201 protein-coding genes, 2 tRNA genes, 2 pseudogenes and 2 riboswitches (1 of these 207 cut by a window edge) are annotated in these 230,686 nt (G+C 53.6%); of the genes and pseudogenes, 125 read left to right on the top strand and 80 right to left on the bottom strand.

Features of this window, described 5'->3' with window-relative positions; all coding sequences use genetic code 11:
- Positions 1 to 1,922, bottom strand: the 5' portion of a protein-coding gene (locus tag ACI43T_RS04425; protein WP_405385646.1) for a penicillin-binding protein 1A. Its footprint begins 478 nt before the window's first position; the window shows 1,922 of its 2,400 coding nt (coding positions 1–1,922); it begins with the start codon at positions 1,920 to 1,922; its stop codon lies beyond the left edge, outside the window.
- Positions 1,923 to 2,072: 150 nt separating this feature from the next.
- On the opposite strand from ACI43T_RS04425, the gene pilM reads away from it, so the two are divergent.
- The 31 genes from pilM to ACI43T_RS04270 all read left to right on the top strand — a co-directional run bounded on the left by pilM (position 2,073) and on the right by ACI43T_RS04270 (position 35,919).
- Complete coding sequence (pilM, locus tag ACI43T_RS04420) at positions 2,073 to 3,179, top strand: type IV pilus assembly protein PilM (RefSeq protein WP_377079707.1); 1,107 nt, start codon at positions 2,073 to 2,075, stop codon at positions 3,177 to 3,179.
- Positions 3,180 to 3,770, top strand: a complete 591-nt coding sequence (locus ACI43T_RS04415; protein WP_314764423.1) for a PilN domain-containing protein — start codon at positions 3,180 to 3,182, stop codon at positions 3,768 to 3,770.
- A 1-nt stretch (position 3,771) separates the two neighbouring features.
- Positions 3,772 to 4,443, top strand: a complete 672-nt coding sequence (gene pilO / locus ACI43T_RS04410; RefSeq protein ID WP_009174602.1) for a type IV pilus inner membrane component PilO — start codon at positions 3,772 to 3,774, stop codon at positions 4,441 to 4,443.
- 23 nt (positions 4,444 to 4,466) lie between these two features.
- Positions 4,467 to 5,030 (top strand): pilus assembly protein PilP, encoded by a 564-nt coding sequence (locus ACI43T_RS04405; protein ID WP_293276151.1) that lies wholly within the window; start codon positions 4,467 to 4,469, stop codon positions 5,028 to 5,030.
- Positions 5,031 to 5,047: 17 nt separating this feature from the next.
- A complete protein-coding gene (pilQ, locus tag ACI43T_RS04400; protein WP_405385645.1) occupies positions 5,048 to 7,231 on the top strand; it encodes a type IV pilus secretin PilQ in 2,184 nt (727 codons plus the stop codon).
- A 463-nt stretch (positions 7,232 to 7,694) separates the two neighbouring features.
- Complete coding sequence (locus ACI43T_RS04395) at positions 7,695 to 8,219, top strand: shikimate kinase (RefSeq protein ID WP_009174605.1); 525 nt, start codon at positions 7,695 to 7,697, stop codon at positions 8,217 to 8,219.
- Positions 8,220 to 8,324: 105 nt separating this feature from the next.
- Positions 8,325 to 9,404, top strand: a complete 1,080-nt coding sequence (gene aroB / locus ACI43T_RS04390; protein WP_405385672.1) for a 3-dehydroquinate synthase — start codon at positions 8,325 to 8,327, stop codon at positions 9,402 to 9,404.
- Positions 9,405 to 9,576: 172 nt separating this feature from the next.
- The gene (locus ACI43T_RS04385; RefSeq protein WP_314105687.1) at positions 9,577 to 10,419 is read left to right on the top strand and encodes a class II glutamine amidotransferase; all 843 of its coding nucleotides are present in this window, start codon (positions 9,577 to 9,579) and stop codon (positions 10,417 to 10,419) included.
- 144 nt (positions 10,420 to 10,563) lie between these two features.
- Entirely contained in the window at positions 10,564 to 11,028 is a 465-nt protein-coding gene (gene nrdR / locus ACI43T_RS04380; RefSeq protein WP_009174608.1) for a transcriptional regulator NrdR, read from the top strand.
- Between the two features lie 30 nt (positions 11,029 to 11,058).
- Positions 11,059 to 11,646: a cytochrome C gene (locus ACI43T_RS04375; RefSeq protein ID WP_308022105.1), complete on the top strand. Its 588-nt coding sequence runs from the start codon at positions 11,059 to 11,061 to the stop codon at positions 11,644 to 11,646.
- Positions 11,647 to 11,659: 13 nt separating this feature from the next.
- Positions 11,660 to 12,763 carry a bifunctional diaminohydroxyphosphoribosylaminopyrimidine deaminase/5-amino-6-(5-phosphoribosylamino)uracil reductase RibD gene (ribD, locus tag ACI43T_RS04370; RefSeq protein WP_405385644.1) on the top strand — a complete coding sequence of 368 codons (1,104 nt, stop codon included), beginning with the start codon at positions 11,660 to 11,662 and terminating at the stop codon, positions 12,761 to 12,763.
- Positions 12,764 to 13,229: 466 nt separating this feature from the next.
- Positions 13,230 to 14,534, top strand: coding sequence for a nucleotide sugar dehydrogenase (locus tag ACI43T_RS04365; RefSeq protein WP_009174611.1), 1,305 nt, complete (start codon positions 13,230 to 13,232; stop codon positions 14,532 to 14,534).
- Positions 14,535 to 14,548: 14 nt separating this feature from the next.
- Complete coding sequence (locus ACI43T_RS04360; protein WP_405385643.1) at positions 14,549 to 15,601, top strand: Gfo/Idh/MocA family protein; 1,053 nt, start codon at positions 14,549 to 14,551, stop codon at positions 15,599 to 15,601.
- Between the two features lies 1 nt (position 15,602).
- A complete protein-coding gene (locus ACI43T_RS04355; protein ID WP_405385642.1) occupies positions 15,603 to 16,643 on the top strand; it encodes a glycerol-3-phosphate dehydrogenase/oxidase in 1,041 nt (346 codons plus the stop codon).
- Positions 16,640 to 17,221: an acyltransferase gene (locus ACI43T_RS04350; RefSeq protein WP_009174614.1), complete on the top strand. Its 582-nt coding sequence runs from the start codon at positions 16,640 to 16,642 to the stop codon at positions 17,219 to 17,221. Before ACI43T_RS04355 ends, ACI43T_RS04350 begins: the two co-directional genes overlap by 4 nt.
- 42 nt (positions 17,222 to 17,263) lie before the next feature.
- On the top strand, positions 17,264 to 18,349 hold the full coding sequence (locus tag ACI43T_RS04345) for a DegT/DnrJ/EryC1/StrS family aminotransferase (protein WP_405385641.1): 1,086 nt from the start codon (positions 17,264 to 17,266) through the stop codon (positions 18,347 to 18,349).
- An 87-nt stretch (positions 18,350 to 18,436) separates the two neighbouring features.
- Positions 18,437 to 19,861, top strand: coding sequence for a lipopolysaccharide biosynthesis protein (locus tag ACI43T_RS04340; protein WP_308022115.1), 1,425 nt, complete (start codon positions 18,437 to 18,439; stop codon positions 19,859 to 19,861).
- Positions 19,862 to 19,880: 19 nt separating this feature from the next.
- Positions 19,881 to 21,059 (top strand): glycosyltransferase, encoded by a 1,179-nt coding sequence (locus tag ACI43T_RS04335; RefSeq protein ID WP_405385640.1) that lies wholly within the window; start codon positions 19,881 to 19,883, stop codon positions 21,057 to 21,059.
- Complete coding sequence (locus ACI43T_RS04330) at positions 21,049 to 22,347, top strand: O-antigen ligase family protein (protein ID WP_293276160.1); 1,299 nt, start codon at positions 21,049 to 21,051, stop codon at positions 22,345 to 22,347. Before ACI43T_RS04335 ends, ACI43T_RS04330 begins: the two co-directional genes overlap by 11 nt.
- Positions 22,344 to 23,420: a glycosyltransferase family 4 protein gene (locus ACI43T_RS04325; protein WP_405385639.1), complete on the top strand. Its 1,077-nt coding sequence runs from the start codon at positions 22,344 to 22,346 to the stop codon at positions 23,418 to 23,420. The genes ACI43T_RS04330 and ACI43T_RS04325 overlap by 4 nt, the downstream gene beginning before the upstream one ends.
- A gap of 112 nt (positions 23,421 to 23,532) precedes the next feature.
- A complete protein-coding gene (locus ACI43T_RS04320; RefSeq protein ID WP_405385638.1) occupies positions 23,533 to 24,600 on the top strand; it encodes a glycosyltransferase family 4 protein in 1,068 nt (355 codons plus the stop codon).
- A gap of 13 nt (positions 24,601 to 24,613) precedes the next feature.
- On the top strand, positions 24,614 to 25,786 hold the full coding sequence (locus ACI43T_RS04315) for a glycosyltransferase (RefSeq protein WP_405385637.1): 1,173 nt from the start codon (positions 24,614 to 24,616) through the stop codon (positions 25,784 to 25,786).
- A complete protein-coding gene (locus tag ACI43T_RS04310; RefSeq protein WP_009174622.1) occupies positions 25,779 to 26,399 on the top strand; it encodes a sugar transferase in 621 nt (206 codons plus the stop codon). The genes ACI43T_RS04315 and ACI43T_RS04310 overlap by 8 nt, the downstream gene beginning before the upstream one ends.
- Entirely contained in the window at positions 26,383 to 27,360 is a 978-nt protein-coding gene (locus ACI43T_RS04305) for an ATP-grasp domain-containing protein (protein ID WP_405385636.1), read from the top strand. The genes ACI43T_RS04310 and ACI43T_RS04305 overlap by 17 nt, the downstream gene beginning before the upstream one ends.
- Positions 27,347 to 28,021, top strand: a complete 675-nt coding sequence (locus tag ACI43T_RS04300; RefSeq protein ID WP_314105710.1) for an HAD family hydrolase — start codon at positions 27,347 to 27,349, stop codon at positions 28,019 to 28,021. The genes ACI43T_RS04305 and ACI43T_RS04300 overlap by 14 nt, the downstream gene beginning before the upstream one ends.
- A gap of 39 nt (positions 28,022 to 28,060) precedes the next feature.
- On the top strand, positions 28,061 to 28,843 hold the full coding sequence (locus ACI43T_RS04295) for a formyltransferase family protein (protein WP_405385671.1): 783 nt from the start codon (positions 28,061 to 28,063) through the stop codon (positions 28,841 to 28,843).
- Complete coding sequence (locus ACI43T_RS04290) at positions 28,836 to 30,011, top strand: DegT/DnrJ/EryC1/StrS family aminotransferase (protein ID WP_405385635.1); 1,176 nt, start codon at positions 28,836 to 28,838, stop codon at positions 30,009 to 30,011. The genes ACI43T_RS04295 and ACI43T_RS04290 overlap by 8 nt, the downstream gene beginning before the upstream one ends.
- 87 nt (positions 30,012 to 30,098) lie before the next feature.
- Positions 30,099 to 32,000, top strand: coding sequence for a polysaccharide biosynthesis protein (locus ACI43T_RS04285; protein WP_293276166.1), 1,902 nt, complete (start codon positions 30,099 to 30,101; stop codon positions 31,998 to 32,000).
- Positions 32,001 to 32,058: 58 nt separating this feature from the next.
- The gene (locus ACI43T_RS04280) at positions 32,059 to 33,192 is read left to right on the top strand and encodes a polysaccharide export protein (RefSeq protein WP_009174628.1); all 1,134 of its coding nucleotides are present in this window, start codon (positions 32,059 to 32,061) and stop codon (positions 33,190 to 33,192) included.
- Between the two features lie 46 nt (positions 33,193 to 33,238).
- Positions 33,239 to 33,679: a low molecular weight protein-tyrosine-phosphatase gene (locus ACI43T_RS04275; RefSeq protein WP_039851217.1), complete on the top strand. Its 441-nt coding sequence runs from the start codon at positions 33,239 to 33,241 to the stop codon at positions 33,677 to 33,679.
- A gap of 59 nt (positions 33,680 to 33,738) precedes the next feature.
- Entirely contained in the window at positions 33,739 to 35,919 is a 2,181-nt protein-coding gene (locus tag ACI43T_RS04270; RefSeq protein WP_405385634.1) for a polysaccharide biosynthesis tyrosine autokinase, read from the top strand.
- Between the two features lie 191 nt (positions 35,920 to 36,110).
- On the opposite strand, the gene ACI43T_RS04265 is transcribed toward ACI43T_RS04270, so the two are convergent.
- The 6 genes and pseudogenes from ACI43T_RS04265 to ACI43T_RS04240 all read right to left on the bottom strand — a co-directional run bounded on the left by ACI43T_RS04265 (position 36,111) and on the right by ACI43T_RS04240 (position 42,262).
- On the bottom strand, positions 36,111 to 37,493 hold the full coding sequence (locus ACI43T_RS04265) for a TolC family protein (protein ID WP_405385633.1): 1,383 nt from the start codon (positions 37,491 to 37,493) through the stop codon (positions 36,111 to 36,113).
- A gap of 198 nt (positions 37,494 to 37,691) precedes the next feature.
- On the bottom strand, positions 37,692 to 37,997 hold the full coding sequence (locus tag ACI43T_RS04260; protein ID WP_405385632.1) for a helix-hairpin-helix domain-containing protein: 306 nt from the start codon (positions 37,995 to 37,997) through the stop codon (positions 37,692 to 37,694).
- A gap of 216 nt (positions 37,998 to 38,213) precedes the next feature.
- A complete protein-coding gene (locus ACI43T_RS04255; RefSeq protein WP_405385670.1) occupies positions 38,214 to 38,639 on the bottom strand; it encodes a DUF1877 family protein in 426 nt (141 codons plus the stop codon).
- Positions 38,640 to 38,660: 21 nt separating this feature from the next.
- A pseudogene (locus tag ACI43T_RS04250) lies at positions 38,661 to 38,897 on the bottom strand (hypothetical protein); the annotation flags it as partial.
- A 94-nt stretch (positions 38,898 to 38,991) separates the two neighbouring features.
- Positions 38,992 to 40,929, bottom strand: coding sequence for a MacB family efflux pump subunit (locus ACI43T_RS04245; protein WP_405385631.1), 1,938 nt, complete (start codon positions 40,927 to 40,929; stop codon positions 38,992 to 38,994).
- Between the two features lie 148 nt (positions 40,930 to 41,077).
- Positions 41,078 to 42,262: an efflux RND transporter periplasmic adaptor subunit gene (locus ACI43T_RS04240; protein WP_009174636.1), complete on the bottom strand. Its 1,185-nt coding sequence runs from the start codon at positions 42,260 to 42,262 to the stop codon at positions 41,078 to 41,080.
- Positions 42,263 to 42,588: 326 nt separating this feature from the next.
- Here ACI43T_RS04240 and ACI43T_RS04235 point away from each other — a divergent pair, with 326 nt between their 5' ends.
- Positions 42,589 to 43,011, top strand: a complete 423-nt coding sequence (locus tag ACI43T_RS04235; RefSeq protein ID WP_009174638.1) for a type IV pilin protein — start codon at positions 42,589 to 42,591, stop codon at positions 43,009 to 43,011.
- Between the two features lie 137 nt (positions 43,012 to 43,148).
- Here the strand turns inward: ACI43T_RS04235 and ACI43T_RS04230 are convergent, their stop codons facing one another.
- On the bottom strand, positions 43,149 to 43,877 hold the full coding sequence (locus ACI43T_RS04230; RefSeq protein ID WP_009174639.1) for a YebC/PmpR family DNA-binding transcriptional regulator: 729 nt from the start codon (positions 43,875 to 43,877) through the stop codon (positions 43,149 to 43,151).
- Between the two features lie 324 nt (positions 43,878 to 44,201).
- Between ACI43T_RS04230 and ACI43T_RS04225 the strand changes: the two genes are divergently transcribed.
- The 3 genes from ACI43T_RS04225 to ACI43T_RS04215 all read left to right on the top strand — a co-directional run bounded on the left by ACI43T_RS04225 (position 44,202) and on the right by ACI43T_RS04215 (position 48,776).
- Positions 44,202 to 45,629: an alanine/glycine:cation symporter family protein gene (locus tag ACI43T_RS04225; RefSeq protein ID WP_009174640.1), complete on the top strand. Its 1,428-nt coding sequence runs from the start codon at positions 44,202 to 44,204 to the stop codon at positions 45,627 to 45,629.
- 171 nt (positions 45,630 to 45,800) lie between these two features.
- Positions 45,801 to 47,636, top strand: coding sequence for a lytic transglycosylase domain-containing protein (locus tag ACI43T_RS04220; protein ID WP_377079588.1), 1,836 nt, complete (start codon positions 45,801 to 45,803; stop codon positions 47,634 to 47,636).
- Between the two features lie 210 nt (positions 47,637 to 47,846).
- Positions 47,847 to 48,776, top strand: a complete 930-nt coding sequence (locus ACI43T_RS04215) for a Tat pathway signal sequence (RefSeq protein ID WP_138627938.1) — start codon at positions 47,847 to 47,849, stop codon at positions 48,774 to 48,776.
- Between the two features lie 91 nt (positions 48,777 to 48,867).
- Here the strand turns inward: ACI43T_RS04215 and pepN are convergent, their stop codons facing one another.
- Complete coding sequence (gene pepN, locus ACI43T_RS04210; RefSeq protein WP_405385630.1) at positions 48,868 to 51,471, bottom strand: aminopeptidase N; 2,604 nt, start codon at positions 51,469 to 51,471, stop codon at positions 48,868 to 48,870.
- 431 nt (positions 51,472 to 51,902) lie between these two features.
- Between pepN and ACI43T_RS04205 the strand changes: the two genes are divergently transcribed.
- The 9 genes from ACI43T_RS04205 (at position 51,903) to ACI43T_RS04165 (ending at position 58,991) form a co-directional block, all read left to right on the top strand.
- Complete coding sequence (locus ACI43T_RS04205; RefSeq protein ID WP_314107751.1) at positions 51,903 to 53,246, top strand: Na(+)-translocating NADH-quinone reductase subunit A; 1,344 nt, start codon at positions 51,903 to 51,905, stop codon at positions 53,244 to 53,246.
- A gap of 2 nt (positions 53,247 to 53,248) precedes the next feature.
- Positions 53,249 to 54,481, top strand: coding sequence for an NADH:ubiquinone reductase (Na(+)-transporting) subunit B (locus tag ACI43T_RS04200; protein WP_405385629.1), 1,233 nt, complete (start codon positions 53,249 to 53,251; stop codon positions 54,479 to 54,481).
- Positions 54,474 to 55,250 (top strand): Na(+)-translocating NADH-quinone reductase subunit C, encoded by a 777-nt coding sequence (locus ACI43T_RS04195; RefSeq protein WP_009311195.1) that lies wholly within the window; start codon positions 54,474 to 54,476, stop codon positions 55,248 to 55,250. Before ACI43T_RS04200 ends, ACI43T_RS04195 begins: the two co-directional genes overlap by 8 nt.
- Positions 55,250 to 55,876: an NADH:ubiquinone reductase (Na(+)-transporting) subunit D gene (locus ACI43T_RS04190; RefSeq protein WP_009174648.1), complete on the top strand. Its 627-nt coding sequence runs from the start codon at positions 55,250 to 55,252 to the stop codon at positions 55,874 to 55,876. The genes ACI43T_RS04195 and ACI43T_RS04190 overlap by 1 nt, the downstream gene beginning before the upstream one ends.
- 3 nt (positions 55,877 to 55,879) lie before the next feature.
- Positions 55,880 to 56,473 carry an NADH:ubiquinone reductase (Na(+)-transporting) subunit E gene (nqrE, locus tag ACI43T_RS04185; protein ID WP_003741087.1) on the top strand — a complete coding sequence of 198 codons (594 nt, stop codon included), beginning with the start codon at positions 55,880 to 55,882 and terminating at the stop codon, positions 56,471 to 56,473.
- Between the two features lie 41 nt (positions 56,474 to 56,514).
- Positions 56,515 to 56,805, top strand: coding sequence for a YciI family protein (locus tag ACI43T_RS04180; RefSeq protein WP_377079594.1), 291 nt, complete (start codon positions 56,515 to 56,517; stop codon positions 56,803 to 56,805).
- Positions 56,806 to 56,870: 65 nt separating this feature from the next.
- Complete coding sequence (gene nqrF, locus ACI43T_RS04175) at positions 56,871 to 58,088, top strand: NADH:ubiquinone reductase (Na(+)-transporting) subunit F (protein WP_003741084.1); 1,218 nt, start codon at positions 56,871 to 56,873, stop codon at positions 58,086 to 58,088.
- Positions 58,089 to 58,279: 191 nt separating this feature from the next.
- Positions 58,280 to 58,771 carry a NemA protein gene (locus tag ACI43T_RS04170; RefSeq protein WP_377079595.1) on the top strand — a complete coding sequence of 164 codons (492 nt, stop codon included), beginning with the start codon at positions 58,280 to 58,282 and terminating at the stop codon, positions 58,769 to 58,771.
- Positions 58,772 to 58,915: 144 nt separating this feature from the next.
- A tRNA-Asn gene (locus ACI43T_RS04165) sits at positions 58,916 to 58,991 on the top strand.
- A 231-nt stretch (positions 58,992 to 59,222) separates the two neighbouring features.
- Here the strand turns inward: ACI43T_RS04165 and ACI43T_RS04160 are convergent.
- The gene (locus ACI43T_RS04160; RefSeq protein ID WP_314105236.1) at positions 59,223 to 60,344 is read right to left on the bottom strand and encodes a polyamine ABC transporter substrate-binding protein; all 1,122 of its coding nucleotides are present in this window, start codon (positions 60,342 to 60,344) and stop codon (positions 59,223 to 59,225) included.
- A 349-nt stretch (positions 60,345 to 60,693) separates the two neighbouring features.
- Here ACI43T_RS04160 and ACI43T_RS04155 point away from each other — a divergent pair, with 349 nt between their 5' ends.
- From ACI43T_RS04155 to ACI43T_RS04145, 3 genes are all read left to right on the top strand, one after another.
- On the top strand, positions 60,694 to 61,218 hold the full coding sequence (locus ACI43T_RS04155; protein WP_003743450.1) for an RNA pyrophosphohydrolase: 525 nt from the start codon (positions 60,694 to 60,696) through the stop codon (positions 61,216 to 61,218).
- A gap of 69 nt (positions 61,219 to 61,287) precedes the next feature.
- Complete coding sequence (locus tag ACI43T_RS04150) at positions 61,288 to 63,273, top strand: DNA topoisomerase IV subunit B (RefSeq protein WP_405385628.1); 1,986 nt, start codon at positions 61,288 to 61,290, stop codon at positions 63,271 to 63,273.
- Between the two features lie 326 nt (positions 63,274 to 63,599).
- Positions 63,600 to 64,124: a cytochrome b gene (locus tag ACI43T_RS04145; RefSeq protein ID WP_377079571.1), complete on the top strand. Its 525-nt coding sequence runs from the start codon at positions 63,600 to 63,602 to the stop codon at positions 64,122 to 64,124.
- Positions 64,125 to 64,194: 70 nt separating this feature from the next.
- On the opposite strand, the gene apaG is transcribed toward ACI43T_RS04145, so the two are convergent.
- The 4 genes from apaG to ACI43T_RS04125 all read right to left on the bottom strand — a co-directional run bounded on the left by apaG (position 64,195) and on the right by ACI43T_RS04125 (position 67,127).
- Positions 64,195 to 64,563, bottom strand: a complete 369-nt coding sequence (gene apaG / locus ACI43T_RS04140) for a Co2+/Mg2+ efflux protein ApaG (protein ID WP_039850985.1) — start codon at positions 64,561 to 64,563, stop codon at positions 64,195 to 64,197.
- A gap of 120 nt (positions 64,564 to 64,683) precedes the next feature.
- On the bottom strand, positions 64,684 to 65,172 hold the full coding sequence (locus ACI43T_RS04135; protein WP_377079572.1) for a phosphatidylglycerophosphatase A family protein: 489 nt from the start codon (positions 65,170 to 65,172) through the stop codon (positions 64,684 to 64,686).
- The gene (gene thiL, locus ACI43T_RS04130) at positions 65,165 to 66,124 is read right to left on the bottom strand and encodes a thiamine-phosphate kinase (RefSeq protein WP_377079573.1); all 960 of its coding nucleotides are present in this window, start codon (positions 66,122 to 66,124) and stop codon (positions 65,165 to 65,167) included. Before thiL ends, ACI43T_RS04135 begins: the two co-directional genes overlap by 8 nt.
- 259 nt (positions 66,125 to 66,383) lie before the next feature.
- Entirely contained in the window at positions 66,384 to 67,127 is a 744-nt protein-coding gene (locus ACI43T_RS04125) for an OmpA family protein (protein WP_297956827.1), read from the bottom strand.
- 432 nt (positions 67,128 to 67,559) lie between these two features.
- Here ACI43T_RS04125 and ACI43T_RS04120 point away from each other — a divergent pair, with 432 nt between their 5' ends.
- Positions 67,560 to 68,510, top strand: coding sequence for a CysB family HTH-type transcriptional regulator (locus ACI43T_RS04120; protein WP_405385627.1), 951 nt, complete (start codon positions 67,560 to 67,562; stop codon positions 68,508 to 68,510).
- An 88-nt stretch (positions 68,511 to 68,598) separates the two neighbouring features.
- On the opposite strand, the gene fnr is transcribed toward ACI43T_RS04120, so the two are convergent.
- Positions 68,599 to 69,333 (bottom strand): fumarate/nitrate reduction transcriptional regulator Fnr, encoded by a 735-nt coding sequence (gene fnr, locus ACI43T_RS04115; protein WP_009174658.1) that lies wholly within the window; start codon positions 69,331 to 69,333, stop codon positions 68,599 to 68,601.
- Positions 69,334 to 69,484: 151 nt separating this feature from the next.
- On the opposite strand from fnr, the gene hemN reads away from it, so the two are divergent.
- Positions 69,485 to 70,891, top strand: coding sequence for an oxygen-independent coproporphyrinogen III oxidase (hemN, locus tag ACI43T_RS04110; protein ID WP_405385626.1), 1,407 nt, complete (start codon positions 69,485 to 69,487; stop codon positions 70,889 to 70,891).
- Between the two features lie 137 nt (positions 70,892 to 71,028).
- A complete protein-coding gene (locus ACI43T_RS04105) occupies positions 71,029 to 71,280 on the top strand; it encodes a DUF1289 domain-containing protein (RefSeq protein WP_009174660.1) in 252 nt (83 codons plus the stop codon).
- A gap of 37 nt (positions 71,281 to 71,317) precedes the next feature.
- On the opposite strand, the gene recC is transcribed toward ACI43T_RS04105, so the two are convergent.
- Positions 71,318 to 74,530 (bottom strand): exodeoxyribonuclease V subunit gamma, encoded by a 3,213-nt coding sequence (gene recC / locus ACI43T_RS04100; protein WP_405385625.1) that lies wholly within the window; start codon positions 74,528 to 74,530, stop codon positions 71,318 to 71,320.
- Positions 74,531 to 74,846: 316 nt separating this feature from the next.
- Here recC and ACI43T_RS04095 point away from each other — a divergent pair, with 316 nt between their 5' ends.
- From ACI43T_RS04095 to ACI43T_RS04085, 3 genes are all read left to right on the top strand, one after another.
- Positions 74,847 to 76,265, top strand: coding sequence for a PepSY-associated TM helix domain-containing protein (locus ACI43T_RS04095; RefSeq protein WP_405385624.1), 1,419 nt, complete (start codon positions 74,847 to 74,849; stop codon positions 76,263 to 76,265).
- A gap of 15 nt (positions 76,266 to 76,280) precedes the next feature.
- Positions 76,281 to 76,865, top strand: a complete 585-nt coding sequence (locus tag ACI43T_RS04090) for a tetratricopeptide repeat protein (protein WP_377081008.1) — start codon at positions 76,281 to 76,283, stop codon at positions 76,863 to 76,865.
- An 87-nt stretch (positions 76,866 to 76,952) separates the two neighbouring features.
- Positions 76,953 to 77,543, top strand: a complete 591-nt coding sequence (locus ACI43T_RS04085) for a protein-tyrosine phosphatase family protein (protein ID WP_405385623.1) — start codon at positions 76,953 to 76,955, stop codon at positions 77,541 to 77,543.
- Positions 77,544 to 77,633: 90 nt separating this feature from the next.
- On the opposite strand, the gene ACI43T_RS04080 is transcribed toward ACI43T_RS04085, so the two are convergent.
- The 3 genes from ACI43T_RS04080 to ACI43T_RS04070 form a co-directional block, all read right to left on the bottom strand.
- A complete protein-coding gene (locus ACI43T_RS04080) occupies positions 77,634 to 78,134 on the bottom strand; it encodes a GNAT family N-acetyltransferase (RefSeq protein WP_405385622.1) in 501 nt (166 codons plus the stop codon).
- Positions 78,135 to 78,344: 210 nt separating this feature from the next.
- Positions 78,345 to 78,656, bottom strand: a complete 312-nt coding sequence (locus tag ACI43T_RS04075; RefSeq protein ID WP_377081014.1) for a hypothetical protein — start codon at positions 78,654 to 78,656, stop codon at positions 78,345 to 78,347.
- Positions 78,657 to 78,733: 77 nt separating this feature from the next.
- Entirely contained in the window at positions 78,734 to 78,958 is a 225-nt protein-coding gene (locus tag ACI43T_RS04070) for a hypothetical protein (RefSeq protein ID WP_405385621.1), read from the bottom strand.
- Between the two features lie 242 nt (positions 78,959 to 79,200).
- Between ACI43T_RS04070 and ACI43T_RS04065 the strand changes: the two genes are divergently transcribed.
- Entirely contained in the window at positions 79,201 to 79,458 is a 258-nt protein-coding gene (locus ACI43T_RS04065; RefSeq protein ID WP_405385620.1) for a hypothetical protein, read from the top strand.
- A 342-nt stretch (positions 79,459 to 79,800) separates the two neighbouring features.
- On the opposite strand, the gene ACI43T_RS04060 is transcribed toward ACI43T_RS04065, so the two are convergent.
- From ACI43T_RS04060 to queA, 4 genes are all read right to left on the bottom strand, one after another.
- The gene (locus ACI43T_RS04060; RefSeq protein ID WP_405385619.1) at positions 79,801 to 81,462 is read right to left on the bottom strand and encodes an electron transfer flavoprotein-ubiquinone oxidoreductase; all 1,662 of its coding nucleotides are present in this window, start codon (positions 81,460 to 81,462) and stop codon (positions 79,801 to 79,803) included.
- A gap of 156 nt (positions 81,463 to 81,618) precedes the next feature.
- A complete protein-coding gene (locus ACI43T_RS04055; RefSeq protein WP_405385618.1) occupies positions 81,619 to 82,524 on the bottom strand; it encodes a metal ABC transporter solute-binding protein, Zn/Mn family in 906 nt (301 codons plus the stop codon).
- Positions 82,525 to 82,641: 117 nt separating this feature from the next.
- Positions 82,642 to 83,394 carry a DNA repair protein RecO gene (gene recO / locus ACI43T_RS04050; RefSeq protein ID WP_405385617.1) on the bottom strand — a complete coding sequence of 251 codons (753 nt, stop codon included), beginning with the start codon at positions 83,392 to 83,394 and terminating at the stop codon, positions 82,642 to 82,644.
- 171 nt (positions 83,395 to 83,565) lie between these two features.
- Positions 83,566 to 84,597 carry a tRNA preQ1(34) S-adenosylmethionine ribosyltransferase-isomerase QueA gene (queA, locus tag ACI43T_RS04045; RefSeq protein ID WP_405385616.1) on the bottom strand — a complete coding sequence of 344 codons (1,032 nt, stop codon included), beginning with the start codon at positions 84,595 to 84,597 and terminating at the stop codon, positions 83,566 to 83,568.
- 333 nt (positions 84,598 to 84,930) lie between these two features.
- Between queA and accB the strand changes: the two genes are divergently transcribed.
- The 4 genes from accB (at position 84,931) to prmA (ending at position 88,212) form a co-directional block, all read left to right on the top strand.
- A complete protein-coding gene (gene accB / locus ACI43T_RS04040) occupies positions 84,931 to 85,383 on the top strand; it encodes an acetyl-CoA carboxylase biotin carboxyl carrier protein (protein WP_138627941.1) in 453 nt (150 codons plus the stop codon).
- A gap of 68 nt (positions 85,384 to 85,451) precedes the next feature.
- Positions 85,452 to 85,652, top strand: a complete 201-nt coding sequence (locus tag ACI43T_RS04035) for a YqaE/Pmp3 family membrane protein (protein WP_009174674.1) — start codon at positions 85,452 to 85,454, stop codon at positions 85,650 to 85,652.
- 136 nt (positions 85,653 to 85,788) lie between these two features.
- Positions 85,789 to 87,159: an acetyl-CoA carboxylase biotin carboxylase subunit gene (gene accC, locus ACI43T_RS04030; protein WP_308025006.1), complete on the top strand. Its 1,371-nt coding sequence runs from the start codon at positions 85,789 to 85,791 to the stop codon at positions 87,157 to 87,159.
- 165 nt (positions 87,160 to 87,324) lie between these two features.
- The gene (prmA, locus tag ACI43T_RS04025) at positions 87,325 to 88,212 is read left to right on the top strand and encodes a 50S ribosomal protein L11 methyltransferase (RefSeq protein WP_405385615.1); all 888 of its coding nucleotides are present in this window, start codon (positions 87,325 to 87,327) and stop codon (positions 88,210 to 88,212) included.
- Positions 88,213 to 88,402: 190 nt separating this feature from the next.
- On the opposite strand, the gene ACI43T_RS04020 is transcribed toward prmA, so the two are convergent.
- The 3 genes from ACI43T_RS04020 to ACI43T_RS04010 form a co-directional block, all read right to left on the bottom strand.
- On the bottom strand, positions 88,403 to 89,044 hold the full coding sequence (locus tag ACI43T_RS04020; RefSeq protein WP_405385614.1) for a nuclease-related domain-containing protein: 642 nt from the start codon (positions 89,042 to 89,044) through the stop codon (positions 88,403 to 88,405).
- Positions 89,045 to 89,245: 201 nt separating this feature from the next.
- Positions 89,246 to 91,021 (bottom strand): extracellular solute-binding protein, encoded by a 1,776-nt coding sequence (locus ACI43T_RS04015; protein ID WP_405385613.1) that lies wholly within the window; start codon positions 91,019 to 91,021, stop codon positions 89,246 to 89,248.
- A 131-nt stretch (positions 91,022 to 91,152) separates the two neighbouring features.
- Positions 91,153 to 92,379 (bottom strand): YihY family inner membrane protein, encoded by a 1,227-nt coding sequence (locus ACI43T_RS04010; RefSeq protein WP_377080364.1) that lies wholly within the window; start codon positions 92,377 to 92,379, stop codon positions 91,153 to 91,155.
- Between the two features lie 99 nt (positions 92,380 to 92,478).
- Between ACI43T_RS04010 and wrbA the strand changes: the two genes are divergently transcribed.
- From wrbA to xth, 3 genes are all read left to right on the top strand, one after another.
- Complete coding sequence (gene wrbA / locus ACI43T_RS04005; protein WP_314105196.1) at positions 92,479 to 93,084, top strand: NAD(P)H:quinone oxidoreductase; 606 nt, start codon at positions 92,479 to 92,481, stop codon at positions 93,082 to 93,084.
- Between the two features lie 357 nt (positions 93,085 to 93,441).
- Positions 93,442 to 93,726 carry an ArsR/SmtB family transcription factor gene (locus ACI43T_RS04000; protein ID WP_405385612.1) on the top strand — a complete coding sequence of 95 codons (285 nt, stop codon included), beginning with the start codon at positions 93,442 to 93,444 and terminating at the stop codon, positions 93,724 to 93,726.
- Between the two features lie 122 nt (positions 93,727 to 93,848).
- A complete protein-coding gene (gene xth / locus ACI43T_RS03995; protein WP_405385669.1) occupies positions 93,849 to 94,619 on the top strand; it encodes an exodeoxyribonuclease III in 771 nt (256 codons plus the stop codon).
- A 93-nt stretch (positions 94,620 to 94,712) separates the two neighbouring features.
- Here xth and ACI43T_RS03990 read toward each other — a convergent pair whose 3' ends face one another.
- Positions 94,713 to 96,287 (bottom strand): inorganic phosphate transporter, encoded by a 1,575-nt coding sequence (locus ACI43T_RS03990; RefSeq protein ID WP_308024778.1) that lies wholly within the window; start codon positions 96,285 to 96,287, stop codon positions 94,713 to 94,715.
- Between the two features lie 265 nt (positions 96,288 to 96,552).
- Between ACI43T_RS03990 and ACI43T_RS03985 the strand changes: the two genes are divergently transcribed.
- The gene (locus ACI43T_RS03985; protein WP_405385611.1) at positions 96,553 to 97,656 is read left to right on the top strand and encodes an anhydro-N-acetylmuramic acid kinase; all 1,104 of its coding nucleotides are present in this window, start codon (positions 96,553 to 96,555) and stop codon (positions 97,654 to 97,656) included.
- A 111-nt stretch (positions 97,657 to 97,767) separates the two neighbouring features.
- On the opposite strand, the gene ACI43T_RS03980 is transcribed toward ACI43T_RS03985, so the two are convergent.
- The 10 genes from ACI43T_RS03980 to ACI43T_RS03935 form a co-directional block, all read right to left on the bottom strand.
- Positions 97,768 to 98,910, bottom strand: a complete 1,143-nt coding sequence (locus ACI43T_RS03980) for a THUMP domain-containing class I SAM-dependent RNA methyltransferase (protein WP_405385668.1) — start codon at positions 98,908 to 98,910, stop codon at positions 97,768 to 97,770.
- Between the two features lie 83 nt (positions 98,911 to 98,993).
- Entirely contained in the window at positions 98,994 to 99,614 is a 621-nt protein-coding gene (locus ACI43T_RS03975) for an L-threonylcarbamoyladenylate synthase (protein ID WP_039850997.1), read from the bottom strand.
- A 117-nt stretch (positions 99,615 to 99,731) separates the two neighbouring features.
- Entirely contained in the window at positions 99,732 to 100,943 is a 1,212-nt protein-coding gene (locus ACI43T_RS03970) for an acetate kinase (protein WP_405385610.1), read from the bottom strand.
- A gap of 307 nt (positions 100,944 to 101,250) precedes the next feature.
- A complete protein-coding gene (gene prpF, locus ACI43T_RS03965) occupies positions 101,251 to 102,420 on the bottom strand; it encodes a 2-methylaconitate cis-trans isomerase PrpF (protein ID WP_405385609.1) in 1,170 nt (389 codons plus the stop codon).
- 41 nt (positions 102,421 to 102,461) lie between these two features.
- Positions 102,462 to 105,071 carry a Fe/S-dependent 2-methylisocitrate dehydratase AcnD gene (gene acnD, locus ACI43T_RS03960; protein ID WP_405385608.1) on the bottom strand — a complete coding sequence of 870 codons (2,610 nt, stop codon included), beginning with the start codon at positions 105,069 to 105,071 and terminating at the stop codon, positions 102,462 to 102,464.
- A 92-nt stretch (positions 105,072 to 105,163) separates the two neighbouring features.
- Complete coding sequence (locus ACI43T_RS03955; RefSeq protein ID WP_070603307.1) at positions 105,164 to 106,075, bottom strand: DMT family transporter; 912 nt, start codon at positions 106,073 to 106,075, stop codon at positions 105,164 to 105,166.
- Positions 106,062 to 107,006, bottom strand: a complete 945-nt coding sequence (gntB, locus tag ACI43T_RS03950; RefSeq protein ID WP_405385607.1) for a guanitoxin biosynthesis L-arginine gamma (S) hydroxylase — start codon at positions 107,004 to 107,006, stop codon at positions 106,062 to 106,064. Before gntB ends, ACI43T_RS03955 begins: the two co-directional genes overlap by 14 nt.
- A 330-nt stretch (positions 107,007 to 107,336) precedes the next feature.
- On the bottom strand, positions 107,337 to 108,491 hold the full coding sequence (gene prpC, locus ACI43T_RS03945; RefSeq protein WP_405385606.1) for a bifunctional 2-methylcitrate synthase/citrate synthase: 1,155 nt from the start codon (positions 108,489 to 108,491) through the stop codon (positions 107,337 to 107,339).
- Between the two features lie 81 nt (positions 108,492 to 108,572).
- Positions 108,573 to 109,448, bottom strand: a complete 876-nt coding sequence (gene prpB / locus ACI43T_RS03940) for a methylisocitrate lyase (RefSeq protein ID WP_049230037.1) — start codon at positions 109,446 to 109,448, stop codon at positions 108,573 to 108,575.
- 1,006 nt (positions 109,449 to 110,454) lie between these two features.
- Positions 110,455 to 111,774, bottom strand: coding sequence for an NCS2 family permease (locus ACI43T_RS03935; protein ID WP_405385605.1), 1,320 nt, complete (start codon positions 111,772 to 111,774; stop codon positions 110,455 to 110,457).
- 331 nt (positions 111,775 to 112,105) lie between these two features.
- On the opposite strand from ACI43T_RS03935, the gene ACI43T_RS03930 reads away from it, so the two are divergent.
- The 16 genes from ACI43T_RS03930 to ACI43T_RS03855 all read left to right on the top strand — a co-directional run bounded on the left by ACI43T_RS03930 (position 112,106) and on the right by ACI43T_RS03855 (position 133,902).
- Positions 112,106 to 112,270: a hypothetical protein gene (locus ACI43T_RS03930; RefSeq protein WP_405385604.1), complete on the top strand. Its 165-nt coding sequence runs from the start codon at positions 112,106 to 112,108 to the stop codon at positions 112,268 to 112,270.
- A 348-nt stretch (positions 112,271 to 112,618) separates the two neighbouring features.
- Positions 112,619 to 113,551, top strand: a complete 933-nt coding sequence (locus tag ACI43T_RS03925; protein ID WP_405385603.1) for an AEC family transporter — start codon at positions 112,619 to 112,621, stop codon at positions 113,549 to 113,551.
- Between the two features lie 220 nt (positions 113,552 to 113,771).
- Entirely contained in the window at positions 113,772 to 115,007 is a 1,236-nt protein-coding gene (gltS, locus tag ACI43T_RS03920; protein ID WP_405385602.1) for a sodium/glutamate symporter, read from the top strand.
- A gap of 169 nt (positions 115,008 to 115,176) precedes the next feature.
- Positions 115,177 to 117,495, top strand: coding sequence for an MMPL family transporter (locus ACI43T_RS03915; protein WP_405385601.1), 2,319 nt, complete (start codon positions 115,177 to 115,179; stop codon positions 117,493 to 117,495).
- 101 nt (positions 117,496 to 117,596) lie between these two features.
- Positions 117,597 to 118,838: an NAD(P)/FAD-dependent oxidoreductase gene (locus ACI43T_RS03910; RefSeq protein ID WP_405385600.1), complete on the top strand. Its 1,242-nt coding sequence runs from the start codon at positions 117,597 to 117,599 to the stop codon at positions 118,836 to 118,838.
- A gap of 304 nt (positions 118,839 to 119,142) precedes the next feature.
- Entirely contained in the window at positions 119,143 to 119,727 is a 585-nt protein-coding gene (locus ACI43T_RS03905; protein WP_405385599.1) for an NAD(P)H-dependent oxidoreductase, read from the top strand.
- Between the two features lie 279 nt (positions 119,728 to 120,006).
- Complete coding sequence (locus ACI43T_RS03900; protein ID WP_405385598.1) at positions 120,007 to 120,537, top strand: hypothetical protein; 531 nt, start codon at positions 120,007 to 120,009, stop codon at positions 120,535 to 120,537.
- Complete coding sequence (locus ACI43T_RS03895) at positions 120,537 to 121,754, top strand: beta-ketoacyl-ACP synthase (RefSeq protein ID WP_405385667.1); 1,218 nt, start codon at positions 120,537 to 120,539, stop codon at positions 121,752 to 121,754. Before ACI43T_RS03900 ends, ACI43T_RS03895 begins: the two co-directional genes overlap by 1 nt.
- A 461-nt stretch (positions 121,755 to 122,215) precedes the next feature.
- Positions 122,216 to 123,553: a sodium-dependent transporter gene (locus tag ACI43T_RS03890; protein WP_377080657.1), complete on the top strand. Its 1,338-nt coding sequence runs from the start codon at positions 122,216 to 122,218 to the stop codon at positions 123,551 to 123,553.
- A gap of 443 nt (positions 123,554 to 123,996) precedes the next feature.
- Positions 123,997 to 124,659 (top strand): cysteine hydrolase family protein, encoded by a 663-nt coding sequence (locus ACI43T_RS03885; protein ID WP_377080659.1) that lies wholly within the window; start codon positions 123,997 to 123,999, stop codon positions 124,657 to 124,659.
- Between the two features lie 401 nt (positions 124,660 to 125,060).
- On the top strand, positions 125,061 to 127,463 hold the full coding sequence (gene pgaA / locus ACI43T_RS03880) for a poly-beta-1,6 N-acetyl-D-glucosamine export porin PgaA (protein ID WP_405385597.1): 2,403 nt from the start codon (positions 125,061 to 125,063) through the stop codon (positions 127,461 to 127,463).
- Between the two features lie 74 nt (positions 127,464 to 127,537).
- The gene (locus tag ACI43T_RS03875) at positions 127,538 to 128,113 is read left to right on the top strand and encodes a hypothetical protein (protein ID WP_009174702.1); all 576 of its coding nucleotides are present in this window, start codon (positions 127,538 to 127,540) and stop codon (positions 128,111 to 128,113) included.
- A 105-nt stretch (positions 128,114 to 128,218) separates the two neighbouring features.
- Positions 128,219 to 130,063: a poly-beta-1,6-N-acetyl-D-glucosamine N-deacetylase PgaB gene (gene pgaB, locus ACI43T_RS03870; protein ID WP_405385596.1), complete on the top strand. Its 1,845-nt coding sequence runs from the start codon at positions 128,219 to 128,221 to the stop codon at positions 130,061 to 130,063.
- A 117-nt stretch (positions 130,064 to 130,180) separates the two neighbouring features.
- Complete coding sequence (gene pgaC / locus ACI43T_RS03865; protein WP_405385595.1) at positions 130,181 to 131,398, top strand: poly-beta-1,6-N-acetyl-D-glucosamine synthase; 1,218 nt, start codon at positions 130,181 to 130,183, stop codon at positions 131,396 to 131,398.
- A 28-nt stretch (positions 131,399 to 131,426) separates the two neighbouring features.
- On the top strand, positions 131,427 to 131,738 hold the full coding sequence (locus ACI43T_RS03860; RefSeq protein ID WP_009174705.1) for a hypothetical protein: 312 nt from the start codon (positions 131,427 to 131,429) through the stop codon (positions 131,736 to 131,738).
- A 151-nt stretch (positions 131,739 to 131,889) separates the two neighbouring features.
- Entirely contained in the window at positions 131,890 to 133,902 is a 2,013-nt protein-coding gene (locus ACI43T_RS03855; RefSeq protein ID WP_405385594.1) for a TonB-dependent receptor plug domain-containing protein, read from the top strand.
- A gap of 117 nt (positions 133,903 to 134,019) precedes the next feature.
- On the opposite strand, the gene ACI43T_RS03850 is transcribed toward ACI43T_RS03855, so the two are convergent.
- From ACI43T_RS03850 to ACI43T_RS03795, 12 genes and pseudogenes are all read right to left on the bottom strand, one after another.
- Positions 134,020 to 135,576: a TerC family protein gene (locus ACI43T_RS03850; protein WP_405385593.1), complete on the bottom strand. Its 1,557-nt coding sequence runs from the start codon at positions 135,574 to 135,576 to the stop codon at positions 134,020 to 134,022.
- A 236-nt stretch (positions 135,577 to 135,812) separates the two neighbouring features.
- Positions 135,813 to 136,472, bottom strand: coding sequence for a response regulator (locus tag ACI43T_RS03845; RefSeq protein WP_405385592.1), 660 nt, complete (start codon positions 136,470 to 136,472; stop codon positions 135,813 to 135,815).
- Complete coding sequence (locus ACI43T_RS03840; protein ID WP_405385591.1) at positions 136,469 to 138,367, bottom strand: type IV pili methyl-accepting chemotaxis transducer N-terminal domain-containing protein; 1,899 nt, start codon at positions 138,365 to 138,367, stop codon at positions 136,469 to 136,471. The genes ACI43T_RS03845 and ACI43T_RS03840 overlap by 4 nt, the downstream gene beginning before the upstream one ends.
- A 52-nt stretch (positions 138,368 to 138,419) precedes the next feature.
- Positions 138,420 to 139,802, bottom strand: a complete 1,383-nt coding sequence (locus ACI43T_RS03835; protein WP_377080311.1) for a NarK family nitrate/nitrite MFS transporter — start codon at positions 139,800 to 139,802, stop codon at positions 138,420 to 138,422.
- A gap of 93 nt (positions 139,803 to 139,895) precedes the next feature.
- On the bottom strand, positions 139,896 to 141,122 hold the full coding sequence (locus ACI43T_RS03830) for an MFS transporter (RefSeq protein WP_039851231.1): 1,227 nt from the start codon (positions 141,120 to 141,122) through the stop codon (positions 139,896 to 139,898).
- Between the two features lie 103 nt (positions 141,123 to 141,225).
- The gene (gene narI, locus ACI43T_RS03825) at positions 141,226 to 141,909 is read right to left on the bottom strand and encodes a respiratory nitrate reductase subunit gamma (protein WP_405385590.1); all 684 of its coding nucleotides are present in this window, start codon (positions 141,907 to 141,909) and stop codon (positions 141,226 to 141,228) included.
- 16 nt (positions 141,910 to 141,925) lie between these two features.
- Positions 141,926 to 142,562, bottom strand: a pseudogene (gene narJ / locus ACI43T_RS03820) (nitrate reductase molybdenum cofactor assembly chaperone).
- Positions 142,562 to 144,130, bottom strand: coding sequence for a nitrate reductase subunit beta (narH, locus tag ACI43T_RS03815; protein WP_293276230.1), 1,569 nt, complete (start codon positions 144,128 to 144,130; stop codon positions 142,562 to 142,564). Before narH ends, narJ begins: the two are co-directional and overlap by 1 nt.
- A gap of 67 nt (positions 144,131 to 144,197) precedes the next feature.
- Positions 144,198 to 144,542 (bottom strand): cupin domain-containing protein, encoded by a 345-nt coding sequence (locus ACI43T_RS03810; protein WP_405385589.1) that lies wholly within the window; start codon positions 144,540 to 144,542, stop codon positions 144,198 to 144,200.
- 68 nt (positions 144,543 to 144,610) lie between these two features.
- Positions 144,611 to 148,291, bottom strand: coding sequence for a nitrate reductase subunit alpha (locus ACI43T_RS03805; protein ID WP_293276232.1), 3,681 nt, complete (start codon positions 148,289 to 148,291; stop codon positions 144,611 to 144,613).
- Positions 148,292 to 148,654: 363 nt separating this feature from the next.
- Positions 148,655 to 149,557 (bottom strand): tyrosine recombinase XerC, encoded by a 903-nt coding sequence (locus ACI43T_RS03800; RefSeq protein WP_405385588.1) that lies wholly within the window; start codon positions 149,555 to 149,557, stop codon positions 148,655 to 148,657.
- A 3-nt stretch (positions 149,558 to 149,560) separates the two neighbouring features.
- Positions 149,561 to 149,989, bottom strand: coding sequence for an acyl-CoA thioesterase (locus ACI43T_RS03795; RefSeq protein WP_405385587.1), 429 nt, complete (start codon positions 149,987 to 149,989; stop codon positions 149,561 to 149,563).
- Positions 149,990 to 150,231: 242 nt separating this feature from the next.
- Between ACI43T_RS03795 and fba the strand changes: the two genes are divergently transcribed.
- Together fba and ACI43T_RS03785 are read left to right on the top strand one after the other, a co-directional pair.
- Positions 150,232 to 151,296: a class II fructose-bisphosphate aldolase gene (fba, locus tag ACI43T_RS03790; RefSeq protein ID WP_405385586.1), complete on the top strand. Its 1,065-nt coding sequence runs from the start codon at positions 150,232 to 150,234 to the stop codon at positions 151,294 to 151,296.
- Positions 151,297 to 151,671: 375 nt separating this feature from the next.
- Entirely contained in the window at positions 151,672 to 151,800 is a 129-nt protein-coding gene (locus ACI43T_RS03785; RefSeq protein WP_405385585.1) for a hypothetical protein, read from the top strand.
- A gap of 370 nt (positions 151,801 to 152,170) precedes the next feature.
- Here ACI43T_RS03785 and yacG read toward each other — a convergent pair whose 3' ends face one another.
- The 6 genes from yacG to ACI43T_RS03755 all read right to left on the bottom strand — a co-directional run bounded on the left by yacG (position 152,171) and on the right by ACI43T_RS03755 (position 157,306).
- Entirely contained in the window at positions 152,171 to 152,356 is a 186-nt protein-coding gene (gene yacG, locus ACI43T_RS03780) for a DNA gyrase inhibitor YacG (RefSeq protein WP_405385584.1), read from the bottom strand.
- Positions 152,357 to 152,454: 98 nt separating this feature from the next.
- The gene (gene coaE, locus ACI43T_RS03775; RefSeq protein WP_405385583.1) at positions 152,455 to 153,063 is read right to left on the bottom strand and encodes a dephospho-CoA kinase; all 609 of its coding nucleotides are present in this window, start codon (positions 153,061 to 153,063) and stop codon (positions 152,455 to 152,457) included.
- 1 nt (position 153,064) lies between these two features.
- Complete coding sequence (locus ACI43T_RS03770) at positions 153,065 to 153,928, bottom strand: prepilin peptidase (RefSeq protein ID WP_377080334.1); 864 nt, start codon at positions 153,926 to 153,928, stop codon at positions 153,065 to 153,067.
- A 1-nt stretch (position 153,929) separates the two neighbouring features.
- A complete protein-coding gene (locus ACI43T_RS03765; RefSeq protein WP_009174726.1) occupies positions 153,930 to 155,171 on the bottom strand; it encodes a type II secretion system F family protein in 1,242 nt (413 codons plus the stop codon).
- Between the two features lie 81 nt (positions 155,172 to 155,252).
- Positions 155,253 to 156,932 (bottom strand): type IV-A pilus assembly ATPase PilB, encoded by a 1,680-nt coding sequence (gene pilB, locus ACI43T_RS03760; protein WP_009174727.1) that lies wholly within the window; start codon positions 156,930 to 156,932, stop codon positions 155,253 to 155,255.
- Between the two features lie 298 nt (positions 156,933 to 157,230).
- Positions 157,231 to 157,306 (bottom strand) — tRNA-Phe (locus tag ACI43T_RS03755).
- A 243-nt stretch (positions 157,307 to 157,549) separates the two neighbouring features.
- On the opposite strand from ACI43T_RS03755, the gene ACI43T_RS03750 reads away from it, so the two are divergent.
- Positions 157,550 to 158,110: a hypothetical protein gene (locus ACI43T_RS03750; RefSeq protein WP_405385582.1), complete on the top strand. Its 561-nt coding sequence runs from the start codon at positions 157,550 to 157,552 to the stop codon at positions 158,108 to 158,110.
- Positions 158,111 to 158,246: 136 nt separating this feature from the next.
- On the opposite strand, the gene groL is transcribed toward ACI43T_RS03750, so the two are convergent.
- From groL to ACI43T_RS03735, 3 genes are all read right to left on the bottom strand, one after another.
- A complete protein-coding gene (groL, locus tag ACI43T_RS03745; RefSeq protein ID WP_405385581.1) occupies positions 158,247 to 159,881 on the bottom strand; it encodes a chaperonin GroEL in 1,635 nt (544 codons plus the stop codon).
- A 98-nt stretch (positions 159,882 to 159,979) separates the two neighbouring features.
- On the bottom strand, positions 159,980 to 160,267 hold the full coding sequence (groES, locus tag ACI43T_RS03740; protein ID WP_297954759.1) for a co-chaperone GroES: 288 nt from the start codon (positions 160,265 to 160,267) through the stop codon (positions 159,980 to 159,982).
- 214 nt (positions 160,268 to 160,481) lie between these two features.
- Positions 160,482 to 161,276, bottom strand: coding sequence for a Cof-type HAD-IIB family hydrolase (locus tag ACI43T_RS03735; RefSeq protein ID WP_405385580.1), 795 nt, complete (start codon positions 161,274 to 161,276; stop codon positions 160,482 to 160,484).
- Between the two features lie 184 nt (positions 161,277 to 161,460).
- Between ACI43T_RS03735 and hemH the strand changes: the two genes are divergently transcribed.
- On the top strand, positions 161,461 to 162,471 hold the full coding sequence (hemH, locus tag ACI43T_RS03730; RefSeq protein WP_405385579.1) for a ferrochelatase: 1,011 nt from the start codon (positions 161,461 to 161,463) through the stop codon (positions 162,469 to 162,471).
- 1,079 nt (positions 162,472 to 163,550) lie between these two features.
- Here the strand turns inward: hemH and ACI43T_RS03725 are convergent.
- From ACI43T_RS03725 to yajC, 4 genes are all read right to left on the bottom strand, one after another.
- Positions 163,551 to 164,357: a glycosyltransferase family 2 protein gene (locus ACI43T_RS03725; RefSeq protein WP_377080633.1), complete on the bottom strand. Its 807-nt coding sequence runs from the start codon at positions 164,355 to 164,357 to the stop codon at positions 163,551 to 163,553.
- A 108-nt stretch (positions 164,358 to 164,465) separates the two neighbouring features.
- Positions 164,466 to 165,401: a protein translocase subunit SecF gene (gene secF, locus ACI43T_RS03720; protein WP_405385578.1), complete on the bottom strand. Its 936-nt coding sequence runs from the start codon at positions 165,399 to 165,401 to the stop codon at positions 164,466 to 164,468.
- Positions 165,402 to 165,404: 3 nt separating this feature from the next.
- Positions 165,405 to 167,267 (bottom strand): protein translocase subunit SecD, encoded by a 1,863-nt coding sequence (gene secD / locus ACI43T_RS03715; protein ID WP_009174736.1) that lies wholly within the window; start codon positions 167,265 to 167,267, stop codon positions 165,405 to 165,407.
- 71 nt (positions 167,268 to 167,338) lie between these two features.
- Entirely contained in the window at positions 167,339 to 167,605 is a 267-nt protein-coding gene (yajC, locus tag ACI43T_RS03710) for a preprotein translocase subunit YajC (RefSeq protein WP_009174737.1), read from the bottom strand.
- Positions 167,606 to 167,792: 187 nt separating this feature from the next.
- On the opposite strand from yajC, the gene ACI43T_RS03705 reads away from it, so the two are divergent.
- From ACI43T_RS03705 to ACI43T_RS03690, 4 genes are all read left to right on the top strand, one after another.
- Positions 167,793 to 168,902: a histone deacetylase family protein gene (locus tag ACI43T_RS03705; protein WP_405385577.1), complete on the top strand. Its 1,110-nt coding sequence runs from the start codon at positions 167,793 to 167,795 to the stop codon at positions 168,900 to 168,902.
- Between the two features lie 215 nt (positions 168,903 to 169,117).
- On the top strand, positions 169,118 to 170,182 hold the full coding sequence (locus tag ACI43T_RS03700; RefSeq protein WP_405385576.1) for a 2,3-butanediol dehydrogenase: 1,065 nt from the start codon (positions 169,118 to 169,120) through the stop codon (positions 170,180 to 170,182).
- A gap of 118 nt (positions 170,183 to 170,300) precedes the next feature.
- A complete protein-coding gene (locus ACI43T_RS03695) occupies positions 170,301 to 171,440 on the top strand; it encodes an NADH-dependent flavin oxidoreductase (RefSeq protein WP_405385575.1) in 1,140 nt (379 codons plus the stop codon).
- 159 nt (positions 171,441 to 171,599) lie between these two features.
- Positions 171,600 to 173,195 carry a peptide chain release factor 3 gene (locus tag ACI43T_RS03690; protein ID WP_405385574.1) on the top strand — a complete coding sequence of 532 codons (1,596 nt, stop codon included), beginning with the start codon at positions 171,600 to 171,602 and terminating at the stop codon, positions 173,193 to 173,195.
- A gap of 47 nt (positions 173,196 to 173,242) precedes the next feature.
- On the opposite strand, the gene ACI43T_RS03685 is transcribed toward ACI43T_RS03690, so the two are convergent.
- Entirely contained in the window at positions 173,243 to 174,013 is a 771-nt protein-coding gene (locus ACI43T_RS03685) for a sulfite exporter TauE/SafE family protein (protein WP_405385573.1), read from the bottom strand.
- Between the two features lie 367 nt (positions 174,014 to 174,380).
- Between ACI43T_RS03685 and ACI43T_RS03680 the strand changes: the two genes are divergently transcribed.
- Entirely contained in the window at positions 174,381 to 174,659 is a 279-nt protein-coding gene (locus tag ACI43T_RS03680; RefSeq protein WP_405385572.1) for a hypothetical protein, read from the top strand.
- Positions 174,660 to 174,846: 187 nt separating this feature from the next.
- Here the strand turns inward: ACI43T_RS03680 and ACI43T_RS03675 are convergent, their stop codons facing one another.
- The 6 genes from ACI43T_RS03675 to ACI43T_RS03650 all read right to left on the bottom strand — a co-directional run bounded on the left by ACI43T_RS03675 (position 174,847) and on the right by ACI43T_RS03650 (position 183,364).
- Positions 174,847 to 175,365, bottom strand: coding sequence for a PqiC family protein (locus ACI43T_RS03675; RefSeq protein WP_405385571.1), 519 nt, complete (start codon positions 175,363 to 175,365; stop codon positions 174,847 to 174,849).
- Positions 175,365 to 177,026, bottom strand: coding sequence for an intermembrane transport protein PqiB (gene pqiB / locus ACI43T_RS03670; protein WP_405385570.1), 1,662 nt, complete (start codon positions 177,024 to 177,026; stop codon positions 175,365 to 175,367). Before pqiB ends, ACI43T_RS03675 begins: the two co-directional genes overlap by 1 nt.
- Entirely contained in the window at positions 177,023 to 178,333 is a 1,311-nt protein-coding gene (locus ACI43T_RS03665; RefSeq protein ID WP_293276293.1) for a paraquat-inducible protein A, read from the bottom strand. Before ACI43T_RS03665 ends, pqiB begins: the two co-directional genes overlap by 4 nt.
- 205 nt (positions 178,334 to 178,538) lie before the next feature.
- A complete protein-coding gene (gene porB / locus ACI43T_RS03660; RefSeq protein WP_377080653.1) occupies positions 178,539 to 179,636 on the bottom strand; it encodes a trimeric porin PorB in 1,098 nt (365 codons plus the stop codon).
- A 385-nt stretch (positions 179,637 to 180,021) separates the two neighbouring features.
- Entirely contained in the window at positions 180,022 to 180,849 is an 828-nt protein-coding gene (gene truA, locus ACI43T_RS03655) for a tRNA pseudouridine(38-40) synthase TruA (RefSeq protein WP_405385666.1), read from the bottom strand.
- Between the two features lie 142 nt (positions 180,850 to 180,991).
- Positions 180,992 to 183,364 (bottom strand): FimV/HubP family polar landmark protein, encoded by a 2,373-nt coding sequence (locus ACI43T_RS03650; protein WP_377081854.1) that lies wholly within the window; start codon positions 183,362 to 183,364, stop codon positions 180,992 to 180,994.
- Between the two features lie 269 nt (positions 183,365 to 183,633).
- Here ACI43T_RS03650 and ACI43T_RS03645 point away from each other — a divergent pair, with 269 nt between their 5' ends.
- The 5 genes from ACI43T_RS03645 to dtd all read left to right on the top strand — a co-directional run bounded on the left by ACI43T_RS03645 (position 183,634) and on the right by dtd (position 186,204).
- A complete protein-coding gene (locus ACI43T_RS03645) occupies positions 183,634 to 184,170 on the top strand; it encodes a septation protein A (protein ID WP_377081858.1) in 537 nt (178 codons plus the stop codon).
- Positions 184,170 to 184,460, top strand: a complete 291-nt coding sequence (locus ACI43T_RS03640; protein WP_308022253.1) for a YciI family protein — start codon at positions 184,170 to 184,172, stop codon at positions 184,458 to 184,460. The genes ACI43T_RS03645 and ACI43T_RS03640 overlap by 1 nt, the downstream gene beginning before the upstream one ends.
- Positions 184,460 to 184,729 (top strand): BolA family protein, encoded by a 270-nt coding sequence (locus ACI43T_RS03635; RefSeq protein ID WP_009174755.1) that lies wholly within the window; start codon positions 184,460 to 184,462, stop codon positions 184,727 to 184,729. The genes ACI43T_RS03640 and ACI43T_RS03635 overlap by 1 nt, the downstream gene beginning before the upstream one ends.
- Before the next feature lie 21 nt (positions 184,730 to 184,750).
- The gene (locus ACI43T_RS03630; protein WP_297955930.1) at positions 184,751 to 185,623 is read left to right on the top strand and encodes a peptidylprolyl isomerase; all 873 of its coding nucleotides are present in this window, start codon (positions 184,751 to 184,753) and stop codon (positions 185,621 to 185,623) included.
- A gap of 119 nt (positions 185,624 to 185,742) precedes the next feature.
- On the top strand, positions 185,743 to 186,204 hold the full coding sequence (dtd, locus tag ACI43T_RS03625) for a D-aminoacyl-tRNA deacylase (RefSeq protein ID WP_293276260.1): 462 nt from the start codon (positions 185,743 to 185,745) through the stop codon (positions 186,202 to 186,204).
- A gap of 465 nt (positions 186,205 to 186,669) precedes the next feature.
- On the opposite strand, the gene ettA is transcribed toward dtd, so the two are convergent.
- Together ettA and tal are read right to left on the bottom strand one after the other, a co-directional pair.
- Positions 186,670 to 188,346: an energy-dependent translational throttle protein EttA gene (gene ettA / locus ACI43T_RS03620; RefSeq protein ID WP_003756559.1), complete on the bottom strand. Its 1,677-nt coding sequence runs from the start codon at positions 188,344 to 188,346 to the stop codon at positions 186,670 to 186,672.
- 176 nt (positions 188,347 to 188,522) lie between these two features.
- Entirely contained in the window at positions 188,523 to 189,578 is a 1,056-nt protein-coding gene (gene tal, locus ACI43T_RS03615; protein ID WP_405385569.1) for a transaldolase, read from the bottom strand.
- A gap of 101 nt (positions 189,579 to 189,679) precedes the next feature.
- Here tal and ACI43T_RS03610 point away from each other — a divergent pair, with 101 nt between their 5' ends.
- Entirely contained in the window at positions 189,680 to 190,654 is a 975-nt protein-coding gene (locus tag ACI43T_RS03610; RefSeq protein WP_039851238.1) for a KpsF/GutQ family sugar-phosphate isomerase, read from the top strand.
- A 170-nt stretch (positions 190,655 to 190,824) separates the two neighbouring features.
- On the opposite strand, the gene ACI43T_RS03605 is transcribed toward ACI43T_RS03610, so the two are convergent.
- The 5 genes from ACI43T_RS03605 to gcvT form a co-directional block, all read right to left on the bottom strand.
- Complete coding sequence (locus tag ACI43T_RS03605; RefSeq protein ID WP_405385568.1) at positions 190,825 to 191,397, bottom strand: DNA-3-methyladenine glycosylase I; 573 nt, start codon at positions 191,395 to 191,397, stop codon at positions 190,825 to 190,827.
- Positions 191,394 to 192,077: a dethiobiotin synthase gene (gene bioD / locus ACI43T_RS03600; RefSeq protein ID WP_405385567.1), complete on the bottom strand. Its 684-nt coding sequence runs from the start codon at positions 192,075 to 192,077 to the stop codon at positions 191,394 to 191,396. The genes ACI43T_RS03605 and bioD overlap by 4 nt, the downstream gene beginning before the upstream one ends.
- Complete coding sequence (gene bioA, locus ACI43T_RS03595) at positions 192,067 to 193,356, bottom strand: adenosylmethionine--8-amino-7-oxononanoate transaminase (protein ID WP_405385566.1); 1,290 nt, start codon at positions 193,354 to 193,356, stop codon at positions 192,067 to 192,069. The genes bioD and bioA overlap by 11 nt, the downstream gene beginning before the upstream one ends.
- Positions 193,357 to 193,477: 121 nt before the next feature.
- The gene (gcvH, locus tag ACI43T_RS03590; protein WP_070774257.1) at positions 193,478 to 193,864 is read right to left on the bottom strand and encodes a glycine cleavage system protein GcvH; all 387 of its coding nucleotides are present in this window, start codon (positions 193,862 to 193,864) and stop codon (positions 193,478 to 193,480) included.
- A 118-nt stretch (positions 193,865 to 193,982) separates the two neighbouring features.
- Positions 193,983 to 195,083: a glycine cleavage system aminomethyltransferase GcvT gene (gene gcvT, locus ACI43T_RS03585; protein WP_405385565.1), complete on the bottom strand. Its 1,101-nt coding sequence runs from the start codon at positions 195,081 to 195,083 to the stop codon at positions 193,983 to 193,985.
- Between the two features lie 203 nt (positions 195,084 to 195,286).
- Positions 195,287 to 195,383, bottom strand: a riboswitch (glycine riboswitch).
- A gap of 252 nt (positions 195,384 to 195,635) precedes the next feature.
- On the opposite strand from gcvT, the gene ACI43T_RS03580 reads away from it, so the two are divergent.
- From ACI43T_RS03580 to ACI43T_RS03555, 6 genes are all read left to right on the top strand, one after another.
- Positions 195,636 to 196,118, top strand: coding sequence for an Lrp/AsnC family transcriptional regulator (locus tag ACI43T_RS03580; protein ID WP_009174766.1), 483 nt, complete (start codon positions 195,636 to 195,638; stop codon positions 196,116 to 196,118).
- A gap of 914 nt (positions 196,119 to 197,032) precedes the next feature.
- Complete coding sequence (locus tag ACI43T_RS03575) at positions 197,033 to 197,161, top strand: class IIb bacteriocin, lactobin A/cerein 7B family (RefSeq protein WP_377081751.1); 129 nt, start codon at positions 197,033 to 197,035, stop codon at positions 197,159 to 197,161.
- A 53-nt stretch (positions 197,162 to 197,214) separates the two neighbouring features.
- Positions 197,215 to 197,355 (top strand): hypothetical protein, encoded by a 141-nt coding sequence (locus ACI43T_RS03570; protein ID WP_377081749.1) that lies wholly within the window; start codon positions 197,215 to 197,217, stop codon positions 197,353 to 197,355.
- Between the two features lie 333 nt (positions 197,356 to 197,688).
- Positions 197,689 to 198,051, top strand: a complete 363-nt coding sequence (locus ACI43T_RS03565; RefSeq protein ID WP_009174767.1) for a YbaN family protein — start codon at positions 197,689 to 197,691, stop codon at positions 198,049 to 198,051.
- Between the two features lie 376 nt (positions 198,052 to 198,427).
- Positions 198,428 to 199,843, top strand: coding sequence for a sodium:proton antiporter (locus tag ACI43T_RS03560; RefSeq protein ID WP_405385564.1), 1,416 nt, complete (start codon positions 198,428 to 198,430; stop codon positions 199,841 to 199,843).
- Between the two features lie 196 nt (positions 199,844 to 200,039).
- Positions 200,040 to 200,855, top strand: a complete 816-nt coding sequence (locus ACI43T_RS03555; RefSeq protein ID WP_009174769.1) for a class I SAM-dependent methyltransferase — start codon at positions 200,040 to 200,042, stop codon at positions 200,853 to 200,855.
- 131 nt (positions 200,856 to 200,986) lie between these two features.
- On the opposite strand, the gene ACI43T_RS03550 is transcribed toward ACI43T_RS03555, so the two are convergent.
- Positions 200,987 to 201,550: a tetratricopeptide repeat protein gene (locus ACI43T_RS03550; RefSeq protein WP_071191012.1), complete on the bottom strand. Its 564-nt coding sequence runs from the start codon at positions 201,548 to 201,550 to the stop codon at positions 200,987 to 200,989.
- Positions 201,551 to 201,705: 155 nt separating this feature from the next.
- Here ACI43T_RS03550 and hisC point away from each other — a divergent pair, with 155 nt between their 5' ends.
- From hisC to ACI43T_RS03525, 5 genes are all read left to right on the top strand, one after another.
- Positions 201,706 to 202,785: a histidinol-phosphate transaminase gene (hisC, locus tag ACI43T_RS03545; protein WP_405385563.1), complete on the top strand. Its 1,080-nt coding sequence runs from the start codon at positions 201,706 to 201,708 to the stop codon at positions 202,783 to 202,785.
- A gap of 36 nt (positions 202,786 to 202,821) precedes the next feature.
- Positions 202,822 to 203,739: an imidazoleglycerol-phosphate dehydratase HisB gene (gene hisB / locus ACI43T_RS03540; RefSeq protein ID WP_377081742.1), complete on the top strand. Its 918-nt coding sequence runs from the start codon at positions 202,822 to 202,824 to the stop codon at positions 203,737 to 203,739.
- Between the two features lie 12 nt (positions 203,740 to 203,751).
- Positions 203,752 to 204,048, top strand: a complete 297-nt coding sequence (locus tag ACI43T_RS03535; protein WP_009174773.1) for a hypothetical protein — start codon at positions 203,752 to 203,754, stop codon at positions 204,046 to 204,048.
- 422 nt (positions 204,049 to 204,470) lie between these two features.
- Positions 204,471 to 206,507: a right-handed parallel beta-helix repeat-containing protein gene (locus ACI43T_RS03530; RefSeq protein WP_405385562.1), complete on the top strand. Its 2,037-nt coding sequence runs from the start codon at positions 204,471 to 204,473 to the stop codon at positions 206,505 to 206,507.
- A 161-nt stretch (positions 206,508 to 206,668) separates the two neighbouring features.
- On the top strand, positions 206,669 to 207,541 hold the full coding sequence (locus tag ACI43T_RS03525; protein ID WP_405385561.1) for an NAD(P)-dependent oxidoreductase: 873 nt from the start codon (positions 206,669 to 206,671) through the stop codon (positions 207,539 to 207,541).
- Here the strand turns inward: ACI43T_RS03525 and ACI43T_RS03520 are convergent.
- A complete protein-coding gene (locus ACI43T_RS03520; RefSeq protein WP_405385560.1) occupies positions 207,517 to 207,657 on the bottom strand; it encodes a hypothetical protein in 141 nt (46 codons plus the stop codon). The genes ACI43T_RS03525 and ACI43T_RS03520 overlap by 25 nt on opposite strands.
- A 142-nt stretch (positions 207,658 to 207,799) precedes the next feature.
- Here ACI43T_RS03520 and hisH point away from each other — a divergent pair, with 142 nt between their 5' ends.
- The 20 genes from hisH (at position 207,800) to ACI43T_RS03420 (ending at position 224,504) form a co-directional block, all read left to right on the top strand.
- Entirely contained in the window at positions 207,800 to 208,447 is a 648-nt protein-coding gene (gene hisH / locus ACI43T_RS03515) for an imidazole glycerol phosphate synthase subunit HisH (RefSeq protein ID WP_405385559.1), read from the top strand.
- A gap of 237 nt (positions 208,448 to 208,684) precedes the next feature.
- Positions 208,685 to 209,428 (top strand): 1-(5-phosphoribosyl)-5-[(5-phosphoribosylamino)methylideneamino]imidazole-4-carboxamide isomerase, encoded by a 744-nt coding sequence (gene hisA, locus ACI43T_RS03510; RefSeq protein WP_405385558.1) that lies wholly within the window; start codon positions 208,685 to 208,687, stop codon positions 209,426 to 209,428.
- A gap of 144 nt (positions 209,429 to 209,572) precedes the next feature.
- Positions 209,573 to 209,890, top strand: a complete 318-nt coding sequence (locus tag ACI43T_RS03505) for a multidrug transporter MatE (protein WP_293276274.1) — start codon at positions 209,573 to 209,575, stop codon at positions 209,888 to 209,890.
- 98 nt (positions 209,891 to 209,988) lie between these two features.
- Positions 209,989 to 210,756: an imidazole glycerol phosphate synthase subunit HisF gene (gene hisF, locus ACI43T_RS03500; RefSeq protein WP_003776869.1), complete on the top strand. Its 768-nt coding sequence runs from the start codon at positions 209,989 to 209,991 to the stop codon at positions 210,754 to 210,756.
- Between the two features lie 65 nt (positions 210,757 to 210,821).
- Positions 210,822 to 211,229: a phosphoribosyl-AMP cyclohydrolase gene (gene hisI / locus ACI43T_RS03495; protein WP_405385557.1), complete on the top strand. Its 408-nt coding sequence runs from the start codon at positions 210,822 to 210,824 to the stop codon at positions 211,227 to 211,229.
- Between the two features lie 65 nt (positions 211,230 to 211,294).
- Complete coding sequence (locus tag ACI43T_RS03490) at positions 211,295 to 211,618, top strand: phosphoribosyl-ATP diphosphatase (RefSeq protein ID WP_405385556.1); 324 nt, start codon at positions 211,295 to 211,297, stop codon at positions 211,616 to 211,618.
- 148 nt (positions 211,619 to 211,766) lie between these two features.
- On the top strand, positions 211,767 to 212,090 hold the full coding sequence (locus ACI43T_RS03485; RefSeq protein WP_405385555.1) for a histidine triad nucleotide-binding protein: 324 nt from the start codon (positions 211,767 to 211,769) through the stop codon (positions 212,088 to 212,090).
- Between the two features lie 74 nt (positions 212,091 to 212,164).
- Positions 212,165 to 212,371, top strand: a complete 207-nt coding sequence (gene tatA / locus ACI43T_RS03480; RefSeq protein WP_405385554.1) for a Sec-independent protein translocase subunit TatA — start codon at positions 212,165 to 212,167, stop codon at positions 212,369 to 212,371.
- A 3-nt stretch (positions 212,372 to 212,374) separates the two neighbouring features.
- Positions 212,375 to 213,028 (top strand): Sec-independent protein translocase protein TatB, encoded by a 654-nt coding sequence (tatB, locus tag ACI43T_RS03475; RefSeq protein WP_405385553.1) that lies wholly within the window; start codon positions 212,375 to 212,377, stop codon positions 213,026 to 213,028.
- Between the two features lie 7 nt (positions 213,029 to 213,035).
- Positions 213,036 to 213,812, top strand: a complete 777-nt coding sequence (tatC, locus tag ACI43T_RS03470; RefSeq protein ID WP_405385665.1) for a twin-arginine translocase subunit TatC — start codon at positions 213,036 to 213,038, stop codon at positions 213,810 to 213,812.
- A gap of 129 nt (positions 213,813 to 213,941) precedes the next feature.
- Entirely contained in the window at positions 213,942 to 214,322 is a 381-nt protein-coding gene (locus tag ACI43T_RS03465; RefSeq protein WP_405385552.1) for a DUF2069 domain-containing protein, read from the top strand.
- Positions 214,323 to 214,398: 76 nt separating this feature from the next.
- Positions 214,399 to 216,192 (top strand): PglL family O-oligosaccharyltransferase, encoded by a 1,794-nt coding sequence (locus ACI43T_RS03460; protein WP_405385664.1) that lies wholly within the window; start codon positions 214,399 to 214,401, stop codon positions 216,190 to 216,192.
- Positions 216,193 to 216,354: 162 nt separating this feature from the next.
- Positions 216,355 to 217,032, top strand: coding sequence for a response regulator transcription factor (locus ACI43T_RS03455; RefSeq protein WP_009174787.1), 678 nt, complete (start codon positions 216,355 to 216,357; stop codon positions 217,030 to 217,032).
- Between the two features lie 15 nt (positions 217,033 to 217,047).
- Positions 217,048 to 218,421 (top strand): HAMP domain-containing sensor histidine kinase, encoded by a 1,374-nt coding sequence (locus ACI43T_RS03450; protein WP_009174788.1) that lies wholly within the window; start codon positions 217,048 to 217,050, stop codon positions 218,419 to 218,421.
- A 208-nt stretch (positions 218,422 to 218,629) separates the two neighbouring features.
- Positions 218,630 to 221,035, top strand: a complete 2,406-nt coding sequence (locus ACI43T_RS03445; protein ID WP_405385551.1) for a bifunctional acetate--CoA ligase family protein/GNAT family N-acetyltransferase — start codon at positions 218,630 to 218,632, stop codon at positions 221,033 to 221,035.
- Positions 221,036 to 221,111: 76 nt separating this feature from the next.
- Positions 221,112 to 221,360 carry a 30S ribosomal protein S16 gene (gene rpsP / locus ACI43T_RS03440; RefSeq protein ID WP_308023080.1) on the top strand — a complete coding sequence of 83 codons (249 nt, stop codon included), beginning with the start codon at positions 221,112 to 221,114 and terminating at the stop codon, positions 221,358 to 221,360.
- Positions 221,361 to 221,376: 16 nt separating this feature from the next.
- Positions 221,377 to 221,886 (top strand): ribosome maturation factor RimM, encoded by a 510-nt coding sequence (rimM, locus tag ACI43T_RS03435; protein WP_308023079.1) that lies wholly within the window; start codon positions 221,377 to 221,379, stop codon positions 221,884 to 221,886.
- Positions 221,886 to 222,632, top strand: a complete 747-nt coding sequence (gene trmD, locus ACI43T_RS03430; protein ID WP_405385550.1) for a tRNA (guanosine(37)-N1)-methyltransferase TrmD — start codon at positions 221,886 to 221,888, stop codon at positions 222,630 to 222,632. Before rimM ends, trmD begins: the two co-directional genes overlap by 1 nt.
- A 13-nt stretch (positions 222,633 to 222,645) precedes the next feature.
- A complete protein-coding gene (gene rplS, locus ACI43T_RS03425; protein ID WP_009174793.1) occupies positions 222,646 to 223,011 on the top strand; it encodes a 50S ribosomal protein L19 in 366 nt (121 codons plus the stop codon).
- 101 nt (positions 223,012 to 223,112) lie between these two features.
- Positions 223,113 to 223,206: riboswitch (TPP riboswitch) on the top strand.
- 83 nt (positions 223,207 to 223,289) lie between these two features.
- Positions 223,290 to 224,504: an NRAMP family divalent metal transporter gene (locus ACI43T_RS03420; RefSeq protein ID WP_405385549.1), complete on the top strand. Its 1,215-nt coding sequence runs from the start codon at positions 223,290 to 223,292 to the stop codon at positions 224,502 to 224,504.
- A 159-nt stretch (positions 224,505 to 224,663) separates the two neighbouring features.
- On the opposite strand, the gene gdhA is transcribed toward ACI43T_RS03420, so the two are convergent.
- The gene (gdhA, locus tag ACI43T_RS03415; protein WP_293276297.1) at positions 224,664 to 226,001 is read right to left on the bottom strand and encodes an NADP-specific glutamate dehydrogenase; all 1,338 of its coding nucleotides are present in this window, start codon (positions 225,999 to 226,001) and stop codon (positions 224,664 to 224,666) included.
- A 386-nt stretch (positions 226,002 to 226,387) separates the two neighbouring features.
- Here gdhA and ACI43T_RS03410 point away from each other — a divergent pair, with 386 nt between their 5' ends.
- Entirely contained in the window at positions 226,388 to 227,182 is a 795-nt protein-coding gene (locus ACI43T_RS03410; RefSeq protein ID WP_405385548.1) for a thymidylate synthase, read from the top strand.
- Positions 227,183 to 227,395: 213 nt separating this feature from the next.
- On the opposite strand, the gene ACI43T_RS03405 is transcribed toward ACI43T_RS03410, so the two are convergent.
- On the bottom strand, positions 227,396 to 230,686 hold a 3,291-nt coding region (locus tag ACI43T_RS03405), incomplete at its 5' end, for an Ig-like domain-containing protein (RefSeq protein WP_405385547.1).

Below are 230,686 nucleotides of genomic sequence, written 5' to 3'. Positions count from 1 at the left end.
CTCAACGCACCGCGTGCCGTTCCGTAACGAACTACGTCCTGCATGATTCTGTACATAATATAGGCATTACGGGGATCAATGACCTGCGGCGCATTCTCACCCGCCACTAACGGCTGCATTTGAGCGCGCAAACGACCCTGACTATCATAAATCTTATCAATAACATGGGCCGAAACCTTATAACCGCCGTTGGCAAATACAGTATATGCTTCAGCCATACGCAACGGAGTCGTTTCACCTGTGCCCAATGCCATCGACAAACTGGCTGGAATTTCAGACGGCCTGAAACCGAAACGTTGAATGTATTGTTGTGCATAACCAACACCTATCGACATCAAAATACGGATGGAGACCATGTTTTTCGATGCCGTCAATGCTTGCCGCAAAGTAATATAGCCAGAATAGCGCCCATCCGAATTTTTAGGATTCCATACCGAACCATTGGGCCCTTTCCCCGGTAAAGACAGCGGAGCATCGTTAATTTGGGTCGATGCCGTCATTCCTTTTGCCAACGCTGCCGAATAGACAAACGGCTTAAACGACGAACCGGGCTGGCGCATTGCCTGAGTCGCACGGTTAAAAGTCTTACTGTAAAAATCATATCCTCCAACTAACGCACGAACAGCTCCTGTTTTGGCATCAAGAGATACCAAAGCACCCTGCAGCGAAGGTTCCTGCACCACTGTCCAACCTTTACCCGTACTCTTCACACGAATAACAGAACCTCGGCGGATACGGTCATCACCCATTTTTTTATTGTTGACGGCACGAGCGGCAAATCCTAAAGAACCATGATTTAATGTAACTTTACGGCCACTTGGCAACTGGATTTCAATGCCCTTTCCGGAAGCCTCCAAGACAACGGCTGGGACCATTTTGTCTACCGTATACACGCTAGACAAATACTGTCCGACAGTTTCCTCCACATTATCTGACTTACTCAAATCCAAATAATTTTCCGCCCCACGGTAACTGCTGCCGCGGTCAAAATTACGCAGAACCTTGCGTAAAGCTTCCGTTGCAACCCGCTGATTTTCGATATTGACGGTCGTGTAAACTTTGAACCCTTGGGTATATGCCTCTTCGCCGTATTTTTCGTACAACTCCTGCCGTACCATTTCAGCAACATACAATGCATTTTGATCTATTTTCTGAACAAACCGTTCATAATGCAGCTCCTCCTTCAAAGCCTCATCACGCTCTTGCGGCGTAATCATTTTTTCTTCAACCATATTGTTCAAGATATATTCCTGACGAAGCTTCGCACGCTCAGGATTCACAATCGGATTATATGCCGAGGGAGCCTTCGGCAAACCTGCAAGCATGGAAGCTTCACCCAGCGTTAGATCTTTTACATTCTTGTTGTAGTAGATTTGCGCCGCGGCAGCAAAACCATAGGCTCTTTGCCCCAGATAAATCTGGTTGAAATACAGTTCCAAAATCTGATCTTTACTCATTGACTGTTCGATTTTGTACGCCAACAACGCTTCATTAAATTTTCTAGAAAACGTCCGCTCATTGCTCAAATAGAAGTTCTTCGCAACCTGCTGAGTAATGGTGCTTGCGCCTGACTGTACCCCTCCTGCAACAACATTGCCAATAAGAGCACGAGCCACACCAAGCACATCAACCCCCCAATGCTCATAAAACCGCTTATCTTCAGCAGCAATCACCGCATCTTTCAGCACCTTGGGAAAATCTTTTATTTTAGTAAAATTCCTCCGTTCTTCTCCATATAAACCAATAACTTGGCCATCTGAAGAATATACAGTAAGCGGCATTTTCGGCTGGTAGTGTTGTAATGAATCAAGAGACGGCAGTTTCGGGTAAGTAACCAGAATCGCTATGGCAATCAACCCCACTCCGAAAAGCGCCAAACCTAACATCAAACCAATACAGGTCGTTATAATCTTTTTAATCATGACTAATTAATAATTTTGCCATCAACGGCTTTAAATAAAGTAAAATAGGCAACGGTTTCTATAAAACACAGTTACCGCTGTGTAGGGAAAATGTAATCCTTACGGATATTAAACTGTTACTCACACCCAATAATACAGGGAAGTTCCATTATGCGCTTACCAAAAAGCATTAAAAATACAAATACTAAAGCCAGTAAGACCGCAGGCGGGCTGAACAATCGGACCGCAATCGGTATCGACATCAGCCAACACGCCATCAAAATGGTACAACTGGCAGGCCGTAGTTTAAACCAAATCCAACTGGAAAAATACGTTATTACCAAACTGCCTAAAAATGTCGTCAAAGGCAACAAGATACAAGATTATGACCAGCTTGTAACGTATTTACAACATAGTTATACCCAATTACGCACTTCTTGCAAGAATTTTACTGCCGCCTTACCTCAAAGCCTAGCAACAGTTGAACACGCCTTTTACAACGCCAAAGAAACAGATTTGGATTTGGAAGAATTTGCGGAAAATGAAATCGCACAAATCAGCGCATTAGAAGAAGTCAACTACGACTATCAGACTATCAGCAAATCCACTTCATCCGGCAGTGAACAAATTTTATTGGTCGCAGCAAAAAAAGATGATATCGAACCACGCATTGAACTTTTTGAAAATGCCGGGATGACGTTATCCGCATTGGATTTGGACTTGTTTGCGCAAAGTAACGCTTTCACATTCTGGATTAACCAACACGCTCCGGAATTGTCCGATGAAAAAGTTGCCGTCTTTGGTATTTACGCAACACAAATGTACGCAATAGTGATGCAAAACGGCCATATCCTGTATAAACAAGAAACCCCTGTTAGTACCGAACAATTAAATCAACTGATTCAAAGAACCTATCAGGTAACGGAAGAAAAAGCCGATCAAATGATGAAATCATCCAGCAAGCCTTCCGATTATCAAACACAGGTTGCTGATCGTTTCAATGTACAGGTTGCTCAAGAAATTCAGCGTGTTATGCAATTTTATTATACTACCCAATCCAGTGATAATTTTTCAAATATCAAGCACATATTGTTAACAGGAACGGCTGCCCAGCAAGCTGGTTTGGCAGAAAGCATCTTCTCTCAAACTAATACACCGACACAATGCATCCATCCTGCTGCATACGCAGCAAGAAGTAATACTGTCGATTTACCACAGTTACAAATTGATGCGCCATCATTGACATTGGCATTTGGATTGGCTTTAAGGGGACTTTAAATGATTGAATTTACCAAAATAAACCTTCTCCCCTATCGAGAAGAAATTAAACAACGTAAAAAACAACAATTTAATATTTTGATGTTGTCGGCTCTTTTAGTCGGTGTAGGTCTGTCTGTTTTGGCGTATGTTTCCATTAACAGCGCCATCAGTAACCAAGAAAGCCGCAATCAATTTTTGGAAACAGAAATTAGCAAACTCGATACTGACTTAGGCGAAATTAAAAAGCTGCAACAAGAAAAAGAAAACTTTTTGGCAAAAAAACAGAAAGTAGAAGAATTGCAGGAAAAACGTTCTCAGGCGGCCTATATCATAGACACTTTAAACGTATTGACTCCAGAAAATACCTATTTAACAGCAGTAAATGCAGAAAATCCCACTACTTATACAATTACGGGGCGTGCCATGAGCGACAACAAAATCGCTATGCTAATGCGCGCACTACCAAGTACGGGCGTATTTTCCCAACCCGAATTACTTAGCATCAAGAAAAATGATAATTATCAAGAATTTACTCTTAGAGTATTATTAAATCAATCAACTCCTTCGGTATCGGTTACTGAAACCAATCCACAATCTCAGGAGCAATAAAATGGCAGCCGCTAAATTAAAGAATATAGATTTGCAGAATCCCCATCTGCTTAATGCCCCTGCAAAATTCACTATTGCTGGATTGGTTGTGGCGGGGGTATTAGCAATCGGTTATTTTGGCGTATTCAAAGGTCAACTGGAAACTTTATCTTCCGAAGAAACCAAAGAAGTCGAACTGAAAAAGACTTATACGAAAAAGAGTATCGAAGCTGCTAGCTTGGCTAACCTTCAAGCAGAACTGTCGTCCATTCGTTCCGCTTTTGATGTTCTATTGAAACAATTACCAACCGATGCCGAAATTCCCACGCTGATTCAAGAACTGCACCAAGCAGGAGCGACAAACGGATTAAGATTAGACAGTGTACTCCCTCAAGCTCCAGTAAATGACGGACCAATCCAAAAATTGCCTTATGAAATTGCTATTACTGGTAAATACAACCAGATTAGTCAATTCACCCGAGATGTCGGAAAGCTGTCTAGAATTATCACTTTAGAATCGTTGAAGATTGATCAGGCTTCAGCCAATAAAGATGGAAAAAGCGATTTACTGACCCTCAGTGCAACGGCAACGACCTATAAAGCAAGACCGGCAGAAGAAGTCGCCGCTGAACTTGCGGCTAGCACGGCAGGAAACGAAAATGCTGCCGCAGATGCAAGTAAAAATAAAGAGTAACAGCAAAATATCTTAGGGAAATCATGAAAAATACCACCTTACTCTTAGGCATACTATCCTTAACTGCCTGCACTTCAACATATGAAGATTTAAATAAATGGATGTCCGATACTCGCCAAGAGGCGAAATCCCACATCATTCCTTTTGAAGCACCGACAGTTACACCTCCTAAAGCCTATGTACCACCAAACTACACTGGCATGAATGCCTTTGATTCACGACGTTTAAACAATATCCTGAAAGGCAAAAATGCGCCCAACCTCAACCGTCCCAAAGAAACACTCGAAACTTTCAGCTTGGAGAACCTGAAATATGTGGGCAGCTTGAGCAAAGGTAATAAAGTTCAAGGATTTGTCGAAGCAGAAAATCATGTCTATACCGTTTTTCCAGGAAACTACATTGGGCAAAATTACGGTCGAATTCAGAGTATCACACCCGACAAACTTATTCTGACTGAGCTAATAGAAGACAGTTACGGTAATTGGGTGTATCGAAATGCAGAATTACCGTTGAGCGGTTCAGGCAGAGACAACCAATCCGCATCTCAAGCCTCACCGAATGATTCAACCGCACCAGTTTCAAATTAATCAAGGGGTCTCACTTTATGAAAACCAACAACATTACTAAAATTTTTGCCGGTATCAGCATCGCCATGGTTGCGCAAATGAGTTTTGCAGGCAACATTACCGACATCAATGTCTCTACACTTCCCGACAATCAAAAAATCGTCAAGATCCGTTTTGACCGTGACGTAGCTAGTCCTCGTGGCTTCGTAACCACAACACCTTCTCGGATTGCTTTGGATTTTTCCAAAACCAATATTCGTTTGCCACAACCTGTTCTGGAATATGCAGATCCCTTGTTGAACCGAATCACGGCAGCACAGAATAATGACCGCGCCCGTATCTTGTTGGGTTTGAATAAGGCCGGCCAATACAATACTGAAATCCGTGGGCAGGAAGTATGGGTTTATGTCAGCGAATCAGCAGACAAAACAGCCTATAAACCTGTATCTACTCCTCGTCCTGCTACAAATAATTTCGTATCCAGTCCTGCCGCACGTACCGTATCGACCACCCAAACCACGGCAAATACAAACGTTGATTTCCACAAAGGAGCATCGAATTCCGGCGTTATCGAACTGTCGGCACCTTCCTCTACGGGAGAACCTGAGATCAAGCAGCAAAAAGACCGTGTCATTATTACATTGAAAAACAATCCATTGCCCACTCAGGCTCAACGCAGTCTGGATGTCGGTGATTTCAACACACCAGTACGTAATGTTACTTTGAAACGTATCGGCAATGCGACCCAACTGGTTATCCGTAACAACGGTAACTGGGATATTCGTACCAAATCTTCCTCTGGCCGTTATACATTTGAAATTGTACCCAAATCCGCTACTACAGAATCACGCGGTTTGAACAGTAACGCCAATAAATCATTTAACGGCCGTAAGATTTCTTTGGATTTCCAAGATGTCGATGTCCGTACTATTTTGCAGATTCTGGCAAAAGAATCAGGTACAAACATTGTCGCCAGCGACAGCGTAAACGGCAAAATGACCTTATCCTTAAAAGAGGTACCTTGGGATCAGGCTTTGGATTTGGTTATGCAAGCGCGCAATTTGGATATGCGCCGACAAGGAAATATTATCAACATCGCTCCGCGTGAAGAATTGCTGAACAAAGATAAGGCAACGTTGCAGGCCCAAAAAGAAATTGAAGAACTGGGTCCTTTGTTCTCACAAACATTCCAACTGAAATACAAAAATGTGGAAGAGTTCCGCAAAATCTTGCGATTGGATGACAATGGCAGCAGCAGTGGCAATGACCGCAACACATTATTAAGCAGCCGCGGCAGTGCATTGATTGACCCTGCTACCAACACATTGATTATTACCGACAACCATACCGTCATCCAAAAATTCCGCAAACTGATTGACGAGTTGGACGTACCGACACGTCAGGTTATGGTTGAAGCCCGTATCGTTGAGGCAGAAGAAGGTTTTTCCCGTAATCTGGGTGTAAAATTCGGCTACACTGGTGTTAACGGTAAAAATTCTTGGGGATCAAATTGGTCCAATGCCGTTAACAACGCAGGTACTAATTACCAAAATAAAATTACCTTGGCCAATGCCGTCGCTAGCGGTTCAACAACTATTCCGTCTCTGACTGCTTTGGAAATGAGTCCGAATATCAGCCTGCCTTCTACGAATGCGGCTACCAACGCCATCGCCTTGGTACACTCGTTCGCCTCCGGAGCATTAGGCTTGGAATTATCTGCTTCGGAAGAATTGGGTAAAAGTAAAACATTATCCAACCCACGCGTTTTGACACAAGACCGAAAAGAAGCGACTATCGAAGCAGGTACGGAGATTCCTTACCAAGAGGCGACTTCAAGTGGAGCCACTTCGGTAACGTTCAAAAAAGCAGTATTGGGTCTGACTGTTACACCAAACATCACGCCTGACGGTCAAATCATTATGACAGTTAAAATCAACAAGGATACTCCGATTGACTGTCAAACCGATGGCTTGCGAACCAAGTGTATCAGTACCAAAAACCTGAATACCCAAGCTATGGTCGAAGACGGTGGCACACTGATTGTCGGCGGCATCTACGAAGAGGAAAACTCCAATGCAGTCAACAAGGTACCGTTGTTAGGTGATATTCCCGTAGTCGGTAATTTGTTCAAATCCCGTGGACGTAATGAAAAACGCCGTGAACTTTTGGTATTCATTACCCCCCGCATTATGGATGGAGTCAGCAGCAACTTACGCTATTAATATCGCAAACGAATAAAACAAGCGCATCTTTATTTTAAAGATGCGCTTGTTTTTTAAACCTCATCATAAATATGTCATGTCGGCCCATTTATTAGGCTGTGTTTGGATATTGCATTGATATTTAACTTTTTGTCATTCCCGAAATTTACCGAATACTTTTATAGGCCGTCTGAAAACATCTTGAACCATACCTTTGAATCATAAAACTAAATTTCCGAGTTGGGTTAAATAAATCGGCTCATCGTTAATTGCAGATCTCAGAAAAATCAGGCTTTGGGTTTCAAAAAACTTACTTTCTATCCAACAACCTCCAAATATTCAATTCCAAATTTGCTCCTGCATAAACTTAGCGGCAACGGAAAATCCATCTCTCCCGTTTTACGGTCGCTTTACCATCATTGCTTATCCTCCCAAATCGGATTTCCCATAGATAAAAAACATCCCCATACCGATTTCGTTTAAAATGCCCGTTATGAAACCAATAACAGGTAATTTGTTTTTTGTCGGCTTAATGGGAGCGGGTAAAACAACGTTAGGCAGACATATTGCCAAAACGCTCGACCGTCCGTTTTACGACAGCGATCACGAGATTTGCAAATGTTCCGGCGTCTCTATTTCAACGATATTCGAAGTGGAGGGAGAACAAGGGTTCCGCAGCCGTGAAACAGCCATGTTGAAAAAACTGGCCGCAATGAAAAATATCGTTCTTTCTACCGGAGGCGGAGCGGTATTGCGTGAAGAAAACCGCATATGCCTGCGCAACAACGGTACGGTTATTTATCTTCATGCCTGTCCTGAAACCTTGCTAGAACGAACCCGCCACGATACTAGCCGGCCATTATTGCAAGTAGAGAATCCGCTGGCCAAGTTGCGCGAACTTTATGATTCCCGCGATGCGGTTTACCGGCAAACCGCGCATATCGTCATCGAATCGGGAAACTGCCAAAAAACCATCAGCAAGCTGCTTGATATTCTGCACAACCGGTAAAGGCGCGGTATCCGGCTACCGCTTTTCAAATACGGAGGCCGTCTGAAACGAAACACCCTTAAGTTCAGACGGCCTTTTTATTACATAGGACTCTTTATTATGACTATGCATACCCTGACCGTCCAAACCCCGTCGCACCCCTATCCCATCTTTATCGGGCACGACCTTATCGGACAGGCCGATGTCCTGCTGAAACCTTATTTGGGCAAAAAAGCCGCCGTCATTACCAACGAAACTGTTGCCCCTCTTTATCTCCGGGCTTTTCAGACGGCCTTGGACAAGTTGGGAATCTCCCATTTCAGCATTATTCTGCCCGACGGTGAAGAATATAAAAACTGGCAGACCCTCAATCTGATTTTCGACGGGCTGATGCAGAATCGCGCCGAACGTAAAACCACCTTGATTGCCTTGGGCGGCGGCGTGATTGGCGACATGGTCGGTTTCGCCGCGGCCACATACCAGCGCGGCGCGCCGTTTATCCAAGTGCCGACCACCCTGTTGAGCCAAGTCGACTCCTCCGTCGGCGGCAAAACCGCCATCAACCACCCGCTCGGCAAAAACATGATAGGCGCATTCTACCAACCGCAAGCCGTACTTGCCGACCTCTCCACACTCAAAACCCTGCCCGAACGCGAATTATCCGCAGGCATGGCCGAAGTCATCAAATACGGCGCACTCGGCGATATTGGATTTTTTGAATGGCTGGAACAAAACATGGCCGATTTGATGGCGCAAAACCAAACCAAACTAGCCCGCGCCGTGTATCACTGCTGCAAAATGAAAGCCGACATCGTCGCCCAAGACGAAACGGAACAAGGCATCCGCGCATGGCTCAACCTCGGCCATACTTTCGGCCATGCCATTGAAGCTGAAATGGGCTACGGCGTATGGCTGCACGGAGAGGCCGTCGCCGCAGGCTGCGTATTGGCGGCCCGCCTGTCGGAAGTCCTCGGCAAAACCACGGAAAACGACACCCGCCGCATTGCCGCCCTACTTGAAGCGGCAAAACTGCCTTCCGCACCGCCGAAATTTTCCTTTGAAAAATGGATAGGACACATGAGCCACGACAAAAAAGTCAGTAGCGGCGTCATGCGCTTTGTCGGCCTGAACCGTTTGGGCGAAGCGGACATTACCGAAATCACCGATATGGAAATCCTGCGCAAAACCTTGCAGCCCTATCTGTAACAGTGCCGCGCACAAACAGAGGCCGTCTGAAAATCCGGTTTTCAGACGGCCTCTCATCAAATCGTTTCCGGTTATAAACATATCGCCGGACACCTATTGAAACCGCCCGTCCGATACACCATAATCCTACCTGTTCCCACTCTCCGACATCAAAATAACAAAGGTCAAGACCATGTGCCAACTGCTCGGCATGAACTGCAACACCCCCACGGACATCATGTTCTCATTTGAAGGCTTCCGCCGCCGTGGCGGCATCACCGACCACCACGCCGACGGTTTCGGCATCGGCTTCTTCGAAGGACGCGGCGTGCGCCTGTTTCACGACGACAAACCCAGCGCCAACTCCCCCGTCGCCGACTTGGTCCGCGCCTACCAAATCAAATCCGAAAACGTCATCGCCCACATCCGCAAAGCCTCGCAGGGACAAACCTCGCTGGCCAACACCCATCCCTTCATGCGCGAAATGTGGGGCGAATACTGGCTCTTCGCACACAACGGACATTTGATTGATTTCTATCCCGAGCAAGGCGAGTATTACCATGCCGTCGGCACCACCGATTCCGAACGCGCGTTCTGCTACATCCTCAACCGTCTGCGCAACCGATTTGCCGCCAAGCCCGACGCCGGAACCCTGTTCGACGCCATCGCCGCGCTGACGCACGAAATCCGACGCCACGGATTGTTTAACTTTGTTATGTCCAACGGCGATTGTCTGTTTGCCCATGCCAGCACACTGTTGCACTATATCGTGCGCAAAGCACCGTTTGGCAAAGCGCGGCTTTTGGACGACGACGTGATGGTCGATTTTGCCGAAGTTACCACCCCGAACGACAAAGTCGCCGTCATCGCCACCCTGCCGCTAACCCGAGACGAGACCTGGTCGCAACTGGCCGTCGACGAACTGGTCATGTTCCGCGATGGCGACATCGTCCGCAGCGACAGACCCGAAGACCCCGTCTATATGAGCGCGGAAGAAGGCTTGGAAATCGCGCGCGCCGCAGGCGTGGCCGTATAATCCTGAGGCCGTCTGAAAAGTTTTCAGACGGCCTCTTCCTTTAGCCCGTATCGTTGGCATCCTAGACGAATAAACCTTTTACTCTATACGGGAATTACCGCTTCGGCTACAATAACCGTTTACAAACAAACGGTTTATATCGCTATGAAATGTCCTTTCTGCCAACACCCCAACACCCAGGTAACCGACTCGCGGCTGCTGGAAGAAACCAACAGCATCCGTCGTCGGCGCCGCTGCTCGGAGTGCGGACAGCGTTTCAGCACATTTGAAACCGTAGAAATGCGTATGCCGCAAGTTACTAAAACCAACGGCGCCCGCGTCGCCTTCAATCCGCACAAACTGCACACCAGCCTGTCCCGCGCGCTGCACAAACGCCCCGTTTCCCCCGAAACGATAGACGAAACCGTCGCCCTTATCGAACAACGCCTCTACCAGCTCGGACGCAAAGAAGTGCCCTCCAAGCTGGTCGGCGAAATGGCGATGGAAGAACTGGCCAAAATCGACCAAGTCGCATATGTGCGTTTCGCGTCGGTTTATAAGAGCTTCAACGACGTTTCCGAATTTACCCAAGCCATCGCCACCCTGCCGAAAGACCGCCCGGCGGAATAGGCAGCCGCCTGCCAAGAAGGAATATGACCGGTGAAACCCGTATTGTTTATATTTGCCGCAGTTTTGTCCGCCCTGACCGCCTGCGGCAAAACCGACGCCCCGCACACGCCTCCCGCCACTGCATCTTCCGCCGCCGTTGCCGAAGATGCGCCCGCCCCCGCCGAAAATACCGTTCAAACCTTAATCAGCAAAGACAATAAAATCAAAATCGTCGTGGCAAACGGCCATTTCAGCGACGTCAGTCCCGATGCAGGCTCACTGCCGGAAAACGTGTCTGCGGAAGAAATGACGCTGCTGCAATACGACGGAATGCTCGGTATCACGCTTTACGCTGACAATCTCGGTCCGGCACAAACCGATGCGAAAACCTATTTCGCCAATTTGAAAAACGAATTGCAGTCTGCCGAAGGGCTGACCGACGTGCAGGTAGGCATCGCCACCGACAACCGCATGAACTACCGTTTTTCGCAAACCACGGCCGGCGGCATATTGAACGAAAACTGCATCGCCATCCATGAAACCAATCTGTATAATGTCTGCGCCAATAGCAATACCGCGTCGCAGGAAGAACTGGCCTCCGTTTTGAAAGAAGTCAGCCTGATTAAACAAACCGATTAGAGGCCGTCTGAAAATGTTTGGCGAAAACGATGTCCGAATGATGCAAAACGCCCTTGCCCTTGCGCGGCTCGGGCGTTTTTCCACATCCCCCAACCCGCGCGTCGGCTGCGTGATTGCGCACGGCGGCCAAATCGTCGGGCAGGGGTTTCATGTCAAAGCGGGCGAACCGCATGCCGAAGTTCATGCGCTGCGGCAGGCGGGTGAAATGGCGCGCGGGGCGACGGCTTATGTTACGCTCGAACCGTGCAGCCATTACGGCCGCACGCCGCCCTGCGCCGAAGCCCTCATCCGCTCGGGCGTAGCGCGCGTGGTTGCCGCCATGACCGACCCCAATCCGCTGGTGGCCGGCAAAGGCTTGGCAATGCTGGAAGCCGCAGGCATCCGCACCGAAAGCGGTTTGCTGGAAACCGAAGCGCGCGAACTCAACCGCGGCTTCCTTTCCCGTATCGAACGCGGCCGCCCGTTCGTCCGCATCAAATGCGCCGCCAGCCTGGACGGCAAAACCGCCCTTTCAGACGGCCTCAGCAAATGGATTACCGGCGAAGCGGCGCGTGAAGACGTACAGATATTGCGCGCCGAAAGCTGCGCCGTCGTTACCGGCGTCGGCACGGTGCTGGCGGACAATCCGCAACTGAACGTGCGTGCCTTCCCTACCGTGCGCCAGCCTGTCCGCGTCATCGCCGACAGCAGGTTGCAAACTCCTCCCGACTGCCGCATCATCCGAGACGGCGGCAGCCCCGTCCTCATCGCCACCCTGTCGCAGGACGCAGATCGGCTGAACGCCTTTTCCCGTTTTCCGCATGTAGAAATCATCAGGCCGTCTGAAAAAGACGGCAGAATTGATTTGGCGGACTTACTGAAGATACTGGCCGCCAAAGGCTGCGGCGAAGTGATGGTTGAAGCGGGAGCGGTTTTATCCTCGGCCTTTCTCGCCGAAGATTTGGCCGACGAACTGGTGCTTTATCAGGCACCGAAAATCCTCGGCCGCCCCGGCCGCAGTATGTTTACGCTGCCCGAAAATCCGGCGGCACTGACGGAATCGCCCCGTTGGGAGACCCGTTCTGTGGAGACATTGGGCGGCGATATCAAATGGATATTAAGGAAAACAATGGGTTAACTTTCAGCAAACTTATCCTCCCTTTTACTACCGCCAAACAATAATCTAATTTCATTATTATCATTTAAGACATTTTTTCTTAATTTTAGTTACTTTATCAGCATAAATTTTCGTTAATCACTGTAAATATTAAATAATGTGATTATTGTTAAACTTCCCTCGGCCAAATGCACAAACCGCTATAAAAACAACACAAGACTACAAATAAAAAGAAATTTCATATGCTTATTCCAAAGTGCGACACTACGTTAAAATATTCAAATATTACAAATCTTAATTCCTCCTAAAAACAACGGATTTTCCCAGTAAAACTTTTCCCCTGTCGCACAATCTATAGGATGACTTTATCTGCCCGTTGCACCCGTCCGCACGTTTTTCCGCCGTACATACCGCAACGGGGCGGCAGGGTGCGTCTATCACTACTCTGCCCCGAATACTTTTCCTATCCATTAACATGAGACATATCATGAAAAACATTACCATTCAAAAGTTTGCCGACAAATCCGCCAAAATCGGCATTGTCGGTTTAGGTTATGTAGGTTTGCCGCTGATGCTGCGTTATGTGGACATCGGCTACAAAGTATTGGGTTTCGACATTGATGCCGAAAAAGTGAACAAACTGAACAACGGCGAGACCTATATCGAACACATCCCTGCCGAAAAAATCGCCGCCGCCTCAAACAGCCTGTTTGAAGCCACTACTGACTTCTCCCGCATCGGCGAAGTGGAAGCCGTGATTTTGTGCGTGCCGACCCCGCTGAACAAATACCGCGAACCGGACATGAGTTTCGTTATCGACACCACCGACGCGGTAAAACCGTATCTGCGCGCCGGCCAAGTCTTGTCGCTGGAATCCACCACCTACCCGGGCACGACCGAAGAAGAACTGCTGCCGCGCGTGGAAGAAGGCGGCTTGAAAGTCGGCGAAAACGTATTCCTCGTTTACTCGCCCGAACGCGAAGACCCGGGCAACCCCGATTTTGAAACCCGTACCATTCCGAAAGTTATCGGCGGCCACACACCGGCCTGTTTGGAAGTCGGCCTGGCGCTGTATCAGCCCGCCATCGACAAAGTCGTCCCCGTCAGCTCCACCAAAGCTGCCGAACTGACCAAACTTCTGGAAAACATCCACCGCGCGGTCAATATCGGCTTGGTGAACGAGATGAAAATCGTTGCCGACAAAATGGACATCGACATCCACGAAGTCATCGACGCCGCCGCCACCAAACCGTTCGGCTTCGTCGCCTACTATCCCGGCCCGGGCTTGGGCGGCCACTGCATCCCCATCGACCCGTTCTACCTGACTTGGAAAGCGCGCGAATACGGCGTAAACACCCGCTTTATCGAACTTGCCGGCGAAGTGAACTCTTCCATGCCCGAATATGTGGTCAATAAAACCGCGCTGGCGTTAAACGACCACCAACGTTCGATTAAGGGCAGCAAAGTATTGGTATTGGGCATCGCCTACAAGAAAAACGTAGACGACATGCGCGAAAGCCCGTCGGTGGAAGTGATGGAACTCTTGCGCGACCTCGGTGCGGAAATATCCTATTCCGACCCGCATGTGCCCGTGTTCCCGAAAATGCGCGAACACAAATTCGACCTGAAAAGCGTGCCGCTGACCGCCGAGAGCATCGCCTCTTACGACTGCGTGGTGCTGACCACCGACCACGACAAATTCGATTACGATCTGCTGAAACAACACGCCAAACTGATTGTCGATACGCGCGGCAAATATTCGGGCAAACACGACAACATCGTTAAAGCATAAGAGGCCGTCTGAAAATGTTCGAAATTATCTCAAACCGCAAAATCAAATTCGCCCTGGTCGGCTGCGGCCGCATTTCCAACAACCATTTCGGCTCGTTCGAATCGCTGCAAGACGAGTGCGAACTCGTTGCCGTGTGCGACACCGATCCCGCCGCGCTTGAAGCGGCGGTCAAACGCACCGGTGCAAAAGGTTATGCCCGCTACGCGGAAATGCTGGCCGAAACCGATGCCGACGTAATCGTCATCACCACTCCGTCCGGCCTGCACCCCGAGCAGGCAGTGCAGGCATTGGAAGCCGGTTTTCACGTCGTTACCGAAAAACCGATGGCCACCCGCCTGCACGACGGCGAACGCATGGTCCAAGCCGCCGACAAAGCCGGCAAACGCTTGTTCGTGGTGAAACAAAACCGCCTGAACGCCACGCTGCAACTGCTCAAGCGCGCGGTAACGGAAAAACGCTTCGGCAAAATCTGCATGGTGCATTTAAACGTCTTCTGGACGCGCCCGCAGTCGTATTACGACCAAGGCAACGGTTGGCGCGGCACTTGGGAGTTTGACGGCGGCGCGTTCATGAACCAGGCCAGCCACTACGTCGACTTGATGGAATGGCTCATCGGCCCGGTCGAAGACGTGCAGGCGATGATTTCCACCCACCGCAACATCGAAGCCGAAGATACCGGCGTGATGAACATCCGCTGGCGCAACGGTGCGCTCGGCTCGATGGCCGTTACCATGTGCACCTACCCGAAAAACCTCGAAGGCTCGATTACCATTCTGGGCGAAACCGGCACGGTACGCATCGGCGGCATGGCGGTGAACGAAATTCAGGAATGGAACTTCGCCGACGAACGCGATTACGACGAACAGGTCAAAAACGCCAACTACGAAACCACTTCGGTATACGGTTTCGGCCACCCGCTGTATTACAAAAACGTCATCGACGTATTGCGCGGCCAAGCCGAGCCTGTTACCGACGGGCGCGAAGGCCTGAAATCGCTGGAACTGATTATCGCCGCCTACCTCTCCGCCCGCGACCATAAAACAGTGGGCCTGCCGCTGGTTTACTGATATGGAAATCGCCGTTATCGGGGCAGGCATCATTGGTTCGTGCACCGCATGGGCGGCCGCCAAACAGGGGCACCGCGTGGTGCTGTTTGAGCAGGACGCGCCCATGTCGCACACCAGCCAATCCTCGTCGAAGCTGCTGCACGGCGGCTTGCGTTATCTGGAGACCGGCCAGTTTTCATTGGTGCAGAAAGCCTTGCAGGCACGCCGCTTCTGGCTGGAGCAGGCACCGCAGTTCTGCCGTCCGTTGGAATTGCTGTTTCCCATTTACGGAAAACGCGGCCGTCCGCGCTGGCAAATCGGCATCGGCACCAAACTTTACGACATTCTGGCACGCGGCAGCGGCTTTCCCCGCAGCCGCTGGCTGGACAGGCAGGAAGTGCTTGCCCGCAATCCCAACCTGCTTTCAGACGGCCTCAAGGGCGCGTATTCGTTTTACGATGCCCAGATGGACGATTACGCACTCGGCCAGTGGGTCATCGGACAATGCCGGCAGTTGGGCGTAGAAATACGCGACGGCTGCAAAATCAGTTCGCTGGACACACTGTCGGGCTTCGACCGTATCGCCAATGCCGCCGGCCCGTGGGCGATGGATTTGCGGAAACTGCAAAACGGTACGCCCGCCTACACCATCGACTGGGTGCGCGGCAGCCATATCTTTATCGACCGGTCGCAGCCTCATGCGCTGATGCTGCCTATTCCAAACGAAAAACGGATTTTCTTCATCCTGCCCTACCAAGGGAAAACCCTTATCGGCACGACCGAAGTCCGCCAAGACCATCCGCAGGCGGAGAGGCCGTCTGAAAACGAAATCGGCTACCTGCTCGATGCGTACAACGCTTACCACCGCGAGCCTTTAAACCGGTCGGACGTCGGCGGCAGTTTCTCCGGCGTGCGCCCCCTGCTCAAAAGCGCGGCCAATCCCAGCGACGCCACCCGCGAATGGGCGTTCGAGCGCGTCGGAAACGTGCTGCACATTTACGGCGGCAAATGGACTACGTCCCAGATACAGGGCGAAGACGCCGTCAAGGAACTATTAAAATGACTGATTACACCGTCCACCCCACCGCCATTATCGACGAAGGCGCGCAAATCGGCGCGGGCAGCCGCGTTTGGCATTTCGCCCACATCTGCGGCGGCGCGAAAATCGGCAAAAACTGCTCGTTCGGCCAAAACGTGTTCGTCGGCAACAAAGTGACCATCGGCGACGACTGCAAAATCCAAAACAACGTTTCCGTGTACGACAACGTTCACTTGGAAAACGGCGTGTTTTGCGGCCCCAGCATGGTGTTCACCAATGTCTACAACCCCCGTTCGCTGATCGAACGCAAAAGCGAATACCGCGACACTTTGGTCAAAACCGGCGCGACGCTGGGCGCAAACTGCACCATCGTCTGCGGCACCACCATAGGCAGGTTCGCCTTTATCGGCGCAGGCGCGGTGGTCAATAAAGACGTGCCCGACTATGCCCTGATGGTCGGCGTGCCCGCCCGCCAAATCGGCTGGATGAGCGAATACGGCGAACAGCTCGAACAACTGCCGCTCACAGGCAGCGGCAAAGCCGTCTGCCCGCACAGCGGCGAAACGTATATCCTTTCAGACGGCATCCTCAGCAAAGCCTGAGGCCGTCTGAAAACCCCGTCCCCACCAACAACGAGAAACGTCATGCAATTCATCGACCTCGCCGCCCAGCAGGCGCGCATTAAAAAACAAATCGACGCCAATATCGAACAAGTCCTCTCGCACGGCCAATACATCCTCGGCCCCGAAGTGGCCGAACTGGAAGAAAAACTGGCGGCCTACTGCGGCGCGAAACACTGCATCAGTGTCGCCAACGGTACCGACGCGCTGCAAATCGCCCTGATGGCTTTGGGCGTAGGCGCGGGCGACGAAGTGATTACCCCCGGCTTTACCTACATCGCCACCGCCGAAACCGTCGCCCTGCTCGGCGCAAAGCCGGTTTACGTCGATATCGTCGAACAAACCTACAACCTCGACCCCGCCAAACTCGAAGCCGCGATTACCCCGCGCACCAAAGCCATCGTGCCCGTATCGCTCTACGGCCAGTGTGCCGATTTCGATGCGGTTAATGCCATCGCCGCCCGCCACAACCTGCCCGTCATCGAAGACGCGGCGCAGAGTTTCGGCGCATCGTACAAAGGCCGCAAATCAGGCAGCCTGACCACTGTTTCCTGCACCAGCTTCTTCCCCAGCAAACCTTTGGGCTGCTACGGCGACGGCGGCGCAGTTTTTACCGACGACGACAATCTGGCCACCGTCATCCGCCAAATCGCGCGCCACGGCCAGGATCGCCGCTACCACCATATCCGCGTCGGCGTAAACAGCCGTCTGGACACGCTGCAAGCCGCCATCCTGCTGCCCAAACTGGCGATTTTGGAAGAAGAAATCGGCCTGCGCGGCCGGGTTGCCGCCGTTTACGCGCAGGAACTGGATAAAGCCGGTATCGCCGCACCGTTTATCGAAAGCCACAATATCAGCGCGTATGCCCAATACACCGTGCGCGTGAAAAACCGCGATGCCGTTCAGACGGCCTTGAAAGCGGCAGGCATCCCGACCGCCGTCCATTATCCGATTCCGCTCAACAAGCAGCCCGCCGTCGCATCCGATGCCGTGCTGCCCGTGGGTGATTTGGTGGCCGAAGAAGTCATCAGCCTGCCGATGCACCCGTATATGACGGAGGAACAGGTGCGGCAGGTAGTCGGCGCGCTGGCACAGGCATTGTCCCGATAATCTTCCATACGCGGTTTCAGGCCGTCTGAAAAACAACGGTGCGCCGATACCGGTTTTCAGACGGCCTGAAAGTCCGCAACGCTCCGCATGAATATCAAAAAATTACTCGGCTATGCCTTGGGACCCATCGGCAGCGCGGCCGCCAGCGCAATATCGCTGCCGTTGATTTCGTGGTACTTCCCCGCCGACGACATCGGCCGCATCGTGCTGCTGCAAACCGTCTCCGGCCTGATTCTGATTGTATTAGGGCTGGGACTGGACCAGTCGTACATCCGCGAATACCATGCCGCGCCGGACAAATCCGTGCTGCTGAACACTGTGTCGCTGCTGCCGTTGCTGCTGTCTGCGGCCTGTATCGCGGGCATACTGCTTGCCGCGCCCGCGATGCCGTCTGAAATGATTTTGGAACTGAAACAGGCCGATTTGGGTGTATTGTGCGTCGTCTTTATGGCCGCGCTGGTGCCCGCGCGTTTTTTGTCGGTCGTCCTGCGGATGCAGGAACGCGCCTATGCGTTCTCGTTCAGCCAGCTTATGCCGAAACTGCTGATTTTGGTGCTGGTGGCCGGTTATATGCTGACCGGCGCGGCAAACAGCACCTTCAACCTCGTGGCCGCCTACGCCGCCGCGCAATGGCTGGCACTGGCGGTATTGTCCGTGCAAACCCGCCGCGATGCGGCCCGCGCATGGAAAGCGTATACCGACCCCGCGCTATTGAAGGAAACATTGAAATACGGCGTGCCGCTGGTGCTCGGCGGACTGGCCTACTGGGGGCTGACTTCGGTCGACCGCCTGATGCTCAAACAGTACGGCAGCCTCGCCGAACTCGGCATTTATTCGATGGCCGTCAGCTTTGGCGCGGCCGCACTGATTTTCCAGAGCATTTTCTCGACCATTTGGGCGCCGATGGTGTTCAGATGGGTAAACGAAAACGAAAACCTCGACCGCATCGCCAAAATCGTCCCCCCCATGCTGGCGGCCGCCGCGGCAGTATTATGTCTCGCGGGTATTTTTTCACCGCTGATTCCCTTAATCCTGCCGAGTAAATATGCAGCCGTGCAATTTATCCTGTTATCCAGCATACTGTTTCCGTTGCTCTATACCATGACCGAAGTAACCGGCATCGGCATCAACGTCAGCAGGAAAACCTGGCTGGTAACGGTCATTTCTGTGATTGCGCTGGCGGCCAACTTCGCTTTGTGCCGCCTGCTGGTACCTGCGTTCGGCGCCAAAGGCGCAGCCGCCTCCATGGCCGTGTCGTTCTGGCTGTATTTCGCGCTGAAAACGGAAGCGTCGGTTTTGCTGTGGCAGAAACTACCCCGAACCAAGATTTACGGCACCACCCTGATTTGCCTGTTTTCCTGCCTCGCCTATACATTCTGGGGCAGCAGGGGCAATTATCCGCTGTTTGCCGCCGGCTGGGCAGCCGCGCTGGCAGGAATCGGATTTGCCTACCGGACGCAACTGGTTCTCTTGGCAGAACGCATCGCAGGCCGTCTGAAAAAAGCGGCCTGACAAAAGTTTAGAGAATAATATGCATGTTTTAATCATCCCTTCATGGTATCCCGAAACGCCCGAAGACATTGACGGTATCTTCTTCCGCCTTCAGGCGCAGGCCTTGCAGCGCAGCGGCCTGAAAATAGGCGTAACCGCGCCGGTTTTCCGCTCCATGCGCGGCAAACCGGCCTCCGTCGTCAACGGCGGCTACGGCATCCGCAGCTATACGGAAGAAAACATCCCGACCTATGTCTACAAAAGCATGTATTTCTTTCCGCGCCTGCCCTATCTCGACCGCCACCGCTGGGTCGGGGCGGGATGGAAACTGTTCGAACGCTATGTGCGCGACCACGGCACCCCCGACATCATCCACGCCCACAGCATGAACCACGCGGGAATTCTGGCGCAGCAGATTCACGAAAAAACGGGCATTCCCTTCGTGCTGACCGAACACAGTTCGACCTACGCGCGGAAACTCATCCGCAACTGGCAGCGCCCCGCCATGCTGCGATCGGCGCAGCAGTGTTCGGCGCGCATCGCGGTCAGCAAAGATTTCTGCCGCCTGCTGGAAACCGAATACGGCGGACTGGACTGGCAATACATCCCCAACAGCCTGTCGCCCGCCTTTATCCGTCCCGTGGATTTGGCAAACAAACCGAAAAACGCCGATTTCACCTTTTGCTCCGTCGCCCACCTCAACTATAATAAAGGCTTCGATATCCTGCTGCCCGCGTTTGCGGAAGCACTGAAAACACATCCCGACCTGAAACTGAAAATCGGCGGAACGGGATTAATCGCCTCGCAACTGCACAACCTTGCCGCCGAGCTGGGACTGGAAAATTCGGTTGAGTTTTTGGGCGGGTTGCAAAACGACCAAGTGTTGGATTTAATGTTCCGCAGCGATGCCTTCGTGCTGGCCAGCCGCAACGAAACCTTCGGCGTCGTCTTCATCGAAGCCTTGTCGCAGGGGCTGCCGGTGGCCGCCACCCGCTGCGGCGGCCCGCAAACCATTATCAACGAAAACAACGGTATCCTCGTACCGGTCGGCGACGTGCAGGCATTGGCCGGCGCGCTGGTATCGCTGTATGAAAACCGCGGCCGCTACGATGCGCAGACGCTCAGGGTCGACTGCTTGAGCGAATTCGGCGAAGAAGCCGTCGTCAGACAAATCACCGCTGTTTACAAAACAATACTCGGAGGGACCCATGAAAGTTAGACGCCTCCACCTTTATACGGCCTCCCTGTACATCATGTTGGCCGCCTATATGACCGCTCCGGCCATCTCCTATAAAATCGGCCTGCCGCGTATCGACAATTTCCTGACGGTCGGCTTCATCCTGTTCAGCCTGATTGCGGCCGTTACCGAACGCAGGCGTTATCCGGCCAAGGCCGCCCGCCCGATGCTGCTGGTCGGGCTGATGGCGGCATGGGCCAGCCTGCACCTGATTATCACCACCCTCAGCGCCACCCGTTTTGCAGATTTGATGTTTTTCCTGGTCCTCCCCAGCCTGATGTACATCATGTATCTGGTCATCCGCTACCATAGCGATTCGCTCGGTTTCATTCGGCGATTCCTGACCGTATTCGTCTTATTCGTCGCCCTGCCGCCTTTTGTCGAACTGCTGACCGGCATCCAGCTCACTACCGCGTCCGGCGAAGAGCTGGCCATCGAATCAGGCGCGGTCAAAGGATTGTTCTTCAACCCGAACAATTTGGCGACGGCGGCGGTCTGCTTGGCGCCTGCGGTTCTGTTCTTCTTCAATATTTCCGTCGAGAAGGCCAAGGATTCGCTGCACGGCTGGATATTGTTCGCCCTATTGGGGGCCGCGATTTTCCTCAGCGTGTCCCGTACCGCCATCGGCTGCTACCTGGTTCTGCTGGCCGCCTACCTGATGTACCGCAAAAACGGGCCGGCGACCGTCATCACGGTTTCCGCAGCGGCCTTCCTGCTTTCGATGCTTCCGCAACAGGCTTTGCAGGAATTTCTGCTTTCCCTCAACAACAATGAATTTCTGGAACGCTTTTCCAGCCGTCTTTATCTGTTCCTTTACGATTTCGGCAGCGACAACTCGGTTTCCTACCGTCAGGAAATCTACAACTACTTTGCCGACAACCCGCCCCTGCTCTTGACCGGATACGGCCCGAAAAACTTTATCGGCTATTTCGGCGGGCATTTGAGCTACGATTTGGCCTTTGAAAACCCGCACAGTTTCCTCATCGAACTTTATCTGAGCTTCGGTATCGTGTCGCTGTTCGCATTTGCCGCTTACGTATACACCTACTGCAATACCATCGTTTTGCGCAAGCGGCTGGACAATCGCGCCAAGTGGGTGTCCGTCCTCGCTATGGTCATCTTCATTATCGCCGGCTTTATTCCGTCGTCCATCCTAAGGCTGCCGTTTATCTGGCTGCCCTGCTTCATGATTTTGCTTTATTCCGTTTTGAGGCCGTCTGAAAAAATCCGGCCCGCTCCTTTCCACGCAGCCACCCGACAGATATCATGAAGATCCTCCTGTCCACCTCTATGAGCGGTCTAGGCGGTACCGAACACGCCACCTACCGCTTGGGAAAACTGCTGTGCGACAACGGTCACGACGTGCACCTTGCCTCTTCAGACGGCCCCTTGGTCGAAGATGCCGTAAAAGCGGGCATGACATGGCACCGTATCGATTTTTACGACAACGCCTTTACCCATCTGAAAGGCATGTGCACATTCACCAAGTTGCTCAAACGGGAAAAACCCGACATCGTCCACTGCCAGATGGCGCGCATCGTTCCCGCCTGCGCCATCGCCGCCAAATTGGCCTCCTCCCGCACCAAAGTGTTCTGGCATTCGCGCGGGCTGGTCGGAAAGACCTACCCCAAAGTGGTCAAATTCTTTACCCGTCTCGGCGTTTACGCCATCGCCAACTGCAAAAACGAACGCGACAAGCTCTTACGGCTGGGTTTTCCGCCCGAACGGACCACGTTCACCTACAACGCCCTGCACAAAGTCGATTATGTTCCCGAAAAAACGCAAAAAGACTACATCCTGCTCGGCACGCTCTCGCGGCTGGACTACCTGCGCGCCGTCGACCAGACGCTCGACGTCTTCAAAATCCTGATCGACCGCGGCCTGCCCGTGCGGCTGCATGTGGCCGGTATCGGCGAAGATTTGGATGCGCTCAAACGGCAGGCCGAACGGCTGGGCATAGCCGACAAAGTAACCTTCCTCGGCGGGGTGCGCAACCTGACCGAATATTTCAAAGAAGTGGACATTCTGCTGAACAATCCGCGCTGTCCGGGCGACAGTTGCGCCGGCGTGGGCAACAACGTGCTGGAAGCCGGCCTGTACGACACGCCCGTCGTAACCTACAACATGGGCGGCATCAAAGAAATGGTGATCCAAGGCGAAACGGGCTACTGCTTCCCGTTGGGCGCCGCAGAAGAATTTGCCGACGCGGTGGAAATGCTGGTGAAAGACAAATCCCTGCGCGACAGGATAGGCAAGGCGCTGCACCGCCGTGTGGCGCATCTGTGTTCCGACGAAGAAATCTACCGTACCACTATGAACGCTTACAATATGGAGGCCGTCTGAAACATTCGGCGGACTACACCGTGTTTCAATTTATGTTTATTTACACATGGCATACGCACTTTTCGTTATTGTTTCCGTCTAATTGAAATAGACAAGTAGAAAACTATCATCTATGAAAATCATCATCACAACCTCTATGAGCGGACTGGGCGGCACGGAACATGCGGCCTTCCGGTTGGGCAAACTTCTGAACGGCCACGGCCATGATGTCGTTTTGGCCTCTTCAGACGGCCCTCTGGTCGCCGATGCCAAAAAAATAGGCATCAGATGGTACAACATTGATTTTTATGGCGGAAAATTAAGCTACTTCAAAGGCATGACGGCCTACGTCAAAATGCTCAAAACGGAAAAACCCGACATTATCCACTGCCAGATGGCGCGTATCGTGCCCGCCTGCGCGGTGGCTGCCAAAATCGCCTCGCCCAAGACCAAAGTGTTCTACCACGCGCGCGGCCTCGACCCCGAAACCTATCCGAAAATCGCCAAACTGTTCGACCGCCTCGGCGTCTATATCATCGGCAACTGCAAACACGAGCGGGAAAAACTCATCCGCTACGGCTTTCCCGCCGAACGTACCGCCTACACCTACAACGCCCTGCCCGAACAGCACGACGGCCCGGACAAAACGCCTAGGGACGAAGTCATGCTCGGTACCCTCTCGCGGCTGGATTCCGTGCGCGCGGTCAATCTTGCCATCGATTTCCTGAAAGTCCTGCTTGACCGCGGCCTGTCCGTGCGCCTGTCGGTGGCCGGCATCGGCGAGGAAAGCGACAACCTCAAAGCGCAGGCGGAACGCTTGGAGCTGGCCGACAAAGTCATCTTTCTCGGCGGCGTGCGCGATTTGAGCGCTTATTTCAGGGAAGTCGACATCCTGCTGAACACACCCGTCCTTATCGGCGACCACGGCGCGGGGGTCGGCAACAACATCTTGGAAGCCGGCCTGTATGAAACCCCCGTCGTAACCTACGACGTCGCCGGCGTATCCGAAATGGTCATCGACGGTCAAACAGGGTATTGTGTCACGTTTGAAGACAAAGAACGCTTTGCCGACGCCGTAACCGATTTGGTTAGAAACCCCGGCCTGCGCCGCCAGATGGGCAAAGCGCTGCACGACCACGTTACCGCGCTGTGTTCCGACGACGAAATTTACCGCGCCACCATGGCTGCATACGAGATGTGAGGCCGTCTGAAAAATGAACATCACCATCGTCGCACCTTATTGTTCGCTGCCGTCCGAGCCTCATTTCAACCGCTTCTGGTATCTTGCCGAGCTGTTGTCGCAGTCTCATGACGTGCTGCTGATTACCAGCAATTTCAAACACTACGACAAATCTTTCAGACGGCCTCAAGACGCTGAGGCTGCCTCGAAAGGTCGTCTGAAAGTCATGCTGCTGGAAGAGAGCGGCTACGGCAAAAACGTATCGCTGGACCGCGTCAAAAGCCATCATGTGTTCGTCAAAAATTTTGAGCAATGGCTGAACAACTGCCGTCCGGGCGAACAAGACGTCGTCTTCTCCGCCTATCCGCTGATCGCCACCAACTTGCTTTTGGGCGAACACAAAGCGCGTTTGGGCTACAAGCTGATTATCGACGTGCAGGACGTATGGCCTGAATCCTTCTCCTCGGTCGTGCCGTTTTTGAAAAAAATCCCGCACAACCTGCTGCCCTTCTCCTCCCGCGCCAACCGTGCCTACCGCTACGCCGACGCATTGGTTGCCGTGTCGCAGACCTACCTCGACCGCGCTAAAGAAGCCAATCCGAACGTGCCCGGCGAAGTCGTCTATATCGGCGCGGATTTTCCGAAACTCGATGCCGCGCCGGCAAAAGACTTCGGCGACAGCAAAACCCGTTTCTTCTACTTGGGTACGCTCAGTTACAGCTATGACGTGGAAACCGTGTGCAAAGGCGTTCGGAAACTGTTGGACGACGGCGAAAATGTAGAGCTACACATCATGGGCGGCGGCCCCGATTTGGACAGGCTCAAACAATACGCCTGCGACGGCATCAAGTTTTACGGCTACATCCCCTACGCCGAAATGATGTCGGTCGCCAAAGGCTGCGACATCTCCGTCAACGCCATCCATTCCTACGCCATGCAGTCGATTACCAACAAGCTGTCCGACTATATGGCATTGCAAAAACCGATTTTAAATAGCCAGGTCAACGACGAAGTTGCCGAAGTCCTCACCCTGCTGCCGCACGCGGACTACCGTTCCGGCGATGTGGACAGCTTCGTCCAAGCCGCCAAAGACATTCTGGCGCGCAAAAACGACCCCGTTCAATCCGACGAAATCGTCCGCCGCTTCAAGCGCGACGTGGCGTATCAAAAAATCGTCAACCTGATTGAAAGATTAGCCCATGAGTAAATTCTTCAAACGCCTGTTTGACATTATCGCTTCCGCATCGGGGCTGATTATCCTGTCGCCTGTATTTTTGATTCTGGCGTACCTCATCCGCAAAAACTTGGGCGCACCCGTGTTCTTCACCCAAGAGCGGCCGGGCAAAGACGGCAAACCGTTCAAAATGATCAAATTCCGCTCCATGCGCGATGCGGTCGATAAAGACGGCAACCCGCTGCCCGACAGCGAGCGGCTGACCCCTTTCGGCAAAAAGCTGCGTGCGGCCAGCCTAGACGAACTGCCCGAATTATGGAACGTCCTCAAAGGTGACATGAGCTTGGTCGGCCCGCGTCCGCTCTTGATGAGCTACCTGCCGCTTTACAACGATTTCCAGTTCCGCCGCCACGAAATGAGGCCCGGCGTTACCGGTTGGGCGCAGGTCAACGGTCGCAATGCGATTTCATGGGATGAAAAATTCGCTTATGATATATGGTATATCGACCATTTCAGTTTATGGTTCGATATGAAGATTTTGTTTTTAACCATTAAGAAGGTGTTTATTAAAGAAGGCATCTCAGCCGAGGGAGAGGCGACCATGCCTTATTTCACAGGAAACGATAGTAATGAGCAAAAAGGGTAACATACTAATTTTGTCCGCAGGAAGACGTGTAGAACTAATACAAGATTTTAAAACCGAAGCCGCAAAATTTTCAGACGGCATCAGAATACTAACCACAGATATGAATCCGCGCATGTCGTCGGCGTGCCATGTATCCGACGGTGCTTTCTCCGTGCCGTCGATACAGTCGGAAGACTATATCGACCGTATTTTCGACTTGGCCGTCGAGAAAGACATCGGTTTGATTATTCCGACCATAGACACCGAGCTGTACAAACTGTCCGAAGCCAGAACACGCTTTGAAGAAGCCGGTATCCATATCGTTATTTCCGATTCGGAACTGGTCGCCTTATGCCGCGACAAACGCAAGACAGTCGGGCTGTTTGCCCGCCACGGTATCCGCTCGCCCGAAGTTTACGACCGCAACCGTCTGGTTTATCCGTGTTTCGTCAAGCCCTATAACGGCAGCCGCGCCATCGGCGCCAGGCGCTTGGACCGGGCCGCCGACCTTACGCCGGAAATACTGGCCGACTCCAAACTGATGTTCTGCCAGTTGATAGACATCGCGGAAGAGTTTCAGGAATTTACCGTCGATATGTATTACGACCGGAAAGACCGTCTGAAATGCGCGGTTCCGCGTGAACGTTTGGAAGTGCGTACCGGAGAAGTCAGCAAAGGCGTAACCCGCAAGAACAGCCTTTACGGCCTGCTGATTGAAAACATGGCCGTCCTCGAAGGCGCGCGCGGCTGCATTACCGCCCAATTTTTCTTCAACGGGCGCAATGACACACTATACGGCGTGGAAATCAACCCCCGTTTCGGCGGCGGCTTCCCGCTGACCTACGCCGCAGGCGGAAACTACCCCGGCTGGCTGATTCGGGAATACCTGTACGGCGAAGAAATCCCGTTCTTCGACCGGTGGGAAAACAACCTGATTATGCTGCGCTACGATGCCAAGGTTTTAGTGCATGAGCAGGATTAATCCCGAACAAAGCGTCATCGTGTTCGATTTGGACGACACGCTCTACGCCGAATACGAATACAAGTGTTCCGGCATACGGGCCGTAACCGCCCTCGTCGCCAAACTTTATCCCGAGTTCGGCGAGACGGAACTGCTGGAAAAAATCGATGCGGACGGCAACGGATGGCTCGACGAACTCTGCGCGCTGTGCAACTTCAACAGCGAAGAAAAAAAGTCGCTGCTTTGGTATTACCGTCTGCATACGCCGGTTCTGACCCCGTATTGGCATCCGCAAAAGCTGGCGGCATTCATCCGCAGATTCGCCGCCGCCGCGCTGATTACCGACGGCAGGAGCCTGACCCAGCGCCTGAAGCTGGACGCGCTGGGCATCCGCTGTCTGTTTGACGAAATTCTGGTTTCCGAATCGTCCGGACAGGAAAAACCCGACGGCGGCCGTTTCTACTTGTTAGAAAAAAAATACGGCATGGACAAACGCTATATTTATGTCGGCGACAACATAAAAAAAGACTTTGTTACGCCGAAAAAAATGGGGTGGCTGACCATAGGGTTGAAAGCGGCTTCCCGCAATATCCACCCTAACAATCCGGCAGACTTCGCAGAACCGTTCCACCCACATCTTTGGATCGATTCCCTACCCGAACTTGCCGAGATAATCACATAATAAAAACAAAAACATACAAACTCAGAAGGAAGATACATGATTACCAAGATTTTATTTATGGGACGCAAGCAGATTTCTGCCGGCATGCTCGAATTTCTGTCGACGCAGCCGGACATCGAAATCGTCGGCGTACTGACCGACAGCCACCTGCAAGGCTCGCCGACGACCGCCGCCGCCAAAGAATTGGGCTTGCCGCTCTACACTTTCGATACCGCCTTGGAAGCAATGAAGGAAGACCGTCTGAAATACGATTTGGGCTTGTCCGTACTCTACTGGCGCAAACTGCGCGACGAATTCCTGACCGTTCCGCGCTTGGGTACGATCAACTTCCACCCTGCCCTGTTGCCCGAATACAAAGGCACGGGCGGCTACAACCTCGCCATCATGGACGAATTGTCCGAATGGGGCAGCACCGCACACTACGTCGATGCCTCCATCGACACCGGCGAAATCATCGAAGTGGACCGCTTCCCCATTGATTCTTCTGTCGAAACCGCCCAATCGCTCGAACGCAAAACCATGCAGGCATTGGAGCCGTTTGCACAACGCATTATCGCCCGCGCCGTCGAAGCGCAAGCCAAACTACCAACTACGCCCAACATCGGCGGCCGCTACGTCAGCCGCGACGAAATGGAAGCCATGAAGCAAATCCATGACGGCGACGATGTTGAGAAAAAAATCCGCGCCTTCTGGTTCCCGCCTTACGACGGTGCATACGTCGAAATCGACGGTCAAAAATACACCTTGATCAACCGCCAACTGCTGGAAGAAGTCGCCCCCAAAGACTCCACCAGCCTTTTCGCAGGAAAAGCCAATGCTTAACACATCCCTCTCCCCGTGGCCGAGCTTCACTCAAGAAGAAGCCGACGCCGTTTCCAAAGTCCTGCTGTCCAACAAAGTCAACTATTGGACGGGCACCGAATGCCGCGAATTTGAAAAGGAATTCGCCGCCTTCGCCGGCACGCAATACGCCGTCGCCCTTTCCAACGGCACGCTGGCACTCGATGTCGCGCTTAAAGCGATGGGCATCGGCGCAGGCGACGACGTCATCGTTACCTCGCGCACCTTCCTCGCCTCCGCTTCCTGCATCGTTACCGCCGGCGCAAACCCCGTGTTTGCCGATGTGGATTTGAACAGCCAAAACATCAGCGCGGAAACCATCAAAGCCGTGCTGACGCCGAATACCAAAGCTATTATCGTTGTTCACCTTGCCGGTATGCCCGCCGAAATGGACGGCATCATGGACTTGGCAAAAGAACATGATTTGTGGGTTATCGAAGACTGCGCCCAAGCACACGGCGCGAAATACAAAGGCAAATCCGTCGGCAGCATCGGACACGTCGGCGCATGGTCGTTCTGCCAAGACAAAATCATGACCACCGGCGGCGAAGGCGGCATGGTGACCACCAACGACAAAGAGCTGTGGAGCAAAATGTGGTCGTACAAAGACCACGGCAAAAGCTATGACGCCGTGTACCACCGCGAACACGCCCCCGGCTTCCGCTGGCTGCACGAAAGTTTCGGCACCAACTGGCGCATGATGGAAATGCAGGCGGTCATCGGCCGCATCCAGCTCAAACGTATGCCCGAATGGACAGCACGCCGCCAAGCGCACGCCGCCAAGCTGGCAGAAAGCTTGGGCAAGTTCGCCAGCATCCGCTTGATTGAAGTCGCCGACTACATCGAACACGCGCAATACAAGTTCTACGCCTTCGTCAAACCCGAGCACCTCAAAGACGGCTGGACACGCGACCGCATCGTCAGCGAACTGAACGCGCGCAAAGTCCCCTGCTATCAGGGAAGCTGCTCCGAAGTCTATTTGGAAAAAGCCTTCGACAACACGCCGTGGCGGCCGAAAGAGCGGCTGAAAAACGCCGTCCAACTGGGCGACACCAGCCTGATGTTCTTGGTGCACCCGACGCTGACCGACGACGAAATCGCGTTCTGCAAAGAACACATCGAAGCTGTGTTGGCCCAAGCCACGGCCTGAACCGCCCTTTCAGACGGCCTCATCCCCTCCGAGGCCGTCTGAAAACGGCAGGCGCACCTCCGGTAAACCTTGTTTGAAAAAACCAAAATGAATCTGGATACCCTTTTATCTTTACCGCGCAATGTCAAAAAAACGTTTTTCGTTATCCACGACATCGTGATGATATTTGTCGCGTTTTGGTTTGCACAAAGCCTCAAGGCCAACTATTCCAACGAATGGTCGCACCTCTCCAACTGGTTGGCTTTCGCCTCCACCGCAGGGCTGACCATCTCCCTGTTTGTACGTCTGGGGCTTTACCGTGCGGTAACGCGCTACGTCAGCACCCGCGTCCTTTATACCGCCGTGTTGGGCAGCGCGGTATCGGCCGTCGCATTCTTCATCAGCGTACTGATTTTCGAACAGCGGCTGCGACTGGCCCTGCCCGTCGTCTACTTCCTGCTGCTGGTCGTTTTGGTAACCAGCTCGCGGATTATCCTGCGCTCGGTTTTGTCCGACCACAACAAAAGGCCGATGGCGCCGGTTATCATCTACGGCGCGGGCCAGTCGGGCAGGCAGCTTCTGGAAGCCATCAAACAGGTCAACGAATACAACGCGGTGGCCTTTGTGGACGACAATCCGGCCATCCAACGTTCGGTCATCTACGACATCGCCGTATACAGGCCGTCTGAAATCGCCGATTTAATCAGCCGCTACGGCGTGGAAAAAATCCTGCTCGCCATTCCCAGCGCGACAATGGAAGAACGCAAGGCCATTATCGAAAACCTGAAACAGTACAACTGCGAAGTGCTGACCATCCCCGGCATGAAAGACTTGGTGGACGGGAAAATCAAAGTCAGTTCGCTGAAAAAAATCTCCGTCGTCGACCTGCTCGGCCGCGACCCCGTCGCCCCCCGCCCTGAACTGATGGGCGCGGACATCACCGGCAAAGTCGTGATGGTAACGGGTGCGGGCGGTTCCATCGGTTCCGAACTGTGCCGCCAGATTCTAAAATGCCGCCCCGCCAAGCTGCTGCTGTTCGAATTGTCGGAATTTTCGCTGTACAGCATTGACAAAGAGTTGCGCGAACGGCTGGCCGAAGAAGGCAGCAGCATCGAAGTCCTGCCATTTTTGGGTTCGGTGCAAAACAAAGAGCGGCTGCTCTCTGTCATGAAGGCGTTTGCCGTCGAGACCGTCTACCACGCCGCCGCCTACAAACATGTGCCTATGGTCGAGTTCAACACCGTCGAAGGCATCCGCAACAACGTCTTCGGCACCCTGCTCTGCGCGCAGGCCGCCGTCGAAGCAGGCGTCAGCACCTTCGTGCTCATCTCCACCGACAAAGCCGTGCGCCCGACCAACACCATGGGCGCCAGCAAACGCATGGCGGAACTGTGCCTGCAAGCCCTTGCCGCCGAACCCGGCCAACAGACCCGCTTCTGCATGGTGCGTTTTGGCAATGTTTTAGGCTCCTCCGGCTCCGTTGTTCCCGTGTTTGAAAAACAAATCGCAGCCGGCGGCCCCATCACCCTGACCCACCAAGACATCACCCGCTACTTCATGACCATCCCCGAAGCCGCCCAACTCGTCATTCAAGCGGGCGCGATGGGCAAAGGCGGCGACGTGTTCGTACTCGATATGGGCGAATCGGTGAAAATCATCGACCTTGCCAAACAAATGATCAATCTGAGCGGACTGCGGCTGAAGGACGAAAACCACCCGGACGGCGACATCGAAATCAAAATTACCGGCCTGCGTCCGGGTGAAAAACTTTATGAAGAATTGTTAATCGGCGACGAAGTGCAAAAAACCACTCATCCCCGTATTATGACCGCCAGCGAAGTAATGCTGCCTTGGGATAAGTTGCATGACATACTATCGCGCATGGAATCGGCCTGCCGGAAAATGAACCAAACCGAATTGAGAGCACTCCTATTGGAAGCCCCGGCAGGCTTCAACCCTAAAGACGAAATCTGCGATCTGGTTTGGCAGCAGAACAAAAAGGCCGTCTGAAACCTTTTTCAGACGGCATCCAAGACCTATTAAAGATTCACGAAGGATAAACGCAATTATGCAAAAGCCCAGCTTAATCTGCCTGTCGTTACTGACCCTGCTAACGGCCTGTAATTCCACCACCGTCATTCCCGGCTCGACGCTGAAAACCAGAAACAAAACCGTCGTATACACCGGCAACGAAACCGCAGCCGATACCGACATCAGTAAACATGTAGCGATATACCCGATTACCCCGGGCCTGATTGCCCGCATGAAAGAACCGCCCGTTACCGCACAAAAAAACGACGCACTGGCGCGTGAAAAAGCCAATTACGTTTACCGCATCGGCAGCGGCGACGTATTGAACGTCGTCGTCTGGAACCACAACAACCTGAACTCCCCCACCCAACAAAACAACCCGCAGACCAACCAAGTCAGCAAAGGCGTATGGGTGGACGAACGAGGCAACATCACCTACCCACTGGCCGGACAGATCCAGGCCAAAGGCAAAACGATAGAAGAATTGCAAAACATCCTGGCAGGCCGTCTGAAACGCTACCTGAAAAACCCGCAGGTCGCCATCAACGTAACCGAGTTCCGCTCGCAACGCATCTCCGTCGCGGGCGCGGTTACCCAAGCCGGACAACAGCCGATTACCAACGTGCCGCTGACCATCCTTGACGCCGTCAACCAGGCAGGCGGAGCAACCGCCGAAGCCGACACCCAAAACATCAAATGGACGCACAACGGTGTCGACCGCACCATTTCCCTGCAAAAACTCATCCAATACGGCGACCTCACCCAAAACCACATGCTCAGCCACGGCGACATCGTGTATGTACCGAGCAACAGCAACAGCAAAATTTTCGTGATGGGCGAAGTCGGCCGTCAGGCGGCCTTGCCCTTGGGCAGCCACGGCCTGACGCTGACCCGCGCGCTGGGTGAAGTGGGCGGCATGAACCAATCCATCGCCGACGCGACCGGCGTATTCGTCATCCGCAAAGCGTTCGACGACGTACAGAAACCGATTCACGTCTACCAGCTCAACCTGAGGGACGCCACCGCCTATGCGATGGGCAACGAATTCAACCTGCGCGCCAACGACGTCGTCTATGTTACGGCCGCACCGGTTGCCCGCTGGAACAGAGTGGTATCCCAGCTTACCAACTCGATTACCAACGTAAACTCATTGGACAACACTTTCCACTAAAGGCGGGCTGACACACCGATTCAATATGTTTTTAGTTAAAGGTCTCATGTTTCAAAACATTTTAGTTGTATGCCTAGGCAATATCTGCCGCTCGCCCACCGCGGAGCGGCTGCTTCAGAAAAAACTGCCCCGACACCAAATCAGTTCGGCGGGACTTAAAGCACTCACCGGCAACGACGCGGACTTTCAGGCCATTAAAACAGCACTGAAACACGGCGTCATCGTCGCCGGACACACCGCGCGCCAGTTGACGGCGGAAATGTGCGAAAGAGCCGATCTGATTCTGGTGATGGAACCCGAACAAATCGACATGGTGGCCGACATCCACCCACCGGCCCGCAGCAAGACCATCCTGTTCGCACAATGGCTGCCGAAAAAAACCGTGCCCGACCCGTTCAACCAAAGCAGCGAAATGTTTGAGGCCGTCTATCTGCAACTGGAAGAAGCAGCGCAAGCATGGGCGAGAAAACTGAACGCCAGCGCCTGAGGCCGTCTGAAACCGCGGAATACCGTTAAACCAACCAGTTTTACAGAAAGTTTTACACCATGAACAAACAAGCTACGCCGCCGTCTCCAGAATATTACAGCGACGAGATAGACTTCGGTCGGCAGATACGCAGCCTGTTGGCGCATAAATACAAAATCGCACTGGCGGCATTGGCGGGCGGTATCGCCGGAGCCGTTTTCAGCCTCGCATCCACGCCCGTTTACCGTGCCGACGCCATGTTGGAAATCGAAACGCGGCAAAACCAGATTCTGACCGAAATCAACAACATCTTTTCCAATGAGTCGCAGCCTTCCGAAGCGGAACTGGAACTCGTGCAGTCGCGCATGGTTTTAGGCAAAACGGTGGACGACCTGCAACTCGACCAACTCGTCGAACCGAAATATTTTCCCGTATTCGGCGGCCTGATACACAACCTGAGCGGCGACATCGATCCCGAACTCAAAATCGCCGATTTCGAGGTCAGCGAAGACTGGATTAACCTGCCGTTCGAACTGACGGTTAAAAACAGCAAATCCTACGTCCTGACGCTGCCCGACAAACGCACGGTTGAAGGCTTTACCGGAAAGCCGTTGAAAATCAACAATAAAACCGTATTAAAGGTTGACCGTATCCTGGCCGATGCCGGCCAGAAGTTTACCCTGACCAAATTCTCCAAACTGTCGGCCATCGAAAACATCAAAAAACAACTGTCGGTCGTCAGCAAAGGCAAAACCAGTCCGATTATCAACCTGTCGTATACCGGCACGGACCCTAAAGAAACCAGCGTCATCCTCAATTCTATCGCCGACAATTATGTCGGCCAAAACCGCGAACGCGACGTACAGGTAGCCACCAGCGGCTTGGCATTCATCAGCGAAGAGCTGCCGCGCATGAAGGAAACCTTGCAAGAAGCCGAAAACAAACTGAACGCCTACCGCGAAAAATCGGGTTCGCTGGACATTCCGCTCGAATCCAAAGGCGCGCTGGAAAGCCTGACCAACATCGAAAGCCAGATTACCGCCCTGCGTACCGAAGAAGCCGGGCTGGTGGAAATGTACACGCCGGAACACCCGACCTATAAAGCCGTATTGGACAAACTCTCGGTACTGGAACGCGCCAAAAAGAAAATCGACCGCCAAATCGCCGAACTGCCCAACACCCAGCAGGAAGTCATCCGCTTGGCGCGCGATGTAACCACCAACCAAGCCACTTACGTCCAGTTGCTGAACAAACAGCAGGAACTGAACATCATGAAGGCCAGCGCGCAAGGCAACGTGCGTATCGTCGACCACGCCTTCGTGCCTGAACTGCCGGTCGCTCCGCGCAAAACCCTCATTACCCTGTTGAGTGCACTGGTTGCCGGCGCATTGGCTTCGGTATGGTGCCTGTTCCGCGAAAACACCCGTCAGGGCATCACTTCTTCCGACGAAATCGAGGCATTGGATCTGGAAGTGTCCGCACTGGTCCCCTATTCCAAAATCCAGCAGAAACGCGATACCCTGAAACGGACGCTCACTTCTTCAAACGGCCGCTCAAGCTACCTTTTGGCCAATGAAAACGCCACCGATACCGCCGTCGAAGCCATCCGCGCGCTGCGTACCAACATCTATTTTTCGATGCTGGATGCCAAAAACAACGTCCTGATGATTACCGGTGCCGCTCCCGAAGCCGGCAAATCCTTTATTTCCTCCAATTTGGCCACCGTTATGGCGCAATCGGGCAAGAAAGTCCTGCTGATTGACGCCGACATGCGCAAAGGCTATCTGGAACAACTGTTCAGCACCCATGTCGCCCCCGGCCTGTCGGAACTGCTGTCGGGCGAAGCATCCTCTGTCGAAGCGGTACAGCAGACCGACATCGAAAACCTGTTCTTCATCAGCCACGGCAACTATACGCAAAGCTCGTCCGAACTCCTGATGAACAAACGTTTGGGCGATTTAATCGAACAAGCCTCGAAGCGTTACGACTACGTTATTATCGACACACCGCCGGTATTGGCCGTTACCGATGCCGCCATCGTCGGCCAACATGTCGGCATGACGCTGATGGTTGCCCGCTACGGCTACACCACGGCGCAAGACTTGGACAACGCCGCCCGCCGTCTGGTCCAAAGCAACATCAACATCAAAGGTGTGATTCTGAACGGCATCAAACGCGATGCGTTCAACAGTTACAACTGCTATTCTTACGGCAGCTACACCGCCGGTTCCGATAAGAAAGCCGCAAAATCGAAAGGGTAAAACCTTCAGTTTGGTTATCGGTCATCAAAAAGGCCGTCTGAAACCCGATTTCAGACGGCCTTTTTTGGTTTTCCGCATCCTTTTTGCCCATTATCTCCCGCAAAAACACGAAGCCGACGGCAACGGACGAACAACCGGCGCAACGACAAAACATCAGGCCGTCTGAACATTTTTCAGACGGCCCCTTATCCTTATTTCGGCGTATAACGTCCCGCCATCGCTTTATACACCATGTTTTCGTATTTCAGCGTTTCGTACCGCTGGTTCAGCACGGTTTGGGCGGAGCCGTATTCCGTGTTCAGCGCTTCGAGCCAGTCTTTCAGCTCGTTTTTACCGTGTTGGTAGCGCACTTGGTAGTAGCGGCTGTTTTTTTTGTCCAAGGCGTAACGCTGCTCTTGGTTGTTGAGCGCGGCTTGGGCGTTTTGGTAGGCGAGGTAGTTGGTGTTGACTTCGTTCAGCGCGGTGGTCAGGGCTTTTTCAAAGTTGAGTTTGGCGCTGTCGAAATTGGCTTGGGCGGTTTTGTCTTTCCACTTCATGGTCTGCCAGTTGAGGAACGGCAGGTTGATGGTGGCGGAGCCGCCCAGCAGCGGGATATTGAATGCGCTTTTGGCTTTTTCAGACGACGTGCTCAAGCTCGCGCCCAATGTAATCGAGGGATACCAACTGCGTTTTTGCGCTTTGACGGATTGGAGCGAGGATTGCAGGCGGTATTCGGCGGCGCGCAGGTCGGGGCGGTTCGCCAACACGGTAATCGGCACGTCGAGGTTCACGCCTTTGACGGGCAGCAGTCGGTATTGCATGGGGTCGGCGGCGATGGCTTCGTTCGGTTTGAGGTTGAGCAGGTTGCGTAAAACCTGTTTTTGCGTGTCGAGGCTGTTTTTCAGGGAAATCAGGTTGTTTTGCGCGCTCAACAGCGATTGTTTCGCCTGCGTCGGCTGGCTGGAATCGGCTCTGCCGTAGCGGAACTTGGCATCGGCAATGCGGTTGATTTCCTGATATTGCTTGAGGGATTTCTGCGCCAATTCAATGGCTTCGTTGAGATAAGCGATGTTGAAATAGGCATCGGCGACATTGTTGATCAAAGTCAGGCGCGTGTTCGCCATATCCTGCTGTGTGGCTTGGTATTCCCAGACTTGCGCGTCGGCGGTGGCACTGAGTTTGCGCCACAAATCCAATTCGTAGCTCAAGCCGAGCTGGCTGCTGAAGGTGTTGCCGTGGCTGCCGGTTTTCAGGTTTTTGGATGTGGACGCACTCAACGAGCCGCTGAACGACGGCACCAAATCCGCCCCCAAAATATTCGCCTGATACAGGGCTTTATTGACGCTGATGGCCGCCTGTTTCAAATCGATATTGTTTTCCAAAGCCTGCGCCATCAGGGCGTTGAGCTGCGGGCTTTGGTAGATTTCCCACCAGTTGCCGTTCACGTCGTAGCGTTCGGCGGTTTCCGCCGCGCTCATCACCTGCCCTGTCGATTCGAGCGTGAGGTTTTTGTCGGTGCTGTGGACGGCGCACGCGCTTAAGGCAAGGGCGAGCGACAAGGATAAGGCCGTCTGAAAAAAAGGTTTTGTCTGCATGTTGTGTCTTTCAGTTTAAATTTTCAGACGGCATGGAGGGTTGGTTGGGATGTCGTCTGAACAATATTGGAAGTGCCATTTACCGTCATTCCCGCGCAGGCGGGAATCTAGAGGTTTGAAATTGCAGCATCCCCAAATATTCTTTAAATGCCAAGGTCTGGATTCCCGCCTGCGCGGGAATGACAGGCATGGGTATTTTTATTTGAATCCACTATGTTTATCGGCTAAAAACGCTTTTCGCTGTTCCGTAAAATGCCACCACGGCTTCGGTTCGTTCCCCTGCATAAAATCAACCAGCGACAGGAAAATATCGATCATGCAGGGATCGTGTCGGGTTGCGGTCAGGCTGCACAGGCGGTCGTACATTTCGTAAGCGTCCTGCTCCGCCAAATCCTGCGGCTGCGTGATGCCGAGCAAAGCCAAATCCTCCGCCACGGCTTTGCCGATATTGGGCAGGTCAGTCAGCGTGTTCAGCTTGCTTCGTTGTACTTTGTCGGGACTCATGTTTTACCCTTTGGTTTGAAGGCCGTCTGAAAATCTGCAATCGGATGGAGCAACTTGTTTTCGCGGGCGAAGCCCGCCCTACTTTCGCTGCCGTCATTCCCACGCAGGCGGTAATGACGGCAAAGCCATTGCTTATTTGAATTTATGTCGGATACAAGTATCCGACCTACTTTTTTCAGACGACCTCTGCCCATTCAAAAAGGTCGTCGTCTGAAATCATGAAATCCTGACTACGACGCCGCAATGCTGTTCGGCGGCGGCTTGGTAGAACGCGGCGAGTTCTTTAAACCGCTGCGCCAATTCCGCGCGGGTTTCGGCAAAGGCTTTTTCGTCGCCCCAAATATCGGGGTAGATTTGGTTGTTTTGAAAATCTGCTGCGGTTTTGCCGTCGAGCAGCGCGGCGAAGTCGGCTTGGTCCAGGGCTTGGGCTACGTCGACGGTTTCGGTATCGTCTAGCCAGCCGGTGTGTTCGCCCGCTTCTTCGTCCTGCCGCAGGATGTTGCCGATAATGGCTTTGCTCAGCGGGTTTGCCGCGTCGGCATCGTCCGAGCCTTTGCCGGTCAGGACAAAATGCAGCGCATCCCATAGTTTGCCTGCGCCGTATTCGGATACGGCTGCGGGGGTGTCGGAGGAAGTTTTGATTTGTTCGATGCCGCTTTGCGGGTAGGCGGCGTATTTTGCGTAAACGTCCATAGGTTTCCTTGTATTGAAGGCTTGAGATGCCTGTTTCGGGAGGGGTCGTCTGAAATATAGTGGATTAACTTTAAACCAGTACGGCGTTGCCTCGCCTTGCCGTACTATCTGTACTGTCTGTGGCTTCGTCGCCTTGTCCTGATTTAAAGTTAATCCACTATATGTTGCGGGTTCGGACGACGCTCGGGCTGTTTTCGCAATGTATTGTGTTAATCGTGGTCAGCATCACGTTGTGCATCAATGCTCGGCGGCCTACGCTGTTTTCAGACGGCCTCTCGCACTCAAACGCCGTCTGAAAACCTCAATCCTGTGCCAGCGCGTCAATCGGGTTCAGCCGTGAGGCGCGGTTGGCAGGCATAAAGCCGAACGCCACGCCGATGGCGGTGGAACAGACAACCGCACCGATAACGGACATGACGGAAATTTCCATCGGAAATTCGGTTACGAAATGGTTGAACACGAGGCTGATGGCCGTGGACAGTCCGACCCCGACCAAACCGCCGATAATACAGATTAAGACAGCTTCAATTAAGAATTGTTGCAAGATATTGTTGCGCCGCGCGCCGATGGCCATGCGCACGCCGATTTCTTTGGTACGCTCGGTAACCGACACCAGCATGATGTTCATCACGCCGATACCGCCGACCACCAATGAAATCAAGGCGATGGAAGAAATCAGCAGTTTCATGGTGCCGGTGGTGCTTTCGATTACCTGCTTGATGCTGTCGCTGTTGTTCATGAAGAAGTCTTCCGTGCCGTGCCGCGTTTTGAGCAGCTCGGTCAGCCCTTTTTCGGCGACTTGGGTGTTGGCGTCGTTTTTGATTTTGACGGTAATGGAATTGGTGTGGCTCTCGCCGGTGATTTGGTGCATTACGGTCGTATAGGGCGACCAGAGCATCAATACGTCCGAGTTGCCGAAGGAATTTTCTTCTTTTTGCATCACGCCGATGACGGTCAGCGGGCGTTTTTTGAAGAGGACGGTCTTGCCCAACGGATCGACATCCGTGCCGAACAGTTTGTCTTTGGTGTTTTGGTCGATCACGACGACCTGCGCGTCTTCTTTCACATCGGCCTCGTCAAACAGGCGGCCCGATTCCAGCTTCAGCCCGCGCACGTCGAAATATTGTTCGCCCACGCCGTAAAGCGAGGCGGACAGGTCGGTGTTGCGGTAGGTCAGCGTGCCGCTGGAGGTGGTCTGCGGGGTGGCGGAGGCGACGTAGCTTTGCTGGGCGATGACTTTGGCGTCGGCAATGGTCAGGGTTTTTATCCTGCCGCTGCGCCTGTCGCCGAAACCGCTTCCGGGGAAGATGCTGATGGTGTTCGTGCCCATCGCGCTGATGTCTTCGAGGATTTTTTTCTGGGAGCCGTTACCCAGTGCGACGACGGACACGACCGAGGCGATGCCGATGATGATGCCGAGCATGGTCAGAAGCGAACGCATTTTGTGCGCCATAATCGCCTGCACCGACATTTTGAAGGCTTCCATAAATTGGTCGTAGTAAAACAACCACGAGGTTTGTTCTTTGATGCGTTCTATGCCGCTTTCAGGGATTTCTGGATTTTTTGAAGTGTCGGAGATGATTTCGCCGTCGCGGATTTCGATGATGCGGTTGGCGATGGCGGCGATACCGGGGTCGTGCGTGACCATAATCACGGTATGCCCTTCTTTATGCAGCTTTTGGATGATTTCAATCACGTTTTTGCCGCTGGCGGTATCGAGCGCGCCGGTCGGTTCGTCGGCAAAAATGATTTCGCCGCCGTTCATCAGGGCGCGGGCGATGGAGACGCGCTGCTGCTGGCCGCCGGAAAGTTCGCTGGGCTTGTTGCCTTCTTTGCCTTCCAAACCCAAATCCTGCAACAGCTTCTCCGCGCGCGCGGAACGCTCTTTGCCGCCCATGCCCATATACACGGCAGGCAGGGAGACGTTGTCCCGCGCCGTCAGCGAACCCAAAAGGTTGTAGCGTTGGAAAATAAAGCCGAAGCGTTCGCGCCGCAATGCCGCCAGTTCGTCCGGCTCCATTTTGGCGGTTTCGATGCCGTCGATTTGATACGAACCCGAAGTAGCGGTATCCAGACAGCCGAGGATGTTCATCAGCGTGGATTTGCCCGAACCGGACTGCCCGATAATGGCGACGAAATCGCCCTTCTCTATCGACAGGCTGACATCTTTCAAGACATGAACGCGGTTCGCGCCGCTGCCGAAGTAGCGGTTGATGTTTTTACATTCGATTAAGCTCATAAGTGTTTCCGACCGATAATGATGTATGGAGTGGGAAGGCCGTCTGAAAACGAGGTTAACGAAATTTCCGCCAGGAAGCTGAATTTCTTACGAAGCTAAAACCAAGTTCCCATCAGGAAGTTGAGCTTTCAGACGGCCTTTTGCCTGTTTATCTCGGCGGGCCGCCGCCCTTCATCACGCGCTGGGCGGCTTCCGCCTGCTCCGCCGCGCTCATTTCCGACATCACTACCTTTTCGCCTTCTTTCAAACCGCTTTTGACTTCGGTGTTCATACTGTCTTTCAGGCCGACGGTGATTTCGCGTTCGACAGCTTTGCCGTCCGCGCCCAAAACGCTGACATACGATTTACCGTCGCGTTTTTTAATCGTCAGCGTCGGCACGAGCAAAACGTTTTTTACGCCGTTGATTTCAATCGTGTTCTGCGTCGTCATACCGATGGAAAGTTTGCCGTCGGGATTGGGCACCAACGCGCGGGCGTAGTAGTAAATCGCGTTGGAAGTCGTGTCCGTACTGGCGGTGTAGCTGCCCAACGACATCGTGGTCAGGCCCGGATCGACGCTGTCGAGTTTCGCCTTAATCGGCTCGTCCGGTTCGGACAGAATCGTAAACGAAATGTCCTGCCCCGCCTTCACCTTGGTGATGTCGCCCTCGGCAATCTGCATTTTGTTCAACATCGTATCCAGATTCGCCAGTTGGATAATCGTCGGCGTCGACTGCACCGCGTTCACGGTCTGGCCCTCTTCCACCGGAATCGCCACCACCGTACCGTCCATCGTCGCGGTAATGCGGGTATAGCCCAAATCGGATTCGGCGGTATTGATGGAGATTTTGGTTTGCTTGATGGAAGCCTTCAGCTCGGCAACATTCGCTTTGGCCGCGGCCAGCGCATCCTGCGCGCTTTCAAAATCCTCTTTGGAAGTCGCTTTTTCCTTCCATAAAGCCGCTTCGCGCTTATATTTCTTTTCCGCGCTGTTCAGGGCGATTTCGGCGGAAACCAATTTCGCCTGATATGTTTCCAGCTTGGATTTTTCAGTATTGAGCGTGTTCACTTGAGTGGTCGAATTGATTTCGGCAATCAAATCGCCCTTTTTGACCTGCTGTCCGAGTTTGACATACAGTTTCTTAATCTGACCCGAAGCCTGCGAACCAACCGTTACCAGATTCGACGGCGAGATTTCGCCCGTGGCAGATACGGTTTGGTGAATATTGCCACGCTTGACCGTTTCGGTAAGATACTTCACCTGTTCTTCGGGTTGAAAGAACGACCAAACCGCATAGACGGCAACAACCGCCGCGATGAGTATCGCCACCCACTTCATTATCTTTTTCACCATATTCCAATACCTGTATAAAAGCGGCTGCCGCCACGAAATATAGCGGTTCCGCGAAGCCCGTAAATATTTCTGCCAAACGGTAAAAACGCACGGATTTTACTGTAAATACACATCCCAGCCAAGCGCACGAAATAAAAAATACATTAATAACGCATTGTTAAAAAAGATTTTTTTAAAACCGGTTTTCCTAAATATTGCATCCTGCTTACATAAATTCCCAAATTCAGAATTTATCTGTACATATAACTTTTCAAATGACTTTATAATACTGCAATTACGGCCCGCCGACGGCGGCGGGATACAACCTTTTTTCTAAGACCGACACCATGAAAATAAAACAGCAAGGCTTCACCTTAATTGAGCTGATGATTGTCATCGTTACCATCGCCCTACTGGCCACCATCGCCTATCCTTCCTACGCCAAATACATCCGCCAAACCCGCCTGGCCGCGGTGCGTTCCGAACTATTGCAAAACGCGCGCACCCTCGAACGCTACTATACGCAGAAAAGAACGTTTAAAGACTTCAGCAATGACTCATTGGTACAAAACGAATATTTCGACATCTCGCTGACCAGAAACGACGCTGCGGGTTTCGAACTCAAAGCCGAACCGAACGCTGACAAAAACCCCGACGAAAACTGCATCATCCACCTCAGCGACAGCGGCATCGTTTGGGCGACCAACAAAGATGGCACAACCGACGACTGCCCCGGATACGAAAAACTCACCGACCCGGCCCAGCCGTAACTGCCGCCGTTGAGGCCGTCTGAAAAGCCGCCGATACGGTTTTACGGCTTTCAGACGGCCTCAATACGACTCAAACGCCCAAACAAAACCTGCCTGCAACCCCGAAAGTTGCAGGCAGGTTTCGTTTGTCGTCGGGCTTATGCCAAATCCAGTATGGCGGAAGTATAAACATCCTGCACGTCGTCCAAATCTTCCAAAGCATCAATCAGTTTCTGCATTTTGACGGCGTCTTCGCCGGAAAGTTCGGTTTCGTTTTGGGCGCGCATGGTGACGTCGCCGTCAACGGATTTGTAGCCTGCGGTTTCCAATGCCGCTTTCACGCCCGCCCAATCGTTCGGGGCGGTGATGACTTCGATGGAGCCGTCGTCGTTGGTGATAACGTCTTCCGCACCGGCTTCCAGAGCGGCTTCCATCAGCGCGTCTTCGTCAACGCCGGGTTCGAACACCAGATAACCCTGATGCACGAAGTTGAACGCCACGCAGCCGTCGGTGCCCAAGTTGCCGCCGTTTTTGGTGAACGCATGGCGCACGTCGGCGACGGTGCGGGTTTTGTTGTCGGTCAGGCAGTCCACCATCAGCGCCGCGCCGCCGATGCCGTAGCCTTCGTAGCGCAATTCGATATATTCCACCCCTTCCAAGTTGCCCGTACCTTTGTCGATGGCGCGCTGCACGTTGTCTTTGGGCATATTGTTTTCGGCGGCTTTTTCCAAAGCCAGGCGCAGGCGCGGGTTGGCGCCGGGGTCGCCGCCGCCCATGCGGGCCGCAACGGTGATTTCTTTAATTAAACGGGTGAAGATTTTGCCGCGTTTGGCATCTTGACGGGCTTTTTTATGCTGGATATTCGCCCACTTGCTATGGCCTGCCATATTTGATTTCCTTTCCTCCGCCGCCGTTTTCAGACGGCCTTTGCTTAAATTTCGAAGCTGCGATTCTAGCATAAGATTGCAACGTCCAAAAACTCCGCCCGCCGTTTTCAGACGGCCTCCCGCGGCCGCCTCAGCGTTAGAAGGCGTTAAGCGGAACCTGTTTTTTCGTTTTAATTGTAAACAATTTAAGGTATGATGGGGCGGCATACCCGTTTCGCCGCGGGCTGCAACGGAAAGGCGGCAGGTGTAGTTTCCGGCCGTTTTACGTTAATCCGAACTTTATTTTCAAGATGAGGTTTCCAACCTTTTTTCGAGGTACTGTCTATGGAAGAGATGTTGTCTGCGCTGGTGGGCGCGGTCAATCTGGTGTTGTGGGACTACCTGCTGATTTATGCCCTGCTCGGCATCGGCCTGTTCTTCACCATCTATCTGGGCGCGCCGCAAGTTACCAAACTCGGCGCGGGTTTCAAATCGGTATTCGGCGGCTTGTTTGCCAAAAAAGACCCCGCCGACAAAGACCATAAATCATTGTCGCAGTTTCAGGCGCTGGCAGTGGCGGTATCCGCCCAAATCGGTACCGGCAACGTCGCGGGCGTGGCCACGGCGATTACCGCCGGCGGGCCGGGCGCGGTGTTTTGGATGTGGTTTTCCGCGGTTTTGGGCATGTCGACGATTTTTGCCGAAGCGCTGCTGGCGCAGAAATACCGCGTGGTCAGCCACGGCAAGTATATCGGCGGCCCCGCGTTTTACATCACCCACGGCCTGACGCCGAAAATCGGCCGCGGCGCGGCGCGTTTCCTGTCGGGCTTTTTCTCGATTGCGCTGATTATCGCGCTGGGCTTTATCGGCAATGCGACCCAGTCTAATTCGATTGCTTCGGCGGTAACGGTGGCTTTCGACGTGCCGGCACTGGCGGTCGGCATCGGCCTGGCGGCACTGGCGGGACTGATCATCGTCGGCGGCGTCAACCGCATCGCCAATGTCGCCCAATTCGTCGTGCCGTTTATGGCGGTGATTTACATCATCTGTGCGGTTGTGATTCTGTTTCAATTTTCCGACCATATTTCGCCGATGATTAACCATATTTTCGTGGCGGCGTTCAATCCGGAAGCAGTGTTGGGCGGCGCGGCCGGTATCGGGATGCGCGAAGCGGTGCGCTTCGGCGTGGCGCGCGGCCTGTTTTCTAACGAAGCGGGGATGGGTTCCACTCCGCACGCCCATGCGACGGCGGATGTAAACCACCCCGTACAGCAAGGGATGGCGGCGTTTGTCGGCGTGTTTATCGACACGATTCTGGTGTGTACCGCCACTGCGCTGATTATCCTGCTCACCGATGCCGACAAACTGGGTTTGCAGGGGGCGGCGGTAACGCAGCAGGCGTTTGTGATTGCCTTCGGCGGCTTCGGCTCGCAGCTTTTGGCGATCTGCCTGACCTTCTTCGCCTTCACCACCATCATCGGCTGGTATTACTTCGGCGAATCCAACATCCGCTTCCTCTTCCGCGGCCGCCATTTGGGCATTTACCGCACGCTGGTACTGGCCGCGATTGTGTTGGGCACGCTGGGCAAAGTGGATTTGGTGTGGAGCCTGTCGGACATGTTCAACGGCTTCATGGTCATTCCGAACTTAATCGCCCTCTTTCTGCTGCGTAAGGAAATCCGCGCGGTTTACACCGACTATCTGGCGCAAAAAAAGGCAGGTGCCGGTTTGTCGTACCAATACGAGTTTCACGAATTTCACGACAACCAGTAAGCCCCGTATCGCCGTGAGGCCGTCTGAAAACGCAACCGTCTGTTTTCAGACGGCCTTTACGTTCAAAATGTAAATCTTGGTTCGCAGCCGATATACCCGCCGCAAATCAGATAGAATAACGGCCTCAACAGATTTTCACGACGAAGAAACACAGAAAGACTGAAAGCTCGCATGAACATAAAACGCACACTCTCCGTATCCCTGACCCTTTCGGCCGCCGCCGTTTTGGCGGCCTGCTCCTCCCAACCCGCGCAGCAGCCGGTAACGGTCGACGTTTCGAGCAGCGGCATTCCTTCGCGCAAGGCCGACAGCCAGTCCAAAATCCTTTCCGATTACAGCCAATACGAAGGCGCGCTGGAAGCGGCCAAACGCGGCGACGACGTATGGCCGCAACAGTTTCTGGCGCAGGCAAGCGACAGTGCAATGGCGGAGAACGTGCGCAACGAATGGCTGAAAAATCTGGGCTACCGCGGACAGTGGGCCTTGTTCCAACAGGAATACGCCAAACTCGACAAAGACGGCCGCGCGCAGGAAGTGCAGTGTTATGCCGACCTGAACGGCGGCAACTACGCCAAAGCCGCCGATTTGGTGCGTGAAACCAAAAAACTGCCGCAGGGCTGCACCCGCTTCATCGAAAGCGCGGCCGCTTCAGGCCGTCTGAACGGCGACGACGCCTGGCGGCGCGTGCGCGGATTACTGGGCAACAGCCAGACCACCGACGCCCGCAATCTGGCCGCCGCACTGGGCAGCCCGTTTGACGGCGGCGGCCAGGGCGCGCAGGAATACAGCCTGCTGTCCGTCATCGGCAAAGACGCACGCAAAAGCCCCGCCGCAGCCGCCACGCTCGCGGGCATGGAAAGCGGCCTGAGCCGCGCCCAAAGCAGCTACGCATGGGGCGTATTGGGCCATTATCAGGCGTTGAACCAAAACATGCCCGCCGCATTGGGCTATTACAGCCGAGCCGCCGAACGCGGCCAGTTCAGCGACGAACAATGGGAATGGTACGCCCGCGCCGCCCTGCGCCTGCAACGCTGGAACGACTTGGCCGGCATCATTCAGACCATGCCCGCAAAACTGCAAAACGACCCGACATGGCAATACTGGCTCGCCCGCAGCCTGAGCGCACAGGGCGACAGCACCCGCGCCGCAGCCCTGTATGAAAAAGCCGCCGCGTCCGGCCGCAACTTCTACGCCCTTTTGTCCGCCGAAGAACTCGGCAGAAGCGTCAGCACGCGCAACACCGTCGGTTCGTCGGAAAAAGGCGGCGTGAAACGCATGGAAAAAGACGGAGCCATCAACCGCGCACTGGTTCTGTTCAAACAAAGCCAAACCAGCGGCGATTGGAAAATGCGCCGTCAGGCACAGGCCGAATGGCGTTTCGCCACCCGCGGCTTTAACGAAGACAACCTGCTCGCCGCCGCACAGGCCGCGTTCAACAACCAATTCTACGACATGGCCATCAACAGCGCCGACCGCACCGATACCAAGCTGGACTTCAACCTGCGCTACCCCGCCCCGTTTAAAGAAACGACCGAGCGCTACGCAACCCAGGCCGGCATCGATCCCGCATGGGTATACGGCCTCATCCGCCAGGAAAGCCGTTTTGCGATGGGCGCGCAGTCCAGCGTCGGCGCACAGGGCCTGATGCAGGTCATGCCCGCCACCGCCCGCGAAATCGCAGGAAAAATCGGCATGAACAGCGAAGAGCTGTACACGATGGACGGCAACATCCGCATGGGCACATGGTATATGTCCGACGCGAAACGCCGCCTGCAAAACAACGAAGTGATGGCCACCGCAGGCTACAACGCCGGCCCAGCCCGCGCCCGCAACTGGCAGGCCGCCACGCCGTTGGAAGGTTCGATTTACGCCGAAACCATCCCGTTTACAGAAACCCGCGATTATGTGAAAAAAGTGATGACCAACGCGACATACTACGCCTCGCTGTTCAACGAACGCCAAACTTCGCTCAAACAACGCATGGGAACTGTTCCGGCACGTTATTGATTGGTCCTGATGACATGAAGAGGCCGTCTGAAAAATTTTCAGACGGCCTTTGTTTATATGTAAACATTCCTAAACGGAAGTTTGCCAAACTTGCAAAACTTTCGTAACCCTTTTCTGTCCCAAGGCAGGCAACGGTTGGTTGCCGATTCGGATGGCGGGCTTTACTGCCGCCATATGTTCAAACGTTTTCATCTTAACCAGGAACCGTATATGAATATGAAACGCAGTATTTTGCTCCCCCTTCTTCTCGCCTTCAGCGGCGCGGCCCTTGCCCAACCCGCCGAACTCTCCACTCCGATACGCGGCATCACTTTGGAGAGCACCGACAATCTCGATATGACCCTCAAACTCATCAAATCCAGCCGGAAAAGACTGACAGTCCGCCTCGTGATGGATGATGACGACATTTCGGCTTATAAAAAGGTTGTGGATGCGTTGGCGCCCCACGCCAATGTTATGGTGCAGATTCTTGATTCCGAACAAATGCCGAACTACAGCGTGGAAAAAATCCGCAGACGCACCACACGGGCAATGAATGCTTTTGGCGACAAGGTTGCGTTATGGGAAATCGGTAACGAACTCAACGGCAACTGGGTCGGCAGTTCTCCGCAGGAAATCAACGCCAAAGCACAGGCTGCTTACGAAGTCGTCAAAAAACGCAACGGCAAAACCGCGCTTACGCTCAATTATTGGTCCAGCCCGAATTGTTATGAAAAAGACTGGGAGGCCACCTCAAAATATGCAGAAAGCCTGCCAGCCAGCCTGCGCAATGTAGACTATGCTTTCCTCTCTATTTATGAAACTGTCTGCACCCCTGCCCAACACCCAAGCAGCAATGATTTGGCAAGAACATTCAACCACTTCAAAGGCCAGTTCAGTAAGGCTACCAAGTTCGGCATCGGTGAAATCGGTACGCAGGACGAAAGCGATGAACAAAAACCGGCTACTTTGGAAGAGAAAAAACGTATCGCCAATTACTATTACGGTTTGCAACAACCGTTGTATGCCAAAATGGGAGACCGTTATGTCGGCGGCTATTTCTGGTGGTATTTCCACCGCGATGCCACCCTTCCCGAAGTGAACGGCGGGCGGAAAGACAACTTATGGCCGACCCTCAAAGGCTTGCTTGAACAGTTATAAACCCCGCGCCGTTTATTTTGAAAGAACGGCAGTTTGATAAAACGGTCTGCGGCATCTGTCCGCAGACCTTTTTTGCATTTTTCAGACGGCCTCAATCCAAAATCTTGCCGACGATTTCGCCTACGTCTTTCGACAATCCTTCCTGCGCCCGAATGCGCTGCAATTCTTGTTTCACCAAGTTTTTACGGTGCGGTTCGAGCTTGTTGCAGAGGTTGAACGCCTGCACCAGACGGGCGGCGACCTGCGGGTTGAAGCGGTCGATTTCGATGACTTTGTCGGCGATGAAGCGGTAGCCGCTGCCGTCTTCTGCGTGGAAATGCGGGACGTTGCGGCTGAAGCTGCCGATGAGCGAGCGGGCTTTGTTGGGGTTTTCGAGGCTGAATTTTGGATGCTGCAGGGCGGTTTGTACCTGTTGCAGGGTGTCGCTACGGCGGCTTGAGCCGACGAGGGCGAAATATTTGTCCATCACCAGCGCGTCGTCTGAAAACTTGTCGGCAAACTGCGCCAGCAGGCGGTTGCGCGTATCGCTTTCGTTGCCGTTGACGGCGGACAGGATGCCCCATTCGTGGGTCATGTTTTGCGCCATTTCGCCGTATTTTTCGGCAATGGTTTCGATGTGCGCGGGGTCGGCGCGCAGGACGAAGGCGCGGCAGACGTTGCGCAACGTGCGCCAGCCGGCGGTTTCGGGGCTGTACTCGTAGCTTTGGTTTTCCTGCTTCGCCGCCTGACGGTTCAATTCGTGCCATTTCGGCAGGAAGTGGACGGCAAGCGTATCCAACAAGGCTTCGCGCGCCTGATGATAGCGCAGAGGGTCGATGTTTTCCGCGCCATCCCATAGTTCGGCTTCAGACGGCACGCCCAAAAGCAGGGCTTTGAAGGCGTTGTCCAAGAGGTCGTCTGAAATGACTTTTTCGACGGCGGCAAGCAGTTTTTCGTGTTTCGGCAACTCGACGCCGTCTGAAAGCGCGGCAAGGTTGGCGGCGACGGCGCGGCGGTAGAGCGTTTGGGCGGCTTCCCAGCGCGTGAAGGCGTCGCTGTCGTGGGCGAGCAGGAGCAGCAGGTCGTCGTCGCTGTACGGATAGTTCAGATGCACCGGCGCGCTGAACCCGCGCAGCAGCGAGGGAACGACGGCTTCGGTTACGCCTTCGAGCGGGAAGGTCTGTTCGGCTTCGGTCAGCAGCAACACGGCTTCGGTCGCGCGTTTGCCCTGATAATCGAATGCCACCGCTTCACCGTTGCGGTTCAGCAGCCCGATTTTGACCGGAATCATCATCGGCTGTTTGTCTGCCATATCGGGCGTGGGCGGCACGGTTTGTTTAATGGTCAACTCAAAAATATTGTTTTTCAGACGACCTTCCGCTTCCAAAACGGGCGTGCCCGCCTGGCTGTACCATAAGGCGAACTGGTCGAGATTGATGCCGTTCGCGTCCGCCATCGCCGCGCGGAAATCGTCGCAGGTAACGGCCTGTCCGTCGTGGCGTTGGAAATAGAGCTTCATGCCTTTCTGGAAGCCCTCTTCGCCGAGCAGGGTGTGATACATCCGCACCACTTCCGCGCCTTTTTCATAAACGGTCATGGTGTAGAAATTGTTCATCTCCTCATAGCTGGCGGGGCGCACCGGATGCGCGGTCGGGCCTGCGTCTTCGGGGAACTGGTGCTGGCGCAAAAGGCGGATGTTTTCAATGCGGCGCACGGCACGGCTGGCGCGGTCGCCGGAAAATTCTTGGTCGCGGAACACGGTCAGCCCTTCCTTCAGCGAAAGCTGGAACCAGTCGCGGCAGGTCACGCGGTTGCCCGTCCAGTTGTGGAAATATTCGTGTCCGACCACAGATTCGATGCCTTCGAAATCGGTATCGGTGGCGGTGCGGCTGTCGGCGAGGACGAACTTGGTGTTAAAAATGTTCAAACCCTTGTTTTCCATCGCGCCCATATTGAAATCGCCCACGGCGACGACCATGAAAATATCCAAGTCGTATTCCAAACCGAAGCGCGTTTCGTCCCACTTCATTGCGTTTTTCAAGGATTCCACGGCAAAGCCGACCTTGGGCTTGTCCGCTTCGGTGGTGTAAAACTCGATTTTGACGTTTCTGCCGCTCATGGTGGTGAAACGATCTTCCGTGACCGCCAAGTCGCCCGCGACCAAAGCAAACAGATAGCTCGGTTTGGCAAACGGGTCTTCCCATTTCACCCAATGGCGGCCGTCTGAAAACTCGCCGCCGTCGATTTTGTTGCCGTTGGAAAGTAAAACGGGATAGCGTTTTTTGTCCGCGACGATGGTGGTCGTGAACTTGGACATCACATCCGGACGGTCGATGTAGAACGTGATTTTGCGGAAGCCCTCCGGCTCGCACTGGGTAAACAGATTGCCGCCTGAAGCATACAGCCCCATCAGCGATTTGTTTTCCGCCGGCAGGATTTCGGTTTCCACTTCAACGGTGAAGCGTTCGGACGGCACGCCCGCAATCGTCAGCGTCTCGCCTTCCAACACATAATCCACAGCCGCCCCGTTGATTTTGACGGACAAAAGTTTCGCCGAACCGTCCAACACCAGCGGCTCCCCCACCCTCTGCGGCTCAACCGTCAAACGGGATTTCACGACGGTTTGCGGTTCGGCAATGTCAAAATGCAGGTCGGTTTCGAGAATGCGGTAGGCAGGCGTTTGGTAATCTTTCAGATAACGGACGGTTTTGCTCATGGTTCTAACCTCTCAAAATAAAGAATATTGGTTTCATATGGTTTCAGACGGCCTGTTATTCAAGAGCGGCGGCAGGAAATAAGGCCGTCTGAAAAATGCTTCCGCATACATTCGACTACACAATTCGTTTATATCGGAATATCAAAACAGCATTCCCTTAGCGCGGCCACATCCGTCAGCAAACCTGCATCACGCAAATTCCAAACAGCCGTTAAAAAATTTTCATTCACACCTAAATGGGATTTTCTCCGGCCAATTTGGCAAAATCATGGTTCCTCCTGTAAAATCAATCGATTTTTTCCGCATTAAAAACAGCCCTTCAGGGCTGTTCAATCCGGCCGGCCGGTGCATTTTCGGCCAACCCATTCCGCCGCGATGCACCGATGCAGACGGCAACCCTGTTTTTAACCTACCAAAAGTAACGCATCCCTATGATTAAAATCAAAAAAGGCCTAGACCTGCCCATCGCGGGCAGACCGGAGCAAGCCGTTTACGACGGTCCGGCCATTACCGAAGTCGCGTTGCTTGGCGAAGAATATGCCGGTATGCGCCCCTCGATGAAAGTCAAGGAAGGCGATGCCGTCAAAAAAGGCCAAGTGCTGTTTGAAGACAAGAAAAATCCGGGCGTGGTGTTTACTGCGCCGGCTTCCGGCAAAATCGCTGCGATTCACCGCGGCGAAAAGCGCGTGCTTCAGTCGGTCGTGATTGCCGTTGAGGGCGATGACGAAATCGAGTTCGAACGCTACGCGCCCGATGCGTTGGCAAACTTAAGCGGCGAAGAAGTGCGCCGCAATCTGATTCAATCCGGTTTGTGGACTGCGCTGCGCACCCGTCCGTTCAGCAAAATCCCTGCCGTCGATGCCGAGCCGTTCGCCATTTTCGTCAATGCGATGGATACCAATCCGCTGGCGGCAGACCCTGTGGTCGTTATCAAAGAGGCTGCCGAGGATTTCAGACGAGGTTTGCTGGTGTTGAGCCGTCTGACCGAACGCAAAATCCATGTTTGTAAAGCAGCCGGTGCGGACGTGCCGTCTGAAAACGCCGCCACCATTGAAACACACGAATTCGGCGGCCCGCATCCCGCAGGTTTGAGCGGCACGCACATTCATTTCATCGAGCCAGTCGGTGCGAACAAAACCGTTTGGACCATCAATTATCAAGACGTGATTGCCATCGGACGTTTGTTCGTAACAGGTCGTCTGAACGCCGAGCGCGTGGTTGCCTTGGGTGGCCCGCAAGTCAACAAACCGCGCCTCTTGCGTACCGTTTTGGGTGCGAAGGTGTCTCAACTTACCGCCGGCGAATTGGTTGACGCGGACAACCGCGTGATTTCCGGCTCGGTATTGAACGGCGCGATTGCGCAAGGCTCGCATGATTATTTGGGACGCTACCACAATCAGATTTCCGTTATCGAAGAAGGCCGCAGCAAAGAGCTGTTCGGCTGGGTTGCGCCGCAGCCGGACAAATACTCGATTACGCGTACGACCCTCGGTCATTTCCTGAAAAACAAACTCTTCAAGTTCACGACAGCCGTCAACGGCGGCGACCGCGCCATGGTACCGATCGGTACTTACGAGCGCGTGATGCCGCTGGACATCCTGCCTACCTTGCTTTTGCGCGATTTAATCGTCGGCGATACCGACAGCGCGCAGGCTTTGGGTTGCTTGGAATTGGACGAAGAAGACCTCGCTTTGTGCAGCTTCGTCTGCCCGGGTAAATACGAATACGGCCCGCTGTTGCGCAAGGTGCTGGAAACCATTGAGAAGGAAGGCTGATTATGGGCTTGAAACATTTTCTGGAAAAAATCGAACCGCACTTCCTGCCGGGCGGCAAGCATGAAAAATGGTATGCCCTCTATGAAGCTGCGGCGACGATTTTCTACACATCCGGCGCGGTAACGCGCAAAGCGGCACACGTCCGCGACGCGCTCGACTCCAAACGCATGATGATTTTGGTGTGGCTGGCTTTGTTTCCCGCCATGTTTTACGGTATGTACAACGTCGGTGCGCAGGCATTCGGCGCGCTGACGCCAGATTTGCTGCAACAAAGCATCGCCAACGACTGGCATTACGCCCTTGCCAACGCTTTGGGCATCAATATGTCGTCTGAAGCGGGCGCGTTGGGCAAAATGCTGTTCGGCGCGATTTACTTCCTGCCGATTTACGCGACCGTATTTATCGTCGGCGGTTTTTGGGAAGTCTTGTTTGCCACCGTGCGCAAACACGAAATCAACGAAGGTTTCTTCGTGACTTCGATTTTGTTCGCTTTAATCGTTCCGCCTACGCTGCCGCTGTGGCAGGCTGCCTTGGGCATTACCTTCGGCGTGGTGGTTGCGAAAGAGGTATTCGGCGGTACGGGTAAAAACTTTATGAACCCCGCGCTGGCAGGCCGTGCCTTCTTATTCTTTGCCTATCCCGCCAATATTACCGGCGACACTGTTTGGACAGCGGTTGATGGCTATTCCGGCGCAACTGCGCTGGCGCAATGGGCGGCAAATGGTTCAGAAGGCCTGAAAAATGCCGTTACCAATCAATCCATCACTTGGATGGATGCGTTTATCGGTAATGTGCCGGGTTCCATCGGCGAAGTATCCACTTTGGCGCTTTTAATTGGCGGCGCGTTTATCGTGTTTGCCCGCATCGCTTCTTGGCGCATTATTGCCGGCGTGATGATCGGTATGATTGCCATGTCTTCGCTGTTTAACGTCATCGGTTCAGACACTAACCCGATGTTCAGCATGCCTTGGTACTGGCATCTGGTCGTCGGCGGCTTCGCCATCGGTATGCTGTTTATGGCGACCGACCCCGTTTCCGCTTCCTTTACCAATGTCGGCAAATGGTGGTACGGCGCGCTAATCGGTGTGATGTGCGTGTTAATCCGCGTGGTCAATCCGGCTTACCCTGAAGGCATGATGTTGGCGATTCTGTTTGCCAACCTGTTTGCCCCGATTTTCGACTATTTCGTCGCACAAGCGAACATCAAACGCAGAAAGGCGCGCAGCAATGGCTAAGAAATTCGATAAAGACAGCTTCAGCGGCACGCTGATTGTGGTGTTGGCGGTCAGCCTGATTTGCTCGGTCATCGTGGCAGGCGCGGTTGTCGGCTTGAAACCGGTGCAGGAAAAGCAAAAGGTTCAGGACAAGCAAAGCTACATCCTGAGCGTTGCCGGTTTGCTCGATAAAAATACCGACATCAGCAAAACCTTCGCCGACCGCATCGAACAACGCGTGGTCGATCTGGCGACCGGCGAATATGTGAAAGACGCGCCGAAAGATTTCAGCGCACGCGTTGCCGCCAAAGACCCCGCGCAAAGCATCCAAATCAAACCTGAAGACGATTTGGCAGGCATCAAAAGCCGCGCCAAATACACCGAAGTTTATTTGGTAAAAGGCGATGACGGCAAAGTCAGCCAAATCATCCTGCCTATGCACGGCAACGGTTTGTGGTCGGTCATGTACGGTTTCGTCGCCATCCAACCCGACGGCAATACCATCAACGGCATTACCTACTACGACCAAGGCGAGACTCCGGGCTTGGGCGGAGAAATCGGCAATCCGTTGTGGCAACAAAAATTCGTCGGCAAAAAACTCTTTGACGAACAAGGCAAACTTGCCCTGCATGTTTCCAAAGGCGGAAGCTCGGACAAAGAACATGGCGTAGATGCCCTTTCCGGCGCATCGCTGACTTCCAAAGGCGTACAAGGTTCGTTTGCCTACTGGTTCGGCGAAAACGGCTATATCCCCTACCTGAACAAATTGAAATCAGCAGGAGCACAATAATGGCTGATATGAAACGCTTGAAACATTTGATGTTTTCACCCTTTATCGATAACAACCCGATTGCCTTGCAGGTCTTGGGTATTTGTTCGGCGCTGGCGGTTACCACCAAACTTCAGACGGCCATCGTGATGGGTATTTCCGTCAGTTTGGTAACCGGTTTTTCCAGCTTCTTCATCTCGCTGGTGCGCAACTACATCCCCAACAGCATCCGTATTATCGTGCAGATGGCGATTGTCGCGTCGCTGGTTACTCTGGTTGACCAATTGTTGCAGGCCTATGCCTACGAATTGTCCAAACAGCTCTCCGTATTCGTCGGCCTGATTATTACCAACTGTATCGTGATGGGGCGTGCCGAAGCCTTCGCCATGAAAGAGCCGCCGCTGGAAAGCCTAGTGGACGGTATCGGTAACGGCGCAGGTTACGGCATGATGCTGATTATCATCGCCAGCATCCGTGAATTGATCGGTTCGGGGAAACTCTTTGGATACACCATTTTCCAAACCGTACAGGACGGCGGCTGGTATCAAACCAACGGCCTCTTTCTGCTGGCACCGAGCGCGTTCTTTATCATCGGCTTTTTGATTTGGGGTTTGCGTACATGGAAACCCGAACAGGCGGAGGAATAAGACATGGAACATTATTTAAGCCTTTTTGTGAAATCCGTCTTTATTGAAAACATGGCGCTGTCCTTCTTCTTGGGCATGTGTACTTTTCTGGCGGTATCGAAAAAAGTATCCACCGCATTCGGCTTGGGCGTTGCCGTTACTTTCGTACTCGGCCTGTCCGTCCCAGCCAACCAGCTCGTTTACTCGCTGCTCAAAGACGGCGCGATTGTCGAAGGCGTGGATTTGACCTTCCTGAAATTCATTACCTTCATCGGCGTGATTGCGGCTTTGGTGCAGATTTTGGAAATGTTCTTGGACAAATTCTTCCCCGCCCTCTACAACGCGCTGGGTATCTACCTGCCGCTGATTACCGTAAACTGCGCGATTTTCGGTGCCGTTTCATTTATGGCGCAGCGCGAATACAACTTCGGCGAATCCGTCGTGTACGGCTTCGGCGCGGGCTTGGGCTGGATGCTGGCGATTGTCGCTTTGGCGGGCATCACCGAGAAAATGAAATATTCGGACGCTCCCAAAGGCCTCAAAGGACTGGGCATCACCTTCATCTCCGCCGGCCTGATGGCGATGGCGTTTATGTCGTTTTCAGGTATCCAGTTGTAAAAACGTTCAGGCCGTCTGAAAAATAGAACGGAAGGAAAAACATGTTTATCATTTCGCTGACCTACACCGCCGAACTTGCTCAAATAGAACAGCACTTGGCTGCCCACCGCCAATTTTTAGACCGCTACTATCAGGCAGGCGTATTTCTGTTTTCAGGGCGGAAAGAACCGCGCACCGGCGGCATCATCATCGCCCAAGCCGCCGGACGCGACGAAGTGGAACGTATCATTAGCGAAGACCCTTTCCGCCAAGCAGGTATTGCCGATTACGCGATAACCGAGTTTATCCCCAGTAAAACTGCGCCTGATTTAAACCGATACGCCGAAGCCTGAATTTTCAGACGACCTGAAACTCCATTTGGCGCAGCCAAAAATATTTTTGAATTAAAGGAACACCTATGGAAATCATCTTAGGTATCGTGATGTTCACCGTCATCGTCTTGGCTTTGGCACTGATGATTCTGTTTGCCAAATCCAAGCTGGTGAGCGAGGGCGACATCACCATCAAAGTCAATGATGAAAAAGAGCTGACTATGCCCGCCGGCGGCAAACTGTTGGGCGCGCTTGCCAGCCAAGGCATCTTCGTTCCCTCCGCCTGCGGTGGCGGCGGTTCGTGCGGACAATGCCGCGTTGTCGTGAAAAGCGGTGGCGGCGACATTCTTCCGACCGAGTTGTCCCATATCAGCAAGCGCGAAGCACGCGAAGGATGCCGTTTGTCTTGTCAGGTCAACGTCAAAACCGACATGGACATCGAAGTACCGGAAGAAGTGTTCGGCGTGAAAAAATGGGAATGCACCGTCATCTCCAATGACAACAAAGCCACGTTCATTAAAGAACTTAAGCTTGCCATTCCCGAAGGCGAAGAAGTTCCCTTCCGCGCCGGTGGCTACATTCAAATCGAAGCCCCGCCGCACACCGTTGCCTACAAAGATTTCGACATCCCTAAGGAATATCACGAAGACTGGGACAAATACAATCTGTGGCAATACGTTTCCAAAGTGGACGAGCCGATTTTGCGCGCTTACTCCATGGCTTCATATCCTGAAGAAAAAGGCATCATCATGCTGAACGTGCGTATCGCCACGCCGCCTCCGCGCGTACCCGATGCGCCTCCGGGACAAATGTCGTCCTACATCTGGTCGCTCAAACCCGGCGACAAAGTAACCATCTCCGGCCCGTTCGGCGAATTCTTCGCCAAAGACACCGATGCCGAAATGGTATTCATCGGCGGCGGTGCGGGTATGGCGCCGATGCGCTCCCACATTTTCGACCAGTTGAAACGTTTGAACTCCAAACGCAAAATCACCTTCTGGTACGGCGCACGTTCCAAACGCGAAATGTTCTATGTTGAAGACTTCGACCAACTTGCAGCAGAGTTCCCGAACTTCACATGGCACGTCGCCTTGTCCGACCCGCTACCGGAAGACAACTGGGACGGCTACACAGGCTTCATCCACAACGTGGTTTACGAAAACCACCTGAAAAACCACGAAGCACCGGAAGACTGCGAATTCTATATGTGCGGCCCGCCGATCATGAACCAGTCCGTCATCAAAATGCTCAAAGACTTGGGTGTGGAAGATGAAAACATCCTCTTAGATGACTTCGGCGGTTAAATATTCGGCTTCAAATACAAAAGGAAGAAACCTCGGTTTCTTCCTTTTGCGTTTTATCAGCCCTTGAGGCCGTCTGAAAACACCGCTCCCAAACACATCATCACAGATGTTCTTTACTAAGGCTAACCCAAGCGGATTGCAAAAAGCGTTATACTGAATAAACAACTGTTTGATTTGATAAAGGTATCATTATGAAACATACCGTTTTATCCTCCGCCTTGGCACTCCTCCTCACCGCCTGCTCCGTCGGTACGCCCGGCATGTCGGTTGGATTAGGTGTCGGCACAGGCATCGGCCGTCATGTCGGATTGGGCACTTCCATCAACTTCCCCGTTAGGTTGGATAAAAATAAAAACGGTATATCGTCGGACAACGGCGGTATCAAGGTCATTGAAGAACAAATCATTACCTATTTCGATACCCACGGCAACACGTCCAACGGCATGGTCAAAGGCGGTTATTACCGCCAGTTAATCAACAAACGCGGCGGAGACTATATCGTTCAAGACTTTTATAGCGACAACGGCCAAAAGCGCACCGACCCTTATACCTTGAGCCGCAACCAACTGATGTTATTCCGAGCAATCCCCGACAACGGCTCTCTCACAACCTACGCTTACAACGGAAACGTAATGCAACAGCAGGTTTTCAAAAATGGGAAATTAATCAGCGCCAAATATTAATGGTTTACAAGATTCTCTTTCAGACGGCCCCTGCAACCATTGAAAAATTAATTTATTTAATATTCAAAATATTAAAGAGAAACCATAATTTTTATTACCAATCCGGTTGACACTTTCGTTTCAGACGCTATAATGAGCGCTTCTTCCCCGATAGCTCAGTCGGTAGAGCGACGGACTGTTAATCCGCAGGTCCCTGGTTCGAGCCCAGGTCGGGGAGCCAAATTCAGAAAAGCCAAGTTTGAAAACTTGGCTTTTTCTTTTAAGCGCATTTTTACTGCATATTCATCAAAACGAAAGCCAACACGTTGGATGTGTGCAAAAACATAGGGTTAATTACTTAAGTGATTCGGCAAAGCGTAAACATCCTATCATTTCCATTTTTATAATCCACTTAAAATTACCAAGGCCGTCTGAAAATCATTTTTCAGACGGCCTCTAACGCTATTTTCGTTCAACGCCCTGCTTTCAATCCCTGCCACAAGCGGACACTGAGTTTGCTTGCAACGGAAGATTTCGGCGAGACGATGAAACTTTTTTCCATGATTTCCTTACTCGGAAAAATAGAAGCATCGTCGGCATATTTGGCATCCATCAGTTTGCGTGCCGGCTGGCTGGCCGGGGCGTAGGTAACGTAACTGCCGTTTTTCGCCGCCACTTCCGGTTCCAATGTGTAGTTGATATACGCCAACGCATTTCCGACATTCTCGGCATCACGCGGAATCATGAATGAATCCACCCAGATACCCACGCCGTTGCGCGGCACCAGTACTTGAATATCCACGCCGTTTTTCGCTTCGGCAGCACGGTTTTTAGCGATATTCAAATCACCACCGTAACCGATGGCAACACAAAGGTTGCCTGCCGCCATATCGTCGATATAACCCGACGAGGTAAAACGCTTGATGTCGGGACGCACCTTTTTCATCAGAGCGACGGCGGCTTTAATATCTTCGGTGTCTTCGCTGTTCGGATCTTTACCCAAATAATTCAAAGCTAACGGGATTTGTTCAATGGCACTGTCAAAATAGCTGATGCCGCAGGATTTGAGTTTGCGGGTATATTCGGGATTGAACACCAAATCCCATTCGTTTTCCGGCAACTTGTCCGAACCCAGTGCTTTGGCGACCATATTCTTATTGATAGCCAGCGTATTAATGCCCCAAAAATAAGGAACGGCGTATTTATTGCCGGGATCGACTTTATTCATCATTGCAAGCAGGTCGGGATTGATGTTTCGATAGTTCGGAATCTGCTGTTTGTCGATTTCGCGATACGCCCCGGCCTTGATTTGGCGCCCGACGTTAACAATAGATGGCGCGACCAAATCGTAGCCTGACTTTCCGGTCAGGATTTTGGCTTCAAGCGATTCGTTGCTGTCGTAGTAGTCGTAGCGGATATTGATATGGCGGGACTTGGCGAATGCAACGACGGTGTCCGGATCGACATAATCCGACCAGTTGAAAATATTGAGTTTGTCTGACGGTGCGGCGGAAGTGCCGTTAGAACGTTCCGCACCACCGCAGGCTGCCAACATCAGACAAGCCAGCAGGGAGGCAAACAGGGATTTCTTCATGGGTACAGTCCTTTTGTTTAAGGGTTGTTGAGGCTGTTGCAGCGGTGGTGTGGAAACCCGAGCCGGGTTCTGAGCCACATACAAAAGGAAAACTGTGGTGGGGGTGCGGCGGAAACCCGTTTGCAACCCTTGGTTCAGCAAGTGCGCATTAAACGGCAAAAACCTTTCAGATGCAATATCTTAGCAGTTAAAAATCACTCCTTCGCCATACAACGGACGCTATGGTTTTCACTATAAACAGAAAAATTTTCAGACGGCCTTTTGCAATTTGCCGACAATACCGCGGATTTGTCAAAACAGGCGGATTTATGGGAAAATCGCACGATTGAATTTAACGAAGGGCGACACCGTGTTAGACAGAGAAGGCTATCGCCCCAATGTCGGTATCATCTTAATCAACAACCGCAACGAAGTCTTTTGGGGCAAGCGTGTGCGCGAACATTCTTGGCAGTTCCCGCAAGGCGGCATCAAGCCGGGCGAAAGCCCCGAAACCGCCATGTACCGCGAGCTGTACGAAGAAGTCGGACTGCTGCCGCAACACATCAAAATCGTCGGCCGCACGCGCGACTGGCTGCGTTACGACGTGCCGAGCCACTGGGTACGCCGCGAATGGCGCGGTTCGTATCGCGGGCAGAAGCAGATTTGGTATCTTTTGCGGCTGGTCGGGCGCGACAGCGACATCAATCTGCGCGCCTGCCACCATCCCGAATTTGACGGCTGGCGTTGGCACCAATATTGGGCTCCCGTTGACGAAGTGATTGATTTCAAACGCGACGTTTACTTGGGGGCATTGAAAGAACTCTCCTCCCGCTTCCTGCGCGGCATGGAAAGCTACGAAGACTTTACCGCGCGCCTGCCTTTTGACAACCGATAAAATAACGAAACGCAACGCTTTCAGGTCGTCTGAAAGCGTTGTTCTTCCTTTCAGACGACCTCTTCCCCTATGACTAAAAACAACCAATACAGCGAATCAAGTATCACCGTACTCAAAGGCTTGGAGCCGGTCAAAGAACGTCCCGGCATGTACACACGCACCGACAGTCCGACCCACATCTGCCAAGAAGTCATCGACAACGCGGCGGACGAGGCGTTGGGCGGTTTCGCCACTGAAATCGACGTGCGCATCCACGACGACGGTTCGCTTTCCGTGCACGACAACGGGCGCGGCATTCCCGTCGGGCTGCACCCTGTCGAAGGCGTGCCCGTGGTCGAACTCGTATTCACCCGTCTGCACGCGGGCGGTAAGTTCAATAAAAAAGACGGCGGCAGCGCGTATGCCTTTTCAGGCGGCCTGCACGGCGTGGGCGTATCCGTCACCAACGCCCTCTCCACCCGCCTCGAAGTAACCGTCAAACGCGAAGGCAAAATCCACCGCATCGTGTTTGCCGGCGGCGACGTGGTCGAACCGTTGGCGGAAGTGGGCAAATGCGCCGTCAAAGACAGCGGCACCGAAGTGCGCGTCTGGCCGGACGGCAAATATTTTGAAAGCCCGAATTACAGCATCCCCGAACTCGAACGCCTGCTGCGCGCCAAAGCCGTGCTGCTGCCGGGCGTGCGCGTTTCCCTGACCCGTCCGGTCAAAGGCGAAGACGAAGCGCACACCCAAACCTGGCATTACCCCGACGGTCTGAAAAGCTATCTGACCGACCTGATTGCCGACGCGCAGGAAGCCGTGCCGCTGTTCTCCTGCGAAAACTACATTTCAGACGACCACAACGGCGATTTCAGCATCGGCGAAGGCGCCGCCTTTGCCCTGACTTGGCTGGAAGAAGGTTCGTGCGCCAACGAAAGCTACGTCAACCTCATCCCCACCCCGCTGGGCGGCACGCACGAAGCAGGCTTTAAACAAGCCGTGTTCAACGCCGTCAACAACTTCATCAATCTGCACAACCTCTTACCGCGCGGCGTGAAAGTGCAAAGCGACGACGTGTTCAGCAAAACTGCCTTCGTCCTCTCCGCCCGCGTCCTCGACCCGCAGTTCCAAGGTCAGACCAAAGACAAACTGACCAACCGCGACGCGTTGAAACTTGTTGCCGCCGTATCGGGCGACCCTTTGGAATTGTGGCTGAACCAAAACGTAGACTTCGGCAAAAAAATCGCTGAACTCGCCATCCGACAAGCACAAGCGCGGATGCGTTCGGTGAAAAAAATCGAAAAGAAAAAAGGCAGCGGCGTCGCCGTCCTGCCCGGCAAACTGACCGACTGTGAAAGCGAAGACATCCGCGAAAACGAACTCTTCCTCGTCGAAGGCGATTCCGCCGGCGGCTCCGCCAAACTCGCCCGCGACAAAGCCACCCAGGCCATCCTGCCCCTGCGCGGCAAAGTGCTCAACAGCTTTGAAGTCCACCCCGACCAACTCTTCGGCAACGCCGAAATCCACGACATTTCCGTTGCCATCGGCGTTGATCCGCACGGCATCAACGACAATCCCGATTTAAGCGGCCTGCGCTACGGCAAAATCGCCATCCTGTCCGATGCCGATGTGGACGGCTCGCATATTCAAGTTTTGCTGCTGACCCTGTTCTACCGCCACTTTCCCAAACTGGTTTCAGACGGCCATATTTATGTCGCCCAGCCGCCGCTGTTCCGCGTCGATGTCAACGCACAAGGCAAAAGCAAACCCGCCCGCAAATTCTACGCCCTCGACCAAAACGAACTCGACAGCATTTTGGAACGGCTGCAAAAAGAAGGTGTCAAAGAAACTGCCTATTCCATCAGCCGTTTCAAAGGCTTGGGCGAGATGAACCCCGACCAGCTCAAAGACACCACCATGCACCCCGACACCCGCCGCCTGTTGCAGGTACAAATCCCCGAAGGCGCGGATGACGAAACACGCGACATCTTCGTCAAACTGATGGGTAAAGGCGAAGCCGCCGCCCGCCGCGCATGGATGGAACGCGAAGGCGATACGGCTCAATTGGATATTTAAACGGTTTTCATGTCAGAGGCCGTCTGAAAACAAGTAAACGGTTTAAACCGCCGTATTTCGAGTTTTCAGACGGCCTCTGATATTGCCATATTCCATATTCAAGTTAAATTACATAGAGAAGCAGTTAAACCCTGCAAAACCGCTCCGGCCAACCGACTGATTCATCATTAATTTTCCCAAAAAAGTACTACATCTTTCCGTTATCAAACAATCTGCTGTTTATTCGACGGCGATAATTCTCTAAACTACCGTTTCCCGAAATGTGCCGACGCACAGTCCGCGCGAATCGGGCCCGGGCCATTACAACAAAACTTTAAGGAACACTTATGAAACCAGATTCTTCCCAATACTATGGTACCGTCAGCCGCCTGCTGCATTGGCTGATGGTGGTCGGCTTCGCCGGCATCCTGATCACCATCGCTTTATGGACGATATACGACGGCGAGGAATGGGCCGGCGCATTGTTCGGTATCCACAAATCCATCGGCTTCGTGCTGCTTGTGCTGATTGTCTTGCGTCTATTGTGGGCCGTGATGAATGCACGCAAACGCCCGCCTGCCGACAGTGTTGCAGCCAAACTCGGCCATTTGGCCTTGTATGCGTTAATGCTGGCCGTACCTGTTATCGGCATGATCCGCCAATACGGCAACGGCCGCGGTCCGTTGAAAGTCTTCGGTATTCAAGTCATGCAAGGATCGCCGGAAAAAATCGAATGGATGGCTAATCTCGGCAATATGGTACATGGCAACCTCGGCTGGCTGATGTTTGCACTGGCGGCAGGCCATATCGTGATGGTGGCCGTGCACCGTGCCCAAGGCCGCGACGTTCTTTCGCGTATGTTGGGACGTTGATTTTATCGGTTCTTCCCAATAATCAAACAGGCCGTCTGAAAATAGATTTCAGACGGCCTGTCAGAGTTTCTTATTGCAATGTAAAGCCTGCTTTAAATTCCAGCTTCGGCACCCCTACAATAAAACGCTCGCCGATACTGTCTTCAAATTCATACGCACCTTCTATGCTGCCCCAAGGCGTACTCAACTGCGAACCGCTGTTGTATTCATATTCTTCACCCGGATACAGTACGGGCTGTTCTTCTACCAACCCCGAATTGCCAACCTGCTCGGTTTCACCGTGTCCGTCAGTAATTTCCCAAAAGCGTTGGCGCAGAGTGACAATGTTTTCACTGCGGTTACATATAGTAATCAAATAGTTGAAAGCATAACGGTCGCGATATACATCACTTTGACCAGCCACATAACGCGGTTTCACGTTAATTTCAATTTCATTCATTTGGTTTACCCCGTATGGTAAGTTTATCAATATAGTTTTGTTTTAATATAAAAACCGGTTGCCCGATTCACATGCCTTGCCTGTATATACTGCAAAGACACGTTTTGCAGATCGACCCTTTTAACCGATCCACATCACCGCATTCAACACAAACAACGTGAAAAATGCTGCAATAATATCATCTAACATAATACCTAAGCCGCCATGGATACGCGCGTCAAACCATTTAATCGGCCACGGTTTGACCGCATCAAATACACGGAACAGCACAAACGCCGCCAGCCACCATTTCCATCTGAACGGGACAAAAGCCAATACCAGTAGCATGGCGATAATTTCGTCCCACACAATACCGCCGTAGTCCTGGATGCCCAGCTCTCTTTCCGTATGGCTGCAAATCCGAACGCCCCAAAAGAAAAGGACCACACATAATACGGCTAACCACCAACCGGTTACGCCCAGTAAATACAGGACAAAGGCAATCGGAAGTGCGGGAAGCGTACCGAACGTACCTGGTGCGACGGGAGCTAAACCACTGCCGAAACCGAATGCCAAAAAACACAAGGGACGCTGCTTCAGCCACGCAAAATCAGGTTTAAATTCAGCCAAAATGATCAAACCCCTGTGTAGTTAATTTCACTTCATCACCACCCGAACTTATGATTTTCAGACGGCCTGTATCCGTAATTCTACCTATACGCGTTACTGCCGTACCGCTTTCTTTTCCCGCCATAATAACTGCCTTCCGACAACTGGTGGGCGCAGTAAATACCAGTTCGTAGTCATCACCGCCGGACAATGTATATTCCAACCATTGCTGTCTAGATAATGATTGTTTTAATTCAGACAGACTGGGAAGAGAATCTACCCAAAGCTCCGCACCGACTGCCGATGCTTTTAAAATATGCCCGACGTCCTGAGCAAGGCCGTCTGAAACATCTTGGGCTGCGTGTGCGATAGACAGCAGATTTTGCCCTAATTTTACACGCGGCATAGGTCTTAGCAACGCTTTTTTACACTTTTCTGCTATTTGCTCGGTAAGAACACATTTCCCCAAACAGTGATTCAAACCGGCCGCTGCCAAACCGATTTGCCCCGATACCCATATATCATCTCCTTCTTTTGCCGCATCACGCCGCAATGCCTTTCCAGTCGGCAATTCGCCAATAATCGTTACGTTAAATACCAAATCACCACGGGTTGTATCACCTCCGATTAGAGTTACACCGAAACGTTGTGCCAAATCGAACAAATTGTTGCAAAAACGATGCAGCCAACTCTCATCCAGCTCCGGTAATCCTACACTCAATAAAACCCAACGCGGAGTAGCCCCCATTGCAGCCATATCGGAAATATTGACTGCAAGTACTTTCCAAGCCAAATCATCAGGCTGAACATCCGCAAAAAAATGCCTACCTTTCAAAAGCATATCACTACTAAAACACAAATCGAAACCGACTTGCGGGCGGATAATTGCCGCATCATCACCAATCCCCAATACTACTTGAGCATCGTCCTGCTGCTTTTTTAGGTAACGGCGAATAAAATCAAACTCTGTCATTTATATCATTCGTAAAAGTAAATCACATTACAAAACAAATAACAATTAAATTAATTATAAAATATCCATAGTGTTTCCTTATACACAATTAATACTATACTTCCTCCAAAACAACAAACTTAAAGATACCTTGTTATTATACTTATATTATTCAATCATAACGTAAACCGATTCCCCAGCCGTTTTTTACCGCCACATGTCTTAATAAATAAACAAAGACCCCGCCAGAACAGCGGGGTCTTGTTTATCAATTGCACAATTAAGGTTTAGCGTAACCGTGTACACCATTGTACGGACTAGGAATCCATCCCTCGTCAGTAGCCGGACGTTCACCTTGTACTTGTCCCGGAGCAACTTGTTTGGTAATAATGCTACGGATTTTCACGTCTACACGACGATCGGGTTCAATACATGCAATCAGAGCCGCACGACGTTTGGCTTTGGAAACTTTTTTGCCCAAGTTGGCAACTTCAGCTTCACAAGTACTAGTCATCTGAGCTTGAGATTCACCCAAACCAACAGCGGAAATCTTGTTGGACGCAACACCTTGGTTAACCAAGTAATTTGCCACTACATTGGCACGGCGCTCTGACAACGCTTGGTTGTATTGTTCCGAACCCATGAAGTCGGTATGACCTTCAACGCGTACGCTTTCCACATTAGAATTGCTCAAACGTTGAGCTAAAGCGTTCAGACTTTCCTTAGCTTCAGGACGCAGAATATCTTTGTCAAAGCCGAACAATGTTTTGGCAGACAACGACACAGTCTCTTCAGCGTATTCAGGAGCCTGCTCTACGGCGACGGCATCACCACACTCAATACGACCTTGTGTTTCTTTGTCAAAGTAAGTGCTTTTCCAACACTCGCCGTAGTTGTTACGGACGACTTCTTGAGACTGGCTGCTTACAACATAACCATGTTTGGTATGCGCTTCGCTGGCCATAGCGGTGCCTGAAGCAACCAAGGCAACGAACAGTGCGCTTAATTTCAGCTGTTTGGTCATTTTATTCCCTCATCAAAATTGTTATGCAACGGATACGAGAAGCAGCCGCCGCACCTTACCAATATACAGGCCGCAGTATGCAAAACGACGGCAGATCGGATATATCAGGTTGAACTATAAAGAAGCCGAGTACAAACTGTCAATACATAACTCTGCTAAACAATTACAAACCTGCCTGCTTCCTAATTGTGAATCATGCCGAAAAATCAACTCTGTGTCATTTATTTACGGATAAAACGAACTGCTGAACATGCTATCGTTGTACAAAAACAACAACAAATATAACAAATTAAATTTAATTTTCATAATCAAAAAAGATAGTTCGCGCAAAAACAAAAACTTTTTTTCTATAAAAGCGTTTGCGGGCAAACTTGTACAAAATATGCTAAATTACACGCTTCTGTCGTACAAAACCTACAAACGCAAACTGCCATGAAATTACAACAGCTCCGCTATGCTCTAGAAGTTTTCCGCCACAACCTGAACGTATCGGAAGCCGCGGATGCGTTGTTTACCTCCCAGCCCGGCATTTCCAAACAAATCCGCTTGTTGGAAGAGGAGCTGGGCGTCCAAATCTTTATCCGCAGCGGTAAACGCGTAGTTTCAGTGTCTCAGCCCGGTAAGGCTGTTTTGGAACTGTCCGAGAGGATTTTGCGCGACGTGCAGAATATCAAAAATATCGGTAGTGAATTTACCGACCATGACAGTGGTTCGCTGACCATTGCGACCACTCATACGCAAGCACGTTATGCGTTGCCGGAAATTGTGGCCCGATTCGTTCGGAGCTATCCCAAAGTGCAGTTAACCATCAAGCAGGGCAGCCCTTCGGCGATTGCCCAAATGGTTAGCGGAGGGGAAGCGGATATCGGCATTATCACCGAAGCTATTGATGACCATCCCGAATTGTGCAAATTGCCCTGCTACGAATGGAACCATGCCGTTATTGTGCCGCAAGACCACCCGCTGCTTGATTGCCGCCATCCTTTAAGCTTGAAAGATTTAGCTTCTTTCCCCTTGGTTACTTACGAATTTGCTTTTAACAATGGCAGCAGTATTGCCCGCGCTTTTGCCAGAGCCCGTTTGGAACAGCCTGCCGTCGCATTGTCTGCCGCGGATACGGATGTTTTAAAAACCTATGTCAAACTGGGGTTGGGCGTGGGCGTTATGGCAAAAATGGCTTATAACCCGCAGGCCGACCAAGATTTACAGCTAATCGATGCAGCCCATCTTTTCGAACCGTCTCCAACATGGATTGCCTTGCGGTCCGATACTTATTTGCGGGGCTATACATACGATTTTATCAATCTGTTTGCCCCCAAATTGAACCGTGAAGCGGTTGACCGCATTCTTTATTCTCCGATTGTGGAAGATTATTCGATTTAGCAATGTACCTGTTTGCAAAATGGTTTCAAAAAGGCCGTCTGAAAACAAAATTTCAGACGGCCTTTTTGAAACCATTGTTCATTCTGACTTACATCGCATGTGTACAGCCCGACACCATTTTCTTCAATGCCTGAGGTTCCAAAATCTTGATATGTTTGTGTTCGACTTTTATCAAGCCGTCATGATGGAATTTCGATAATGTGCGGCTGACGGTTTCCAACTTCAGGCCGAGATAGCTGCCGATTTCTTCGCGCGACATGCGTAAGATAAAGTCATTGGCGGCAAATCCGCGTGAATACAAGCGGTTGGACAAGTTCAACAGGAAAGCGGCCAAGCGTTCTTCGGCACGCATATTGCCCAACAACAGCATCACGCCTTGATCACGCACGATTTCCCTGCTCAACAGGCGAAAAAAATGGGTTTGCAGGCTGGGGATGTTTTGTCCTAACTCTTCGATATGGCCGAAAGGCAGTTCGCATACCTCGCTGTCTTCCAATGCGACCGCGTCGCAACTGTGCGTATGCGAACAAATGCCGTCCATCCCGATAAGTTCGCCCGACATAAAAAAACCGGTTACTTGATCCCGCCCATCTTGGCTGGCGACGGTGGTTTTGAAAAAACCGGCCCTGATAGCAAAAAGTGAAGTAAACGGTTCTCCGGCGCGGAACAGAAATTCGCCTTTTTTCAAACGGCGGCTTTGACGTATTACCGCATCAAGCTGGGAAAATTCGTTCGGCATCAATCCGACAGGCAAGCACAGCTCGCGCAGCGAGCAGGTGGAACACAAAGTTTTCACCTGATGGGAAGCGTTGTGTGTGGTCATAACGGACAACCTTTTTTATAAAACTTCTGCATTCGGAGCATATTTAGGTATTGACTGATACCGAGGCAGGTTTATCATAATGCGGCATTCTATCAAACTACTGAAACTTTGACTAATTCATTAATTTCTATATAAAACGCAATACCGTGCCATGAAAATAATCTCCATTAAAAACAATGAAGAACCGGAATTCGACCGCCAACTGATAGCCAGCCTGCCCGCTACGGGCCCGCGCTATACCTCTTACCCAACCGCCGACCGCTTCCACGACGGCTTCCGTGAAACCGAATATGTCAAAGCACTCGAACTGCGCGGCATCGGCGCGCTCAACAAACCGCTGTCGCTCTATATCCACATTCCCTTCTGCAACACCATCTGTTACTACTGCGGCTGCAACAAAATCATCACCAAAGACAAAAGCCGCGCCGATGCCTACATCGAATACCTCGAAAAAGAAATGGAACTGCTCGCCCCTCACTTGGGCGGGAGGCACCGGCTCGCCCAACTGCATTTCGGCGGCGGCACTCCGACTTTCCTGAGCGACGACCAGCTTGAACGCGTATTCCATATGATACGCAAACATTTCCAACTGATTCCCGACGGAGAATACTCCATCGAAATCGACCCGCGCAAAGTCAGCCGCGATACCGTACTCATGCTCGGCAAACTCGGCTTCAACCGCATGAGCGTCGGCATCCAAGATTTCGATCCGAAAGTACAGGCCGCCGTCAACCGCATCCAAAGCTACGAAGAAACCAAAGAAGTCATTGATGCCGCCCGCGAAGCCGGATTCAAATCCGTCAGCGTCGATTTGATTTACGGCCTGCCGCATCAAACCGCCGAAAGCATCAAAACCACCATCGACACCGTATTGTCGCTCGACCCCGACCGCCTCGCCCTCTACCACTATGCCCACCTGCCGCATATTTTCAAACCGCAACGCCGTATCGACACCGACGCCGTCCCCGGCAGCGAAGAAAAGTTGGACATGCTGCAATACTGCGTCCAAACCCTGACCCGCCGCGGCTATGTGTTTATCGGGATGGATCATTTCGCCAAACCCGACGACGAACTCTCCGTCGCTCTGCGGGAAGGCCTGCTGCAACGCAATTTCCAAGGCTATTCCACCTATGCCGACTGCGATTTGGTGGCTATCGGCGTATCTTCCATCGGTAAAATCGGCAGCACCTACTCTCAAAACGAGCGCAACATCGACGACTACTACGCCGCCATAGACGCAGGCCACCTGCCCGTCATGCGCGGCTATCAGCTCAATCAGGACGACCTGTTGCGCCGCACCGTCATTCAGGACCTGATGTGCCGTTTCGCCCTGGACTACCGCGCCTATGAAAGCGTATTCGGCATACCGTTCGGCCATTACTTCAAAGAAGAACTGGCCGATTTGCAGCAACTGGCGGAACTGGGGCTTGTCCGCCTCTCGTCGCACGGGCTGAAAGTTACCCCCAAAGGCCGCTTCCTGATACGCAACATCGCCATGGTGTTCGACTACCACCTGCGCCACAAAGAAACCAAAGCGAAATATTCGCAAACAGTTTGAAACCTATAAACTGCCGAGGCCGTCTGAAAACCTTTTTCAGACGGCCTATACCATAAACGGTGGAAAAACGGTTTCCGCATGCTCCGACTGCCACTATAATCCATAAAAAACAACAGACAACATATCACCGCACCTCTATGGAACAGCCCGACTTCTTCAACATCCCCAGCCCCTGCATCGGCGTTTGCGAAGCGAACGCCAAAGGCTACTGCAAAGGCTGCCTGCGCAGCCGCGAAGAGAGGCTCTACTGGTTGGACATGACCGATGAGCAAAAACACCAAGTCATGCGTTTGATCGGAATGCGGAAAACCAAAATCCGCAACCGCAAACTGGAATTGCTCGAACGGCCCGACAACGCGGCACCCGAACAAGGCAGTTTCGATTTCTGACCCCCGTCTATTCCTCTTCAGGCCGTCTGAAACATTTTCAGACGGCCTTTTCTGCCGATTGACTGTTTTCCACCGCGTCCAACAGCGGCGCCAGCAATTCCTCCGTTAATCTTCGGAACAATACCCCCTCTATCGGCCCGGCGTCTTCGTCGCCGAAGACCAATTCGACTTCGGTATAGTCTTTTTGACCTTTGCTGACTTTGTTGCCGTGATAGCTTTCCTTGGCTTTGTTCAGGGCATCTTCCCAGTTCTGTTTTTTGCCATAAGCTTCGGCGGCGGCGAGGCTGGTTTTAGCGAAGAAAGGCAGCGGGCGCGTTTGTCCGAGGTTGAAGAACGTCAGCCATTTTTGCAGCATTTGTTGCGCTTGGCTGCCGGATATTTCGGGATAAAGCGTTGTTTCTTCAGGCTGAACGATATGGGTTTGGCGGGTTTCGGTTTCAGACGACCCTACCGCGCAAAAGATTAAATGTTCGAGCAGGAGGGCGATGCGTTGCGGTGCGTTGGGTTTGCGGTCGAGGTAGAACACTTGTCCGCATTGGTACAGGTTGCCGAGGCTGCCTTGCAGGGTTTGCCCGTCGAACGGGATTTCGTAGGCGAAGGGCGGCAGTTTGGGGCTTTGCAGCAATTCGCTGTCGATGCGTTTGGCTGCGGCTTGGAAATTCTGCTGCCACAATTTACCCAGTTCACCGGCGGGCAACAGGCTTTCGGCGTCGAGGCGGACGGCGGTTTCTTGAAAGTCTTGGTTGTGGCGGCGGGCGTCGAGGTAGGCGGCGGCGATTTTGTCGGCGCGTTGCGGCTCGAAGGGTTCGGCGGATTCCCATGCTTCGTCACGGTAGGGTTCGCGCCAGCCTAGGGTTTGTTGCAGCCATGCTTTGACGGGATTTTTCCAGAAGCGGATGAAGTCGTCCTGCCAGACGGTCGGTGCGGGGCTGTTTTCTTCGAGGGCTTCGCTGAAAAACGGACGCGCCTGTTCGCGCGGGCGGTTGAGGGCTTCGGCGTAGTCCTGCCGCGTACTGAAGAGGTCGTCTGAAATTTTGTCTGCGATGAAATAGCGGTGTGAAAACGGTTGCAGGGGGTGTTGTTCGACCCAGTGTTCCGCCAGCTCTTTGCTGCGCCGTCCGGTCATGGCGGCGATGGTGTCGATGAGTTCGCTGACGAGGGCGGACGGGGCGAGTTCGTCGTCGTTGCGGATGCTGCGGCCGACGTAGGAGAGATAAAGGATGTCGCGCGCGCTGATGATGGCTTCGAGGAAGAGGTAGCGGTCGTCGTCGCGGCGGGCGCGGTCGCCTTTTTGCGGATGTTGGGCAATCAGGTCAAACACGGCGGCTTTGGTGTTGCGCGGGAAATCGCCGTCGTTCAGACCCAAGAGGCAGATAACTTTAAACGGCAGGCTCCTCATCGGCACCATGCTGCAAAAGGTGATGCCGCCGCGCAGGAATCCCGCTTGGCTTTCGCTACCCAAAAAACGGCGGATGTGGCGGATGACGGTATGTTGCGGCAAAGTGCCGCGAAAGCCTGCCAACGCGGTTTCTTCCTGCCATTTTGCCAACGCCTGCTCGAACTGCTGCAAGGCGTATTGGTCGTCGGCATCGGGCAGGAACAATGACTGCACCAAATCGCGGCAGCGTTCAGTCCATTCCTCCGCCGCTGCGGGTTTACGCCACTCGGCGGCGAGGCGGGACAGCGTGCGGATGAAGGCGGCAAAGCGGCCGAATACATCGAGGCGGTTGACATCGCCGTGCCACGCGCTGACGTTTTGCCAGAGCGGGCTGCCGTCGTCGGGCAGCATCCAGCCCAACACGATGCGTTCCAACGCCTGCTGCCAAGTGAACAGATTGTCCGCCGCACCGCGCATTGTTCCGTCCAAACCCCAATGCACATTCAATTCGGCAATGGTGTCGTGCAGCAGCGGCAAATCGTCCGCCGTCAGCCCGAAACGGCGCAGCACCAAACCGCTTTCCAACAGCGGCAGCACTTTATCGACTTCAAACCGGCTTTCCAGCAAATCCAGCGTCTGCTCCAGCGCGTAAAGCAGCGGCTGACGGCGGCTGAGTTTCACGTCCGACACCGAATACGGCAAAGCCTGCGCCCCGCCCTGCGCCTGCCCGAACACCGCTTCGATAAACGGGCTGTACGGCTCGATGTTCGGCGTCAAAACGGCAATATCGTGCGGCTGCCAGTCGGGATGTTCGTGCAGAATCCGCAACAGCTTGTCTTTCAAAATCTGCAATTCGCGCAGGGGGCTGTGTGCCGACACGATACGGACGGAGCCGTCGTCCAGCAAATCCGCGCGGCTGTGTTCAGACGGCATCCGCAGGTTTTGAATGTCGTTTTGCAGGCAATGCAGCAGCGTGTCGTCTGAAACCTCTTCAAACATAGGCTGCTCCTCCAAGCCGATTTCCGTCAGAAAATCAAAAAAATCACGCCCCTGCTTACCCAGCGATGCCAACAGCGGATGCCCCGTCTGCGACAAATCCGCATCGTCGCCGCCCTTCAAAAGCTGCGCCGCCTCAATCACATTGCCCCAATACTGGCCGCTCGGATTGAGCGCGAACACAAACACATCGCAATGTTCCGAAATTTTCTGCAAAAGCTGCAAATACATCGGCGCCATCGTCGAAATGCCGAACACGAAAAAACGCTCGGGCAGATGCGCCTTATCCAAAGACGACAGCAGCTTTTCCCACAGCGCCACACGGTGCGGCGCGGATTGGTTGCCGTCGTCCAAATAGCGCCAAAGCTGCGCCTGCCAGACCTCGTCCTCGCCCAGCCCCAGAAGTTTGCCTTCCTGCCAAGCATCAATCCACTGCGGTCGGTACACCAAATACTGGTCGAAAATATCCGCCAACTGCCCCGCCAACTGATAATCCGCCGACACGCCGCTGCCCAAATAGCTTTGCAAGACAGAGCGGACGTTTTCAAATTCAGAGGCCGTCTGAAAACGCTCGCTGCGGAACAAATCCAACAGCCGCCAGCGCATTACCTCCGGCGAAAACGGACTGAGCGCGGGAATATCGGGAATCAGCTTCTGCATCAACTGCCACGTCAAACCCGCCGGCAGGCTGAATTGCAAATTCGCCGCCACCCCCAGTTCGCGCGCCAGATACACACTCAAATAACGCCGCATCCCCTGACTCTGCACCACAATCTGTTCCGCCACCAAAGCAGACTCAAGCGGCCTGACCCTTTGGATTCCGGCAAACAGGGCGGCTAGCGATTCGAGGCGGTTGGATTGGTAGAGGTAGAACATGGCGGATTGAAAAATATCGAAACTGAACGGATTGGAGGAGATTATAAGGTCGTCTGAAAGATTGTGGAGGACTTTTCAGACGGCCTCCCGCCTCAGATGCAATGATATGGCGGACACGGTTATTCCCCGCGACGGCATTGCCGCACCTCGTATCGGGAAATAAGTGCATCCGCTATAATCGGCGGCTTTCCGTTACAAGCTGCTACTTGATTCTAGCCCTAAGGAACTAGATAATACTGATTAAATCATACTAAATACTTGCCGGAAAACCAAAACATCCCTTTTGATTTTTCATTTGATAGAGAGAACGAAATACATGGACCCTAAAACAACCACCTCCGACCAACAGGCCAACCGCCGCTACCTGACCGTGTGGCGGTGGCATTTTTATTTCGGGCTATTGGTCGCGCCCTTTCTGACCCTGCTTGCCGTAACGGGTCTGGGCATGCTTCTATTCGCCAACATCACCGGCAAAGAGGGCGAGCGCATACACGTTACCCCGCAGGCGCAGGTGCAGCCTTTGTCGGCGCAGGCGGAAGCGGCACGGCAGTCTGTGAACCCCGAAACCGCTTCGGTGGTGCAATATATCGCGCCGCGCGCCGACGATATGGTTGCCGTGTTCCGCGTGAACAACGACGACAAAGCGACCATGGTCGCCGTCGATCCTTACACGGCGAAAGTCGTCAGTTCCATGCCGCGCAATGAGGGCTGGTATCACACGATGGATGGAATCCACGGCGATATGATGCTCGGCACGGCGGGCGATTACCTGATAGAAACCGCCGCGTCGCTGACTATCTTGATGATGATTACAGGGATTTATTTGTGGTGGGCGAAACAGCGCAGCCTGAAAGCCATGCTTGCGCCGCAAACGGGCAAAGGACGCTCGTGGTGGCGCAGCATGCACGGCGCATTCGGCACTTGGGTTTCTTTGATTTTATTGTTGTTCTGCCTGTCTGGTGTTGCTTGGGCGGGCATTTGGGGCGGTAAGTTCGTTCAGTCTTGGAGCCAGTTCCCCGCCGGCAAATGGGGCGTCGAACCGAACCCCGTATCCGTCGTGCCGACCCACGGCGATGTGCTGAACGACGGCAAAACCAAAGAAGTACCGTGGATTCTGGAACTCACGCCCATGCCTGTTTCCGGTACGACGAAGGGCGAAAACGGCATCAATCCGAGCGAACCGATGACTTTGGAAACGGTTGACCGCTTCGCCCGCGAAATCGGTTTCAAAGGCCGCTACCAGCTCAACTTGCCCAAAGGCGAAACGGGCGTGTGGACGCTGTCGCAGGATTCGATGAGCTACGACATGGTCAGCCCGACCGCCGACCGCACGGTGCACATCGACCAATACAGCGGCAAAATCCTGGCCGACATCCGTTTCGACGATTACAACTTCTTCGGCAAATTTATGGCGGCCAGCATCGCGCTGCACATGGGAACGCTGGGTTGGTGGAGCGTGCTGGCGAACGTCTTGTTCTGCCTGGCGGTTATTTTCATCTGCGTCAGCGGCTGCGTGATGTGGTGGAAACGCCGCCCTGCCAATGCGGGCGGACTGGTTCCTCCGGCGCAGAAAATCGAGTTGCCGGTATGGTGGGCAATGGCTGTGCCGCTTTTGATTGTGGCGGTATTGTTCCCGACCGCCATCGCCGCCATCGCCGTGATTTGGCTCTTGGATACGGCTTTGCTGTCGCGGATTCCGGCGTTGGAAAAATGGTTTAAAAAGCCTTCTGAATAAAAACAGGATTTTAAGATGAACACCTTACTGAAAAAAATGATGCTTGCCTTGCTGGCTTTAGGCATAGGGCAAGCAGTCTGGGCGGATGATGTTCCTGACTTGCAGAAAACCTTGCAATCGGCGAGACAGGGGAATGCCGCTGCCCAATTCAATTTGGGTTTAATGTATGTTAAAGGGCAGGGCGGCGTTCGCCAAGACTATGCCGAAGCGGTCAAATGGTATCGCCAATCGGCGAAACAGGGATTTGTCCTGGCCCAATACAATTTAGGTGTGATGTATGGTAGGGGGCTGGGTGTGCGTAAAGATGACACACAGGCAGTCAAATGGTACCGCCAAGCGGCACAACAGGGATTTGCCCAAGCCCAATTTAATTTGGGTGCGATGTATTACGACGGGCTGGGCGTACGCAAAGATTATGCACAGGCGGCCAAATGGTTTCGCCAAGCGGCACAACAGGGCAATGCCCGAGCCCAATACAATTTGGGTATGATGTATGCCGAAGGGCAAGGTGTCCGTCAAAATCTGAAAGTTGCCAAAGAGTGGCTCGGTATGGCATGTAATAACGGCAATCAGTCAGGCTGTGAAAATTACCGCCTATAGAAATAAAGAAAGGCAGAGGCCGTCTGAAATTTATTTTCAGACGGCCTTTCAGTACAATCCGCCTATTTCGTTTATCAAGGACATTTCATGCGCGCCGTTCTCACCCTGTTGCTTCTCGCCCTGCCCCTGTCTGCCTTTGCCGCCAATCCTGCGTCCGTGCCGTCGGAAAAACGGAGCCGCTGGGCGACTTCGGTAAAGCAGGATGCGAACCTGTACCGCATCGACGACAAACTGTACCGCAGCGAGCAGCCCGTGGCGGACGACGGGGACACGATTGAGAAACTCGGCATCAAAAGCGTCATCAACCTGCGTTATTTCGACCGCAACGACAACGACACCCACCTGAAAAACCGCGGACTGACGCTGCTCAACCGCCCGCTGCGTTCGTGGCGCATCAAGCCGGAAGATATTGCGCAGACGCTGTATTTGATTGAAAAACAACAGCGACAAGGTGCCGTACTGATTCACTGCTACCACGGCGCCGACCGCACGGGACTGATTTCGGGAATGTACCGTATTATTTATCAGGGCTGGACGGTGGCAGATGCAAAAGAGGAAATGCTGCACGGCCCCTACGGCTACCACAGCATCTGGAAAAACATCGTCAACCTGTTTACCGAAAAGACCGTGAAACAGGTCAGACAACATTTGGCGGAACTGCGGCGCGGGCAGAAATGACCCCTACCGTGTCATTTAACCGCCCTTCACGCATAACGGAAAAGGCCGTCTGAAACACAGGTTTCAGACGGCCTCCTTCCTCTAACCGACTCAATCCAAAATCTTTTTGCCCAAAATCACAACATCGGCGGCAAAGGCTTCCAAATCGCACACCTGCGGCAGCCGCCCCCATTCCTGAAAACCCATAGAATGAAACAGCCTCAGGCTGACATGGTTGTGGCCGAAAATCACCGCCAGCACGTTGCGTATGCCCAGCGAGGGCGCGCGTTCGAGCATATTTCGCAGCAGGATTTTGCCCATCCCCGCGCCGCGCATGTCATGACGGACATAAATGCTGATTTCCGCGCTGATATGGTAGGCGCGGCGCGGATAATAGTCGCTGAAACTGCCCCACGCCAACACTTCGCCCGTTTGGTTTTTCAAAACATAAAGCGGCCTGTCGCCGGTATGCGCCTCAAACCAAGCCTGACGGTCTTGCGTGCCGACGGGGGCAAGGTCGGCGGTGGATTGGCGGGTTTCGACCGCACTGTTGTAGATGGCGACAATAGCGGGCAGGTCTTGCCGCATGGCTTGGGAAACGGTGTATTGCATGGCTGGCAATCTGGATTTGTTTGAAAAATTATACAATACTGACAGATGGTTACCAAATGCGGTAAGGCCGTCTGAAAATCTTTAACTGTTTTCAGACGGCCTTTTAAAAAACAACCAATTGCACCCGATCGCAATTCAACGGCCACATTCGATTAAAAACATATATCGCATGATGTGTTTAAGCTTTTGACCGGGCAATTGAATGTTTATTTATTGCATTGCACCAGCTATAGTACCGACAGTCGCTCCTACACCGCCACCGACGACCGCACCTGCTTTCGCACCTGCACCCGCACCGACAAACGCACCTGCCGGACCACCGACCACAAAACCTCCTACCGCACCGCCGGCACCGCCCAATACGCCGCCGATGGCACCGCCGATTCCGGCTCCGGCAGCCCCCCAAGAAAATGCTTTATCCCAACTGCCTCCCGAGACCAATTGGATTTCGTCAAAGGCAAGTTCGCGCATACCGGAATGATTGGCAGCCATCACCTGTCCATTTAAAGTAAGTGCCTGCATAACTCTCTCCTTTCAAACACCATAAAAATTTAAAAATTAAGAAATTGGAAATTAAAAAATCGACAAACTATACAAGCTTACCGCCCTGATCCATAGCCCGCGCCGAACGCACCGCCGACTGCGGCACCCAAGCCTCCTATGTATTTGGCTCCTGCAACACCACCAGCTGGCCCAGCTACAGCAAATCCTCCTGCCGCACCGCCTACACCACCCAGCACACCGCCGATAGCACCGCCGACGGCCGCACCTAAAGCTCCGTAACCGAGAGCCTCTCCCCAGCCGCCTCCAGCAACCAATTGCATATCACTTACAGCCAATTCATACATACCAGTATTCGCAACATTAGTTTGCATTACATACTCCTTATGAAAAACAGGTTAAGACAAGGTGGAAACCACCTTATAGGAAAAAATGCTTAAAACCAAAAATACTAAAAACGCTTTTGCATAAACGGCCGACGCATCCCATGAAAAACCGACTGTTGCCAACAGATAAAACCATCTGGCAAGAGCGGCCGCGCATAAGGCGATAAAAAGGCACATGCATGAACTCAAAATACCGTGTAATACCGAATGCGGCATCTTCTACTCCTTTCTTTCCAAATGACCCCAGCCGACAACTGTCTGCCGTTGACCATGTTCGCATACAAGCTGCCCGTCTGTTTAAAACCTTGTTTAAAGTATCCAGCCACAGCACAAACCAATATCAAACACTTGAAATTCAAGCACTTGATGTCTTTTGGGACTATCGTTCTGTAGTTTTGTTCGCCTGTTTCCCGTTATTTTCAGAAAAAGCGTTTTAGTTTTTCCGTATATCTGAAACATTTTTTATTTGAATTTTTCATAATAAAATGAAAGAATTAAATAAAACCCACTCTATACGGTTTTTCAAGACTTCACCATATGACTTAAGCGTAGCTAATTTTTCTTAATATTTTTTAATAACAAAAGAAAATATACTTTTATTAACTAAAATGCATACAAATATACTCTCATACAAAGGATCACAATTCCATGTTCTCCTGCCCCGACTTTTCAGACGGCCTATCCCTCTCTCTATCCCGTTGTATATGGTTGCGGATAGGGGCGAAAAAGGCGGAAACTCACCGTTTCCGCCTTGCTTGTTTTCAGACAACACCTTCTCCCTACATCCCGCCGTAATTCGGCCCGCTTGCGCCTTCGGGACAAATCCAAGTGATGTTTTGCGTCGGGTCTTTGATGTCGCACGTTTTGCAGTGAACGCAGTTGGCGGCGTTGATTTGCAGGCGCGGGCTGCCGTTTTCTTCAACGATTTCATACACACCCGCTGGACAATAGCGCGTTTCGGGCGAGGCGTATTCTTTGTAGTTCACGTCTATCATCGTTTGCGGATTTTTCAGCACCAAATGGTCGGGCTGGTTTTCTTCGTGCGCAAGGTTGGCAAGGAAAACGCTGCTCAAACGGTCGAAGGTCAACACGCTGTCGGGTTTCGGATAATCAATCGGCTTGCACGCGGCGGCTTTTTTGAGCTGCTCGTTGTCTTTGCCGTGATGTTTCAAGGTCCACGGGGCTTTGCCTCTGAAAATCATCTGGTCGATGCCGGTATAGATTGAGCCGAGGTAAACGCCCCATTTGAATGACGGACGCACATTACGCGCGGCGTAAAGCTCTTGATACAGCCAGCTTTGTTCAAAACGTTGCTGATAATCCGCCGCTTCTTTGTTGCTGTCGAAACCCTCCACTTCTTCAAGGTTTTCCAACAACGGAAACACGGCCTCTGCGGCGAGCATGGCGGATTTCATCGCGGTATGAATGCCTTTGATACGCGGCATATTGAGGAAACCCGCCGCATCGCCGATTAAAACGCCACCCTTGAACGAGAGCTTCGGCAGGCTTTGCAGACCGCCTTCAATCAGCGAACGCGCGCCGTAAGCAATGCGGCGGCCGCCTTCGAAGGTTTTGCGGATTTCGGGATGGGTTTTGAAGCGTTGGAACTCTTCAAACGGCGACAGATAAGGGTTTTGATAGTCCAAACCGACCACGAAGCCGACGGCGACTTTGTTGTCGTCGAAATGGTAAACAAACGCACCGCCGTAGGTTTGACTGTCCAGCGGCCAGCCCACGCTGTGTACCACCAAACCAGGCTGATGTTTTTCAGACGACACTTCCCAAATCTCTTTGATGCCCAAGCCGTAAGTTTGCGGCTGGCTGTTTCGGTCGAGTTGGAAACGTTCGATGACTTGTTTGGAAAGCGAACCGCGGCAACCTTCGGCAAACAGGGTTTGTTGCGCCCAAAGCTCCATGCCGGGCTGGAAACTGTCGGTCGGCTCGCCGTCTTTGCCGATGCCCATATTGCCGGTTGCAATGCCTTTGACCGAACCGTCTTCGTGATACAGCACTTCGGCGGCGGCAAAGCCCGGATAGATTTCCACGCCCATATTTTCCGCCTGCTCCGCCAACCAGCGCACGACTTCGCCCAAGCTGGCGATGTAGTTGCCGTGATTGTCAAAATTGGGAGTAACGGGCAGATTGAACGCCTTTTTCTCCGTCAGGAACAACACTTTGTCCTGCGTTACCGCACGCGTCAGCGGCGCGCCTTTTTCTTTCCAGTCGGGAATCAGCTCATTCAGCGCAATCGGATCAATGACCGCACCCGCCAGCGAATGCGCGCCCGCTTCAGAACCCTTCTCCACCACGCAAACGCTGATTTCGCGCCCGTTTTTTTCGGCAAGCTGCTTGAGTTTGATGGCGGCGGACAAACCCGACGGGCCTGCGCCGACAATCACGACATCGTATTGCATACTGTCGCGTTCTATGGTTTCTGTCATGGTGGTTCCTATATTGTCATTATTCATTTTTAAGCAGGCAATTATACAACAGGAACATATAGTTACCAAACACAGCAAAGGCCGTCTGAAAACCTGAATTCGACGTTTTCAGACGGCCTTTTGACTTTTTTCAATTCAAACCAATCAAGAGCGGTTTTATTTCTTCATCGCGTCGGTCAAGGCTTTGACGTTGTAGCGGTACATGCCGATATAGCTGTCGGCGGGTGCGCCGCCGAGTGCGTCGGAATAGAGTTTGCCGCTGACGTTGACGCCGGTTTCTTTGGCGATTCGGTCAACCATGCGCGTGTCTTTGATGTTTTCGGTGAACACGGCTTTGATGCCTTCGCGCTTGATTTGGCGGATGATGGAAGCGACTTGTTTGGCGGACGGCTCGGCTTCGCTGCTCACGCCTTGCGGGGCGATGAACTCGATATTGTAGCGTTTGCCCATGTAGGAGAAAGCATCGTGTCCGGTCAGGACTTTGCGCTTGGCGGCGGGAACGGCGTTAAAGGCGGTTTGAGCGTCGCTGTGCAGTTTTTTCAGTTGCACTTGGTAGTTGCCCAAGCGTTGTTGGTAATAGGTTTTGCCTTCGGGGTCTGCCTGAATCAGGGCGTTGGCGACGTTTTGGGCGTAGGTCGTCATCAAGACGGGGTCGTTCCAGACATGCGGGTCAAATTCGCCGTGGTCGTGGTGGTGGCCTTCGTGGTCGTGGTCATGATGATGACCGCCTTCTTCGGCTTTAAGCGCCTGTATGCCTTTGGTTGCTTTGGCGAAGGGAACTTTGCTTTGTTTGACGGCACGCTGCACATCGGCGGCTTCCAAACCCAGGCCGTTCAATAAAACCAGTTTGGCATCACGGATTTTTTTGATGTCGCCGCTGGTCATGTGGTAGGCGTGGGTGTCTTGGTTGGCGCCAACTAGGCTTTGCACGGCGACACGCTCGCCGCCGATTTGTTTGGCGACGTCGCCCAGAATGCTGAAGCTGGTTACGACGGGCAGCGGTGCCGCGTAAACTGCGCCGGTCAGCAAAGCGGCGATGGCGCCGAATTTCCAATGTTTCATTTTTTATCCTTTGTGATATAACGTAACAACCGCGTCAGTTTAAAACAGCCTGCGTCGGGATTCAAGCAGGCCGTCTGAAAATTATCCTGTATCGGTAAACATACTGCCTGACCGCGTTCAATCCGCACCGCCGCCGGGCATCGTTCCCTGAAAACGCTGCAACTGCTGCAAAACCTGCCGCGACCTGATGCCGTCGGGCAGACGGAAATCCAGCAGCAGGCGGGTAATCTGCAGAGCCTGTTGCAAACTCTCGCCGCTGTCGAACTTTCCTTGCCTGAGCTGGAGCAGCGTGCCGCCGTCAACCGCCACTTCCGCGGCAGTCCGAACATCGTCCTGCTCCAACGGCATCACGGCTTCTTCGGGCCGGACGAGGTAGCGGCGGCCGGTACCGACGGGGTCGCCGTTGCCGTCGCGCTGCAAATCGGGGGCGTAGCCCAGACTGTCGAGCAGTTTCCATTCAAACCGGCGCAACGCACCGGCATGGTTGGGCTGGCGGCACAATGTTTGCAACACGTCCCGCAAAGCGTCGTACAGTTCCGGCTGCGGGTCTTCGCGCGCGGTCAGCCTGAGCACCAGTTCGTTCACATAAAGCCCGCTGAACAAAGCCCTGCCCTGCGGTTGCGGCCAGCCGCCCAGCCATTCGGCTCGGTGCAACGTTTTCAGTTCGCCGCTGCCGTACCACGACGCGCTCATCGGCACAAACGGCACCAGCACGCCGCGCAACTCGCTCTGCCGCTTGCGCGCGCTGCGCGCCAACAGGGCCACGCGGCCGTAGCTGCGGCTGAATACTTCGAGCCGCAGGCTGCTCTCGCGCCACGGCACGGAAGCAAGCAGGAAGGCGGGTTCGTGGTTGATACGGTGGTCGGACATGGTCGGTCGTATGGTAAAAGGTGGCGGGATTATAGCGTTTAATGCGGCGGGACGTATCGTCCTTCGGCTGCGGAGAGGCCGTAAGGCCGTCTGAAAACCAAGGCCGCATCCGACACAAGCCGTTTCAGACGGCCTGTGCCGTTATTTGCAATCATTTCGCGTGAAGCAGGCCTATCTGCCGGCCCGCCCCAGCAGCATTGCGTCGCCGTAACTGAAGAAGCGGTATTCATGTTCCACCGCATGACGGTAAACCGCGCGGATGTGTTCCATGCCGGAAAACGCGGCAACCAGCATCAGCAGCGTCGATTTGGGCAGGTGGAAATTGGTAATCAAGCGGTCGGCCACATTGAACCGGTAGCCCGGCGTGATGAAAATATCGGTATCGCCCCGCCCCGCTTTCAGACGGCCTGTCTCCCGCGCCGCCGACTCCAACGCCCGCATGGAAGTCGTACCGACCGCCCATACCCTGCCGCCCCGCGCCTGCGCCGCCTCGATTGCCGCCACGGTTTCCGGCGGCACGTCGAACCATTCGCTGTGCATTTTGTGGTCGGCAATATTGCTGACGCGCACGGGCTGGAATGTCCCCGCGCCGACGTGCAGCGTTACTTCCGCCGTTTCCACGCCTTTGGCTTTCAGACGGCCCAAGAGTTCGTCGGTAAAATGCAGACCCGCCGTCGGCGCGGCCACCGCCCCTTGGTACTTGGCATAGACGGTCTGATAGCGGCTGTCGTCGTCATCGTCCGCCGCCCGCTCGATATAGGGCGGCAACGGCAGGCGGCCGTTTTGTTCCAACAGTTCGTAAACCGTTTGCCCGCCGTCGAAGCGCAGGCAGAACAATTCGCCCGCACGTTCAATCATCACGGCGCGGATGCCGCCTTCGAAAATCAGCACCGTTCCGGCTTTCGGCGACTTCGACGAACGGATATGCGCCAGCGCGGTATGGCCGTCCAAAACGCGCTCTATCAGCGCCTCGATTTTGCCGCCGCTTTCTTTCTGCCCGAACAGCCGCGCCTTCATTACTTTGGTATTGTTAAACACCAAAACGTCGCCCGCGCCGATATAGTCCGGCAAATCGGAAAACACCGCGTCTTGCAGCGGCATATCGGGCAGCGCGGCCAACAGGCGGCTCCCGCCGCGCACTTTCGGCGGGTGCTGCGCAATCAACGCCTGCGGCAAATCGAAATCGAAATCGGAAATATCCATTCTTTACATTCTTCTGAAAAAATACCGCCATTATACGCATATTCCATCTTCCCAACCCGCTTCTTCCGGTTTGAAAATCCGACGGTTCGCAGCAGGCTTCCGCCGTCTGCGCCGCCAGTCCGCCCAAAACGCCCTTTTCTGCATTTTTTTACGAAAAACGGCATTTTTTAAGAATTTACTGGACATTTACCTGCAAGTTCGAGAAAATAATCCACTTGGATTTCCAACCGAAACATCCGGCCGGGCCTTGCACAAACCGGTAAAAAAGCCCTTCGGATTCACGCAAACCCCGTGGCAGTCAGGCCGCCGCAACCTTGATTTAAAGGAAACGAAATGGATTTACGCAAACTGAAAAAACTAATCGATTTAGTTGAAGAATCCGGCATCGCCGAAATCGAAGTAACCGAAGGGGAAGAAAAAGTACGCATCACCCGCGCCACTGCCGCACAACCCGTTTTTGCCGCACCCGCCGCCATTGCCCCCGTAGCCGCCGCGCCGGTTGCCGCCGCACCCGCGCCCGCCGTATCGGCCGCACCTGCCGTCCGCGATTTGTCCAACGCGCAAAAATCGCCGATGGTCGGCACCTTCTACCGCGCACCCGGCCCGAACGCACCCGCATTCGTCGAAATCGGCCAGCAGGTCAAGGCAGGCGACACCCTGTGCATCATCGAAGCCATGAAGCTGATGAACGAAATCGAAGCCGAAAAATCCGGCGTCATCAAAGAAATCTTGGTCGATAACGGCACACCCGTCGAATACGGCGAACCGCTGTTCATTATCGAATAACCGTTTTTCAGACGGCCTGCCCATTCCGCAGGCCGTCTGAAACGCTTTCCGAAACCTCCGAGGAAAATATGCGTTTACTTCTGGCCCTGCTGCTTCCGTGGCTGCAGTTTTTCACCATCGGCCGCCCCATTGCAGGCATCATCTGCCTAATCCTGCAACTGACCCTTATCGGCTGGGTTCCCGCCGCTATCTGGTCGGTATACGCATTGAGCCAGTACAAGACCGACCAGAAAATCCGCAACGCATTAGGGGCTGCCGACAGGCGTTAGGGCGAACCGGCATTTCGTAACGGCGGTATTCCGCTCCGAACCCGCCGTTTCCCGAACGTAATCCGCCCCGCCCGCTTTCCCGACAACAGGCAGCATCCGCAATTTCCACCGCCTGAAAACCATAAGAAAGGTTATCATGCTGAAAAAAGTATTAATCGCCAACCGCGGCGAAATCGCCCTGCGCGTACTGCGCGCCTGCCGCGAAATGGGCATCGCCACCGTCGCCGTGCATTCCGAAGCCGACAAAGACAGCCTGCACGTCAAACTCGCCGACGAATCCGTGTGCATCGGCCCCGCCGCATCCGCCCAAAGCTACCTCAATATTCCCGCCATCATCGCCGCCGCAGAAGTAACCGGCGCGGACGGCATCCATCCGGGCTACGGCTTCCTTGCCGAAAACGCCAATTTCGCCGAGCAGGTCGAGCAGTCCGGCTTTACCTTCATCGGCCCGCGCGCCGAAACCATCCGCCTGATGGGCGACAAAGTTTCCGCCAAACACGCGATGATTGAGGCAGGCGTGCCCTGTGTTCCCGGTTCGGACGGCGCACTGCCCGACGACCCCGCCGAAATCCTCAAAATTGCCGACAAAGTCGGTTATCCCGTGATTATCAAAGCATCAGGCGGCGGCGGCGGACGCGGTATGCGCGTGGTCGAAAGGAAAGAAGACCTCATCAAGTCCGTCGAAATGACCAAAACCGAGGCAGGTGCGGCGTTCGGCAATCCGATGGTATACATGGAACGCTACCTGCAACGCCCGCGCCACGTCGAAATCCAAGTGCTTGCCGACGAACACGGCAACGCCATCTACCTTGCCGAGCGCGACTGTTCGCTGCAACGCCGCCACCAAAAAGTCATTGAAGAAGCCCCCGCACCGTTCATTACCGCCGAGCAGCGCGAAAAAATCGGCCAAGCCTGTGCCGACGCCTGCAAACGCATCGGCTACCGCGGGGCTGGTACGTTCGAATTTCTGTATGAAGACGGCGAATTTTTCTTTATCGAGATGAACACCCGCGTCCAAGTCGAACATCCCGTTACCGAACTGATTACCGGCGTGGACATCGTGCAGGAACAAATCCGCATTGCCGGCGGCCTGCCGCTGCAATATCAGCAAAAAGACATCAAAGTCGAAGGCCATGCTTTCGAATGCCGCATCAACGCCGAAGACCCGTACAACTTCATCCCCAGCCCCGGCCTGATTGAAAGCTGCCACCTGCCCGGCGGCTTCGGCATCCGCGTGGACAGCCACATTTACCAAGGCTACCGCATCCCGCCGTACTACGACAGCCTGATCGGCAAAGTTTGCGTGATCGGCAAAACCCGCGGACAGGCAATGGCGAAAATGCGCGTCGCACTGGCGGAACTGGCGGTTACCGGCATCAAAACCAATACGCCGCTGCACCGCGATTTGTTCAACGACCAAGGTTTCCAAGAAGGCGGCGTCAGCATCCACTATCTGGAACACTGGCTGGAAGAGCGCAAAGAACGCAAAGAAAAAGAAGCCGAATAACGTTCCGCCGGAAGGCCGTCTGAAACGCCCCGCAGCCTTTGCCGGCGTTTTCAGACGGCCTTTTGCCATAACGGCTTATCCGCTAAAATAACATCCTGAAAACAACCGGAAAATATAAAACAATACAGCCGCCTTTTCAGACGGCCTTATCTTTCGAAAGCCCTTATGCCATACCAACAAATCACCATCGCCGTAAACGACCATCTCGCCGAACGCCTTGCCGACGCACTGATGGAGCACGGCGCATTGTCCGCCGCGATTGAAGACGCTTACGCAGGTACGGAAAACGAACAGGCGATTTTCGGCGAACCCGGAATGCCAGCCGAACAAATCTGGCAGCAGAGCAAAGTCATCGCCCTTTTTGGCGAACACGACGAAGCTGCTGCCGCCGTCAAAGCTGCCGCGCAGGAATGCGGTTTGAAAGACTTATCCTACGACAGTGAAACACTCGAAGACCAAGACTGGGTAAGGCTGACCCAATCACAGTTCGATCCGATTCAGATTTCCGAAAGGCTGTGGATTACCCCGTCTTGGCATAAAGCACCCGAAGGCAATGCCGTCAACCTGCAACTCGATCCCGGCCTTGCCTTCGGCACCGGCAGCCACCCGACCACCCGCCTGTGCCTCAAATGGTTGGACACGCAGCTCAAAGGCGGCGAAAGCGTCTTAGACTACGGCTGCGGTTCCGGCATCCTGACCATTGCCGCACTCAAACTCGGTGCAGGTTCCGCCGTCGGCGTCGATATTGACGAACAAGCCATCCGCGCCAGCAACGACAACGCCGCGCAAAACAATGTTCAGGCGTATTTCTACCTGCCCGACGGCCTGCCGCAGGGTCAATTCGACGTGGTCGTCGCCAATATTCTGGCCAACCCGCTGCGTATGCTCGGCGAAATGCTGGCCGCCCGCACCAAACAGGGCGGGCGCATCGTCCTTTCCGGCCTGTTGGCCGAACAATCCGAAGAACTGGGCGAAATTTACAGTCAATGGTTCGACATCGAGCCTGCCGAAACCGAAGAGGGCTGGGCGCGTCTGAGCGGCGTAAAACGCTAGGACGGACGGGCAATCCGCCGTACCGCGCCTTCTTTCTGCATCGTCGGCATCAAATAAACCGGTTTGCCGTTTCCAATCCTAAAGGCCGTCTGAAAATAATTTTTCAGACGGCCTTTTTACAAATTGGGGCATGGATACGTTGGGAATACCGGCACGCTATCGCCCGATAAACAGCCGCAGCAAATAACGGCTATGACTCCCACGCTTGCCTGTCAAACCCCGTGCGGCTGAACACCACATCAAACTCATTGACTTCCAATGCCGATTTAATCCGAGCAACTTCAAGATCGTCCAGCACTTCTTCGCCGTATTGCGCGATATAGTCGGCAAAATCGGCGACATCCAATACGTTGTCGGGCATCACGCTCTGAAACTGGCAGTTCCCCGTTACCGCCACCACCGAATAGAACATTCTGGGCGACAATTCGAGCTGTTTGGCCAATGCTTGGATATACATTTGGTTTTTCAGCAGCGGATTGGGGAAATCCGTTTTGTGTTTGTGATATTCCTCCCGCCAGAACGCACCGTCGCTGTCGCCGAAAATCCGTCCCTGACAGCCGGGGGCGGCCACAACGAAAATGCCGAAGCGCGATACATACACATAATCTATCTGCTCGTGCCTGCCGTTGCTGCGGATGTCCAAATTCCTGAACTCGTGATAATGCTCCGCATCGAGCCTGCACTGCGCCTGCGTATTGACGGCAAAGCGTTCGAAAAAATGTTTCAGCAGCATACTCTTAGAAAGATAAGCTGCCGCAGCCAAGGGTATTATCCACCATAAATAGGGGAAGAGGCCGTCTGAAAACGTGCCGGTATAGTCTGTAAGTTGCATAATGTTTTCCGCGTAATATGTTTGGTTTTTTTATTGTTGTCCGCCGGTATAGGCACCGGCAGACTTCAGACACCGGTATATGCTTACCGTTATGCCTTTAACATTATTATAACTTGGAAGAATATTTTGACAACATAAAATACCGTTCGTATTTATTTTGTTACCTTTTATCTGAAGGTTTGTTGCTTTTAAAGTACAACATCATTTTTTCCAACCCGTGCCGACCGCCCAGGCCATCGGGCTGTAATATTGCGGCAGGGTTTTCGGAATACCCAGCGTGTCCCGGTAAACCACGCGGTAGCGGTCGGAAAACCAGTTGGGGACGATGATGTACTGATGGCGGATGACGCGGTCGAGTGCCCGCGCCGAAGCGGTTTGTTCGCTGCGGTTTTTGAACCCACCGAAACCTTTGAGCAGCGTTTCCACCGCCGGACTGCATACGCCGGCAAGGTTGCGGCTGCCGTCGGTTTTTGCCGACGCGCAACTAAAATAGTCGAATTGTTCGTTGCCCGGGCTTTCGCTGTTGGCATACACCGTAATCGTCATGTCGAAATCAAAACCGTTGATCCGTTTCTGATACACCGCCGAATCGGCCAGCCGCACGGTCATCCCCACGCCGATTTTCGCCAAATCGCGCTGCCACTTCGCCACCACACGCTCATAAGTCTTGCTCGGCGACAGAAATTCAAACGTCAGCGGCCTGCCCTGCCGGTCTTCCAACCTGCCGTTGCGGTAGCGGTACCCCGCCTGCTCCAGCAGCGCGCGGGCTTTCAGAAGCTGCGGGCGCACACCCGTTTTCGGGTCGGTTTTCGGCGGTTCGGGCACGTTTTCCGTGAACACGGCGGCGGGAAGCTGCGCGCGCAAAGGTTCGAGCAGGGCCAGTTCCCCGCCCGACGGCTTGCCAAACGCCGCCATATCGCTGTTGGTAAAAAAGCTGTTGCTGCGGCGATATGTGCCGTAAAACAGGCGGCTGTTGACGTTGTCGAAATCGAAACTCTCCACCATCGCCCGCCGCACGCGGATGTCGTCGAACGGTTTGCGGCGCATGTTCATCACGAAGCCCTGCATTCCGGCCGTGCTGTGCTGTATCCATTCGTGTTTGCTCAGACCGCGTTTTTTCAGCATGTCTGCGGGATAGGCGCGCGCCCAGTTGCGCGCGATATTCTCTTGCACGAAATCATATTGCCCGCTCTTGATGCCTTCAATGCGCACGCTGTCGTCTTTGAAATATTTGAACCGCACCACGTCGAAATTGTAACGCCCCTTGCCCGCCGGCAGGTTCCGCGCCCAATAGCCTTTATCGCGGACAAACTCGCTCAGGCGGCCGCCCTCGGCTTTGGCGAAACGGTACGGGCCGGAACCGATGGGCAGCGTATTGGCTGCGGCTTCCAGCCCCTTCGGGAAGCTTTTGTGCGAAAACACGGGCAGTTCGCCCAGAATCATATGCAGCTCGGCATTGCGCTTTTTGAAGCGGAACACCACCGTGCGCGGCGCGGGGGTTTCCACCGCCGCCACATCCGCCCAATAGAATTTGTACATCGGCGCGGCGGCCTTGTCCTGCGTCAGCGTTTTAAACGAATAGGCCACGTCTTCGGCCAGCACGGGGTCGCCGTTGTGGAATTTCGCCTTAGGATTGAGCCGGAACGTAACCGAGAGGCCGTCTGAAGCCAACGCCGCATCCTCCGCCAACAGGCCGTACATGGTAAACGGCTCGTCCAGGCTTTTTTCCATCAGCGTGTCCAAAGTCAGCATGGCCGTGCCCGCCTCATGGTCGCCCTTGAGCGTGAACGGGTTGAGCGTGTCAAACCCGCCCTGCACCGGCAGCGTGAACGTCCCGCCCTTGGGCGCATCGGGGTTGACATAATCAAACGCCTTAAACCCCGCCGGATATTTCGGCGGCTGGCCGAGGCTCAGGGCATGGGCGGCAAAAGCGTGGGAGGCGGAAAGGCAGAGTGCAGCGAGGACGGCGGTTTTCATAAAAATATTTAAAAGACAGGCAAACAGTCCGCATTATATCGTCAAACACCTTTCCCTCCGACGCAAAACGGCATGAGGCCGTCTGAAAATCCGGTTTCAGACGGCCTCATATAATTTGTCCGAAGATGCCCTTATTCTTTTTCCCGCTTCTGCGTATGCACGCTGAACTCGGCCAGCGACATGTTCATCGTTTCCAGACAAGGCTGCATGATGTGGCCGACCGTTGCATTGACGCTGTCTTTATTCACCGCCGCCGGACGGTACACAAACAGCTTGAACAATTCCGCCAGCTCGATGGATTCCGCGCCCGTTTTCAACACCCAGCCCTGCTTGCCCGCATACACATAACCATGCCGCGCCAGCTTTTCCAACAGCTCGCCCAACTCGTCGTAACCCATATTGATATGTTTGCGGAACTCCCGCACCGGCAGCGCGCGGCCGGTTTGTTGCGCCGTGTCGAGCAGCAGCAGGATTTTCAACACATCGTCGAAACGGCCGCGCGAATCGAAGTTGCGGCGGAAAGCCTCGCCCTGCCAGTAGGACAGCGAAGCAGTCAACACCGCCCCCGACAACACCAGCGTCCACAGAAGATGCAGCCACAGCAGAAAAAACGGCACGGCGGCAAACGCGCCGTAAATCGAAGTATAGCCGTTGAACCTGCCCATATACCAGGCAAACAGAATCCGCGCGATTTCAAGGCAGGCGGCGGTCAGGAACGCCCCCGCCAACGCCTGCCGCGCAGGTACATAGCGGTTGGGCACGAAACAGTACACAAACCACAGCACCGCCGTACTGCAGCCGACGGACACCCCCACTTTCAGCCAGCCCGCCAGCAGTGGCGACGACGTTTCCAAACCGCTGCCGTGCAGCAGGCTGAACAACAGCGATAGCCCCACGCCCAGCGACAGCGGCCCGAACGTCAGCAACGCCCAGTACACCAGAAATTGCATCAGCAGCGGCCGCTGCGCGCTGACGCGCCAAATGCGGTTGAACGTGCCGTCCACCGTCTGAATCAGCAGCAGCGACGTAACCACCAGCATCACGCTGCCGATGGCGGTCAGCCTGCTGGCCTTTGCGCGGAACTGGTTCAGATAGTCGAACACCATATCCGCCCCCTGCGGCACGATGGTGCGGTTGATAAAGCCGACAAACGAGTTCGACCATTCGTCGAACACCGGAAACGCCGACGCAATCACCACCGCCACCGTCAACACCGGCACCAAGGCCAGCAGCGACGTAAACGTCAGGCTGGCCGCCACCTGCGGCACGCGCACCTCGTTAAACCGCCGCACCACGAACCAGGCGAATCCGAATAGTTTCCCTTTGGCCAAACCTTGCCACCAAACCGAAAACGGCATACTCTTTTCCTTTTTATCAATCCGTCGTTTCAGACGGCCCCGGCCCTGTCCGAGGCCGTCTGAAACCCATTTGCCACCCATTGTAACGGAATAACCGCAATGAACCCAAATCCCTTGAAAATCCTTGTTTTGTTTTATTCCCGACGCGGCAGCACCCTCAACCTCGCCCGCCAAATCGCCCGCGGCATCGAAAGCGTGTCCGGCTGCGAAGCCGTGGTGCGCACCGTACCCGGCGTCTCCGCCGTCTGCGAAGCCGTCGAAAAAGACGTTCCCGACAGCGGCGCGCCCTACGCCACTGCCGAAGACCTCAAAACCTGCTCCGGCCTCGCGCTGGGCAGCCCCTCCCATTTCGGCAACATGGCCGCCGCCATGAAATACTTTATCGACGGCACGATTCCGCAATGGCTGGGGGCAGAGCTTGCCGGCAAACCCGCCACCGTGTTCACCAGCACCGGCAACCTGCACGGCGGACAAGAGTCCACCCTGCTTACCATGATGCTGCCGCTCCTGCACCACGGCATGATTATCAGCGGCATCCCCTTCAGCGAACACGCCCTGAACCACACCCAAAGCGGCGGCACACCCTACGGCGCGTCGCATGTCGCCGGACACGACGGCAAAGCCGCGCTCACGCCCGACGAACATGAAATCGCCTTCGCACAAGGCAAACGGCTGGCGGAACTGGCGGTAAAACTGGCCGGTTGACACATGCACAAGGCCGTCTGAAAAGGCAATACGGCATTTTCAGACGGCCCGAATCCCCCGCTTCCATAATATCCCCTGCAAGTCGGGCCGCCGGCTTATCAGTACCTAAAGTAACTGTTGTGAAACCACACTAAATAGCAATTATTTACGCTGATTTTTACGGCAACCCACACTCAGTCTCCCGCGATTCAGGTAAACTGCCTATTCATATAAACGGTAGAAATCAAGAACAAACGGCATAGAGAGAATCATTCTCTTTATTCTCGACCTGTTTGCCGTCCGGTTCGTTTCTAAACGCATAAATCAAATCAGACAGAATCCGCCTAACACGATGTTCTGCGACGGGAGCTTTACATTATGGAAAACCAAAGAATCTCAACCCTGCTGAAACTGATTGCCAATCCGGAACGCCGCGCCATCCTGTTCCTGCTGCTCGATAGCGAACACAGCGTTCCCGAACTGGCGGAAGCCGTCGGCCTGTCTGCCACTTCGATTTCCAACCACCTCGCCAAACTGCGTACCCAAGGTGTGGTCGATTTCACGCGCTACCACCGCGTCATCGAATACCGCCTGACCTCCGACGCTACCGCCACCCTGCTGCGCACCCTGCGCCAACTGCAAAACACGCCCGCCGCAGCCTGAGGCGGCACGATATGCTACAATCGCGCGGTTCGAAACTTTCGGACCGCGCCGTCTCTCCCGTTTGCGGACGGGCTTTCGCACGAAACCCGATTCAGACGGCCTGCCCGACCAACGGAATCCCCATGAAAATCACCACTTGGAACGTCAATTCCCTCAACGTGCGCCTGCCGCAGGTACAAAACTGGCTCGCCGACCACCAGCCCGACGTATTGGTGCTGCAAGAGCTGAAACTCGACCAAGACAAATTCCCCGCCGCCGCCCTGCAAATGATGGGCTGGCACAGCGTCTGGAGCGGCCAGAAAACCTATAACGGCGTCGCCATCATCAGCCGCAGCGAACCGCAGGACGTCCACACCGGCCTGCCCGCCATGCCCGACGACCCGCAGCGGCGCGTCATCGCCGCCACCATCGGCGGCGTGCGCGTCATCAACGTTTACTGCGTCAACGGCGAAGCGCCCGACAGCCCCAAATTCCAATATAAACAACAATGGTTCGCCGCCCTGACCGAGTTTGTGCGCGACGAGATGGCGCGTTATGAAAAACTGGTGCTGCTCGGCGATTTCAATATCGCCCCGACCGACGACGACTGCTACGACGCCGAAAAATGGCGCGGCAAAATCCTGTGCACCGACAGCGAACGCGGCTGGTTCAAAAACCTGCTGGACTTGGGCCTGACCGACAGCCTGCGCCAAATCCATCCCGAAGGCGCGTTTTACACATGGTTCGACTACCGCGGCGCGATGTTCCAACGCGGCCTCGGCCTGCGCATCGACCACCTGCTGGTCAGCCCCGCCCTGTCAGCGGTGTTGAAAGACGTGCAGGTCGATTCGAACGCCCGCGCGCAGGAACGCCCCAGCGACCATGCGCCGGTATGGGCGGAATTTGATTTGTAAATTCCGATTCCGCCATCCGCATAACAAACCACAATGACAAAGGCCGTCTGAAAAATATTTTTCAGACGGCCTCTCCGTATCGGCAGACGCAACCTAAAACACGGCCTGTAAAATCAGATAGCAGACCACGGCCAGCACTGCGGCGGCGGGCAGCGTAATAACCCAAGCCAAACCGATGGGCTTCATCAACGCCCAGTTGGCGTTGCGGTTGACCAAACCGATACCCAAGACCGCGCCGACCAGAATATGCGTACTCGATACGGGCAGGCCCATAAACGATGCGGCCATCACCACGGCGGCGGCGGAGAGTTCGGCGGTAAAGCCCGACGCGGGGTGCATCGCGGCGAGGTTGGAACCAACGGTCTTAATCACTTCCTTGCCGATAAACCACAGACCGACAATCAGGGCGATACCGAAAGTCAGCATGGCAATCGACGGCACGGCGTTCTGCTCGGCGATGCTGCCGGTGCGCAGCACATCCATAATGGCGGCAAACGGGCCGATGGCGTTGGCGATGTCGTTGGCGCCGTGGCTGAAGGCGAAGCCGCAGGCGGTAAACACCTGCATCCAGGAAAACATTTGGAAGGTCGATTTGCCCAAGTCCTTGCGTTTCAGGTTTTTGGCAAACACGAACGTACCCATCCACACCGCCGCGCCGATCATGAAAATGGTCAGGAAGCTGTTGACGTTGCTCATGCCCAGCTGTAAGTTTTTCAACCCTTTGAAAATCAGCATGGCGGAAATCAGCATCCCGCCGATTGAGGCGATAAACGGCACCCACGAATGCAGGGCTTTATAAGAATCGATACTGTTTTTGCGGTTGTCCAGTTCGTATAGGCCGCGGTAGTAGTCGGATTGCAGCTCTTCCGGTTCGAAATCCGGTTCGTCGTAAATCTGCGCATCGTGCGCCATTTTGGTGGCGTATTCGACTTTTTCGCTTTCGCTCAGTCCTTCGAAAAACAGACGGTGCTGCTCTTTATATGCCTTCTTTTCCTGCTTGATGCCTTTGAGTGTTTCGTCCGCCCAGGCATTGTAGTCGAGCACATATTTCTTAATCTGCGAAAACACCAGAAACGACACCGCGCCGCCCAACACCGGCGACAGCACCCACGATACGGCGATTTCGCCCAGTTTGCCCCACCGGACCATCGCACCCGCATCGGCATCGGCCATCACCGCCACACACAGCGTGCTGCCGACGATGCCGCCGATAATCGCATGGGTGGTGGAAACGGGCAGGCCTTTGCGCGAGGCGAACAGCAGCCACAAGGCGGCCGCCAGCAGCGCGGACATCATGATATAGACGAACTGCATCGGCTCCAGATTGACCGCGTTCAAATCGACGATGCCTTTGCGGATGGTATCGGTTACTTCGCCGCCGGCAATCACCGCGCCGCTGACCTCGAACACCGCCGCAATCAGCAATGCCTGCGGGATGGTCAGCGTGCCCGAACCGACGCTGGTACCGAATGAGTTGGCGATGTCGTTGCCGCCGACGTTGAACGCCATAAACACACCGAAAAGTGTGGCCAGCAAGAACAGACCAGGATGACTGTAATGAGTGTAGCCCAGCCCCCAGTAGATGAAATAACCCGTCATGCAGACCAGCATGGCGGCAAACATGATATTAATCAGCTTCAAATCCGCGCTCGTTTGGGTTGGGCGCATTATGATTTCCTTTTGAAAGAGAACAAGTTGTGGTTCAGGCAAACGCCTGTGGACATACAGGGCGCCGGTGCCGCCGGATTTCGTACAGGCCGTCTGAAACTTTTCTCTAAAGTATTCCGTCCGGCCTGCAAATTTCTGATTACGGTTTCATTCTACCATTTAATCATGTTCCGCCGATAGCGGAACGCGCGACATGCCCTTCCGCCGCACCGGCAGGCCGCAAACCGCGTTAAAATACGCCTTTCGAATCAGACAACCGCCAACAATGAACAGCCAATACTATATCGGCATAATGTCGGGAACCAGCATGGACGGCGCCGACGCCGTCCTCATCCGCATGGAAGGAACGCAATGGCGGGAAGCCGCCGCCCACGCGTTCGTACCGTATTCAGACGGCCTCAGGCAGCAGCTGCTCGACTTGCAGAACGTCGGCGCAAACGAACTGCACCGCAGCCGTATGCTGGCGCAGACGCTTTCCCGCCTCTACGCGCAGACAGTCGGCAAACTGCTGCACGATACCGGACTGACGCCGGCGCAGATTACCGCCGTCGGCTGCCACGGCCAGACCGTGCGCCACGCGCCGGAACACGGTTACAGCATCCAGCTTGCCGACCTGCCGCTGCTGGCGGAACTGAGCGGCATCCTCACCGTCGGCGACTTCCGCAGCCGCGACATCGCCGCAGGCGGGCAAGGCGCGCCGCTGGTGCCCGCCTTCCATCAGGCCTTATTCGGCCATCCCGCCGAAACCCGCGTCGTCCTCAACATCGGCGGCATCTCCAACATCAGCATCCTGCCGCCGGACGTGCCCGCCGCCGGTTTCGACACCGGCCCGGGCAATATGCTGATGGACGCGTGGATGCGGCATATCTGGCAGCTTCCCTACGACCAGAACGGCGAAAAAGCGGCACAAGGGCAAGTGTTGCCCGAATTGTTCGCCACCCTGCTCGACCACCCCTATTTCTCCCTGCCCCATCCCAAAAGCACGGGGCGCGAACTGTTTTCGCTCGACTGGCTTCAAGGCCGTCTGAAAGGCGGCGAGCGGCCAGAAGACGTATTGAAGACGCTGCTGGAATACACCGCGCAAACGGTATTCGACGCAGTCGTCTCCACCGCGCCCGACGTCCGAAACATCTACGTCTGCGGCGGCGGCATCCGCAACGGCGCGCTGACGGCGAGCCTGAATACCCTGTTCGCCCCGAAAGGCATCCGCCTGCACAGCACCGCCGAACTCGGCCTCGACCCGCAATGGGTGGAAGCCGCCGCCTTCGGCTGGCTGGCCGCCTGCTGGTTCAACCGCCTCCCCGGCAACCCGCACCGCGCCACGGGCGCATCCAAACCCTGCATCCTCGGTGCGGGGCATTACGCCTGATTCGGACAAGGCTTCGGGCATAACCGGCCGGTTTGAAAAATATGATGAGGCCGTCTGAAAAATTTTCAGACGGCCTCATCATCATTGCCAATATGACGGCACTCAGCCCTCTCAGCGGTTCGACCCTTCCACCATATCCATCAGAAACAGGCGGCAATCGAGGTTGCCGTTGTACAGCGGGATTTTGCGTTTGGGCGACAGGCGCATGAATTTCGGCATATTACGGTCTGCGGTGAACATGCCCGTCAGCCAGCCGGCGTAATGCTGCTTGAGCCATGTGCCGAGCTGCGGATACAGCGCCTGCAAAGCCTGCACTTCGGCAAGGCGCACGCCGTAGGGCGGGTTGGAAATCATGATGCCGCCTCCGCCGTTCGGACGGGCGGCCTGCGCGTCGCACACGTCCCATTCTATCCAGCCGCCGGCTTCCGCCGCCTGCGCGTTGGCTTGCGCGGTATGTATCATGCGGCGGTCGTTGTCGCTGCCGGAGAGTGCGGCGGACGGCGGTTTAATCCGCGCCGCGGCCTGCCGCCGGATTTCCTCCCATGCGCCCCGGTCGAAGTTTTTGAGCTTTTCGAACCCGAAACGGCGCATCAGTCCGGGCGCGCGGCCTGCCGCAATCCACGCCGCCTCGATGACGATGGTGCCGCTGCCGCAGAACGGGTCTTGGAACGGCTGCGTGCCGTCGTACCCCGCCAGCAGTAACAGTCCCGCCGCCAGATTTTCGCGCAACGGCGCTTCGCCCGCGTCCTGCCGGTAACCGCGTTTGAACAACGCCTCGCCCGAAGTGTCGAGGAAAATCTGCACCTCGCGCTCGCCGACGAAGGCGTGCACGCGCACGTCGGGGCGGGCTTTGTCCACGCTGGGGCGGATGCCGCAGGCTTCGCGGAAGGCGTCGCACAGGGCGTCTTTGATTTTCAGGCCGACGAAATCAAGGCTTTTGACGTTGGCGCGTTTGCCTTCCACTTTGACTTTGAACGTCTGTTCGGGCGCGAACCAGGCCGCCCAGTCGATGTTTTTCGCCAGTTTGTAGATGTCGTGCTCGTTGCGATAGCCGCCTTTGGCCAGCCGCAGCAGCACGCGGCTGGCCACGCGCGACCAAAGGTTGACGCGGTAAACCTGTTCCATCGCGCCCCGGCAGGACACGCCGCCGTCGGCGCTTCGGACATCGGTGCAGCCCAAGGCTTGCAGCTCGGCGGCCAGCGGCTCTTCCAGCCCGCGCGGGCAGGTGGTGAAAAGGGAATATACGGTCATGATGTGTTTTCTCCGCTTGCCGTCCAGGCCGTCTGAACGGGAATTTTGGAATCGGGCCGCCGTTTTCAGACGGCCTGTTGCCTGCCTTACAGGCCGAACAGTGCTTTGTCGCCCTTGCCTTCGCGTATCAGCACCGTACCGTCGGTCATGTCGATGACGGTGGTCGGCTCGGTGCCGCACCAGCCGCCGTCAATCACCAAATCGACGGCGTGTTCGAGCCGGTCGCGGATTTCGTAGGGGTCGGTCAGCGGTTCGTCGTCTTCGGGCAGCATCAGGGTGCAACTGAGCAGCGGTTCGCCCAATTCCTGCAACAGGCTCAGGGCGATGGTATTGTCGGGTACGCGCAGGCCTATGGTTTTGCGTTTCGGGTGCAGCGTGCGGTTGGGCACTTCTTTGGTCGCTTGCAGAATGAAGGTGTAGCTGCCCGGGGTGGCGGCCTTGAGCTGGCGGAACTGGGCGTTGTCGACTTTGGCGTAAGTGCCCAACTCGCGCAAATCGGCGCACATCAGGGTCAGGTGGTGTTTCAAATCAATTTTGCGGATAGCGAGGATGCGCTCCATTGCGGCTTTGTCGCCGAGTTTGCAGCCGAGCGCGTAGCAGGAATCGGTGGGGTAGACGACGACTCCGCCGTTGCGGATGATGTCCGCCGCCTGCTTAACCAGGCGTTCCTGCGGGTTGTCGGGGTGGATGGCGAAAAATTGTGCCATAAATAAAATATCCTTAGGGGTTTGCGTTGCGCGTATTGTAAAACTTACTGTTTGAAAAAACAAAAAGGCCGTCTGAAAAAGTTTCAGACGGCCTTCGGCAATCCGCCGACGCGGCGGTCAGCCTGTTTCTTCCAAAAAGCCTGCCAGCCCGGCGGTGTCGTGGGCAATCATGAGCTCTTCGTTGGTCGGCACGACGAGTACGGCGGGGGTGCTGTCCTTCGGGCTGATGATGCCTGAGTTGCCGTAGCGTTTTTCCATATTGGCTTTGGTGTCGATGTGCAAACCCAAATAGTCGAGGTAGGCAACGGTTTTGGCGCGGATGTTGCGGGAGTTTTCGCCGATGCCGCCGGTGAAGACGAGGGCGTCTATGCCGCCGCAGGCAACCGACATCGAGGCGATGTATTTGGCGAGGCGGTAGGTCATGACTTCGAGGGCGAGGCGTGCGCCTTCGTGGCCTTCGTCGGCGGCGATTTCGAGGGTGCGGCAGTCGTTGGAGAGTTCGGAGATGCCGAGCAATCCTGATTTTTTGTTCAACATTTCATCGACTTGCTCGATGTTCATGCCGGCGTGGGCGGTCAGGTAGCTGTACACGCCGGGGTCGATGTCGCCGCAGCGGGTGCCCATGACGAGACCTTCGATGGGGGTGAAGCCCATGCTGGTATCGACGGATTTGCCGTTTCGGATGGCGGTGATGGACGCGCCGTTGCCGAGGTGGGCGACGATCATGCGCAGGTCTTCCAGCGGTTTGCCCAGAATCCGCGCGGCTTCGGGGGCGACGTAGCGCATACTGGTGCCGTGGAAGCCGTAGCGGCGGAAGGCGTGTTTTTTGCGCAATTCGCGCGGCACGGCGTAGGTGTAGGCGCGTTCGGGCATGGTTTGGTGGAACGAGGTGTCCATCACGCCGACGTTGGGCAGGCCGGGGAAGTGTTCCTGCGCGGCGAGGATGCCGCTGATGTTGGCGGGGTTGTGCAGCGGGGCGAGCGGGATGCAGGCTTTCAGTTCGTCGAGGACGTCTTGGTCGATGAGGACGGACTCGTGATATTTTTCGCCGCCGTGGGCGATACGGTGGCCGATGGCTTTGATGCGGTCGTGCAGGCCGTGTTTTTCCAGTTCGTTCAACAGCATACCCACCGCGCCGGCGTGGCAGTTGCGGCCGGTCAGGGGAACTTGGCGTTTGTTGCCGTCTTTGCTGAAGGTGATGACGGCTTCGGGCGTACCCAAACGTTCGCCGAGGCAGCTTAGGACGACGCTGCCGCTTTTGCGGTCGATAACGGCACCTTTGAGCGAGGAACTGCCGCAGTTCAGGACGAGGATGAGTTGGTCGGACATGATATTTCTCCTTGTAGTTTGTGGTTGTTTTTTTGGTGGGGTCGTCTGAAAAAGGATGGGCGTTGGGCGGGGTGTGTTTCAGACGACCTTTTGGGCAAGCTTATGCCGCATTTTCTATCGTCATTCCCGCGCAGGCGGGAATCCATATTTGCTCACAAGCAAGCTCTGATAAAAATCAGGAAACAGAATATCGACTGTGGATTCCCGCCTGCGCGGGAATGACGGCGGTTAGACTATTCGGCTTTATTGCAATCCTTTATCAAATGTCGTCTGAAACAGTGGACAGTGATGTCCGTCCTACATGATTTCAAAAACAATCATCGGGAACGCGCACCCGCCCTTCCATAATCACCCTTGCGCTGCGGCTCATGACGGCTTTTTTCACCGCCCAGATGCCGTCCGAACATTCTGCCGCCGCGCCGACGCGCAATGTGCCGGAAGGATGGCCGAAGCGCACTTCGTCGCGCGTTCCGCCGCCTGCGGCGAGGTTGACCAGCGTGCCGGGGACGGCGGCGGCGGCGGCGATGGCGACCGAGGCGGTGCCCATCATCGCGTGGTGCAGTTTGCCCATGCTCAGGGCGCGTACCAGCAAATCGATGTCGGCGGCGTTCACGGTTTTGCCGCTGGAGGCGGTGTAATCGGCGGCGGGTGCGACGAAGGCGACTTTCGGCGTGTGCGCGCGGGCGGCGGCTTCGGACACGTCGTTAATCAGGCCCATTTTCAGCGCACCGTAAGCGCGGATTTTCTCGAATTTTTCCAGCGCGGCGGCATCGTTGTTGATGTCGTCCTGCAACTCTTTGCCTGTGTAGCCCAAGTCGGCGGCGTTCAGGAAAACGGTCGGAATGCCAGCGTTGATAAGCGTGGCTTTCAGACGGCCTATGCCTGGAACATCCAGCTCATCCACCAGATTGCCGGTCGGAAACATACTGCCTTCGCCATCGGCGGGATCGAGAAATTCGATTTGCACTTCGGCGGCGGGAAAGGTAACGCCGTCCAGCTCGAAATCGCCCGTTTCCAAGACTTCGCCGTTTTGCATCGGAACATGGGCGATGATGGTTTTGCCGATGTTTTTCTGCCAGATTTTGACCATGCAGATGCCGTCTGAAGGGATTTTGGCTTTATCGACCAAGCCCTGCTCGATGGCGAACGCGCCCACGGCGGCGGTGAGGTTGCCGCAATTACCGCTCCAATCGACGAAAGGCTTGTCGATGGAAACTTGCCCGAAAAGGTAATCGACGTCGTGGTCGGCACGTTCGGACTTGTCCAAAATCACCGCCTTGCTGGTGGACGAGCTGGCGTTACCCAAACCGTCTATCTGCTTGCCGTAGGGGTCAGGGCTGCCGAGTACGCGCAACAGGATTTTGTCGCGCGCGCTGCCCGCTTCCCGCGCCGCCTCGGGCAGGTCGGAACGTTTGAAAAACACGCCTTTTGATGTGCCGCCGCGGTAGTAAACGGCGGGAATTTTGATTTGCGGCATTCTGTTTCTCCTTGTTTCTGATTTGGGTTTTCAGACGACCTCTACGCCGCGTTCCCTTCCAAAAAATCCTGTGCAAACCGTTGCAGCACGCCGCCGGCTTCGTACACCAGCACTTCCTCTGCGGTATCGAGGCGGCAGGTAACGGGGACTTCGACGGTTTCGCCGTTTTTGCGGTGGATGACTAAGGTCAGGTCGCCGCGCGGTTTGCGTTCGCCGACCACGTCGTAGGTTTCCGTGCCGTCCAGTTGCAGGGTGTGGCGGTTGGTGCCGGGTTTGAATTGCAGCGGCAAGACGCCCATACCGATGAGGTTGGTGCGGTGGATGCGCTCGAAACCTTCGGCGGCGATGGCTTCCACGCCCGCCAGCCGCACGCCTTTCGCCGCCCAGTCACGGCTGGAGCCTTGTCCGTAGTCCGCGCCGGCGATGATGATGAGCGGCTGTTTGCGGTTCATGTAGGTTTCGATGGCTTCCCACATGCGCATGGTTTCGCCTTCGGGTTCGACGCGGGCAAGCGAACCTTGGCGCACGCTGCCGTCTTCGTTTTTCACCATCTCGTTAAACAATTTGGGATTGGCGAAGGTGGCGCGTTGGGCGGTAAGGTGGTCGCCGCGGTGGGTGGCGTAGGAATTGAAGTCTTCTTCGGGCAAACCCATTTTCGCCAAGTATTCGCCCGCCGCACTCGCCGCCAGAATCGCGTTGGACGGTGAGATGTGGTCGGTGGTGATGTTGTCGGGCAGAATCGCCAAGGGGCGCATTCCCGTCAGGCTGCGTTCGCCCGCCAGCGCGCCTTCCCAATAGGGCGGACGGCGGATGTAGGTGGACATCGGGCGCCAGTCGTACAGCGGACTCGGGGCCTTTTGCGCTTTGCCGGTGTCGAACATCGGTACATACACGTCGCGGAACTGCTGCGGTTTCACATATTCGGCAACGACGGCATCGATTTCTTCGTCGGTCGGCCAGATGTCTTTCAGGCGGATTTCCTTGCCGTCGTCTGAAATGCCGAGTACGTCGTTTTCAATATCGAAACGGATGCTGCCTGCGACGGCGTATGCCACCACCAGCGGAGGCGAAGCAAGGAAAGCCTGTTTCGCATACGGGTGGATGCGGCCGTCGAAGTTGCGGTTGCCCGACAGTACGGCGGTGGCGTACAAATCGCGGTCTATGATTTCCTGCTGGATTTTCGGGTCGAGCGCGCCGCTCATGCCGTTGCAGGTGGTGCAGGCGAAGGCGACGATGCCAAAGCCGAGTTTTTCCATTTCGGGCAACAGGCCCGCTTCTTTCAAATAGATTTCCGCCACTTTCGAGCCGGGGGCGAACGAGGTTTTGACCCACGGTTTGCGTTTCAGCCCGAAACGGTTGGCGTTGCGCGCCAAGAGTGCGGCGGCAACGACGTTGCGCGGGTTGGAAGTGTTGGTGCAACTGGTAATCGCGGCGATGATGACCGCTCCGTCGGGCATGAGGCCGTCTGAAGGCTCTTCGTAAGGCTTCGCCAAGCCTTTGCTGGCCAAATCGGCGGTGGCAAAACGCGCGTGCGGGTTGCTCGGGCCTGCCATATTGCGCGTTACGCTGCTCAAATCAAACTTCAACACGCGCGGATAAACGGCGGTTTTCAGGTCGTCCGCCCACAGCCCGGCGGTTTTGGCGTAGGTTTCCACCAATTTCACCTGCGCATCCTCGCGTCCGGTCAGTTTCAAATAATCAATGGTTTGCGCGTCGATGGCGAACATGGCGGCAGTCGCGCCGAACTCCGGCGTCATGTTGGAAATGGTCGCGCGGTCGCCGATAGACAGGCTTCTCGCGCCCTCGCCGAAAAATTCGACAAACGCCCCGACCACGCGTTCTTTGCGCAGAAACTCGGTCAGCGCCAACACAATATCCGTCGCCGTAATGCCCGCCTGCCGTTTGCCCGTCAGCTCCACGCCGACAATATCGGGCAGGCGCATCATGGACGCGCGTCCCAGCATCACGGTTTCCGCTTCCAAACCGCCCACGCCCACGGAAATCACGCCCAGCGCGTCAACATGCGGCGTGTGCGAGTCCGTGCCGACGCAGGTATCGGGGAACGCCACGCCGTTTTTGACTTGGACGACGGGCGACATTTTTTCCAGATTGATTTGGTGCATGATGCCGTTGCCCGCCGGAATCACATCCACATTTTCAAAAGCGGTTTTCGTCCAGTTGATAAAGTGGAAACGGTCTTCGTTGCGGCGGTCTTCGATTTCGCGGTTTTTGCGGAACGCATCGGGGTCGTAGCCGCCGCACTCCACCGCCAGCGAGTGGTCGACGATAAGCTGCGTCTGCACCACCGGATTCACCTTGGACGGATCGCCGCCCTTCTCTGCAATCGCATCGCGCAAGCCCGCCAAATCCACCAGCGCGGTCTGCCCCAGAATATCGTGGCACACCACCCGCGCGGGATACCACGGAAAGTCGATTTCCTGCTTGCCTTCTATCAACTGGCCCAGCCAGCTTTGCAGCGTCGGCAAATCGACTTTGTCCGCGCGGTTGACCAAGTTCTCCGCCAAAATGCGGCTCGTGTAAGGCAGCTTGTCGTAAGAGCCGGCTTGAATGTCCTCACACGCCGCACGCGCGTCGTAGTATTCCAAATCCGTACCGGGCAGCGGTTTGCGGTAACGTTGGTTGGCAGCCATGTTCAGTTCTCCTGTGGATCTATTTTTCTTGTGGTTTGGGGTTTCAGACGACGTTTTTTGAAGGGGTCGTCTGAAATCTTGGGAAATAAAAACTATTCAACTCGCTTCAATAATGGTCTATACAATCCATTGATAGACACAATACCGGCAATAATCAGAATAGCGCCGACAAAGAAGCGTCCTTCCGGTATTTCATTCAAAAACATCCAGGCCAATACGGCGGCAAATAATGGCTCGGCCAATTCAGTTACCTGCACCTTCGCGGCACTCAAATAATCCAATGCTTTAGTTGTACAATAAAATCCTAAAATCGTCGGCAATAAAGACAGTGCCAAGAGTGGCGGAATAAAAGACCATTGCCAATGTATATCCCCAATACCTTCCAATGAAGGGATAAACAAAAAAATACTTCCAAAAAACATCAAGATCCGTGTCAAATAAATACCGCCGTTTAAGCCGAATTTTTTAATCAAAACGGAAAAACAACCGTAGCCCGAGCCTGCCAGTGCGGCATTCAGAATCAACCCTAAATTTCCTTCTCCAGTCCAAGAAATCACCGCGATCCCCGATACTGCCAAACCCACACCGACGACTGAAGAAATATAAATACGTTCGTCTAATAGTATGCTGTCCAATATCAAGGCAGATACAGCAGCCGATGCCATTAATACAACTACTACATTCGCAGCATTACCGTATTGATAAGCGGTGGTTTCAAAGAAAAACAAAGTGTAAATTCCGAAAAAAGCACAAATTGCTACTTTTAACAGCAACGGCAAGATTGCCTCTTTCTTTTTTGAAATATCCGCAATCTGTCTGGTAAAACCGGTACGGCAAAGCAAAATGCTGATAAACACAAAACCTGTCAAAGTTTTCAAAAATGCAATATGCTGAACAGACAAGCCCTGTTCCATTAATACCTTACTGAATATACCGATAGTTGCATTCAGAAGGGCTGCAGAGACTGCCAAGAATATTCCCATCAGTAAATCAGGCAGCTTCATATTTACTCCATAATACTTTCCACATAGGTGCATTATTGTTTTTCGAAAAGAAAATCCCTCCAAAATCTTTATTTACCTCTTGATAATCAAAATCTTTCATTAATATCTTATGTGCTTTTTCCAGATTCCAAAATGGAATGGCTGGAAATAAATGATGTATTAGATGATAATTTTCTCCATGTATTCCCGTGAAAAAATGCTCTATTGCATGACTAAACCTATTTCTTGACGCTTCTAAATTATTTTTGGCAGTTTGTATCATTGGATAATGCTCGGACAACTCAATAAACCAAGTTATCATCTGGAATGCAGTTAAATATGGTAATAACCAATAAAGTACATAAAATTTATATCCTACAAAATATGTACCGATAACAAATAGAATTAATTGAGAAAGAAGTAACTTAAACAACTCTGTTCTTGTAATATCCGAAAATAATCTATTTTTAATTAAATATTTAAAATTCCTAAATAATTTCAAACATAAAATTTGAGAAACACAAAATCTCCAGAAAAATTCAATTCTTGAATATGTCTGAAAAATACCTGAGTCTTTATAATACTTATAATCAGGATCCGAATCACTCCCTAACTTTGGATGATGATTCTTCACATGAGAAAAACAATAACTATTCCAACTTTGAAAAATTAAATATCCAGAAAAATATGTACCTAAAATTTGTCCAAACTTCTTATTTTTAGTTAAGGCAGAATGAGAGGCTTCATGTAAAATTGTCGCCAACGCCCTTTGCCTGCTCCCTATTAATAAAATCGTTAAAGGGAGAAACCAATATGACTGTTCAGATAAAAATATAGAAAAAATTATTATTGAATAATCATATAATATAGCAAGTACAGCATGCCAATTATCGTATCTATATAATTCTTTAATTTTTAAAAGAATTTCTTTATCAAATTTCTTATGGTACATATCCCACAATTCTCCGTATTAGTTCTAATATCGGCTTCATCTCCATTATGCTGACGAACATTCTTTCTTTCATAGCATATTTTGGCGAAACCGTGAAAAAAGTTGCCGCGCTGCCTCCGCCATTCCCGCCGCGGCCTGTCCTCGCTAAGGCGGGGGCGGGAATGACGGCAGACGTTGCGGCTGGTTTTTCAGACGACCTTCTCTCTCTCGCATATTCCAACAGGCCGTCTGAAAAGCGTAACCGTAGGCGGGATTCGGTTTTCCGCGGGCAAAACCCACACTACACGTCGTCTGAAATCCGATTGGCGTCTCCTACGGCTGTTGTCCGTCTCAGCGTTCTTCAATCTCCACAAACGCCAAGTCTTCAGGGCCGGTGTAGTTCGCGCTCGGACGGATGATTTTGCCGTCTTTGCGCTGTTCGAGGACGTGTGCCGCCCAGCCGGTGGAGCGCGAAATCACGAACAGCGGCGTGAACATGGCGGTTGGCACGCCGAGTTTTTGGTAGGACACGGCGGAGAACCAGTCCAAGTTCGGGAACATTTTTTTCTCTTCCCACATCACGCTCTCCAAGCGCTCGGCGATGTCGAAGAGGCGCATGTCGCCCGCTTCCCGGCTCAAACCGCGCGCCACTTCTTTAATCACGACGTTGCGCGGGTCGGAAATGGTGTAAACCGGATGGCCGAACCCGATAACGATTTCCTTGCGGGCGATGCGTTCGCGGATGTCGGCTTCGGCTTCGTCGGCGTTGCGGTAGCGTTTTTGGATGTCGTAGGCAACTTCGTTCGCGCCGCCGTGTTTCGGACCTTTGAGCGCGCCGATGGCGCCGGTGATGCAGGAATACATATCCGAGCCTGTACCGGCAATCACGCGGGCGGTGAAGGTGGAGGCGTTGAACTCGTGTTCCGCATACAAAATCAGCGAAACGTGCATGGCTTTAATCTGCGATTCGGTCGGGCGTTTGCCGTGCAACAGGTGCAGGAAGTGGCCGCCGATGGTGTCTTCTTTGCTTTCGACGTCGATGCGTTTGCCGTTGTGCGAATATTGATACCAGTAGAGCAGGATGCTGCCGAGGCTGGCGATGAGTTTGTCCGCAATGTCGCGCGCTTCGCTTTCGGGGTGGCTTTCGCGTTCGGGATGAACACAGCCGAGCATGGACACGCCGGTACGCATGACGTCCATCGGATGCGTGTGCGCAGGCAGGCTTTCCAAAACCTTAATCACGCGGATAGGCAGACCGCGCATGGATTTGAGCTTGGCTTTGTAGGCGGCGAGTTCGGATTTGTTGGGCAGATGACCGTGAATCAGCAGGTGGGCGACTTCTTCAAACTCGCATTTCTGCGCCAAATCGAGGATGTCGTAACCGCGGTAGCTCAAATCGTTGCCCGTGCGGCCGACGGTACACAGCGCGGTATTGCCCGCCGCCACGCCGGAGAGGGCAACGGATTTTTTCGGTTTGAAGGTCGGGGTTTCGTTGGTTGCAGTCATGGTATTTCTCCTTTGTGTTTTTATGGGTTTTGGGTTTTCAAACGACCTATTCAAGGTTGAGGGTCGTCTGAAAACGGTTTTTTACTTCTGAAACAATTTATCCAGCTTCTGCTCGAAGTCGTGGTAATTCAAATGCTCGTAAAGCTCGGCGCGGGTCTGCATGGTATCGACCACCGCCGCCTGCGTGCCGTCGCGCATAATCGCCTCATAAACATTCAGCGCGGCCTTGCTCGCGGCGCGGAACGACGAGAGCGGATACAGCACCAGCGACACGCCGTTGTCCGCCAGTTCGCGCTGCGTATAAAGCGGCGTCGCACCAAATTCGGTAATGTTCGCCAACACGGGCACTTTCACCGCGTCCGCAAATTGCCGGTACATCGCCAAATCCGTCATCGCTTCGGGGAAAATCATGTCCGCGCCCGCTTCCACGCAAGCCTGCGCCCGCTCGATGGCGGCATCCAAACCTTCCACCGCCAGCGCGTCCGTCCGCGCCATAATCACAAAATCCTCGTCCACGCGCGCATCCACGGCGGCTTTAATGCGGTCAACCATTTCATCTTTAGAAACAATGGCTTTGTTCGGACGATGCCCGCAACGCTTCTGCGCCACCTGGTCTTCGATATGCACCGCCGCCACGCCCGCACGCTCGAAGTTGCGAATCGTGCGCGCGATATTGAACGCCCCGCCCCAGCCGACATCGATGTCCACCAGCAAAGGCGTATCCACGTTGTCCGTAATCCGCCGCGCATCAATCAGCACATCCTCCATCGTGGTGATGCCCAAATCCGGAATCCCGCACGAACAGGCCGCCACGCCGCCGCCCGACAGATACACCGCCTTAAACCCGCTCTGCGTCGCCAGCCGCGCAAAATAAGCGTTCACACAGCCGACCACGGCAAGGGGATTCGACTCCTTCACAGCTTGGCGGAAACGGGTGCCAGCAGAAAGTTGGCTCATGATATTTCTCCTTTGTAAACTTTTAAGGTCGGCCCTATTCCGGTAAACCTGCCCGAAACAAGACCTTAAACACAGACCGCAACGTCGTTTTTCTTTTCAGACGGCCTTTAAAACAAAACGGCTATGTACCGACTGAACATCAATTTAATAAAAACAATCGGTTATACAACAAAATAGAAACAACTCGGGTAAAGAGTGAGCAGTGCCCTTAACGCCGATATAAACATCGCAATGAGAAATTACAGTTGGGAAATGCGGAGATTTTAAATCCCAAGCCCGCCGCCCTTACTTGGCGGCAAAGACGGGGACCCGAGTCGGAAAACCGTTAAACCGCCGCGACGGCCTTAAGCCGGACGACGACGGATAACGCAAAGACAGAAGAATATCCACAACAGGGACTGGATTGAGTATTTCGGTATGGGTTCATGATATGTTCCTTTGTAGTGTTATGTAGTTTTTTTGGTAAGGACAAATCTAAAATATTATTTTGGGGATGTCAAATACTTTTCAAAAAAATTTTTCAGAAATTCAACCACTAAATTAAACGATCCGGCTAAGCAGAAATGAGAACCACCCTGCCTATACCATTCAAATACCGATACCTATCGAATCGTTGCGCCTCAATTCCATTAAACGATTACAAATAATCCGCTTGCAGGTATGCGCTAATCCATTTATTCTTGAAAGGTTTTTATGAAAAAAGAAATATTTTCGACGGATATACGAAAAGGCCGTCTGAAATCGTTGCCAATAGACCGGCGGTAGCCTTCAGACGGCCTAAAACAAAATAATGCATTGATTTATAAACAATATATCAATCCATCTATAAACAGTTATACGCCAGACTGCTTATGTAGTTTGATGTAGTCAAACATTCCGTTTCGAACGGTCTTCTTAATAGAAACAACGATACCTTTTCATCCCGATACCGGTATCTTGATTGATACCCAACAGAAAACAGGCCGTCTGAAAAAATTTCAGACGGCCTGCTCGGCATAACGCGGCATCAGCCGCCCAGATACCAGAATTTCAACGCCCACAATACGGCGACTATCCACACCATAGGCGGCACGTCTTTCACGCGGTTGCATAAAAGTTTAATCACGGCATAGCTGATGAAGCCGAAAGCGATGCCGTCGGCAATCGAATAGGTGAACGGCATGAACACGATGGTCAGGAAAGCGGGGGCGGCTTCGGTCATATCGTCCCAGTCGATTTCGCGCGCGCTGCGCAGCATTTGCGCACCGACGTAGAGTAGTGCGGGCGCGGTGGCGAAGCCGGGGATGCTCTGCACCAGCGGCGAGAAAATCAGACACGCCAACATCAATACGCCGACGGTTACGGCGGTCAGCCCCGTGCGGCCGCCTGCGGACACGCCCGCCGCGCTTTCGACATACGGCGTGGTCGAGGACGTACCCAGTGCGGCACCGGCGACGATGGCGGTCGAGTCGGCAAACAGGGCGCGTTTCAGGCGGGGCAGTTTGCCGTCTTCCAGCAGGCCTGCGCGGTGGGAAACGCCGACCAGCGTGCCGGTGGAGTCAAACAAATCGACCAAGAAAAAGACAAAAATCACGCTGACCATGCTGAGGGTAAAGAGGCCGTTGAAATCCATCTGCATGAAAGTCGGCGCGATGCTCGGAATTTCGCCGACCACGCCTTTAAACTCGCTCAAGCCCAGCAGGGTGGAAATGGCGGTAATCGTCAGAATGGTCAGGATAATCGCCCCTTTGACGCGGAAATGCCCCAAAGCCACCACCATAGCGAAGCCTGCCAGCACCAAAAGCGCGGCAGGTTGGTGGATGTCGCCCAGCTTCACCAAAGTCGCGTCGCTGGCGACGATGATGCCGGAGCCTTTGAGCGCAATCAGCGACAGAAACAGCCCGATACCGGCGGCAATCGACATTTTTAGCCCCATAGGCAGCGCGTTCACCAGCATTTCGCGCACCTTGAAAAAGCTGAATAAAATAAAAATGATGCCGGAAACGAATACCGCGCCCAAAGCCACCTGCCAGGGCACGCCCATGCCTTTGACGACGGCGAAAGTAAAGTAGGCGTTCAAGCCCATGCCCGGTGCGAGCGCAATCGGATAGTTGCCGATGAAGCCCATCACGAAGCAGCCGATGGCGGAAGCGATGCAGGTGGCGACGAATACCGCGCCCATGTCCATGCCCGTTTCGCCGAGAATCAGCGGATTGACGATGATGATGTAACACATGGCGAGGAAGGTGGTCAGCCCCGCCGTCAGCTCCGTGCGTACATTTGTGCCGCTCGCACTCAAGTTGAAGAAACGCTCCAGCAGGCCGTTGTTCGTATTTGAAGTATTCATTTTCCGTTTCAAAATCAAGGAGAAAAAATCAGGACGACATTATACTGAAATTCAGGTTGGTTCGGTAAAACAACGTGAACAGACCGTCTGAAAAAGATAACGGACGTTTGTTTTAAAAGGGAATTTATTGCCCGACCGCAGGAAAAATGTAAACAATCCGACTCACGCCTTATCGTTAGAATTGGCTGGAACCCGCGCACCTTAACGTCATAACCATTTGTTATATTTTACAATTTACTAAAAAAACGGAACTAAACTCGAACTGACACACTCATACAAACGCAGTACAGACGCGTCTTTTTTTTAACACTTTGAAAAAAGGAGTTTTATCATGCAAGTTTTAACACAACACGAACTTGAAGCTGTTTCCGGCGGTGGCAAACATCATCACCACCATCACCACCACCACGGTTATTATTGGGGATGCTACCCTGCTCCTGCCCCGATCCCTGTCGTCATTGAATATCCTAGATTTTACGGTTTCCGAGTTTGTTAATTCTGTTGACAGACACTTAATGTGAAACCGTAGAAAAACTGCCTGCCAAAAGCTTCTGGCGGGCAGTTTTTGTATTTTTTAATACCAAAATTCAGGCTGGTTCGGTAAAAAAATGTGGGCAGGCCGTCTGAAAAAGATAACGGCCGTTAGTTTTAAAGCAGGCGGTTTTTGTATTCCTTAGCTGCCAATGCGGTGCCGGACACGTTTTTCAGACGGCCTTTGTACCGTTTTGCACTTCAATTTCAAAATTCCCGCCAACATGCCGTTTCGAAACGGAACGCGCCGATTTGTCCGTTTTATTCTTCCGAGCGTAAAATCTTCTTCTTTGCTCAAATAAAAACCAAATCTATGGAAACCGCCCTGCTCCTTGCCGGAAAAATCACCGAGCTGACCCTGATTGTCCTGATGGGCATAGCGTTGGTGAAATCCAAGCTCCTGACCTCCGAACACAGCCGCACGCTCTCCGTCATCGCACTCTACCTCATCAGCCCGTCGGTGATGATTCACGCCTTCCAAATCGAGAATACGCCCGAAATCCTCGACGGGCTGAAACTCTCGGTTGCCTTAGCGGTTGCGTTCCACATCCTGCTGATTGCGCTGGGCAGGCTTTTCAAAACCCTGTTCAAGCTCGACACGCTCGAACACGCCGCCACGGTTTACACCAATTCCGGCAATCTCATCATCCCGCTGGTTATGTCCGTTTTCGGGCCGCAATGGGTCATCTACACCAGCGGCTTCATCATCGTCCAAACCCTGCTGTTTTGGACGCACCTGCGGCTGTTGTTGTGCGGCAGCGGCAAGCTCTCGTGGAAAACTGTGTTCACCAACATCAACATCCTTTCCATCCTCTTCGGCATCCTGCTGTTTGCCTGCCAAATCAAACTGCCGCGCATCATCGACAACACGCTCGCCACCGTCGGCGGCATGATAGGCCCCGTCGCCATGCTGGTTGCCGGAATGCTGATTGCCTCGCTGCCGCTCAAAGAAATCGTCCTCTCCAAACGGATTTACCTGACCGCTTTCCTACGCCTGATACTCATCCCGCTGATTCTGCTGCTTTTTGTCAAAATTTCAGGCATCGCGCACCTCGGCGGGCACAGCGACACCGTCGTCCTCATCAGCTTCCTCGCCACCGTCAGCCCCGCCGCCTCGACCGTTACCCAAATGGCAGTGATATACGGTCAAAACGCCCGCAAGGCCAGCGCGATTTACGGCATCACCACCCTGTTCTGCGTCATCACCATGCCGCTGATGATAGGCCTTTACCGGCTGGCCGTCTGAAAAGATATTCCGCCGCACAACCCTCTTTTTTCAGACGGCCCCGCCGCCGTCGGCACCGTCTCAAGCCCTTTGTTTATTTCATTGACGTATTTTGACATTCCTTAATCATTATTCTAAGATAGGTGCGCTCGAAACCATACCGAACCGCCGCCCGGAAAAGAACAATGCGGCGCGGTATTCCTTACAACGGACATAGTTCCACACGAAACAAAGGCTGAATATGGATACGATTACCGTAGACCCCTATTACACGCTCATCATCGCCACGGTCGTACTGCTGGTGGGGCGCGCGTTAGTGAACAAAATCAAATTCCTGCAAAACTTCAACATCCCCGAACCGGTGGCCGGCGGCCTGCTCGCGGCCATCATCATCTATGTCCTGCACGTCAGCACGGGCATGTCGTTCGCCTTCGACAAAGGGCTGCAAGACGCCTTCATGCTGATTTTCTTCTCGTCCATCGGACTGAGCGCCGACTTCTCCCGCCTTAAAGCCGGCGGCATCGGCCTGGTGCTCTTCCTCATCATCGTCAGCGTGTTCATCGTCATTCAAAACGCCGTCGGCGTGGGCTTGGCGGCCGCTTTGGGCTTGGAACCGATTATCGGCCTGGTAACCGGCTCCATCACGCTTACCGGCGGCCACGGTACGGCCGGCGCGTGGGGCAAGGTGCTGGAGGAGCAATACCATATCGCCGGTGCAACCGACTTGGGCATGGCCTCCGCCACTTTCGGCCTAGTACTCGGCGGTTTGATCGGCGGCCCCGTCGCACGCAAGCTGGTCAACAAAATGGGCATGAAACCGATTGCGGAAACCGTACAGGGCGACGATACGTCCGACGCCGTGATTGACGTATTCGAACACGCCGACCAACGCCGGCTGATTACCGCCAATTCCGCCGTCGAAACCATGGCGCTGTTCGCCGCCTGTCTGGCTTTCTCCTCGCTGATGGTTCTGCCCGAAGTCAAAGCCTTCTTCCCCGAAAAATTCACCCTGCCGCAATTCGTATGGGCGCTGTTGTTCGGCGTCGTATTGCGCAACGTCCTGACTTCCGCCTTCAAAATCAACATGTTCGACCGCGCCATCGACGTATTCGGCAACGCTTCGTTGAGCCTGTTCCTGGGTATCGCGCTGCTGAACCTGAAACTGTGGCAGCTTCTCGATTTGGCGTTGCCGATGCTGGTCATCCTCGCCGTACAGACCCTCGTTATGGCCCTGTACGCCTACTTCGCCACTTACCGCTTTATGGGTAAAAACTACGACGCCGCCGTGCTGGCGGCCGGCCACTGCGGTTTCGGCCTCGGCGCCACGCCGACCGCCGTCGCCAACATGCAGTCCGTAACCGAACGCTTCGGCCCGTCGCACAAAGCCTTCCTGATTGTGCCCATGGTCGGCGCGTTCTTCATCGACTTCGTAAACGCCTTTATCCTGACCGGCTTTGCCAATTTCCTCGGCGGCTGACCCCTCCGGCAGAAAAAAGCCTGAAACCGAATGTTTCAGGCTTTTTTTATCAGGCCGTCTGAAAAATGATACGATGGGCGTACCCGTTCGTCGTCCGCATAACGACCCGCTTTCCCAAACCGATATAAAGCCCGCCTCTTTTACTCCAGACTTATAGGCCGTCCGAAATATGAAACACACCCTCCTGCGCCGCCTCTATACCGTCCTCACCGCCCTGCTGGCCGTTTTCCTCGTCTACACCGTCTCCACGCAAAACTGGCTGCAAACCGACCTGACCGCGCTTCTGCCGAGCGAGCAGCAGCCGGACGCGCTCCTGACGGCGGCGGATAAGGCGGGTGAAGCGCAGTTGAACACGCAGGTGGTGTTGCTGGCAGGAAGCAAGGACGCGGAAACGGCGTTTCAGACGGCCTCGCAAATTGCCGGCGTGTGGCGCAAAAGCGGCGTGTTTGAACAAGTGGACAGCAGCGTTACGCCCGACTTGGACAAAGTGCGCGCGGATATGCGCAAGCTGGGTTTGGCAATGTTGCCGCGCGAAGAAGCGCGCCTGTTGTACGAGCAGCCGCAGGCATATTTTCAGGCGCGGGCGGAAGCGGCGGCCAACCCGTTCGCCGCACCCTCGTCTTTGCCGCTGGAGCAGGACTGGCTGGGCTTCGGACGGTTTGCGGCGGGCAAGGCAAACCCGCAAAGCCGTTTGCAGTGGGACATGGACAACGGCATGTTGTTTGCCGAAGACAACGGTAAAACATGGGTGTTCCTGCGCGGCCGGCTTGCCGGCGGCGATAACTTTTCGGGCAACGACGCGCTCCTGCCGCTGATGGCGCAAAGCCGCCGAATCGCGGCGGACAACGGCGCGGAAACGCTGACGGCGGGCGGCGCGCTGTTTGCGGCGGTGTCGAAGGCGGCGGCGGAAAAGGAAAGCCGGCTGATGAGCGCGGCCGGGCTGGGGCTGACGTTTGCGCTGCTGCTGTGGGTGTTCCGCAGCGGCCGCGTGTTCTGGCTGACGCTGCCTTTGGCGGCGGGAATGCTGACGGGCTTGGCGGCGGCTTTGCTGGTATTCGGCGAAGTGCATATCCTGACCATCGTCATCGGCACGAGCCTGGTGGGGATGCTGGTGGATTTCCCGCTGCACTGGCTGGCGCCGTCGGTGTTCGGGCCGTCTGAAAAAACGGTCTGGCAGGCGGAGCCGGCGATGAAGCACGTTTTGCCGAGCTTCGCCGTCAGCCTTGCAATTACGGTCTTGGGCTACGCGCTCTTGTGGTTCACGCCGCTGCCCGTATTGCGGCAAACCGCCGTATTTTCAGGCTTCGCCCTCTTCGGCGCATTCGGCGCGACGGTGCTGTGGCTACCGCTGCTGTTTCGCCGGTACCGCGCCCGAACCGTGCCTTTTGCCATGCTGACCGAACGGCTCCACGCCTTGTCAGGCCGTCTGAAAGCCCGCCTGCACAAGCGCGGCTGGCTGGTGGTCGGCGGCATACTGCTGGCGGTCGGGCTGTGGCGCAGCGACTGGCGCGACGACATCCGCCAGTGGGTCAACATGCCGTCTGAAATGCTGGCGGAAGTTCAGCGCATCGGGCAGTTGAGCGGTGCGGATTTCGGCGGCAAATACCTGGTCGCCGAAGCGCCGAGCGAAGACGCCTTGCTGATGAAAACCGCCGAACTCGGCCGCGCCCTGCAACCCTTGGTCGCGCAAGGCAAACTCGGCGGCTTCCAATCGCCCGACCAGCTCCTGATGCCCGTGTCCGAACAGCAAAAACTGCAAAACCGCCTGCGCGAACTGGCAAAACTGCCCGAAAGCTGGCAGGCAATGCGCGACATCGGCATTCCGCGCAAAACCGTGCGCGACGCACTGCTTCAAGCCGCCGACGCACCGCCGCTGACACTTTCAGACGGCCTGAACACCGATTTGGCGGAAGCATGGCGCCCGTTATATTTAGGCGAGGTGGAACAAGGCCGTTTCGCCGCCATAGTGCGCATCAGCGGCATGACCGACGAAGCCGCCGTGCGCGCCGCCGCGCAAAGCGTTTCGGGCGTGCATTGGGCGGACAAACGCGCCCACCTGAACGAGCTTTTCCACCACACGCGCAATCAGGCGGCATGGCTGAAACTCGCTTCCTACGCGCTGGCGTGGTTTTTACTGTGGCGCATGTTCGGCATGAAACGCGGCAGCAAAATCCTCGCCGTGCCGCTGGCCGCCGCCGTCTGCACCGTCGCCGTACTCGGCTGGGCAGGCATTCCCGTCAGCCTGTTCGCCATGTTCGGCCTGCTTCTGGTTTCCGCCATCGGCGTGGACTACGCCGTCTATGCCGTAACCGCCAAACACAGCGCACCCGCTCGGCTGGGCGGCATGCTGCTCGCCGCCGCCACCACCGCGATTTCCTTCGCCCTGCTCGCCCTAAGCGGCACGCCCGCCGTCGCCGCCTTCGGCATTACGGTTACCGTCGGCGTGGCGTTCAATATCTGGCTGGCGGGAACTTTGTTGAAAGATTGAGTTTTCGAAAAGAAAGGCCGTCTGAAACTATTTTCAGACGGCCTCATTAACCTGTAAAATGTCAAACGTTTTATTTCGTTATTTTTCGAAAGGGTATTTAAATGTCCGCATCACAATTCGACGTTGCCGTTATCGGCGCCGGACCTTCCGGCGCAGTGGCATCCGCTTTGCTCAACAAACGGGGTTTCAAAGTCTGCGTGTTGGAGAAACAGCACTTTCCGCGCTTCGTCATCGGCGAAAGCCTGCTGCCGCACTGCATGGAAATGCTGGAAGAAGCCGGTTTTGCCGACGCCGTACACGCCGAACCCAGCTTTCAATTTAAAAACGGCGCTGCGTTTTCATGGGGCAGCCGTTATACCGAATTTGATTTCACTGATAAATTTTCAGACGGCCCCGGCACGGTTTACCAAGTGCGCCGCGGTATTTTCGATAAAATCCTGATTGATGAAGCCGCCAAACAAGGCGTGGAAGTACGTTTCGGACACGGCGTGACCGCGTTCGACAACAGCGGCGACCTTGCCCGTTTGAGCGTGGAAGCCGACACGGGCGAAAGCTACGAGCTGACCGCGAAATTCGTATTGGATGCCAGCGGCTACGGCCGCGTGCTGCCGCGCCTGCTGGACTTGGAAACGCCGTCGCACCTGCCGCCGCGTCAAGCGCACTTCACCCACATCGACGACAACATCACCAATCCGAAATTCGACCGCAGCAAAATCCTTATTACCACCCACCCGCAACACCGCGACGTATGGATTTGGCTGATTCCCTTCGGCGACAACCGCTGCTCCATCGGCGTGGTCGGCACACCCGACGTACTCGCGGGCGAATCGGAAACGGTGTTGAAAAGATTTGTCTATGAATGCCCGATGCTGAAAGAAATTCTGGACAAAGCCGTCTGGGAAAACGACTTCCCGTTCCGTTCCATCCAAGGCTATTCCGCCAACGTAAAATCGCTGTACGGCAAACATTTCGCGCTGTTGGGCAATGCCGCCGAGTTCCTCGACCCCGTGTTCTCATCAGGCGTAACCATCGCGCTGCACTCCGCCAAACTCGCCGCCGACCTGCTGGCGAAACAGCTTGAAGGCGGCGCGGCGGACTGGGATGCCGAGTTTGCCAAACCGCTGATGATAGGCGTGAACGCGTTCCGCACTTATGTCAACGGCTGGTACGATTTCCGCTTCCAAAACGCCATCTACGCGCCCAACCGCAGCCCTGAAATCAGCCGCATGATTTCTTCCATTTTGGCAGGCTACGCATGGGATACCGAAAATCCGTTCGTGGCAAAATCCGAACAGCGCCTGTCTGCGCTGGCGGCATTGGTAGGGGACGTGAAAGTCGAATAAAGCCGTTCGGAACGGTCCGTCCGCCGTTTCAGACGGCCTTTATAAAGATAAAAAGGCCGTCTGAAACTTTTCTATAATTGGCGGAGCAAGGTATATGGCTGATTCATTGACATCAATACGCCACTTGCCGTCATTCCGGCGATAACCTGCCATCGCGTAGGCGGCGGGAAAGACGGTCGGTGATCGGGTCCGTATTAACGTAAATGAATCGGCCACAAGTTTGGCAACCGCCCCCACATCTGCTAAATTGACCGGTACGCACGGCCTCGGCTTGAAGGCCGTCTGAAAAACGACGGAGGGCATTATGAAGATTCTAGTCAACGTATTTCATCCCGATTTGGAAAAATCCGCGGTTAACAAAGCATGGATACGGCAGTTGGAAAAGACGGCGGATGTAACCGTACGCAAAATCTGCCAGCGCTACCCCGACGGCAAAATCGATGTTCCGGCGGAACAGGAAGCCCTGTCCGCGCATGACCGTTTGGTGTTCCAGCACCCGTTTTACTGGTATTCCGTGCCGCCGCTGATGAAGCAATGGATAGACGAGGTGTTTACCTACGGCTGGGCATACGGCGGCGGCGATGCGTTGGCGGGTAAGGAATGGGTATGCGCCATTTCCACCGGCGGTCCGGCGGATTCTTATCAGGCGGGCGGCTACAACAGTTATTCCATGAGCGAATTCCTAAAGCCCCTGCAACAAACCGCCAATCTGGTGCAAACTAAATTTCTGCCCCCGTTCGTATTCCACGGCGCCGTCCACGCCACCGAAGCCGAAATCGAGCAATCCGCGCGCGAACTGGCCGCACACATTACCGACCCGCTGCTCGACCCGCAGAAAAAACTGGCCGCACTGGTGCAGGCGATGAACGACGAAGGCGTCAGCCTATAACCGGCTCACTTAATTTTTATTGAATCCTCCATTCCCGCGCAGGCGGGAACGGCGGCAGTCGGTAAGCTCCGTATTGGAAACGAGGTGTTTTACCCCGAACCACATCGGGCAAAACGTTCTTCGGCAAATCCGGCAAACCGCCTGCCAAACATGAAACATCCGCCCCGACAGACCGAACCGCCCAAACTTGTGCCTGTTCAGACGGCCTCCCGCTCCTCAGACATCGGTTACAATACCCTGCCAGTGATACGCACACCCATCCCCTACAAAAGGAAACCCATGCGATTCCCAACCGCCGCTTTTGCCGCGCTCGCCCTTGCCGCCTGCGCCGCCTCCCCTTCCCTGCCCCGTCCGCAAACCCTGCCGACGCTTGACCAAGCAGGATTATGGTTCAAACTCGAACAGACCGACGCTTCGGGCAATACCGCCCAAACCAGCCTGCTGGCGGTCGAGCAGCTTTCAGACGGCATCCGCTTCGTGCAGACCGACGCGCTGGGTGCGCCCGTATCGCGTCAGTTTGTCGGCACGAAAGGCTGGAAAAACGACGGCTTCATCATGCCCAATTCCGCTTCGCGCCGCCTGTTTGCCGCGCTGCTGCCGCTGCTTGCCGCCGACCGTGCCGCCGCGCTGTATCCCGAAGTGGAGCAAAAACCGTCCGAACACAATGCGTTCTGTCCCGACGGCAACGGCGCACTGTTCCGCTACAAAGACCGCGATTTATGGTGCGTCGCCCGTCATGACGGGCAGTTCGTCATCGCCTTTCCCGACAAAACGCGTTGGACCGTCAGCCCGATTAAAGAAGAACAATGATGAAAACCCCCGTTTATCTCAGCCGCCCCGCCGTGACCAGCGCGCTCGGCAACGGCCTGCGCACACATATCGACGCGCTGCTGATGCCGTCTGAAACTTCGCCGCTGACGTTTTCCGACCAATGGGTCAAGGGCAAAACCTTCGCATTCGGCGCGGTAAACGAAACGTTGCGCCCGCTGCCCGACAACCTGTCCGCCGCGCATCGCAGCCGCAACAACCAACTGCTGTGGCACGCGCTGGAACAGATTGAAGACGACATCCGCGCCGCCGTCCGCCGTTACGGCGCGGCGCGGACGGCCGTGATCATGGGCACCTCCACCAGCGGCGCCGACGAAAATATCCCTTTGTTCCAACACGTTGCCGACGGCGGCGGCTGGGCGGACAAGCCGTTCAACCAGCTCCAGCACGAAATGGCGTCGCCTTCGGAATTTGTTGCACACGTCTACGGCATTCACGGCCTGCGCTACGTCGTTTCCACCGCCTGCACATCGGGCGCGCGCGCCTTAATCAGCGCGGCGCGGCTTCTGCGCTCAGGCTTGTGCGACGCAGTGGTCTGCGGCGGCGTAGACACCCTCTCGCCGCTGACCATCAACGGTTTTGCCTCGCTGGAAGTGCTTTCAGACGGCCTCGCCAATCCGTTTTCCGCCAACCGCGACGGCATCAATATCGGCGAAGCCGCCGCCGCATTCGTCATGACCCGCGATGCCGATTTCGGCGGCACAATGCAGCTGTTGGGCTACGGCGCAAGCAGCGACGCTTATCATATGTCCTCGCCCCGCCCCGACGGTTTGGGCGCGGCGCAGTCTTTTCAGGCGGCGCTGAAAAATGCCGGTTTGCAGTCGAAGGGCATCGGCTGGATTAATCTGCACGGCACCGGCACGAAACACAACGACAGCATGGAAAGCCGCGCCGTCGCCGAAGTGTTCGGCAGCCAAACCTTCTGCACATCGACCAAGCCGCAAACCGGACACACGCTCGGCGCCGCCGGTGCCATCGAAGCCGCATTCGCCTGGGGCATCGCCGACCGCGGCTGCAACCCGCAGGGCAAACTGCCGCCGCAACAGTGGGACGGCATCCCCGACCCCGAACTGCCCGCCGTCGCCCTGACCGACGGCAACAGCGTATGGCCGTCTGAAAAACGTATCGCCGCCAGCTCGTCTTTCGCCTTCGGCGGCAGCAACGCGGTATTGGTGATTGGGGAAGCCGCCGAGAATTAGGCGGCGAACCCTGTGCCTATCGTTTGAAAAAGCGAAGGCCGTCTGAAAATGCCGACGCGTTTTTCAGACGGCCTCCCCTTATATATGTAACGGCCTTGCAATACGGCAGCCTCAAGCCGATCGGATTTTAAGACCGAACCGTCCCGCCCGCCTCTAGCGGTGTTTTCGATAACCCGACTTAAAAATAGGCCTTCTGAAAAGGCATATACTTTCAGACGGCCTATTCCTTGACCATCACCGCTACCCATCCTTTGCTTAAGCACAATTTAATTCTGTTTTCCAAAAATATTTAATATTTAATACTAATAAGTTACATCGTTCTAAAAAACAAATCCAAACTGGCCGCCATCCGTGCAGTAAGGCTGCGTAATGGTTGCCAAGCCGAGGCCGGAAGCCTTGCCCACCCTTTGTTTTTGCTACAATCACGTTCTTCTTGTTTTAAGTTTCAGGTTACTACATCCATGAAAACCCCTGCTTCCTGGTCAAGCAAAATCGGCTTTATCCTTTCTGCCGCCGGTTCCGCCATCGGTTTGGGCGCGATTTGGAAATTCCCCTACACCGCCGGCACCAACGGCGGTGCGGTGTTTTTCCTGCTGTTTCTGCTGTTTACCATCCTGATTGCCCTGCCTGTGCAACTGGCCGAGTTTTACATCGGACGCAAAAGCGGCAAAAACGCGGTGGACGCGTTCAAAGTGCTGGCACCGGACACCTTGTGGCCGTGGGTGGGACGCATGGGTGTGTTCGCCTGCTTTATTTTGCTGTCGTTTTACAGCGTGGTCGGCGGCTGGGTGCTGAATTATGTGGTGCACGCGTTCGACGGCAGCATCCGCGCCGGCGCAGACTTTGAAGCCTTGTTCGGCAACACGATTGCCAGCCCGGTAGGTTCGGTGGCGTATCAGGGGTTGTTTATGCTGATGACGGTGTGGGTGGTGAAAAGCGGGATTTCGTCCGGCATCGAAAAGGCCAACCGTTATATGATGCCCGCACTGTTCATCCTGTTTCTGCTGCTGGCGGGACGTTCGCTGACGCTGCCGGATGCGATGGCGGGGGTGTCGTTCCTGCTCAAACCGGATTGGTCGCACCTGTCGCCGCAAACCATGCTCACCGCGTTGGGACAGGCGTTTTTCGCCCTCAGCATCGGCGTATCGACCATGATTACCTACGCCGCCTATCTGGATAGGAAACAGGATTTGTTCCGCTCCGGCCACAGCATTATGTGGATGAATCTATTGGTTTCCCTGCTGGCGGGGCTGGTGATTTTTCCCGCCGTGTTCGCCTTCGGCTTCGAACCCAGCCAAGGGCCGGGGCTGATTTTTGTGGTGCTGCCGGCAGTGTTTATGAAATTGCCGCTGGGCAATCTGCTGTTTGCCGTGTTTATGCTGCTGGTGGTATTCGCCACACTCACCTCGGCCTTTTCCATGCTGGAAACAGTGATTGCGGCAACCATCCGGGAAAACGAAAGCAAACGCAGCAGCCGCACTTGGATTATCGGCACGGCGATTTTCATCGTCGGCATCCCGTCTGCCTTGTCGTTCGGCGTATTGGGCGAGATGAAGCTGTTCGGCAAAACGCTGTTTGATTTGTGGGACTACATGATTACCGCGCTGATTATGCCGATAGGCGCTTTAAGCGTGGCCGTGTTCGTCGGCTGGATACAGAAAAAACAAGCGGTGTTGGAACATATGCGCGAAGGCAGCGGCGTACCGCAGGCGGTGCTGTCGCTGTGGCTCTATACCCTGCGCTTTCTGGCACCGGTGGCGATTGTGCTGGTGTTTGCCAATACGCTGGGCTGGATTTGATTTTTTGAAGAAGAAGGTAAGGCAACCGTTTATCACTTAAAAACATACCGCTCATACAAATTACAATACCGATAATCCATAAAAAGGCCGTCTGAAATGTGGTTTTTTACCCATTTTCAGACGGCCTTTTAGCATTGTTGTGAAACACCCGCAACAATCCGTTTCCACATTATTCATTTGGAATTGATTTTAAAATCCCCATACATTCCAATCGGTTATGCGATAGGCCACTTTAATGTGAAAAATATATTTATGTCATTTTTAAACTAGGCAAACGATATTAACGAAAAATATTATTTTCAATCTAAAAATAATGTTTGCAAAATAACGTTTATCTAGATAATATACCGTTTATCAAAAACGAACCGATTATCTCTAATTTATGCCACTTATCTGGGCAAGCTGAAATCAGGTTTGCCTGTATATGTAAAGAGAGACACATCATGACCATCATCGCTATCGACATCCAACCGCAATACCGTTTTTCCTGCATGGCGGCCAACGAGCAACGTTTCCTGCAACGCCCGGAAAGCATTGTTGACGGTCTGAACCGCCAGGCCGAATACGCCGACAAGCGCCTGTTGGTCGAAAATGTGTCCGCCGATCAAGATGCTTTGTGCAACCTCTGCAATAACAGCATGGTCGAACAAGGCGGGTTTATTTTAAACCGCAGCGCTTACTTCGGCGCCTGCGCCAACGGCTGCCGCAGCAAATTCCTGCTCAGCGGCCTGCCCCATCCCGCCGACTACGACCACGCGGTCGAAATCGACGGCGACTACCGCCACGGCGTGTGCTTCCACGACAAAAAAGAAACACGCAGTACCGGCCTGATTGAATGGCTGTACGCACAAAACGCCGATACCGTCATCCTCGGCGGGCTGGCTACCGAAGATACCGTAGCGGCAACTGCAAAACAGTTGACATGGTACAACAACGACATCCGCATCATCGTCAACCTGTCCGCCTGTTGCGGCTATTCGCCCGAAAGCACCATACGGACCGTTTACAGCCTGAGGGAAATGGGCATCTCCGTCGTAACCGATGCAAAAGCCATTCCCGCCCTCATCAAAGAAATTCCTTCTCAACTTATGTTTAAAGTGTCGTAATCTCTTGCTTAATTACTCCCAGCTGCAAGAGTTTTTCCGGGTCGCCCTCAAGCGACCCGTCTTTTTTGCAAATATCGATCTTCAAAATTATTTTTTAATTTACTTACTTTCCGTTCAGCCTTGATTCCAACCGAACAGCCTCTCTTCGTAAAACACCTCTCCCCAAACGTTACAATATTAAACAAAATAGGCTATTGAGAAAATAAATTACAACGGTATTTTATTACTTGTGCCCAATACGCCTTCCCGCCAAACGAAATATCAAACGTCCTCACTAAACTGCCTAGAGGCTGTCGGCTTTCATGCCGACAGTCCCGAAAGCAGCCCGCAAGATACGTGCCATCGTATTCTGTAATACCTTCACCAATCGAAACACTAGCCGTTTTCTGTTGAAAGCCATAATGAAATTTACCCGTTCCCTACCATTATGGGCGGTTGCTTTTGCCGTTATCCCGTCCGTTGGTCATGCCGCTTCAAACGTCGATGCCGAGCGCGAGCGCTGGGTGGTCCACTCCCGCAGCGGGGAGGCCGAACGCGGCGAAGCCGTAGCCGCACTGCGCCGGCTCTACGACGGCAGCGGCGACAAGCTGGTACGCGCCGACTTAATCGCACTGCTTATCCGGGGCGGACAGCAACAGGAAGCGCTGGCGGTCTGCGCCGCCTGCCGTCCTGACGGTTATTCTGCCGACGAGTTGCAAAACCTTGCGAAAGCCGCGCGCGACACTAAAAAATTCGACACCGCCGCCCTGTTCTACCGAGAACTGCAAACCCGTTTTCCCCAGCAGAAAACCGGCCTGCTGGGTGGCGCGCTAACCGCAATTGATATGGCGCGGTATAGCGAAGCGGAAGTTCTGATTAAGGAATACCGTCGCCGTTTCGGCAGCGACACCGACATTCAGACGGCCGAAAACTATTTGGACAAACAAACGGCTACGCTGACCGGACGCTTGGCCGGACAACTCGGCAGCCTGGGCAAATCATCCGACAAAGAAACCGTATTGCAGGCCTACCGCACGGCGGCCGAAATGCAGGTGTATCCCATGCAGGAAAGATTGCTGGAAAGCTACCCGCAGTATTTCAGCGAAAACGACCGCCAGTGGCTGAAAACCGGCAAAGCCGTCTCGCTCCTGCGCAGCGCGCTGGCCACGAATAACCGTGCGCAACTTGAAACCGCCTATCGGGAGTTGAACGCCGTTATCGCCGCCGCACCTGAAAACAGCGCGATATACATCGCCGCCCTGCGCGACCGGATGACCGCGTCCAACGCGTTGGAAAAACGTGAAGAAACCCTTGCCGACTACCGCCGCTTGGCCAAAACAGGCGAACAACCCGATTTTGTGAAGGCGCAATATGCACACGCGCTGCTGGCCACCGGCAGTCCGAATCAGGCTTCCGCCATTTTCCGCGGCATTGCCGACCGCCAGATTGCGCAATCTAAAAGAGTGTCCGACGACACCAACGAGCAGTTGATTCAGGCCTATGCCGAAGCCGTCCGTTACAGCAAGGCCAAACTGCTCATCCGCAACTGGAACACGGCAGAGACCGCGCTCGACTTTACCCGCAACGCCAAAATCAAAAATCCCTTACGCGACAAAGCCTATTTCTGGAACGCCCGTCTGGATGCTTGGAACGGCAGGCCGGGGAAAGCCGTCAAAGACATGGACGCATGGCTTGCCGAACACCCCGCCGACCCGTGGGCCCTGACGTTGCGCGGCGAGTTGGCGCAATGGGACGGACATGACGAAGAGGCGCGGGAATGGTTCCGCCGCGCCAAAGAATACATGCCGCCCGACAGTCAGGAATGGGTGGACAATAAAATCGCCCAGTCCGAAATGTCTTCGGGCAACTGGAAAGAAGCCGGCCAATACGCGGCCGCCGGAGCAGACAAGCCGAACTTCAGCGGATTCCGCCGCCAATATATCGAAAACCGCGCGCCGCAGCTCGTTGCCAACGCGCAGGCCATGAAAACGACGTCCCCCTCCGACGGTACGGAGTGGGGGCAGGATGCCACGCTGTACAGCAAGCGTTCGGCGGACGGGCACCGCGCCTATGTAACCGAACGTTCGGCCTATGTGCCCAACCACGGCAGCCCGCTGCGGGCCGGACGTGCCGGTGTCGGCGCACAAATCAGCCTGTATCCGGCCACCGTTACTGTCGAAGCGGGACACGGGTTTGACCTGAACCGTAAAGCCTATGCCCTTGCAAGCGCCGACTACCGCCTCACAGGCCGTCTGAAATTGAAAGCCGACGCCGCCTACAACAGCGCCAACACGCCGGTCAAAGCCTTGAACCAAAACGTATATGCCCACGAATACAATCTCGCCGCCGAATACCGCCATTCTTCCGCTACGCAAATCGGCGCGGGCGTAGGGCTGATGGATTTTGACGACGGCAACCTGCGCAAGTCCGCCAACGTTTGGATGAACAACCTTCTGTACCAATACGACCGCTGGCAGCTCGGCAGCAAACTGTGGGTGGATTACAGCGCCAACAAAGACATTCCCGAAGCCCACTACTACAACCCGAAAAACAGCAAAAGCCTCAGCGGCACATTGCAGCTTTCCTATACCGCGCCGCTGGACAACGGCATCAGCCTCAAACAAACCGTCAGCGGCGGGGCGGGACGCTACTGGCAGTCGGGCGTGGCGGCGGAAAACACATGGAACCTGTCATACGGCCACGACTGGCAGTTCGGCCGCAAAACCAGCCTGACTTACGAATTCGGCCGCCGTCAGGCCATGTACGACGGTCAGCCCGAATTCCAAAATTTCGGCAACATCGGCCTGAACATGAAATTCAACTAAAACGCCTTATTTTCAGACGGCCCCAATCATCCGCAGAGGCCGTCTGAAAACGGCAGAACAAGGAACACACCGACATGAAAAAACTGATTTACACCCTGCTCGCAGGTACAGCACTGACCGCCGCCAACGCGCAACAGCCCCCCCGTATCGAAATCAAACTGTGCAACGAACAGGCGATTGCCAAACTGATGCAGAAGGCAGACAAAGACACCCTCTACTCCGCCGCACAGGATTGCAACGACAAAGGCCGCTCCGCCACCCTGCTTTCCGCCGCCGCAGAAAAAGGCCACGGTCAGGCCGCATTGAAACTGGCCGAACAAAAATACGCCGACTATTACAAATTCGACGCCGCGTTATGGGCGTTGCAGGCGAAACAGGCCGGCGAGGAACTGCCGCCCCATCTGGTGAAACTGCTGGCCGACAACCCGCAGATTACGCTGGACATGCCGATGGCCACCCCGCAGATTTACAACCTGTCCAAACACGACCTCGGCACCTTGTCGGAAAAAGCGGAAAAAGGCGACGGCAAAGCGGCGCAGCGTCTGGCCGACTACTACATGTACGCCGCCTCTTCGCTGCCCTCCGCCGAACGCCAGGCCAAGGCCGACTACTGGCGTATGCACGCCAACAATCTGCTGGCAAACAAATAACCGCCGCAGCCCGTTTCGGTAGATTTGCATTTATAACCGGACAAACCGTTTTCAGACGGCCTGATACGCATCGGCAGGCCGTCTGAAATTTCAAAAGAAAGCGTTATGAAAAAACACCTCCTCCTTGCCCTGCTCTGCGTATTCGGCCTGCAAACCGCACAGGCCGCCGACCCCGGACACTACGGCATTATCTGCTACCACGACATTATCGACACGAGCAAACCCGAAGACGCCGGGGCAGTGCGCCGCCAATATTTTCCGCAGACGCTGACCGCCGACCGCCTGATTGCCCATTTCAACTGGCTGCGCGACAACGGCTACACGCCCGTCAGCTGGCAGCAGATTAAAGACGCGCGCGCAGGCAAGGCGAAGCTGCCGGACAAACCCGTGCTGCTGACTTTTGACGACGGCTACCTCAGTTTCTACACCACCGCCTACCCGATTTTAAAAGCCTTCAACTACCCCGCCGTCTATGCGCTGATTACCTCGTGGCTGGAAATACCCGCCGGCGGCCGCATCCAATATGACGATACCACCAGCCTGCCGCGTTCCGCCTTCGTCACATGGGAACAAGTGCGCGAAATGCAGGCAAGCGGGCTGATTGAAATCGCCTCGCACACCCACGACCTGCACCACGGCATCAAGGGCAATCCCGGCGGATCGCAGTTTGCCGCCGTCTTTCCCGGCCATTACCAAAACGGCCGTTACGAAACCTCCGAAGAGTACCGCAAGCGCATCTACAACGATTTGAAAACGTCGCGTGACACCATTACCCGCCGCACCGGTATCAAACCCGAAGTGCTGGTATGGCCTTATGGCCAATTTACCCTGACTTCGGTCGATATTGCCCGCGACGTCGGTTTCCAAAGCGACCTGACCCTGTCCGACGAAACACTCAACCCGATCGGCAAACAAAGCGTCGGCCGTATGCTTGCCGATCAAGAATCCTCTTTGGAGCGCCTGCAATCTTATCTGTCGGGCAAACGGTTCCAATTGCCGCACCAGCGCGCCGTCTATGTCAAACTCGACGAACTGTACCATCCCGACCCCGTGCAGCAGGACCAAAACTACAACAAACTCATCCAGCGGATGTTCCAGCTGGGCGCAAACGCCGTGTACTTGCAGGCGGTAACGGACGAAAACAAAGACGGCACCGCCGACGCCGCCTATTTCCCCAACCGCCACCTCCCGCTCAAAGCCGATTTGTTCAGCCAGGTCGCATGGCAAATCCGCACCCGCTCCAACGCGGAAGTCAGGGCATGGATGCCGATGCTGGCGTTCGACCTAGGCAGCGGTTACGAATACCTGACCGACTCGCGCACGGGCAAACCGACCGCCCGCGCCGTCAAACGCCTGTCGCCGTTTAACGCCAAAAACCGCAAAGCCATCAACGAAATCTACGAAGACCTCTCGTTCAACAGCCGCTTCAACGGGCTGGCTTTCGGCGACGACGGCTTCATCACCGAATACGAAGCGCCCGATCACGGCAGCGACACGCAGAAAACAGACGCCCTCATCGGCTTTTCCAAAGCGCTGACCGAATCCGTATTGAAATACAGTTTCAACGGCAGAGACAATATGACAACCGTGCGCGGCATCCTCCCCGAAGCCGTGATGCCGTCTGAAAAACCGACGCCACTGGCGCAAAACTTGGCCAAGTTCGCCCAAGCCTACAACCAGGCTTCCGTTACCGCCCCGGCCGCATCGGAACAACAGTTTTCAAGCCTGCTGCAAAACCTCAAAACCACAGGCATTCCGGCGCAGAAACTCATCGTCAACCTACAGGCCAGACAGCCCGACGGCAGCGTCCTGCTCGACAGCGACACGCTGGCCGCACGAATCATGCAGGCACGCAAAGACCGCTTCACCGGCATCGCCTATTCCACCGACGGATTCACCGGCAACCAGCCGGATTTGAAAACCGTCAAACCCGTATTCGCCATCCGCTGACGGCATAAGAGCCAAGGCCGTCTGAAAAAAAAACGGAACACATACCGTTTTCAGACGGCCTCAATAAAAACAACACTGACCGACGAATCTGACAAATCCGACAAAACCCGCAACATCATGAAATGGTATGAATACTCCGCCGCCTTCGTTATGCTCTATCCGGGGGTAATGTCCGTATATTGGACATTATCCGGGCTGCTGTATTTCCTGCTTTGGGAACGGCGCAAAGGCAAGCCGGTATTCGGCGGCGACGCACCTATGGTCAGCGTACTCGTGCCCTGTTTCAATGAAGCGAACAACCTTGATGCGTCCATCCCCCACTTGCTGCGCCTGACCTACCCCAATTACGAACTCATCTTCATCAACGACGGCAGCAAAGACGACACACTTTCCATCCTGCGCCGCTGGGAAGCCGAATCCGACAAAATCACCGTCCTCGACCAGAAAAACGGCGGCAAGGCGTCCGCCATGAACCACGGCGCAAGCCGCGCGCGCGGCAAATATATCGTCGGCATCGACGGCGATGCCGTGCCGGACTACGGCGCATTGGAATATATTGTCGAAACGCTGGAAAAACGCCCCGACGTCGGCGCCATCACCGGCAATCCGCGCGTGCGCAACCGCAGCACCATCCTCGGCAAACTGCAAGTCGCCGAGTTCAGTTCGATTATCGGCCTCATCAAACGTTCGCAAAGCCTTGCGGGAACCCTGTTTACCGTGTCCGGCGTCATCATGTGCATCCGCAAAGACGTTTGGCGGCAAATCGGCGGCTGGAGCGAAAACATGATTACCGACGACATCGACATCAGTTGGAAAACCCAGCTTCACGGCTACGAAATCATGTACGAACCGCGCGCATTGTGCTGGGTACTGATGCCCGAAACCATACGCGGCCTCTACAAACAACGCCTGCGCTGGGCACAAGGCGGCGCGGAAGTCATCCTGAAATACAGCCGCGAAGTCTGGCGTTTGAAAAACATCCGCCTGTGGCCGCTGTATTTCGAATACATCGTAACCCTGATTTGGGCCTACCTGCTGTTTGCCTTCTTCTTCGTCAGCATCGCGCAGGCCATCGGCGGTACCGTCGACCTGACCCCGTTGAAACTCGGCAGCCTCGCCACCTTTATCGCTTTTTTAATCCAGCTTTCCGTCAGCATCTATATCGACAGCCGTTACGAGGGCAAGCTGTTCCGCTACTTCATCAGTTGCATCTGGTATCCCTATGTTTTCTGGCTGATTAACAGCCTGACGCTGGTACACGGTTTCCCCAAAGCGCTGTTGCGTGACAAAAACCGTAAAGCCACCTGGACCAGCCCCGACCGCGGCATTCAGTAACCGCCGCCGATACACTGAAAGGAGAAATATGTACAGTATCGAACTACGCAACCAAATGGTTATCCACAAAGCCAAAAAAACTTCCCTCACCGTCAGCACCAAAAGCACCGTCTCGTTCGTCACCGTCTGGGGATTGTGGACGCTGTCCTTCTACCTGATTGCCAAAGATCACCATTTCCTGTTCAACAACCCGATTGTCCTCCACTGGACATTGTGGGAAATCCTGAGGGCCGCGTTGGCCTTCGTTTTAATCCAGTTGGTGATTTTGCAGGCATGGAGCCTCTATGTCCGCCGAGTGATGAGATACCGCCGCAAATACCGTTCTGGGCGCGGCAACTGAGCGCAAGGCCGTCTGAAAACGGATTTTCAGACGGCCTTTATTAACGGATTTATACCCAGTTATACTTATATACACAGAAATAAATATCATTTACACTATCCGTTATTGCTTCACATTTTCACTGCGAATCCTAATAACAAGGAGATTGTAAATGCCTTCCCAAACGGCGCGCCCGTGCCAACTTTCCCTCAGCCTGCTGACCTTGGCCCTCTTCGGCGGCCTCGCCCACGCGGCGGACACAACCGCCCAAACCTCCGAGCTTCAACCTGTTACCGTCAAAGGCGCCAACCTTTCCACCCACCGCGTAACGACGCAAAAAATCGCCGAAAGTACCGATACCGACTTGAAAGGTTTGTTGTTTAACGAACCGTCCATCGGCTTCGGCGGCGGCAACGGTACATCGCAATGGGTCAATATCCGCGGTTTGGGTCAAGACCAAATCGACTTCAAAGTAGACGATTCTTATTCCGACACCTCCACCTTCCACCACCAAGGCCGCTTCCTGCTTGATCCCGAGTTGGTGAAAGTCGTCGCCGTACAAAAAGGCTCGGGCTCTGCCTCCGCCGGTATCGGCGCCAGCTCCGGCGCGATTGTCGCCGAGACTATCGATCCGTCCGACTTGCTGCGCCCCGATCAAAACTTCGGCTTTAAAGTCAATGCAGGCGTATCCAGCAATAAAGGTTGGAATCGGAGCTTGTCGCTTTACGGTCGTGCAGCCGGATTTGATGCCTTAGTGGCGGGCAACTGGATTACCGAAGAAAACTACAAAGCCGGCAAAGGCTATGTCAACGGCGGCGTATCAGGCGGCAACCGCGTTCCTTTCAGCGCATTGGGTCAACGCGGCCTGCTGGCGAAAATCGGTTACAGCATCAATGAAGACAACCGCATCGAATTGAGCCGCAGCCAAGAACAAACCCACGGCACGCGCACCTTGCGCGAAGAGTTCGACGACTTCGCACGCAACCCCGCCTCCTACCGCACCTATACCCAAGACAGGACCAACCTCGAATATAAAGGCGCGAACTTGGGCTTTGTTTCCAACATCAAAGCCAACGTATTCCATCTGAAAACCGCTCGTGAAGACGCAGACGACGGCGCAGTTCAAAACAAAGCCACCGGCGCGAACCTGAATCTCGACAGCCGCATTTTTGACCGCCACACCATCAAATACGGCATCAACTACCGCCATCAGAAAAACTATCCGGGTATGATAACCGCTGCCGCCAACGAGAGCAAAACCGATTACGGTATTTACGCCGAAGGCATTTGGGACTTCCATCCCGTTACCCTGACCACCGGCCTGCGTTACGACCATTTCAAAGTCAATACTTCCGGCCACACTTCGGCCTCTGACGGCAACATCAATCCCAGCTTGGGCTTGATTTACGACGTTACCGACAACCTGTCATTGAAAGCCAGCCACAGCTACGCTACCCGCAGCCCGCGTCTGTACGAATCCATGCTCGCCTCCAGCCGCAACATCGTAACCGCGCCGAACCTGAAGGCAGAACGTTCGCGCACCACCGAAATCGGCTTCAACTACCGTCCGATTCAAGACCTGTCGCTATCCGGCAGCTACTTTTGGCAAAAAATCAACAATGTACATGACTTTACCTGTCTGAGCGGCTCATGCGCGGGCGGCCGTTCGACTTACACTTCCGGCATCACCCAGTCCACCAACAACGGTTACATCAAAAACAAAGGTTATGAATTCGGTGCCAACTACCGCTGGCGCGGTCTGACAGCGCGCATGGGCGTGGCCTACAGCGACCCGAAACACCACTATTTGTTTGAATCGTACGACATCAACACCAAAGCCCACGCCGTCGGCCGTACATGGACGGCGGGCTTGGCCTACCGCTTCGACCGTCCCAACCTCGAAATCGGCTGGCGCGGACGCTTCGTCCAATCCCGTATCGGCAAGCCCAGCCGCGGCGCAACCGCCAGCGAAGGCACGACCGAGAAACGCGCAGGCTATGGCGTGAACGACATCTACGCCAACTGGAAACCGACCGGCAAAGACGATCTGAACATCAACTTCGCCGTCAACAATATCGGCAACAAATACTACTACTCGCACAGCCAGCGCAGCAGCAGCCGCTCCGGCAATTCCCTGCCCGAAGTAGGGCGCGATTTCCGTTTGGCTGTGAACTACAAGTTCTAAAACAGCCCGCAATCGAAAAGGCCGTCTGAAAATCTGTTTTCAGACGGCCTCAACCTTTATCCGCAACGACGGCCGGTACGGAAACGGAACGGCAACCGCCCTTCCCGCCTCAACCGACTACTCCTCGGGCAGTTTGCTGATTTTCACGCGCCCGATGCGCTGGCCTTCTTTTTCAATCACTTCAAACCGCCAGCCGTAGAAATCGACGGCATCACCGACATCGGGAATGCTTTGCAGTTCCTCCATAATCAGACCGGCGACAGTATGGAAATCGGCATCCTCTTCCTGCGGCGGCAAATTGAGCTGGGGGGCAAGCTCGACATATTCGAGAGAGCCGTCCACAGTCAGACTTTCGTCGGCATTTTCCTGAAGGGCCGGTTCTTCTTCACGCTCAAACTCTTCGGGGAACTCGCCGGCAATGGTTTCAAGCAGATCCTTCATGGTAACCATGCCCAAGACGGCGCCGAATTCGTCCACAACCAAAGCATAATCGGCACTGCTCTGACGGAAAAGTTCGATGGCATTCAAAGCAGTGGTGCTGTCGGGCAGGACAAGCGGCTGGCGTAAGGCCGTCTGAATATTGAACGAACCGGTTTCCAACATCTGCGTAAGTAGGTCTTTTTTATTGATATAGCCCAGCGGTTCGTCCACACCCGCCTTGCCGACCACAAGCAGGCGGCTGTACGGCGTATTTTGCAGTTGGCCGCACTGCTCCTCCCTGCTTTGGGAAATATCCAGCCGCTCGATGTCGCGGCGCGGAATCATCACGCCCATAATCGGACGTTCCGCCAGCGTGAGCACACTGCGTATCATGGATTTTTCATTTTCTTCAAAATGTTCATCATCGTCCGCCTCTTCGCCCGCTTTGGCCAGCACGCTTTCGCGTATGCCCATCATACCGAGCACGTTTTCAGCAGTACGTTTGCGCCATGAGCTGCTGATATAGTCGTTTTTACGGCTGTTGGCCTGCGAAATCTGGTTGAAAAGCTCAATCAGTATCGAGAAGCCGATAGCGGCATAGAGATAGCCTTTGGGAATATGGAAATGGAAGGCCTCGGCAATCAGGCTGAAACCAATCATCAGCAGGAAACCGAGGCAGAGCATGACGACGGTGGGATGTTTGTCGACAAACTCGGTCAGCGGTTTGCTGGCGGTAATCATCACCGCCATCGCCACCACGACGGCAGCCATCGCCACCACGATATGGTCAACCATCGCCACAGCGGTAATAACCGAATCTATCGAAAACACAGCGTCAAGAATCAGGATTTGCGCGACAACGCTCCAAAAACGGGCATGTTTTTTCTGGTTCTCCGCCACCGTAAACTGGTTGTGCCCTTCCAGCCGCTCGTGCAGCTCGGTCGTGGCTTTATAAAGCAGGAAAATACCACCGGCAAACATAATGATGTCTTTGCCCGACACCGCCGTCCCGCCGATACCGAACAGCGGATGAGTCAGCGTCATGATGTGCGCCATAAACGCCAGCATAATAATGCGGATGAGCACCGCCAGCCCCAGCCCCGTTACCCGCGCCCTATCGCGCCGGTCAGGTTTGACCTTATTGGCGAGGATGGCAACGAAAACCAAGTTGTCTATACCTAAAACCACTTCGAGCACAAAAAGCGTTGCAAAGCCTATCCAAGTATGCGGTTCGGCTAACCAACTGAAATCCATAATTTTAATATTCCTTATAACTGCAAAAGGCAGCCTGACGGTATAAAGACTGTCGGGCTGCCCGAATCCGGCGCATACAACGGAAATCCGCCGTCTGACCGGCCTGCTCTGATTCTTTCATTGTATGCGTATGCCTGAGGGAAAAACGATGCGGCCAGTGTAACAGTTTGAAAAGTAGAAAGCAAAACTTGACGGCAAAGGCCGTCTGAAAATGGATTTTCAGACGGCCTTTGCTGTCATTCCTCGTCTTTCTCCGGCGGGCGGATGTCGTGCTGGATGGCGTATACCGCCGCCTGCACGCGGCTGCTCAGGCCGAGTTTGCGCAAAATGCTCTGCACATAGGCTTTCACCGTCGATTCGGCCAGATTCAGCTTTTTGGCGATAACTTTGTTGCTGTGGCCGATCGCCAGGTGGTGCAGCGTTTCGCGCTCGCGCGGGGTCAGCGTCCCGATGTGAGCGTCGCTTTGCGGCTGTATCGGGCTGATCAGCGATTTCACCAGATGCGCGGTCATTTCGGGCGAAAAGACATTGTCGCCGTTCAGCGCCTTGCCGACCGCTTCGATGAAAAAGTCGGCGTTGATGTTTTTCAGCAAAAAACCGTGCGCCCCCTGCTTCATGCACTCGATAAGCTCGTCGCCGTCTTCGGACACGGTGAGCATCACCACTTTCTGCTCCGGATTGCTGCTCAGTATCTGCCCCAGCGCCTCCCGCCCGTTCATCACCGGCATATCCAAATCCAGCAGCACCAAATCGGGCCGCAACTGCTCGACCAGCTTGACCCCGCTCAGTCCGTCGGCCGCTTCGCCGATGACCTCGTAATCCGCTTCGTCCAATACCGACCTGATGCCGCGCCTGAACAGCGTGTGGTCGTTTATCAGGATGATGTTTCCGCTCATTCCAAAGTTCTTTCTTCTTTCGGCAGGGTCAGGCTGATTTTGGTGCCGACTCCCGCTTCGGACGCTATCTCCAACACCGCTCTGATGCGGCGGGCGCGTTCGGACATGATGTTCAGCCCGACATGGCCGTTTTCGGCAAAGTCGTTCAGGCCGCAGGTATCGAAACCGCAGCCGTCGTCTTCGATTTCCATTTTAAAGTCATCGCGGTTGTGGAAGGTGACCGTTACCCGCCGCGCCCGCGCGTGTTTGCGGATGTTCGACAGGCTTTCTTGCAGGATGAAGATGAACTGGAGCTGCTGCTCCGACGTCAGCACCGGCCCGTCGTCCAGCCAGCGGGTTTCCGCCTCTATCTGCGTCTGCTGTTTGAACCGCAACACCAGCCGCCCGACCGCTTCGTTAAATTCATTATGCGTGATTTTGGTACGGAAATTCAACAGCAGTTCGCGCACGTCGTCGTAGCATTCCTGCACGCCTTCTTTGATGAAACGCAGTTTTTCCGCCACTTTCGGTTCGGTGTGGCGCTGTGATTTTTCCAGTGCTTTTTCCAGCATCTGGATTTGCAGGTTGAGGAAGGTGAGGGTTTGGGCGATGCTGTCGTGCAGCCCCTGCGCAATCAGGTTGCGCTCTTGCAGGACGGCAAGCTGGCGGTTTTCCGTGCCCAGCCGGAAGTTGCTGACGGTTACGCCGAGCTGGCGGCACAGCGATTCGACCAGCGGAACGTCGGTGCGGTTGTCGGATTCGTTTTTGAAATAAAGCGTCATCAGCCCCAAATCCGCGCCGCCGCTGCTGATTTTGAACACGCGCAGGAAATGGTAGCCGGAACGGCTGCACAGGGCTTCGGGCACACGGTGTTCGGACGGCACGGTTTTATAAAAATTCACCGTCTGTCCGCTCTGCTGCGCCGCCGTGCCGCAACTGCATTCTTCCAGCCGGCGGCAAGCTTCGGCGTTTTGCAGTTCGTCGGGCAGGCCGCGGTGGGCGATCAGGTCCATGCGGCGGCGCTGGAAATCGATCAGGCGGATGCTGCCTGCGTCGGCGGGAACGATGTCCATCACTTTATCGAGAAAGCCCTCCGCCGCCTCTGCCGCGCTTTGCGAGCGGCTCAACAGGTCGCTGAAGGCATACAGTGTTTCGAGGGTGTAGTTTTTGGCGGCCAAATCGCGGGTTTTGTCGGCGACTTCCTGCTCCAGATTCTGATAGAGGTCGTGCAGCCGCGAACTCATTTGGTTGAAGCCTTTGTCCACTTCGGCAAACTCGGCCAGCTCGTCGGTCGGCACCTGCACGCCCAGCTTGCCGTCGTGTACGGCGTTCACGCCTTTTTGCAGGCGGCCCAGCGGCAGGATAATCCATGTGTAGAGCAACACCACCACAATCATCGAGCTGACCAAGACCAGCGCAAGCAGGATGAACTGGAACATCCTGAGCCGGTTGAGGTAGCGGTTGTTCACTTTTTCGATGGAACGGGTCAGCGTATCGATGATGTCGATAAACGGTGGTATCGAGGCCGTCTGAAAACTGCTCCGGCCTGCGGCGACGGCTTGAAACTGCGGCTTTATCCGCTGCCGCCACGTCCGTACCAGCCGCTGCATGTCCTGCCTGACTTGCGGATCGTTCGGCAGGAACAGCGGACGCGACGGCACGCCCGTATCCAAATCGTGCAGCGTTTTGTCAAATTCGCCGATATAGGCGGCGATTTCGCTTTCGGGCGCACCGCTTTCGAGCAGCAGGCTCAGGCGGTAGGTCTGCATCCGCAGGCTGCCTGTGTCGTTGATGGCCGCCGCGCCGCCTTCCAGCCGCCACGACAGCACCAGCGTCAGCACGATGGAGGCCACCGCCACAATCAGCCAGAGGACGGTCAGGAATTTCAGGCGCGAGGAAAGTCTTTTCGGAAGCATGGTTCGGGTTTGATATTTTTATAAAGGCCGTCTGAAAACGGGAAACGGTGTTTCAACACCTCACTTCGGCGTTGCGGCGTGCATAATACCACCAGTTTAGCAGCAGGCAGCAGAGGTAGAACAGGATGAAGCCGTAGAGCGCGCCGTTGACGCTGCCGGTAAGCGCGATGGACGTGCCGTAGCTTTTCGGGATGAAGAAACCGCCGTAGGCTGCGAACGCGCCGGTGAAGCCCGCAACCGCCGCCCCTTCTTTCGCCGCGTCCGCCAAGGCATGTTTCCCGTCGGACAATCCCTGCTCCGCCCGCCGCTGGTGCAGGGTCAGGAAAATTACGGGAATCTGCATGAAGGTCGAGCCGTTGCCGATGCCGCTCAGGGCAAACAGTATCATAAAGCAGGCGAAGAAACCCCAAAAGCTGCCCGACTGGGTTTCAGACGGCAGGAACGACAACACGCCGAACACCGCGGCAATCATGCCGATAAACACCCATTGGGTAATCTTGGCGCCGCTGCCCGTTTTGTCGGCAATCCAGCCGCCGAACGGCCGGGTCAGCGCGCCGATCAGCGGGCCGAGGAAGGCGTATTTCACCGGATTGACTGCGGGAAAGGCCGTCTGAATCAGCAGCGGGAAGCCTGCGGAAAAGCCGAGGAACGAGCCGAACGTGCCCAGATAGATGAAACACATTATCCAGTTGTGTTTGCGCTTGAAAATCACCGCCTGTTCGGCAAAACCGGCTTTGGCCGAAGCTAGGTCGTTCATGCCGAACCACGCCGCCAGCGACGAGGCAATGATGAACGGCACCCACACGAAACCGGCGTTTTGCAGCCAAATCTGCTTGGACGCGCCGCCTTCCGTCCAGGTTTGCGCCCCGCCGCCGAGCGCGCCGAACAGTCCGGCGGTAATCACCAGCGGCACGACGAACTGCGCCACCGATACGCCCAGATTGCCCAAACCCGCGTTCAGCCCCATCGCCGTGCCTTTTTCGGCCTTCGGAAAGAAGAAGCTGATGTTGGCCATGCTCGACGAAAAATTAGCGCCGCCCAAACCGCACAACAGCGCCAGCAGCAGCATGGTGCCGTAAGAGGTGTCGGGATTTTGGATGGCCATGCCCAGACCGACGGCGGGCAGCAGCAGGCTGGCGGTGGAAAACGCCGTCCAACGCCTGCCGCCGAACACGGGCACCATAAACGAATAGAACGCGCGGAAAGTCGCCCCCGACAACGCGGGTACGGCGGCCAGCCAGAAAAGCTGGTTGGGCGAGTAGTTGAAACCGATGCGCGGCAGGTGGATGACCGCCACGCTCCACACCTGCCAAACGGCAAACGCCAGCATCAGCGCGGGAATCGAAATCCACAAATTGCGCCGCGCCGTTTTTCTGCCGCCGTTCTGCCAAAATTCCGGATTCTCCGGCTGCCAGTCCTGAATCAGTCGCGACATCTTCCACCTCTTTTCTTCAAAATCTGTTGGTCGGTTGTTTTTCAGACGGCCTCCCGCAATGGAAAGGCCGTCTGAAAAGTTTTGTTTAACGGTTTAACGGTGCGCCGCCTTCGCTTTGAACGAGAAGTGCATCCAAACCAGCGAAAAGCAGACCGTGCCGTACAGCAGCATAAATGACGTCGTGCGCACGCCGGTCAGGTCCACCAGCATCCCGAACATAATCGGCAGCAGGAAGCCGCCCAGGCCGCCCGCCAGCCCGACGACGCCCGATACCGCGCCGATGTTGTGCGGATAGTCGTCGGCGACGAATTTGAACACCGAAGCCTTGCCGACCGCCATCGCAATACCGGCGGTAAACATCAGGACGGTAAACAGCACCACGTTCAGGCCGATGTGCATCGAAATGTCGCCGTCTTTGCCGTGGATGATGAAATCGGTTTGCGGATAGGAGAGCAGGAAGAAACATACCCACAGCACCCACATCACCGCCCAGGTAACGCGGTATGCGCCGAACCTGTCGGAAAGGTAGCCGCCGAACGCGCGCAGTACGCCGCCGGGCAGCGAAAAGCAGGCGGCCAGCAGTGCGGCGGTTTTCAGGTTCAGGCCGTATTCGTCGACGTAGTAGTGGGTCATCCACAACGCCAGCGCGACGTAGCCGCCGAACACCACCGAGTAATATTGGCTGTAACGCAGCACGCCAGGGTCTTTCAGCAGGGCGAGCTGCTCTTTCAGGCTGACCGAGGAGGAAACGAGGTGTTTCGGGTCATGGTAGCTGGTGAACCAAAACAGCAGCGCCGTACCCAGCATAATCGCCGCATAAACGGTCGGCACGAAATGCCATGTGCCGTAGGCAATCAGCGCGGGGGCGAGGAATTTGTTGACCGCGCTGCCGGCATTGCCCGCGCCGAACACCCCCATCGCCAATCCCTGCTGCTCTTTCGGAAACCAGCGCGCCACATAGGGCGTGCCCACCGAAAACGTGCCGCCGGCCAAGCCCATCATCAGGCCGATAAGCAGGAAGTGCCAGTAGGCGTAGGCGTAGCCCATCAGGAAGATGGCGGGCACGCTGACCATCATCAGCACGAACATCACAATCCGGCCGCCGTATTTGTCCGTCCAGATGCCCAGCGGCACGCGGATAAGCGAGCCGGAGAGCACCGGCAGCGCGGCCAGAATGCTGAACTGGGTTTCCGTCAGCCCCAATTCTTCTTTGACGGGGATGCCGACCACCGCCAGCATCATCCACACCATAAAGCACACGGTGAAAGACACCGTGCTGCTGATCAACACCGAATAACGTTTGTATTTTTCTGAGGCCATTTTGCCGCCTTTGCCTTTCTTTTTTTCTAACAATGGTTCGTTTCAGTTTTTCAGACGGCCCCAACCTCCGATATGGCCGGAAGGCCGTCTGAAACGCGTCGGGTTAACGCCTGCGCACAAGCTGCCATGCGCGGCCGATGTAGAAGACGCTGGCAAAGCCGCTCCACACATGCACCATGCGGGTAAACGGGAAGATGAAGAAGAAGGTCATGCCCATGAAGATGTGCATCTTGAAGAGGAAGTTGACGTCTTCCAGATACGAGGCCGCGCCGCCGCGTAAGGTAACGATGTGCTGCGCCCACTGCATCAGCTTTACCATTTCCTCGCCGTCGAGATGCCCCATGCTGACGAAGATGGTGGACAAGCCCAGCAGCAGCGTCATCAGCAGCCACACCAGCACCAGCTTGTCGCGCCATGTGCTGTTGACGCTGATGCGCTCGATTTTGAAGCGGCGGCGGATGAGGATAATCAGGCCGGCCAGCGCGGCCGAACCGAAAATGCCGCCCGCCGTCATGGCGGTAATCTGCTTGGCCTGATGGCTGACGCCGATAAATTCCCAAAACCACAGCGGGGTCAGCAGGCCGAACAGGTGGCCGAAAAACACGGCCAGCACGCCGACGTGGAACAATACGCTGCCCAGGCGCAACTGCCCGCGGTAAAGCAGCTCGCTGGAGTCGCTTTTCCATGTGTACTGCTCGCGGTCGAAACGCATCAGGCTGCCGAGGAAAAAGACGGCAAGGCAGATATAGGGGTAGATGCCGAAGAAAAACTGATTAAAGGTATTCATGTCGCGGTTCCTTTATTTAATGCCGGCCTTTGGGGTAAAACCGCACGGTCTGCACCGACGGTTTGAGCAGCGGCTCGATGCCCTGCCAGTCGGGGCCGAAGGTTTCCATCGCTTCGTCCATGTCGCGCACGGGCGGTTCGGTCAGGGGCTGCGGCGCAACGGGGCTGAGTGCCGCCGCAGCCTTCAACACCGCGGCATAGGGCGAACCGTAGCTTTGCAGGTTTTCGGCGATGTGGGCGATGACGTGCACCGCACCGCCCAACAGCTCCTGCGCGTCGGCGGGCGGAACATGCGATAAAAATTCCAGCAGCGCGGGCAGGTAGTCGGGCAGCTCGTCGTCGCCCAGCTCGAAACCGTAACGGCGGTATTCCTCCAGCAGGTCCACCATCGCGCTGCCGCGGTCGCGGTCTTCGCCGTAAACGTGCTCGAAGATATAGAGCGCGTGCCGGCGGTTGCGGTCGAACACCATGCAATTCGCGCAGGCTGTGCCGTTTCAGATGGTCCAGCAGCGCCTGCAAACCCGCGCGTTCCGCCGCCAGCTCCGGCCATTCGTCCAAGGCCGTCTGAAATTCGGGCAGCGCGTCGAGCATATCGGCTTCGGGATAACACAAGAGCGCGGAGAGCCATTTGTAAACCAAAGGGTTGGCAGCCATCAGCGGACTCCTTCCTCTTTGTTTTTCTCAATGTCTTTGCGGCGGTCGAAGAAAATGATGGGCGAAGCCTTGCGCTTGCCGAACAGGCTTTCCTGCGTGAGGCCGTCTGAACCGCCCGAACAGCCGTTGCCGAAGGAAAAGCCGCAGCTTGCCTTGTCTTCGAAACTGTTTTCCACCATTTCTTTATGGCTGGTCGGAATTACGAAGCGGTCTTCGTAGTTGGCGATAGCCATAATCTGATACATGTCTTCCACCATTTCGGGGGTGAGGCCGGTGCCGTCCAAGGATTGTTCCAGCGTTTCGCCGTGCACGGCCTGGCCGCGTTTGAAGCGGCGCATGGCAATCATGCGTTCCAGCGCTTCTTTAATCGGTTCGATTTTGCCGGCGGTCAGCAGGTTGGCCAGATAGCGCAGCGGGATACGCATTTCGTCCACGCTGGGAATGATGCCGTTTTCGCCCACCAGCCCGTTTTCGATGGCGGATTGGATCGGGGAGAGCGGCGGGATGTACCAAACCATCGGCAGCGTGCGGTATTCGGGATGCAGCGGGAAGGCGATTTTCCATTCCATCGCCATTTTGTAGACGGGCGATTTTTTCGCCGCATCGAGCCAGCTTTGGCTGATGCCCTGTTTCAGGGCTTCGCGCTGGATTTCGGGATCGTGCGGGTCGAGGAATACGCCCAGTTGCGCTTCATACAAGTCTTGCGGGTTTTCCACCGAAGCGGCTTCTTCGATTTTGTCGGCGTCATACAGCAGCACGCCCAGATAGCGGATGCGGCCGACGCAGGTTTCGGAGCAGACGGTCGGTTCGCCCGCTTCGATGCGCGGGTAGCAGAAAATACATTTTTCGGCTTTGCCGCTGACCCAGTTGTAGTAGATTTTTTTGTACGGGCAGCCGGAAACGCACATGCGCCAGCCGCGGCATTTGTCTTGGTCGATGAGCACGATGCCGTCGTCTTCGCGTTTGTAGATGCTGCCGGACGGGCAGGAGGCGACGCAGGTCGGGTTCAGGCAGTGTTCGCACAGGCGCGGCAGATACATCATGAAGGTCTGCTCGAACGCGCCCATCATTTCTTTCTGGATGCCCTCAAACAAGGTGTCTTTGGCGCGTTTTTCAAATTCGCCCGCCAAATCGTCTTCCCAGTTCGGCCCCCATTCGACTTTGTCCATTTTCTTGCCGGTGAGCACGGAAACCGGCCGCGCGGTGGGCGGGGTTTTCATTTTTGGGGCGTTTTGCAGGTGCTCGTAGTCGTAGGTGAACGGCTCGTAGTAGTCGTCTATCTGCGGCAGGTTGGGGTTGGCGAAGATGTTGGACAGGATTTTCAGACGGCCGCCCTGCTTGGGCACGAGCTTGCCGTTGGGTTTGCGCACCCAGCCGCCGTTCCATTTTTCCTGATCTTCCCAGTTTTTCGGGAAGCCGATGCCGGGCTTGGTCTCGACGTTGTTGAACCAGGCGTATTCCACGCCGTCGCGGCTCGTCCATACGTTTTTGCAGGTAACGGAGCAGGTGTGGCAGCCGATACATTTGTCCAAGTTCAGCACCATGCCGACTTGCGCTCTGATTTTCATGATGTGTTCCTTATGATTGGTCTGTTTTCAGACGGCCTTCAACGCGTCCGTGCCGTCTGAAAAACGGTTATGCTTTTTCGAATCCGGCTTTAGGGCTGATGACCGAAACCAAAATGCAGTCTTCCTTGCCGTTGTTGCGCGCGCCGTGGATTTGACGGTCACCGACCACCACGGACTCGCCGGCGCGGATGATGCGGCCGCTTTGCGCATCGTCCGCCAGCTCGGCTTCGCCCCGCAGCACAATCCAGATGTCCGCGCCGTGCGGGTGGCTGTGGGCGGGCAACATGGTTTGCGGCGGAATCTGCCACAGCACCATGTTGTCGTGTTGGTCTTGATACAGCACGGTGCGCACGGCTTCGGCGGGGTTTTCCTTCAAATAGTCGGCGAAACGGATAATCTGCGGGAGCTTCATGGTTTCGTTCCTCATATTCCGTTTTCAGACGGCCTTTTGAGACGGCAGGCCGTCTGAAAACACCTGCCTTATTCGGCGGGTTCGTCCATCCAGTCGATGTCCTTCATCTTGCGGACAATCACCCATTCGTCGCGGTTGGAGCCGACCGTGCCGTAATAGTTGAAGCTGTACGCCAGTTGCGCGTAGCCGCCTATCATGTGGGTCGGGTTCAATACCGCCTTGGTTACCGAATTGTGGATGCCGCCGCGTTTTTTGGTGGTTTCCGCCGCAGGCGTGTGCACCAGTTTTTCCTGCGCGTGGTACATCAGAATCATGGTTTCGGGAATGCGCTGGCTCACAATCACGCGGCAGGCAATCGAACCGTTGGTGTTGAACACTTCCACCCAGTCGTTATCCACCAACCCTGCTTTCTTGGCATCGGTTTCGGAAATCCACACGTGCGGGCCGCCGCGCGAAAGCGTGAGCATACGCAGGTTTTCCGAATAGGTACTGTGGATGCCCCATTTCTGGTGCGGCGTGAGGAAGTTGAGCGTGATTTCCGGATTGCCGTTGGGCATTTTGCCCAGCAGCTTCTTGGTGGTTTTGGTGTCCACCGCCGGACGGTACGCGCAGAAAGCCGCACCGAAATCACGCATCCATTTGTGGTCTTGGTAAAACTGCTGGCGGCCGGTGAGCGTGCGCCACGGAATCAGCTCGTGCACGTTGGTATAGCCTGCGGTGTAGCACACTTCTTCGCTCTCCACGCCCGACCAAATCGGCGAGGTAACAATCTTGCGCGGCTGGGCGACGATGTCGCGGAAGCGGATTTGCGTGTGCTCGCTGGCATTAATCAGGTGCGTATGGTCGCGGCCGGTGATTTTGCCCAGCGACTGCCAAGCTTTTTTCGAAACATGGCCGTTGGTTTCCGGCGCCAGCGTCAGAATCATCTCGGCCGCATCGATGGCGGTTTCGATTTTCGGCTGGCCTTTGCCTGCGCCTTCGGGCTGCACGCCGTTGAGTTTGCGCAGGTATTCCACTTCGTGCTTGGTATCCCACGCCATGCCTTTGCCGTTGTTGTTCACTTTTTCCAGCAAGGGGCCGACAGAGGTGAATTTCTCGTAAACCGCGCCGTAGTCGCGTTCCACCACGGTCATGGCCGGCATGGTTTTGCCCGGAATCGGCTCGCACTCGCCCAGCTTCCAGTCTTTCGGGTCGAACGGCTGGCCGAGTTCCTGCGGGCTGTCGTGCATCAGCGGCGTGAGCACGATGTCTTTGCGCACGCCCAGATAATCTTTGGCCAGCTCACTGAATTTTTTGGCCAGGCCTTTATAGATTTCCCAGTCGGACTTGCTCTGCCACAAAGGCTGCACCGCTTCGGTAAACGGATGGATGAACGGGTGCATGTCGGACGTGTTCAGATCGTGTTTTTCGTACCAAGTGGCGGTCGGGAAAATCACGTCGGCGTACAGGCAGGTGGTGTTCATGCGGAAATCCAGGAGCGTGAACAAATCCAGCTTGCCTTCCACGCCTTCCCGCTGCTTCACTTCGGCCGGTTTCAGGCAGTCGTCTTCGTCGCTCATCAGGCCGTTTTGCGTGCCGAGCAGGTATTTCAGGAAATATTCGTGGCCTTTGCCGGAAGAACCCAAAATGTTGGAACGCCAAATAAACATATTGCGCGGCCAGTTTTTCGGGTTTTCCGGATCGTCGCAGGACATTTCCAGCGTGCCTTCCTTCAAACCTTTCACCACATAATCCACCGGCGCCATGCCGGCCTTTTCGGCCGCATCGGTTATATCCAGCGGATTGGTTTCCAACTGCGGCGCGCTCGGCGTCCAACCCATGCGGGCGGCTTTGGCGTTGTAGTCGATCATGGTCAGGCGGCGCATATCGTCGCCGGCGTCGGACGTGAGCAGCTCGTCGGCGGACACGGTTTCGTGGCGGTACTGGCCGGTGTGGCCGTAGAAGAACGAGGTACCGGCCATCTGGCGCGCGGGGCGGTGCCAGTCGAGCGCGAAAGTCAGCGGCGCCCAGCCGGACTGCGGACGCAGTTTTTCCTGACCCACATAATGGCACCAGCCGCCGCCGGACTTGCCGATGGTGCCGCACATCATCAGCATGTTAATCAGGCCGCGATAGTTCATGTCCAGGTAATACCAGTGGTTCAGGCCGGCGCCGACGATAATCATCGAGCGGCCCTTGGTGTCGTGCGCGTTCTGGGCGAACTCGCGGGCTACCTGAATCACACGTTCGGGAGCAACGCCGGTGTGTTTTTCCTGCCATTTCGGCGTGTAGGGTTTGTCGTCAAAATAATCTTTGGCCACGTTCTCGTCGCCCAAGCCGTTGTCCACGCCGTATTGCGCCACCAGAAGGTCGAACACGGTGGCCACCAACTGGCTGCTGCCGTCGGCTAGGGTGATGCGTTTCACCGGCACTTTGCGGAAGGTTTTTTCTTCGTCGAATTCGCCGCCGAAGTAGTCGAAGCCGACACGCACCACGTCATCGGCGCACGTTTTCAGCGACAAGGCCGCCTGAACGTCTTGGTCATCCTGCGCCTTGGTTTCCAGATTCCACTTACCGCTGCCGTCCCAACGGAAGCCGATGGAGCCGTTGGGCAGCATCAGGCTGTCGGTTTTCTCGTTCCACGCCAGCACTTTCCAGTCGGGATTTTTCTCTTCGCCGAAATTGCCGCTCAACTGCGACGCGCGCAAGGTGTATTCGGGGCGGTAGCCTTTACCGTCTTCTTTCAGGCACACCAGCACCGGCATATCGGTCAGGCGGCGGCAGTAGTCTTGAAAATAGTCGGAAGGATTGTCGATGTGGAATTCTTTGAGGATAACGTGCCCCATCGCCATCGCCAGCGCGGCATCCGTGCCTTGGCGCGGCGAGAGCCAGATGTCGCTGAACTTGGCCATTTCGCCGAAATCGGACGACACGGCGACGGTTTTGGTGCCTTTGTAGCGCACTTCGGTGTAGAAATGGGCGTCGGGGGTGCGGGTCATCGGGATGTTGGAACCCCACACCAGAAGATAATTGGAGTTGTACCAGTCGGCAGATTCGGCCACGTCGGTCTGCTCACCCCAAGTTTGGGGCGAAGCAGGCGGCAGGTCGCAATACCAGTCGTAGAACGACAGCGGCACGCCGCCAATCAAACCAAGATAGCGCGCGCCGGAGGCATAGCTGACCATAGACATGGCGGGAATCGGCGAGAAGCCGATAACGCGGTCGGGGCCGTATTTCTTGATGGTGTAGCAGTTGGCCGCCGCCACCATTTCATAGGCTTCGTCCCAGTTGGAACGCACGAAGCCGCCCAAACCGCGTTGGGATTTGTAGGATTTGGAGCGCTCGGGGTCTTCCACAATCCATTGCCATGCTTCGATGGGGTCTTTGGTTTTGCGCGCTTCGCGCCACAGTTCGGCCAGCGCGCCGCGCATCATCGGATATTTGATGCGCTGGGCGGAATAGACGTACCAACTGTATGACGCGCCGCGCGGACAGCCGCGCGGTTCGTGGTTGGGCAGGTCGGGGCGGGTGCGCGGATAGTCGGTCTGCTGGGTTTCCCAGGTGATGATGCCGTTTTTAACGTAGATTTTCCACGAACACGAACCGGTACAGTTCACGCCGTGGGTGGAGCGGGCGATTTTGTCGTGCGACCAGCGGCTGCGGTAGGCGTTCTCCCACTTGCGGTCTTCTTCGGTCAATACGCCGTGGCCGTTGGCGAACGGTTCGTGCTTGTGCCTGAAAAATGTCAGGCGGTCTAAAAAATGACTCATGGCGGTGTCCTTGCATTGCTGCGGATTATTATGGTTTCAATATAAATGAGCCGATTGGCGAAAAACAGGGGCAGAACGTACGGCTCCGCCGTGCAAAACGGCGGTAGCGGCTACCTACTTTGTGAGGTAGCGGAAGGCCGCGCTCTTCGCCGAACGCCGCATACGGCAAGGCCGTCTGAATCACGATTCAGACGGCCTGTTTGCATTTCGGGAGACCACACGCATTAAATGGGGAGGATACCTACTTTGGTAGGTAATGCTAAAACGGTTTCGCAGCAGGCGGCGGCGGGATACCGGCCTGCGTCCCTGCTCCGGCCGGAGCGGAACCCCGCTTTTCCTACCCGTTTCGTTTTTCAGACGGCCTCATTCTTTTTTCCTTTTCGCCCGCGGATGCGCTTCGTCATATACGGCGGCCAGATGTTCCAAGTCCAGCTTGGTGTAAATCTGCGTGGTCGACAAATTGCTGTGCCCCAGCAATTCCTGTACCGCACGGATGTCGCGCGACGCCTGTAAAAGGTGGCTGGCGTAACTGTGCCGCAGCATGTGCGGCGAAAGGTGCTGCGCACTGCCCTGCTCCGCCGCCCACTGTTGCAGGCGTTTCTGAATCTGCCTCTGTCCCAGCCGTCGGCCGTTCTTGTTGGTAAACAGTGCGGCCTCGCCTTCTGCGGCGATCCGGTGCGGCAGGTAGTCCAGCAGCGCGTCTATACTCTTGCGCACCAGCGGCACGCGCCGCTGTTTGCCGCCCTTGCCCGTTACGCCCACCCAGCCTTCGTCGGGCAAAACATCGTGCAGGTTCAGGCTGCACACTTCGCTCAGGCGCAGGCCGCTGCCGTAAAGCAGTTCGAATACGGCGCGGTCGCGCAACGCCAGTGCGTCCTCGCCGCAACCTTGGTTCAACAGGTGGTTGAGCGGTTCCTGCTGAACGGCTTTGGGCAGGCGCTGCGGCGGCTTCGGCGCCTTGAGGTTGGCGGTCGGGTCGGCTGCCATCAGGCCTCTTTGTACCAGCCAGCCGCAATACTGCCGCCACACCGACAGTTTCCGCGCCATACTGCGTTCGCTCAAATTGCGTTGCGACAGTTTTTTCAAGGCGGCCAAAAAGTCGCCGCGCCCCACATCCGCCCCGTTTTCAGACGGCCTCAGCATTAAAAGCCGCTCAAGCTGCGACAGGTCGCGGCGGTAGGCTTCGACGGTGTGCGCCGATTTGCCCTCCTGCCGCAACGCGGTCAAATAATCGTCGAAATACCGGCAAAAATCCTGCTGCTGCATGTTTCAGACGGCCTCCAATACCGTTTTCAACGCCTGCGGCAGACGGCAGACCCGCTGCGCGGCATAATCGAAACACACCATCCCCGTCCGTACCCGTGCGACGGTTTTACCGTCCCGCACGCGTACCATATGATACAGCAGCACGAAACCGCCCTTGCCTGCTTCTTCCGCCCCCATCTCGATTTGCAGCGCGTCGCCGTGGTGCGCCTGCGCCAGATACTGTACCGCCGCATCCGCCATAATCAACCCCGCGCCGCCTGCGTCCAGTTCGGTAAAACCCAGCGCGGCCAGCCAGCGTACGCGCGTTTCATGGCACAAACGCAACACCGCGTCATTGGCAAGGTGCCCGCCGTAATTAATGTCGCCTATCTGCACGTCGATACGGGCGGTATACAGGATGGTTTCGGGCGTGGGGACATTAATCCGCAGCATGTTTTCTTCCTTATTCAGACAAATCGGTTTTCAGACGGCCTCAGAAGGCTTCCGGCCGCATCCCATTATCCACAATCACGCGTCGGGCGCCAATTTTTACCACCGCCGCGTTCGTTCAAATCCGTTCGAACGCGTTATCATTAATATATAAAATTAATGTAGCGTGTTGTAGTATTGAATGCCGAAAAATACTATAATAACCCGATAACCCACTTTTCCCATCCCAATCCAAGGAGATTTTCATGGCTCTCGTCTCTATGCGCCAACTGCTCGACCACGCGGCTGAAAACAGCTACGGTCTGCCCGCATTCAATGTTAACAATCTTGAACAGATGCGCGCCATTATGGAAGCCGCCAACCAGATTAACGCCCCCGTCATCGTGCAGGCCAGCGCAGGCGCACGCAAATATGCGGGGGCGCCGTTTTTACGCCACCTGATTCTGGCGGCCGTGGAAGAATTCCCGCACATTCCCGTCGTCATGCACCAAGACCACGGCGCATCGCCCGACGTATGCCAGCGCTCCATCCAATTGGGCTTCTCCTCCGTCATGATGGACGGCTCGCTGATGGAAGACGGCAAAACCCCGTCCACCTACGAATACAACGTCAACGCCACCCGTACCGTCGTTAATTTCTCCCACGCCTGCGGCGTATCCGTCGAAGGCGAAATCGGCGTATTGGGCAACCTCGAAACCGGCGAAGCAGGCGAAGAAGACGGCGTAGGCGCAGTCGGCAAACTCTCCCACGACCAAATGCTCACCAGCGTCGAAGATGCCGTGCGCTTCGTCAAAGACACCGGCGTGGACGCGCTGGCCATCGCCGTCGGCACCAGCCACGGCGCCTACAAATTCACCCGCCCGCCCACAGGCGAAGTGTTGCGCATCGACCGTATCAAAGAAATCCACCAAGCCCTGCCCAACACCCACATCGTCATGCACGGCTCCAGCTCCGTACCGCAGGAATGGCTGAAAGTGATTAACGAATACGGCGGCAATATCGGCGAAACCTACGGCGTCCCCGTGGAAGAAATCGTCGAAGGCATCAAACACGGCGTGCGCAAAGTCAACATCGACACCGACCTGCGCCTCGCCTCTACCGGCGCCATCCGCCGCTTTATGGCGGAAAACCCGTCCGAATTCGACCCGCGCAAATACCTCGGCAAAACCGTCGAAGCCATGAAGCAAATCTGTCTCGACCGCTACCTTGCATTCGGTTGCGAAGGTCAGGCAAGCAAAATCAAACCCGTTTCCCTTGAGAAAATGGCAACCCGCTACGCCAAAGGCGAGCTGAACCAGATCATCAACTGATTGCCGTTTTGCCGAAATAAATATTCAGGCCGTCTGAAAACCGAACTTTCCGTTTGGAAAACAGTTTTCAGACGGCCTCTGCCTTTCTACGACCGTGCCATTTTTATAAAGTATAGTGGGTTAAGTTTAAACCAGTACGGCGTTGCCTCGCCTTGTTCTGATTTAAACTTAACCCGCTATACTTGCCATCTCGAAATAGAATCAGTGCATTCGAGCGGCATTTTAACGTATTGAAACGGTATTTTTGCCTGATACGCCGCGATAATACCGAACAGCCACAATTCCTAGCCTAATTTGTTTTCCGATTAACACCCGTTAAACAACCTCAGGCCTAAGATACCACTTCCCTTTGCTTCAAGCGAGAAAGACATTACCATGAAACACCTCACCAAACTGACCTCCCTGATGGTACTTGCCGTCGGCCTCTGGCCGCCGCGCCGCTGGCCTCCGCCGAACCCGGACACGATGACGGTCCTCACCCCGAACACCAATCCCCGCACATGAAAAAACCGGTTCCGCGCCCTCCTGAAGCCCGCAAGCACAAAGCGGAGCCTCCCATGAAGAAAGCACCCAAACACGCAGCGAAAAAAATGCCGAAACATCATCATCACGGCCATTAATCCGGCCCCAGCCGCGCCACTAGGATAGTGCCAAACCGGTATGTTAAAAATATCGGTTTTACGGCCTTTGAATTTAAGTCGGAATTGCAGCAACGCAGCAAGCAGTCAGGTAATTACGAAACGATTGATATTCGGAAATCGTTTCAGCGGAAGCTCTTTGCCGATTTAGATATAAACGGTCGCACTATCCATTGCAAAAGGCCGTCTGAAATTTTTCAGACGGCCTTTCCATATCATGACCCAACTGCGCGGTTTTAACCTTTCTGCCAATCCGACATCAGCTCCTCTTCCTGTGCGGCAACAGTGTATTTCTCATCCGCCCACTCGCCCAAATCAATCAATTTGCAACGCTCGCTGCAAAACGGACGGTATTTGTTTTCTGGAATCCATGCCACGGGCTGTCGGCAGTTGGGACATTCTACAATTAAGATTTCAGTCATTTTACTCATTCCGACAAATCAAACACCAAACAGTACATCTGCCATTATCTTGCCAAACAGCCGGACAAACGGCAAAAAAGCGGTTTTCTCTTTCTCCATCAAACTGTTTTGACCGCATGTGAATAAAACCTATGCAAACGGCCGATTTTTGCCGCCAACTCGCCTGCCGAACCTTCGTTTACCACCACATCATCGGCATGAAGCAACCTATCCCTGCGGGAAATCTGAGTGCGGATAATACGGCGGATTTCGCTTTCATCCAAACCGCTGCGCTGTCGGACACGCCGAATTTGCACTTCCTCTGCAACATCGATAACCAGCACCCTACCCACCAAAGCTAGAAATTGCGGATTTTCAATCAACAAGGGTACATCAATAATCCCGTAAACCGCTTGCGGATATTGGTTCTGCTGAAAACGGATTTCCTCCAAAATCAGCGGAAACATCAGGCCTTCGAGTATTTCTTTGGACTGAGGCCGTCTGAAAACGAAATCACGCAGGACTTCCCTATCCAAACGGCCTTGCGTATCAAACACCTCATCCCCGAATGCACTGCGGATGGCAGGCAGTGCCTTGCCATTATCCGCAGTCAAATTCCGACTAATGGCATCCGCATCGATATGCGGTACGCCCAATCTAACAAATTCGGCAGCCGCCAGTGATTTGCCGCTGCCGATTCCTCCGGTCAACCCTATCCATACCGTCATATCAGAATCCCGATTTGGTCAGCCACCATCGAATAAGCTGGTTTACCGGCTCATTGGCCGTAAACACAACCCATCCGGCAATGGCAAGACTCGGGCCGAATGCGAACGGCTGGTTTCTGGCAACACGCATAATCAGCGCACCTACCAAGCCGACCAATGCCGACATAAAAACCAACACCGGCAGCGTTCCTACACCCAACCATGCGCCAAGTGCGGCCAGCAATTTGAAATCTCCGGCTCCCATACCTTGGATACCGCGGACCAAACGGTAAAACGAGTTCAGCAGCCACAAACTCATATATCCGCACACTGCGCCCAGTACGGCGGACTGAAGGGAAACAAATGCACCGTCAAAATTGAACAGTAATCCCAACCATATCAACGGCAAAGTAAGCTGATCCGGCAGGTATTGCGTGTCAATATCAATAAAGGTCAAAGCAATCAACACTGCCGTCAGAATCAAACCGCCCAACGTCGTCCAACTCCAGCCATACTGCCATGCAACGGCGGCAAACAATATTCCCGTCAGCAGTTCTACCAAAGGATAGCGGATGCTGATCGGTGTTTTACACGAACCACATTTACCGCCGAGCATCAGATAACTGACAATCGGGATATTCTGCCATGCCCTGACCGGAGCATGGCATTTCGGGCAACGGGAATCCGGCTTGAGCAGGTTAAACGGCTGCCGCTCCTCCTCTGTCAAGCCAAGCTGCAAATGTTCTTTTGCAAACTGCGTCCACCCTCGTTCCATCATCACCGGCGTACGGTAGATCACGACATTGAGAAAACTGCCAATGACCAGTCCCAACACGACGGCAAGCGGAACGGCAAACGGTGCCAGCGTATCCAACGACTCCAACATATCAACCGACCACGTTACCCAGATTAAAGAGCGGCAGATACATAGCCACCAGTAAAACCCCGATGGTCGAACCCAATACCACCATAATGACCGGCTCCATCAGCGAAGACAGTTGCGATACGGAGTTATCCACTTCCTCTTCATAAAATTCGGCTGCTTTATTCAGCATATCGTCCAAAGAACCTGATTCCTCACCGATTGCCGCCATTTGGATAATCATATTCGGAAACATTTCCGTACTTTGCATACTCGATGTCAACGACAAGCCCTGTGTAACTTTGGCCTGAATATCCTTGGTAGCTTCTTCGTAAAGAATATTGCCCGCAGCCCCTGCAACGGAATCCAACACCTCGACCAACGGCACGCCTGCCGCAAACAAAGTGGCCGTCGTACGCGACCAGCGTGCAATGGTTGCCTTTCTGACGATGGGACCGAAGATAGGAAGGCGCAGCATTATGCTGTCCACCCGTTTTTGGAATGCCGGGGATTTCTGGTGCAGTTTATAAAGGCCGAATCCTGCCAAGATAATGGCAACAATCATCACCCAACCGTATTTGACAAAGAATTTGGACATACTCATGACAATCTGCGTCAAACCCGGCAATTCCGCACCCATGCTGCTGTAAACCTCGCCGAATGCGGGTAATACGAACATCATCATGACGAAAATCAAAGCCACCGCCACCACCATAATGGCAATCGGATAAGTCAATGCGGTTTTAACTTTCTTTTTAATGGCTTGGGTTTTTTCCTTATAGACCGCCAGTTTGTCCAACAATCCTTCCAATACGCCGCCCGTTTCACCGGCAGAAACCAAATTGCAGTAAAAACGGTCGAAATATTTCGGATATTTAGAGAATGATTTACCCAATGCACTGCCCTGCTCCACATCTGCACGCACCTGCATCAGCATCTGCGTCATAGAAGGATTGGAATGGCCGCGCGCCACGATTTCAAAAGCCTGCATCAACGGCAACCCTGCTTTCATCATAGTCGCAAGCTGGCGGGTAAAGACAGTAATATCTTCCTGTGTGATGCGTTTCTTACGCGTTGATTTGACTTTGCTGACACGCAACGGACGAATACCCCTGCGCTGGAGCTTCTTGCGCGCTTCCTCTTCGTCTTTTGCAACCACCTCACCGCGCACGATTTGATCCGTGCTGAGGTTCCTACCTTCAAAAGTAAACCTTTTACCTTTGTTTTTGTTAGCGAATAAGCCTTTTGACTGCTCTGCTTGAGCCATAACTACCCCTTAGTTTTGTTTGTTATATTCAGACAATGCCGGAACGGATTCCCCTCCGTATCCGGCAGCTTTCGTTTCATCTTAATCGTTGGTATGCGCGGTTACTTCTTCGAGCGTGGTCAATCCCTGCATCACTTTCAGCAAACCGGCACGACGCAAATCAACCATGCCTTCTTTGTACGCCATATTCATAATATCTACTTCAGTACCGTTATTCATGATAACCCGCTGCATTTCTTCGGTAACCGGCATCATTTCATATACCCCGGCACGGCCTTTGTACCCCTTGCCCCTGCAACTGTCGCAGCCTACGGCACGGTACATCGTCCAATCCTTAGCCAAGTCTTCTTTGGTAAACCCCGCTTTAAGCAAGGCCGGTTCGGGAGGCCGCTCCATCGGCGTTTTGCACTTCGGACACAAACGGCGCAACAGACGTTGGGCGATTATCAGGCTGACGGAACTGGCGATATTGAACGGTGCGACACCCATGTTCAGCATACGCGACAAAGTCGCCGGAGCATTATTAGTATGCAGCGTCGAAAACACCATATGTCCTGTCTGTGCCGCTTTAATCGCAATATCGGCTGTTTCCAAATCACGAATCTCGCCCACCATGATGATGTCTGGGTCTTGGCGCAGGAACGATTTTAGCGCGGCAGCAAAAGTCAGGCCCTGTTTATCGTTGACGTTAACCTGATTGATACCCGGCAAATTAATCTCGGCCGGGTCTTCGGCGGTAGAAATATTAACGTCTTCTGTATTCAGGATATTCAGACTGGTATAAAGCGTTACCGTTTTACCCGATCCCGTCGGACCGGTAACCAACACCATACCGTACGGGCGGTGAATGGCTTCAAGCAACATCTCTTTTTGAAACGGCTCAAAACCGAGTTGATCGATATTCAGCGAAGCCGCATCCGAATTCAAGATACGCATCACCACTTTTTCGCCGAACAGAGTGGGCAGCGTGCTGACACGGAAATCAATCGGACGTCCGTGTTTATGGAAGGCAATCTGGATACGTCCGTCCTGCGGGACACGTTTTTCCGAAATATCCAATCGCGCCATAACTTTGATACGCGAAGCCAACTGCCCGCGTACAGCAACCGGCGGCTGCACTACTTCGCGCAACTGTCCGTCCACACGAAACCGGACGCGCGCCATTTGCTCATAAAACTCAAAGTGGATATCCGATGCACCCGCATTAAGCGCATCCGATAAGGTTTTATGAATAAAGCGCGGAATCGGGCCGTCTTCTGCTTCTTCATTGTCTATATACAGTGCTTGTGCGGGTTGGGCTGCCTCTTGTTCCTGACTGATTTCCTTTAAAATGGAAGTCGAACGCTGCCCCAACCATTCGAGAAGCGAACTCAACTGGTCATCCGGCACGACAACCAAGTCGACCGATGCGCCCGAAGCGAAGGCCACTTTTTGAAAACTCTGGATCTGTGTAGGATCGGATACCGCCAGATAGACCTTGCGGCCGCGGCGGAAAATGGGGATGCAGCGGTTTTGCACCATCTGCTCTTCACTCAGAACATCCGTCAGGATGTTGCTGCGCGGGTAATGGCGCAAATCCAGCAGCGGATAACTGAAAACCCGAGCGACCAATTCGCCCAATGATTTCGGAGTAATGACGCCGTCTGAAAACAGCATCGGCAATATTTCTTTATTGGCTTTCAAGGCACTATTGTAATGCTCGGCCTGACTGTTAGTAATCTTTTGGCTCTGCACCAAAACACGCAATAACCCGACACTCATTTTATTTAACCTATCCGTTTCTTGTGCAATTCTTCGACTGTATATCCGGCAACGAAAAACTGTTGAACAACTTATTATTAATTATCCGGCATCGCCTGCTCTTTATCCGTCCAGCCCGTAAAAGTCCCTTTGACTGCTCAGGATGCAGAAGATGCCGTCTGAAAATTTCCGTGATTAATTTGCTATCTGACTATTATAAAACAAGCCACGGAGTCGTTACACTAACTTATGAAGTTCTATCGACAAATAGAAACTATTTCACAACAGATAAAAAAAATAACCGCATAAAGCGGTTGGTTGGTGGCCAGAGGCGGGATCGAACCGCCGACACACGGATTTTCAATCCGTTGCTCTACCAACTGAGCTATCTGGCCTTTTATTGTTGCGTTGAGAAAGGCATATTAAACCAAAAACACCCGTTTTACGCAAGTCTTCCGGCACCGTTATTTCCTGACAAACGATTAACCGTTTGTTTTGAATCGGATTAAACTCAAGCCGGTTGATTACAAAAAACGATACCGCCCAATATCTGCGGGCAATGCCGATTCAAATCCCGTTTTACCCCTCGCGTTTTGGGCTAAAATACCCCCTCTTTTTTCTTAAAGACCGAAATCCGTATGCTGTATCATTTTTTAAAAAACATGCTGGACATTCTGCGCCTGCGTTACAAACATCCGGCCGAATACACATATCCGCTACCGGTTATCCTCGCCGTATTGTTGCTGCTGGGCACGATAAATGCTGCGGCGATGTCGGCATTGTTCGGTAAAGATGCCGCTGCCGTCGTTTTCTCTATTCTGCTGACCGCGGTCAAATGGCTGATTCTCAGCCGTACTATGAGTGCCGTTTTATACTATTACGGCGCATCGCGCCTGCCGCTTCAGGGATTTACGCTGGCCTCGGAAGCCCTGAATATTCCAATGCTGCTCGTTTTGTATGTCCCGCAATTAAGCCCTCTTGGTCTGCTTTGGCAAATATGGGCCTTTTGGACGCAGGCAATCGGTTATATGAAGATGGGTAATGTGGCAGGCTGGAAAGTTGCCGTCGGCTATATTGCCTATTTCATCTGCACGTTGATTGCGGGTTCTGCACTGCTGATGCTTTTCACACATTTAGGCTGGATGAATGAAGAAATGCTGCGGCACCAGCTTCAAACTATTTTGCAGCAGCAAAAATAACTGTGAGGCCGTCTGAAAATTTCCAACCGCCCTCTGTTTTTCAGACGGCCTCTGTATCCGAACAAACGTGCCCAAAAACAAACACCGCACGGTTTTTACCGTGCGGTGTTTGTTTATCTGAAGGTTTCAGACGGCCTTACATCATGCCGCCCATACCACCCATGCCGCCCATATCAGGCATAGCAGGTTTTTCTTCAGGGATTTCGGCAATCATGCAGTCGGTTGTCAGCATCAGGCCGGCGATAGACGCGGCGTGTTGCAGCGCGGAACGGGTTACTTTGGCGGGGTCGAGTACGCCCATTTCAATCATGTCGCCGTATTCACCGGAGCCTGCGTTGTAACCGTAGTTGCCTTTGCCTTCCAGCACTTTGTTCACCACTACGCTAGGCTCGCCGCCTGCGTTGGCAACGATTTGGCGCAGCGGAGACTCAACGGCGCGCAAGACGATTTGTACGCCTGCGTCTTGGTCAGCATTGCCGGTGTGCAGGTTTTCCAAAGCGGCACGGGCGCGCAACAGGGCTACGCCGCCGCCTGCAACCACGCCTTCTTCAACGGCTGCGCGGGTAGCGTGCAGCGCGTCTTCCACGCGGTCTTTTTTCTCTTTCATTTCGACTTCGGTAGCGGCACCGACTTTAATCACTGCTACGCCGCCTGCCAGTTTGGCAACGCGCTCTTGCAGTTTTTCTTTGTCGTAATCGCTGGTTGCGGTTTCGATTTGTTGGCGGATTTCGGCAACACGCGCTTCGATTTGGGCAGCGTCGCCGAAGCCGTCGATGATGGTGGTGTTTTCTTTACCGATTTCGATGCGTTTGGCTTGACCCAAGTCTTCCAGAGTGGCTTTTTCCAAAGACAGGCCGACTTCTTCGGCAATCACGGTACCGCCGGTCAGAATGGCGATGTCTTGCAGCATGGCTTTGCGGCGGTCGCCGAAGCCAGGGGCTTTAACGGCAACGGTTTTCAGGATGCCGCGGATATTGTTCACGACCAAAGTCGCCAAGGCTTCGCCTTCTACGTCTTCAGCGATAATCAACAGCGGACGGCTGGCTTTTGCCACTTGTTCCAAAACAGGCAGCAGGTCGCGGATGTTGCTGATTTTTTTGTCAAACAGCAAAACGAACGGATTGTCCAGCGCAGCGATTTGTTTTTCCGCGTCGCTGATGAAGTAAGGGGACAGGTAGCCGCGGTCGAACTGCATACCTTCTACGACATCCAATTCGTTTTCCAAAGATTTGCCGTCTTCAACGGTAATCACGCCTTCTTTACCGACTTTTTCCATCGCTTCGGCAATAATCGCGCCGACTTGTTCGTCGGAGTTGGCGGAAATCGAGCCGACTTGGGCGATTTCTTTGGAAGTATCGCAAGGTTTGGCGATGTTTTTCAGCTCTTCAACCAAAGCGGCGACTGCTTTGTCGATACCGCGTTTCAGGTCGGTCGGGTTCATGCCGGCGGTAACGTATTTCATGCCTTCGGCAACGATGGCTTGCGCCAGTACGGTGGCGGTGGTGGTACCGTCGCCCGCTACGTCGTTGGTTTTGGACGCAACTTCTTTCACCATTTGCGCGCCCATGTTTTCGAATTTGTCTTTCAGTTCGATTTCTTTGGCGACGGTAACGCCGTCTTTGGTGATGTGCGGGCCGCCGAAGGAGCGGTCAAGCACTACGTTGCGGCCTTTCGGACCCAAGGTTACGCGGACGGCGTTTGCCAGAGTGTTCACGCCGTTTACCATTTTTTGGCGGACTTCGTTACCGAACTGTACATCTTTTGCTGCCATGTTTTGATTCTCCAAAATTGTTTGATACTGTCTGAGGCCGTCTGAAAGCGTTGTATGCCTTTTTCAGACGGCCTGTCGTCTGAATATGCGGATGTTTATTATTCCACAATGCCGAAAATATCTTCTTCGCGCATCACCAACAGCTCTTCGCCGTCGGCTTTTACGGTTTGGCCGCTGTATTTGCCGAAGATGATTTTGTCGCCGACTTTAACATCCAGCGGACGGCGGTTGCCGTCTTTACCGATTTTGCCTGCACCCACGGCGATAACTTCGCCCATGTCGGGTTTTTCGGCGGCACTGCCGGGCAGGACGATGCCTGATGCAGTTTTCTCTTCAGCTTCCAAGCGTTTAACGACGACGCGGTCGTGTAAAGGACGGATGGTCATGTGTGTACTCCGATAAAATAATAAAAACAATTGCTTGATCGACAAGCACGGTTAAAATTAAAGCGCAGCCGCCCGCGACTGCCGCATGGGGGCCGCGCCGCGATGCAAAGCAAAATTAGGGTGAGTACGACAAATTCAAGCCCCCGAATAACCCGTCCGCCGCAATTTTTTTATTTCTGCGGCGGACGGGTTTGTTTTCTTGTTTTCAGACGGCCTAAGCAATCACGCCCAGCGTCTTCAACCCTTGGAACACGCCGTCTTCGTCCACGCTCGGGCAGATATAGTCCGCCACGGCTTTGGCAGCGGCATCACCGTTGTCCATTGCCACGCCGAACCCGACGGTTTGCAGCATTTCCACGTCGTTCGGCCCGTCACCGAAGGCCATAACGTCCTTCATGTCTATACCCAGTTCCGCCACAGCACGGGCAATGCCGCACGCTTTCGAACCGTCGGCGCGGAGCATATCCACCGCGTTTTGATGCCAGCGCACGGTTTTCAACCCTGCGGCGGCGATTTTGTCCGCCAGTTCCGCATCGCGCGCGGTTTGAAAAAAAGCCAGCATCTGGTAAACGGGCTTTTTGCGGAAGTATTCCCGATCGGTCAAAAATTCGGGCAGGATGTGCTGTAATGTTTCCACCGCCCATTCGGTTGCTTCGGATACGGCTATTTCATTATTGTTCACAAAGGCATAGGCAATGCCTTTACTGTCGAAAAAAGCGGCCATGTCCGCCATTTCGGTTTCGGTCATCGGATACGCCTGCAAGGCTTTGCCGCGGAACTCGGTGTACTGGCCGTTGATGGTTACGAGCATGTCGATGCCGGTTTCGTCAATCAGGCGCCGTACTTTGGCGGGCACGGCGGCCGGCGGCCGACCGGTGGCAATCGCCGTCAGTATGCCGCGCCGCTTCAACGCCCTCATGGCTTCGCCTATGGACGGACGCAGCGTATCGGTGTATTTGCGGTAAATGGTGTCGTCGATGTCGAAAAAGACGATTTTTGGGTTTTGCATAATGCGACTCGCTTTGTTTGGGATTTTTCAGACGGCCTATTGTACTGGATATACGCGGCGGCGTTGACCGCCTTGTCCTCCCGTTCTGTTCTAAATCAATAAGCCTGCGGACGGACGGCAGGATTTTTCAGACGGCCTTTTCATTGCTAAAATACCGCCTGCAAACCAACCAGCCGAGAACAACATGCCGTATTTCGCATCCGAACCCGCCCTGCCCTATTCCCAGCAAAATCAAACCGCCGTGCTGCTGCTCAACCTCGGCACGCCCGACGCTCCGACAACGGAGGCGGTGCGGGCGTTTCTAAAGGACTTTTTGTCCGACCCGCGCGTGGTGGAACTGCCGCGATGGTTATGGCAGCCGATATTGCGCTGCGCGATTTTGCCGTTCCGCCCAAAAAAAAGCGCGCACGGATACGCCAAAATCTGGCTTGACGAAGGCTCGCCGCTGGCACTCTACACCGAGCGGTTGTCCCAAGCGCTGGGAGATAAGTTGCACGGTATAACCGTACGCCATGCGATGACTTACGGCAAACCGGCCGTATCCGACGTATTGAGCGAGCTGAAAGCGCAGGGCGTGGGAAAAATTTTGGCGATACCGCTTTATCCGCAATATGCGGCATCCAGTACGGGGGCGGCTTTGGACAAAATATTCGCCGTATTGGCGCAACAACGCAACCAGATGAGCGTGCGCACCGTGTCCCGCTTTTACGACGATGCAGGCTATATCGGTGCGATGAAACAGCATATTCAGGCCTATTGGGCGGAACACGGACGCGGGGAAAAGCTGCTGCTAAGTTTCCACGGTATTCCGCAGAAAAACCATGACGACGGCGACCCTTATGCCGACGAATGCCGCCGCACGGCACAACTGCTTGCCGAGGCGCTGTCTTTGGGTGAAAAAGACTATATCGTTTCCTTTCAGAGCAGGTTCGGACGGTCGAAATGGGTGGAACCGTCCACGCAAGACCTGCTTGAAAACCTGCCGTCTCAAGGCGTTGCCAAACTCGATGTATTCTGCCCGGGCTTTATATCGGACTGTTTGGAAACGCTGGAAGAAATCGCCTTGGTCGGACGCGAGCAATTTCATGCCGCCGGCGGAAAGCAATACCAATACATCCCTTGCCTGAACGCCGACGCCGTCTGGCTGGAAGCGCTGGCGGATTTAGCAAGGCGCAACCTTGCCGGATGGGTTTGACCCGAATGCGAAAGGCCGTCTGAAAACCTGTTTCAGACGGCCTTTCCTCAACATTCTGTTATTTGGAAGCGTCGGTCAGATTCTGCACTGCGCCTGCAACTGAGGCGGTAATGCCCGACATACCGATTAACGAGGCCGTAGCCAGTTTCATCATGCCTTTCATTTCTGTCTCACTTTCTTTCATACCGCCGTCTCACCATTGACACGGCCAAACACGCTGCTTATTGCCGGGCAGCATCCATATTTTGCACCACTTGGGTCGCGGAAGCGGCAACGCCCGACATGCCGATTAAGGCAGAGGCGGCCAATTTCATCATTTCTTTCATTTTCGGTCCCTTCATCGTAATCAATAAAGTACATTAATGTTTTTCTTCTTGCCCCGCTTCGCGGGTTTTTCATACCGTCAAATCAGTTTTTGCTTTTGTCGGCATCAGCCATATTGCGTGCAACAACAGAAGAAGCGGCGGCGCCCACACCGGACATACCGATTAAAGAAGCGGCGGCAATTTTCATCAAATGTTTCATGGTCATTTCCTTTCAAAAATTTCTGATTTTTATGTTGTCAAATAACATATCTGACAAATATCTTTTCCAATTAACGCATTGCATTTCCTTTTGCGTTGTCGGCGATGTTCATCATACCGACTTAAGCGTTAAAAAATACCATTTTTCAGTTAATTTAATATACCATAAAAATACATACTTTAAGTATAAATATATTTTATATAATTATTGTAAATGACACCGATGGTTGGCATCATGACACCGATGTCCCGATTACATTCAAACTACAAAACACGGAATCCAAACAGCCAAAAGGCTGAAAAAACTGTTGTATTTTTCACCATCATCTCTCCTAAAAATATTTTCTCTTTATTTTTCAATCAATTAAAAATACAAAAAAGACACAATCCACATACCGATTTAGTCTGAAACTATTGGATTCATTGTCTGATTAGGTAAAACAAAGGCAGAAAAATGAGAAACAGATAAAACAGCTCTCGTTTCCGACTAATGCGGACAAACAAATAAGGCCGTCTGAAATTGTTTTTCAGACGGCCTAAACTTCATTATTGCAATTACCGGTCATAAGAAACCTGCAAATCCATGATCCCCGTCTGTCCAAAGGACAAATTTGCCTTGACCTCGGCAAGATTGGCGCAAATCCGCTGTGTAACCGCTTCTGCCTCAATCTGATGTTTCTCATCGATGCCTGCGGGCGTCATCCCGAAGATTGCCGTATCAAGCAGGCGCTCGGCATGGATGCCCCGGCGGTATACATGCCGAACGGCGGCATCTTCCGTCCCGAACAGAGTCCCGACCACACTGCTGCGGGTCAGTGCGATACCGAGTGCGGCATCCTCGCCGCCGAATTTCCTGAACAACCCGTCTTGAGGAAATCCGCCGCAAGCCAGTAAAACGGAACGGCGGAACACCGTATTGCCGCCGACCGTCATTTCCAGACGCCGCCACGCTTCGGCGAAACCTGCGTGCCGCGTATAGCGTTCGGGAAAACCGACGGGACGCAGTTTCAACCGCACCAAACCAAGATAATAAAAATTACACAACGCCATGTATGCGGCGGTCAGCACATCGGATTCATAGGCATCGTCCGCATCCAAAAATGCGACGAAATCCGCCGTGCTCTGCAATGCGCCCCAGTTGCGGGCCTTTGCCGCCCCGCCGTTTTCCGCCAAAAATTCGCAGCGGATTGCCGGATATTGCGCGGCAAGCTCCGTCATTATTTCCTGCGTACCGTCCTGCGACGCATCGTCAACCAGCCAGACGGTTCGGACTTTCTGTTGCTTCAGCGCGCTTTCAGCGGCAGCACGCAAAGTTTCGGCAGCGTTGTAACACGGGATAACGACATCTAACGACGGATTCATACCTGCTCCTAGCGGAAATATATAGTTAGGCGGCGGAAGGGCCAATAAAAAAGGATATACCTGTATAAAGTATATCCTCTTTTCCGGTTCAAGCCGTTTTCAGACGGCCTATACGACGACCTCTTCTTTTTTCTTCTGTTGCTTGGCAATGTTCTCGCGGTTCAGACCGAACATCAGCAGCAGCGGGCTGGCCACCAGCACTGAAGAATAGATGCCGAAAACAATACCGATGGTCAACGCCATAGAAAAACCGTGCAGTGCGGCGCCGCCGAAAACCAGCATCGACAGTACCATCGCTTCGGTCGAACCGTGCGTAATCACGGTACGGCTCATGGTCGAAGTAATCGCATTGTCAATCACCTGCGGTACGGTATGGTTGCGCATCGCGGGTTTGCGGAAGTTTTCACGGATACGGTCGAACACCACCACCGATTCGTTCACCGAATAACCCAGCACCGCCAGAATACCCGCCAACACGGTCAGCGAAAACTCCCATTGAAACAGTGCGAAACAGCCCAAAATAATTACGATGTCGTGCATATTGGCGATAATGGCGGATACGGCGAAACGCCATTCAAACCGCATCGACAGATAGACGATGATACCCGCCACCACCATACCCAACGCCATCAGGCCGTTGGTAACCAATTCATCGCCGACCTGCGGGCCGATAAATTCGACTTGGCGCAGGGTAACGTCGGGATTATCCTGTTTCAGCAGGTTCATCACATCATTGGAAAGCTGGGCTGAAGTAACGCCTTCCTTATTAGGCAGACGGATCATGATGTGTTTGTTCGTACCCAAAGCCTGAACCTGCACATCGCCCATCTTCAGCGTCTCCAGCTTCTCACGGGTTTTGTTGACATCCGCTCCCTGGCGGTACTGAACTTCCATCACCGTGCCGCCGGTAAATTCAACCGAAAAATTCAGGCCTTTAGTTACTAGGAAAAATACGGCGGCGATAAACGTAACCAACGAAATAAACGTGGTCAGTTTACCGTAGCTCATAAACGGAATGTCGCGTTTGATTCTGAATAATTCCATTGTTTACTCCTTACCTGCTTTCTGCCCGGAGGCGGCCGTTTCAGGCTTCCACACCGTGCCGATGGAGATAGTTTGAAGTTTGCGGCGGCGGCCGTACCACAGATTGACCAGCGCACGTGATACCACCACTGAAGAATACATCGAGGTAACGATGCCCAGACAGTGCACCACGGCAAATCCGCGCACGGGGCCGGAACCGAAAATCAACAGCGCGATACCGGCAATCAACGAAGTCAGGTTAGAGTCAACGATGGTTGACCAAGCATGTTGATAACCCAGATTAATCGCTTGCTGCGGCGGCACGCCGGCACGTAATTCTTCACGGATACGCTCGTTAATCAACACGTTGGAGTCAATCGCCATACCCAGCGTCAATGCCAGTGCGGCAATGCCCGGAAGCGTCAATGTCGCCTGCAACGCCGACAGGATGGCTATCAGGAACAAAATATTGGCGGTCAGCGCAATAGTCGAAAACACACCCATCATGCGGTAGTAAACCACCATGAACACGGCGACGACGGCAAAACCCCACAGTGTGGAATCAAAGCCTTTTTGAATGTTTTCTTTCCCCAGCGACGGGCCGATGGTGCGTTCTTCCACAATCTCCATCGGTGCAGCCAACGAACCGGCCCGCAGCAGCAGCGAAGTGTCGTTGGCTTCCGCCGTAGTCATGCTGCCGGAAATCTGAACGCGGCCTCCGGTAATGGCGGAACGGATAACCGGCGCGGTAACGACTTCGGATTTTCCTTGGTCAATCAGTACCATCGCCATACGTTTGCCGACGTTGGCGGCAGTCAGTTCTCCGAAAATCGTACCGCCGGAACCGTCTAGGTTGATGCTGACCGCAGGCGATCCCATTTCATCAAAACTCGGCTGGGCGTCGTTGATGTTGTCGCCGGTCAGTTCGACCTGCTTGCTGACCAAGGTCGGCGCGGGATTCTCACCCGCGCTGTACAACAGCTCGTATCCGCTCGGGACATTGCCGCCCAATGCGGCCTGCACTTTGGCCGGATCGTCTTCCACCATGCGTACTTCCAAGGTGGCGGTACGGCCGATGATGTCTTTCGCTTTGGCAGTATCCTGAACGCCCGGAAGCTGCACGACGATACGGTCGATACCGGATTGCTGGATGACCGGTTCGGCCACGCCCAATTCGTTAACACGGTTGTGCAGTGTGGTGATGTTTTGTTTTACCGCATCCGAACGCACTTTTTGCATGGCATCTTCAGAAAGCGAAAGAATCAGATTGGAACCGTCGGCCTCCAGTTTTGCCTCCACAAACAGTTTTTGCAGTTCGGGTATGGCTTTCTGCACATCCGAGGCATCTTGAAACGGTACGATCAAACCGTTTTCCGCCTGACGGATGGTACCGAAACGGATTTTACGGCGGCGCAGTTCGCGGCGGATGTCGCCGGAGTAGCGTTCAAAGGTTTTCTGCATCGCGGCTTTCATATCCACCTGCATAGTGAAGTGCACGCCGCCGCGCAAGTCCAAACCCAAGAACATCGGATTGGCATTGATTTTCGCCATCCATTCCGGGCTGTCGGCCAAAAGGTTCAAAGCGGTAATGTAACCTTCGCCCAAAGTGTTTTCGATGACGTCCCGCCCTTTGAGTTGGGTTTCCGCATCTTTGAAACGCACTTTCAAAGAATTATCGACTACGAACATTCCGTCTGTCGGAATGTTTGCCGCTTTCAGTGCGGCGGCTACTTTGGCCTCGGTTTGGGAATTGATGATGATAGACTGCCGGTTGGTCGATACCTGCACGGCCGGCGTTTCGCCGAAAAGGTTGGGCAGCGAGTAAATCACGGCCAAAACCACCGTAAACGCAATCAGCAGGTATTTCCATAAGGGATAACGGTTCATGGCAAAACCTTCGGTTTTTGAAAGACAAACAGCCGCAACCCGATTCGGTGCGGCTTTTCGGTTAAATCAGCTTATTCTGTTTTGGCGGCAATCGCATTGCGCTCGACTTCTACATCCACGCCGCGACCGATTTCGACGGTAAAAAACTGCTCGCCCACTTTGGTAATTTTGCCTTTGAAGCCGGCGGTCAACAGCACTTTGTCGCCTACCTTCAAATCCGCCAGCATTGCCTGATGCGCTTTAAACTTTTTCTGCTGCGGGCGCATAATCAGGAAGTAAAACACCACCATAATCAATATCAGCGGTGCAAATTGCGTCAACATACTGCCTTGTTCCATATCGGTTCTTTCTGCTTTGAAGTTATAGTATGGGAATCGGGAAACTGCCTGCCGTGAAAATTTCATTTGGTGCAGGCTTAAAATTAGGCTATTCTAAAGGCCGTCTGAAAAATTTCCAAGTATTTCCGTATTTATTAACCATATTTATCAGTCAGACCGTCTGAAACGGCCGCTTCCCGCCTTCTCCATGAAAAACCTTATCCGCCGCCTGCGCATCATCTTGCGCCGCATCTTGGGCGTCAGGGCCCGCACTGTTTGGATTTCACATCCGATGTTCCTGCGGCACGAACCCGGCGGCACCCACCCCGAATCGCCGCAGCGCATCACTGCCATCCTGGAAGAACTCAAACGCCGGAAAATCTGGCGCCGCCTGCAAGCGGCGGAAGCAGAGGAAGTCAGCGATGCGCAGCTTGCGCTGGTACATCCGCGCAGATACCTGCGTTTCCTTGAATCGGTGCAGCCGCAGGAAGGTAAAATCTACCGCCTCGACGACGATACCGTAATCAGCAACCGCTCTCTTGAGGCCGCCCGTTTCGCTGCCGGTGCGGTTATCAAGGCGGTCAATATGGTGATGGACAAAAAAGCCTGCCACGCTTTCTGCGCCGTCCGCCCACCCGGCCACCACGCCCAAAGTTCCCAAGCGGGCGGCTTCTGCCTGCTCAACAACGTCGCCGTCGGCGCCATGCACGCCATTGCCGAATACCGCTTGCAGCGTATCGCCATCATTGATTTCGACGTCCACTACGGCGACGGAACCGCAGAAATTTTTAAAGACGACCCGCGCATCCTGTTTTTCAATGCGTTCGAAACCGATCTGTTCCCGTTTCCTGATTTGGGCAACGGCATAACCGGCAGCACCAACATGCTGCACACCCCTTTCGCCGCCGGTACGGACAGCCCTACCTTCCGCGACACCATACGCAAACAGTGGCTGCCCCGCCTTGCCGCCTTCAAACCCGAGCTGGTATTGCTTTGCGCAGGTTTCGACGCACACCGCGACGATGAAACGGGCCGTCTGAAACTGCACGAAGCCGACTTCGCATGGCTGACGCACAAAATCGTTCAGACGGCCTCAAGCTGCAAAGGGAAAATCGTTTCCGCGCTGGAAGGCGGATATACCTTGGATTCGCTGGCAAAATCCGCCGCCGAACATATCCATGTGCTGGTCGGCATGAAAAAATCGGATGCCGCGGTACAGTATGACTACTTCCTAAAAAACGACGGTCGCAAAAAAATTCTTAACAAGTTATCGATAAGGCCGTCTGAAAAAACCGGAAACACTTCGAAATCTCCTTGACCGAGGCAACTTGATTTTGCCGCAACCGTTTATCCGGCTCCCGATATATTGTAGAATAAAGACAATTTAATATGCAGACCGTACATTCTGAGCAGTGTGTGCCGTTTCTAAAAAGGTCGGACGAAAAATCATTCATACATAACCGACTTTACCGGCTGCGGATGCGGTCATTCCGTTTCCGTCAAACATCCAACCCAAAGTTAAGGAGCGTTACAATGAAAGCAGCACGTTTTTACGATAAAGGCGACATCCGCATCGAAGACATCCCCGAACCGACCGTTGCCCCCGGCACCGTCGGCATCAACGTCGCTTGGTGCGGCATCTGCGGCACCGACCTGCACGAATTTATGGAAGGTCCGATTTTCATCCCGCCCTGCGGCCATCCGCATCCGATTTCCGGCGAGTCCGCGCCCGTAACGATGGGACACGAATTCTCCGGCGTAGTTTATGCCGTCGGCGAAGGCGTGGACGACATCAAAGTCGGCCAACACGTCGTGGTCGAACCCTACATCATCCGCGATGACGTACCGACCGGCGAAGGCAGCAACTACCACCTTTCCAAAGACATGAACTTCATCGGCTTGGGCGGTTGCGGCGGCGGCTTGTCCGAAAAAATCGCCGTCAAACGCCGCTGGGTGCATCCGATTTCCGACAAAATCCCGTTAGACCAAGCCGCTTTGATTGAGCCTCTGTCCGTCGGCCATCACGCCTACGTCCGCAGCGGCGCGAAAGAAGGCGATGTGGCATTGGTCGGCGGCGCAGGCCCTATCGGTTTGCTGCTTGCCGCCGTGTTGAAAGCCAAAGGCATCAAAGTCATCATCACCGAATTGAGCAAAGCGCGTAAAGACAAAGCCCGCGAATCCGGCGTTGCCGACTATATCCTCGACCCGTCCGAAGTCGACGTCGTCGAAGAAGTGAAAAAACTGACCAACGGTGAAGGCGTGGACGTGGCATTCGAATGCACCAGCGTGAACAAAGTTATGGATACCTTGGTAGAGGCCTGCAAACCTGCTGCCAACTTGGTCATCGTATCCATTTGGAGCCACCCCGCCACCATCAACGTCCACAGCGTCGTGATGAAAGAGCTGGACGTGCGCGGCACCATCGCCTACTGCAACGACCACGCCGAAACCATCAAACTGGTGGAAGAAGGCAAAATCAACCTCGAACCTTTCATCACCCAGCGCATCAAGCTGGACGAGCTGATTTCCGAAGGCTTCGAGCGTCTGATTCACAACAACGAATCCGCCGTCAAAATCATCGTTAATCCGAACCTGTAATATAAGCGTTTAAGGACAAAAGGCCGTCTGAAAAATAGTTTCAGACGGCCTTTACGCTTGATAAATCCGCACTCGGCCCAATTCTTTAACAATCGTCCACTCATCACAGGGCATACCCATGAATCCCAAATACGCTCCGCTTTTCCAACCCTTCACCCTCAACAACGGCGTAACCGTCAAAAACCGCCTTGCCGTTGCACCCATGACCCATTTCGGCTCGCACGCCGACGGTTCAATCAGCGATCAAGAGCGCGCGTTTATCGGCAACCGCGCTGGCGATATGGGTCTCTTTATCGCCGCCGCCACCTTGGTTCAAGACGGGGGCAAAGCCTTTCCCGGCCAACCCGAAGCCACGGGCGAACACTGCCTCGACAGCTTGAAAGAAACCGCCCAACTCATTCAAAAACAAGGTGCGAAAGCGATTCTGCAAATCCATCACGGCGGCTACAAAGCCATGGCGGAACTCAACCGCCGCGATAAAATCAGCGCGTCCGCCAACGAGGCGGAAGGTGCGCGCGAAGCGAGTGCTGCAGAAGTGGACGAACTGGTCGCCTCTTTCGCCCGAGCTGCCGATTTGGCACTTCGCGCAGGCTTTGACGGCGTGGAAATCCACGGCGCAAACAGCTACTTAATCCAACAGTTTTACTCCGCCCAAAGCAACCGCCGCAGCGACAAATGGGGCGGCAGTTTGGAAAACAGAATGCGTTTCCCGCTCGCCGTCGTCGATGCCATCGCCGCCGTCCGCGACAAACACCAACGCAACGACTTCATCATCGGCTACCGCTTCTCGCCCGAAGAAGCAGGCGAAGACGGGCTGACCATGACCGAAACCGGCGCACTGATTGACGCGCTGGTACAGAAGCCGCTGCAATACCTGCACATTTCCCTGTGGGAATTCGACAAAAAAATCCGACGCGGCGGCGATACGGCACAAACCCGTATGCAGTTCATCCACGAACGCATCAACGGCAAACTGCCCCTTATCGGCGTGGGCAACCTGTTTACTGCCGATCAAATTCTGGCCGCTTATGAAACCGGCTGGGCGGAATTTATCGCTTTGGGCAAAACCGTTATGCTCAATCCGCACATCACCACACAAATCCTTGAAGGCCGTGAAGCCGAAATCGAAACGCAACTTGATACGACGCGCGCAGACCATTACGGCTTCCCCGACACCCTGTGGAAACTTGCCGCCAGCGGCACGCAGTCGTGGCTGCCGCCGGTAAAAGGCGCGGACTGGAAACCGATGGATATTTAAGAATGGATTCATGGCAAAGGCCGTCTGAAAAATTTTCAGACGGCCTTTGCTCCGCCCAATCATTGAATAAACAGGCATTTTTTTGTACAATCCCCGCCATCTCAAATATCTCTCAGGCCGTCTGAAAAAACGGCCTGAACCTTTTTGCAAAGAAAGCCCATGTCCCAAGAAATCCTTGACCAAGTGCGCCGCCGCCGCACATTTGCCATCATCTCCCACCCCGACGCGGGTAAAACCACGCTGACTGAAAAGCTGTTGCTGTTTTCAGGCGCGATTCAGAGCGCGGGTACGGTAAAAGGCAAGAAAACCGGCAAATTCGCCACCTCCGACTGGATGGACATCGAGAAACAGCGCGGCATTTCCGTGGCATCAAGCGTGATGCAGTTCGACTACAAAGACCACACCGTCAACCTCTTGGACACGCCGGGACACCAAGACTTCTCCGAAGACACCTACCGCGTTTTGACCGCCGTGGACAGCGCGTTGATGGTCATCGACGCGGCAAAAGGCGTGGAAGCGCAAACCATCAAACTCTTGAACGTCTGCCGCCTGCGCAATACGCCGATTGTTACCTTCATGAACAAATACGACCGCGAAGTGCGCGATTCTTTGGAATTGCTGGACGAAGTGGAAAATATTTTAAAAATCCGCTGCGCGCCCGTTACTTGGCCCATCGGCATGGGCAAAAACTTCAAGGGCGTGTACCACATCCTGAACGACGAAATCTATCTCTTTGAAGCCGGCGGCGAACGGCTGCCGCACGAGTTCGACATCATCAAAGGCATCAATAATCCCGAACTGGAACAACGCTTTCCATTGGAAATCCAACAGTTGCGCGACGAAATCGAATTGGTGCAGGCTGCTTCCAACGAGTTCAATCTCGACGAATTTCTCGCCGGCGAACTCACGCCCGTGTTCTTCGGCTCGGCGATTAACAACTTCGGCATTCAGGAAATCCTCAATTCATTGATTGACTGGGCGCCCGCGCCAAAACCGCGCGACGCGACCGTGCGCATGGTCGAGCCGGACGAGCCGAAGTTTTCCGGATTTATCTTTAAAATCCAAGCCAATATGGATCCGAAACACCGCGACCGCATCGCCTTTTTGCGCGTCTGCTCCGGCAAATTCGAACGCGGCATGAAGATGAAACACCTGCGCATCAACCGCGAAATCGCCGCGTCCAGCGTGGTTACATTTATGTCGCACGACCGCGAGCTGGTGGAAGAAGCCTACGCAGGCGACATCATCGGCATCCCGAACCACGGCAACATCCAAATCGGCGACAGCTTCTCCGAAGGCGAACAACTGGCGTTCACCGGCATCCCCTTCTTCGCGCCCGAACTGTTCCGCAGCGTCCGCATCAAAAACCCACTGAAAATCAAGCAACTGCAAAAAGGCCTGCAACAGCTCGGCGAAGAAGGCGCGGTACAGGTGTTCAAACCGATGAGCGGCGCGGATTTGATTTTGGGCGCGGTCGGCGTGTTGCAGTTTGAAGTCGTTACCTCACGCCTCGCCAATGAATACGGCGTAGAGGCCGTGTTCGACAGCGCATCCATCTGGTCGGCGCGCTGGGTATCGTGTGAAGACAAGAAAAAGCTGGCGGAGTTTGAAAAAGCCAATGCAGGCAATCTCGCCATCGACGCAGGCGGCAATCTCGCCTACCTCGCCCCCAACCGCGTGAATTTGGGACTCACGCAAGAACGCTGGCCAGACATCGTGTTCCACGAAACGCGCGAGCATTCGGTGAAGCTGTAAAATCCAAAGGCCGTCTGAAAATTTCAGACGGCCTTTTCAGTTCGGCATCAACTCAATAAATCCCAAGCGAATTTTCCAATCGTCAGGCACAGCAGCAGCATGAATCCGTAACGCAGGAAACGGGTTCCGCCGCGTATCACCAACCGCGCGCCGACCATGCCGCCGCATAAATTCGCCAGTGCCAACGGTACCGCCCATGCCCATACGACATGCCCTTGCGGGATGAAAAATGTCAGCGCGGCAAGGTTGGTGGTCGAATTGATGACTTTGCCCGCCGCGTTTGCCGTCAGGAAATCGTAACCGTAAAAACGGACGAACACGAAAGCCAGCAGGCTGCCCGTTCCCGGCCCGAAAATGCCGTCGTAAAAACCGATTAACGCGCCGAAAAACAGGCCCCACCACGTTTCGCGGCGCGTCAGTTTTTCGGTGCGCACCGCCTGCCCCAAGTCTTTTTTCAGAAAAGTATAAAGGCACATGGCAATCATGATGACCAGCATCGCCGGTTTCATATATTGCACGGGGAAATACGCCACGGCATTCGCGCCCAGATAGGAAGCGGCAAACGCCAGCACGGCGGCGGGCAGCAGCATTTTCCACGGCATGGAGATTCTGCACAGATACTGCCCCGTTGCGGTCAGCGTGCCGCAGCAGGAAGCGAATTTATTGATGCCCATCACTGAAGCAACGAGCGTAGCGTTCGGTAATAGATTGAACAACCCGGGTATCTGCAACAGGCCTCCGCCGCCAACCGCAGCATCCATCAGCCCTGCGGCAAAACCGATTAACAGCAGGTAATAAAAAAACGAATCTGCAAGCATAGTTTTCATCCCTTGAAAGCAAAGCGATTGTCCGCGTGTTTAAGCACCATGACAACTACAAAGGCCGTCTGAAAAAATCTTTGCGGCCAAACCTGTTTTCAGACGGCCTTTCTTTTTAAATTCAGTTACTAAAATTGCGGATTGAAAATTCTTGAATCACAATCCGCGCTTCACTGTTTTTCTGCACCTCAAATCATGGAACACCGAACGCAAAAACTACGGGCGCATGGGCATTTTCGCCCACATTGTTTTCGCGGCCGCTGGCCGCAACGGCCGATTTACCTCGGCCAGATTGCCGCACAAGCCATTTATACCTATAAATTTCTGAAAATGCTGTGGCATCTGGTCAGCAATCTGGGCATTATGGATGAAACACCGTCATGCTTGCCGTACTCAATCTGATTGGCGTCGTGATGATTGCCAATCTGCTGACGATGGTGATTATTTGAAAGTCAAACCGTCGATGTCCATCATCAGCATTTTGTCTATTCATTTGCTGCAAACGTTCATCAATGCGGCCAACCTCTCTGAAAAGCAAAAATCATGTGGCAATATATCATCCACCTGCTTTCTGATTTCCGCCATCGCCATGACTTTGCCGGACAAAATCGTATACAGATACAGCACGACGCATAAGGCGCATTGACTACCGGTTGACACCATAAATGGCAATGATTTTATGGCCGCTTAAAACAAGAATGACATAACGCGTCGTACCCTTGGCAGCTTCGCCATATTTTAGCCGGCTTATCACGGTCTATATAAACAGGCCGTCTGAAATCCTTGATTCAAGGTTTTTCAGACGGCCTTTCGTCTTTTCGGTTTTGCGATTTTCAATAAGCAACCGCTTGTGCCACTTTGCCCAAGCCGTTTTCCAAAGATTCGAGCATGGCGGTATAGCCGTCGCCTTGTTGCGGTGTGGTGATGTCAAACGGTTTGCTGCGTCCGTCCGGCCATAAGGCGTAGCCGCTGACGGTGGTTTGCCCCTGATAGCTGCCTTGGAAAGCCTCGATATAGATTTTCAGGGTTTGCCCGCTTTGGCTGCGTGAGGCGGGAACGAAAGTATGGTGCGGGTTGAGGCGGTTGAGTTTGTTGCTGAGGTTTGCCGCCAACGCGCCGTCGAGCGGCGCCGCCCAAAGGTGGTTCTTCGCCAGATTCACGTGATACTCGTCGGTTTGATAAACGAGGCCGCCGCTGGCAAGCGGTTCGGCAAGGTTGACTTTGACTGCTATTTCACTGCCTTGAGCCGCCGGTCGGATGTATTGGCTGTCGGGCAGGACGAAATATTGCGGGCTTTGCGTAGTGCCGCAGGCGGCAAGCGTCAGGGCGGCGGCAATCGGGAAGAGGCGCATTATCGGCTTCCTTTCGGGATGGGGTCTTTGCTGCTGCTGTTAAAAATCAGCGCATTGGGTTTTTCTTTCAAAGTATTAATGACGGGCTGTACGTCTCTGAGGGTTTTGTCCAGGCTTTGCAGGGTATTTTGCACGTCACCGTAGATGGGCGATTGCGGCGATACGCCTTGCAGGGTTTGACGCAATTCTTTCAGGGTTTGGTTCAGCTCGTTGGGGATGTTTTGCGTTTGCGGTTTGCCGACCAGTTTGTCAATGGAACTTAAAGCGGCATTGGCAGATTTGAGGGTGGATTTGAGTTCGGCAAGCGAACCGTTCAACCCTGTAACGGTTTTATCCAACGGCAGATTGTTGAATTTCTCCAGCAAATCCGCCACTTTCGCCTGCAAATCGTCCAAACCGCCGCCTCGTGTGGCAATGACGGTATCGCCTGCGTAAACGGTGTGCGGTCTCAGCTTGGGTGAAGACGAGGGTTGGTCGGTCAATTCGACCATTTTGCTGCCGGTAATCAAGTTGTTGCTGGAAATGGTGGCGGTCAAACCTTTGCCCAAAGCTGCCTGGAATTGTTGTTTCCAATGTTCTTTGCTTTGTTCGTCGGCATTGATTTCCATGCGCGACGGCTCGATGCGGATGCGCACGGGAATCCAGCCGTTTTCAAACATATGCAGGCTGTCGTTGCGGTCGAAATAGGGAACGTCGGAAACCATGCCGACATTCAGTCCTTTATATTCGACGGGCGAACCGGCGGTCAAGCCGCGCACGGACTGTTTGAAAAATGCGGTGTAATACAACGAACGGTCGTCGGGCAGGTTTGCCACTTCGCTGCGGCTGTCGTAAAGCGTGAAACTGTCTTCACTTTTCACATTTTTGCTGTCTTTGGTTTTCGGCGAATCAAACGAAATCGCACCGGAAAGCAACGCGGGTAGAGGGGCGGAATTGAGTTTTACACCGCTGCCCGTGGTTTCGATATTGATGCCGCTCTCCAGCCAGAAACGGCTGGCGGAATTAATCAGTTTGTCGTTCGGGCTTTGGATGAAGATGGTGTAATGCACGGTTTGGTCGGATGGCTCGAAACGCGCGCTTTCCACCTGCCCGACCATAAAGTTTTCATAAAGCACCGGGCTGCTGACGTTGAGGATTTTGTCGTTTTGACCGACCAGCTTCAGACGCAGGCCGCTTTGCCCGATGGCGGCAATCGGCGGAATATCCTGCACTTCAAATACATCCTTCGTTTCATTGCTTTTGCCCGGCGTGAACGCGATATACGAGCCGGACAGGAGCGTGCTCAAACCGGTTACGCCGCTTTGGTCGATACGCGGCTTGACCACCCAAAATTGCGTATCGCTGCGGATGAGGTCTTTCGCATCGGCGTTAAGCTGGGCGGTTACTTCCACGCCTTTTTGGTCGTCGCGCAATTTAATGCGGGTAACCCTGCCGACATCGACGTTCAACACTTTAATCACCGTATTGTTAACTTCAATACCTTCCGCGCTGTCCATCAAAAGCGTAACAACCGGCCCTCTGTTGCGGATATCTTTCACCAGCAGCCAGCCGCCCGCCAAAAGCGCAATCAGCGGGATCAACCACACGACTGACGTGAAGACATTGGTTTTTTTGACACGCGCGGGAACGTGATGTGTTTGAGAAGAATCGTGTTTTTTCATTGTTTTCGGGTATCGCTAGAATCAAGGCCGTCTGAAAGCTGTTGCTGCCTGTCCCAAATCAGACGGGGGTCGAAATAATAAGCAGACAACATAGTAAGAATAACGACCAGACAGAAATAAACCGCCGCACCGCCCGGCACGACACGCGCCATATTGGTATGGAACGCACTCATCAGAATAATAATCACAAAAATATCAATCATCGACCAACGGCCGATAGATTCAGTAATCCGGTACAGCACCGACATTTTCGCCGCACTCATCGGCGGTTTGAAATAGGCAGAAGCAATCAAAACTGCCATTGCAATAATCTTCAACACCGGCACCATAATGCTCGCACTGAAAATAATCACGGCAATCATCCTATCGCCGTCGTTCCACATATACACAATACCGTTGAAAATCGTATTAATCTCTAAAGCCGTCGGGTTGGACGAAATCATAATCGGCAGGATATTGGCAGGAAAATACAAAATTAGAGCCGCCAAAAGAAAAGCCAACGAAATATTCAGGCTTTTCGGACGGCGGCGGTACAAATCCGCACCGCACACACCACAGGGATGTTCGTCCTTATCACGGAAATACAGGCAGCGGCTGCAACAGATTTTGTCCTCCGAGGCCGTCTGAACTGCATGACCGCCCGTCAGCCTGTGGATTTTATAATAAACCCAATGCTGCGGAATCGAGACCGATGTCCGAATCAGCATGACTGACAACGGAAACATCAGATAAAACGCCGAGCCGAACTCCACCACCGCCACGGAAGAAAGCTTGATATACGCCACCAAAGTGGAAATGAAAAACACGTCCACCATAATCCAGTGGCGCAGCCGCACCAAAATACGCGTTGCAAAACGCAGCGCAGGATATGCCCTTTCCCGCACTAGAGCGGTATAGACATACAAACACAACAGTAAAAACAGCAAAGGAGCACCGAAAGTCAGGACAAACATCACCTCCGCCAAAAAACCGTAATCTAGTGAAATCAACAGACGCATCATCTGAGGCAGCGACAAAATCGACGTTACGCCAAACAAATCCACGCGCACATAAACCATACTGTACGCAAAAGCCATTAGAATCAGCGAAGTCAGAGCATACGCGAGGGGCACGATATACGGATTGTTTTCCACCTCCACCACTTCATGATTACACACAGGACAATGCGCTTCCTGTCCCTGTCGCAGCGTCGGAATATCCATACGGCAACCGCAATCGGGACATTCCACCGTATGGGCGGGTAGCGTCGCGTCAGGAAGATAAGACTTGTAACGCCACCAGCGATGGTAGATACGAACAGGCTTCATCATTAGGACAAGGAACCGGAAAATCTTTGAGAATCCGCATTATAAAGGAAAAACAGGCATTTGCCGATTCTATATTAAAATCAGCAAATACCTGTATCCCATCCGGATTGGAATCATTACCGAAAACGGTAAGAATTTTTTGAGAATTACAAATAAAAAGAGAACCTGTCGAAACAGGTTCTCCTTCCCAGCTAATCTTTTCAGATTAGAATTTGTGACGCAGACCAACCAAACCGGCAGTGTTTTCCACTTTATTATCGCGTTTACCTGCACGCAACCAACCAGCAGAAACCATGGCAGTAGTACGTTTGGAGAAGTCGTAATCAGCACCTACTACAACTTGGTTGTACTCAGTTGCTTTTTTATCATCAGCATTCAGGTTTTTACCTTTAGCTTTGAAACCGTGTGCATAAGAAACACGAGGAGTCACATTACCAAAGCGGTAAGCACCAGTTACAGCCAACTCATGAGTTTTGATACGTCTAGTATCACGAACCAAAGCATCATAAGCATCTTTATCAGCATCTTTATCCAAGCCTGCCAAAGCGGCGCGGTAAGTACCGACGGTATCCCAACCGTTAGTATATTGGTAACCTAATGCTGCAAAGATATTGTTTGCATCATAGCCCGCTTGAACTTGATGGGCATGACCAGTTTTGCCTTTGTTATTGTCACCAACGTAGGCAGATTTCTTAAATGCTCCACCATATTGAGCGAAGAAACCTGAATTTTCATAGTTCAAACCAGCGTAGTAAGCAGAGGTATCACTATAGTCTGTGTTACGACCAGTCTCGGCTTGGTTATCACGAGGAGTAAATTGAACGTTCGCGCTAAAACCTGCAAATACTGGGGAATCATAACGAGCAGACACTACACGCTCACCAGTACGGGTAAATACTCCCAAACCTAATGCAGGGTTTTTGTATTCCCACGGATCAATTTTATCCATGTCTTTCAGTTGGGTATTCAGTTTACCGGCACGTACTTTACCAAAACCACCTTCCAAACCAACGAAAGATTCACGGGTGGCCCAGCCACTATCAGTACCAGCTACGGAAGTTTTCTGCTCAACCTGCCAAATGGCATTCAGATCACTACCCAAGTGTTCGTGACCTTTAAAACCAATGCGCGAACCAAAATCAGAGATTTTAGTAGTAGTATGGGATTTAGTCTCAGCACCATTACTTTTCACTTTAGTTTGGGCAACTTCCACACCAGCTTTGATTTGGCCGTACAGAGTTACATCAGCCATTGCAGCAACCGGCAGGGTGGCTAAAGACAGAGCAATCAGAGATTTTTTCATTGCTGTATTCCTTTTCTATCGTTAAGAAATAACACAAACGGAGGGAGGCCGTTTTGTTGTTTGCAACCCCTGCTTAGTACAAGCAGCGATTTCATGTGTTCAATATAATTGGTTGGCGGCAAAAAAACAAACTTTATTGAATGTTTGCTACTTTACCTTTTCTCTCAAAGTAATGATAAATAAATTATTTTATTTAAAAAAATATTAGAATCAATAAGTTATAATGTTAATTTATTAAATTGCGATTTTACAACACATTTTAGATATATCACATATTTGCCACACTACCATGAAGAACACAGTATTTGCGTATATCAATGCTTCACCTCAACCAAGCCAAATTTTTCCTTTTTAAAGTAGCACATCTGAACCCTTTATGGTTATACTATCCGATGTTCCTCATCCAATAAGGCAACTGAATTTTTGGAATACCAAACTCCCGCGGATAATCCACTCCTGTCAGATACAAACCATCAGACATAAAAGTCGGAGGCGCTTTCAGGCGACTCCTTTCTTTTATTAAATCAGCAAATTGCCCCACATCCAATCTTCCACATCCGACATAAACCAAAGCTCCCATTATATTACGCACCATATGATGCAAAAAGGCATTGCCATGTATATCAAAATACAGCCATTCAGCCCCCCCACCAACCTCTGTACTATATATGGTTTTAACTGGAGATTTCGCCTGGCATTCGGCAGCACGAAAACTAGAAAAATCATGTTCTCCAACCAATAATGCTGCTGCCTGCCGCATTCTTTCCAGATTAAGTGGCAAATGCGTCCATCCCGCCCTACCCTTCATTAAAGGAGAACGAACAGGGGCAGATTGCAAAAGATAACGGTAACGACGCCCAAATGCATCAAACCTCGCATGAAAATGCGGTTGTGTCGTTTGCGCACACAATACCGCTACTCCGTCAGGAAGATATGCATTCACACCACGCACCCATGCTTGCGGCGGTCGAAATACCCCGGTATCAAAATGAACTACTTGAGCAACCGCGTGTACACCGGTATCAGTTCTCCCCGCCACAGTAACAGAAATATTTTCTCCTGCAATTTTACTGATTGCTGATTCTAATTCTGCTTGTACAGTAGGAATACCTTCGGCTTGCTTCTGCCACCCGAAAAATCGACTACCATCATAAGATAAAACCAAAATCCATCTTTGCTTTATAAGCTGTAAATTCGATACGGAGTTTGCCATACTATAATCATTGATATATTGTGGAAAGTTCATTGTACTGCCTCGGACGGACCACAGACCATAATCAACCTGATAAAAAGGAATTTCAGCTAAAAGAAAAAGATGCCGTCTGAAACGGCATCTTCATCCAACCCAATAATATTTAAGAATCCAATTCTTTCAACATCTCTTTGGCTTTATCTAAAATAGCGCCTTGCGATTCTTCAAGCAATTCTTGCAATGTTTCACGAGCCGCAGCTGGATCGCCTATTTCAACATACATTTTAGCCAATTCATATTTCGCTTCAAACGGCGCCGTCATACCTACTGATTCGGAAATGAAACTGCTGTTTTCATTTGATGCGCCATCTACATCTTCAACAGCAATATCTTCCCAGTCTACATTTCCATCAGTCTCATCAATTTGTAACGGCTGTTCATCAAAATCGGTACTATCCTGGAATGACAAGCCTCGATCTTGCCTAACAGCAAACACCTCAGAAGAATCAGAATCATGCTTTTCTTCGAAAGTAATTTCTTCAGTTTCAAGAGACGGTTCCTCAATCGCCTTATTACTTTCTTTATCTTCCTCAGGGGAAGGTATTTCAAAGTCCAACGGCTCACTAGAAGCAGACTCTTTATCCTCATTTATATTATCAAGATCTTTCTCTCGCTCTTGATGAATTTCTTGAGAAAGAGGTAAATGCTCCTCTTTATTCTCTTCCGCCTCATCAACCGCAAAGAAATCTAATACCTCGTCTTCTTTAACTTCTACTTCTTCCTTAACGGAATCAGTCACTGAAGAATGACTTTCCTGTTTAATTACAGATGATTGGTTTGAAGATAAAAACGAAGGTTCAGTATCCGGTTCGTAAACACTTTCGGTTGATTCAATCGTATCCCAATCCGCATTACGGCGTTTTTCCGTTTCCTCATCAGTTGTTACCGCACTGGAAACGATACCGGATTGAACCGCCTCAACTGAATTCCAATCTACTTTGACATCATCTTTATCTGCAACATTTTCTTCGGTTGCCTGAGTAAAGAAAATATCATCATCAAAATCATCCTCAATCGCTAAACCTTCTTCAGTAGACGGCTCTTTCGATGTACCTTTTTCATCAAAACCAACATGAACCTCAGGCTTCGTTTTAGGAGATTCTATTTCTTCAGCTTCTTCTGTACTCTTAGTTTCAGCAGCAAATTTTTGCTCTTCCAAAGAAGAGTTAACATTGCTGAAAGAAAAACCTTCTTCGTCTTCTTCATCCTCATCAGAATGCTGCTTAGCAACCGGAACTACAATTTTCTGCTCTCCGGTTTTACGCCCGGCAAGCAGTTTTGCCAACAGCAACAACACTACAAGTGACGCTCCACCAATCAGCAACCAACGCCACAATCCACCTTCTTCAGAAGGAATATTTTTTTCAGACGGCCTTACTTGTTCTTGTTGCTCTACAGTCTGTTTAGGTAACCGTTCGGCCGCACTTGCTGCTCCAGCACCTACATCGGAAGCAGGGCTTACCACAGCCTCTGATGCCGCTCTAACTTCATTCTCAATCGGCTTAACGGTTTCAGGAACTGTTTCCTGTATATTTTTATCTTTTGCTTGGGCGTCAGAAGCAGGTTTAGCTCCGGAAGGCGCCACGACAGTGGGTTGCTCTACCTGCTGAGGTTTTTGGGCATTTTGCTGAGCCTGATCCAAAGCTTGGGCTGCATTTTCAGCAGGCACTTTTACAGCAGGGGGCTGAGCCGCCAAACGCTTCATTTCATCACGTGCGGGAATATTCAATACTTTCCCTGCCAACATTCTGTCGGCATTATTTTCAATAAATACAGTCGGGTTCGCATTGACCAAGGCACGCATGGTTTCGGCCACACTCATACCTTGTGGACGAATACGGGCAGAAATACCGAGCAATGTCTCTCCGTTAAGTACCAAATGGCGCTTACCATAGCTTATATTGGAATATTCTTTTTCGTTGGCTATTTGTGTCTGTCTGCCGGTAATTTTAGGTTTAGTTGCCTGAACAGGCTCCTGATACTCCGCTTCTTCAGAATTGACGATACGGCTGATACGTTCGCGCGCGGCTTCACGATCAACATTTTGGGATTTCGGGGCAGAGGCTGGTTCAACTTTGGTTGTCTGATTATTGTTGTTGATACGCGCACGGGAGGAACCATCCGGCTTTGATGCATAATCAGCCGGATCGATAATAGCCGTATATTCACGCGATTGAGAGCCTGCACCTACTTGAAAAATCAGTACGGGGTCTTGGATAGGCTGGGAAGAACGGATGCTTATGATTGCTTTATCGCCCGATTTGCGCACGCTGGTACGCAAGTTTCCGTTGGAAACCGTAGCTTTTCCGCCATTCAACAGCGCTTTGGCCTCATCACCGGTAACGGTAATACTGCCCGAAAAAGGCTCACCGAGATTTGACTGGACATTCAGTCCGCCCAGCCCCGCAACTGCGCTGAAAGACGTCATCAACGCTACGGAAGCAGCAATCAATTTCATTTTATGATGGTTTTTCAAGATTTATCCCCTGTTTGAATTACAGTCCTGCTGTGCGATACCACGCAATTAACTATATATTCCGTCATGATATAGTCTAAAACCTATTTTTGCCAAGCAATCTGCTAAATTAAGTTAAAAAGAAGCCGTAAATATGCGGCTTTATAGCCACTATTCGTTTCTTTTGCACAAACACGGCTATTTTACTGATTATCCGCCCTTGCGAACAGATGCAAAAATACGCCGCAACCTGTATGATTGCCCTTTACGTGATTTGTTTCCTCCTCCCTATGAAAATTCTCAGCGACTTACTGGCCGTCATCCTTTTTTTCATCACTTATACCGTTACAAAAAACATTATTTGGGCAACAGCCGTAGCTTTGGCGACGGGTGTCGTTCAAGCAGTTTTCACCTATATCAAAAACAAAAAACTTGAAACAATGCAGTGGGTCAGCCTGATTCTGATTGTTGTCTTGGGCGGCGCGACCATTTTATTGAAAGACCAGCGTTTCATCATGTGGAAGCCGACTGCCCTGTTTTGGTTTGGCGCACTGGCGCTGGCTGTCGGACAAATTATGGGGAAAAACAGCCTGAAATCCTTGATGGGTAAAGAACTCGAACTCCCCGACCTTGTTTGGCGCAAACTGACTTTTGCATGGATAGGTTATTTGCTGTTTATGGGTATTGCCAATATTATCGTGTTTAAAAACTTTACCGAAGCACAGTGGGTAAGCTACAAACTGTTCGGTTCAACCGCTCTGATGATTGTTTTTGTCATCGGACAGGGCTTATACTTGAGCCGCTATTTACCACGGGAGAATAATTGATGGAATATTATATGTTGCTGGCAACCGATGCCGATGATGTACATGAAGCACGAATGGCAGCACGGCCTGCCCATCTGAAACGCTTGGAAGCTCTGAAAGCAGAAGGCCGCCTGCTGACCGCAGGTCCGAATCCCCTGCCTGACAATCCCGAACGCGTATCGGGCAGCCTGATAATCGCACAGTTCGAATCATTGGATGCCGCGCAGCAATGGGCGGAACAAGACCCGTATGTCGATGCGGGCGTTTACGAAGAAGTATTGATTAAACCTTTCAAAGCCGTGTTCAAATAATGGATATGAAGCAGTCTATCGCAAGCCGTCTGAAAACGCTTGAACCCCGAATTTTCGAATTTCAGGACGACAGCCACCTGCATGTCGGACACGCTGGCAATCGCGGCGGCGGCCATTACAGCATTTTGGTCGTCAGCACCTTGTTTCGGGACACTCCGCGCCTTGAACGCCAGCGTACCGTCAAAGGCTTGTTGCAGGATTTATTTTCAGACGGCCTTATTCACGCTTTGAGCATTAAGGCACTTACCCCCGAAGAATATTTCAACTGAATTGGAAGCAGAGAGAAAATGATGAAAAAGAGCCATATTATTTCCGCCTTGGTACTGGCAGCCTTATCGGGCACCCTGTCGGCAAAAACCTTGGTAACGGTAAACGGTACCGCCATCGACAGCAGCACCATCGATGATCAGGTCAAAGTCATCCGCAGTCAGAACAAACAGGTTCAGGATAGTCCCGCCCTACGCAAAAGCCTGACCGAACGGCAGATTATCGCCACCGTTGTCTCGCAAGAGGCCAAACGCCTGAAACTGGATCAGAGCGCGGAATTTAAAAAGGCAGCGGAGCAATCCCGTGCTGCCGCAACCAAACAAGGTGCGGATAAAAAGCCCACCTTTAAAACCGAATGGGCTGTATTTGAAAAAGACCTGTTAGGACAGGCATTTGCCATGCACATTGCCAAACAGAACCCTGTACAGGAAAAAGACATCAAAACCGCCTACAACGACTTCAGCAAATTTTACAAAGGCACTCAGGAAGTACAGCTGGGACAAATTGCCGCCCGCAGCAACGAAGATGCGCAAAAAGCCATTAAAGACTTAGAAGCGAAAAAAAGTTTCGCCAATGTGTTGAAACAATACTCCGTTGACGAACAAGCCAAAAAAGCCGGCGGCATCGCACGCGGTTATGTACCGCTGAAAGATTTGGAACAGTCCGCCCCGCCGCTGTATGCTGCCATCAAAGACCTGAAAAAAGGCGGCTTTACCTCTGCACCGCTGCCAAACGGCAATGTTTACAGCGTGTTCTACATAAACGACCGACGCGATATTAAAGTTCCGTCATACGAAGAGATGAAGAACGAAATCGGCAGCGAATTGCAGGCATCCCGTATCGACGCCGCCATCGGCGCTCTGATGCAGAAAGCAGATATCAAACCTGCCCAATAAGCCGTCAGACAAAGTTCCCCAAAAACATAATACCGACTTATGTATGATTGAGGCCGTCTGAAACCCGTCTTCCGAACCGGTTTTCAGACGGCCTTTTCTACAAACCGATTAGGAACAATATGCGTGCCGTCATCCAAAAAGTTACCCATGCCGAAGTGGACGTTATCAGTGCCGACAGCCGTGAAACCTGCGGCAGAATCGACAGCGGTTTTGTCGTCCTGCTCGGCGTTACCCATCGGGACACGGAAACCGATGCCAAATATATTGCTGATAAAACGGCCAATCTGCGGATTTTTGAAGACGAAACAGGCAAACTCAATCTTTCGCTGAAAGATACCGGCGGAACAGTTCTGCTTGTTTCCCAATTCACACTTTACGCCGATGCACGCAACGGCCGCCGCCCGTCCTTCTCAGATGCCGCGCCAGCCGCACAGGCCGACGAACTCTACCGTCTGGTTGCCGACCTGCTGCGCGCCCACGGGCTGCACGTCGAAACAGGACGCTTCCAAACCCATATGCAGATAAACCTGTGCAACGACGGGCCGGTTACGCTGCTGCTGGATTCGCAAAAACTGTTCTGATTTTACTCGAACAAATTTTAAATTATTCTTTTCAAATAATTACAATTAACTAATACAGATAAAAAAAGCCGTCTGAATGCAAGTTTCATTCAGACGGCCTCATTGTTTTACATATATCAATGTAAACAAGGGAATAAACAGCGAAGGAATTTACTACAGATGAAAAAATTAACACTTAACGAGCCTCAAATTTATCTGTGTCTCACTACAAACACATTTTGAAAGCTCAGGCGTATTTTACATTAAATTAAAAAACAAAGAAATATTTTCACAAATTTTTCTATCCTATTTTATAGTAAGTAACTCCCAAAAGAGAATTTCTTTTAAATAAGCGCTTATTTGACAAGACAATGCGGCGAATAACCTTTTTATACGTTGTTGTTTTTGTACCGCTCCAGACAAATAAAGAAGCCGTCTGAAAAGCTTTTCTAACATTTTCAGACGGCCTCATCACTAAAGAAAGAATCAACGCGTTACTGGTTTATATTTAATCCGTTTCGGTTTCGCACCCTCTTCGCCCAAACGACGTTTCTTGTCGGCTTCGTATTCCTGATAGTTGCCGTCGAAGAACACCCATTTCGAATCGCCTTCGCACGCCAGAATATGCGTGGCGATGCGGTCGAGAAACCAGCGGTCGTGCGAAATCACCATCACGCTGCCGGCAAATTCCAGCAATGCGTCTTCCAGCGCACGCAGGGTTTCCACGTCAAGGTCGTTGGACGGTTCGTCCAGCAGCAACACATTGCCGCCGCTCAACAAGGTTTTGGCCAAGTGCAAACGTCCGCGTTCGCCGCCGGAGAGCTGCCCCGCGATTTTGCTTTGGTCGCTGCCTTTGAAGTTGAAGCGTCCCAAATATTGGCGGGCGGGAATTTCAAACTGTCCGACCTGCAAAATGTCGCGGCCTTCGGCGATGTTGTCGAACACGGTTTTGTCGTTTTGCAAACCTTCGCGGCTTTGGTCAATCAGGCTCATTTTCACGGTTTGCCCGATTTTCACTTCGCCGGAATCGGGCTGCTCTTTGCCCGCAATCATTTTGAACAGCGTCGATTTACCCGCGCCATTCGGGCCGATGATGCCGACAATCGCGCCCGCAGGCACTTTAAAGCTCAAATCGTCAATCAGCACTTTATCGCCGAACGATTTGGAAACATTCACAAATTCAATCACTTCGTTACCCAAACGCTCGGCGACGGGAATGAAGATTTCCTGCGTTTCATTGCGTTTTTGGTATTCGTAGTTGCTCATTTCCTCAAAACGCGCCAAACGCGCTTTGGACTTGGCTTGGCGGCCTTTGGCATTCTGGCGCACCCATTCCAATTCCTGCTTCATCGCTTTCACACGCGCGGCTTCGGATTTCGCCTCGTTTTCCAAGCGTTTTTCTTTCTGCTCCAGCCAAGACGAGTAATTGCCTTTCCACGGAATACCGTGTCCGCGGTCGAGTTCCAAAATCCATTCGGCGGCGTTGTCGAGGAAATAACGGTCGTGCGTTACCGCGACGACTGTACCGGGGAAACGCACCAAGAATTGCTCCAGCCATTCCACCGATTCCGCGTCCAAGTGGTTGGTCGGCTCGTCCAGCAGCAGCATGTCGGGCTTGCTCAACAAGAGTTTGCACAAAGCGACGCGGCGTTTTTCACCGCCGGACAGATTGCCGATTTTGGCGTCCCATTCCGGCAGACGCAGCGCGTCGGCGGCGATTTCCAATTCATGTTCCGCGCCGCCGCCGGTGGACGAACCTGCCGCAATAATCGCTTCCAAGCGGCCTTGCTCTTCCGCCAGCGCGTCAAAATCCGCATCGGGATTGGCGTACTCGGCATACACTTCTTCCAAACGTTTCTGCGCCGCAGCCACTTCGCCCAAACCGCTTTCCACTTCCTCGCGCACGGTTTTCTCAGGATCAAGCTCCGGCTCTTGCGGCAGATAGCCAATTTTGATGCCGCCCATCGGCACGGCTTCGCCCTCAAATTCCTTATCCACACCCGCCATAATCCGCAGCACGGTGGACTTGCCCGCGCCGTTCAAACCGAGCAAGCCGATTTTCGCGCCGGGGAAGAAGGAAAGGGAAATATCTTTAATGATGGTTTTCTGCGGCGGCACAACCTTGCTCACGCGCAGCATGGAATAGACGTATTGTTGGCTCATAAATCTCTTTCAAAATAAAACAATCGGCCTGCCGTTCGCACGAAGGCCGTCTGAAAACAATCGGGAATTTTTCGGCAGTCGGCCCCATTCTAACCGATTCCCGATAAAGCCGCCTGTCAAAAAAGGCCGTCTGAACATTTTTCAGACGGCCTTATCGCTCATTTCAAGCCTTAAAATCAAGCCAAAGGAACCAGCAGTTTGGCAAATGCTTCCTCAAACTGTTTCAAACCGTCTTCCTGCAGGCGGGTGGCAAGGGCTTCCAAGTCCACGCCCAGTTTTTCGGCTTCGGCAAGCTGCGCTTTGGCTTCGGCCGCTCCTTCGCCCAAAGTGGCCTTGGCCGTACCGTGATCGATAAAGGCTTTCAGGGTGGCGTCGGGAACGGTATCGACGGTGTTCGCTCCAATCAGGCTGTCGACATACAGGGTATCCGGATAGGCCGGATTTTTCACGCCGGTCGAAGCCCACAGAAGTTGTACGCGGTTGGCTCCTTTGGCTGCGAGCGGGGCAAATTCCGCGCCGCTGAAGTATTCTTCCCAATCCTGATAGGCGGCTTTGGCCAAAGCGATGGCGATTTTGCCTTTCAGGTGGTCGGGCAATGTGGCGTCCAACGCACTGTCTACGCGCGAGATGAAGAAGCTGGCCACAACGTGGATTTGGTCGACCGGCAGGCCTGCCGCCACACGTTTGGCGATGCCGCGGGTATAGGCGGCGTAGGCTTTCAGGGTTTGTGCGCGGGAGAACAGCAGGGTCAGGTTGATGCTGATGCCTTCGGCCACCAGCGCTTCCAGCGCTTCCACGCCCGCATCGGTGGTCGGCACTTTAATCATAACGTTTTTGCGGTTGATGGCGGCGCGCAGGCGTTTGGCTTCTTCAACGGTACCGGCCGCGTTTTGCGACAGTTCGGGGGCGACTTCGAGGCTGACGAAACCGGTTTTTCCGCCGGTGGATTCGTGTTCGGGCAGACACACGTCGCAGGCCGCCTGTACGTCGGCAATCGCCATTGTTTCGTAACGCTGTTTCGGGGTCAGGTTTTTCTGCTTCAAGGCTGCCACTTCATCTGCGTAGAGCGGGTCGCCCGCGAATGCCTTTTGGAAAATCGCAGGATTCGAGGTTACGCCGCAAACGCCTTGTTTCAACATCTCCGCCAACTCACCGCTCTGTACCAGCGAGCGGGAAAGGTTGTCCAACCAGATTTGTTGGCCTAATGCTTTAACGTCCGATAAAATAGTCATCTCTGATTCCTTTATTTGAACAGGTTGTGGGAAGTTTTCATACTACCCCTATTTGCAGCGTTTGGATAGTATAAATTCTTATTTGAAAGGCAGAAAACATGATGGGAAACACCGAACAGTATCTGGATTGGGCGCGTCGGGTATTGCGCACCGAAGCACTCGGCCTGAACGAAATCGCCGATGCGCTGGACGGCGGTTTCGTCCGCGCCGCCGACGCCCTGTTGCACTGCAAAGGCCGCGTGGTCATTACCGGCATGGGCAAGTCCGGACACGTCGGCCGGAAAATCGCAGCGACGATGGCATCCACCGGCACACCCGCGTTTTTCGTCCATCCCGCCGAAGCCGCACACGGTGATTTGGGCATGATTGTGGACAACGACGTGGTGGTGGCGATTTCCAATTCCGGAGAAAGCGACGAAATTACGGCCATCATGCCCGCACTCAAACGCAAAAATGTTACTTTAATCGGCATCACGGCACGCCCCGCATCCACCTTGGCACGCCATGCCGACATCCACATCACCGCCGCCGTTTCCAAAGAAGCCTGCCCGCTCGGATTGGCGCCGACCACCAGCACCACCGCCGTTATGGCGCTCGGCGACGCGCTGGCCGTGGTTTTGCTCCGCGCGCGCGCGTTCACGCCCGACGACTTCGCCCTCAGCCATCCTGCCGGCAGCCTAGGCAAACGCCTGCTGCTGCGGGTGGCCGACATCATGCACGGCGGCGACGCTCTGCCCGCCGTCGTCAGCGGCACGCTACTGAAAGAAGCCATCGTACGTATGAGCGAAAAAGGGCTGGGCATGTTGGCGGTAACCGACGAAGCGGGCCGTCTGAAAGGCGTACTGACCGACGGCGACCTGCGCCGCCTGTTCCAGCAGCGCGACAACTTCGCCGGCCTGACCGTGGACGACATCATGCACACGTCCCCGAAAACCATCACCGCCGACAAACTTGCCACCGAGGCTCTGAAACACATGCAGGCCAACCACATCAACGGCTTGCTGGTAACCGAAGCCGACGGCACCCTGACCGGCGCGCTGAACATGCACGATTTATTGATGGCGCGGATTGTCTGACACCGACCGCCCTATTTTCAGACGGCCTCACAGTCCGTTCGGGCTTTCCAAAACACGCGCCGCACCTTTCGACAGCGTATTCGCACCGCAGGCCGTCTGAAACGGCCTGTGCAATCTCCCCTTCTTTTGCTCTCCCAATCAGGTGCCGCCCGCATCGTTTTTCAGAAACGTCATTCCCGCATAAAGTCGGCGGGAGCGGCCTCAAGCCATTTCGGCCTGCGTTTCAAAACTTCCCGATAAACCTTGCAGTCTTCGGTGTGCGCGCCGGGCAGGTAGCCGGTGCTCATCAGAAATTCGCCGACGATTTCGCCGCCCATGAATTTGAAGTGTTTTTTAAACAGCGCCACCCATTCTTCTTTGGTGCGCGGATGGTGCATATCGAGCCAGTTTTTGAACGAACCGCATTCCTGCCGTATCCGCCGGATTTGTTGCGCGTTGTAAATGGCGGCGTTGATTTTCAAACGGTTGCGGACGATGCCTGCGTCGGCAAGCAGCCGTTCGCGGTCGGCATCGCCGAAAGCGGCGACGGTATCGATGTCGAAGCCTTTATAGGCCGTCTGAAACGCCTGCCGCTTCTTCAAAATTAGGGTCCAGCTCAGGCCCGCCTGATTGATTTCCAACACCAGCCGCTCAAACAGTCCGTTGTCGTCTTCAATCGGGAAACCGTATTGTTCCGCATGATACTGTTTGTTCGGATTGTCGCTGTCTTCGGGCAGGTTGTTGGCAAAGTCGCAATAATTCATGGTTTTTGTCCGTCCATGTATTCAAACGCGGTCTGCGGGAAATGTTGCCGCAGGTAGCGTTGCAGGTATTCGGCGGTTTCCTGTTCAATCAGCGGGTCTGCCGGCGGAAAGCAGTTGTATATCAGCATTTCGACGGCTATCCCCTGCTGCCGGCAGGCCGACAGGTTCAACAGGGTGTGGTTGATGCTACCGAGCCTGCCCGATGTAACCAGCACGACGGGATAAGCTTGGGCACGGATGAAATCGAGCGTGGTCAGGGTGTCGTCCAGCGGCACGGCCAGCCCGCCTGCGCCTTCGAGCAGGACGTAATCGTAACGTTCGGCGAGTTTGGCGGTGGCGCGGTTGATAACGGCGGGGGCGATACGCGCTCCCGCCATGTGCGCGGCCAGATGGGGCGAGCAGGGATAGCCGAACAGGTAGGGGCAGGTGGTGCCGTCGGTGTCTTCCGGCAGCAGCGGCAGGTTTTGCAGGCGGCGGTGGACAAGGATGTCGTCGGAGATGCCCGTGCAGCCGGTTTGTACGATTTTCTGGGTGATGACGGAAAAGCCCTGCCGCATCAGCTTGGCCGCCAACCAGCCGGTGGCGACGGTTTTGCCGATGCCGGTATCGATGCCGCCGACAAACAGGATTTTGCCCTGCTTACGGGTTTGGAGGCCGTCTGAAAACAGTTTATCCGCCATATTCTTCCCTCAATGCGGCAATGAGGCCGTCTGAAAGTTTGTCCAACTCATGCGGCTGCATGATAAACGGCGGCATGGTGTACACCAGTTTGCCGAAGGGACGCAGCCACACGCCGCGTTCGACGAATTTGGGCTGGAGGCGGCGCAGGTTTACGGGTTCCCACATTTCGACCACGCCGATGGCGCCCAGCACGCGCACCTCTTTCACCGCCGCAATATCGCGCGCAGGCGCAAGGGTTTCGCGCAGTTGCGCCTCAATCCGCGCCACATTTTCACGCCAGCCGCCTTCCAGCAGCAGCCTGACCGATTCGTCGGCCACGGCGCAGGCCAGCGGGTTGGCCATGAACGTCGGCCCGTGCATAAAGCAGCCCGCCGCGCCGTTGCTGACGGTGTCGGCGATATTTTTGTGCGTTACCGCGGCGGAAAGCGTGAGGTAGCCGCCGGTCAGGGCTTTGCCCAGACACATAATGTCGGGCACGACGTCTGCGTGTTCGCAGGCAAACAGCTTACCCGTGCGCCCGAAACCGGTGGCGATTTCGTCGAAAATCAACAGCACGCCGTGTTCGCGGCACAAGGCCTGCGCCCGCTTCAGATATTCGGGCGCGTAAAAATACATTCCGCCCGCCCCCTGCACGACAGGCTCCACAATCAGCGCGGCGATTTCTCCGCCGTGTTTGTCCAGCAAATCCGCCAACGGCGCAACCACCTCTTCGCGCCACGGCTCGCCGAATTTCACCGGAGGCTGCGGCAGGAAAAACTGCACCGGCAGACGCTCGGCAAACAGGCTGTGCATTCCGGTAACGGGGTCGCACACCGACATCGCGTGCCAAGTGTCGCCGTGATAGCCCGCCCGCAGCGCGGCAAACTTGCTGCGCCGCGGCGCGCCCAGCGCGTGCTGGTACTGCACCGCCATCTTCATCGCCACTTCCACCGCCACCGAACCGCTGTCGGCGTAAAACACCGTGTCCAAACCCGAAGGCAGGATGCCCAGCAGCGTCTGCGTCAGCTTTGCCGCCGCATCGTGGGTAAAACCGCCGAACATGACATGGCTCATCTTTTCAAGCTGGAGGACGGCGGCACGGTTCAGGCGCGGATGGTTGTAGCCGTGCACCGCCGCCCACCACGACGACATGCCGTCAAGCAGCCGCCTGCCGTCTTTCAGGGTAATCGTTACCCCGTCGGCCCGCTCGACCGGATAAACCGGCGCGGGATCGGCGGTGGAGGAATACGGATGCCAGATATGGCTGCGGTCAAGTTCGGTCAGGGTGCGGATGTCCATCGGATGAGTGCGGTGTGTTTTATGAACGTATATTCAAACGGCGGTCGGAAAATCTGCCGGCCGGAAAAAACAAAAGGCCGTCTGAAAACACTTCGGCGTTTTCAGACGGCCTCACTGGCCTTTAATCCACTTCGCCCGCATATTGCTCGGCGGTCAGCAGGCCGTCGTAGTCGGCAGGGTTGGCAGGTTTGATTTTGAAGAACCAGCCTGCTCCGTAAGGGTCGCTGTTGGCGGTTTCCGGCGCGCTGGGCAAATCTTCGTTGACGGCAACGACTTCGCCTGCAATCGGCGCGTACACGTCGGACGCGGCTTTCACAGACTCAACCACACCGGCTTGTTCTTCGGCGGCAAGGTTCGCGCCGACTTCAGGCAGCTCGACGAACACGATGTCGCCCAACAACTCTTGCGCATGGTGGGTAATGCCGACAGTAACGGTACCGTCGTCTTCAAGGCGCAGCCATTCGTGGCTGGCAACATATTTCAGTTCGGCTGGGATGTTGTTGCTCATGGTTTGATTCTCCATTGGTTTTTGGCTTAAAGAGTGAAGCCTTCGGATATGATCGACAGGCTGTTCTACGTTTGCTTTCAGACGGCCTTAACTTTAATAAAAGCCGTCTGAAACCGCATCAGTCAAACTGTTTTTGTCCGTTACGCACAAACGGCAGCTTCAATACGCGCACGTCCACTTCCTTGCCGCGCATCAGCACTTTGGCGGTATCGCCGTCAAAATCTTTCGGTACGCGGGCGATGGCGATGGATTGTTTCAGGCTGGGCGAGAATACGCCGCTGGTGGTTTCGCCTTTGCCTTTGTCGGTCAACACTTCCATATGCGCGCGCAGGATGCCGCCTTTGTCGAGCAGCAAACCGACCTGTTTGACGGCAATGCCTTTTTCTTTCAATGCCAACAAAGCGGCTTTGCCGACGAAATCGCGGTTTTCGTCTTTCAAATCAACCGTCCAACCCATGCCTGCTTCGAGCGGGCTGGTGTCGTCGTCCATATCGTTGCCGTAGAGGTTCATGCCGGCTTCCATGCGCAGGGTGTCGCGCGCGCCGAGGCCGCAGGGCTGTACGCCGGCTTGTTGCAGGGCTTTGAAAAATGCGATGGCTTCGGTGCCGGGCAGGATGACTTCGACGCCGTCTTCGCCGGTGTAGCCGGTGCGGGCGACAAACCAGTCGTTGCCCAAATCCGCGCCTTGGAACGGTTTGAGGTTGTGGACGACATCCGCCCATTCGGGTTTGACGGTCAGGAGTTTTTCGATGGCTTTAGGACCTTGCACGGCAAGCATTCCGAGGTCGTAGCGCGGGTTGAAGGCGACGCCGAATTCTTGTCCGACTTTGTGGAACTGGGCGGTGTCTTTCTCGCGGGTCGCGCCGTTGGATACGATGCGGTATTGGGTTTCGGCTTCGTTAGTGCGGTAAACGATCAAGTCGTCAATCACGCCGCCGTTGTCGTTGAGCAGCGCGGAATAAAGGGCTTTGCCGACGAAGGCGAGTTTGGCAACGTCGTTGGCAATCAGTTTACGAAAAAAGGCTTTAGCATTCGCTCCGGCGACGTCGGTAACGAGCATATGGGATACGTCGAACATGCCGGCGTCGGTGCGCACGGCTTCGTGTTCGGCGATTTGCGAACCATAATGGATGGGCAGCTCCCAGCCGGCAAAATCGACCAGCTTCGCGCCTGCATCTTGATGGGCTTGGTGAAACGGGGTGGTTTTCAGGGCAGTCATTCTCAGCTTCTCCGGATTTATTGTTCAGATGCCGTCCGCACATAAGCACGGAAGACCCTATCTGTCCTTGAACCTGAGATTTTCGGCATACCCGCTTGATGGCAAACCAGTCTGCTCACTGCTTTGCGCGGTTGTCTGAATGGTGGTTCAGACGGCCTTCTCCCCTTCGGTGGGTGCGATCGCACCACTCTCCAGATGTTTTATTTCAATGTGCAGTCCCTGTTGCCTGAGCGATTTAAGGGCGTTTGCGCCTTCGGCGGCTACATGTAGTTTGCTGTAACTCTCTCCTGCACATGGGGCGATTATGGCTTGAAACGCCGCTTTTGGGCAAGTTGTCTTTTATAAATTCTAACAAAACTATTAAGATTCAAATATTAATAGGATTAGTAAAAATATTATGCTTAATCAGGCATATTTTCCGCAGAATTATTCGTGAAAACTAAATTTTGCCGCACTATTGTATGTTAAATTTTTTTAGCTTATTATAAAGGGCACGAAAGCATCTGAATTGCTTGCATTTTTCATAACCATGCCGAAAATAAGGGAGACAAAATGGCATCTATTACATTGGATAAAACCGATCTGAAAATCCTTCAGGTCTTACAGGAAAACGGTCGCCTGACCAACGTCGAGCTTTCGGAACGGGTCGCTTTATCGCCGTCGCCCTGCCTGCGCCGCCTCAAGCAGCTTGAAGACGCAGGTATCATCCGCAAGTATGCCGCCCTGCTCTCCCCCGTCGCCGTCGAACTCGGCCTTCAGGCGTTTATCCGCGTATCCATCAGCAAGGCCAAGGTTGCACGCGAAGAATTTTCCGCCGCCGTACAGACGTGGCCGGAGGTGTTGAGCTGCTTTGCGCTGACCGGCGAAACCGATTATCTGCTGCATGCCTTCTTCACTGACATGAACGCTTTTTCGCATTTCGTACTGGATACGCTGCTTTCGCACGAAGGTGTGCAGGATGCCCAATCGAGCTTCGTATTGAAAGAAATCAAAAACACCACTGCCCTGCCGCTGACGCATCTGCAACGCGATTAAGGGCTTTTATCATAAAACGGCAGGCCGTCTGAAAAATCGGTTTCAGACGGCCTGATTCAGTTTGACCAGCTAAAAAAAGTCCACTTAGCAACCGTATTTTTAACTTCGTCGGGTAAAAATACCAAAAAACATAGAACAATTTAAAAATCAGACTGTTCAGCTTTCGATTTCCTCAAAATGATCCCGCATCCGCACATATCAAAATAACCGCCCTATACAGAATGTTTTTCCGACGGTACACCGGGTTGAAAACCAAAGGTCTGTTAGAGGTTTTTTTAAAAATCCTTTAAAAACAAAATATTGTATCGTGCCGTTACACCATCAGCAACGGCTAACGACATCTACAGTAAAGCGGATCGGATACTCGTATTCGGCAAACCGTCGGGATTCCAAAACTTTCCAACAATGCCAGCCCTATCCGTAGTGCCGGATTCGATAATCCAACCTACCGTTTGATTTTTTGATACGGAAAGCGCAGCGTTCCTCCCCTACGGTCGCCATATCGGGTTCGGGCAATTGCAAAATGCCGTTTAACAGTTGTAGGGGCGTATTTTACACCCGCTCTGCGCGGACGGTGGCGACAAGCCAAAATAATACAACCTCCTTCATGAGCTTACGCAAGTCCGCTTTGCCCCACCGCGCGGGAGGGAATCCATCTTTAAAATTCTATTTATTGGAATATACCGGGCAGTACATTAAAGCTATATCATTGAATTATTTAATTTAATTTGCAATAAGGGTAAACAAAAAAACAAATAAAAATTACAAAAAAATACAAAAAAAAATGGAACAAATATTAGGATATATACTCCAACTGTTAAGTTCTCAGTATTTTCTTTATGAGGACTTGTAATTTTTAAGTTGTAAGTTATATAATTAGTTATATATTACTTTTTTATTAAGGAGTTATTCTTATGCAAGAGCTGAAAATCAATGAGCTGGAACAGGTTTCTGGTGGTTTTTTACCCGCATTAGCAGCAGGAGCCATTATTCTCGTAGCTGGCTGGGGATATAATGACGGACGTACAGATAAGTACAGATAAAAGGAACTAACCAGTTCTTTAAGCTGAATTTGAAAAATTGAAAGGAAATTTTTATGAATGCTAAAAATATGCACGAATTAGAGTTGCACGATTTAGAACGAGTTGCCGGCGGCGGTGATTTTAACCCTAACAAGTTGTTATTTGCTATTAGCCCGCTCTATGCTGTATCTTATACTGTTGGTTATTTCTTCTAACTAATAGAGCTAATAGAGCCTGAAAAAGATGCGTTAAAACGCATCTTTTTCTTTAGATTTAGGGGTTGCGAGAGCTGCCAATATTAAAGAAGTATGTTATAAAATTAAATCAAAAAGATTTGGAAACAGTTTCCGGTGATATTAATTGGCTTTTCCCCTATCCTCCTATTGAAATCCCCTATAGCGCACCGTCGGATAACTTGGATCGGCAAAACCAAAGGAGGATGCCGAATCCGCTGTTGCCCAACGGCCGCAAACATACTGTATAATCAGGAATCATTATCAGATTCCCCGCGTATCTTCTCATACGCACCGACACACACCGTTTCCGCCATGCTTATCCGCTATTTCTTCTGGACTTGCGGCGCGCTCTCGCTGGCATTGGGCATTATCGGCATTTTCCTGCCGATATTGCCGACTACGCCGTTCGTATTGCTCGCTGCGGCCTGCTGGGCGAAAGCCTCGCCGCGTTTCCACCGCTGGCTGCACCGGCATCCCCGCTTCGGCCCGATGGTGCAAAACTGGGAGCGCAACCGCGCCGTACCGCGGCGGGCGAAATACTTCGCATTCAGTATGATGACGGTCTCGTGCCTGTTTTTGTTTTGGCGGTTTCCCGAAAAATGGTGGATAGGCGCAGTATCGGCAGGATTCTGTTTCTGTGTGGCGGTTTGGATGTGGCGGCTGCCGGATTCATGAGCGAAGGCCGTCTGAAAATTGTTTTCAGACGGCCTTCCCTTATTATGGCCCTGCCGGTCCCGTTCTGCATCGGGAACGTAAATTTTCGCTAAAATCAATTTGTTCTAATACTTCGATAGACTGTTTATCCCATTTGGTTAAGTACCGATTATTTCAGCATTTTATCGGCAAACCCGCGTATTTCCTACTTTTCCCTACATCACCGCCCGCCATTCCCGCCTGCTCCCGAACCGGTATCTTGCTGGAATCTGTGTTTTTTTTCCTTTACAATCAAACGGACGGTTCCTGCCGAACCAAGACCGTCGCGAATCCGTATCGGCCGCTTGTTTTCAGACGGCCTGACGTGTTCGCCACAAGAAAAAGAAGGAACACTGCCATGCGACCATACCTTGTCTGCTTCGCCCTGCTGCTGCCCGCCGCAGCCCGCGCCGCCGATTTTCACGGTGAGGAACTCGGCCTCCTTTGGGGCTTGCCGTTTGCCCTCATCCTGCTCTCCATCGCACTCTGCCCTCTGCTGCTGCCCAATTTTTGGCACCATCATTTCGGTAAAATCACCGCCTTTTGGACGGTGCTGTTTTTGGTACCGCTGGTGGCGGTGTTCGGTTTTGACGCGGGAGTGCATACCGTCGTCCACGCCTTGGTGGAAGAATATATCCCGTTTATCCTGCTGCTTCTTGCGCTTTATACGATTTCGGGCGGTATTTTGGTGTGGGGCAACCTGCACGGCTCGCCCAAACTCAACACCGCGCTGCTGGCCATCGGCACGGCACTGGCATCGGTCATGGGCACGACCGGCGCGGCGATGCTGATGATACGCCCGCTGCTGAAGGCTAACGACAACCGCAAACACCAAGTGCATGTGGTCGTTTTCTTCATCTTTCTGGTGGCCAATATCGGCGGCGGACTGACGCCGCTGGGTGATCCGCCACTGTTTCTCGGTTTCCTGAAAGGTGTGGAGTTTATGTGGACGGTACGCCATATGATGCCGCCCGTGTTAATCAGTGCGGCGGTTCTGCTGGCGGTATTCTATATATTCGACAGCATCCTGTACGCAAGAGAAGACGAAATCAAACAGAAAGACCCGACGCCCGACAGCAAATTGCAGATTTTCGGCAAATGGAATTTCCTGCTGTTGGCGGGCGTGGTCGGTGCGGTGCTGCTATCGGGCGTATGGAAGCCCGACCATCCGGGTTTTGACATTCTGGGCAGCCATTATGCCCTGCCGAACTTGGTGCGCGACATCATCTTGCTGGCACTGACGGTCGTTTCGCTCGCCATCACGCCCAAACAGGTGCGCGCGGGTAACGAATTTAATTTCGAACCGATTATCGAAGTGGGCAAACTGTTCCTCGGTATCTTCATCACCATCTCGCCGGTTTTGGCCATCCTGAAGGCGGGCGAGGCGGGCGCGCTCCACAGCGTGGTTTCGCTGGTGCACGATGAAGCGGGCAACCCCATCAATACTATGTATTTCTGGATGAGCGGCCTGCTTTCGGCCTTCCTCGACAACGCGCCGACCTATCTGGTGTTCTTCAATATGGCCGGCGGCAACGCGCAGGCCCTGATGACCGGCCCGCTGTTCCACAGCCTGCTGGCGGTTTCGATGGGTTCGGTATTTATGGGGGCGGTAACCTACATCGGCAACGCACCGAACTTTATGGTCAAGGCCATCGCCGAACAACGCAAAGTCAAAATGCCTTCCTTCTTCGGCTATATGGCATGGTCGGCAGTAATACTGATGCCGCTGTTTGCGCTGCTGACCGTGATTTTCTTCGTACTCCAGTTGATTTGAACAATAAGCCGACAAGGCCGTCTGAAAAGGTTTCAGACGGCCTTTCTGTTTGACGCAGATTCCGCCGATACTTGTTTCTGCATCTAAAAAGCCATATCCTATTCATTAAAGAATGATTGAAGGCCGCCTGAAAGCCCGCCGAACACAACCAACTGCCCATCCTCTTATCGTAATCCACCGACTCAAGGAGACTGTTATGTTGGAAATTGAAAATGCCGTCAGCGAAACCCTGCTCATTCCCCTTTACATCAAATATCTGTCCTCACAGCAACCCGACCCGATTCTGTACGATGCGGCCGCCTGCCGGCTGATACCGCAGATTGAATACGATTTCTCCAAATTCGACCATGCCTACCGCAGCATTGCCGGCACCGCCATCCGTGCGCATTATTTCGACAATATGACTGCCGACTTTATCCGCCACCGAAAAAATCCAGTCATCGTCGAGTTAGGCTGCGGCTTGGACAGCCGTCATGAGCGGCTTGGCAATCGCGCGGGAGAAGCGCCGTTTTACCTGCTCGACCTGCCCGACGTCATCGCCCTGCGCGAAAAACTGCTGCCGCCGCGTGCCGGAGAAACCCTGATTGCCGCTTCGGCTTTCGACGAGGAATGGATGGACAATCTGCTCCAAAGCCATCCCGACGCACAATTCTTATTCCTCATCGAAGGCGTGCTGATGTATTTTCCAAAAGAAAACGTACGCGACCTGTTTCAAAAGCTGGCGCAGCGTTTCCACGGCAGCGAAATCCTCTTTGATGTAACCAGCACTTGGATGACGAAGGTTTCCGACCGGCACGATGCGCTGAAACACACACGCGCCCGCTTCGCATTCGGCTGCGACAACGACCGCGAACCCGAACTGTGGGCGGCCAACCTGCATATGATTGCGGCCAAATATCTGGCGACCGATTTTCCGGCATGGAAAAAAACCGGCTTTTTCTCCTACTGGATCATGCGGCTGTTCCCCCCCATGCGGAATTCCTACCGGTTCCTTTATTACCGTGTCGACTGACATTTGAATGAAAAATAAACGCCTCAAGACAAAAGGCCGTCTGAAACATATGTTTCAGACGGCCTTTTTACCGTTTTCTAATCAGGGCTTAAAGAAAAACACAAAAATCTTGTCCGCAGCGGCCCGTTTGTTTATTTCATATCCAACCTGCGTAATGCCGCCTGCGCTTCCTTATCGCCTGCGGCCGCGGATTTCTTATACCAGTCCAGAGCTTCCTTCACATCGTCAGATTCGGCCAAGCGGCCCAAAGCGGTCATCGCAGGTGCGGAAATATGGTCGCCGCGGCGGGCGGATTCCTGATACCAGTCTACCGCCTCACTTATACTTTTGGAGATACCGAGACCGTGTTCATAACAATATGCCAGCCAGTATTGTGCGGTAATGTCGCCTTTGTCGGCAGCTTTCTTAAATTCGGCGGCGGCACGGCCGGCATTCTGACGGACGCCGTAGCCGTTGAGATACATCAATCCGATATAACGCTGGGCTTTGACGTGCCCCGCAGCGGAGGCTTGGGTAAAAATAGTCAGGGCTTCGTCGTAATCCCGCCGGTTAAACGCTTCTATGCCTCTGTCCAGCAGATACGCCGCCTGCCCCTCTGCCGCATTCTGCCGCCCGAACTCTCCGCCGCCCGAATGAATGGGGGCGGCGGTCGCACTCAGAATAATGCCGACAAACAGGACAAACATCCGTTTCATGTGTTTCACCTCATAGGTTGATTGCTCGGAATTATAATGCCGTCTGAAAAGACATTGGCCGCAATCCGGCTGAATTGATGCTGTTTTTATGTTACATTACAATTCTTTGCGAGCGCATAGCAGACTTGTGTAACAAAATTCCAAAGGAGATTCCCATGACCGCGCCGACAGATTTTATCCGTCCGGAAATCAAAAACATGACCGCCTATCATGTAACTGATGTCCCCGAAAACTTCATCAAACTGGATGCGATGGAAAGCCCGTACCACCCGTTTGCCCGCTCACCCGCCTTACTGGAGGAATGGGCGCGGCTTCTGGCGCAATCTCCGGTCAACCGTTACCCCAACCCCGCATCTTGCGGCCTGCAACCCGCATTGCGCAAAGCGTTCGGCATTCCTCAGGCAGCGCAGATTGCCCTAGGCAACGGTTCGGACGAACTGATCCAGTTCCTGACTATGCTGGTAGCCAAACCCGGCGCAACCGTACTCGCGGTGGAACCCAGTTTCGTTATGTACCGGCACAACGCCCTGCTTTACGGCATGAATTATGTCGGCATACCGCTGAGAGAGGATTTCTCCCTAGACTTGCCCGCCATGCTGCAAGCAGTTGAAACACACAATCCCGCGTTGGTCTTTATCGCCTACCCCAACAATCCGACCGGCGTATGTTTTAAGCGCGAAGAAGTGGAAGCTATCATCCGCGCGGCCAAAGGCATCGTGGTTGTAGACGAAGCCTACGGCGCCTTCAGCCGCGACAGCTTCCTGCCGCAGGCGGGCGGTTTTGAAAATCTGGTGGTCATGCGCACGGTCAGCAAAATCGGTTTTGCCGGTATCCGTATCGGCTATGCGTCCGCCGGCGAATTAATTATAAAGGAACTGGTAAAAATATTGCCGCCTTACAATATGAACCAACTCAGCCTGGCCACCGCCGCATTCGCTTTGGAAAATTTTGAAGTAATTGATGATACTATATTGAAATTAAAAGAAGAACGGGAAAGAATGTTTGAAGAATTATCCTACTTTAGCCGTTTGAAAACCTTTCCGAGCGAGGCAAATTTCATTACCGTCCGCGTGCCGGATGCACTTGAATTATTCCAGACAATGAAGGACAATAAAATTCTGATAAAAAATCTGCACGGACAACATCCTCTGCTTAATCAATGCGTACGGATTACTATCGGTTCTCCCGAACAAAACGATGCGGTATTGTCCGTTATCCGTCGGCTTTACGTTTAAACTTAAGCCGAACTTTACTGGAATAGGAATTTCGTTATGACCAAAACACAACTTCACTTAACAAACTTCTACCAACTGGTGGAAGAAGCAGGCTCGCTTACCGCGCTGGCTCGCAAATGCGGCTACGACAATTCGGCCTCGCTGTCGCAGCTCAAACGCCGGTTGGAAACGCAGGCGGAAGACGAATCGGCACGCGGCATCCGTCCCAGCCTTGCCGCCAAACTGGAAGCCGGCATGGGCAAGCGCAAAGGCTGGTTGAGCCGCGACCACAGCAAAGATAAAGAAAAAGCCGCCGCCAGAATTACGGCGGAAGCTGCCGAAAATTTTATTATGCCGTCTGAAGTTGTGATTTCCACCGAAGGCCGCTTCGTTACCGTAACCCGCAATACCCGCGAAACCCAAATCACCCTCTCCCTAAACTTGGACGGCACCGGTCAAAGCCGCCTCGATACCGGCGTTCCTTTCCTTAGCCACATGCTCGACCAAATCGCCCGCCACGGCATGATTGATTTAGAAATTACCTGCAAAGGCGACACCTATGTCGACGACCATCATACCGTTGAAGACATCGGCATCGTATTCGGCCAAGCCCTGAAACAGGCTTTGGGCGACAAAGCCGGTATCCGCCGTTACGGACATGCCTATGTGCCTCTGGACGAATCCTTAAGCCGCGTGGTTTTGGATTTGTCAGGCCGTCCGGGGCTGATATACAACGTTGATTTCGTCCGCGCTTGGATAGGCCGGTTCGACGTGGACTTATTCAGCGAATTTTTCCACGGCATCGTCAACCACAGCATGATGACACTGCACATCGACAACCTGCGCGGCAACAATGCGCACCATCAGGCGGAGACCGTATTCAAAGCCTTCGGCCGCGCACTGCGCGAAGCAGTCGAACCCGATGCCAGGCTGGCCGGCGGAATGCCCTCTACTAAAGGCACGCTGACCGACTAAGACCGCCAGACAATGCTGCCCGTATTTTTACTGTTGCTGTTCGGCGCGCTGCAAACCCGCCTGTTGCCGCAAATTCCTGCGCTGGCATGGGCGGCGGTGTTTTTCAGCATCATCTTTCTCGCAGGAATCACCGTCTTCCACGGTGAAACTTCGCTCGTCGCTACCTGCGCACTCGGTTTCTACGCATGGGGTTACTTCATCCTGCTGCGCCGCTGGCAAAATAAAGCGCGTTCCGTCCGCATCACACTCTATCTGGCCGGCGCGCTGTTTCCGCTGACCCTTATCTGGTTGTTTTTGGCCAATATCTGAACAAGCTGTACGCCAACCGGTTTATCCCAATCCGACAAGGCCGTCTGAAAATATCCGAAACGTATTTTCAGACGGCCTTTTATATTCTTATTGAATATTACCCGATAAGAATATCGCATACGGAAGTATAAAAACCCTGATTTAATAATATATAACGTCTTAACTCTAATTTAATTTTGAACTTTCTAACAAAATTATTACCTAAAAGCCCGAACTTTAAATATATTCTCAAACTTTTTACAAAAACACCTCAAAAACATGGAAACCCATACGATTTCCCGCTTCTAGCAAGACGGTATCCCTTCACTTTACGGGAAGCACAGCCTAAAGATTACGCGAAAAGTTTTTCAAAAGAAACTATCAGCGTGATGAATATTTTTTAACAATGTGCACCGAACGTCGGAAACAAGGAACATTCACTTATGGCTATCACTATAGGTACAAAGCGGCCGATAACGATCCCATCAGCCCCTTCAAACAGCGTCGTCATTGCCAGCGCCAAAACTCCGAGCGGCAAAACCTACCATGTTTACCAGAGCAAAACCCACGGCAGATATATAGATGCCGCCGAATTCGGCACGGACGCCAGCGGCCGTACCGACAGCCTGCCTGCCATTAAAAACGCGCTCAAGGCCGCCCATTCCGCCCACGCTTCGGTTTATCTCAGCGGCAAACTCTACGTTTCAGACACCATCGTCATCGACAAAACCCTCAGCAGTGTCCAAGGAATTATCGGCAACGGCATGGGCAATACGACCATCAGCTTCAACAAAGCGCAAAAAGGGATATTCAACTCAGACACCAACGAAACCGACATCCGTGAAAACGCGGGAATCTTGGTGGACGGTGTGGACGGCGTCAGCATCAAGAACCTGTCGGTCAAATACACCCATACCGATTTCTACCGCAAAGGCTTGAGCTATTTCGGCAAAGTCAGCGGCATTTTAGTCAACGATGCCGACAATACTTTGATCAGCGGCGTAGAAGTGTCGGGGGCCAACCGCGCGGGCGTCGTCTTCACCTCAACCGCCGCCCTGCAAGAAGACCCCGCCAAAAAAGGCATGACTTTCAAAGCCCGGGTACAAAACGGTGAACTCAACGAAACCCACGACAATCTGCCCACCGGCGAAAACAACCGTATCGAAAACAGCTACCTGCACCACAACCGCGTCGCCGGCGCCTTGGTTTCCTATCAGGAAAAATTCGTCGCAGACAACAACACTTTCTCCTACAACGGCCATGCCGGAGACGGCGGCACCGGCTACGGCATCGCCACCATGGCAGGCAGCTACAATTTCGGCGTTACCTTCAGCAACAACCGTACCGACCACAACTACCGCAAAGGCTTGGACGTCCACGACGGCACCGACATCGTCATCAGCAACAATATCTCCAACGGCGACCGGATGTACGGCATCGCCGTATACAACCGCCAGTTTGCAATGGAAAACGTCAAAATCACCGGCAACACCATTATCCAAGACGCCAAATTCCGCCTGCTCCACGACGACAATGCCGAATGCACCTACTACGGCTATTCAGGCATCCAACTGCAAACCAACACGCAGAACAAAAACCTGTATACCCACGACAACGCCCGCTACGAAATCAGCGGCAACACCATTTCCGGTCTGACTCTTTTCAAAGACGACATACACACTTACGGCATCGAATTCCGCAACCACGAAAACACCGCCAGTTACAATCTGGACATTACCGGCAACACCATCAACGGCACATCCAGCCGTTATCTGATTGCCGCCATCAACGACACCACGATGGGCAACAATGCAGGCTTGGGTTCCGGCAACATCAACATCAGCGGCAATACCGCCCAAATCGGCGAAATCGCCGCAGATACCGTTCCGGTATATGTCGAAGAAAAAAGCGCCACCCTTACTCAGCGCGGCAGCGTAAACGTTGGCAACAACGACATTGCCATCGGCCAATCCAACGGTTCGGCGGAAGCCGTCCGCCTCATCGGCAACGCCAAAACCTACACCGTACACGACAACCACTTCAAACTGGGCGGCGTCGTGGACAAAGCCATCATCGACATCATCAGCACCAGCAAAGCCGCATCCAGCGCCACCATCAACAACAACACGCTGGAAACCCCGTTGAAAAAAGACCTGTACAGCTACTGGATGCAGGCCGACCACGCCTCATACATCGCCATCGACAACACCCATAACGGCAAAAATCTCTCCACCGCATCCAACTTCAACACGCCCACACTGAAATCCTTTCTTTCCGCCCAAACGGCCACCGAAGCCGCTGACGTTTCGTCCACCTATACCGTGGATGCCGACTCCATTCCGCTGTCGACCCTGTTGTCTTCCACCGGCACCGCACAGGCCGGTTCGGTGCATATCGACGTTCCCCATACCGCCGCAACCGAATACGCCTTGAACGAAACCTTCACCGTCGATAAAGACAAAACCCATTCCCACCTTTAAACCGCCGTCTTTTCAGACGGCCCGACGTACCGGCCGGCAGCGTCCCTTTCCAAGGCCGTCTGAAACCTCATCCCTTCTTTCAGACGGCCTGCCCCGTATGTATAATGGCCCCAACCGTGCCGTAGCGCGGTTTGACAACATCACGCAAAGGAGCAGACACAATGTCAAACAACGAATACACACAAATCGGCTGGATAGGCTTGGGCCAAATGGGCAACCCGATGGTAACGCGCCTGCTCGATGCGGGCATCGAAGTCGGCGTTTACAACCGCTCGCCCGACAAAACCGCCGACTTGCAAACCAAAGGCGCGAAAGTTTACCCAAGCAGTACCGAACTCGTCCGTACTTATCCCGTCATTTTCCTGATGGTTTCCGACTACGCCGCCGTCCTCAACATCCTCAACGAAGACATCCGCAAAGAGCTTGACGGCAAAATCATCGTCAACATGAGCACCATCGCCCCCTCAGAAAATCTCGCCGTCAAAGCCATCGTCGAAGCCGCGGGCGGACAGTTCGCCGAAGCCCCCGTCTCCGGCTCCGTCGGCCCCGCCACCAACGGCACGCTGCTGATTCTTTTCGGCGGCGAAGAAGGCGTTTTAAACCCCTTGCAAAAAGTGTTTGGCATCCTCGGCAAAAAAACCTTCCACTTCGGCAACGTCGGCAAAGGCTCCGGCGCGAAACTCGTACTCAATTCGCTCTTGGGCATCTTCGGCGAGGCATACAGCGAAGCCATGCTGATGGCGCAGCAATTCGGCATCGATACCGACACCATCATCGAAGCCGTCGGCGGTTCCGCCATGGATTCGCCCATGTTCCAGACCAAAAAATCCCTGTGGGCCAGCCGCGAATTTCCGCCCGCTTTCGCCCTCAAACACGCCTCCAAAGACCTCAACCTCGCCGTCAACGAATTGAAACAGGCCGGCAATTCGCTTCCCGCCGTCGAAACCGTTGCCGAAAGCTACCGCGAAGCAGTTCGTGCCGGATACGGCGAACAAGACGTCGCCGGAGTCTATCTGAATCTGGCGAAGGAATAAGTTTTATCCAAAACCGCAAAAAGGCCGTCTGAAAATTCTTTTTCAGACGGCCTTTTTGCGGTTTTGCCGAACTTGCCGTAAAACTCCCCGCTGCTCTTGCAGGTATTGCCAATCATTTCCTTCACTTCATCAAGATGCTAAGTGCGGGCATCCTAAAGCGCCGTCGGGTGCACGGCTTTCTTCAATCAGTACCACGCCGTTTTTTTGCTACAATGCCTTTATCGAACCGGACAGCCGTCTGCCGAAAGGAACCATCACATGAAAGTCGCCGTCGTCGATTACGGCATGGGCAACCTGCACTCCGTACTCAAATCCGTACAGGCCGCGCAAAGCCTGTCGGGCAAAACCGCCGAAATCTACCTGACCGACCGTCCCGAAGACGTGTCGGCCGCCGACAAAATCATCTTCCCCGGACAGGGCGCGATGCCCGACTGCATGGCCGCGCTGCGCAAAAGCGGCTTGGGCGAAGCGGTTGCGGACGGCCTGGAAAACAAACCGTTTTTCGGCATCTGCGTCGGCGCGCAATTATTGTTCGAACACAGCGAAGAAGGCGATACCGCCGGACTGGGCCGCTTCAAAGGCCGCGTCAAACGCTTCCTCCCGAACCAAACCGATGCGCAGGGCAACCGGTTAAAAGTACCGCACATGGGCTGGAACACAGTACGCCAAACCCGTCCGCACCCCTTGTTTAAAGACATCGCCCCAAACTCGCGCTTTTACTTCGTCCACAGCTATTACTTTGCCCCCGAAGACTCCAACGTCGTTTTGGGTACCAGCGAATACCCGCACGAATTCGCCTGCATCGTCGGCAAAGACAACGTATTCGCCACCCAGTTCCACACGGAAAAAAGCCACGATGCCGGCCTGCTGCTGTTACGCAATTTTTTGGATTGGAACGGCGGCTGACGGCCGGTGCGGCAACAGCGTTCCCCGCGCGCGGCTGTAACCGGCGTCCTCATGCCGTCTGAATCCAATATGCAACAAAACCACCGTTTTTTCTGCGGTAAAACGTCATTACATTTATATATTCGCGCTAAAAATCGCTAATTTGTGTAAAATAGATTTTGAGCATTGTCAAACCCCGTTTCAGACGGCCTGTTTGAACTCCGGCCCGCCTGAAACCGAACTGCAAATGGAAACAAAATGTTACTGATTCCGGCAATCGATTTGAAAGAAGGCCGCTGCGTGCGGCTGAAACAGGGGCTGATGGAGCAGGCGACGGTATTCTCCGATTCACCCGCCGAAACCGCGCTGCACTGGCTCAAGCAAGGCGCGCGCCGCCTGCACTTGGTGGACTTGAACGGCGCATTCGTCGGCATACCGAAAAATTTTCCGGCCATCAAATCCATTCTGGCGGAAGTCTCCAACGACATTCCCGTGCAGTTGGGCGGCGGCATCCGCGATTTGGCAACCATTGAAAAATATTTGGATTTGGGCCTGGCCGATGTCATTATCGGCACGGCGGCAGTGAAAAATCCCGATTTCGTGCGCGAAGCGTGCAAAGAATTTCCCGGGCAGATTATCGTCGGGCTGGACGCCAAAGACGGCATGGTGGCGATAGACGGCTGGGCGACAGTAACGGAACACCGCGTTGCCGATTTGGCGAAACGGTTTGAAGAAGACGGCGTCAACGCCATCATCTACACCGACATCGGCCGCGACGGCATGATGAGCGGCGTAAACGTCGAAGCAACGGTCAAACTCGCCCAAGCGGCCGCCGTTCCGGTCATCGCATCGGGCGGCCTGACCAATCTGGACGACATCCGCGCCTTGTGTGCCGTCGAAAAACACGGCGTGGCGGGCGCGATTACCGGCCGCGCGATTTACGAGGGCAGCATCGATTTCGCCGAAGCGCAAAAATTGGCGGACGCACTGAGTGCCGCCTAAGCGCCACCATACTTTTCAGACGGCCTTTCCGCCGTATCAGGCCGTCTGAAAACCAACAGGTTTCCTGCCGCATTAAAAAAGCCAACAGGCAGGTTTTTTATTGTTTTTTTATCTGATATTTTTTCTGTTTTTAGGGGACATATTATGTTGGAAGCGTTTGTATTGGGCTTTTGGATAATTTGGTCGTCCAACCGCGACATCTACGCCCTGAGCGAAAGCCTTTGGTTCACCCTGCTGGCCGCCGTCCTCCATCAGTTGACCGATTTTTCCATGCCCGTCATCGACCAGCAATGGATGATGTCCAACGGCGCATTGTGGCTGTATGTGGCCGTCGCGTTTTACCTCGTCAACCGGTTGAGCAACAGCTTTATGGCCACCATGCTGATGGCCGCCGCCGCAAGCATCGGCTACTACCAACTCGCCGCACACCTGCCCGACTGGATTTCCGGCCTGTCCGCTTAAATCTGGCCGGCAAATATTTTCCCTCCGCAACCGTTTCCGTTTATAGTATGGCTATCCCGCCGGACAAACGGCGGACATTCTCGCTCCGGAGGAAAAATATGGCACTGGCAAAACGCATCATCCCCTGTCTCGACGTTAAAGACGGCCGCGTCGTCAAAGGCGTAAACTTCCTCGGTTTGCGCGATGCTGGCAACCCCGTCGATGTCGCCAAACGCTACAACGACGAAGGCGCGGACGAACTGACCTTTCTCGACATCACCGCCTCCTCCGACAACCGCGACACTATTTTGCACGTCATCGAAGACGTTGCCTCACAGGTTTTCATTCCGCTGACCGTCGGCGGCGGCGTACGCACCGTAGCCGACATCCGCCGCCTGCTCAATGCCGGCGCGGACAAAGCCAGCATCAACACCGCTGCTGTAACCAATCCCGATTTAGTCAACGAAGCCGCCGGATTTTTCGGTTCGCAAGCCATCGTCGTCGCCGTCGATGCCAAAGCCGTCAATCCCGAAAACACCCGATGGGAAATCTTCACCCACGGCGGGCGCACGCCGACGGGCTTGGACGCAGTCGAATGGGCGGTTGAAATGCAGCGGCGCGGCGCGGGCGAAATCTTGCTCACCAGCATGGACAGGGACGGTACGAAACAAGGCTTCAACCTGCCGCTAACCCGCGCCGTCAGCGAAGCAGTCGATATTCCCGTCATCGCCTCCGGCGGCGTTGGTAACGTGCAGCATTTGATTGACGGCATCAAAGAGGGCAAAGCGGATGCCGTGCTTGCCGCCAGTATTTTCCACTTCGGCGAAGTCAGTATCCGCGATGCGAAGCTCGCCATGCGCGAAGCCGGAATCGAAGTGCGGCTGTGAGGTTTTGAACCTTGCCATCAAAAGGCCGTCTGAAAAATATTGTCCGTGAAAATGGTGTAACCCGAATGCCGAACATAAACGAACCCCTGCTCAGCGCCGTCAAATTCGACGAAAAAGGCTTAGTCTGCGCCATCGCCCAAGACCGGCAGACCTGCCGCGTGCTGATGGTTGCATGGATGAACGCCGAAGCCCTGCAAAAAACCGTGGAAACCGGTTTCGCCCACTATTACAGCCGCTCGCGCCAAAAACAATGGATGAAAGGCGAAGAATCGGGGCACACGCAAAAGGTGTACGAATTGCGCCTCGACTGCGACGGCGACGCCATCGTGATGCTGATAGACCAAAACGGCGGCATCGCCTGCCATACGGGACGCGAAAGCTGTTTCTACAAAGTCTGGAAAGACGGCGCATGGCAGACGGTTGACACAGTGCTGAAAGACGAAGAGGCGATTTACGGGCATAAACACCCTTAGAGCGAACCGCCAACGAAGCGGCCGTTTCACCTTGGACGTCTGAAATCAAATTAAGAAAGCCCCTCATGACCAATTCCATCCTCACCGCCATCCAAAACACCATAGACTCGCGTAAAGGCGGCGATCCCGAAGCCTCCTACGTCGCCCAGCTTCTCCACAAAGGCGAAGACAAAATCCTCAAAAAAGTCATCGAAGAAGCGGGTGAAGTGCTGATGGCTTCGAAAGACGGCGGCGGCGAACACCTCGTTTACGAGGTAGCCGACTTATGGTTTCACACCATGGTCCTTTTGGCGCATCACGGCCTGCGCGCCGAAGACGTGCTGAACGAGCTTGCACGCCGCCAAGGTTTGTCGGGGCTGGCCGAAAAAGCCGCCCGCAAAGAGCCGTAGGCTGCCGCGCCGATACTTCCCAGCGCCCGCCGAACTGTATTACAATCCGCCCTGATGCGTACCCGCACTTGCCGGATACGATGAAACATTAAGTTCAGGCCGTCTGAACCGATATTGTGATTTTCAGACGGCCTCTCGGAGCATAACCATGAGCGACTGTATTTTCTGCAAAATCGCAGACAAAGAAATCCCTGCAAACACCGTGTACGAAGACGGCGAAATGCTGTGTTTCAAAGACATCCGCCCCGCCGCACCGGTTCACCTGCTGCTGATTCCGAAAGTGCATTTCGACTCGCTGGCGCACGCGCGGCCGGAACATGAAGCACTGTTGGGCAAAATGATGCTGAAAGTGCCGCAGATTGCCGAAAAATCAGGATTGACCAACGGTTTCAAAACAGTCATCAACACCGGCAAAGGCGGCGGGCAGGAAGTCTTCCACATCCACATCCACATCATGGGTACGCCTGCCTGAGCGGCGCGGCAACCTCTCGGCCCGCCATATTAATATGGCAGATACAATAGATATACAAAATAAAGGAACGAACAATGGGTAGCTTCTCGGTAACACACTGGATCATCGTTTTGATTATCGTGGTTTTGGTGTTCGGCACTAAAAAATTGCGCAATGTCGGCAAAGATTTGGGCGGCGCGGTACACGATTTCAAAAAAGGCCTAAACGAAGGCACCGAAGGTCAGAGTGCAAAAAAAGACGAAGTCATCGAACATAAAAAAGACGAAGAAGACAAAGCCTGATTTATGTTTGATTTCGGTTTAGGCGAGCTGCTGCTGGTAGGCGTGGTCGCCCTGATTGTAATCGGCCCCGAACGCCTGCCGAAGGCGGCGCGGATGGCGGGCAATATGGTCGGCAAACTGCAACGGCTGGTCAGCAGCGTCAAGCAGGAACTGAACACGCAGATCGAACTGGAAGAATTGCGTAAAGCCAAACAGGAATTCGAATCTGCGGCTTCGCAATTTAAAGACGATTTGAAAGAAATCGGCGGCGACACGCAAAACGACTTGAACGAAATTTCAGACGGCCTCAAACCGTGGGAGCGGCTGCCCGAACAGCGAACTCCCGCCGATTTCGGTGTCGACGAACACGGCAACCCGCTGCCTCAAACAGAAAGCGCGCAAACAGAGGAAACCGTATTCGACGACAACGGACAGCCCGTCGCACCTGTTTCGGCCCCCAACGCCGACAATGCCTACGATGCGGACAAAGCATGGCATGATTACCTGACCTTGTCTGCAAGGCCGTCTGAAACGCCTGAAGTCAGCTATATCGAAACTCTCCCTGCCGCTCCCGCAGTCTTGCACACTGCTTCGCTTCGCAAACAGGCCATGAGCCGAAAACGCGATTTGCGTCCGAAATACCATGCCAAACCCAAACTTCGCATCCGTAAAAAGTGAGCCGACGGTGTCTGATTCCCAAACCGAACAACCTACCCAGCCCCTTATCGAGCACCTGCTGGAACTGCGCCGCCGCCTGATGTGGATAGTGGGCGGCATTTTGGTGTGTTTTCTGGCATTGGCGCCGTTTGCCCAGCAACTCTATTCTTTTGCGGCGCAGCCGCTGATGGCGGCGTTGCCGAAAGATACCAGTATGATTGCCACCGATGTGGTCGCGCCGTTTTTCGTGCCGATAAAGGTTACGCTGATGGCGGCATTCCTCATTTCCCTGCCGCACACGCTGTATCAGATTTGGGCGTTCGTCGCGCCCGCGCTGTATCAGAACGAAAAGCGGCTGGTGCTGCCCTTGGTGTTGTCGAGCCTGATTCTGTTTTTCACCGGCATGGCGTTCGCCTACTATCTGGTTTTTCCCCTGATTTTCAAATTTCTGACCGGCATCACCCCCGTGGGTGTCAGCATGTCTACCGACATCGACAAATATCTGTCGTTTATCTTGGGCATGTTCGTCGCGTTCGGTACGACGTTTGAAGTGCCGGTGGTGGTGGTTCTGCTGGCGCGTATGGGAATTGTGGACACGGAAACGCTCAAAAGGGCGCGGCCTTATGTGATTGTAGGGGCGTTTATCGTCGCCGCCGTCATCACGCCGCCCGACGTCGTGTCGCAGATTCTGCTGGCCGTGCCGCTGATTATCCTTTACGAGGCGGGGATTTGGTTCAGCCGCTTTACCAAGCCGGTTGATCGGGATAACGCAAACGACACGCCGCAGCCGCCCGCACAAGTTTAACTTCAATACATACATAGGCCGTCTGAAACAAAATTCCTGTTTCAGACGGCCTTTTATTTGGCTGCGAAATGCAACGCGCCCACTGGTTTTCTGTATAATCCGATATTCCCTTTTCCGGCAAAAAGCCAAATGAAACAACGCTCAGTAAATATATCCGCCCGCAAACCCCTACCGTATGCGGCGGCCTGCGCCAGCCTGCTGGCGCTGATTGCCGTCAGTCTCGCTTGGGAACTTTGGATTGCTCCGTTGCGCGAGGGCGGTTCGTGGCTGGCACTCAAGGCATTGCCGCTGTGCCTGCCGTTGTCGGGCATTCTCAAAGGCAGGGTTTATACCTACCAATACAGTTCGATGCTGGTTCTGATTTATTTCGCCGAAGCCGTTATGCGCCTCTTTGACGCCGCGCCCGCCGGACGCCTCTGCGCGGCGGCGGCCGCCGTATGCTGCACGGTGTTTTTCGTTTCCTGCATGGCTTTTGTCAAACAAAAACAGAAGGAGGCCCGTCATGGCTGACCGCCGCTTGTTTTCAGACGGCCACGAAACCGCCTACAGCCCGTATTCCAGACAAATACGCCGCGACGAATGGAACATGGGCCTTGCACCGCTGTGGTTCGGGTTTCTGTGGGTGTGCATTGCCCCGTTTCTCTCGCTCTACCGCGTCGGCCCCTTGTCCAGCTTCTATCTGGAAGCAGGTTCGTTGTTAGGCGCGGTGGTGCTGGTATTGGCCACCTCCACTTCCGGCCTGCTCAATGTGCGCCTGCCGTCGGCGGGTATTGCCTTTTTCGTGCTGGCGGCTTTCTGGTGGCTCCAGGCCAGAATGATGCACTTAATGTACCCCGGGCTGAACGATATGGCCGCATGGACTTTCGTCATCCTCGCCCTGACTGCATGGGCCTGCCGCGGCTGGGTTGCCGAATACGGACAGGAACGTGTGACCGCGGTATTCGCGTGGGCCTTGCTGTTCGGCGCGCTGATGCAGGCTGCGGTTGCCTTGATGCAGTTCAACGGCTGGGCGGGCATGAAAATCTTTCATAACATCCTCGCCTACGGCGGCCGCGAAAGCATTAACGGCCAGCTCGGCCAGCGCAACCATTTGGGGCATTATCTGATGTGGGGCGTATTAGCCGCGTCGTACCTGTGGTCGGTACGCCGTATGCCCGCATGGGCCGGCGTATTGTCGATAACGGCGCTGTCCGCCGCCTTGGGTTTGGTCAATTCGCGCACCATCCTGACCTACGTCATCGGCGTCGGCCTGCTGCTGCCGATATGGCGTTGGCGCGCAGGAAAAGAATCCAACCGCACGGTGCTGATTTTCCTGTTCACCATCGCCTTGGTCGCCATCATCCAGTTCGGCATGGGGCCGTTACTCGACACCTTCGGCAACGGCCATTACGAAACCGCCGTCGAACGCGTAGGCCGCAGTAGCTTCGAAGGTTCGGCGCGCGAAACGGAATGGGGCAAGGCATGGATAGCGTTCAAAACCGCCCCTTTGTTCGGCCACGGTTGGAACGGCTTTGCGCTGCAAAGTTTCCTGATTAACGCCGAACAACACAACTTCATCAACAACGTCATCAGCGTACTCTTTACCCATTCGCACAATATCGTCCTCCAGCTTCTGGCCGAAACCGGCTTGGTGGGCACGCTGCTTACCGCCGGCTGCCTGATTGCCGCAATATGGCGCATGACGGTGCGCCCGTACCATCCGGCCTCGTTGCTGATGCTGTCGCTGATGGCCGTTTCCCTGTACCACAGCATGCTCGAATACCCGCTTTGGTATATCTATTTCCTAACCCCGTTCGGCATCATGGTTTCCCTTTCCCCCATCCGCCGCAAAGACCTTTCAGACGGCCTGAACCAAGCCAAACTGCGTAATTACGCAGGCGGCATCGCCGCTTTGTGCCTGATTGCGGGCATACTGCATCTGGGCTGGGTCTATACGGACCTGACCGAATACAGCCGCCGGCCGAAAACCGACACGCCGGCCGACACCGCCCTCAAAATAGAAGGCTTGAGACGCATCGCCGACAGTCAGCCTATGTTGCGTTACTACGCCCAACTGAGCCTGACCCATTACGCCGATCCGACCGATATCGTTATCCGTCCGTGGGCGGAGCAGGCGGCAATCGAAGCCCTGACCTTCCGTCCTTTCGCCAACGCCCACCAAGTCGGCCTTTACCGCTACCGCAGGGGCGAAACCGAGCAAGGCGCGCAATGGATGCAGTCGATATACTATTACTACCCCTACATGATGCCGTTTTACGCAAGCAAAATCCGCAGCAACGGCTTATTCAAGCCGCTGTTGCCTAAAATCCTGGCCGACTGCAAAGCCTTCGTTTCCGCCCCTAAACACGAAACAGCCAAATCCTGCGAAGCCCCGAAATAGGGTTTGAGGCCGTCTGAAACACAAATGTAAAGACCTTTACACTTGTTGCAAAAAAGCGCAAAAGCATAGAAATACACGCTATCTGTCAACTTAGATTGCATGTTAAGATAGTCCAATCCATCCGCCGGACAAAGGCGGGACAACTACAGAAAAGGAAAGACCATGAGCCGTGTATTACTGGTAGATGACGACGCTTTGTTGACCGAACTCCTCACCGAATACCTGACTGCAGAAGGCCTTAACGTACACAGTGTGCCCGACGGCGAAGCGGGCGTTCACGAAATCCTGACCGGCCAATACGACGTGGTCGTATTAGATTCCATGATGCCGAAAATGAACGGCTTGGACGTATTGAAAAACGTCCGCAGCCAAAGCACCGTCCCCGTGATTATGCTGACCGCCAAAGGCGACGACATCGACCGCATCATCGGTTTGGAAATGGGCGCAGACGACTATGTGCCGAAACCCTGCACCCCGCGCGAACTGCTGGCCCGAATCAACGCCATCCTGCGCCGCGCACAACGCGGCGGCGAGCAAAACAGCGCGCCCAACAGCATATCGGTCAGTGACGTCGTACTCTACCCCGCCAAACGCCAGGCCACCATCCGCGAAGAACCGCTGGAACTGACCAGCACCGAATTCAACCTGCTGGAAGTCCTGATGCGCCACGCCGGACAAGTCGTCAGCAAAGAGACCCTGTCCATCGAAGCACTAGACCGCAAGCTGGCCAAGTTCGACCGCAGCATCGACGTACATATTTCCAGCATCCGCCACAAACTGGGTGATGCCTCGCTGATTCAAACCGTACGCGGTTTAGGCTACCTGTTTGTTAAAAACTAAAGATTAAACAGATACATGAAACTGTTTCAACGTATATTCGCCACATTTTGCGCAGTCATCATCTGCGCAATCTTCGTGGCGAGTTTTTCATTCTGGCTGGTACAGAACACCTTGGCCGAAAACCAGTTCAACCAACGCCGCACCATCGAAACCACATTGATGGGCAGCATGGTTTCCGCCTTCAGGTCACGCGGAGACAGCGGTGCGCGCGAAATCCTCAACGAATGGAAAGACAATCCGGTTTCCGATGCCGTGTTCGTTATCCTCGACGATGACAATAAAGACATCCTCGACCGCGACATCGACGAACAGACCATCAAACGCGCCCGCGCATTCGCCATCAACAATCCGAATTCGGATTTGGCGCGCATCGAATACGGACGTTTCGGCGAAGAATATCTGTTTTTCATCCGCGACTGGGACAACCAGCAGGCCAAACGCCTGCCCAGTCCGCTGTTTATCCCCGGCCTGCCGCTTGCCCCGATTTGGCACGAATTCATTATCCTGTCGTTCATCATCATCGTCGGCCTGCTGATGGCCTACATCCTGACCAACAACATCACCAAACCCATCCGCATCCTTGGCAACGGTATGGACAGGCTCGCCCGCGGAGAATTGCAAACACGCATTTCGCAGCAGGTGGATGACCGCGACGACGAATTGTCCCATCTGGCCGTGCAATTTGACAAAATGGCCGCCCAATTGGAGAAACTCGTCGCAAAAGAACGCCACCTGCTCCACCACGTTTCACACGAAATGCGCTCGCCGCTGGCGCGTATGCAGGCTATCGTCGGCCTGATTCAGGCCCAGCCGCAAAAACAGGAACAATACCTGAAAAGGCTCGAAGGCGAGCTTACCCGTATGGATACCCTCGTCGGCGAACTGCTGACCCTGTCCCGCTTGGAAACATCCAACGTCCCGCTGGAAAAAGAAAGCCTCGCACTCGTCCCCTTCCTGACCAATCTGGTGGAGGACTGCCAAGCCATCGCCCAGCAGAACAAACAAACCGTCTCTCTCCATATCGATGCCAAAGTACCGCAAACTGCAACCATCATGGCCAACGAAAGCTACCTCTACCGCGCGTTCGACAACGTCATCCGCAACGCCATGAATTACAGTCCCGAAGGCAGCACCATCAGCGTCAATATCAAACAAGACAGCAAGCACTGGCTGATTGACGTAACCGACAACGGCCCGGGCGTAGACGAAATGCAGCTTCCACATATTTTCACCGCGTTTTACCGTGCCGACAGCAGCGCCAGCAAGCCCGGTACCGGCCTCGGCCTGGCATTGACACAACACATCATGGAACAGCATTGCGGCAAAATCATCGCCGAAAACGTTAAACCGAACGGCCTGCGGATGCACTTCGTACTGCCGAAAAAATAGGCCGTCTGAAACAACGGTGTGAGGCCGTCTGAAAACCAAAGGGAACGCCGGACGGCCTGTTTCCGCAGTTTTCAGACGGCCTCGATTTACATTACAATAACATAATTTTCTATCCCATCCGCCGACAGCAACAATAACAAAACACGGATAACCGGCAAATTAAAGAGGCCGATACCGGCCCGAAACCCATTCGAACAAAGGAGCAGCCATGAGCGTACAATCCCTGCCCGCCTACTTCTTCACGCCGCAGCACATCATCCTCGTCGGCGCCAGCGAACGCCCGCACAGCTTGGGCGAACGCATCCTGACCGCCCTTTTAAACGCGCCCTTCCAAGGCAAAATCACCCCCGTCAACCCGCGCCACAAAACCATTGCCGGCCTGACGTCCTACACCAACGTCGCCCGCCTTGAAGAAACGGCAGATTTAGTCATTACCGTTACCCCGCCCGAAACTTACGAATCCCTGTTCAAAGCCTGCCGCAAAAAACAACTGCACCACGTCATCATCATCCAAGACTGGGACAACCTGCCGCCTGAAGCGTGGGAAACCGCCGCGGCAGCCATCAGAAAACACCACGGCGAAAAACTGAACATCAGCGTCTGCAATCCGGCGGGGGCACAGATTCCGACACAAGGGCTCAACGCCGGCATCCTGCCCGACTACCCCGCGGGACACGTCGCCGTATTGACCGGACAAGCCTCCCTCAGCAGCGAAATCAACGTCTTACTGCGCAAGATGAAACAAGGCGTATCCCGCCACATCAGCCTGAACTACGATTTAAGTCCGACCACTTCCGCCGACTGGCTCAACCGCTTCGGCCACAAACGCCACACCCGCGCCGCAGTCATCCATTTCAATCCGCGGGAAAACCTGCGCAAACTGTTTAGCGCCATCCGCTACTTCACCCGCCACACCCCGATCATCCTGCATTGCACCCACCACGCCGACTCCGTCGAACGCTCCATCCTCCGCTGTCTGGGCCGCCACTGCAACTTCATCGCCACCTTCAACAGCAGCGAACTCGAAGCCGCACTGCACGCGCACCTTTCCGCATTACAGCCCGCCTCCACCCTCAACGTGCTGTCCAACACGCCCGTCGCATGGTTACAGGAAAAAGCCGTTCAATCGGGAATCTCACTGGTGATGCCGTCTGAAAAACCACATATCGACCAAGCCTATATCGGCAGCAACCCGTCGCCCGTGCGCTACCGCAGCCTTGCCGTCAGCCAGTTGCAGCAGCATCAAACCGAGGCACTGCTCGCCGTCGTCGCCCCCACCGCCGAACACAACGAAAACACCCTAACAGGCGTTTTATCGGCATTGCAACAGCCCGACGGCAAGCCGCTGCTCATCAGCAGCCCGTTTTCAGACGGCCTGTTGCAATTCGACCGTCCCGAACAGGCCGTCAAAACCCTGTCGTTACGCAACATTGCCGCCCATCTGCAAAACGAACAAAACAAAACCGCCAAACCGCGTCCCGCACATATCAAAACACCGCAACTGAAAAACCTGCCCAAACTACTGGAAACACAAGATTTCGCCCAACTGGCAAAAAACCTGCACCTGCCCGATTACCGGCCGCAGGCAACCCATGTCGGCGCACAGTTGACCTTTACCCGCCATCCCGCCTACGGCATCATCCTGTCTTGCACCTATAATGGCCGGACCCGTACCGTACTACCGCCGTTCTCCACACTCGACGGCGAAAAACTCATTCGCTTCGCAGACCTGAAAACCAAACAAAAACACATCTGTCAGCTTCTACACAGTCTGAACACCCTGCTTGAACAAGAACAATACTTCGGCAGCATCATCATCAACCTCTGCGGCGACACCTTAACCAGCGACTTCAGGCCGTCTGAAAACGAGATACAGGCCATTGTCTCGAAAGATCAGAAAAGGCCCACCGCTGCAACCGTACCCCGCAAAAACCTGACCGCGGCGGAATTCATCAGCACCACCAGCGAAGCCGCCGCCGAGTTTATCCGCAGCAAAAGCGAGGCCGCCGCCGAATTTCTGGCCGGCAAAGCAGATACCGCCGCACCGCCCGAAAACGTGCGCGCGCCCTATCCGTCCGGCTATCCACAGAAAATCACACTGAAAGACGGAGAAATCCTCCTCATCCGACCGTTTACCCCCGAAGACGCCGAAGCAAAACAAGCATTCGTGCGCAGCCTCAGTCCTGAATCGCGCTACTTCCGTTTCATGGCACAAACCAACGAACTGCCGCAGGCAACCCTTGCCCGTTTCAGCAACCTTGACTATTACAGCGAGGGCGCATGGATAGCCGAAAATTCAGACGGCCTGATTCAAGGCATCAGCCGCTTCAGCCGCCTCACCCGAGACGAATGCGAGTTCGGCATCACCCTTGCTGAAAATGCCCGCGGCAAAGGACTGGCCGTCGAACTGATGCGGCTGATTATCCGATTAGCAACACAGCAGGGCTATCAGAGCATGAGTGCCGAAATCCTCAAAAGCAACCAAGCCATGCTGAAGCTCGCCCGAAAATTAGGATTTGCACTGTCCGACTCCAATACAGACAAAGATTTATACCAAGCCAGGCTCAGCCTCCTGCCGCCGCCAACCGCCCCAAAACGCAAATTCCGGCAATAAAAGCTTGCATAAAAACCACAAATTACCCTAAAATTGACCGTTTCTAGATATCCGTATTTCTCAAAAAGGACTCAAAATGGTAGTTATCCGTTTGGCTCGAGGCGGCTCCAAACACCGCCCTTTCTTCAACGTAATCGTAACTGACTCACGCAACCGCAGAGACGGCCGCTTTATTGAACGCGTCGGCTTCTACAACCCCGTCGCAAACGAAAAACAAGAACGCGTACGTCTGAACGCAGACCGTTTGAACCACTGGATTGCACAAGGCGCAAAAGTCAGCGATGCAGTCACTAAATTGATTAAAAATCAAAAAGCCGCTGCTTAAATCCACAATTCCTGCCATGACCGACACTCAACAACGGGTAGCCATGGGCTACATTAAAGGCGTATTCGGCATTAAAGGCTGGTTGAAAATCGCAGCTGATACCGAATACCCGGACAGTCTGTTGGACTACCCCGAGTGGCTATTAAGCAAAAACGGGAAAACCCTGAATGTTGTGCTTGAAGCCGGGAAGCTGGTAGGAGACGAACTCCAAGTTAAGTTCGAAGGCATTGATGACCGCGACCAAGCGTTTGCCTTACGCGGTTATACCGTAGAAATTCCACGTGACGAATTCTCCCCTGCCGGAGAAGACGAATACTATTGGACGGATTTAGTCGGCATGACCGTCGTCAACAAGGAAGGCATTACACTGGGTACCGTCAAAAACCTGATGGAAACCGGCGCGAACGACGTATTAGTCATTCAGGGCACAGACAAGCAAATTCTGATTCCGTTTGTATCCAACTATATTGAAACCGTTAATCACGACAGCAAAACCATCACGGCAGACTGGGGCTTGGATTATTGATGTTTATACAAAGCATCACCCTGTTTCCCGAAATGTTCGACAGTATCACCGAATACGGTGTAACCGGTCGCGCATTGAAACAAAAACTCTGGCGGTTCCAAGCTATCAATCCGCGCAGATTTGCCGACAACAAACTCGGCTATATCGATGACCGTCCTTTTGGCGGCGGACCAGGAATGATAATGATGGCTCCGCCATTACAAGCTGCAATCGACCAAGCGAAACAAGCCTGTGGCGGCGGCAGGGTTATTTACCTAAGTCCGCAAGGGCAGCCTTTCACACAGCAAAAAGCCGCCGAATTGGCCGAATCGGAAAACCTGATTCTACTTTGCGGCCGCTACGAAGGCATAGACGAACGTTTGCTGCAAAGCAGTGTCGACGAAGAAATCAGTATGGGGGATTTCGTCGTCTCCGGCGGAGAACTTCCGGCCATGATGTTGATGGATGCTGTATTACGGTTAATACCGGGCGTATTGGGCGATATTCAGTCCGCCGAGCAAGATTCGTTTTCAGACGGCCTTTTGGACTGCCCTCATTACACCAAACCCTTAGAATTTCAAGGCATGAGCGTTCCGGACGTACTGCGTTCGGGCAATCACGGCCTGATAGCCGAGTGGCGGTTGAAACAATCGCTGCAACGCACTTTAGAGCGCCGCCCCGATTTATTGGCAAAGCACAGTTTAATCCCAAAGGAATCCCGCCTCTTAAAAGAAATCTTGCAAGAGCAACAGGAAATCCAATCATAACTTAGGAAAAACAATGAACTTGATTCAACAATTAGAGCAAGAAGAAATTGCTCGTTTGAACAAAGAAATCCCTGAATTCGCACCCGGCGACACCGTAGTCGTTTCCGTACGCGTAGTAGAGGGTAACCGCAGCCGTTTACAGGCCTACGAAGGTGTCGTTATCGCCCGTCGTAACCGCGGTTTGAACAGCAACTTCATCGTCCGCAAAATTTCCAGCGGTGAAGGTGTTGAGCGTACATTCCAACTATATTCTCCTTCCGTAGAAAAAATCGAAGTGAAACGTCGTGGCGACGTGCGTCGTGCCAAACTGTACTACCTGCGCGGTCTGACTGGTAAAGCGGCACGCATTAAAGAAAAACTGCCCGCACGCAAAGGTTAATTCCTTCCAATCAAGAAATGCCCGCCCCCACCGGCGGGCATTTTTGCAACCGTTTCAGACGGCCTTTCGACCCATATCGGAATTTGCTAGAATCATTCTTTCCAAGGAAACAGGGGTGCTGCATCATGCGGCTGAGAAAAACCCTTCGCACCCGATACAGTTAATACTGTCGTGGGGAGTTTGCTTTAAGCTGATGATTTAAAAAACCTGTTTCTTTCGTTTTTTTAGGAAACAGGTTTTTTGTTTGTCTCATCCCCTGTCAGCTTTGAGGAATCCAAATGTTTTGGAAAAACTTTTCACGCCAATTCGGCCCCGGTATCATCATGGCCTCATCTTGTGTCGGCGGCTCCCATATCATTGCTTCCACTCAAGCCGGTGCATATTATGGTTACCAACTTGCCTTTTTTATTTTATTAGTCAATCTATTAAAATACCCTTTCTTTCGCATTGCCTTTGATTACAGCAGCGTGAATAACCGAACCTTGCTTGAAGGATATGCTGGGAAGGGCCGCCTTTATCTTTATCTGTTTTTGGTTTTCAATTTTTTCGCCACCATCATCAATATTGCAGGAGGAACGCTGCTTTCCGCCGTATTGCTTGGAATGTTGCTACCATTTAACCTTCCTCTCAACATATTAAATGCTGCTACACTTGCCAGTTTCTTAATCCTACTGTTCAGCCGTCAATATCAATCTTTGGACAAAATATCAAAATGGATTATGTTCAGCCTCAGTATCATTACCTTGCTAGCCCTTTTGATGGCTTTCAACAAAGGCACTGCCGCTCCTGCACCCGATTTCACTGTTACGTCGCCGTGGACAATAACTGCCATCCCTTTCTTTGCCGCCTTGATGGGTTGGATGCCTGCTCCGATGGAATTAAGCGTTTCCAGCTCAATGTGGGTTATTGAAAAAAACAAGCTTAATCCTGACTATCGCCCGAAACGCATGATTGATTTCAATACCAGCTATATATTAACTATCGTCTTAGCCTTGATGTTCATGGCACTCGGCGCATTAGTGCAATACGGAAAAACCACAACGCCATTAAGCGGAGGGAAATTTATCAGCCAGTTTGTCGATATGTATACCCACAGCATCGGTGAATGGACTCGCCTGCCAATTATCTTTGTTGCCTTTGCCTGCATTTATGGTACAACCATCGTTGCCGTAGACGGCTATTCCCGCTGCAACATGCAGGCCGTGGACTTACTTCTCAAAAAACCTCTTGGTCATGACGGAACGAAATTGCGATATTGGCTCTTTGGAGTATGTATTTTGTCCTTTGTATTGATACAGTTCTTCAACAGTGCCATCGGAAAAATGATACCGTTCGCCATGACTGCCTCTTTCCTATCTGCACCCGTTTTCGCATGGCTTAATCTGAATTTAGCCAAACAATATGCACCCAAACCGCTGTGGCTCATACCTTTAGCTTGGCTGGGCTGGATTTCGCTCATTATCACTGCCATTGTCTATTTAATTTGGGTTTGAATAAATCGCATAAAACTAACCGCCGAAATTTTTGATTACGGTTTTCCATAAAAATTTCGACGGTCGTTTTTTTAAAAGAGGCCGTCTGAAAAGATTTGTACAGGATTGAGAATACCCGGCAAATTTTTCAGACGGCCTTTATATACTAAACCCTATGATTTAAACGATACCCTGAGCCAGCATAGCATCGGCAACTTTAACGAAACCGGCAATGTTCGCACCGTTGACATAGTTGACTTTGTCTCCCTCTTTACCGTACGTCAAGCAAGATTCATGGATACTCTGCATAATGCCGAATAATCGTTGATCGACTTCCTCACGCGTCCAAGACAAACGAATGGCGTTTTGACTCATTTCCAAGCCGGAAGTGGCCACCCCGCCGGCATTGGACGCCTTACCCGGAGCGTACAAAATACCTGCTTTAATGAACTGTTCGACAGCACCCAGCGTTGACGGCATGTTTGCACCTTCGGCAACGACAAAACAGCCGTTTGCCAACAGCGTTTTTGCATCTTGTTCGTCCAATTCGTTTTGAGTCGCACAAGGCAGAGCGATGTCGCATTTGATACCCCACGGCTTCTGATTTTCAAAATACTGCAAACCCTGCTCTTTAGCATAGATTGCCACACGTTCACGACGTACTTCTTTCAGTTCAATCAGTGCTTCCAGTTGCGCCTCGGTCATACCGCTGTCGGGGAACAATACGAAACCGTTGGAGTCTGAAACAGTCAGGACTTTCGCCCCCAGTTGAATGGCTTTTTCACAAGCATATTGCGCCACATTGCCAGAACCGGAAATGACCACGCGTTTACCGGCAAATTTATCGCCGCGCGTTTGCAACATAGATTCGGCAAAATACACGGTACCGTAACCTGTCGCCTCAGGGCGAATCAGACTACCGCCCCATGTCAGCCCTTTACCGGTCAACACGGAAGCAAATTCATTACGGATTTTTTTGTATTGCCCATACAGAAAGCCTATTTCTCGCCCCCCTACCCCAATGTCGCCGGCAGGCACGTCAGTATCCGCACCGATATGACGGTACAACTCATTCATAAATGCTTGACAGAACCGCATAACCTCGCCATCGGATTTTCCTTTCGGGTCAAAATCCGAACCTCCTTTACCACCACCCATAGGCAAAGTGGTCAATGCATTTTTAAATACTTGCTCGAATGCCAAAAATTTCAATACACCCAAATCTACGGTCGGATGAAAACGCAACCCTCCTTTATAGGGGCCAATGGCAGAACTCATCTGTACACGATAACCGCGGTTGACCTGTACTCGGCCTTTGTCGTCCACCCAAGAGACACGGAACATAATGACACGCTCAGGTTCGACAATTCGCTCCAACAAACCTTGTTGGATATATTTCGGATTTTTTGCCAAAAACGGATCCAAACTTTGGAAAACCTCTTCCACTGCCTGATGAAACGGCGCTTGATTAGGATCGCGTTTTTTAATTTGGGCAAACAGATCAGTTAATACTGTCATTTTAATCTCCTGAAAATAAACTTTGTTAATAGGGATGTTTAAAATTTTCAAGACGGAATATAAACCCATTTTTTTTTACTGCCAAGTATTTTTTTGTAAAATTGTTGACATTATTTATTTTGATTTTTCGGTTATGGCTTTTTCACACCTTATAAATTTATTTTTATAAAATTTAAAATCTTAATTTTGACAAAAGAAGATTTTAAATTGCTAATCGCTTATTCCAAATAGAAAATATTTTCCAAAAAATATCAATCAAATAATTCAATAAAAATTAAAATTATTACTAAAATTGTCAACAATTTATCTTCATTCGGCTCCCCCGCCATGCCGTCTGAAATGCTACAATAGGGCCCGATTATTGACGTTCATTCACAAGGATCTCCATGAAAGCCTACCATGACCTGATGCGCCACGTTCTCGAACACGGCATAGACAAATCCGACCGCACCGGAACAGGCACGCGCTCAGTATTCGGCTATCAGATGCGCTTTGATTTAAGTAAAGGTTTTCCGCTGTTGACTACCAAAAAACTCCATCTGCGTTCGATTATTCACGAGTTATTATGGTTTCTCAAAGGCGATACCAATATCAAATATCTAAAAGACAACAATGTTTCGATTTGGGACGAATGGGCGGACGAAAACGGAGATTTAGGCCCTGTTTACGGTTACCAATGGCGAAGCTGGCCCGCTCCTGACGGCCGCCACATCGACCAAATCGCTAATGTGACCGAACAAATTAAAAAAAATCCCGATTCGCGCCGCTTAATTGTTTCCGCATGGAATCCTGCCCTTGTTGATGAAATGGCTCTTCCCCCTTGCCATACGATGTTTCAGTTTTATGTAGCAGACGGCAAACTTTCTTGTCAGCTTTACCAGCGAAGTGCCGATATTTTTTTGGGCGTCCCGTTTAACATAGCCAGTTACGCACTCTTGACCATGATGATGGCGCAAGTTTGCGGACTAGAAGTCGGAGAATTTATCCATACTTTCGGCGATGCCCACCTTTACAGCAATCATATGGAACAAGCAAAGTTACAGCTTTCACGCGACTTTCGCCCTTTACCGGAAATGAAAATAAATCCTGAAGTAAAAGACTTATTTGCATTCAAATTTGAAGACTTCGAGTTGACCGGCTACAACCCTCACCCTCACATCAAGGCCGAAGTTGCTGTTTAGAAATCATCTTTAATTTATCTCGCATTCCCATAATCGCTGTTTTTTTAATTCAAGCAATAGTAAGGCCGTCTGAAAATCAGTTCATGAATTTTTCAGACGGCCTCTTAAAATATATGGTGACGGTAGTAATCCATTTAGCTGACTCATACATTTGAAAAGCAATAAACTCAAAAAAAAAACCCTGCTTCTCAGCAGGGTTTTTATTCAGACTAATCAGCCGATAGTTTCAACATGGTTTTGCAATACGCTGTCCAACGTTTCTCCTACTGACAATCCATTGAAAGTAATGCTGTTTTGGTAGGTAGTACCGTCTTTACCAACACCGGTGAAACTCAGGGTATGGGTTTCGTCATTCCAAACTGCATTCTGCAAATCATGCGGACTTACCAAATCGGCAAATACTACTTTGTCGACACCTGCTTGGAAATCTGTGATGACATCATTACCGTTATTGCTGTTGGCCAAGAATACAAACTGATCCGCACCTTCGCCGCCAGTCAGAGTATCGTTACCTGCACCACCAAACAGAACATCATCGCCTTTACCTCCATTCAAAGTATCGTCACCACCGTCTGCGCGGTTGTCCAACAAGTCTTTCCAATGATTTTTTACATAATTGGCCACTTGCTGATCTGTCGCATCAGTACCGGCATTGTCCGTCCACTTAATATATTCGGTCAACGCTTTGGCGCCCATGGCATCATGCGAACCTGAGGTATAAGCAACACCCGTGATACCGTTAGTCCAAGACAGATGATCAGTATTGATACTGTCACCGAACAAGACGTCATCACCCTCACCTCCGGTCAAAGTATCCGAAGATACATTGTTCACGACACGCTCAGTACTGCCTCGTTCCAGTGCCGCATCTAACTGACTCGGATTAGACACGACCTGCGACTCGCCCACGGCTCCTGAATAATACACAGGAGATGGATAGGTTTGATACCATAGACTGCCTTCAGTAATACTATGGCCGTCTGAAACAGTATTGTCGTAGTAATCCAACATGGACTCTTTCGCACCCTTGGCAAAACCAACGGCATGAACGTCAGATACTGCAGACAGTTTTTTGAAACTATGCAATGCTGCATTGACCGCATCCTGTGTTACATAACCTCTCCATGGTGTCTCACCCGTATCGCCATAGGTAGTCGGTTGTCCGTCGGTTAGGAAGTAAGTAACATTATGATATCCGTTGGACGATACTTTGCTAAACCAATCTGTTGCGTCACGGAATGCATCATCGTAATTAGTTACGCCGTGCGCTCTTAACGACATAATTTGATTCAACAACTTATCAACATTTTGCTCGGTCAGATCATTAATCGTCACAACCTGTTTTGCAGTTGAATTAAACGCAAACAAGGTTACATTCAAATGGCCGTCATGATGAGCAAAATCTTTTGCTAATTTCAACAACGATTTACGTGCCATCTCGATATACGCTTCCCCCGAATCGGTCCTAAACGTATTCATACTTTCAGATGTATCCAATACAAGGGCAACATTGTAGTTTTGACCGGGTTTGATAATCAGCCGATAACCACCGGCATCACCGATTAAGGCATCGTTACCTGTTCCGCCGGTAATGTTATCACCACCGTTTTTACCAATTACAGCTTTGTCCGCGTCAGTGCCGTTAATGGTAATATCGAGAGTTGCAGTAGATTTGTCACCATCTGCATCTGTCACGGTATAAGTGAACGAGTCCTTCAATGTTTCACCTCCGTTCAATGCTTTAACCGCGGCATTGTTCGGATTGACCGTGTATGTATATTGTCCATCAGCATTAAGTGTCAACGAACCATACTGACCGTTTGTATTGCCAACAGTTACTGCAACCGGCGTATCTGCACCTAATACATCATTAGACAACACGTCACCGCTTACCGACATACCCGTGTCTTTAATACTGTTCGTATCATGTACAGCAACTGGGGCTGTATCCGTGATGCGGATATCCAAACTGTCCATTGCTGTATTACCGGCAGCATCACGAACCATCACTACAAAACTATCTTTCACTGAATTGTCGCCTGTACTGTGGTCGGCTGCTTTACCTCCTTCGACATAACGGTAAGTTACCTTACCAGATGCAGCATCATACCCTGTTACAATCAATGTACCTCGAACGGTATGAATCATTACCGGATGCGCAGCAGTCGCCGAGGTCACATCCTTACCTGCAACAGTAATTGCGGTAACAGGTGATTTATCGCTCACTTGGATAAATCCTTTAACGGCGGCCGACGATGCCTCTTCGACTGAATGTCCAGGCGCATTAACTATGGGTGCCGTGGTGTCGATGGTACCGTTGTCGCTGGCTCTGCCTTCGTTGCCGGCCGGGTCTTTGACGACGGCTTCGACGCTGACCGGACCTTCGGGTAAGGCTTCCGGTACGTCTACTTCGAAGCTGCCGTCATCTTTGACGGTAGTCGTCACAACCTGCGGATGACCGTCTTTGCCGGTTACGGTAATGGTAACGACCGTGCCTGCCGGTACGTCGGTTTTACCGCTGATGGTGGGAGTGGTATCCCGGCTGACTTCCGGAATGTCGACGCTGATGACTGGTGCGGTAATATCGATGCTGCCGTTGTCGCTGGCTTTGCCTTCGTTACCGGCCGGGTCTTTGACGGCGGCTTCGGCAGTGTAACGGCCTTCGGCCAATGCCTTCGGCACTTCGACGCTGTAACGGCCGTCCGCACCTACGCTGGCGCTGACCGTTTGTACGCTGCCTCGGCTGTCGGTCACGGTGATGCTGACGACGGAACCGGCCGGAGCATCGGTGGTGCCGCTGATAAGCGGGGTGTTGTCGGAGGTGTTGTCCGGGGCGTCTACGGTAATGACCGGGGCCGTGGTGTCGATCACGTTTCCTTTGCCGTTATTGTCATCACGGGCTTCGGCTCGGTTTCCTGCTTTGTCGCTGACAACTGCCTCAACGCTGTAGCGGCCATCCGGCAGTGCATTCGGTACTTCCGCCTGATAGCTGCCGTCAGCCTGTACCGTGGCAGTCACCACTTGGCTGCCGCCGCGGCTGTCGGTTACGGTCAGGGTAACAGTCTGTCCTTCTTCCACATCGGTAGTGGTACCGGTGAGGGTCGGCGTGTTGTCGTTGCTCAAATCCGGCGCTTCAACGATAATGGCTGCCGTCGTATCTACCGAACCGTTGTCGCTGGCTCTGCCTTCGTTGCCGGCTGGGTCTTTGACGGCGGCTTCGGCAGTGTAACGGCCTTCGGCCAATGCCTTCGGCACTTCGACGCTGTAACGGCCGTCCGCACCTACGCTGGCGCTGACCGTTTGTACGCTGCCTCGGCTGTCGGTCACGGTGATGCTGACAATGGAACCGGCCGGGGCATCGGTGGTACCGCTGATAAGCGGGGTGTTGTCGGAGGTGTTGTCCGGGGCGTCTACGGTAATGACCGGTGCCGTGGTGTCGATGGTACCGTTGTCGCTGGCTCTGCCTTCGTTGCCGGCCGGGTCTTTGACGACGGCTTCAACGCT

It is taken from the genome of Neisseria oralis (assembly GCF_045062685.1).
GTDB lineage: Bacteria > Pseudomonadota > Gammaproteobacteria > Burkholderiales > Neisseriaceae > Neisseria > Neisseria oralis.
The sequence above is the reverse complement of the archived record's forward strand: the minus strand, read 5'-3'. Positions and strand labels throughout refer to the sequence as shown.

Coding starts and splice junctions, on each gene's coding strand:
- prpF (WP_405385609.1), bottom strand. CDS start 102,420: ATGCCGCAAATCAAAATTCCCGCCGTTTACTACCGCGGCGGCACATCA.
- tatA (WP_405385554.1), top strand. CDS start 212,165: ATGGGTAGCTTCTCGGTAACACACTGGATCATCGTTTTGATTATCGTG.
- ACI43T_RS03520 (WP_405385560.1), bottom strand. CDS start 207,657: ATGATTGGCAATACCTGCAAGAGCAGCGGGGAGTTTTACGGCAAGTTC.
- ACI43T_RS04145 (WP_377079571.1), top strand. CDS start 63,600: ATGAAACCAGATTCTTCCCAATACTATGGTACCGTCAGCCGCCTGCTG.
- ACI43T_RS04355 (WP_405385642.1), top strand. CDS start 15,603: ATGGAAATCGCCGTTATCGGGGCAGGCATCATTGGTTCGTGCACCGCA.
- ACI43T_RS03580 (WP_009174766.1), top strand. CDS start 195,636: ATGGCATCTATTACATTGGATAAAACCGATCTGAAAATCCTTCAGGTC.
- ACI43T_RS04285 (WP_293276166.1), top strand. CDS start 30,099: ATGAATCTGGATACCCTTTTATCTTTACCGCGCAATGTCAAAAAAACG.
- groES (WP_297954759.1), bottom strand. CDS start 160,267: ATGACCATCCGTCCTTTACACGACCGCGTCGTCGTTAAACGCTTGGAA.
- ACI43T_RS04125 (WP_297956827.1), bottom strand. CDS start 67,127: ATGACCAAACAGCTGAAATTAAGCGCACTGTTCGTTGCCTTGGTTGCT.
- pilB (WP_009174727.1), bottom strand. CDS start 156,932: ATGAGTGTCGGGTTATTGCGTGTTTTGGTGCAGAGCCAAAAGATTACT.
- rimM (WP_308023079.1), top strand. CDS start 221,377: ATGACCGACACTCAACAACGGGTAGCCATGGGCTACATTAAAGGCGTA.
- nqrE (WP_003741087.1), top strand. CDS start 55,880: ATGGAACATTATTTAAGCCTTTTTGTGAAATCCGTCTTTATTGAAAAC.
- ACI43T_RS04065 (WP_405385620.1), top strand. CDS start 79,201: ATGAACTCAAAATACCGTGTAATACCGAATGCGGCATCTTCTACTCCT.
- narH (WP_293276230.1), bottom strand. CDS start 144,130: ATGAAAATCAGAGCGCAAGTCGGCATGGTGCTGAACTTGGACAAATGT.
- pgaA (WP_405385597.1), top strand. CDS start 125,061: ATGAAATTTACCCGTTCCCTACCATTATGGGCGGTTGCTTTTGCCGTT.
- gdhA (WP_293276297.1), bottom strand. CDS start 226,001: ATGACAGTATTAACTGATCTGTTTGCCCAAATTAAAAAACGCGATCCT.
- ACI43T_RS03975 (WP_039850997.1), bottom strand. CDS start 99,614: ATGGCACAATTTTTCGCCATCCACCCCGACAACCCGCAGGAACGCCTG.
- ACI43T_RS03805 (WP_293276232.1), bottom strand. CDS start 148,291: ATGAGTCATTTTTTAGACCGCCTGACATTTTTCAGGCACAAGCACGAA.
- ACI43T_RS04180 (WP_377079594.1), top strand. CDS start 56,515: ATGTTTATCATTTCGCTGACCTACACCGCCGAACTTGCTCAAATAGAA.
- ACI43T_RS03570 (WP_377081749.1), top strand. CDS start 197,215: ATGAATGCTAAAAATATGCACGAATTAGAGTTGCACGATTTAGAACGA.
- fba (WP_405385586.1), top strand. CDS start 150,232: ATGGCTCTCGTCTCTATGCGCCAACTGCTCGACCACGCGGCTGAAAAC.
- ACI43T_RS03575 (WP_377081751.1), top strand. CDS start 197,033: ATGCAAGAGCTGAAAATCAATGAGCTGGAACAGGTTTCTGGTGGTTTT.
- ACI43T_RS03420 (WP_405385549.1), top strand. CDS start 223,290: ATGTTTTGGAAAAACTTTTCACGCCAATTCGGCCCCGGTATCATCATG.
- ACI43T_RS03890 (WP_377080657.1), top strand. CDS start 122,216: ATGAAAACCCCTGCTTCCTGGTCAAGCAAAATCGGCTTTATCCTTTCT.
- ACI43T_RS04405 (WP_293276151.1), top strand. CDS start 4,467: ATGAAAAATACCACCTTACTCTTAGGCATACTATCCTTAACTGCCTGC.
- ACI43T_RS03705 (WP_405385577.1), top strand. CDS start 167,793: ATGAAAAACCTTATCCGCCGCCTGCGCATCATCTTGCGCCGCATCTTG.
- ACI43T_RS04225 (WP_009174640.1), top strand. CDS start 44,202: ATGGAAGAGATGTTGTCTGCGCTGGTGGGCGCGGTCAATCTGGTGTTG.
- ACI43T_RS03505 (WP_293276274.1), top strand. CDS start 209,573: ATGTTGGAAGCGTTTGTATTGGGCTTTTGGATAATTTGGTCGTCCAAC.
- ACI43T_RS04350 (WP_009174614.1), top strand. CDS start 16,640: ATGACTGATTACACCGTCCACCCCACCGCCATTATCGACGAAGGCGCG.
- ACI43T_RS03550 (WP_071191012.1), bottom strand. CDS start 201,550: ATGAAACGGATGTTTGTCCTGTTTGTCGGCATTATTCTGAGTGCGACC.
- ACI43T_RS04090 (WP_377081008.1), top strand. CDS start 76,281: ATGAACACCTTACTGAAAAAAATGATGCTTGCCTTGCTGGCTTTAGGC.
- rplS (WP_009174793.1), top strand. CDS start 222,646: ATGAACTTGATTCAACAATTAGAGCAAGAAGAAATTGCTCGTTTGAAC.
- hisH (WP_405385559.1), top strand. CDS start 207,800: ATGAAAGTCGCCGTCGTCGATTACGGCATGGGCAACCTGCACTCCGTA.
- secF (WP_405385578.1), bottom strand. CDS start 165,401: ATGGAATTATTCAGAATCAAACGCGACATTCCGTTTATGAGCTACGGT.
- ACI43T_RS04275 (WP_039851217.1), top strand. CDS start 33,239: ATGTTTCAAAACATTTTAGTTGTATGCCTAGGCAATATCTGCCGCTCG.
- groL (WP_405385581.1), bottom strand. CDS start 159,881: ATGGCAGCAAAAGATGTACAGTTCGGTAACGAAGTCCGCCAAAAAATG.
- pilO (WP_009174602.1), top strand. CDS start 3,772: ATGGCAGCCGCTAAATTAAAGAATATAGATTTGCAGAATCCCCATCTG.
- ACI43T_RS03905 (WP_405385599.1), top strand. CDS start 119,143: ATGAAGATTCTAGTCAACGTATTTCATCCCGATTTGGAAAAATCCGCG.
- ACI43T_RS04345 (WP_405385641.1), top strand. CDS start 17,264: ATGCAATTCATCGACCTCGCCGCCCAGCAGGCGCGCATTAAAAAACAA.
- ACI43T_RS03840 (WP_405385591.1), bottom strand. CDS start 138,367: ATGCTTCCGAAAAGACTTTCCTCGCGCCTGAAATTCCTGACCGTCCTC.
- hemH (WP_405385579.1), top strand. CDS start 161,461: ATGCCGTATTTCGCATCCGAACCCGCCCTGCCCTATTCCCAGCAAAAT.
- ACI43T_RS04320 (WP_405385638.1), top strand. CDS start 23,533: ATGAAAATCATCATCACAACCTCTATGAGCGGACTGGGCGGCACGGAA.
- pqiB (WP_405385570.1), bottom strand. CDS start 177,026: ATGAAAAAACACGATTCTTCTCAAACACATCACGTTCCCGCGCGTGTC.
- ACI43T_RS03895 (WP_405385667.1), top strand. CDS start 120,537: ATGAAAACCCCCGTTTATCTCAGCCGCCCCGCCGTGACCAGCGCGCTC.
- ACI43T_RS03900 (WP_405385598.1), top strand. CDS start 120,007: ATGCGATTCCCAACCGCCGCTTTTGCCGCGCTCGCCCTTGCCGCCTGC.
- ACI43T_RS03925 (WP_405385603.1), top strand. CDS start 112,619: ATGGAAACCGCCCTGCTCCTTGCCGGAAAAATCACCGAGCTGACCCTG.
- ACI43T_RS03610 (WP_039851238.1), top strand. CDS start 189,680: ATGGGAAACACCGAACAGTATCTGGATTGGGCGCGTCGGGTATTGCGC.
- ACI43T_RS04300 (WP_314105710.1), top strand. CDS start 27,347: ATGAGCAGGATTAATCCCGAACAAAGCGTCATCGTGTTCGATTTGGAC.
- ACI43T_RS03735 (WP_405385580.1), bottom strand. CDS start 161,276: ATGCAAAACCCAAAAATCGTCTTTTTCGACATCGACGACACCATTTAC.
- ACI43T_RS03465 (WP_405385552.1), top strand. CDS start 213,942: ATGAAACAACGCTCAGTAAATATATCCGCCCGCAAACCCCTACCGTAT.
- fnr (WP_009174658.1), bottom strand. CDS start 69,333: ATGACCACACACAACGCTTCCCATCAGGTGAAAACTTTGTGTTCCACC.
- recC (WP_405385625.1), bottom strand. CDS start 74,530: ATGTTCTACCTCTACCAATCCAACCGCCTCGAATCGCTAGCCGCCCTG.
- tal (WP_405385569.1), bottom strand. CDS start 189,578: ATGACTATTTTATCGGACGTTAAAGCATTAGGCCAACAAATCTGGTTG.
- accC (WP_308025006.1), top strand. CDS start 85,789: ATGCTGAAAAAAGTATTAATCGCCAACCGCGGCGAAATCGCCCTGCGC.
- ACI43T_RS04280 (WP_009174628.1), top strand. CDS start 32,059: ATGCAAAAGCCCAGCTTAATCTGCCTGTCGTTACTGACCCTGCTAACG.
- queA (WP_405385616.1), bottom strand. CDS start 84,597: ATGGATATTTCCGATTTCGATTTCGATTTGCCGCAGGCGTTGATTGCG.
- ACI43T_RS03555 (WP_009174769.1), top strand. CDS start 200,040: ATGTTGGAAATTGAAAATGCCGTCAGCGAAACCCTGCTCATTCCCCTT.
- ACI43T_RS03490 (WP_405385556.1), top strand. CDS start 211,295: ATGACCAATTCCATCCTCACCGCCATCCAAAACACCATAGACTCGCGT.
- ACI43T_RS03770 (WP_377080334.1), bottom strand. CDS start 153,928: ATGTTGGAGTCGTTGGATACGCTGGCACCGTTTGCCGTTCCGCTTGCC.
- ACI43T_RS04015 (WP_405385613.1), bottom strand. CDS start 91,021: ATGAAAACCGCCGTCCTCGCTGCACTCTGCCTTTCCGCCTCCCACGCT.
- prmA (WP_405385615.1), top strand. CDS start 87,325: ATGCCATACCAACAAATCACCATCGCCGTAAACGACCATCTCGCCGAA.
- ACI43T_RS03835 (WP_377080311.1), bottom strand. CDS start 139,802: ATGTCGCGACTGATTCAGGACTGGCAGCCGGAGAATCCGGAATTTTGG.
- nrdR (WP_009174608.1), top strand. CDS start 10,564: ATGAAATGTCCTTTCTGCCAACACCCCAACACCCAGGTAACCGACTCG.
- ACI43T_RS03675 (WP_405385571.1), bottom strand. CDS start 175,365: ATGCGCCTCTTCCCGATTGCCGCCGCCCTGACGCTTGCCGCCTGCGGC.
- truA (WP_405385666.1), bottom strand. CDS start 180,849: ATGGCAAACTCCGTATCGAATTTACAGCTTATAAAGCAAAGATGGATT.
- ACI43T_RS04415 (WP_314764423.1), top strand. CDS start 3,180: ATGATTGAATTTACCAAAATAAACCTTCTCCCCTATCGAGAAGAAATT.
- nqrF (WP_003741084.1), top strand. CDS start 56,871: ATGGAAATCATCTTAGGTATCGTGATGTTCACCGTCATCGTCTTGGCT.
- ACI43T_RS04240 (WP_009174636.1), bottom strand. CDS start 42,262: ATGGTGAAAAAGATAATGAAGTGGGTGGCGATACTCATCGCGGCGGTT.
- ACI43T_RS04235 (WP_009174638.1), top strand. CDS start 42,589: ATGAAAATAAAACAGCAAGGCTTCACCTTAATTGAGCTGATGATTGTC.
- ACI43T_RS03410 (WP_405385548.1), top strand. CDS start 226,388: ATGAAAGCCTACCATGACCTGATGCGCCACGTTCTCGAACACGGCATA.
- dtd (WP_293276260.1), top strand. CDS start 185,743: ATGCGTGCCGTCATCCAAAAAGTTACCCATGCCGAAGTGGACGTTATC.
- ACI43T_RS03785 (WP_405385585.1), top strand. CDS start 151,672: ATGAAACACCTCACCAAACTGACCTCCCTGATGGTACTTGCCGTCGGC.
- ACI43T_RS03910 (WP_405385600.1), top strand. CDS start 117,597: ATGTCCGCATCACAATTCGACGTTGCCGTTATCGGCGCCGGACCTTCC.
- ACI43T_RS03855 (WP_405385594.1), top strand. CDS start 131,890: ATGCCTTCCCAAACGGCGCGCCCGTGCCAACTTTCCCTCAGCCTGCTG.
- ACI43T_RS03535 (WP_009174773.1), top strand. CDS start 203,752: ATGCTGCCCGTATTTTTACTGTTGCTGTTCGGCGCGCTGCAAACCCGC.
- bioA (WP_405385566.1), bottom strand. CDS start 193,356: ATGGACATCCGCACCCTGACCGAACTTGACCGCAGCCATATCTGGCAT.
- gcvT (WP_405385565.1), bottom strand. CDS start 195,083: ATGACTGCCCTGAAAACCACCCCGTTTCACCAAGCCCATCAAGATGCA.
- ACI43T_RS04335 (WP_405385640.1), top strand. CDS start 19,881: ATGCATGTTTTAATCATCCCTTCATGGTATCCCGAAACGCCCGAAGAC.
- ACI43T_RS04270 (WP_405385634.1), top strand. CDS start 33,739: ATGAACAAACAAGCTACGCCGCCGTCTCCAGAATATTACAGCGACGAG.
- wrbA (WP_314105196.1), top strand. CDS start 92,479: ATGAACCCAAATCCCTTGAAAATCCTTGTTTTGTTTTATTCCCGACGC.
- xth (WP_405385669.1), top strand. CDS start 93,849: ATGAAAATCACCACTTGGAACGTCAATTCCCTCAACGTGCGCCTGCCG.
- prpB (WP_049230037.1), bottom strand. CDS start 109,448: ATGAGCCAACTTTCTGCTGGCACCCGTTTCCGCCAAGCTGTGAAGGAG.
- bioD (WP_405385567.1), bottom strand. CDS start 192,077: ATGGCGGATAAACTGTTTTCAGACGGCCTCCAAACCCGTAAGCAGGGC.
- hemN (WP_405385626.1), top strand. CDS start 69,485: ATGAAAATAATCTCCATTAAAAACAATGAAGAACCGGAATTCGACCGC.
- trmD (WP_405385550.1), top strand. CDS start 221,886: ATGTTTATACAAAGCATCACCCTGTTTCCCGAAATGTTCGACAGTATC.
- hisC (WP_405385563.1), top strand. CDS start 201,706: ATGACCGCGCCGACAGATTTTATCCGTCCGGAAATCAAAAACATGACC.
- ACI43T_RS04035 (WP_009174674.1), top strand. CDS start 85,452: ATGCGTTTACTTCTGGCCCTGCTGCTTCCGTGGCTGCAGTTTTTCACC.
- ACI43T_RS04395 (WP_009174605.1), top strand. CDS start 7,695: ATGCCCGTTATGAAACCAATAACAGGTAATTTGTTTTTTGTCGGCTTA.
- ACI43T_RS04195 (WP_009311195.1), top strand. CDS start 54,474: ATGGCTAAGAAATTCGATAAAGACAGCTTCAGCGGCACGCTGATTGTG.
- ACI43T_RS03875 (WP_009174702.1), top strand. CDS start 127,538: ATGAAAAAACTGATTTACACCCTGCTCGCAGGTACAGCACTGACCGCC.
- ACI43T_RS03560 (WP_405385564.1), top strand. CDS start 198,428: ATGCGACCATACCTTGTCTGCTTCGCCCTGCTGCTGCCCGCCGCAGCC.
- ACI43T_RS03700 (WP_405385576.1), top strand. CDS start 169,118: ATGAAAGCAGCACGTTTTTACGATAAAGGCGACATCCGCATCGAAGAC.
- ACI43T_RS03800 (WP_405385588.1), bottom strand. CDS start 149,557: ATGCAGCAGCAGGATTTTTGCCGGTATTTCGACGATTATTTGACCGCG.
- ACI43T_RS04325 (WP_405385639.1), top strand. CDS start 22,344: ATGAAGATCCTCCTGTCCACCTCTATGAGCGGTCTAGGCGGTACCGAA.
- ACI43T_RS03830 (WP_039851231.1), bottom strand. CDS start 141,122: ATGGCCTCAGAAAAATACAAACGTTATTCGGTGTTGATCAGCAGCACG.
- ACI43T_RS03750 (WP_405385582.1), top strand. CDS start 157,550: ATGCTGTATCATTTTTTAAAAAACATGCTGGACATTCTGCGCCTGCGT.
- rpsP (WP_308023080.1), top strand. CDS start 221,112: ATGGTAGTTATCCGTTTGGCTCGAGGCGGCTCCAAACACCGCCCTTTC.
- ACI43T_RS04205 (WP_314107751.1), top strand. CDS start 51,903: ATGATTAAAATCAAAAAAGGCCTAGACCTGCCCATCGCGGGCAGACCG.
- gcvH (WP_070774257.1), bottom strand. CDS start 193,864: ATGAGCAACAACATCCCAGCCGAACTGAAATATGTTGCCAGCCACGAA.
- hisA (WP_405385558.1), top strand. CDS start 208,685: ATGTTACTGATTCCGGCAATCGATTTGAAAGAAGGCCGCTGCGTGCGG.
- ACI43T_RS04170 (WP_377079595.1), top strand. CDS start 58,280: ATGAAACATACCGTTTTATCCTCCGCCTTGGCACTCCTCCTCACCGCC.
- porB (WP_377080653.1), bottom strand. CDS start 179,636: ATGAAAAAATCTCTGATTGCTCTGTCTTTAGCCACCCTGCCGGTTGCT.
- ACI43T_RS03985 (WP_405385611.1), top strand. CDS start 96,553: ATGAACAGCCAATACTATATCGGCATAATGTCGGGAACCAGCATGGAC.
- ACI43T_RS03525 (WP_405385561.1), top strand. CDS start 206,669: ATGTCAAACAACGAATACACACAAATCGGCTGGATAGGCTTGGGCCAA.
- yacG (WP_405385584.1), bottom strand. CDS start 152,356: ATGACTGAAATCTTAATTGTAGAATGTCCCAACTGCCGACAGCCCGTG.
- yajC (WP_009174737.1), bottom strand. CDS start 167,605: ATGGAACAAGGCAGTATGTTGACGCAATTTGCACCGCTGATATTGATT.
- pilM (WP_377079707.1), top strand. CDS start 2,073: ATGCGCTTACCAAAAAGCATTAAAAATACAAATACTAAAGCCAGTAAG.
- ACI43T_RS04020 (WP_405385614.1), bottom strand. CDS start 89,044: ATGCAACTTACAGACTATACCGGCACGTTTTCAGACGGCCTCTTCCCC.
- ACI43T_RS04095 (WP_405385624.1), top strand. CDS start 74,847: ATGGACCCTAAAACAACCACCTCCGACCAACAGGCCAACCGCCGCTAC.
- ACI43T_RS04010 (WP_377080364.1), bottom strand. CDS start 92,379: ATGCCGTTTTCGGTTTGGTGGCAAGGTTTGGCCAAAGGGAAACTATTC.
- ACI43T_RS04245 (WP_405385631.1), bottom strand. CDS start 40,929: ATGAGCTTAATCGAATGTAAAAACATCAACCGCTACTTCGGCAGCGGC.
- aroB (WP_405385672.1), top strand. CDS start 8,325: ATGCATACCCTGACCGTCCAAACCCCGTCGCACCCCTATCCCATCTTT.
- ACI43T_RS03955 (WP_070603307.1), bottom strand. CDS start 106,075: ATGAAGCTGCCTGATTTACTGATGGGAATATTCTTGGCAGTCTCTGCA.
- pgaC (WP_405385595.1), top strand. CDS start 130,181: ATGAAATGGTATGAATACTCCGCCGCCTTCGTTATGCTCTATCCGGGG.
- ACI43T_RS04080 (WP_405385622.1), bottom strand. CDS start 78,134: ATGCAATACACCGTTTCCCAAGCCATGCGGCAAGACCTGCCCGCTATT.
- ACI43T_RS03990 (WP_308024778.1), bottom strand. CDS start 96,287: ATGCGCCCAACCCAAACGAGCGCGGATTTGAAGCTGATTAATATCATG.
- ACI43T_RS03845 (WP_405385592.1), bottom strand. CDS start 136,472: ATGAGCGGAAACATCATCCTGATAAACGACCACACGCTGTTCAGGCGC.
- ACI43T_RS04160 (WP_314105236.1), bottom strand. CDS start 60,344: ATGAAGAAATCCCTGTTTGCCTCCCTGCTGGCTTGTCTGATGTTGGCA.
- narI (WP_405385590.1), bottom strand. CDS start 141,909: ATGAATACCTTTAATCAGTTTTTCTTCGGCATCTACCCCTATATCTGC.
- ACI43T_RS03690 (WP_405385574.1), top strand. CDS start 171,600: ATGTCCCAAGAAATCCTTGACCAAGTGCGCCGCCGCCGCACATTTGCC.
- ACI43T_RS03605 (WP_405385568.1), bottom strand. CDS start 191,397: ATGAATTATTGCGACTTTGCCAACAACCTGCCCGAAGACAGCGACAAT.
- ribD (WP_405385644.1), top strand. CDS start 11,660: ATGTTTGGCGAAAACGATGTCCGAATGATGCAAAACGCCCTTGCCCTT.
- ACI43T_RS03970 (WP_405385610.1), bottom strand. CDS start 100,943: ATGTCCGACCAACTCATCCTCGTCCTGAACTGCGGCAGTTCCTCGCTC.
- ACI43T_RS03450 (WP_009174788.1), top strand. CDS start 217,048: ATGAAACTGTTTCAACGTATATTCGCCACATTTTGCGCAGTCATCATC.
- ACI43T_RS04200 (WP_405385629.1), top strand. CDS start 53,249: ATGGGCTTGAAACATTTTCTGGAAAAAATCGAACCGCACTTCCTGCCG.
- ACI43T_RS04230 (WP_009174639.1), bottom strand. CDS start 43,877: ATGGCAGGCCATAGCAAGTGGGCGAATATCCAGCATAAAAAAGCCCGT.
- ACI43T_RS03680 (WP_405385572.1), top strand. CDS start 174,381: ATGAAACACCGTCATGCTTGCCGTACTCAATCTGATTGGCGTCGTGAT.
- ACI43T_RS03810 (WP_405385589.1), bottom strand. CDS start 144,542: ATGAAGCTCCCGCAGATTATCCGTTTCGCCGACTATTTGAAGGAAAAC.
- ACI43T_RS04385 (WP_314105687.1), top strand. CDS start 9,577: ATGTGCCAACTGCTCGGCATGAACTGCAACACCCCCACGGACATCATG.
- ACI43T_RS03565 (WP_009174767.1), top strand. CDS start 197,689: ATGCTTATCCGCTATTTCTTCTGGACTTGCGGCGCGCTCTCGCTGGCA.
- ACI43T_RS03630 (WP_297955930.1), top strand. CDS start 184,751: ATGAAAAAGAGCCATATTATTTCCGCCTTGGTACTGGCAGCCTTATCG.
- ACI43T_RS04340 (WP_308022115.1), top strand. CDS start 18,437: ATGAATATCAAAAAATTACTCGGCTATGCCTTGGGACCCATCGGCAGC.
- ACI43T_RS04305 (WP_405385636.1), top strand. CDS start 26,383: ATGAGCAAAAAGGGTAACATACTAATTTTGTCCGCAGGAAGACGTGTA.
- gntB (WP_405385607.1), bottom strand. CDS start 107,006: ATGTACCATAAGAAATTTGATAAAGAAATTCTTTTAAAAATTAAAGAA.
- ACI43T_RS04330 (WP_293276160.1), top strand. CDS start 21,049: ATGAAAGTTAGACGCCTCCACCTTTATACGGCCTCCCTGTACATCATG.
- ACI43T_RS04310 (WP_009174622.1), top strand. CDS start 25,779: ATGAGTAAATTCTTCAAACGCCTGTTTGACATTATCGCTTCCGCATCG.
- ACI43T_RS04060 (WP_405385619.1), bottom strand. CDS start 81,462: ATGACAGAAACCATAGAACGCGACAGTATGCAATACGATGTCGTGATT.
- ACI43T_RS04120 (WP_405385627.1), top strand. CDS start 67,560: ATGAAATTACAACAGCTCCGCTATGCTCTAGAAGTTTTCCGCCACAAC.
- ACI43T_RS03645 (WP_377081858.1), top strand. CDS start 183,634: ATGAAAATTCTCAGCGACTTACTGGCCGTCATCCTTTTTTTCATCACT.
- ACI43T_RS03640 (WP_308022253.1), top strand. CDS start 184,170: ATGGAATATTATATGTTGCTGGCAACCGATGCCGATGATGTACATGAA.
- ACI43T_RS03915 (WP_405385601.1), top strand. CDS start 115,177: ATGAAACACACCCTCCTGCGCCGCCTCTATACCGTCCTCACCGCCCTG.
- ACI43T_RS04190 (WP_009174648.1), top strand. CDS start 55,250: ATGGCTGATATGAAACGCTTGAAACATTTGATGTTTTCACCCTTTATC.
- ACI43T_RS03885 (WP_377080659.1), top strand. CDS start 123,997: ATGACCATCATCGCTATCGACATCCAACCGCAATACCGTTTTTCCTGC.
- hisF (WP_003776869.1), top strand. CDS start 209,989: ATGGCACTGGCAAAACGCATCATCCCCTGTCTCGACGTTAAAGACGGC.
- acnD (WP_405385608.1), bottom strand. CDS start 105,071: ATGGCTGCCAACCAACGTTACCGCAAACCGCTGCCCGGTACGGATTTG.
- ACI43T_RS04315 (WP_405385637.1), top strand. CDS start 24,614: ATGAACATCACCATCGTCGCACCTTATTGTTCGCTGCCGTCCGAGCCT.
- accB (WP_138627941.1), top strand. CDS start 84,931: ATGGATTTACGCAAACTGAAAAAACTAATCGATTTAGTTGAAGAATCC.
- hisB (WP_377081742.1), top strand. CDS start 202,822: ATGACCAAAACACAACTTCACTTAACAAACTTCTACCAACTGGTGGAA.
- ACI43T_RS04215 (WP_138627938.1), top strand. CDS start 47,847: ATGAATATGAAACGCAGTATTTTGCTCCCCCTTCTTCTCGCCTTCAGC.
- ACI43T_RS03725 (WP_377080633.1), bottom strand. CDS start 164,357: ATGAATCCGTCGTTAGATGTCGTTATCCCGTGTTACAACGCTGCCGAA.
- ACI43T_RS03635 (WP_009174755.1), top strand. CDS start 184,460: ATGGATATGAAGCAGTCTATCGCAAGCCGTCTGAAAACGCTTGAACCC.
- ACI43T_RS03685 (WP_405385573.1), bottom strand. CDS start 174,013: ATGCTTGCAGATTCGTTTTTTTATTACCTGCTGTTAATCGGTTTTGCC.
- ACI43T_RS03530 (WP_405385562.1), top strand. CDS start 204,471: ATGGCTATCACTATAGGTACAAAGCGGCCGATAACGATCCCATCAGCC.
- recO (WP_405385617.1), bottom strand. CDS start 83,394: ATGTCCGACCACCGTATCAACCACGAACCCGCCTTCCTGCTTGCTTCC.
- apaG (WP_039850985.1), bottom strand. CDS start 64,563: ATGAATGAAATTGAAATTAACGTGAAACCGCGTTATGTGGCTGGTCAA.
- ACI43T_RS04000 (WP_405385612.1), top strand. CDS start 93,442: ATGGAAAACCAAAGAATCTCAACCCTGCTGAAACTGATTGCCAATCCG.
- ACI43T_RS03930 (WP_405385604.1), top strand. CDS start 112,106: ATGCAAGTTTTAACACAACACGAACTTGAAGCTGTTTCCGGCGGTGGC.
- ACI43T_RS04105 (WP_009174660.1), top strand. CDS start 71,029: ATGGAACAGCCCGACTTCTTCAACATCCCCAGCCCCTGCATCGGCGTT.
- ACI43T_RS04360 (WP_405385643.1), top strand. CDS start 14,549: ATGTTCGAAATTATCTCAAACCGCAAAATCAAATTCGCCCTGGTCGGC.
- ACI43T_RS03795 (WP_405385587.1), bottom strand. CDS start 149,989: ATGCTGCGGATTAATGTCCCCACGCCCGAAACCATCCTGTATACCGCC.
- ACI43T_RS04290 (WP_405385635.1), top strand. CDS start 28,836: ATGCTTAACACATCCCTCTCCCCGTGGCCGAGCTTCACTCAAGAAGAA.
- ACI43T_RS04220 (WP_377079588.1), top strand. CDS start 45,801: ATGAACATAAAACGCACACTCTCCGTATCCCTGACCCTTTCGGCCGCC.
- ACI43T_RS04085 (WP_405385623.1), top strand. CDS start 76,953: ATGCGCGCCGTTCTCACCCTGTTGCTTCTCGCCCTGCCCCTGTCTGCC.
- ACI43T_RS03460 (WP_405385664.1), top strand. CDS start 214,399: ATGGGCCTTGCACCGCTGTGGTTCGGGTTTCTGTGGGTGTGCATTGCC.
- pilQ (WP_405385645.1), top strand. CDS start 5,048: ATGAAAACCAACAACATTACTAAAATTTTTGCCGGTATCAGCATCGCC.
- ACI43T_RS04260 (WP_405385632.1), bottom strand. CDS start 37,997: ATGAGTCCCGACAAAGTACAACGAAGCAAGCTGAACACGCTGACTGAC.
- ACI43T_RS03850 (WP_405385593.1), bottom strand. CDS start 135,576: ATGGATTTCAGTTGGTTAGCCGAACCGCATACTTGGATAGGCTTTGCA.
- coaE (WP_405385583.1), bottom strand. CDS start 153,063: ATGACGGTATGGATAGGGTTGACCGGAGGAATCGGCAGCGGCAAATCA.
- hisI (WP_405385557.1), top strand. CDS start 210,822: ATGCCGAACATAAACGAACCCCTGCTCAGCGCCGTCAAATTCGACGAA.
- tatB (WP_405385553.1), top strand. CDS start 212,375: ATGTTTGATTTCGGTTTAGGCGAGCTGCTGCTGGTAGGCGTGGTCGCC.
- ACI43T_RS03455 (WP_009174787.1), top strand. CDS start 216,355: ATGAGCCGTGTATTACTGGTAGATGACGACGCTTTGTTGACCGAACTC.
- ACI43T_RS03665 (WP_293276293.1), bottom strand. CDS start 178,333: ATGAAGCCTGTTCGTATCTACCATCGCTGGTGGCGTTACAAGTCTTAT.
- ACI43T_RS03485 (WP_405385555.1), top strand. CDS start 211,767: ATGAGCGACTGTATTTTCTGCAAAATCGCAGACAAAGAAATCCCTGCA.
- ACI43T_RS03695 (WP_405385575.1), top strand. CDS start 170,301: ATGAATCCCAAATACGCTCCGCTTTTCCAACCCTTCACCCTCAACAAC.
- thiL (WP_377079573.1), bottom strand. CDS start 66,124: ATGACAGAGTTTGATTTTATTCGCCGTTACCTAAAAAAGCAGCAGGAC.
- ACI43T_RS03935 (WP_405385605.1), bottom strand. CDS start 111,774: ATGAATACTTCAAATACGAACAACGGCCTGCTGGAGCGTTTCTTCAAC.
- ACI43T_RS04365 (WP_009174611.1), top strand. CDS start 13,230: ATGAAAAACATTACCATTCAAAAGTTTGCCGACAAATCCGCCAAAATC.
- ACI43T_RS04075 (WP_377081014.1), bottom strand. CDS start 78,656: ATGCAGGCACTTACTTTAAATGGACAGGTGATGGCTGCCAATCATTCC.
- ACI43T_RS03860 (WP_009174705.1), top strand. CDS start 131,427: ATGTACAGTATCGAACTACGCAACCAAATGGTTATCCACAAAGCCAAA.
- ACI43T_RS03445 (WP_405385551.1), top strand. CDS start 218,630: ATGAGCGTACAATCCCTGCCCGCCTACTTCTTCACGCCGCAGCACATC.
- ACI43T_RS04055 (WP_405385618.1), bottom strand. CDS start 82,524: ATGAAACATTGGAAATTCGGCGCCATCGCCGCTTTGCTGACCGGCGCA.
- ettA (WP_003756559.1), bottom strand. CDS start 188,346: ATGAGCCAACAATACGTCTATTCCATGCTGCGCGTGAGCAAGGTTGTG.
- ACI43T_RS04070 (WP_405385621.1), bottom strand. CDS start 78,958: ATGCAATTGGTTGCTGGAGGCGGCTGGGGAGAGGCTCTCGGTTACGGA.
- prpC (WP_405385606.1), bottom strand. CDS start 108,491: ATGACTGCAACCAACGAAACCCCGACCTTCAAACCGAAAAAATCCGTT.
- pepN (WP_405385630.1), bottom strand. CDS start 51,471: ATGAGCAAAACCGTCCGTTATCTGAAAGATTACCAAACGCCTGCCTAC.
- ACI43T_RS03765 (WP_009174726.1), bottom strand. CDS start 155,171: ATGGCTCAAGCAGAGCAGTCAAAAGGCTTATTCGCTAACAAAAACAAA.
- ACI43T_RS04265 (WP_405385633.1), bottom strand. CDS start 37,493: ATGCAGACAAAACCTTTTTTTCAGACGGCCTTATCCTTGTCGCTCGCC.
- pgaB (WP_405385596.1), top strand. CDS start 128,219: ATGAAAAAACACCTCCTCCTTGCCCTGCTCTGCGTATTCGGCCTGCAA.
- secD (WP_009174736.1), bottom strand. CDS start 167,267: ATGAACCGTTATCCCTTATGGAAATACCTGCTGATTGCGTTTACGGTG.
- gltS (WP_405385602.1), top strand. CDS start 113,772: ATGGATACGATTACCGTAGACCCCTATTACACGCTCATCATCGCCACG.
- ACI43T_RS04150 (WP_405385628.1), top strand. CDS start 61,288: ATGACTAAAAACAACCAATACAGCGAATCAAGTATCACCGTACTCAAA.